Genomic DNA, 230686 nt, shown 5'->3' on the forward strand with positions numbered 1-230686 from the left:
GTAGCCCCGATCCGTGGCCATCTGCTGGTCAACATCGGTGAGCTGCTCGAGGTCGCCACCGGCGGATATCTCAAGGCCACCGTGCACCGCGTGCTGCCGCCGCCGGCCGGCAAGGACAGGGTCTCGTTGCCGTTCTTCCTCAACCCCGGCTACGACCGGGCGTTGCCGACCATCCCGCTGTCACCCGAGCTCGCGGCCGAGGCGGCCGGGGTCGGACCGGACCAGCACGGCGGCACCCTGCACGCCCGCTACGGCCTCAACGCCCTCAAGTCGCGCCTGCGCGCGCACCCCAACGTCACCGAGCGGTACCACCGCGATCTGCTCGACCTGCCCGCCCTGCGCGGCTGACTGTCTCCACACACCGAAAGGCATCTCTCAATGTTCTTGCGCCGCACCGCTGTTCTCTCCGCTGCTGCCCTGCTCACCGCGGGCCTGGCCGCCTGCTCGTCGGGTAATGACGGGGAGACCCTGGTGATCTCCGCATCCAGCACCCCGCACGTCGAGATCCTCGAGCACATCGCCGACTCCGGCGTCCTCGGTGACGTCAAGCTCGACATCAAGCCGGTCACCGGCGAGATCGACCCCAACGAGCTGCTCGTTGCCGGCGACGTGCAGGCCAACTACTTCCAGCACGCCCCGTACCTCGCGGACTGGCAGAAGCAGAAGGGCGTGAGCGACCTCGTCTCCGTCGCCGGCGTGCATCTCGAGCCGATGGGCCTGTACTCGGAGAAGATCACCGCCGTCGATCAACTCACCGACGGCTCGACCATCGCGCTGCCCAAGGACACCACCAACTTCGCGCGTGGCCTCTACCTGCTCGAGTCGGCCGGACTGATCCAGATGGACAAGCCGTTCGCCGACGCCGACCTGTCGGTCGTCACGCAGAAGAACATCAAGGTCAACCCCAAGAACCTGAAGTTCGTCGAGATCGAGCGCTCGCAGCTCGCCCGCAACCTCGGCGACCCGCAGATCACCGCCGCGGTCATCAACTCCAACTACGCGATCGAGGCCGGGCTGGTGCCGTCCGAGGACGCGCTGCTGTCGGAGAAGGTCGAGAACAACCCGTTCGCGAACCTGCTCGTGGTCCGCACCGCCGACGAGAACGATCCCGGCGTGAAGGCGCTCGCGGAGGCGCTCGAGTCCCCGGCAACCGCAACCTGGATCCAGGAGAACTACTCCGGTTCCGTCGTCCCGGTCCACCCGGCCGGCTGATGATCACCGTCGAGAATCTGGTCAAGACCTTCCCCGCCGCCGGCGGAGCGGGGGAGGTCGCGGCCCTGCGCGGCGTCGATCTGCAGATCGCCGAGGGCGAGATCTTCGGCATCGTCGGGCCGTCGGGCGCGGGCAAGTCGACGCTGCTGCGGTGCCTGAACCTGCTCGAGCAGCCCACCAGTGGACGCATCGTCCTCCGCGGCGACGACCTGTCGCAGCTGTCGGGTGCCGGACTGCGTCAGGCGCGGCGCCGCATCGGCACCGTGTTCCAGCAGTTCAACCTGCTGCACTCGCGAACCGTCCGGGCCAACGTCGAGTTCCCGCTCGAGCTTGCCGGGATGAACCGTAAGCAGCGCCGCGCCCGTGCCGACGAGCTGATCGAGCTCGTCGGACTCGGCGGCAAGGAAAAGGCGTTCCCGTCGCAGCTGTCCGGCGGGCAGCAGCAGCGTGTCGGCATCGCCCGCGCGCTGGCATCCGATCCGGACGTGCTGCTGTGTGACGAGGCGACCAGCGCCCTCGACCCCGACACCACCGGACAGGTGCTCGACCTGCTGGCCGAGCTCAACCGCTCGATCGGCGTCACCGTCATTCTCATCACCCACGAGCTGGGTGTGCTGCGCCGCATCTGCACGTCCGCGGCTCGGCTCGAGGACGGCCGCATCGCCGAGACCGGACGGATCCTCGATCTGGTCGGCACGCCCGACTCGGTGCTGGGATCGGCGATCGTCCCCGTCGGAGAAGATCCGTCCGCGGGGGACGGCGCCGACACCGCGCTCGTCACCACGATCGGCGACGAGGCGCACGGGCCGTGGCTCGCGCAGCTCGTCCGCAAGCTCGACGTCGACATCTCGGTGGTCGGCGGCAGCGTCGAACAGGTCGCCGGCGTCACCGTCGGACGGCTGCGGTTGCGGTTCGGGCCCGACGTGAACCGGGCCGACGTCGACGCCTTCGTGGCCGCCCAGCCCGGCACCACCCTCGCCTGGGGCGCGGGGCAGGAAACGACCGGCGCATTGGCGCAAGGGGTAACCGCATGAACAAGCTGTCCTGGCAGGACTCCCTTCCCGAGGTGTGGGAGGCGACGCGGGAGACCCTCTACATGGTGGGAATCTCCTTCGTGCTCACCGTGGTCGGCGGTGTGCTGCTCGGCGTGATCCTGCACGTGACCTCGCCGAGCGGGTTGTGGCCGCAGCGCGCCGTCAACGCGGTGCTCGGTGCGATCGTCAACGTGTTCCGTTCGCTGCCGTTCCTCATCCTGATGATTGCGCTGATCAGCACGACCCGGCTGATCGTCGGCACCGCGATCGGCCCGACGGCCGCGATCGTCCCGCTGACGATCGGCGCGATCCCGTTCTACGCGCGCGTCGTCGAGTCGGCGCTGCGCGAGGTGCCCGTCGGCCGCGTCGAGGCCGCCCAGGCGATGGGCGCGAGCAACGGTCAGATCGTGCGGAAAGTGCTCCTGCCGGAGTCGGTTTCGGCTCTGATCGCCGGCGCGACACTGACCGTGGTATTGCTCGTGGGCTACTCCGCGATGGCCGGTGTCATCGGTGGCGGCGGGCTGGGTGACTTCGCGATCGTCTACGGCTACCAGCGGTTCAACACGCCGGTGCTGTTGGTCGCGGTCGTCGTGCTGATCGTTCTCGTGCAGATCCTGCAGTCCATCGGCGACGGCGTCGTCCGGGCGTTGAAGCACCGCAAGTAGAACCACGGACTCCGATCCTGAAGGATTCCTCTCGCCAGGCGACAGGAATCCTTCAGGATCGGGAATGACTGCTACGCCGTCTCGGCATCGGCATCGGCATCGGCATCGGCGTAGTGCGGAGTGTCGCGACGGCCGATCCCGTTGGCGCCTCGTACCGTCGTCCGCGACGAGGGGAGGCGGGCGCATGCTGAATGCGATTCGGGCGGGGTGGTTTCTGCTGGCGTGGATGTGCGCCGGCCTGGCGGTGCTGGCTGCGACCGGCTCGATGATGCAGATCACCGAATGTGAACTGGGATATCCGGACGCGGGAATCATGCCCGGCGAGGAATGCGACGAGTCGGTCGCGCGGACCTACGGGCCGGCGATCGTCGCCGTGCTGGCGATCCCGGCGCTACTCTGCCTGCTCCCCGCGGCGTTCCCGGAGCGCCTGCTCGCGGGGCTGATCGCAGGCACGCTCGTCGTGGGTTCGTTCGGCACGTTGTTCGCGTCCGCACCGCTGAGCGTGTTCGTCTACTTCGTTCCCGCTGCGGTGCCGGCAGTGGCTCTGGCGTTGTGGCACTCCTGGCTGCCCGACAGGCTCGACGCGCTCAGTTAGACCCGAGCGAGCTGAAGGAGCCGAGGGATCCGTTGCCGGAGGCGGGTGCGCACTCGGGGTCGTCCGATTCGTTCTCACACGCGAACACCTTGGTGATGAACGTGACCGCGTCCGCCTCGTTGGCGTACAAGCTTCCGATGTGATCGGCCGGATAGATTCTGAAGTCGGGCTGGGTGCCGGCAAGATTCATGTCCGCGATGAGTATGAGCGTCAACGGAAGCGGCACGGTCATGTCCCGAGCCCCTTGCGCGATCATCAGCGGCCGGTCGTACCCGGTGATCGGCACCCACAGGTAGTCCCGTAACGCCGCCATCAGTGCCGGTACGTCGAGCGAGCGCGAAAGCATCTGGGCCACGGAGACATCCGATGCAAGCCGGGCGAACTCCGCATAGGGCAGCTCCGGGGCCGCGTCGACCAGCGTGCGTCCGATCGGCGTCAGGAAGCTGTTGACGTCGACCTCGGGATGAACGTCGCGGAGTCCGGCGATCACGAAGGTCATGAAGTTGGTCAGCCCGGCGAGACCTTGCGGTGGGAACTCCGGGCCGGCCAGTGGGGCGAATGTCTCGATGTTCGACGGTACGCCGGCGGCGACCGCACCGCGGTAATCCAGTTCGGGCGCATACTCGGTCGCGGCGCGCGCAGTGAACACCGCCGCCTGCCCGCCCTCGGAGAGCCCGACGGCCGCCCATCGCGACGAGAGTCGGTCGTCGACGCCACGGGCCGCCCGCACCGAATCGATGACACTGTGCGCGGCGGATTCGCCGTGCAGGTAGGGCGGGACACCAGGAGTGCCCAGTCCGATGTAGTCGGTCGCGGCGACGGCGTAACCGCGGGCCAGCCAGTTCGTCACATATCGGCTGCTGCCGGAGTCGACCCCGTTGCGCGACGGGGCATCCGCGTCGGAGTTGCCGATGGTCCCATGCGCCCAGGCGATGACCGGCCAGCCCCCCGGCGGGGGAGTGCCGTCCGGGACGAACACCATTCCGGTACAGGGTGTTACTCCGCGCGGGCCCGTCGTCAGGTAGGTGATCCGGTACGCGGCGCCGGTGCCCGGCAGCCAGTGCGACCGGGGCAGCGGGGTGGACTCGAGGACGACCCCGGGTTCGCCGACAGCACGAGTGACGACCGGGACGGCCGACGCTGCGGGCGTGAGGACCTGCGGCGCGCTCGCGACCAGCGCGACAGCGAGCGCGGTGACGATACGGCGGCCCGTCCGGGAACCCATCATTCGCCGAATCTAGCTCAGTGCCAACGAGCGTCGAGGCGGTTCGGAGAACCCGACGTCCCCTGGACGGGCACGACCGATTCGGCTCAGATCTCCAGACCGAGCAGCGCGTTCTCGACCACCTCGGGCAGTGCCGGGTGGATCCAGTACTGCCCGGTGGCCATGTCGTCGGCGCACAGCCCGAAGCTCATCGCCTGGATCAACGGCTGGATCACGGTGGGCGCCTGGGCGCCGATGACGTGGGCGCCGAGGAGTCGTCCGGTGCCGCGCTCGGCGATTACCTTGCAGAAGCCCTCGTCGTCCTCCATGGCCCAGCCGTATGCGACGTCGCCGTAGTTCTGGACCTTGACGGTGATGTCGAGGCCGGCCTCGCGGGCCTGCTCCTCGGTCATCCCGACATCCGCGATCTGTGGATCGGTGAACACTGCGGCGGGCACGAACCGGTGATCGGTGCGACGCAAACGTGAGTTCGAGTCGACTGCAGTGTCGTTCCAAGCATCGTGGAGCAGGTTGTGCTGGACCACGCGCATCTCGTGGTTGGCGACGTGCTTGAGCTGGTACGGCGACGAGACGTCTCCGAGCGCGAACACCCCCTCGGCGGTGGTGCGCTGGTACTCGTCGACGATCACGCGGGCGGACTCGTCGACCGCGACGCCACCGAGCGCCGCGTCGAGCCGATCGCCGTTGGGGGTGCGGCCGACCGCGACCAGCAACTCGTCGCCGGCGACGACGGTGCCGTCGGACAGTTCGATCTCGATCCCGTTGCCGGACGCGCGGACCGCGATCATCGGATTGCCCAGGTGCACGTCCCACTTGCGCTGCGCGAGTTCGGTGAACCAGTCCGACACGTCCCGGTCGAGGTGGCGCAGCAGTCGGTCGCTGCGGCCGATGATCGACACCTGCACGCCGAGCGCCGAGAACACGTGCGCGAATTCCGCTGCGATGAAACCGGATCCGAGAATGACGAGGCGCTCGGGCAGCGCCGGCAGTCGCATGATGTCGTCGTTGGTGTGAAAGCGGACGCCGCTCTCGAGGATCTCGTTCGGGACGATCGGCCGCGAACCGGCGGCGATCACGACCTGATCGGCGGTGATCACCTCGCCGGTCCCGGTGTCGATGGTGCGCGGGCCGACGAAGCGGGCGTGGCCGCGGAACACCGTCACGTTCGCGCAGTCGTGGGTGCGGTAGCGTTCGCCGCCCGCCGAGATGGGATCGATCCGGCCGAACACGCGCTTGACGATGTCGGGCCAGCGCACGTCGTCGAGCGTCGCATCGATACCAAGCTTCGACGACTCGGTGATGGTCCGCGCCACCTCGGCGGCGTACACGTACATCTTGGTGGGGATGCAGCCCACGTTGAGGCAGGTGCCGCCGAAGGTGCCCTCCTCGAGGATCGCGACCTTCTTGCCGTCGTAGCGGTTGTCGAGGATCGAGTTGCCCGATCCGGTACCGATGATCGCGATGTCGAAATGCTTCACGCGGGTGCTCCAGTCTGTCGGTCGTCTAGATGGTGCGCGTCGAGCCAGGCCAGCCACAGATCGACCTCGTGGAAAGCCTCCGCGAGCGGCTTCGCGGTGGACAGGAACACGTCATGGCGGGCGCCCTCGATCGGCACGATCGTGGTGCGGTTACCCAGGCAGCCTGCCCACCGCGCGATCTGGTCGACGTCGAGGACGGCGTCGGCGGCGTCGACGGTGGGGTTGTAGCGCGATGCGAAGACCGTCCGCTTGGATCGCAGGATCAGCGACGGCACCCCGATGTCGAGACCGTGGTGCAGATCGGCGTGCCCTCGGCGGATCGCGCGGAGCCACCCGAATCGGATCGGGAACCCGGTCAGCGGCTTCCACTCGAGGTCGTACTCCCACTCACCGTTCGATCCGACGTGCAGGCTCGAGCCGTAGGTGTCGAGCTTCTGCCCGGGAATCGTGGTCTTGCTCGACACTCGGCCCAGCGCGTCGATCGCGGCCGACGTGCCGGCGGCGCGTAGGAGCGCCGGGCCCTGCAGGTCGAACCACGGACTGTTCAGGATGAGGCCCGACACACCAGCGCCCGCGGACCCGCCCGGCTTGCGCTCGAGACGGTCGAGCCACAGCGGCAGGATGAGACCCCCGGTCGAGTGGGCGACGAGGAGCACCTCACCTCCGCCGACCTGCTCGCGGACCAAGCGCAGCGCCTCGTCCAGTTCGGCGTCGTAGAGCGTCAGGTCCGTTACGAAGTGCGGGGTCTGCCCCGGCCGCCGGGAGCGCCCGCATTTGCGCAGGTCGAGGGCGAAAAAGGAGTAGCCCTGCTCGGCGAAATGTTCAGCCAGGTGCTGCTGGAAGAAGTAGTCGGTGAACCCGTGGACGTACAACACGGCCCGGGGCTCCGGCGTCGGCGAGGGCTGATAGCGGACCAGCGTGGCCGCGACCTCCCCCTCCCCGTCGGGGTCGGTACCCAAAGGGATTGTCAGCTGCTGGTATCCGTCGCCCAGGACGTCGGGAGCCCAAGTAGTCACGATCACACTCTATTGGGCGAACGAAGTCGTTTGCGAGGGGCACAATTGGGGAAGGTGACGCACAGGTAACCTAAGCGCCACAGGCGCGCGAAAAGCGGTCTGTCCACGCGATGTCTCCGAGCGGGCGATGCGTGCGAAACAGGTCGCGTGTGAACAGACCGTGTGAACAGACAAGGAAGTCGATTCTCCAGTGTCAGAGCAGAACGTAGTGGCGAAGACCGATGTAGTGCTCGTGGGTGCGGGCATCATGAGCGCAACGCTCGGCGCGATTCTGCGTCAGCTGCAGCCCGACTGGTCGATCACCACCTTCGAGCGACTCGACGCCGCCGCGGCCGAGAGCAGTGACCCGTGGAACAACGCGGGTACCGGCCACTCCGCCCTGTGTGAGCTCAACTACACCCCGGCCAAGGGTGACGGCGTCGACATCAGCAAAGCCGTCAACGTCAACGAGCAGTTCCAGGTCTCGCGCCAGTTCTGGGCGTACGGCGTCGACAATGGGATCCTCACCGATCCCAAGGAGTTCATCAACCCGATTCCGCACGTGAGCTTCGTGCACGGTGCCGACAACGTGAAGTACCTGCGTGCTCGCTACGAGGCGCTTGCCGCTCACCCGCTGTTCGCCGGCATGGAGTACTCGGAGTCGGAGGACTTCTTCGCCGAGCGTCTGCCCCTCATGGCGAAGGGCCGCGACTACTCCGACCCGGTCGCCCTCAACTGGACCGAGTCCGGCACGGACGTCGACTTCGGAGCGCTCACCAAGCAGCTCCTGGGTTACGTCGGTGGGTCCGGCGGCCAGGTGTTCTTCGGTCACGAGGTCCGCAACCTCACCAAGCAGTCCGACGGCAGCTGGCTGGTCAAGGTCGAGAACCTGCGCACCGGCGCCAAGAAGACCGTCAACGCCAAGTTCGTGTTCGTCGGTGCCGGCGGCGGTGCCCTGCACCTGCTGCAGAAGTCGGGCATCAAGGAGGCCAAGGGCTTCGGCGGTTTCCCCGTCAGCGGCCAGTTCCTGCGCTGCACCAACCCTGAGCTCATCGCCCAGCACCGCGCCAAGGTGTACGGCAAGGCCGCCGTCGGTGCGCCTCCCATGTCGGTGCCGCACCTCGATACCCGCGTCATCAACGGCCGGCAGGGACTGCTCTTCGGCCCCTACGCCGGCTGGTCGCCCAAGTTCCTCAAGAACGGCAAGGTTACCGACCTGCCCGGCTCGGTCAAGCCCAACAACCTGACGTCGATGCTCGGCGTCGGCCTGACGGAGCTGGGCCTGACCAAGTACCTCATCGGTGAACTGATGCAGTCGCCCGCCGACCGCATCGGCACGCTGCGTGAGTTCGTGCCGCGCGCCACCGGTGGCGACTGGGAGCTGATCACCGCCGGTCAGCGCGTGCAGGTCATCCGCAAGAAGGGCAACGGCGGCGTCCTCGAGTTCGGCACCGCGGTCGTCAACGCGGAGGACGGCACCATCGCCGGCCTGCTCGGCGCCTCCCCGGGCGCGTCGACCGCCGTGCCCGCGATGCTCGACGTCCTGCAGCGCTGCTTCCCGCGCGAGTTCCAGACGTGGACGCCCAAGCTGCAGCAGATGGTCCCGTCGCTCGGCCTGAAGCTGTCCGACAACCCCGACCTGTTCCAGCAGGTCTGGGACTGGAGCACCCGCTCGCTCGAGCTCGGTGAGGTTCCTGCGTCGGTGCCCGCGCATGCGGCGCCGGTCGTCGAGTCCGCCACCGTCTGACATTCAGCACAGCGCCGCGGCCCGGAGCATCGACTCCGGGCCGCGGCGCTGTGCTGTGGGCGGCACGGTAGGGTGCTGCAGCAGAGAAACGCTGCGGGGAAGTCCTGTGAGAAGCAGGCGCGGTCCCGCCACTGTGAGGGTGCACGTCGTACACCCGGAGCCAGAATGCCGCAACGTTTCGCAAGGCCAAGCTCTCGGCGAGGAAACCGAGGAGTGAAGGGATTCGATCGTTGCGTCACAGTCACGACCACGCAGGTAGCGATACCGCCGGTTACCCGTTCAGTGCAATCGTGGGGCAGGACCGCCTGCGGCTGGCGCTGATTCTCTGCGCCGTCCACCCCGGCATCGGTGGTGTTCTGGTGCGCGGCGAGAAGGGCACCGCCAAGTCCACCGTCGTCCGTGCGCTCACTGCACTTCTACCCGAGGTGGGTGAGGGCCGCCGCGCCCGACTCGTGGAGCTGCCGGTGGGGGCCACCGAGGATCGCGTCGTCGGATCCATCGATCTCGAGAAGGTGCTCCGCGACGGAGAGCGGGCGTTCCAGCCCGGGCTCCTCGCCGACGCGCATCAGGGCGTGCTGTACGTCGACGAGGTCAACCTCCTGCACGACCATCTGGTCGACGTGCTGCTCGACGCCGCGGCAATGGGCCGCGTGCACGTCGAGCGCGACGGTGTCTCACACTCGCACCCCGCCAAGTTCGTGCTGGTCGGCACCATGAACCCGGAGGAAGGCGAGCTGCGCCCGCAGCTGCTCGACCGGTTCGGCTTGGCCGTCGACGTGGCCGCGTCCCGAGACGTGGACGTGCGCATGCAGGTCGTGCGCCGACGTCTCGATTACGAGCGCGACCCGGATACCTTCGCGGCTCGTTACGCCGAGGAGGACGCCGACCTGGCGCGTCGAATCGCCGACGCCCGCGCCGTCGTGGACGCCGTCGAGCTGTCCGACACCGAATTACGCCGCATCGCGTCGGTGTGCGCCTCGTTCGACGTCGAGGGCATGCGCGCCGACCTCGTGCTCGCCCGCACGGCGACCGCGCACGCCGCATGGCGAGGCGCCGACACCGTCACCGAGGGGGACGTGCGGGTCGCGGCGGAACTGACTCTGCCGCACCGTCGTCGGCGTGACCCGTTCGACGAGCCCGGCCTCGACCCCGAGCAGCTCGACGACGCGATGGACAAGGCCGACGCCGACGCCCGCGCGCACGAGGAGCCCGAGCCGGATCCGGACCCCGACGGCCCCGGCAGTGGAGAGAGTCCCGAGGCCGGCGAGAGCCCCGAGTCTGCGAACGAGACCTCGAAAAGCGAATCGCCCGAACCGGATTCGTCCGCGCCCGGTGCGAGTTCCGGTTCCGAGCGTTCGGCCGGATCTCCGGGACCGCAGTTCCGGGCCCGCCTGCTCGAGATTCCCGGCGTGGGCGACGGAGCGCCCGGCCGGCGTTCCCGTTCCCGCTCGACCCGTGGCCGCACCGTGCGTTCCACGACCGAACGCGGAACCGGCCTGCATCTGGTGAACACGCTGTTCGCGGCCGCCGAACACCAGACCGCCCGCGGGCGTGTCGCCGGTCCGATGCGGCTGGGGCCCAGTGACATTCGTGGTGCGATCCGGGAGGGTCGCGAGGGCAATCTGGTGCTGTTCGTCGTGGACGCGTCCGGTTCGATGGCCGCGCGGGACCGACTGTCGGCGGTGACCGGCGCCGTCGTGTCGTTGCTGCGCGACGCCTACCAGCGCCGAGACAAGGTTGCCGTGATCACCGTCCGCGGCAAGGACGCCGAACTGGTGCTGCCGCCCACGTCGTCCGTCGATGTCGCGGTGCGGCGTCTGCGGGCGATGAAGACCGGTGGACGCACCCCGCTCGCCGAGGGGTTCCTGCGGGCGCGGGACGTCGTCCTGCGTGAGCGGGTGCGTGATCCGCGGCGCCGGGCGCTGGTCGTCTCGCTCACCGACGGCCGCGCGACCGGCGGGGCGGACGCGGTGCGCCGTGCCAAGCGGGCCGCGGGCATGCTCGCGGACACCGGTGTGGCCTCGATCGTCGTCGACTGCGAGACCGGGATGGTCCGACTCGGTCTGGCCGCCGAACTGGCGCGGGCCCTGCGTGGCGGCTGTGTGCGCCTGGCCGAGCTGTCGGCGCAGCAGGTGGCCGGTGTCGTTCGCGCTGCCGCCTGACCTCTGTGAACTGAATAGGTAAGCCCGAGAAAGGGACTGAACATGCCTCAGGGCGTACCCGAGAACGTGCCCGCCGACGGGCTCACCACCCGCCAGCGCCGCAACCTGCCGGTCCTCGCCGTCCACACCGGGCCCGGCAAGGGCAAGTCGACGGCGGCGTTCGGCATGGCTCTGCGTGCCTGGAACCAGGGCTTCGACATCGGTGTCTTCCAGTTCGTGAAGAGCGCGAAGTGGAAGGTCGGCGAGGAGGCCGCGTTCCGCACGCTCGGCGACCTGCACCAGAGCAGTGGCGTCGGCGGCGCCGTGAGCTGGCACAAGATGGGCGAGGGCTGGTCGTGGACCCGTAAGCAGGGGAGTGAAGAGGACCACGCCGCCGCGGCCCTCGAGGGCTGGCGTGAGATCGCCCGCCGACTCGAGGCCGAGACGCACCGCTTCTACGTGCTCGACGAGTTCACCTACCCGCTCAAGTGGGGCTGGGTGGACACCGACGAGGTGGTCGAGGTCCTGCGCAACAGGCCGGGCAACCAGCACGTCGTCATCACCGGACGGGACGCGCCGCAGGCGCTCGTCGATGCCGCCGACCTGGTGACGGAGATGGCCAAGATCAAGCACCCGATGGACGCCGGTCGTAAGGGCCAGCGCGGCATCGAGTGGTGACGACGGTGATTCGTTGAGTACCCCCGCCGTCGTCATCGCGGCCCCGGCCTCGGGCAGTGGCAAGACGACCGTCGCGACGGGACTCGTGGGCGCGCTGCGCGCCGCGGGAGACCGGGTGGCGCCGTTCAAGGTCGGACCCGACTACATCGACCCCGGCTACCACGCACTCGCCGCCGGCCGACCCGGCCGCAATCTCGACTCCGTGCTCGTGGGCGCCGACCGGATCGGCCCGTTGTTCCGGCACGGCAGCGACGACTGCGACATCGCGGTCGTCGAGGGCGTGATGGGGCTGTTCGACGGCAAGATCGACCCGGGATCGTCGGAGCCGTCCGCCGAGGGGTCGACCGCCCAGGTGGCAGCGGCTCTCGGGGCGCCGGTCGTGCTCGTCGTCGATGCCCGCGGCCACAGTCAGAGCCTGGCCGCTGTGCTGCACGGCTTCTCGACGTACGATTCGGCGGTCCGCATCGGCGGCGTCATTCTCAATCGGGTGGGCAGCCCGCGCCACGAGCAAGTGCTGCGGCAGGCGTGCGAGCGAGTGGGTCTGCCGGTGCTCGGTTCGGTGCCACGCCTGGCCGAACTCGAGGTGCCGTCGCGGCACCTGGGGCTTGTCCCCGCTGTCGAGCACGGCCGCGCCGCCATCGACGCCGTCGCCGCGATGACGGAACTCGCTGCAGCACACCTGGATCTGCCAGCGATCCGAGCTCTCGCGCGCTCGTCCGTCGACGCCGTCCCGTGGGATCCGGCGGCGGAGGTCGGGCCGGTCACGTCCGGTCCGCGACCGGTGATCGCGCTCGCCGGTGGTGTCGCGTTCACCTTCGGGTACGCCGAGCACCGCGAACTGCTCGAGGCCGCGGGCGCCGACGTCGTCACCTTCGACCCGCTGCACGACGAGCTTCCCGCAGGGACGGCCGGACTGGTGCTGCCCGGCGGCTTCCCCGAGGAGCATGCGGTGGCGCTGGCGTCGAACACGGCTCTGCTGCAGCAGGTTCGGCAGCTGGCTGCCGACGGTGCGCCGATCCATGCCGAGTGCGCGGGACTGCTGTACCTCACCCGCACCCTCGACGGCCACCCGATGGCCGGCGTGATCGACGTCGACGCGCGCTTCGGGAAACGTCTGACCCTCGGCTACCGGGAGGCCGTCGCGGTGTCGGACTCGGTGCTCTTCGACGCCGGCACCCGCGTCACGGGTCACGAGTTCCATCGCACCGCACTCGACGTCGGCGCTGTGGACGGTGCCGATCCGGCGTGGGGCTGGCGGGCCTGGGACGCCGGGGCCACCCGGGAGGGGTTCGTCGCCGGCGCGGCGGGCGCCGTCCATGCCTCGTATCTGCACACCCATCCGGCCGGGAATCCGCAGGCCGTCCGACGATTCGTGGAGGCAGCTCGTGAGTGAATTGTGTGTAGGCATCGGCGCGGGCAGCAGGGTGGGCGCGGCCGACATCGTCGCCGCCGTCCTCGACGTCTGCGGCGACGAGCAGGTGGGCGTCGTGGCGACCCTGGATCGGAAGGCCCCCCTGCAGCCCTTCCTGGACGCGGCCGAGGTTCTCGGTGCGAGGCTGATCGGGTACGCGCCGGATCGGCTCGCAGCAGTGCCCGTTCCCAACCCGGTGGGCGACGTCGCGGACTCCGTCGGCACGCCCAGCGTCGCCGAGGCGGCCGCGATTCTGGCCGCGAACGGCGGACCGCTGATTGTGACGAAGCACGTGACGAATGGCGTGACCGTCGCGGTCAGCCGTAGTGTTTCGTGATCTGTCGAGAAGACATCCGAATGATTCTGGAGAACGGGGAGACGAGTGTCTGCTTCCGCCGGTGACGAGACCAGCTACCTGGTCGGACTCAACCTGACGGACCGTCGTGTCGTGGTAGTCGGTGGCGGCACCGTCGCGCAGCGCCGACTCGGCCTGCTGGTCGCGTCCGGTGCCCGCGTGCACCTCATCAGCCGCGAGGTGACACCCGCGGTCGAGGGCATGGCGACGTCCGGGCAGATCACGCTGGAACTGCGCGACTACCGCGACGGCGATCTGGACGGCGCCTGGTACGCGATCGCCTGCACCGACGAGCGCGCCACCAACGCCGCGATCGTCGCCGAGGCGGAGCGCAGTCGTATCTTCTGTGTCCGCGCCGACAGCGCCCGGGAGGGCACCGCGGTCACCCCGGCGACCGGGATGTTCGACGGGCTGTCCATCGGCGTGCTGGCCGGTGGCGCGCACCGCCGCTCGGCCGCCGTCCGCACCGCGTTGCTCGAGGCCCTGCAGTCCGGCGCCGTGAGCGACACCGACGAGGCTCCCGCTCCCGGTGTCGCCCTCGTCGGCGGTGGGCCGGGTGACCCCGACCTCATCACCGTCCGGGGCCGCCGTCTCCTCGCGCGCGCGGACGTCGTCGTCGCCGACCGCCTCGCCCCGCCGGAACTGCTCGCCGAACTCGGTCCGCACGTGGAGGTGATCGACGCCGCCAAGATTCCGTACGGCCGCGCGATGGCGCAGGAAGCGATCAACGCCGCGCTTATCGACAACGCGAAGGCCGGCAAGTTCGTGGTCCGTCTCAAGGGCGGCGATCCTTACGTGTTCGGGCGCGGCTTCGAGGAACTCGAGGCGTGCGCGGCGGCCGGTGTCCCGGTGACCGTCGTCCCCGGCATCACGAGCGCCATCTCCGTGCCGTCGGCCGCCGGGATCCCCGTCACTCACCGCGGCGTCACGCATGAGTTCGTCGTCGTCAGTGGTCACGTTGCCCCCGACCACCCGGACTCGCTCGTCGACTGGTCGGCGCTCGCCAAGCTGCGCGGCACGATCGTGCTACTCATGGCGGTCGAGCGGATCGAGCAATTCGCCGCCGTGCTCGCCGAGGGCGGGCGCCCCACGGACACCCCGGTGACCGTCATCCAGGAGGGCACGCTGCGGACGCAGCGAGTGCTGCGAGCCGACCTGGCGACCGTCGCGGCGCGCGTCCGGGAGGAGAACATCCGCCCGCCCGCGATCGTGGTCATCGGCACTGTGGCCGGATTTTCCGCCGACGCTCGGTAACGTGAACTCTCGTGTCTGACTCCATCGTCGTGAAGTACCCCGTGACCACGCGCGCGTTCGGTCTCGCGATCGTCGTCCTCAGCGGAATGCAGCTGATGATGGTGCTCGACGGCACCGTCGCCTCGCTCGCGCTCGCCAAGATCCAGGAAGACCTGGGTCTCAGCGATTCCGGGCGTAACTGGGTCATCACCTCGTATGCGCTCACGTTCGGTGGCCTGATGCTGCTCGGTGGGCGGCTCGGCGACTCCTTCGGGCGCAAACGGGTCTTCATCAGTGGTGTGGCACTCTTCACGATCACGTCGCTGCTGTGTGGGCTCGCGGTCAACGAGGCCACGCTCATCGCGGCCCGCGCGCTGCAGGGCGTCGGCGCCGCGATCGCGTCGCCGACCGCTCTGGCGCTCGTCGCGACGACGTTCGCGCCCGGACCCGTGCGCAACCAGGCCATCGCGATCTTCGCGGCGATGACCGGTATCGGCTCGGTGCTGGGTCTGATCGTCGGCGGCGCACTCACCGAGGTGTCGTGGCGTTGGATCTTCCTCATCAATGTCCCGATCGGCCTGGTGATCCTGGTGTTCGCGTTCCGGGCACTGGCCGAGACCGGGGCCGAGCGCCTCAAACTCGATGTGCCGGGCGCGATTCTCGCGACCCTCGGCTGTACCGGTGTCGTCTTCGGGTTCACGGAGGGCCCTGAGATGGGCTGGGGCAGCGCACCGGTACTCGTCGGCGCGATCGGTGGACTCGTCCTTCTCGGCGCCTTCCTCGCGGTGGAGCGCCGCGCCGAGAACCCGCTGCTGCCGTTCTCGCTGTTCCGCAACCGCAGCCGGGTCGCGACGTTCATCTCGCTGGCCCTCGTCGGCATGGTGATGTTCTCGCTGGCCCCATTCGTCGCGTTGTTCGTGCAGGACGTCCTCGCCTACACGCCATTGCGGGCAGGCATGGCGTTCGTGCCGTTCGCGTTCGGGCTCGGCGCCGCCGCGTTCGTGGCATCCAAGGTCGCGGTGAAGGTCCAGCCGCGCTGGCTCGTCGTGGCCGGCACGCTCATCACGTTCGTCGGGCTGATGTACGGCTCGACGCTCGACGCGTCCGCCACCTACATCGGCAACCTGTTCATGCTTGTCGTCGGGGTCGGCTTCGGTGTCGGGCTCGCCGTGGTGCCGCTGCCGCTGTGCGCCATCGCCGGAGTCGGGCCGCACGAGATCGGGCCGCTCGCCGCCATCGCCCAGGTGGCGCAGACACTGTTCGGCCCGGTCGGTCTCGCGATCGTCGGCGCGATGGCCACGTCGAAGACCCTGTCGCTCGGAGGGGTGTCCGGTGTACCGGCGGCGGAAATGACTCCCGCCCAGCTCGATGCCCTCTCCAGCGGCTACACGTTCGCGCTGCTCGGCTGCGCGATCCTCGCCGCGCTCGCGGCCCTGGCCGCGCTGTTCATCCGGTTCACCCCCGAGCAGGTGGCTCAGGCACAGGCCGCCGAGAAGGCTGCGCAGGAGGCGTAGCCGACAGGCGCCGGCGCTCGGAGTCGGCTCGTTGCTCCTGGTGCAGCCGCTGCTCGTGCTGTCACTGATGTTCGCGTTGCCGCTCACCGCCCGCCTGTCCGGTCGGGCGGTGCGTCCGGCGGACTGGTGGTGGGCGGCCGTCTTGACTCTCGCGGTGGCGGTGCTCGTCGTCGTCGGCGACCCCAGGGCCGGAGCCCCGCGGGCCGAGACGTGGCATTGGGTGCTCGTCGTGGCGGTCGGTGTGCCTGCGCTCGTCTTGTGTCTGGTCGGTGCGCGCAGCGGGTCGCCGTCACGGCGCGCGCTGCTACTCGGACTCGCCGGGGGCGCACTGTTCGGCGTGGGCGCCGTGCTCACCAAGGCGGTCGTCCACCTGATCGCTCGAGGGCCGGTCCCGCTGCTCACGTCGCTGGAGCTGTACGTCCTCGTCGGAGTTTTCGGGGCGGCCGTCGCGATCCAGCAACTGGCGTTCCGGACGGGGGAACTGCAGGCGTCGTTGCCCGCGACGACGGTGACCGAACCGGCCGTCGCTGTTCTTGCGCTCGCACGCAGCGCCGCCGATCAGGAACGAGCTCTCGCGGCCGTCGCCGTCACGTCAGGATGATCAGTTCCGAATCCGACGCCAGTTCCACCCGCAGACCCGCCTTCGACGCGACGCGCGCGACGCCCTTGATGTCGGTGGGCTCGGCCCGGGTGACGGTGAGAGCCCGCGCGAGCAGGCCCTTGTGGTGTTTGTTGAAGTGGCTGACCACCTTGCGTGAGCCGTCCGGTTGCTCGGTGAGGACGGTGGCGATCATCGCGCCGGGGACCGGACCCAACTGCTGGTAGGTGCCCGAACGCAGATCGACGACGAGGCCACCATCGGCCTCCGCGGCCAGGGCGTCCGACAGTTCCGGCTTCCACAGTGACTGCAGCGTCCCGAGGCCGGGCAGCTTCGAGCCCCCCGACAGCCGGTACGCCGGGATGGGGTCGCCGGCACGCACCGCGCCGAACAGCGCCGAACCGATCGCGATCCGTCGGAATGCCTTCTCGCGCTGCACCTTCGTGAACGACGGGGCGTCGAGGGCGTCGAACAGCACGCCCGTGTACCGCGCGAGCGCGGGGCGGGTGGGAGACACCCACAGCTTGGCGTTGCGTTCGATCTCGTCGGCCTGTTTGGGGCCGAGGCCAAGCGCGAGGTTCGACGCCTCGGTATCGGTCGCCAGCTCGACGAGCGCCGCCACGAGCATCTCGCGGGTCTCGGTCAGTCGGGGCATCGACAGCTCGCCCAGGTCGAGCGGCGCACCCTTGCCGCCGTCGGACTTGGTCTCGGAAGGGGGAAGCAGCACCAGCACGATCGATAACCGTACCGGGGTCGGAAAAGAGGCCTGGCCTCCGCTCCGGAGAGCGAAGGCCAGGCTGTGGGGTATTCGGGTTCAGATCAGGCGCGACGACGCAGAGCCGTCAGCACCAGACCGGCGGCAATGGCGCCACCGATCGCGAGCGGAGCCACCGGCAGGCCCGAGCCCGAGCCCGAGTCGGACTGGACGCTGGCGGCGTTCTCGATCGGCGGAGCGTCGACGACGAGGTTCGCGGGGGCCACCGGTGCGAACGTGATCGGCGTCGTGGTGTCCTGGCTGCGGTCAGTGGAGCCGTGGGCCATGACGGTGTAGATCGAGCATGCGTTCACGTAGCAGTTCGAGGCGGCGTTGACCGCGGTCGCGGAGATGGTGGCCGTCCACGCGCCACCCACGATCTGGGTCTTGTTGATGAATCCGGTCGTGATCCATGCGCCGGCGTTCGTGGTCGAGTACTGGTCGTCCTGGACGATGCCGTAGTAGATGCCATTTCCGGCCGCGGCACCCTCGAAGCCCGTGCCGGACAAGGTGATGGTGTCACCCACGACCAGATTCGTGGTCTTGTTCGCGGTCACCGCAGGCCCGGAGGGCACGACCACCGGCGGAGCGAAGGTGACCGGCGTCTGGGTGTCCTGGCTGCGGTCCGTCATCGTGACGTGGTCGGCGAGTGTGAAGATCGCGCAGGCGTTCTCATAGCAGTTCGCATCACCCTTGATCGCGGTGGCCTTGAGCGTGGTGGTGAAGCCGCCTTCGACGATCTGGGTTGCCTTGATCCACTTGGTGGAGTGGAAGACGGCGCTGTTGGTGTTGGAGTACATGTCGACCTGCGCGAGAGCGACGTAAATACCCTGACCCTCGCGACCGAACCCGGTGCCGGTGACGGTGATGTCCTCGTCGTTCGTCAGGCCGGTCGTCTTCGACACGGTGACGGCCGGACCGGCCGGAACAACGGGCGCCGCGAAGGTGACCGGGGTCTTGGTGTCCTGGCTGCGGTCGGCGGAGCCGTGCGCTGCGATGGTGTAGATCGAGCAGGTGTTGGCGAGGCAGTCGGAGCCGTTCTTCAGGGCCTCGACGTCGATCGCGGCGCTCCAGGAGCCGCCGACGATGTCGGTCGACCTGAGCCACTTGGTGGTCATCCACGCGCCGGCGTCGGTGGCGGAGAACTTGTCGTCCTGGACGAGCCCGACGTAGATGCCGTCACCAGCGCCGGAGAACCCGCTGCCGGCGACCGTGACCGTCTCGCCGGCGGCGGCGATGTCGGTGGACTTCGAGACCGTCACCTGCGGCGCAGGGGCCTCGGGGCCGGGGTCGCTCGAGCCGAGGCTGCCGAGCGAGCCGAACGGACTGGTCTGCGCTGCGGCGACGCCCAGCGGCAGCGTGCAGGCGACGGTGGCGACGACCGCCACGACCGCGGACTTGGTAAACGCGCGCATCTTCCTACTTTCTGATGTGGTTCGCCGAGGGGTGGCGAAACTTAGGTAAAGCTAGCCTGTGTTCGCGGGTGAGTAAATAGTCTGGTTCGTTCGCCCTGGGGTGAAATTGCTTGTGCAGCAAGGCTTTCCGGCATGGATCGAGTGGGGGCATCCGTGACGGATGCCCCCACTCGAGTGGGAGATGCTAGGCCCGGCGGCGCAGCGCGACGGTGGTCGCGACCGCGAATCCGGCCCCGATGACGGCGCCGATCAGCAGCGGGATGATCCACGCGGTGCCGTCGGAGATCGCATCGGCGAGGTTGCGGACCGCGGAGTCGGACGTGTTCGACTCGTTCGCAGCGGAGGAGGTGCCGCCGTCGGTCGGGCCGCCGTCCGCGGTCAGGGCTGCGGCCGCGGCCTTGTCGGCGTTGGGGGCGTTGGGGTCGTCGCCGAAGCTCACCGGCGTCTGAGTGTCCTGGCTGCGGTCACTCGAACCGTGCGCGGCGACCGTGTAGATCGAGCACGCGTTCTTGGTGCAGTCCGAATCGCCCTTGACTGCCTGTACCTTCACCGAGGTCGACCATGCTCCGTCCTTGATTCGGCTGGGCGTGATGAACGCGGTCGTCATCCACGCGCCGGCGTCGGTGGTGGAGAACTTGTTCTCCTGGATCAGGCCGACGTAGATGCCGGGCTGTTCGCCCGAGAAACCGGTGCCTGAGACGGTGATCTCGTCGCCCTCGATCTTCAGGCCCTTGGCCTTGGACAGCGTCACGGCTGCGGTCTTCGCGGCGCCGGGAGCGCCGGCGGCATTGAGAACCGGGGGAGCGGTGACGGTACCCGGGGCGACGCCGCCGACGAAGCTCACCGGGGTCTTGGTGTCCTGGCTGCGGTCCGCGGAGCCGTGGGCCATGACGGTGTAGATCGAACACGCATTCTTGATGCAGTCGTATGCGCCCTGCGTCGCGATCATTTCGACCGGCAGGGACCAGTTGCCGCCGGCGATCTGCTCGGGCTTGATGAACGCCGAGGTCATCCAGACGGACGCGTCGGCGGCGGAGAAGATGTTGTCCTGCACGAGGCCGACGTACAGGCCGGGGGCAGCGCCGGAGAAGCCTGAACCGGAAACCGTCACCGTCTCACCGGCCGGATTGATGTCGCTCGCCTTCGAGAGGGACACCGACAGGCCACTGTTCGCCGTGAAGGTGGTGCCGGGTGCGGCACCCGCAGCGCCGGGGCCGGTTGCGGTCCCACCGGTCCCGGTCCCGGTTCCGCCGCCGCCGGTGACCGGGGGTGCGGTGCCGACGAAGCTGATCTTGGTCTTGGTGTCCTGGCTGCGGTCCGACGAGCCGTGCGCGGCGAGCGTGTAGAGGGCGCACTCGTTGTTGATGCAGTCGCCGTTGGCGAACGCGCCGACGACGTCGATCTTCGTCGAGAATGAACCGCCCGGCATGTCGGCCGGCTTGATGTACTTCGTGCCGTAGAACATGTCGGCGTTGGAGGAGGAGTACTTGTTGGTCTGGGCGATCCCGACATAGATACCCATGCCGGCCGTCGAGAAGCCGCTGCCGCGCACCGAGATCGAGTCACCGGCGGCGTTGAGGCCGGTCGTCTTGCTTGCGTTGACTCGGGGGCCACTGCCGGTCACAGGCGGTGTGGTGGCGGGCGGCGCCGACGTGGTCGTCGTCGGCGGCTTGGTGGTCGTCGTGGTGGGCGGCTTCGTCGTCGTGGTCGGCGGCGTTGTGGTCGGCGGCGTTGTGGTCGTGGTCGGGGGTGTCGTCGTGGTGGTGGGCGGCACCGTGGTGGTGGTGGTCGGCGGCGCGGTGGTCGTCGTCGGCGTGACGGACGCGAACGTCACCGGGGTCTTGGTGTCCTGGCTGCGGTCCGGGGATCCGTGTGCTGCGACGGTGTAGATCGAGCACGTGTTCTGGGTGCAGTCGGAGGTGCCCTTGGCGGCGACCACCTGGACGTTCGTCGACCACACGCCGCTCTTGATGTCGGCCGACTTGATGAACGCCATGGTCATCCAGGCGCCGGCGTCTGTCGCGGAGTACTTGTCATCTTGGACGAGGCCGACGTAGATCCCGGGGGCTGCGCCCGAGAAGCCCGCGCCCGAGACGGTGATCGTGTCGCCGTCCTTCAGCCCGGTCTTCTTCGTGACGCTCGTGGTCGGGGTTCCGGCCGCTGCTCGAACGGTGGGACCCGCACCGGTCGTCACCGGAGCGCTGGAAACCGCCTGGACGGCAGCGGCGTTATCGCCGGGGGTATCGGGGGCAGCAATTGCGATGCCCACCGGCGTCGTCAATGCCACGGCGACCGCCATGGTCGCGAACGCAGCTCTGCGGAACGCGCGCATCTTCCTTCTTCCTGGTCACAGCCGCGGTTGCGGCGCCACGAGGCGATCGAACATCGAGTGAGGTAAGCCTATGATCGCCTAGGCGAGCCTAAGCTACCTCGAGTTTCGCCCGATGTGTTGAGTTTCGTGTTCGGAGTGCGCTTCTCGGCCCTTGTGGCAGCTGTCCGCTCCCGATGGTCGTACGCGATCGACAACCGGGCCCACTGCGGTGGCAGCGCTCGACTAGGCTGCTACAACGTGATCACCCGCATGTCGCACCTGTTCCTCCGCACCCTCCGCGACGACCCGGCCGACGCCGAGGTCGCCAGCCACAAGCTGCTGGTCCGCGCCGGCTACGTGCGGCGCATCGCGCCCGGCGTCTACTCGTGGCTGCCACTGGGCCTGCGGGTGCTGCGCGAGGTGGAGCGCGTGGTCCGCGAGGAGATGAACGCGATGGGCGCGCAGGAGATCCTGTTGCCCGCGCTGCTGCCGCGTGAGCCTTACGAGACGTCGAACCGCTGGACCGAGTACGGTGCCGGCCTGTTCCGCCTCAAGGACCGCAAGGGCAACGACTACATGCTGGGCCCCACCCACGAGGAGCTGTTCGCGCTCACCGTGAAGGGTGAATACAACTCGTACAAGGATTTCCCGGTCACCCTGTACCAGGTGCAGACCAAGTACCGCGACGAGGAGCGGCCCCGCGCCGGCATCCTGCGCGGCCGAGAGTTCGTCATGAAGGACTCCTACTCGTTCGACCTCACCGACGAGGGTCTGACGGAGTCCTACAAGGCGCACCGTGACACCTACGAGCGGATCCTCGCCCGGCTCGGCGTCAAGTACGTCATCGTCTCCGCTACGTCGGGCGCGATGGGCGGCAGCGCGTCGGAGGAGTTCCTGGCCGAGAGCGAGATCGGCGAGGACACCTACGTTCGCTGCCTCGAATCCGGTTACGCCGCCAACGTCGAGGCCGTCGAGACGCTCGCCCCCGAGCCGATCCCGTTCGACGGTCTGCCGGCCGCCGAGGTGCACGACACCCCCGGCACGGAGACCATCGATACCCTCGTCGAGTGGGCCAACGGCGCCGATCTCGGTCGCACTGTGACCGCAGCGGACACCCTGAAGAACATCATGGTGAAGACTCGCGTTCCGGGCGGCGAGTGGGAGCTGCTCGCGATCGGCATCCCCGGCGACCGTGAGGTGGACGAGAAGCGCCTCGAGGCTGCGCTCGAGCCCGCCGAATACGTTCTCATCACCGAGACCGACTTCAAGAACAACCCGTTCCTCGTCAAGGGTTACATCGGCCCGAAGGCGCTGCAGGAGAACGGCGTCCGCTACCTCGTCGACCCGCGCGTGGTGGACGGCACCAGCTGGATCACCGGCGCCGACGAGGAGGGCAAGCACTACGTCGACCTGGTCGCCGGACGCGACTTCACCCCGGACGGCACCATCGAGGCCGCCGAGGTGCGCGACGGCGATCCGTCGCCCGACGGCGCCGGAGCGCTCGTTGCCGCCCGCGGCATCGAGGTCGGTCACGTCTTCCAGTTGGGCCGCAAGTACACCGACGTGTTCAACGTCGACGTGCTCGGCGAGAACGGGAAGCCGGTGCGTCCCACCATGGGTTCGTACGGCATCGGCGTCTCGCGCCTGGTCGCGGTCATCGCCGAGCAGCATCACGACGAGAAGGGCCTGCGCTGGCCTGCCGAGGTCACGCCGTTCGGCGTGCACCTGGTGATCGCGAACAAGGACGACGCCGCCCGCGAGGGTGCCGAGGCGCTGGCCGCAGAGTTGGACAAGGCCGGCATCGAGGTTCTGTTCGACGACCGCAAGGCGTCGCCCGGCGTGAAGTTCAAGGACTCCGAGCTGATCGGTGTCCCGCTGGTCGTGGTCGTGGGCCGCGGCTACGCCGAGGGCAAGGTCGAACTGCGCGATCGCTTCACCGGCGAAGCCCGCGAAGTTGCCGCCGACGGCGCGCTCGCGGAGATCCTCGCCGCGATCCGGGGCTGACCCACGTCCTGAACCGCGCGTTTTGCGCACTTGTCGCCGGAATTCGGGTATCCGGACGGCGATAAGTGCGCAAAACGCGGGGTGGTGCGCCGCGATCCGGTGGACAGTGGAGACGGCGGTCCCGAACGGGGCTCCACATCCACACCTCGGAGGGTGATGACGTGGGCGAGTTGCTGTTGAATCCGCACGACTACGACCCCAAGGACCTCGATCCCAACACCCGACGGTTGTTGCGCGCGACCATCGACTGGTTCGAGGCCCGCGGCAAACGGCGTCTGCTCCAGGACGACTTGCATGCGGTGTGGACGGGCGATTTCCTGGACTTCGCCGGCCACGAAAAGCTGTTCGCGACCTTCCTCACTCCGGCAGCGGAATCGGACGGTGATCCCAACAAGCGCTGGGACGCGGCCCGCAACGCGGCGCTCAGCGAGATCCTCGGGTTCTACGGGCTCGCGTACTGGTACCTGTGGCAGGTGACGGTCCTCGGTCTCGGGCCGATCTGGATGAGCGCCAACGCAGCAGCCCGAAAGCATGCCGCCGAGCAGCTCGATGCCGGCGGTGTGATGGCGTTCGGGCTCTCCGAACGCGACCACGGCGCCGACGTCTACTCCACCGACATGCTGCTCACCCCAGAGGGGAGCGGCGACGTTGCCTTTCGGGCGAACGGCACCAAGTACTACATCGGCAACGGCAACGTCGCGGGGATGGTGTCGGTCTTCGGCCGCCGCACCGACATCGAGGGTGCCGACGGGTACGTGTTCTTCGTGGTCGACAGCCGACACCTGCACTACCGGTTGATCGACAACGTCGTTCACGGCCAGATGTACGTCAGCACGTTCGCGCTCCGCGACTATCCGGTGCGTGTGCAGGACGTCCTGCACACCGGGCCGGACGCCTTCTCGGCCGCCCTCAACACCGTCAACGTCGGCAAGTTCAATCTGTGCACGGCATCGATCGGCATGTGTGAGCACGCGTTCTACGAGGCGATCACCCACGCGCACAACAGGGTTCTCTACGGAAAGCGGGTGACCGACTTCCCGCACGTGCGCGCGAACTTCGTCGACGCCTACGCCCGGCTGATCGCGATGAAGCTGTTCAGCGCCCGCGCCGTCGACTACTTCCGCAGTGCCGGTCCCGAGGACCGGCGCTACCTGCTGTTCAACCCGATGACGAAGGCGAAGGTCACGTCCGAGGGGGAGACGGTGATGGCGTTGCTCCACGACGTCGTCGCCGCGAAAGGGTACGAGAAGGACACGTACTTTCGGGAGGCCGCCGAGCTGATCGGCACGCTGCCCAAACTCGAGGGCACCGTGCACGTCAACGTCGCGCTCATCCTCAAGTTCATGCCGAACTACCTGTTCAACCCCGCCGAGTATCCCGACGTCGGCACGCGGGACGACGACGCCGACGACGAGTTCTTCTGGAAACAGGGTCCGGCACGGGGATCGGGGAAGGTGCAGTTCCACGACTGGACGCGCGCCTACGCCGACCACGCCGACATTCCCAATGTTGCACGATTCCACGAGCAGGCTCTCGCGCTTCGGGAACTACTCGCGACGGCAGGTCCCGACGAGCAGCAACTCGCGGACCTCGACTTCCTGCTCACCCTCGGGCACCTGTTCGAGCTGGTGGTGTACGGACAGTTGATCCTGGAACAGGTCGATATCGCCGCCATCGATCGCGACCTCGTCGAGCAGATCTTCGACGTCCTCATCCGTGACTTCTCCGGCCACACAGTGGCGTTGCACGGCAAACCGTCGTCGACCGAGGCGCAGCAGGAGTGGGCGCTGGGCGTGATCCGCAAACCGGTGGTCGACGCGGGAAGATTCGAGCGGGTGTGGCAGCAGGTCGTCGAGTACGACGGCGCCTACGAAATGCGCGGCTAGATGTGAAATGCGGGGCTCGATGTACTGACTGGAGACGTTGGTCGAGTGCCTCACTCACCTCGACCATTCACGGGTCTCGCTGTCGCTGGGGGGATGCCGATCTCGTCGATGTCGTGGCCGCTGCAGGCAATCCTGGTTGCACTGGCGTGCTCGATACGGGACACGATGAACCACCGCATAGCGTTGCGTAGCCTGCACCACCCGATCAGGTACCAACGGCCGTCCGTGGAGGCGAACATCACCGGCTCGACGTCGCGGGTTGTCGTGTTGCCGTCACGCGAGGTGTAGCGGATCCGCACCACCCGTTGCTCGGCCATCGCTTCCTCCAGTGCCGACTTGATCGTGCGCGGAGTAGGAGGCGCGTCGACCCAGACGCGACTGGCCAGCTCATCGGCCTTCGTCCGGGTCCGTGGATCGAGTACATCCATGATCTTCCGAACGCCCGCCAAGGCGAGATCGGCGTAGGGGGCATCGGGTGCAGCAGAGACTGCCGCGAGTAGCGCCACTGCCTGCACGGGGGTGAGGCTGACCGGTGGCAGGGTGCCTCGAGCGACGAGCCCGTAGCCGCCTCCGGGGCCCGGGCGTGACCAGATCAGCGCGCCAGCGTTCTCGAGTGCGGTGAGGTCTCTCTTGACCGTCCGCACGGACACGCCGAACTCGTTTGCCAGCCTCTCAGCAGTGCATCCACGCGGTCCGCTGCGTCGCAGCATCTCGGACAGGGCGTGGAGTCGCTCCGCTCTCTTCATTTCCCACCCCGGGTCATTTCCCGCACCGGCAAAAGATCATGCCAAAATGGTGACATACCCTTGTCCCGGAGGCTTGAGAGCATCGTGGTGTGACGACAAACGCGAGCAACCCGACCATCATCTTGATCGCCGGCCATTGGCTGGGGGCGTGGGCATGGGACGAGGTGCGCGAACACCTGACCGCTGACGGCTGGCGAACCATCCCGATGACGCTTCCCGGCCTCGATGAGCGGGACCCCGAGCGGGCGTCCAGGACGCTCGACGACCAGGCGACGGCGATCGAGCAGGCAATGACCCGGGCCTCTGCTTTCGAGGCGCAGCCGATCGTCCTCGTGGCACACAGCGGAGCCAACGCTCCGGTAAGCCTTGTGCTCGATCAGCATCCCGAACTCGTCCGCCGAGTGGTGTGGGTCGATAGTGGGCCCGTCGCGTCCGGCAGCGTCTTCGCCCCGGAAGCGCCCGAGGACCTGGCCGAGTTTCCTCTGCCGCCCTTCGACGCACTCGGCGAGCAGGCCAGCCTCGAGGGCCTGAGCGCCGAGGCTCTCGAGCGCTTCAGATCCAGGGCCGTTCCAGAACCCGGTCCCGTGCTACGCCAGCAAGTGAAGCTCACCAATGATGCGCGTCTGGCGGTCCCGACCACTCTGGTGTGCTGCTCGATCCCGAGCGCGCAGATATTGGAGTTGGCCAACGCGGGTCATCCGATGTTCGCCGAGGTGTCGAACCTCGACCATGTCGACCTCATCGACCTCCCGACCGGGCATTGGCCCATGTGGAGCCGACCTGGCGACCTCGCCCACGTCCTCGCCGCGGCAGCGACGTCCCCGGCCAACTGAACCGCAGACAGGCCAACTGAACCGCAGACAGGCCAACTGAACCGCAGACAGGACTGACAAGGGCCGGCCGATGCGGCCGGCCCTTGTCCATTCCCGAAAGATCTCATGACACACCCCGATGCCGCGCCCACGCGTGGCCGAGCGGATGACGGGTGACCGATTCACCCGTATGGTGTGACCCGCGTCATCGATACAGACCGCCGACCCTGGGGAGACACAGGCGAATGCCGAAGTTGAGAACTATCGTCGTGACGGCCGCTGCCGCCGCGCTTCCGCTCGTCGCCGCAATGCCGGCGCATGCGGCCTCGCTGAATATTCCGGGGCTCATCAACCAGGGCATCGACACCCTGGAATACACCGCTGCGTCAGGGATTTCGGACACCGTGTCGTCGCTCGGTCAGTACGCCGCGGCACACGCCTACCTCACCACCGGCGACCCCGCCTCCCGCTACGTCGTGGTGCTCGGCGCCCGCCTGAACGCCGACGGACTGCTGCCCGCAGTGCTCAACTCCCGGCTGAACACGGCCGCCGCGATCGCCCGTCTGCATCCGGCCAACAAGGTGATCGTCTCCGGGGGACCGACGCAGCCGTTGCCGTACACAGAAGCCCAGGCCATGCTGGCTGGTCTCGTGCTTCGGGGCGTCAATCCGGCGAACATCATCCTCGAGAACGATTCGTTCTCGACCGTCGACAATGCGCGCAACACCACCCAGATCCTTTCCGCCGCAGGTGCGGACGGTGCCGTGCTCGTCACCTCCGCATCGCACATCGACCGCGCGCTCGGTGTGTTCCAGTCGGCATCCGGCCAGTTCCGGTTCGTACCGGTGGCCGCCCCGGGCTTCTGACGGCCGATTTCCGTACCGACCGAATCGGACTCGCCTCCCGGTGCGGCGGGGGCCGCGGTCGTAGCATCGAGGTCGTGGCCAATCCGACCGTCCGCTCCGTTGATTCCGTCGCGCTGCGCGTGCTCGTCTACAGCAGCGACGCCTCGACGAGGGACCGGGTGATCAGCGCGCTGGGTGCCCGACCCCATCCGGACCTTCCCGAGATCGTGTACCTCGAGGTCGCGACGGAGGCGGTGGTGATCCGCGAGATGGATGCGGGCGGGATCGACCTGGCGGTGCTCGACGGCGAGGCGCAGCCCGCCGGCGGTATGGGGATCGCCAAGCAACTGCGCGACGAACTCGACGTGTGCCCGCCGATCGTGGTGTTGACCGGGCGGGCCGACGACCGCTGGCTCGCCGATTGGTCGCGCGCGGATGCGGCCGTCCGGCATCCGATCGACCCGTTCGCGCTGGCTGAGGCCGTGGTGTCGCTGCTGCGCCGAGTGTGACCGGGTCGCGCCCAGTCCGAGTCGATCTCGTTGCCGGAAGACTCGCGGGTAAAACCGAGGCCAAGCCGGGGGTCGATCTGGGTAGGCTGAGGCGTAGATCACATTCGGCGGGTGGGTTTTCCTGATTGCGTGATTGTGCGTCGTCCGTGGCTACCCGCCGTCCGTGGTCGCCGTACGGGCTGGCGCACAGGCAGGAAGAGCCGACGAAGCTTCTCGGACACGCACTGCTCCTGCACCAGCTCGGTCGACCGTCCGGCATCGGACGGCCGGGGCTCGCGACCGGAGGAGCTGAGGCTGGGTGAACGCCTACGTGCCGATTCTCGTGCTCGGCGCCATCGCGGTGGCGTTCGCGGTCTTCTCCGTGTTCGTTGCGTCGGACGTCGGGCCGCGGCGGCTCAACCGCGCGAAACTCGAGGCCTACGAGTGCGGCATCGAACCGATGGAACAGCCCGGAGGCCGGGCGAACGGGCAGCGAATCCCGGTCAAGTACTACCTGACGGCGATGTTGTTCATCATCTTCGACATCGAGATCGTCTTCCTCTACCCATGGGCCGTCCACTTCGACGCCCTCGGCGTGTTCGGTCTGGCTGCGATGGCTGTGTTCGTCTTCAACGTTTCCGTCGCCTACGTCTACGAGTGGCGGCGTGGGGGCTTGAGCTGGGACTAGCGATCTGGACGTGATCACGGAGCGGAGGTGAATCAGGAATGGGGCTCGAAGAGAAGGTGCCGGGCGGCTTCCTGCTGAGCACGGTCGAGACCGTGGCCGGCTACGCCCGCAAGGGTTCGCTGTGGCCGGCGACGTTCGGCCTCGCGTGCTGCGCGATCGAGATGATGGCGACCACGTCGGGGCGCTTCGATCTCGCCCGCTTCGGGATGGAGGCGTTCCGCGCGTCGCCCCGGCAGGCCGATCTCCTGATCGTGGCAGGACGGGTGAGCCAGAAGATGGCCCCCGTACTGCGGCAGGTCTACGACCAGATGGCCGAACCCAAATGGGTTCTCGCGATGGGGGTCTGCGCGTCGTCGGGCGGAATGTTCAACAACTACGCGATCGTGCAGGGCGTCGACCACGTTGTCCCGGTAGACATCTATCTGCCGGGCTGTCCGCCGCGGCCCGAGATGCTGCTGAACGCAATCCTGGCGCTGCACGCCAAGATTCAGGACATGCCGCTCGGCGTGAACCGCGAGCGGGCCGTCCGGGCAGCGGAGGAAGCGGCCCTGACGGCGCGGCCCGTCGTCGATCTCGGTCTGCCCGGGCGCGCGGCGGGGGTGGTGCGCTGATGGCGATCGACCACGACGACGTCCATGGCGGGTCCGACCCCGAAGCGACCGCGGGCCCCGAGGGAACCGTGCCACCCGAACGCGTCGCCGGCGGCGAGATGATCGGGCTGCGGCAGGGGATGTTCGGCGTCGGGGGCACCGGCGACACCTCCGGGTACGGGCGCCTGGTCCGCCCGGTCACCCTGCCCGGCGGTACGCCTCGGCCGTACGGCGGATGGTTCGACGAGTTCATCGACACCCTCGCCGGCGCCCTGGATGCCACGGGTCTGCTCTTCGACGACGCGGTGGAGAAGGTGGTCGTCTTCCGGGGTGAACTGACCCTGCACGTGCGGCGCGAGTACCTGCCGACCGTCGCGCGGCAACTGCGCGACCACGCGGCACTCAGATTCGAGTTGTGTCTCGGGGTGAGCGGGGTGCACTACCCGCAGGACCCGGGCCGCGAACTGCACGCGGTGTATCCGTTGATGTCGGTCACTCACGGACGGCGTGTCCGTCTGGAAGTGGCTGTGCCCGATGCCGACCCGCACCTTCCGTCGCTGTACTCGGTGTATCCCACCACCGACTGGCACGAGCGTGAGACGTACGACTTCTTCGGACTGGTCTTCGACGGCCACCCGTCGCTCACCCGGATCGAGATGCCCGACGACTGGGTGGGGCACCCGCAGCGTAAGGACTACCCCCTCGGCGGAATCCCCGTCGAATACAAGGGGGCGACGATCCCGCCACCGGACGAGAGGAGGGCGTACCAGTGAGCGATTCGCGTGATCCCTTCATCGAGTCCGACGGCGGCGCTGCGGTGTTCACTGTCGACGGCCAGGACTGGGACGAGTTGGTGGACGCCGCGAACAGTGCCCGCGATGCCGGCGCCGAGCGCATCGTCGTCAACATGGGCCCGCAGCACCCGTCCACGCACGGGGTGCTGCGGCTGATCCTCGAGATCGAGGGGGAGACGGTCACCGAGGCCCGCTGCGGGATCGGCTACCTGCACACCGGGATCGAGAAGAATCTCGAGTACCGAAACTGGACGCAGGGCGTCACCTTCGTCACGCGCATGGATTACCTGGCGCCGTTCTTCAACGAGGTGGCGTACTGCCTGGGCGTCGAGAAGTTGCTCGACATCACCGACCAGATCCCCGAACGGGCCACCGTCGTGCGGGTGCTGCTCATGGAACTCAACCGGATCTCGTCGCACCTGGTGGCACTCGCGACAGGGGGGATGGAACTGGGCGCGATCACACCGATGCTGTTCGGGTTCCGGGAGCGCGAGCTGGTCCTCGACATCTTCGAGATGATCACCGGCCTGCGCATGAACCACGCGTACGTCCGTCCCGGGGGGCTGTCGCAGGACCTGCCCGACGGCGCGGTCGCGAAGGTGCGCGAGTTGCTCGACCTGATGCCGCGACGGCTGCGTGACCTCGAGGATCTGCTGAACGAGAACCCGATCTGGAAGGCTCGGACCAGGGGGATCGGGTACCTGGACCTGACCGGGTGCATGGCGCTCGGCATCACCGGCCCGGTGCTGCGGGCGACCGGTCTACCGCTCGACGTGCGGCGGTCGGATCCCTACTGCGGGTACGAGAACTACGAATTCGACGTCGTCACCGACACCGGCTCCGACTGCTACGGCCGCTACCTCGTTCGCGTCAAGGAGATGGCGCAGTCGCTCGGCATCGTCGAACAGTGCCTCGATCGGCTCCCGCCGGGGCCGGTGATGGTGTCGGACAAGAAGATCGCGTGGCCTGCCGACCTCGCTGTCGGCGCCGACGGTCTCGGAAACTCGCTCGAGCACATTCGGCGGATCATGGGTACGTCGATGGAGGAGTTGATCCACCACTTCAAGCTGGTCACCGAAGGTTTCCGGGTTCCGCCCGGCCAGGTGTACGTGCCGATCGAGTCTCCGCGCGGGGAGTTGGGCGTGCACGTGGTGAGCGACGGCGGCACCCGCCCGTACCGCGTGCACTACCGCGACCCGTCGTTCACCAATCTGCAGGCCGTGTCGGCGATGTGCGAGGGCGGGATGGTCGCCGACGTGATCGCGTCGGTGGCCAGCATCGACCCTGTCATGGGGGGAGTGGATCGATGACCGAATCGCGCACCACCGGGCCGGTGTTCCTCGAGTTGGGGCCGAGTCCGCAGGAGCGGGCGGCGTATCCGCCCGACGTCGCGGCCCGACTCGCCGCCGATGCGGAGGAGATCGTCGCCCGCTACCGGAACCAGGCCGACCCGACACAGCCTGACGGCACCGCTCGGTCCGCCCTGTTGCCTCTGCTGCACCTGGTCCAGGCAGAGGACGGCTACGTCTCGCCCGCCGGAATCGACTTCTGCGCGCAGCAACTCGGACTCACCGCCGCCGAGGTGACGGCCGTCGCGACGTTCTACACGATGTACCGCCGCGATCCGACCGGGACCTACCACGTCGGGGTGTGCACCAACAGCCTGTGCGCGGTGATGGGCGGCGACGCCATCCACGCGGCGCTGCGCGCGCACCTGGGGATCGGTGACGGCGAGACCACCGCGGACGGTGCGATCACGCTCGACCACATCGAATGCAACGCCGCGTGCGACTTCGCGCCCGTGATGATGGTCAACTGGGAGTTCTTCGACAATCAGACTCCGCGATCGGCGACCGAGGTGGTCGACGCCCTGCGCACGGGAGAGTCGGTCAGGCCGACGCGCGGCGCGACGCTGGGTTCGTTCCGGGACACCGCGCGGATCCTCGCCGGGTTCCCCGACCGCCGTCCGGGCGCCCTCGAAGCCGGCGGCGGCGCCGGGCAGGCCACCCTCGCCGGGCTGAAATGCTCGCGCGAGGATGCCGCGTCGCCGCTCACACCGGTGCTGAGCAGCCATTGGGGCGAGGACGGGTCATGGACCCTGGACGCCTACCACGGCCACGACGGCTACACCGCGCTGCGCAAGGCGCTGCGGATGAACCCGGACGAAGTGATCCAGACCGTCAAGGACGCCGGACTGCGCGGCCGCGGCGGCGCCGGATTCCCGACGGGCATGAAGTGGTCGTTCATCCCGCAGGACCCGGCGACGGACGGGACCGCGAAGCCGCACTACCTCGTCGTCAACGCCGACGAGTCGGAACCGGGCACGTGCAAGGACATTCCGTTGATGTTGGCGTCGCCGCACTCGCTGATCGAGGGTGTGGTCATCGCGGCGTATGCGATCCGTGCCGGGCAGGCCTTCATCTACCTGCGCGGCGAGGTGGTGCCGGTGCTCCGGCGACTGCAGGCCGCCGTGGCCGAGGCGTACGACGCCGGATACCTGGGCCGCGACATCCTCGGCTCGGGCTACGACCTCGACATCGTCGTCCACGCCGGCGCCGGCGCCTACATATGCGGTGAGGAGACTGCACTTCTGGATTCGCTCGAGGGGCGTCGTGGTCAGCCCCGCCTACGGCCGCCGTTCCCGGCCGTCGCGGGTCTGTACGCGTGCCCGACGGTGGTCAACAACGTCGAGTCGATCGCGAGCGTCCCGCCGATCATCCTGCGCGGGCCGGAGTGGTTCCGCAGCATGGGCAGTGAAGCGTCGCCCGGATTCACGCTGTACTCGCTGTCGGGGCACGTGACGAGCCCCGGACAGTACGAGGCCCCGCTCGGGATCACGTTGCGAGAGTTGCTCGCTCGCGCCGGTGGCGTGCGGGCCGGTCATCGTCTCAAGTTCTGGACACCGGGCGGGTCGTCCACTCCGATCCTCATCGGTGAACACCTCGACGTGCCGCTGGACTACGAGGGCGTCGCCGCAGCGGGATCGATGCTCGGGACCAAAGCGCTGCAGATCTTCGACGAGACGACGTGCATCGTGCGAGTGGTGTTGCGCTGGACGCAGTTCTACGCGCACGAGTCGTGCGGGAAGTGCACGCCGTGCCGGGAGGGGACGTACTGGCTGGTGCAGATCCTCGAACGCCTCGAGCGCGGAGAGGGGAGCGAGGAGGACCTCGGGAAGTTGCTCGACGTCTCGGACACCATCCTCGGCAAATCCTTCTGCGCGCTCGGCGACGGCGCGGCCAGCCCGATCATGTCGTCGCTGCAGTACTTCCGCGACGAGTACGTCGCGCACCTCGAAGGGCGGGGATGCCCGTTCGACCCGGACGAGTCGACACTCGTCGCTCGGGTCCGGTCCGGACCGGAAGGGGGGAGATCGTGACCGTCAACATCAACGCCGACGCGTCGGGCCAACCGGTGCCGTCGGACCGCGTCACCCTCACGATCGACGGAGTGGAGGTCACGGTTCCCAGGGGGACGCTCGTGATCCGGGCCGCCGAGGGCATCGGCATCCAGATCCCGCGGTTCTGCGACCACCCACTGCTCGACCCGGTCGGCGCGTGCCGCCAGTGCCTCGTGGATGTCGAGGGGCAGCGCAAGCCGCTCGCATCGTGCACGACCGTCGCCACCGACGGCATGGTCGTCCGCACCCAGGTCACCTCCGAGGTGGCCGACCGCGCCCAGAAGGGCGTGATGGAACTGCTGCTGATCAACCATCCGCTGGACTGCCCGGTGTGCGACAAGGGCGGCGAGTGCCCGCTGCAGAACCAGGCGATGTCCAGCGGGCGGGCGGAGTCCCGCTTCGACGGTGTGAAACGCACATTCCCCAAACCTGTTCCGCTGTCGAGTGAGGTGCTGCTCGATCGGGAGCGGTGCGTGTTGTGCGCCCGCTGCACCCGGTTCTCCCGCCAGATCGCGGGCGACCCGATGATCGAACTGCTCGAACGCGGGGCCCTGCAGCAGGTGGGCATCGCCGAGGGAGAGCCGTTCGACTCCTACTTCTCCGGCAACACGGTCCAGGTCTGCCCGGTCGGGGCCCTCACCGGTGCCGCGTACCGCTTCCGGGCGCGGCCCTTCGACCTGGTGTCCACCCCGAGCGTGTGCGAGCACTGCGCGGGTGGGTGCGCGCAACGCACCGACCACCGCCGGGGGACGGTTCTACGCCGACTCGCCGGCGACGACCCCCAAGTCAACGAGGAATGGAACTGCGACAAGGGCCGGTGGGCGTTCACGTACGCGACGCAACCGGACCGTCTGACGACGCCGCTCGTGCGAAACACCGGCGGAGGGCTGCGTCCCGCGTCGTGGCCCGAGGCACTCACCGTCGCGGCCCGCGGTCTGGCGGCGGCCGGAGGAGCCGGAGTGCTGGTGGGAGGACGCGCCACCTACGAGGACGCGTACGCGTACGCGAAGTTCGCGCGCGTCGTGCTCGGCACCGATGACATCGACTTCCGATCCCGCCCGCACTCCGAGGAGGAATCGGCGTTCCTCGCCGCGCACGTGGCGGGACGTGGGCTCAGCGCAGACCCGGAAGCCGTGACGTACGACGACCTCGAAAATGCGTCCGCGGTCGTGCTCGTCGCGTTCGAACCCGAGGAGGAATCCCCGATCGTCTTCCTGCGGCTGCGCAAGGCCGTGCGCACCAAGCGCGCCGTGATCCTCTCGATCGCACCGTTCGCGACCCGCGGCCTCGACAAGATGTCCGGCCGGCTGCTGCGCGCGGTGCCCGGTGACGAACCGGCAATCCTCGACGAACTCGCCGGGTCCGAGTTCCTGCGACGTCCCGGCGCGGTCATCGTCGTCGGGGAGCGCGCCGCCGCGATTCCCGGCACCCTTACGGCCGTCGCGGCACTGTCCGCCGAGACCGGCGCGCGGGTCGCATGGATTCCCCGGCGGGCCGGTGAGCGCGGTGCGCTCGATGCGGGGGCGCTCGCGGGCGTTCTGCCGGGCGGGCGCCCGCTCGACGAGACCGCGGCGCGCCGGCAGGTCGCCGAGGTCTGGCAGGTCACGGACCTGCCGGACAGACCCGGGCGGGACACGCAGGGAATCCTCGATGCGACCGTGTCCGGTGAGATCGGGGCGCTGCTGGTCGGTGGCGTCGACCCCGACGATCTCCCGGATCCGCGAGCGGCCCTCGCCGCGCTCGACGCCGCCGGGTTCGTCGTGAGCCTCGAACTGCGGCACAGCGCCGTCACCGATCGCGCCGACGTCGTTTTCCCGGTGGCTCCCGTCGCGGAGAAGTCCGGCAGCTTCGTGGACTGGGAGGGGCGGGTGCGGCCGTTCGAGGCCGCGTTGCGCGACACCGGCGCCGTTCCGGATCTGCGGGTGCTGAGCGCGATTGCCGCCGAGATGGGTCGTCCGCTGGCCTTGCCGGATGTCGCGGCCGCCCGCGCGGACCTCGATCGCCTCGGCTTCTGGCACGGCGACCGTCCGCCCATGGTCGGGACTTCGCCGTCGACGCCCCCCGAACCCGGGCCGGGCCAGGCCGTCCTGGCGGGCTGGCGGATGCTGCTCGACGCGGGCCGCATGCAGGACGGGGAGCCGTTTCTGGCCGGAACCGCGCGCTCGCCCGTCGTGCGACTGTCCTCCGACTGCGCCGCCGAACTCGGAGTGCGCGACGGGGATCCGGTGACCGTTGCGACCGCTCGGGGGACGGTGACGCTGCCGTTGGCGATCACCGACCTGCCGTATCGGGTGGTGTGGCTGCCGGTCGACTCACCCGGATGTGCGGTGTATCGGCAACTCGGAGCGGGACCCGGCGACGTCGTGAGTGTCGGTCCAGCCGAGGACGGCGGTGTGCCCGAACGTCCGGCGCACGGGGAGGTCGTCCGATGAGCACACTCGCCGCCGCCGACCTGTCGATGTTCGGCCACGACCCGTGGTGGCTCGTGGTCCTGAAGGCCGTCGGGGTCTTCGCCTTCCTCGTGCTGACGGTGCTGATCGCGATCTACGCCGAACGAAAGGTGCTGGCGTGGATGCAGATGCGCGTCGGGCCCGATCGGGTCGGCCCCCGCGGGATCCTGCAGTCCCTCGCCGACGGCGTCAAACTCGCGCTCAAGGAGGGCATCGTCCCCGCGGGTGTCGACAAACCCGTCTATCTCCTCGCGCCGATCATCGCGGTCGTGCCGGCGTTCATGGCTTTCGCGGTGATCCCGTTCGGACCGCAGGTGTCGATCCTCGGACACCCGACGCCGTTGCAGCTCACCGATCTTCCGGTGGCGGTGCTCTACATCCTCGCGGTCACGTCCGTCGGGGTGTACGGCATCGTGCTGGCGGGGTGGGCGTCGGGTTCGACGTATCCGCTGCTCGGCGGGCTCCGGTCCACCGCTCAGGTCATCTCGTACGAGGTGGCGATGGGTCTGACGTTCGCGGCCGTGTTCCTCGATGCCGGAACGATGTCCACGTCGGGGATCGTGGCCGCACAAGAAGGCACCTGGTACGTCTTCCTGTTACTGCCCGCGTTCCTGATCTACGTGACGTCGATGGTCGGCGAGACCAACCGCGCCCCGTTCGATCTGCCGGAGGCCGAGGGCGAACTGGTCGGCGGCTTCCATACCGAGTACTCGTCGCTCAGATTCGCGATGTTCATGCTGGCCGAGTACGTCAACATGGTGACCGTTTCGGCGCTCGCCGCCACGATGTTCCTCGGCGGCTGGCACGCGCCGTGGCCGCTGAACCTCTGGGACGGAGCCAATTCCGGCTGGTGGCCGCTGCTGTGGTTCGTCGCGAAGGTGTGGGCGTTCCTGTTCGTGTTCATGTGGTTGCGCGCGACGCTGCCCCGCCTGCGCTACGACCAGTTCATGAATCTGGGCTGGAAGGTCCTCATTCCCGCCGCCCTCGCGTGGGTCATGGTCGTCGCAGTCGTCCGGGCGCTGCGCAACGAAGGCCACGAGGTTCGGTGGATCGCCCTGGCGGTGGGCGGCGTGGTCGTGGCCGCCGCGCTGCTGGTGCTGCTCTACCGCCGAATGCGGGCCGCACGTGACGGCGCTGTCGCAGCACCCCAGGACACCGGTCCGCCGTTCGACCCGATGTCGGGCGGATTCCCGGTGCCGCCACTACCCGGGCAGGGTCCGCCGCCCGCGCGCCCGCTGGTCCCCACAGGACGGTCCGGAAGGGAGGATTTCGATGCCTGAGTTCCTCGACTCCGTCGCAGGTTTCGGTGTGACGTTCTCGACGATGTTCAAGAAACCCGTCACGGAGTTCTATCCCGAGCAGAAGACGCCCACCGCCGAGCGCTACCACGGTCGGCACCAACTCAACCGGCACCCGGACGGGTTGGAGAAGTGCATCGGCTGCGAACTGTGCGCGTGGGCGTGCCCGGCGGACGCGATCTACGTCGAGGGTGCCGACAACACCGACGACGAGCGGTATTCGCCGGGTGAACGGTACGGGCGGGTCTACCAGATCAACTACCTCCGCTGCATCGGCTGCGGGCTGTGCGTCGAGGCCTGCCCGACGCGAGCGCTGACGATGACCAACGAGTACGAGATGGCCGACGACAACCGTGTCGACCTGATCTACGGGAAGGACCGGCTTCTCGCACCGCTGCAGGACGGGATGGAGTCGCCGCCCCACCCGATGGCGCCAGGCACGACGGACGAGGACTACTACCTCGGAAACGTCACCGGAACGGTCGACGGTCCGCATGCACGCCCCGGGGAGGTGACCTAGTGGACACCGCAACCGCACACTCGGCGGCATTGCTGGCCGCGGATGTCTTCACCCGGACCTCCACCGGCGAAGCCGTCCAGTTCTGGATTCTCGGGACCGTCGCGGTCATCGGGGCCCTCGGTGTCGTATGCGCGCCCAAGGCCGTCTATTCGGCGATCTTCCTCGCCATGACGATGATCATGCTCGCGGTGCTCTACATCGCGCAGGGCGCACTGTTCCTCGGTGTCGTACAGGTCGTCGTCTACACCGGCGCGGTGATGATGCTGTTCCTGTTCGTGCTCATGCTCATCGGGGTCGACTCGTCGGACTCCCTTGTGGAAACCCTACGCGGGCAGCGCATCGCGGCGGTCGTCGCCGGACTGGGGTTCGGCCTGTTGCTGATCGGCGGGCTCGGGAACGCCACCGTCGGGGTCGTGCGGTCGGGGGAGTTCGGCTTCGTCGGACTCGACCAGGCCAACGCCGGCGGCAATGTCGAGGGCCTCGCCGAACTCATCTTCATCCGCTACGTGTGGGTGTTCGAACTGACCGGCGCACTCCTGATCACCGCGACCATCGGCGCGATGGTGCTGGCGCACCGCGAACGCTTCGAACGCCGCCTGAATCAGCGGGAGATGTCGGAGCGGCGGTTCCGCGACTGGGGCGCAGGAGAGGCCGAATCCGCGCGCGTCACCCCGTTGCCCAGCCCCGGTGTCTACGCGCGACACAACGCCGTGGACCTGCCCGCGCGACTGCCCGACGGAACCTATGCGCGGGAGTCGGTCAGTCGGATCCTCACGCCGCGCGGTATGCCACCCGGCGGCGAATCGGCGGTGGGGGAGGAGGACCGATGAACCCGGAGAACTACCTCTACCTGGCCGCTCTGCTCTTCACGATCGGCGCCGCCGGAGTGCTGTTGCGGCGCAACGCGATCGTCGTCTTCATGTGTATCGAGTTGATGCTCAACGCCGCGAACCTGGCCTTCGTGACGTTCGCGCGGATGCACGGGAACCTCGACGGCCAGGTGTTCGCGTTCTTCACGATGGTGGTCGCCGCGGCCGAGGTCGTCATCGGCCTGGCAATCATCATGACCATCTTCCGCACCCGTCGCTCGGCCTCGGTCGACGACGCCGACCTGCTGAAGTATTGACATGAACGGGGGGACGGGAATTCACGCGCTCATCTGGCTCCTGCCGACACTGCCCCTGCTGGGTGCCGCGGTCCTGCTCCTCGCCGGACGCCGCAGCGATCGCTGGGGCCATCTCCTCGGGTGTGCCACCCCGCTCGCGTCGTTCGCGCTCGCGGCCGCCATGTTCGTCGACATGGTGGGCCGCGACGCTGCCGACCGGGTGATGCAGCAGGATCTGTTCACGTGGCTCCCCGTCGCGGGACTGCAGGTCGACTTCGGGCTGCGCCTGGACCAACTGTCCATGTGCTTCGTGCTGCTCATCACCGGCGTCGGATCGCTCATCCACATCTATTCGGTGGGCTACATGAAGTCCGATCCCGGTCGCCGACGGTTCTTCGCCTACCTCAACCTGTTCCTCGCCGCGATGCTGCTGCTCGTGCTCGCCGACAACTACCTCGGCCTGTACGTCGGCTGGGAGGGCGTCGGTCTGGCGTCGTACCTGCTGATCGGGTTCTGGCAGCACAAGCCGACCGCCGCCACCGCCGCGAAGAAGGCGTTCGTCGTCAACCGCGTCGGGGACATGGGCCTGATGGTCGGACTCATGATCATGTTCGCGACGTTCGGGTCGGTGTCGTTCACCGACGTTCTCGGCGGCGTCGACACCGCGAGCGGGGGAGTGACGACCGCGCTCGGTCTGGTGCTGTTGCTCGCCGCGTGCGGAAAATCGGCCCAGGTTCCGCTGCAGTCCTGGCTCGGTGACGCGATGGAAGGCCCCACACCCGTGTCGGCGCTGATCCACGCCGCCACGATGGTCACCGCCGGCGTCTACCTGATCGTCCGGTCCGGTCCGATCTACGAGGCTGCGCCGGGCGCGCAGGTCGCCGTCGTCCTCGTCGGCGCCGTCACACTCCTGTTCGGCGCGATCATCGGATGCGCCAAGGACGACATCAAGAAGGCGCTCGCGGCGTCGACGATGAGCCAGATCGGCTACATGGTGATGGCCGCCGGACTCGGTCCCGCCGGTTATGCGTTCGCGATCATGCTGCTGCTCGCGCACGGCTTCTTCAAGGCTGGGCTGTTCCTCGGCGCCGGATCGGTGATGCACGGCATGAACGACGAGACCGACATGCGGCGCTACGGCGGTCTCCGAACCTTCATGCCGATCACGTTCGCGACCTTCGGCCTCGGCTACCTCGCGATCATCGGAATCCCGCCGTTCTCGGGATTCTTCTCCAAGGACAAGATCATCGAGGCCGCGTTCGGGTCGGGTGGTCTCGGTGGGGCGGCACTCGGCACGGTCGCATTGCTGGGCGCGGGCCTGACGGCGTTCTACATGACGCGCGTGATGCTGATGACGTTCTTCGGCGAGCGCCGGTGGGGGGCAGGAGCGGAGCCTACGGAGCGACCGGGAGGCGCGGAGGTTCACCCGCACGAGTCGCCCGGCGTGATGACGGTGCCGATGGTCGTCCTCGCCGTCGGTTCCGTCGCCGCGGGCGGTCTGCTCGCCATCGGCGGCACCCTCGAACGCTGGCTCGCGCCGGTCTGGGCAGAGTTCGGTGCTGCCGCCGAGCACGGAGAACTCGCGGTCCCGGTCTGGGTGGTCACGGTGGTCACGCTGGCGGTGGTTCTCGCCGGCGTCGGAATCGCGTGGCGGCAGTACGGAACCCGGCCGGTGCCGGTCCCGGCACCCGCTCGGGTGTCGGCGTTGACAGTGGCGGCGCGCCGCGATCTCTACGGTGACGACGTCGACGAGGCCGTGTTCATGCGGCCCGGACAGCGGGTGGTCCGGGCGCTGACGATGCTCGAGGACAAGGGGATCGACGGTGTCACCGGCGGTATGGGCGCGCTGCTCGGGCAGGTGTCGGTGAGGCTTCGCCGCCTGCAGACGGGATTCGTGCGCTCCTATGCGCTGTACATGTTCGTCGGAGCCGTCTTCGTGGTCGCGGCAGCTTTGGTGGGGAGGGCGTGATGGACGGCTTTCCCTGGTTGACGACGCTGTGGCTGCTGCCACTGGTGGGGGCGGTGGTGGTCGCAGCGTTGCCGGCGCGGCGACGGACGGTCACCCGCTGGGTCGCTCTCGCCGTGGCGGTCGGGACGCTCGCGGTCTCCGCCCTGCTCGCGGTGCAGTTCGAACCGGCAGGTGAGCAGTACCAGTTCGTCGAGTCCCATTCATGGATACCGGCGTTCGGGACCCGCTACGAACTGGGCCTGGACGGAATCGCGTTGGCGCTGGTGCTGCTGACTACCGTCCTGACACCCCTGCTGCTCCTGGCCGGCTGGCGCGACGTACCCGCCGACGATGCGAGACCGCGCGGCACCCACGCGTACGTCGCATTGATCCTGGTGGTCGAGTCGATGGTCCTGATGTCGTTCCTGTCCCTCGACATCCTGCTGTTCTACGTGTTCTTCGAGGCGATGCTGATCCCGATGTACTTCCTGATCGGCGCGTTCGGGCAGCCGGGCCCGGGCCGATCGCGGGCCGCGGTGAAATTCCTGCTGTACAACCTCTTCGGCGGTCTGATCATGCTCGCCGCGGTCATCGGACTGTACGTCGCGACGGCAGGGGCCGACAGCCCGTTCGCGTCGGGCACCTTCGACTTCCGGGCGATCGTCGACGCGGTGTCGTCCGGCGAGCTGGCGATCAGCGCCCCGGTCGCGAACGCCCTCTTCCTCGGGTTCATGTTTGCGTTCGCGGTGAAGGCGCCGCTGTGGCCGCTGCACAGTTGGCTGCCCGACGCCGCCGTCCAGTCGACCCCGGCGAGCGCGGTGCTGATGATGGCCGTCGTCGACAAGGTGGGCACGTTCGCAATGTTGCGGTACTGCCTGCAGTTGTTCCCCGACGCTGCCCAGTATTTCGCGCCGCTGGTCGTGACACTCGCGGTGATCAGCATCGTGTACGGCGCGCTGCTCGCGATCGGTCAGACCGACGTGATGCGCCTGATCGCATACACGTCGATCTCGCACTTCGGCTTCATCGTGCTGGGGGTGTTCGCGATGACAAGTCAGGGGCAGAGTGGTTCGACGCTCTACATGGTCAACCACGGCTTCTCCACCGCCGCGCTGATGTTGGTCGCGGGCTTCCTGGTCACGCGCCGCGGTACCCGGGCCATCGCCGACTACGGCGGCGTGCACAAGGTGGCACCTCTGTTGGCGGGCACGTTCCTGATCGCCGGTCTGGCAACGCTGTCGCTACCGGGCCTCGCGCCGTTCGTCAGCGAGTTCCTCGTCCTGGTCGGCACTTACACGCGCTACCCGGCAGCCGCCGTCGTCGCGACGATTGCGCTGGTCCTCGCCGCGCTGTACATCCTGTGGCTCTACCAGCGGATGATGACCGGACCCGTCACGAGCGGCAACGACGGGATCGGGGATCTGCGACGCCGCGAACTCGCGGTGGTGGCACCGCTGATTGCGATTCTCCTGGTGCTCGGGGTGTATCCCAAACCGATTCTCGACGTCGTCACTCCCGCCGTCACCAGCACACTGACCACGATCGATCGTCAGGATCCGGCGCCCGTCGTCGCAGAGCAGGACGGAGGTGAACCCCGTTGAACCCCACGGTGTTGCCGGCCCCCAGCATCGAATACAGCCTGCTCTCACCGATGCTGATCGTGCTCGGCGTCGCGGTCACGGGCGTGCTGGTCGAGGCGTTCTGGCCGCGCCGCACGCGCTATGCCGCCCATCTGGTGCTCGCGTTCGGTGGACTGGTCGCGGCGCTCGTCGCGGTGATCGCCCTCGCGGGCACCGAACAGGTGGCAGCGGTCGGATCGATTGCGATCGACGGTCCGACACTGCTCCTGCAGGGGACCATCCTGTCCGTCTCCCTCCTTGCGGTCCTGCTGATCGCGGACCGGGGGATCGCCCGCTCGGTCGCGGCAGCCTCGGCCGAGCACCGGTCGGCGGTCGGTGCCGTCGGACCGGCCGACGCCTTCACCCCCAGGGCCTCGGCGGTCCCCGGCAGTGACGCCGAGAAGGAGGCGACCAGAGCGGGAGCGGCGCAGACCGAGGTCTTTCCGCTGACGATGTTCGCGGTCGGCGGGATGCTGCTGTTCCCGGCGGCGAACGATCTGCTGGCCATGTTCGTGGCGCTCGAGGTGCTGTCGCTGCCGCTGTATCTGCTGTGCGGACTGGCCCGTCGACGCAGACTCCTGTCGCAGGAAGCGGCACTGAAGTACTTCTTGTTGGGCGCCTTCTCGTCAGCGTTCTTCCTCTTCGGTGTGGCGTTGCTGTACGGCTACGCCGGCACCGTCTCGCTGCCCGGCATCGCAACTGCCGTGGACGCGCAGTCCGGTGACGAGGCCTTCGCCCAGATCGGTCTCGCGCTGCTCTCGGTCGGCTTGCTGTTCAAGGTCGGTGCGGTGCCGTTCCACTCGTGGATCCCGGATGTCTACCAGGGGGCACCTACCCCGATCACCGCGTTCATGGCCTCGGCCACCAAGATCGCCGCATTCGGTGCGATGCTGAGGATCTTCTATGTTGCCGTCCCCGGTCTGCACTGGGACTGGCGACCGGTCCTGTGGGCTGTTGCGATCCTCACGATGGTGGTCGGTGCGGTGCTCGCCATCACTCAGACCGACGTCAAACGCATGCTCGCGTACTCGTCCGTCGCGCATGCCGGGTTCCTGCTCACCGGCGTCGTCGCGGGCGGCGAGGACGGACTGTCGTCGACGATGTTCTACCTGCTCGCCTACGGTTTCAGCACGCTCGGAGCCTTCGCCGTCGTGAGTCTGGTGCGCGATCATGCGGGCAACGAGGTCACCGATCTGGCCGGATGGGCCGGGCTCGGCCGACGCTCGCCACTGATCGCGGCGGTGTTCGCGCTGTTCCTGCTGGCGTTCGCCGGCATCCCGCTGACCAGTGGTTTCGTCAGCAAGTTTGCTGTCTTCCAAGCCGCGGCGTCCGGCGGCGCGATGCCGCTGGTGATTGTCGGCGTGATCAGCAGCGCGATCGCCGCGTTCTTCTACGTGCGGGTGATCGTGCTGATGTACTTCGCGGACCCGGCCGACGAGCCTCCGGTGGCGGTCGCGACGAGCGCGCCGTCGATTGCGGCGATCACGGTCGCCGGCGCGGTCACCGTGATTCTGGGCATCGTTCCCCAGCCCGTACTCGATCTCGCCGAGCGAGCGGCCGCCTCCCTGCTGTGATCGTGCAGGAATGCGTGAGGGGACCGGAATTCATCCGGTCCCCTCACGCATGTCGAGCTGTGGATTTCAGGAGCGGAGGATCAGGATCCGAAGTTGAAGCCGCCGCCACCCTGGCCGCCGCCGTTCGCTCCACCGGTGGAGCCCGCAGCACTGCCGTCGCCCTCCGATCCGAATCCGACATTGGCGCCGAACATCGCGGAGAGCAGGGCTGAGAAGATCGCTGAGATGGACATCGTTGCTCCTATGTGTCGCTCGATCCAGGGTCGACACCGTGCGGTGTCGGTTGTCATTGGACAGCGCGCGGGAACGTCCACGGGAGGGATGAGTGGCAGGTTAGGGGGCAATTGGGGGGATCGATAGGGGATAGCCCCGGGGTGCCCGTGTCGGGGACGAATCCCCTAGGCGCAAACCCCGCTTCACTCCGACGGCAAACAGTCGGATACACCGATGCAGCCGCGCAGGGTGAACTGCGCCGTGCCGTGGGATCCGAAGGGGCTGATCAGCCTTCGGTGACGACGGTGCCCTCGCCGAGTGGACGGGTCATCGACCACAGTGTGATCGACTGGCACTTCGACATCTTCCACTCGCCGTTCTCGATCACGTATTCGTCGACGTACTCGATCGAGCGGACGGTCTCGGTGTTGTCGATGAGGTTGACCTGACGGAAGGCGAGAGTCCACTTGCCCGAGGCGAGTTCGTCGCCGTGCAGGGTGATGTCCGGGTGGAACGCGTGGTGCATGTCGAGAATGACGTTCTTGCCGTCGACCTTCTGCAGCGCGATGGTGCGGAAGACCTCGGCGATGGGGTCGGCGTCGTCGAACTTGCCGAGCGGGCCGTAGTCGATCACGGCGCCGCGGTCGATGAAGCACGCGCGGAAGGTGTCGGCGTCCTTTGCATCGCACGCGCGCAAGTAGCGATGCTTGAGGGCTTTGATGGCCTCGATGCGCTCGAGGTCGTCGAGGCGCTGTTCGATGGTGCGTTCCGTCACGGGAAATCCTCTCGGTTGCGATCTGTGTCACAAAACCTAGGCCTTGTAACGCGAACCGCGAGATTCTTTCCCGCTCAGCGGAGAACTCAGGGCTGGCCGGGGAATGCCGTCGTCGCGGGCGCCACGCCGAGGATTGCGCGCCAGTTCCCTGCGCGGACAGCGGCTTCGGTGAGGGCGGTGACGCCCACCTCGCGGGTGTGTTCGGACTGGCTGCGTTCGATCACCGAACGCCAGGCGACGGCGGTGTCCGACTCGATCTGCGCGGCAAGTTGCGCGGCGGAGACGGGGTCCGATACCGCGAACGGGATCGTGTAGCCGGCCTCCGGTTCCGGTGCGTCGACGTCGGCGGCTGCCAGCGCGTCGAGCGTCGCGTCGCGGCGGGCCCGGTGGGCCGCGGTGTTCGAGGCGACGAGGTCCGCACGGTTGGTGTTCGAGAAGGCGGCGACGATGCCGTAGGCGAACACGGCCGCATACTCGGCTTGCAGCGCCTCGATCAGGGCCTGCTGTTCGGGGCCGGGACTACGGGAACTCACGGGAGCAACACCACCTGTTGTGCGGCGCACGACGCGCTGATCGAACCGAGGAGGCCGGCCCGGTAACCGGACTGCGTCCGCGCCAGCTTCGCGGCATCGCGCTGCGCAGTGGCCAGATCGGCCCGCATCTGGTCGACGCCCGGAGGCGCGGTGACCGGTGTCGTGGGGGCCGTGGAGGATGGCGGGGCTCCGCCCACCCGCGCGATCTCCTCGTCCAGCGCATCTGCATGGGCTGTCCGCTCCGCGGCGATCACGCCGAGAGCCGCCGCGAGATCGGGGCGCGTGGCGATCGCGGCCGTCGCATTCGCAGCGTCGCGTCGAGCGGAACGTGCCTGCTCGGTGAGTGCATCCACCTCTGCTGGGGTGTCGGCGCTACCGGCATCCGAGCAGGCGGTGAGCAGGGTCAGCGCGGTAGCTCCGAGCGCTGCGCCGCCCACGGCGCGCAACGCGGCGCGCCGCGACACCGGGGTGGAGAGGAAGGTCGTTCGCACTTGATCATCGTGCCAGGCCGTGAGCCGATCGGTGGTACCGAGCAGGTCGCGAGGGCGGGCGTCGGCTGATCGTGCCCCAGGCTGGTCACAACCACTCGCGGGGCGCGATACCCTTGAGTCTCCACAGTCCAACCGGTGGTGTGTCTTGTCGTGCTTCGTCGAAGGCGTTGCACGGTGGGATCGCCGCACGTCAGCAATGACTACAACTGAAGCGAGGAGCGTCCCAGATGCCGGTGCCGTCGAGGGAGAGAGTGATCGAGCTTCTCGCTGATCCCATCGGTCGTGAGGGCTACGACCTCGAGGATGTCACCGTCACCCTCGCAGGTCGACACAGTTCGGTGCGTGTGATGGTCGACAGTGACACTGGTCTCGAGCTGGACGAGGTGGCTCGTCTCAGTCACGTCATCTCCGAGGTGCTCGATTCCGTCTCCGATTTCGGGGAGTCTCCGTACACACTCGAGGTGACCTCGCCCGGGATCGACCGGCCCCTCACCGAGGAACGGCACTGGCGCCGTGCGCAGGGCCGCAAGGTTCTCATCGAACTCGCGGAGGAGTCGGTGACCGGCCGGGTCGGACAGCTGGCGGACGGCGGCGTCGACGTGGTGGTCAAGGCCAAGGGTGGTCCGGTCGTGCGCCGGGTGGAACTCGAAGATGTCCGGAAAGCTGTTGTGCAGGTGGAGTTCTCGCGTCCGGACGCGAAGGAGCTCGAACTCGCGGGTGGTATTCCCGAGGGTCGAGTGGCGCCTGCTGACGTGGAAGCGTCGAACGAAGTGAACGAAGAAGGGTCGGACAAGTGAATATCGACATCGCAGCACTGCGCGCAATCGAGGCCGAGAAGGGAATCTCCGCGGGCACCATCATTTCCGCGATCGAGACGGCCCTGCTGACGGCATACCGGCACACCGAGGGGCACCAGCCCCACGCCCGCATCGACGTGGACACCAAGTCCGGTGTCGTTCGGGTGATGGCTCGCGACGTCGATGCCGACGGCAATCGGGTGGGTGAGGAATGGGACGACACCCCCGAGGGGTTCGGGCGGATCGCGGCGACCACCGCCCGTCAGGTGATCCTGCAGCGCCTGCGCGATGCGGAACATGAGCGGAGCTTCGGCGAGTTCGCGACGCATGAGGGCGAGATCGTCGGCGGCGTGATCCAGCGCGACAACCGCGCCAACGCGCGCGGCATGGTCGTGGTCCGGATCGGCAGCGAGGCGAACGGCGCCGAGGGTCTCATCCCTCCGGCCGAGCAGGTGCCGGGTGAGACCTACGAGCACGGTGACCGGATCAAGTGTTACGTCGTCGGGGTGTCGCGCGGCCAGCGCGGACCGCAGATCACGCTGTCACGCACGCACCCGAACCTGGTGCGAAAGTTGTTCGCTCTCGAGGTCCCCGAGATCGCCGACGGCTCTGTCGAGATCGTTGCGGTGGCCCGCGAGTCCGGCCACCGCTCGAAGATCGCGGTCTACTCGCGTGTTCCCGGCCTGAATGCGAAGGGCGCGTGCATCGGCCCGATGGGTCAGCGCGTCCGGAACGTGATGAGCGAACTCGCCGGCGAGAAGATCGACATCATCGATTACGACGAGGATCCGGCGAGGTTCGTGGGCAACGCACTGTCGCCGTCGAAAGTGGTGTCCGTCACTGTCGTCGACCCGGAGGCGCGTGCCGCGCGGGTCGTCGTCCCCGATTTCCAGCTGTCGCTGGCGATCGGCAAGGAGGGGCAAAATGCACGTCTGGCTGCGCGATTGACCGGATGGCGCATCGATATCCGTAGCGATGCGGCATCGGACCCCGAGTCACAGGTCGGTCGCGAAACGACGGGTGCTTAGGAACAGAATGCGGAATTCGCGGGTATACAGCGGTAGAGTGGTCGATGGTTCAGCGTGAACTGTCTGTGTCGACGCGTGTCCGAGCCGGAATTCCGGAAAGGACATGTGTCGGATGTAGACAGAAAGTGCTGGCCACCGACCTGCTCAGGGTCGTGGCACGGGAGGCCGAATCCGGCGGATTCGTCCTCACTCCCGATCTGAAGCACAGGCTCCCGGGTCGAGGTGCATGGCTGCACCCGGACTCGAAATGCCTGAGTGAAGCGGGGCGGCGCCGAGCATTCGGCAGAGCACTGCGGGTGTCAGGAAGTCTCGACTCCTCGGAACTCGATCGTTTGGTCGAGGACACCGAGTTGTCGTAGCCAGTCATTCGAACCTGTGCGAGCACGACAGTGATAACGCGGGACGCAGTACCACTCGAGCCCACTCGGGTTGCATAAACACTCGAGAACATCGAGCAGTACCTCAGAGAACAGGCACAAGCACTCATGAGCACACCGTGAAGCACCAGCGATGAACGTCCTTCGGAGATAACCGAGGTCGTGCGGGCACAGTCGCTCGCTCGACCTCTCAGTAGAGGAGAGCAGTGGCAGGCAAGGCCCGCGTGCACGAGTTGGCAAAAGAACTCGGTGTCACAAGTAAGGAACTACTCGCACGGCTCAAGGAGCAGGGCGAGTTCGTGAAGTCGGCGTCGTCCACCGTCGAGGCCCCGGTCGCGCGTCGTCTGCGGGAGTCCTTCCCGTCGGCGAATGCAAAGCCGGAAGGCGGCGACGCAGCACGCCCGTCGGCGAAGCCCGGTGTCCCCGGCGCTTCCGCCCCGAAGCCGGGCGCCCCGCGCCCCGGCCCCAAGCCGGCACCGGCGGCTCCCGCCGCGCCGGAAACCCCCGCGCAGCCCGCAGCATCCAGTGCTCCGGCAGCGCAGACTCCCGGACCGCGTCCGGGTCCGGCACCGACGCCGGCACCGGCTCCCAAGCCCGTTCCGCAGGCGCCGACGGCCCCCGCTGCTCAGGCACCGGCTGCTCAGGCACCGGCTGCTCAGGCTCCGGCAGCACCCGCTGCTCCGGCGGCACCGGCTGCCCCGGGTCCCAAGCCCGGTGGTCCGCGCCCCGGTCCCAAGACGCCGCGCGTCGGAAACAACCCGTACTCGTCGGCACCCGCCGAGCGTCCGGCTCCGCGTCCCGCTCCGGGCGCTCCGCGTCCCGGTGGTCCCCGTCCGGGCCCGCAGGCCGGCGCCCCGCGTCCCGGCGCTCCCGGCGCTCCGCGTCCGGCTGCAGGTCCCGGTGGACCGCGTCCGGCTCCGGGTCAGGGCGGCCCCCGTCCTAGCCCCGGATCCATGCCTCCGCGCCCGAACCCGGGTGCAATGCCGCAGCGTGCGGCGCGTCCGGCGCCCGGTGCCGGTCGTCCCGGCGGCGGTCGTCCGGGTGCTCCCGGTGGTCGTCCCGGCGGCGGTGGCGGTGGCTACCGCGGCGGCGGCGCTCCCGGCGGCGCTCCCGGTGGTGCTCCCGGTGCAGGTGCAGGTGCAGGTGCACCCGGTGGTTTCCGCGGTCGCCCCGGTGGCGGTGGCGGTCGTCCCGGCGGTCGTGGCGGTGCAGCGGGTGCGTTCGGTCGCCCCGGTGGTGCCCCGCGTCGTGGCCGTAAGTCGAAGCGGGCGAAGCGCGCCGAGTACGAGAGCATGCAGGCGCCCGCCGTCGGCGGCGTGCGGTTGCCCCGTGGCAACGGCGAGACCATCCGTCTCGCCCGCGGCGCGTCGCTGTCGGACTTTGCAGACAAGATCGATGCGAACCCCGCCGCACTCGTGCAGGCGCTGTTCAACCTCGGTGAGATGGTCACGGCAACTCAGTCGGTCAACGACGAGACGCTGGAGCTTCTCGGCGGCGAGATGAACTACGTCGTCCAGGTCGTCAGCCCCGAGGACGAGGATCGCGAGCTCCTCCAGTCGTTCGACCTCACCTACGGCGAGGACGCAGGCGACGAGGACGATCTCGCGTCGCGTCCGCCGGTGGTCACCGTCATGGGTCACGTCGACCACGGCAAGACCCGCCTGCTCGACACGATCCGCAAGGCCAACGTCCGCGAGGGCGAGGCCGGCGGCATCACCCAGCACATCGGCGCCTACCAGGTGCTGACCGAGCTGGACGGAAACGAGCGTCTGGTGACGTTCATCGACACCCCGGGTCACGAGGCCTTCACGGCCATGCGTGCGCGTGGTGCCAAGGCCACCGACCTTGCGATTCTCGTGGTCGCAGCCGACGACGGCGTCATGCCGCAGACGGTGGAAGCGATCAACCACGCCCAGGCGGCCGACGTGCCGATCGTGGTCGCGGTGAACAAGATCGACAAGGAAGGCGCGAACCCGGACAAGATCCGTCAGCAGCTGACCGAGTACGGACTGGTCACCGAGGAGTACGGCGGCGACACCATGTTCGTCGACATCTCCGCCAAGCAGGGCACCAACATCGATGCCCTCCTGGAAGCGGTGCTGTTGACCGCGGATGCCTCCCTGGATCTGCGCGCCAACCCGGACATGGACGCCCAGGGTGTCGCGATCGAGGCGCACCTCGACCGTGGCCGTGGTCCCGTCGCGACCGTGCTCATCCAGCGCGGCACGCTTCGGGTCGGCGACTCGATCGTCGCGGGCGACGCCTATGGCCGCGTCCGTCGCATGATCGACGAGCACGGCGACGATGTCGAGGAGGCTCTGCCTTCGCGTCCCGTCCAGGTCGTCGGCTTCACGTCGGTCCCCGGCGCAGGCGACAACCTGCTCGTGGTCGACGAGGACCGGATCGCCCGGCAGATCGCAGATCGGCGTAATGCACGCAAGCGCAACGCGCTCGCTGCCCGCAGCCGCAAGCGCATCAGCCTGGAAGATCTGGATGCCGCGCTCAAGGAGCACAACGAGCTCAACCTCATCCTCAAGGGCGACAACTCCGGCACCGTCGAGGCGCTGGAAGAGGCCCTCATGGGGATCCAGATCGACGACGAGGTGCAGCTGCGTGTGATCGACCGCGGTGTCGGTGGCATCACCGAGACCAACGTCAACCTGGCGTCCGCGTCCAACGCGATCATCATCGGCTTCAACGTCCGTGCCGAAGGCAAGGCGACGGAGCTGGCGAACCGCGAGGGTGTCGACATCCGGTACTACTCGGTGATCTACCAGGCCATCGACGAGGTCGAGAAGGCCCTCAAGGGCATGCTCAAGCCGGTCTACGAAGAGGTGGAGCTCGGCAAGGCCGAGATCCGCGCGATGTTCCGTTCGTCGAAGGTCGGAAACATCGCCGGCTGCCTCGTCACCTCGGGCATCATGCGTCGCAACGCGAAGGCACGCCTGCTGCGCGACAACAAGGTGATCGCCGAGACCGTCACCATCTCCTCGCTCAAGCGGGAGAAGGAAGACGCGACCGAGGTCCGCGAAGGCTACGAGTGTGGTCTGACCGTCACGTACTCCGACATCAAGGTCGGCGACGTGATCGAGGCCTACGAGCTTCGCGAGAAGCCGCGGGACTAGTCGCACCGAACGTGTCCCTCCCCGGTGGCCTCGTGCCACCGGGGAGGGACACTCCGGCTCTGCCGGGGTCGACACGTCTCTGCACCGGAGGGAGGACTGGTGTTTCTCGGCGCGCTCGAGATGGACATCCTGTTCGGCGATGTGCGGTCATTGAAGGAGAAGCGGTCGCTCGTGCGGCCGGTCCTGACCGAATTGCGACGATATGGCGTGTCTGCTGCGGAGACAGGTGAGCACGACCGCTACCGGCGGGCGTTGCTCGGTGTCGCGGTGGCAAGTTCAGGGGTGGGACATGTCCACGAGGTGCTCGATCAGTGCGAGCGGCACGTCGCCGGACGACCCGAACTGCAACTACTTGCAGTTCGACGAAGAATTTTCGGCCCCAACGACTAGCACCGTCTAGCGCGGGCTGACGCTGGACACAGCTGGACAAACCCGGGAGAGGAGACTGATTGCCATGGCAGATCCTGCACGCGCACGCAGGCTCGCAAAGCGCATCAGCACGATCGTCGCGACGGCGATCGACCACGAGATCAAGGACCCACGTCTTGCCCTCGTGACCATCACCGACGCCAAGGTGACGGCGGACCTGCACGACGCCACGGTGTACTACACCGTGATGGGCGAGAACATCGACTCCGAGCCGGACGTCGTCAGCGCCGCTGCGGGCCTCGAGAAGGCCAAGGGCGTTCTGCGTTCCAAGGTCGGCGCGGGAACCGGTGTGCGGTTCACGCCCACCCTGACCTTCGTCGCCGATACGGTGCCGGACACCGCACGGCACATGGAGGAACTCCTCGCTCGGGCACGCGCCGCGGACGATGCGGTGGCCCGCGCTCGGGAGAATGCTAAGCCTGCCGGCGACGCCGACCCGTACAAGGAACAGCGTGACGTCTCGGACGACGCCGCCGACGAGGACAACTGACCCCGAGGCCGTCATGACTCACTGCCCGGAATCCACGACGCCGACCCTCACATCGCGACACGTGTCCTTGCAGGACGTGATCGGGCTGTTGGAGGGTGCGACGTCGGCGACCGTCCTGTGTCACGTCCAGCCCGATGCCGACACCATCGGCAGTGGGTTGGCACTCGGAATCGTGCTCGAGCGCAAGGGCATTCCGGTACAGGTGTCGTTCGCGACGCCTGACCGGCTGCCGGTATCGATGTCCGGCCTACCGGGTAGGCACCTCCTGGTGCCGGCCGAGGACGTCGCCGAGTCCGTGGATCTGTTGGTGACCGTCGACTGCGGCAGCGCGGGGCGTCTCGGCGCGCTCGCGTCGCGGCTCGGCGGTGCCCGGCGGTCGCTGGTGATCGACCATCACCGGTCCAACACTCGCTACGGGATGTTCGACCTGATCGACGATTCCGCAGAGGCCACCACGGCCGTGCTGGCTCGTCTGTTCGACCTGTGGAACGTCGAGATCGACGCCGATCTCGCACACTGCCTGTATGCGGGTCTGGTGACGGACACCGGATCGTTCCGGTGGGTGCAGCCAGGCACGCACACTCTCGCGGAGCGCCTGCTCGGCACGGGTATAGACGGTGCCGCTATTGCGCGCACACTGCTCGACACCCATCCGTTCGGCTGGCTTCCGATGCTCGGCGCGGTGCTCTCGTCGGCGGTGCTCGTTCCCGAGGCCGCCCAGGGGAGGGGTCTCGTGCACGCCGCGATCAGATGCACCGACTCCGCCGGACTCGGCTCCGAGGAGGTCGAGAGCGTTGTCGATATCGTGCGCACCACCTCCGAGGCCGAGGTGGCGGCCGTGTTCAAGGAGTCCGCTCCGGGCTCGTGGTCGGTGTCGCTGCGTTCGAAGGAGACGGTGGATGTCGCGGCTGTGGCCGAGCGTCTCGGTGGCGGAGGCCATCGATTCGCGGCCGGCTACACCGTGAGCGGCCCCGTCGAGTCCGCCATCTGCGCACTGCGCGAAACCCTCGGCTGAGTTGACCGGGACCGCGGAGGGCCCCGCTTCCGATCGCGAGGCGACGGACGTAGGGCCGCGCCGGATTCTCGGGCTCGCGGTGCCCGCCCTCGGCGTCCTCGCGGCGGAACCGCTCTATCTACTCCTCGACATCGCGGTCGTCGGGCATCTCGGGGCCCTCGCGCTCGCAGGTCTCGCGGTCGGTGGACTGATTCTCGCCCAGGTCAGTACACAGTTGACATTCCTCTCGTACGGCACAACGGCGCGGGCGTCGCGTCTGCACGGAGCGGGCCGCGAGCGCGAGGCGGTTGCGGAAGGCGTCCAGGCGACCTGGCTCGCGCTCGGTATCGGGGCGGTCGTGGTCGTACTCGTCCAATTGTTCGCGGGACCGATCACGGCTGTGATCGCCGGGTCGGGAGACATCGCCGCGGAGGCTGAACAGTGGCTGCGGATCGCGGTGTTCGGGGCGCCTCTGATTCTCGTGGCGATGGCCGGCAACGGCTGGATGCGCGGGGTGCAGAACACGATGCGTCCGCTGCGCTTCGTCCTTGCGGGGCAGGTGGTCTCGGTGATTCTCTGCGTCTTGCTCGTTCACGGTGTGGCAGGGGCGCCACGCTGGGAACTGGCGGGTTCGGCGGTCGCGAACGTGGCGGGCCAGGCTACTTCGGCGGTGCTGTTCGGCGTGGCGTTGCTGCGCGCGCGGCTGTCGCTCCGCCCCCGTCCGGCGGTGATGCGGGCCCAGATGGTTCTCGGCCGAGACCTGATCCTGCGTAGCCTCGCGTTCCAGGCGTGTTTCCTCTCCGCGGCGGCGGTCGCGTCCCGTTTCGGGGCGGCCTCGGTCGCGGCACACCAAGTGGTGCTCCAGCTGTGGAATCTTGTCGCCCTGACTCTCGACTCACTCGCGATCGCCGCGCAGACACTCGTCGGTGCCGCGCTGGGGCGCAGTGATGTGCGTGGCGCGAATCGCCTGGCGTGGCGCATCACTCGCTGGTCTGCAGTGTTCGCGACGGTCCTGGCGCTGGCGTTCGCAGTCGGAGCCAAGTTCATTCCGACCCTGTTCACCGGTGACCCCGACGTGCTCGACCAGACGTCGGTCGCGTGGTGGTTCTTCGTCGGAATCATGCCGGTGGCGGGCATCGTGTTCGCACTGGACGGCGTTCTTCTCGGCGCGGGAGACGCGGCCTTCCTCCGGACGGCCACGCTGGCGTGCGCCCTGGTCGGGTTCCTGCCGCTCATCTGGGCGTCACTGGCGTGGGACTGGGGCCTCGCAGGAATCTGGACGGGGCTTACCGTGTTCATGGTGTTGCGGATGGTGGCGGTGCTGTGGCGCGCCGCGTCGGGTCGCTGGGCCGTCGGAGGCTCCGACCGCCAACTGCAGGAGGCGAAAGGGTAGTGGTGTGGCAGGCAAACTGATGGCGGTGAGCGACACACACGTCGGGCACCGGGGTAATCGGCCGATCACCGAGGAGATCTTCCCGGATTCGCCGGACGACTGGCTCATCGTCGCCGGCGATGTCTCGGAGAAGACCGATGACATTCGCTGGGCGCTGACGCTACTGAAGAGTCGGTTCGCGAAGGTGATCTGGGTGCCAGGCAACCACGAGTTGTGGACCACGGCGAAGGATCCCGTTCAGATGCACGGCAGGGCCCGCTACGACTACCTGGTCGACATGTGCCGGGAGATCGGCGTGATCACCCCGGAGGACCCGTACCCCGTGTGGGAAGGCGACGGCGGCCCCGCCACGATCGTGCCGCTCTTTCTGCTCTACGACTACACGTTCCTGCCGGACGGGGCCGTCGACAAGGCCGACGGACTGAGGATCGCCCGCGACAAGAACGTCGTCGCCACCGACGAGTTCCTGCTGTCCTCGGAGCCGTACGCGACACGCGACGCGTGGTGTCGGGCCCGCCTCGCCGAGACCCGGGCGAGACTCGATGCGCTGGACTCGTCGATTCCGACCGTCCTGATCAACCACTTCCCGCTGGTCCGCCAGCCGACCGAGGTTCTCTACTACCCGGAGTTCGCGCTGTGGTGCGGAACAGTGGAGACGGCCGACTGGCACACCCGCTACAACGCCACCTGCTGCGTCTACGGGCACCTCCACATCCCGCGCACCACCTACTACGACGGCGTCCGCTTCGAGGAGGTGTCCGTGGGCTACCCGCGCGAGTGGCAGCGCCGCGGCCTCCCCGACAAGCTGCTGCGGCAGATCCTGCCGGTGCCCGAGTACGCGCCGGGCACTCTCAACAAGTTCGGCGGCCACTTCACGATCACCGCGGAGCAGGAAGCCGAGTACGAGCGCATGCGGGCTCAGCGATGACCGCCGGAACCGAGTCCAGGAGAACGGGATTGATCGAGCGTATTCTGCCGGCCGGTGTGAAGTCCGCGGAACTGTTCGAGGATCCACCCGGTCTGCAACCGCACCCGCAGGAGGCGTCGCTCATCGCGAAGGCGGTCGAGAAGCGTCGCCGCGAGTTCATCGGCGCCCGCCACTGCGCCAGGCTCGCGATGGCGGACCTGGGCGCGGAGCCGGCGCCGATCCTGCGCGGCGACATGGGCTCTCCCGTGTGGCCGCGCGGAATCGTCGGCAGCCTCACCCACTGCGACGGCTACCGGGCCGCGGTCCTCGGCTACGCGATGCAGGTACGCAGCATCGGTATCGACGCCGAACCGAACGGGCCTCTGCCCGACGGTGTCCTGGATGCGGTGAGCCTGCCGCAGGAGCGCGATTGGCTCGGCTCGGCGGACCCGACAGTGGTTCACTGGGACCGTCTCCTGTTCTGCGCGAAGGAGGCCACCTACAAGGCCTGGTTCCCGCTCACCGGCCGCTGGCTCGGTTTCGAGGACGCGCACATCACGTTCGCCGAGGGAGAAGGCGGCACCGGCACTTTCCGTTCCGAGCTGCTGGTGCCCGGCGGCACCGCGGACGGATCGGCGCCGCTCGTCGCGTTCGACGGTCGGTGGCTCGTCTCGGACGGGCTGATCGTCACGGCAATTTCGGTGAGCTGACCGGCGCTGGCAGAATCGGATCACGTGTCCAAGTCTCAGAAACCGTCCTCCGGCCTCGTCGGCGCCGGCCTGCTGATCGTCGACAAGGAAGCTGGGATGACCAGCCATGACGTCGTTGCGCGCTGCCGGAAGCTGCTCAATACCCGCAAGGTGGGGCATGCCGGCACCCTGGACCCGATGGCCACCGGCGTGCTGATCCTCGGCGTGGAGCGAGCCACCAAGCTGCTGGGTCTACTGGCGTTGACGACCAAGTCGTACAGCGCGACCATCCGGTTGGGGCAGGCCACGACCACCGACGACGCCGAGGGCGAGACGGTGTCGACTGCCGACGCGTCCGGTATCACCGACGAGCAGATCGCCGCCGAGGTCGCGAGACTCACCGGCGACATTCAGCAGGTGCCCGCGAGCGTCAGCGCCATCAAGGTGGACGGTCAGCGCGCCCATGCCCTCATCCGGGCGGGTGAGGAGGTCACGCTCGCGGCGCGGCCCGTGACGGTCTCGAAGTTCGAGATTCTGGCGCGCCGCGACGTTGCGGCAGCAGACGGCGGTTCTTTCGTGGACCTCGACGTCGACGTCGATTGCTCGTCGGGAACCTACATTCGTGCGCTCGCCCGCGACCTGGGGGCCGCGCTCGGGGTCGGTGGTCATCTGACGGCGTTGCGCCGCACGAGCGTCGGGCCGTTCACCCTCGAGCACGCGCGCACGCTCGACGAGTTGGCGGAGGATCCGGCCGTCAGCCTCGATATCGACCAGGCCGCGCAGACCGCGTTCCCGCACCGGCAGATCAGTGCCGAGGAAGCCGAGTCGATCAGCCAGGGACGCTGGCTCGAACCGATCGGCTGCAAGGAGATCTACGCGGCGATCGACCCGGGCGGGCACACCATCGCGCTGATTCAGGAACGTGGCAAGCGAGCCAGTTCGGTGATGGTCGTCCGGCCCGCGACGCTGCAGTAGCGAGCGCGTCAGCTACCCGGAATGAAACCCGGGTAGACGAAGTGGCCCGGTCCGCCACCGGGAAGGCTCGCGCCCATCGACCCGGGGTAGTCCATCGCGAGCTTGACCAGCTTGTGCGGGTTGCCCTCGCGGTCGGCCTGCCAGCACTCCAGCAGGACGCCGTGGAAGCCGGTGCACACGATGCGCGTGCTGGTTCCGAACGGAGACGTGAGCCGGTTCTGGCTGACGAACGGGTTCCAGTAGTTCAGGTCGGCCGGGGTGAGGAAGCCGTTGTAGTCGAACGGGTCCAACGGACTCGGGTACGGCGGCGGCGTGGGCCATTCGTCCGCGGAGGCGACCCCGGCGCCGGCGAGCGCGACGGTCGCGGCCGCACACACTGACGCGGCGATGCGGGCGGTGCGGCGGACGGCTGTGCTCATCGCGAACCTCGTCTCGATCGGCTTCCCGACTCGGCTGCGGGACGCGTGAGCCGAGCCTAGACGAGCCAGATCGCCTGTGCGGCCGGGTCGCCGAGGTCGACGGTCCCGGCCTGGTCGGTCGAACCGAGCCGGATCGAGACGGTCCCGGCGAAGTCGCGTCGCTCGACCACTGTGATTTCCGTATCGAGCGCGATCCCGACCGAGTCGAAGTAGCGGAGCATCGCGGGATCGGCGTCGGAGATGCGGGCGACCCGTCCGGAGTCGCCGTCCTGGAAGTCGCTCAGCTGACGCGCGGGGGGAGTGGGCACCGATCCGTCCGCGGCGGGAATGGGGTCGCCGTGCGGATCGCGTTCGGGGAAGCCCAGCTTGGCGTCGATCCGGTCGATCATGCGGTCGGACACGGCGTGTTCGAGCACCTCGGCCTCGTCGTGGACCTCGTCCCAGCCGTAGCCCAGTTCGTTGACCAGGAAGGTCTCGATCAGCCTGTGCCGGCGCACCATGGACACCGCGGCGGACCGGCCGGCGTCGGTGAGCGCGATTGAGCCGTAGCGGGCATGGTCGACGAGCCCCTGGTCGGACAGCTTGCGGATGGCCTCGGACACCGTGGAGGCGGAGACACCGATCCGCTCGGACAGCAGCTTGGTCGACACCCGATCTCGCGACCATTCCTGGACGGTCCAGATGACTTTGAGGTAGTCCTGTGCCACCGACGACAAGGTCTCCGGTCGGGTCACCTCACTCGGTGCGGGTGCGTCTGATTTCTGCGTGGCCACGGTTACGAGCTTAGGCAACAGTCACGTGCGGCACACATCACCTCCCGTCTCGGTTCGACGATTGCGCAACATGATCAGCGAATTCGTGGCGCAGGGTCGGTCCGGACGTGACCGGCGTGTGCGGTGGCCGTAGGCTGCCACCTGTGCAGAGATGGCGAGGTCTGGACGATGTGCCGGCGGACTGGGGGCGTTGCGTCCTGACGATCGGCGTTTTCGACGGTGTGCATCGTGGGCACGCGCAACTGGTTTCCCGCGCGGTCGAGGCGGCGCGGAGGCGCGGAATCCCCAGTGTGCTCATGACATTCGATCCACATCCGGCGGAAGTCGTGCGGCCGGGTAGCCACCCGGCGCAGTTGACGACGCTGCCGCGGCGCGCCGAGTTGGCCGAAGAGCTGGGCATCGACGTCTTCTGCGTCATGCCGTTCACGACCGAGTTCATGAAGCTCTCGCCCGAGCGCTACGTGCACGAGATTCTCGTCGAGCGTCTCCATGTCTCGGAGGTCGTCGTCGGGGACAACTTCACATTCGGGCGCAAGGCGGCCGGGAACGTGGATCTGCTGCGCGAGACCGGCGCACGCTTCGGGTTCGCGGTCGACGGCGTGAACCTGCTCGCGGAACACGCGGTGACGTTCTCCTCGACCTACATTCGTTCGTGCGTCGATGCCGGTGACGTCTCGGCGGCGGCCGAAGCGCTCGGCCGTCCGCACCGTGTGGAGGGTGTCGTCGTGCACGGGGACGGGCGTGGGCGTGGTCTCGGCTTCCCGACCGCGAACATCGCACCGCCGATGTACTCGGCGATTCCCGCCGACGGCGTGTACGCGGCATGGTTCACGGTGCTCGGGCCCGGTCCTGTCGAGGGCGCGGTGGAACCGGGCAAGCGGTACGCGGCCGCGGTGTCGGTCGGCACGAACCCGACCTTCTCCGGGCGGACCCGCACGGTCGAGGCCTTCGTCCTCGACCGCGAGGCCGACCTCTATGGCCAGCACGTGGCGGTCGACTTCGTCCAGCGTGTGCGCGGGATGGAGAAGTTCGATTCGGTCGACGCGCTCATCGAGGAGATGGGCCGCGACGCCGAGAAGGCGCGCACGATCCTTGCGGAAGCGGCCGATCGCTGAGGCCCCGAGCGGCCTGGTAAGATTTCCCGCTGGTGTGTGCTGCGGTTCGTGGCGGCCACGCCCGTCGGATGTTCGGGGGCAACCCGGGATATCCGATTTCCTTTCACGCGGACGTCAGTTACAGGAGTGCACCAAGTGGCATTGACCACCGAGCAGAAGAAGCAGATCCTCGGCGAGTACGGACTGCACGAGACCGACACCGGTTCGCCGGAGGCGCAGGTGGCCATGCTCACCAAGCGCATCGTCGATCTCACCGAGCACCTGAAGATGCACAAGCACGACCACCACTCCCGCCGCGGCCTGCTGCTGCTGGTCGGACGCCGTCGTCGTCTGCTCAAGTACGTCCAGAAGGTCGACATCGCGCGTTACCGCTCGCTGATCGAGCGTCTCGGCCTGCGCCGATAAGACGCGCTCACGGCGAGTCGCCTCGCCGACCTCACCGATAGCCAGCGAGGCACTGTTTAGACTGAGCCTCGTTGGCTATCGGTGTTTGCAACACCACCGCCGCCCGCACCTGCAGCAGTGGCGACGGCCCTCGGTAGTGGCCCTCCGGATCGAGACATCCGGCAGGCTTCGATCGACGGCCGCCTCCGCGTTGCGAGGGAAGTGCAGCCGCGACCAGGAGGGTCGTGGCGCCCATGCGGAAACGGCAAAAGACGAGAGGGAAGAGAAGAAAAGTAATGACAGACAACACCGCAGTAGAGGTCGAAGAGGGCGTGTTCGAGTCCTCTGCCGTCATCGACAACGGGAGCTACGGCACCCGCACCATTCGTTTCGAGACCGGCCGCCTTGCACAGCAGGCCGCCGGCGCCGTCGTCGCCTACCTCGACGACGACACCATGCTGCTGTCGGCCACCACGGCCAGCAAGCAGCCCAAGGAGCATTTCGACTTCTTCCCGCTGACGGTGGACGTCGAGGAGCGCATGTACGCCGCGGGCCGCATCCCCGGCTCGTTCTTCCGTCGCGAGGGTCGTCCCTCCACCGACGCCATCCTCACGTGCCGCCTCATCGACCGGCCGCTGCGTCCGTCGTTCGTCGACGGCCTGCGTAACGAGATCCAGGTCGTCGTCACCGTCCTGAGCCTCGATCCCAAGGACCTGTACGACGTCGTCGCGATCAACGCCGCGTCCGCGTCCACGCAGATCGCCGGCCTGCCGTTCTCCGGCCCCGTCGGTGGCGTGCGCGTCGCACTCATCACGTCGGACGAGAACAAGAGCGGCCAGTGGGTCGCCTTCCCGACCGTCGAGCAGCTCGAGACCGCGGTCTTCGACATGGTCGTCGCGGGTCGCGTCGTCGAGTCCGGTGACGTCGCCATCATGATGGTCGAGGCCGAGGCCACCGAGAACGTCATCGACCTGATCGAGGGCGGCGCGCAGGCGCCGACCGAGGCGATCGTGGCCGAGGGCCTCGAGGCTGCCAAGCCGTTCATCGCGAGCCTGTGTGCCGCGCAGCAGGCACTCGCCGAGAAGGCTGCCAAGCCCACCGGCGACTACCCGGTGTTCCCGGCCTACCAGCCCGACGTGTACGCCGCCGTCGAGGCAGCTGCCACCGAGAAGCTCACGGCTGCGCTGTCCATCGCCGGCAAGCAGGAGCGCGACGACAAGACCGACGAGGTCAAGGCCGCCGTGCTCGAGCAGGTGGCTCCGCAGTTCGAGGGCCGTGAGAAGGAAATCGGCGCCGCGTTCCGCTCGCTGACGAAGAAGCTTGTGCGCCAGCGCATCCTGCGCGACCAGTTCCGCATCGACGGCCGTGGCATCACCGACATCCGGTCGCTGTCCGCCGAGGTCGCCGTGATCCCGCGTGCGCACGGTTCGGCACTGTTCGAGCGTGGCGAGACCCAGATCATGGGCGTCACCACCCTCGACATGGTCAAGATGGCGCAGCAGATCGACTCGCTGGGCCCCGAGACCAGCAAGCGCTACATGCACCACTACAACTTCCCGCCGTACTCCACCGGTGAGACGGGCCGCGTCGGTTCGCCGAAGCGTCGCGAGATCGGCCACGGTGCTCTCGCCGAGCGCGCCCTCATGCCGGTGCTGCCGAGCCAGGAAGAGTTCCCGTACGCCATCCGTCAGGTCTCGGAGGCGTTGAGCTCCAACGGTTCCACCTCGATGGGTTCGGTGTGCGCCTCGACGCTGTCGCTGCTGAACGCCGGTGTGCCGCTGAAGGCTCCGGTCGCCGGTATCGCGATGGGCCTCGTCTCCGACGAGGTCGACGGCGAGACGCGTTACGTCGCGCTCACCGACATCCTCGGCGCCGAGGATGCCTTCGGTGACATGGACTTCAAGGTCGCGGGCACGAAGAACTTCGTCACCGCCCTGCAGCTCGACACCAAGCTCGACGGCATCCCCTCGAAGGTGCTGGCCGGCGCGCTGTCGCAGGCACACGATGCCCGTACCACGATCCTCGAGGTCATGGCCGAGGCCATCGACGCGCCGGACGAGATGAGCCCGTTCGCGCCGCGCATCACCACCATCAAGGTGCCCGTGGACAAGATCGGTGAGGTCATCGGCCCCAAGGGCAAGATGATCAACTCGATCACCGAGCAGACCGGTGCCAACATCTCGATCGAGGATGACGGCACGGTCTACGTCGGTGCAGCGGACGGTCCGTCCGCGCAGGCTGCGATCGACATGATCAACGCCATCGCCAACCCGCAGCTGCCCAAGGTGGGCGAGCGCTTCCTCGGCACGGTCGTCAAGACCACCGCCTTCGGCGCGTTCGTCTCGCTGCTCCCGGGCCGCGACGGACTGGTGCACATCTCGAAGCTGGGCAACGGCAAGCGGATCGCCAAGGTCGAGGATGTCGTCAGCGTGGGCTCCAAGCTCCGCGTCGAGATCGCCGACATCGACAACCGCGGCAAGATCTCGCTGATCCCCGTGGAGGATGCTGCGGACGACTCCGCCGCCCTCGCCGAGGGTGACGCCGCAGCCGAGTAGGTCGGCCACAGCAGTACCGGGTCCGGCCCCGCACGGTTCGTCCGTGCGGGGCCGGACCCTTACCCCAGGTGTATCGTGGATCGACGTTCCGCACCTTCCGAGGTTTTCGGGACATCGTCCGGACTTAAGGAAACACGAACCGCCACATGGCTCAATCCCTTCGCGCGAAGCCCCTGAAGGCACGACGCGGCTCCGCACCGACCAACCGTCCGCGCACCGGCGTGCAGCGCACCGTCCTGCCCGGAGGCCTCCGCGTGGTCACCGAGCACGTGCCCGGCGTGCGTTCCGCGTCCGTCGGTGTCTGGGTCGGCGTGGGTTCGCGTGACGAGCAGCCCACCGTCGCCGGCGCGGCGCACTTCCTCGAGCACCTGCTGTTCAAATCCACTCCGACCCGTTCGGCCCTCGACATCGCGCAGGTGATGGACGGTGTCGGCGGCGAACTCAACGCGTTCACGTCGAAGGAACACACGTGCTTCTACGCGCACGTCCTCGACGACGATCTCCCGCTCGCGGTGGATCTGGTGAGCGACGTGGTGCTGCGCGGCCGATGCCGGTCGGTCGACGTCGATGTCGAGCGTCAGGTGGTGCTCGAGGAGATCTCGATGCGGGACGACGATCCCGAGGATCTGCTCGGTGACGCCTTCCTGACCGCGCTGTTCGGCGACCACCCGGTCGGCCGGCCGGTGATCGGCAGCATCGACTCGATCGAGGCGATGACCCGCGCCCAGTTGCACTCGTTCCACGTCCGCCGCTACACCCCCGACCGGATGGTGGTGGCGGTCGCGGGCAACGTCGAGCACGAGCACACGGTGGAGTTGGTGCGTCGCGCGTTCTCCGGACACCTGGACCGCGCCGTCGATCCGGCACCGCGCCGCGAAGGCGCGATCCGGCTGCGGACGGCGCCGACCCTGAGCCTGACGAAGCGGGACAGCGAACAGGCGCACCTGGCGCTGGGGGTGCGAGCGTTCGGGCGGCACGAGGGACACCGCTGGCCGCTGTCGGTCCTCAACGCGGCCGTCGGCGGTGGTCTGAGTTCTCGGCTGTTCCAGGAGATCCGAGAGGAACGGGGCCTCGCGTACTCCGTGTACTCGGGCGTGGACACCTTCGCCGACACGGGAGCCTTCTCGGTGTACGCCGGCTGTCAGCCCGAGAACCTCGGCGAGGTCGCGACGCTGATCCGTGAGGTGCTGGCGAACGTCGCGTCCGACGGCATCACCGACGCCGAATGCGCCCGCGCCAAGGGGTCGTTGCGGGGTTCGCTGGTGCTGGGACTCGAGGACTCGGGGTCGCGGATGACGCGGATCGGGCGCAGCGAACTCAACTACGGCAACCATCACTCGGTCTCCGAGACACTGTCGCGCATCGACGAGGTCACCACCGACGAGGTGCGCGAGGTGGCCAGGGTGTTGCTGCAGCGACCGTTCGCGGCCGCCGTGGTGGGCCCGTACCGGCGCAAGCGGGATCTGCCGGCATCGGTGCGGGGGATCGTCACCTAGCGGTTCGGCGGGCGGGGTTGCGTGATCACTGCCGATACATCGCGACCCGCACGACATCCGCGGGATCGACGAGGTGGTCGTGGTCGTCCTCGCCGGCGTCGATCTGCACCCAGTCGATGCGGCCGGTGAACGCGTTGTCGCCCCGCGGGTACTCGGGGGTGACGGTGGAGAGGCTGTCGCGGCCGACGTCGGTGTATTCGTAGCCGAACCCGATGGGCTCGGTGCGCTCGATTCGTCCGCTTCCGACCGCGGCGCCGTCGACGAAGAGTGTCACGGTGCCGCCCTTGCCGAGCCCGCCTCCGTCGTAGGCGAACTCGCTGCGGACCTGATGTGTTCCCGTCGGGACCGGTTCGGTGGCACGGATGTAGCTGCGCTCGAGGCCGAACAGGTTGTAGCAGAACGTCGGTCGGCCCTCGCGGAAGTAGAACGACCAGCCGCCGGCGTGGCCGCCGAGGTTGAGGATCACCCCGTGGGCACCGCCGTCGGGCACCCCCACCTGCGCGGTCAGTGCCCAGGATCGGTTGCGCCAGTTGACGATGTGCATCTCGAGCAGTGCCTCCATGCCGGGCAGCAGGACCTGCCGGTTGCCGGGCACCAGGCTGGGTTTGCCGGAGATCCCGGGCAGCACCCGCTCGAACGTCCGATCATCGAGCGGCAGCACGTTGTGCCGCGTCGCCTCGATCAGGAACAGTCGCTGCAACTCGTGTAGCCGATCCGGATGCTCCGTCGACAGATCGCGAGCCTGCGTCCAGTCGGTGGTGCCGTCGTACAGTTCCCACACGTCGTCGTCGAATGCGATTCCCGTGCCGCCGAGGATCTGCCACGGCGTCCGGTGCTTGGTCACCGCGGACCATCCGCGGTGGTAGATGCCGCGGTTGCCGAACATCTCGAAGTACTGCGTGACGTGGCGTTCGGGTGCGACTGCGTCGTCGAAGCTGTAGGTCATGTCGATGCCCTCGATGGGGTCCTGCCGGATACCGTTCACCGTCGTCGGCGCCGGGATCCGGGCGGCCGCCAGCACGGTCGGCGCGACGTCGACGACGTGATGGAACTGTTCGCGAATCTCGCCCCGGGCGTCGAATCCGTTTGGCCAGCGCACCACCGTGCCGTTGCGCGTGCCACCCCAGTGCGAGGCGACCTGCTTGGCCCACTGGTACGGGGTGTCCATGGCGTGCGCCCAGCCCACCGCGTAATGCGGCGACGATTCGGGACCGCCCAGTTTGTCCAGCTGGCCCACGAGGAACTCGGGGGTCTCGATGTCGGCCATCCCGTTGAGGCTGATCAGTTCATTGGACGTGCCCTGCAGCGTCCCCTCGGCGGAGGCGCCGTTGTCACCGATGACGTAGAAGACCAGTGTGTCGTCGAGGGCCCCGACCTGCTCGATCGCGTCGACGACCCGGCCCACCTGATGATCGGTATGTTCGAGGAACCCGGCATAGTTCTCCATCTGCCGGCGCAGCACCGGCAGCAGCAGCTCGTCCATGTCCTCCCACGCGGGAATGACGTCGTGGCGGCGTGTGAGTTCCGCGTCCGCGGGCACGACGCCGAGTTTCTTCTGCCGCGCGAACGTCCTCTCGCGCAGCACGTCCCAGCCGTCGTCGAAGCGCCCTCGGTACCTGTCGGCCCACTCCTTCGGGACGTGGTGCGGGGCATGGGTGGCGCCGGGCGCGAAGTACAGGAAGAACGGCTTGTCGGGTGTGAGGGCCGTCTGCTGCCGCACCCAGGCGATCGCCTTGTCTGCCAGGTCCTCGGTGAGGTGGTAACCCTCCTCCGGGGTGCCCCACGGCTCCACCCGTGTGGTGCCCTCGTGCAGCGTCGGATACCACTGGTCGGTTTCGCCACCGACGAAGCCGTAGAAGTACTCGAACCCGTTTCCCGGTGACGGCCACCGGTCGAACGGCCCCACCGGACTGGTCTCCCAGATCGGGACCTCGTGGCACTTCCCGACGTGGGCGGTGGCGTAGCCGTTGAGTCTCAGGACGTCGGCGAGCGGAGCGCAGGTGTCCGGTCGGACGGACGTGTACCCGGGGGCGGCCGTCGCCATCTCGGTGATGCTCCCCATTCCGACGGTGTGATGGTTCCGTCCGGTGAGCAGTGCCGCCCTGGTGGGGGAGCACAGCGCGGTGGTGTGGAACCGGGTGTACTTCAGCCCGTCGTCGGCGAGGCGTTGCGCGGTGGGTGTCGCGATCGGCCCGCCGAACGTGCTCGACGCCCCGAATCCGACGTCATCGAGCAGCACTATCAGCACGTTCGGGGCGCCGGCGGGTGGTCGCAGCGGCCGGAGTGGCGCATATCGTGCGTCCGGATCCTTTGCGTCGTACAGGACCGTGCCGGTGTACTTCTCGTTCGGTATCGGCAGGACATGTCGGCCGATACCGCCGAGGTCACTGCTTCCGTTCGCGGTGCTCACCGGAACGACCTCCTGACGATGCGCATGGCGCCCCCGTCATCGACGGTACGTTTCGGCGAGCCTGGTTCGCAGCGAAATCTCAGCCTTCGTGGATACGGACGGGAGTAGCCTCGAACTGCGTCGGTCGGTGGGATCGGACGCCCGTCCGGTCCGTGGCCGGCACCGTAATCGGTGCCGGAAATGACTGTCCGACAACTAATTCCGGAAATCGCTCAACCGTAGAGACGGGGCTGACGGGACATGAACGAACTGGCCGAATGGGACATCGTCACCGGAGTCGGCATCACCGCGCTGGGGGTCGCGGCGGGCCGCGCGATGGAGACCCGACGGGAGGGTGCGCTGGTCTCGGATCCGTACGCGGAGGCTTTCGTCGAGGCGGCCGCGCCGCCCGTACCGATGCCGACACGGCTCGAGGATGCCGACGATCGTGAGATTCCGTGGCGTTCGATGGCTGACTACATGGGAGTGCGCTCGCGCTACTTCGACGACTTCTTCGCCGCCGCGAACCTGGCGGGGATCGGGCAGGTGGTGCTGCTCGCGGCGGGTCTCGACGCGCGCGCGTACCGACTGGAGTGGCCGGACGGAACCACCGTGTACGAGCTGGACGCGCCGAAGGTGCTCTCGTTCAAGGACGACGTGCTGACGGCTGCGAACGCGCAGCCGCGCGCCGATCGCCGTGTAGTGGCGGTGGATCTTCGCGAGGAGTGGCCGGTGCCGTTGCAGGAGAAGGGCTTCGATCGATCCACGCCGTCGGCGTGGCTGGCGGAGGGACTGCTCCCGTTCCTCCCGAACGCGGCGAAGGAGAGACTGTGCCGCTTCGTCACCGACCTGTCCGCACCCGGTAGCCGCTTCGAGGTGGAGCACATCGACGACGTGCGCGCAATGATGCAGGAGGAGTCGACGCAGCGCGCACGCGACCTCTTCGGCGTCGACATCGAGTCGCTGTGGCCGGACGACGGCGAGTTCGACCCTGCCGCATGGCTGGCGGACCACGGCTGGGACGTCGAGGCGGTGCGCTCGGCCGACGTCGCGCTGCGATTCGGACGCACCCTCGAGAGCCCGAACGGGGACCCCGCGCGATCGAGCATGTTCATCACCGCGATACGCCGGTGATCGCCGAACGTCGGATGAGTGCCGTCGATGCGTGCACCGTAGGCTTACGGCGAGCACATTCAGGGATTCAGGGATTTCGGGCGGAGCGTGTACGTGACTTCAGCAGCACCCATCAGGGTCGGTGTTCTCGGCGCCAAGGGCAAGGTGGGCCGCGCGATGAGCGAGGCCGTCGAGCAGGCTGCCGACCTCGAGTTGGTGGCCGGTGTCGATCAGGGTGAGCGCATCGAGCACTTCGTCGACCAGCGCACTCAGGTGGTCATCGACTTCACACACCCCGATGTCGTGATGGACAACCTGCAATTCCTGATCGCCAACGGCATCCACGCCGTGGTCGGCACCACAGGCTTCGACGACGCCCGCCTCGCGCAGGTGCGGTCGTGGCTCGACGAGCGCCCGGGCGTCGGCGTGCTGATCGCACCCAACTTCGCAATCGGCGCCGTGCTGTCGATGCGCTTCGCGGCGGCCGCTGCCCGCTTCTTCGACTCGGTCGAGGTCATCGAACTCCACCACCCGAACAAGGCCGACGCTCCGTCGGGCACCGCATACCGGACGGCGGCGCTCATCGCCGAGGCGCGCGAGAAGGCCGGCCGCGGACCGAGCCCCGACGCCACCACCACCGAACTCGAGGGTGCACGCGGGGCCGACGTCAACGGCGTGCGGGTCCACTCGATCCGCCTCGCGGGCCTCGTCGCGCACCAGGAGGTGCTCCTCGGCACCCAGGGCGAGACGCTGACCATCCGGCACGACTCGATCGACCGGAACTCGTTCGCTCCCGGCGTGCTGCTCGGCGTGCGTGAGATCGGGCAGCGCCCCGGCCTCACCGTCGGCATCGACCCCCTGCTGGACCTGTGAAGAACAAGTCCACGCGCGTCGTCGTCGCGATCGCGGCGATCGTCTTCGCGCTCGCGTTCTACTTCGTTTTGCTCGGGCAGCGCGGTGTCGCGCTGATCCAGGACGGTCGCGTCGTGCCCGTCGTCCTCGGCATCGCGGTGCTGGTGTTGCCGTTCCTCGGAGTGTGGATGGTCGTCGCCACCATCCGGTCGGGTCTCGCGCACCAGCATCTTGCCCGCCGCATGCACGACGAGGGACTCGAGCTCGACGTCGAGGACCTGCCGCGCCGGCCGTCGGGCCGCATCGAACGCGACGCCGCCGACGAACTGTTTGCACAGGTCAAGCAGGAGTGGGAGGCCGATCCCGACAACTGGCGCAACTCGTACCGCCTCGCCCGCGCCTACGACTACGCGGGTGACCGTGGCCGAGCGCGCGACACGATGCGCCGCGCCGTTGCACTCGAAAAGCTCGAGCGGGAGGCCTGACCGCGATGGTCGACGGTCCGCCGGAGAAGGCAGGGAAGACCCTGCTGGTCGTGCACCACACGTCCTCTCCGGCGACCCGCGAACTTCTCGAGTCGGTGCTCGCCGGTGCTCACGACCCCGACATCGCCGGTGTCACGGTGCGGTCCGTGCCCGCGCTGCATGCGACCGCCGTCGACGTGCTCGGGGCCGACGGCTACGTCTTCGGGACGTCCGCCAACTTCGGATACATGTCGGGCGCGCTCAAGCACTTCTTCGACACCGTCTACTACCCGTGCCTCGACACGGTCGCAGGCCGGCCGTTCGGGCTGTGGGTGCACGGCAACAACGACACCGCGGGTGCGGTGAAATCCGTGCAGAAGATCGTCACCGGACTGGAATTGGTGCAGGCCGCGGAGATCGTCGAGATCACCGGGCCGATCGACGCCGCAGTCCGCGAGCGGTGCTACGAACTGGGCGCGACGGTCGCTGTGACCGTCGCCGGCGATCTCTGATCCGGTATCAGTTCATCGGCACCGTGTTCGGGTCGGATCGGTCCGGCGGCCCGGGCTGGAACGGTGGAGGATTCTCGGCGTCGAAGACGTCGGGCAGCGTGGCACACGTGGCACCCGGCTCGGGAAACGTGTTGCGGTTCAAGCGAAGCGCATTGACGAACTGATCGATCCGGGCGTCCAGCGGCCCGTCCACCACCAGTTGGTGCCCCCAGGACTGCAGTGAGATCGGAACGGACAGACCGGGATACGGCGACATCATCAGGTACGGCTGTCCCTCCACCCGGTCGACGAGTCCGTCGAGCGCCGCGCCGGTGACGAGCGTGGGGTCGTACGTGATCCACACCGCGCCGTGCTCGAGGGAGTGCACGGCGTTCTCGCTGCGAATCGGCTTGTCGTACACCGTTCCCGTGCAGGACGCCCACACCGCGTCGTGCGGACCGCCGAACGGGGGAGTGCGGTCGTACGCCACCCGCTGGGTCTCGCGGACGTGGAGCCCGGCCGGATACTCGATGACCGTGATGCCCTCGATCCCGAGCGACGGGTCGGGATTGGCGGTCGACGGTGCGAACGGATCCGCGACCGCGGAACCCTCGACAGTGCTGCCGCACCCGGCGGCGACGAGCATGAGTGCGCCTGCCAGCGGCGCGGCCCGCAGGAACGTTCGCACGTGTGCCGGCCTACTTGCCGTCGACGAACTTGGTGAGACCCGCGCTGGCGGTCTCGAGGGCCATCTTCTGGGCCTTCTTCAACAGGAAACCGGGCAGCGGGATCTTGGGATCGACGGTGAGCGCGAACTTCACGAGCGTGCCGTCGCCCTTGGGTGTGAGGGTGTAGGAGCCGTCCTGGCTGTTCTGCTGGGTGCTCTCGACGAGGGTCCAGGACATGCTGGTGTCGCCGTCCCACGAGTAGTCGACGACCTGCTCGTCGTTGATACCCATGATCGACACCGTCATCCGCACGCGATTGACGCGGCCGTCCGGGTGGGTGCTCTCGACGATGACCTTCTTGTGAGCGGACGACCATTCGGGCAGGCGGTCGACAGCGGCGATAGCCGCCATCACATCGGCCGGCGCGGCCCTGACCTCGAATTCCTTTGCCCCGGAAACAGCCATGCTCTCCACTCCTCAACCCCGTGAAAACACCGAACGACGAGACGCAATTAGACCATTACCGGGGGTGGGATTCCGGCAGGTGACGATCGGCAGCGCCGAACGTCGTCGGCGCGTTCACCGATCGTCGTCGGGGCGGCTCCGGCGCATCTGGTCGCGCAAGGCGCCCTGGACGGCCTGGGAGACCCAGGAGTTGAGCGACATCCCGTCCTGCACTGCGGCCTCCTCGGCGCGGGACTTGATCTGATCGACCAGGCGCAGGGTGACCCTGCTGATGTCGCCGGTCATGTCTTCGAGGGTGCGAAAGGCATCCGAGGGGTCACTCGGCCGCTCGGCGTTCGCGGAATCGCGGTCGGGCCGGCGCCTCGCCGACTCGACCTTGACGTCGGTGCCGTCGAACCGCACATGGAGGGTCCGGTCGCCCATTTCCTCCGACGCCTCGCGGGCGAGGTCGGACAATGCCGACACCAGCATCAGCTGTGCCGAGCGTTCCATCGCCGCCGCGAGGGCCTGAGCGATCCGCTGGGTCTGTTCGTCCCCGAGCGCGGCGGCGGCGGTGAGGTCGTCGCGCAGGCGGGCCGTGTACTCGGTGAGATCCATGACGCCATCATGGCGTCGCGCGTGATGTCATGTCAACGGCGTTTGATGTCGGCATGGCGTCATTCGAGCATCGTCGCCTTGATCGCCGCGACGTCCTGGTCGGTCAGTCCCAGGCCCCAGCGCACGTACCCGTCGAAGCTGCCGTACCGCTCGTCGGCGGCGCGGAAGGACGTATCGAGCAGCGACAGGGACACGCCGTCGATCGGATCGGTCTCGCTGGTGTTCCGGTAGTAGTTGCTCAGGAGATAGTCGGCATTCACCGTCGCGCGGTCCACACCGAGGAGCGTCAACAGCACCGCCGTCGTCCAGCCTGTGCGGTCCTTGCCCGCGCTGCAGTGGTAGAGCACGGAGCCGCCCGAGTGGGTGATGTCGCGGACGTCCTTGAACACCGCCGCGAACCCGGTGTTCGCGCTCGGTCCGAACACGAAGTCGCGGTACGCCGCCGGCAGGTCGACCAGCGTCGTCAAGGGAGAACCGCCCAGGACGTCGTCGACGTTGTAGGTCGCGCCGGCCGGGACCCGATCGGGCAGGGCGGTGCGCTCGAGAACGGTCCGCAGGTCGTCGACCTCGCGCACACGCAGGCGCTCGAGCGTGGCCAGATCTGCGGGCGTCACACGGTCGAGTGCGTCCGAGCGGAACACGAGACCAGTTCGGACGGTTCGGCCGTCCGAGGTGGTGTAGCCGCCGACATCGCGGGCGTTCGGCGCGCCTTCCAGATGCAGGGACCGATCGGCGATCGTCAGATCGGTGACCGGTGCGGCGGCGGTCACCGCCGGACCGCCCAACGTGAGTGCGATGGTCGCGGCGAGCGCGGCGATGGTCCGGCGCAGGAGGGATTGTGAGGGTGCCACGGTCGGGTCTCCGATCGGTGCGGCGAAGGGGTCCTTTCGAGTCGTACACCGACCGGGTGCCCCGGCGGTGACGTTCCGATGAATCCCGCGGCCGTGCGCGTGATCGGCCCCGGTCACGGCGAGGGTTAAGGTGCGGTCGACAAGGTGCGCGACGATCCCGGAGGAAGTGCAGTGCCCAACGCGGTGTCCCTGAAGGTCCAACTCGTCGCGAAGACCGAGTTCTTTCCGCCCGCCGACGTCCCGTGGGAGACCGATGCCGATGGCGGCGAGGCGCTCGCCGAGTTCGCCGGCCGCGCCTGCTATCAGAGCTGGTCCAAGCCGAACCCGCGTACCGCCACCAATGCGGGATACCTGCGGCACCTGCTCGAGGTGGGGCACTTGTCGGTACTCGAACACGGCAGCGTCAGCTTCTACATCAGCGGTATCTCGCGCTCGTGCACGCACGAGCTGATTCGGCACCGGCACTTCTCGTACTCGCAGCTCTCGCAGCGGTTCGTCCGCGAGAACGATGCCAACGTCGTCGTCCCTCCGGCCGTCGCCGGGGACGCCCACCTCGAGGAGCTGTTCGCGAAGGCCACCGCGGCGAGCCGCGACGCGTACGCGGAACTGCTCGGTGCGCTCGAGGAAAAGCTCGCCGACGAGCCCAACGGGCCCGTGCGCAACAAGCAGGCGCGTCAGGCGGCGCGCTCGGTGCTGCCGAACGCCACGGAGACCCGCGTCGTGGTCACCGGCAACTATCGCGCCTGGCGCCATTTCGTCGAAATGCGGGCAACCGAGCACGCCGACGTGGAGATCCGTCAGGTCGCTATCGAGTGCCTGCGGCAGCTGCAGGCGGCAGCTCCGAATGTGTTCGGCGACTTCGAAATCGTGACGTTGCCCGACGGTTCCGAGGTGGCGACGAGCGAGTTCGCCGCGGTGCTCTGAGCTGCTGGGCGTTCGGCGGTGCCGTCGCGTTCAAGTCTGCAACCGAGACCGGGTAGCCTTCTGACCATGACCTACGGTGATTCAGCTGCATCCGTCGAGCATCCGTTCGGCACCGTCCTCACGGCAATGGTGACCCCATTCACCAAGGACGGAAAGCTGGACGTAGACGCCGGCGTTCGCGTGGCCACCCACCTCGTCGACAACGGTTGCGACGGACTTGTGCTCGCGGGTACCACCGGCGAATCGCCCACCACCACGGAGGACGAGAAGCTGGAACTGCTGCGCGCGGTCATCGCCGCCGTGGGCGACCGGGCCAAGATCGTCGCCGGTGCAGGCAGCAACGACACCGCGCACAGCGTCGAACTCGCACGTGACGCTGCCCGTGCGGGCGCGCACGGTCTGCTCGTCGTCACGCCGTACTACTCGCGTCCGCCGCAGGCCGGTCTCTACGCGCACTTCACGGCCGTTGCCGATGCGACCGATCTGCCGGTCATGCTCTACGACATTCCGCCCCGCTCCGTCGTCCCGATCGAGACCGAGACAATTCGTCGCCTCGCCGACCATCCGCGCATCCTCGCGGTCAAGGACGCCAAGGGCGATCTGAACGCAGGCGCCGAACTCATCGGCACCACCGATCTCGACTTCTTCTCGGGCGACGACCCACTGAATCTGCCCTGGCTATCCGTCGGTGCTGTGGGCTTCGTCAGTGTGATCGGCCACCTGGTCCCGCAGCGACTTCGCGCACTGCACACCGCGTTCATGGAGGGCGACCTCGAGAGGGCTCGCGAGATCAACCTGAGCCTCGTGCCCGTGAACCGCTCCGTGGCGCGCCTCGGCGGCGTCAGCGCATCGAAGGCCGGACTTCGACTCATGGGTCTCGACGTCGGCGAGCCTCGCCTGCCGCAAGTCGCCCCCACTACCGAGCAAATCGACATTCTGGCCGCAGAACTGGCCGCAGCGGGGGTTCTGGCATGACTCGTCCCACACGTCGTCGTAGTGCTTCCCGCCAGGCCGGTCCGCCGGCTCCGGCGGCTGAGCGTCCCGCCTCCACGCCCGTGGCCTCGAAGCCGGTGAGCGAGCAGTCGGCCCCGGCGAAGCCGGTGAGCGAGCAGGCTGCCGCCGAGCGTCCCGCTGCTGAGCGTCCCGCCGCCAAGAAGTCAGGGGCACGCAAGTCTCCGGCCAAGCGGTCGCAGCGGTCCAAGGCCCCGGCTCCCGTGCCCGCCGACCCCACCGACCGGCTCGGCCTGCCGCCGAAGGCGCCGAAGAACGGCCTGCGCGTCGTGGCGCTCGGCGGCATCGGCGAGATCGGCCGCAACATGACCGTTTTCGAGCATCAGGGCAAGCTCCTGATCGTCGACTGTGGCGTGTTGTTCCCCGAGGACCAGCAGCCCGGCGTCGACCTGATCCTCCCGGACTTCCGGTACATCGAGGATCGCATGGACGACGTCGAGGCGATCATCCTGACGCACGGCCACGAAGACCACATCGGTGCGGTGCCGTTCCTGCTGCGCCTGCGGCCCGACGTCCCGATCATCGGCGCCAAGTTCACGCTCGCGCTCGTCGCGGCGAAGTGTCGCGAGCACCGCCAGCGGCCCAACCTCGTCGAGGTCGTCGAGGGCGACAAGACCACGCACGGACCGTTCGAGTGCGAGTACTACGCGGTGAACCACTCGATCCCCGACGCGATCGCGGTCGCTATCCGCACGAGTGCGGGCGTCGTGCTGCACACCGGCGACATCAAGCTCGACCAGTTGCCGCTCGACGGTCGTCTCACCGACCTCGCCGGCTTCTCCCGGCTCGGTGACGAGGGCGTCGACCTGTTCCTCGTCGACTCCACCAACGCCGAGGTACCGGGCTTCGTCACGCCCGAGCGTGAGATCGGTGGCGTGCTCGACAACGTCATCGGCAAGGCCACGCAGCGCGTGATCGTCGCGTCGTTCGCGAGCCACGTGCACCGCATCCAGCAGGTCGTCGACGTCGCCAAGCGCTACAACCGCCGGGTCGCCTTCGTGGGCCGCTCGATGGTCCGCAACATGCAGATCGCACAGGACCTCGGGTACCTGTCGGTGCCGGACGGCCTCGTCGTCGACATCGACACCGCCGCGAACCTGCCCGACGACAAGCTCGTGCTCATCTCGACCGGCTCGCAGGGTGAGCCGCTGTCGGCGCTGTCCCGGATGGCGCGCGGCGAGCACCGCCAGATCAACGTCCGCGCGAACGACCTCGTCGTGCTCGCGTCGTCGCTGATCCCCGGCAACGAGAACTCGGTGTTCGCCGTCGTCAACGGTCTCGCCAAGCGTGGCGCCACCGTCGTCACACAGCAGAGCGCCAAGGTCCACGTCTCCGGGCACGCATCCGCCGGTGAGCTGCTGTACCTGTACAACGCGGTGCGCCCCACCAATGCAATGCCGGTGCACGGTGAGTGGCGGCACCTGCGCGCCAACGCCGCGCTGGCCGAGGCCACCGGTGTGCCGAAGGAGCGCATCGTGCTCGCCGAGGACGGCGTCGTCGTCGACATGGTCGACGGACTCGCCGAGATCGTCGGGCGAGTCCCCGTCGGGCACGTGTACGTCGACGGCAACTCGGTCGGCGACGTAGGGCATTCGACGCTGTCGGATCGACTCATCCTGGGGGAGGGCGGCTTCATCTCGATCTCCGTCGCCATCGACACGGAGACCGGTCGCGCCGTCAGTGAACCCGAGGTCAGCGGTCGAGGCTTCTCGGACGACCCGCAGGCGCTGTCGGAGGCGGCACGCCTCGTCGACAAGGTCCTCGGCGACCTCGCCGCGGAGGGCATCAACGACACCCACCGCATCGCGCAGGCCGTGCGCCGCGTGGTGGGACGCTGGGTGGCGGACAAGTACCGCCGCCGGCCGATGATCGTGCCGACCGTCATCGGGGTGTCCTAGCCCGAGACGGGGCGGTCGGACGCGGCGGGTGAGGAGGATGTCCCGTCATGACCGAACGCAAGCCGCTGCGCGCCACGTTCGAGTCGTGGGTCGAGGCCCAGATTCGTGGCGCCTACGAGCGGGGTGAGTTCGAGAACCTCGAGGGCGCAGGCAAACCGATCCCGGGCGGGGCCGGTGGTGACTGGTGGGTGCGCGGATACCTCGAGCGCGAGGGGATGTCCGCGGATGCCCTGCTGCCGGAGCCGCTCCGGCTGCGCAAGGACATCGAACGACTACCGGAGGCGGTGCGCTCGGCCCGGACCGAGCCCGAGGTGCGCGACGCGGTCGCGCGCCTCAACCGCCGGATCGCTGCCTGGCTGCGCAACCCCTCCGGGCCACAGGTCCCGATCGGCCGCGTCGACGCCGACGAGGTTGTCGCGCGGTGGCGTCGGGATCGCGCGTCGCTTCTTGTCGTCGAGGTCGGCGTGATCGGCGAGGAACAGCGCAGGGCCCGTCGAGCCTCCGCGAGCGCTGCGCTCGCGGAGGCGGGGTACACCGAAATCCGTCGGGGCGCCGTGCGGTTCGATCGCCGCCGCCGTTTCGTGTGGCCGTTCGGGCGACGTCCGAAGTCCGTGTGAGCGTGGCGGATTCAGCCCTCGAGCTTGCCGTAGTCCACGGTGAACCACTGTTCGGGGCGCATTCGGATCACGACGGCACGGTCATTGAAGGAATCCGCGATGAACTTCTCCGCCTCCTTCTCCGGGAGGTACCGGCGGACAAGGGGGCGGATGTCGTCGGGCGTGACCGACTCCTGGAACGTCGCCGGTCCCTCCACACTCACGTAGCGGTACGGGGGTTCTTCCTGCTGCGCGCACAGACTGAAACGGCCGCTTGCGCGGATCAGCCGTTCCTTGACGGTGCCGTTCTCGGTCCACACCATCACCTCGCCGCCGGGGGAGTAGTGGTACCAGATCGGCACCGCGAGCGGCGCGCGCCCGTCCCGTTCGGCGGCGATCACACCGACATGGAGGTCGGCGAGGAACCGTTCGCGTTCCTCCACGGACATGGTGGTGCTCGACATATGTCGCTCCTTTCGTTTCGGACCGGACGCCTCCCACGCTAGGACCCGCGGGCGGAGAGTCCGCGCCCTTCCGCGAATCTGCGGTTACCGTGTGGTGTGCCCTATGCCCGTGACGAACGACACGCCCTCGTCGAGACCATGCGCACTGTCGGCCCCGAGGCGCCGACGCTGTGCGGGGACTGGACCGCCCGCGACCTCGCTGCGCATCTGGTGCTGCGGGAGCGCCGCCTCGACGCGACCCCCGGAATCATGGTTTCGGCGCTCGCCGGGCATACCGAACGCGTCCAGCAAGGGATCGCGGCGCGGGACTGGAACGAACTGCTCGACGACGTGCGCTCGGGTCCGCCGGTCTGGTCCCCGTTCCGTTGGGTGGACGAGCAGGCCAATCTCTCCGAGATGTTCATTCACCACGAGGACGTTCGCCGTGCGCGCGACGAGTGGACCGTGCGGACGCTCCCCGACGGCATGCAGGAGAAGCTGTGGACGATCGCGAGCGGCATCGGTCGTCGCAGCTACCGAAGGTCTCCGGTGAGCGTCGTGCTCGAGCGTCCCGACGGTAAGCGGTCCGGCGTTCGATCGGCAGGCTCGGCAACGGTCACGCTGCGCGGTGAGCCCGCCGAACTGCTGCTGCACGCGTTCGGTCGCGATCAGGCGCGGGTGGAGTTCGACGGGGAGGCCGCGGACGTGGCGGCCGTCACCGCACTCGACCGCAGCATGTGAGACGCGGGGCTTCCGGCGTGCATATCAGAGCAGCTCGGCGGGTGTGGCGGGTGTTGCGGATGGTCCGGATGGTGCCCGAGCGACTAACCTGACCTCTATGGCAGGGAAGACGAGCGCCCGCGGATCGAGTTCGGCAGCATCGACCTCGAGGACACGTGCGCGCTCATCGGCCTCCACTGCAGGCGGGTCGAAAGCGTCGGGCCGCGGTGGCGGGTCGTCGGCGTCACGCAAGCCCGCCGCCACCCGCAAGGCCCCGGCGCAACGTAAGCCCGCCGCATCACGTGGTGGTTCGGTCGGACGCCGGCCGGCGCCCAAGAAGTCATCCCGCGGGTCCGGTGCGCTGGCATCGATCGGCAGGGGCATCGGCTCGGGCTGGTCGATGGTCGCCAAGGGCGTCGGTGCCACGACCCGCACCGTCAGCAAGGCCACCGAGATCGAGAACGGCCATCGCCGGGACGGCATCGCGCTCGGTCTGATCGCCGTCAGCGTGGTGATCGCCGGCGGCATGTGGTTCTCCGCGGGTGGGCCGGTCGGGGAGTGGATCGAGACCGCCGTCCGTGCCGTTGTCGGCGCCGTCGCTGCCGTTCTTCCCCTCCTCGGAATCGGCATCGCGATTGCTCTCATGCGAACCGAGCCGAAGCCGGACATTCGTTCCCGGCTGGTCCTCGGGTCGCTACTCGTGGGCCTTCCCGCAGTCGGCCTCTGGCACATCGCGGCCGGATCACCCACCACGTCGGACGGTTGGCCGTCAGCGGCGGGGATCGTCGGCTACGTCGTCGCGGGCCCGCTCACCAGCGGTGTCACTGCCTGGCTTTCTGCTCCGCTGCTGCTGATGGCGATGTTCTTCGGGGTACTGCTCCTCACCGGGACCACCGTGCGCGAGGTGCCCGAGCGCTTCCGCTCGTACTTCGGCACGTCGTACCACGACGACGAGTACGACTACGCCGACGATCCCGACTTCGACGACGAAACCGCCGACTACGGGTCTGCTGACTACGGGTCCGACGACTACGACCCCGCGGGCTTCGATGCCGACGGCTACCCGGTCGACACCGGTCGGCCGGCCCGGCGCACGCCGCGCCGTCGCCGCAGCACACCCGAACTGAACTACCCCACCGATGAGGTCCACCCCGACGCGGCCACCGAGGTGCTCGGGTTGTGGGATCCGGGCGACCCCGCGCCCCCCGCGCCCGCCCCGCCCGCACCCGTGCCCGAGCCGGCACCGCCCGTGCGGCCCAAGCCGCGCGCGAAGGTGACGCCCACTCCCAAGCCGGAGCCGGAGCCGGCGGCGGAAATGGAGACGCTGGTCCCGGACCGTGTCGTCGAGGGCGACTACGCGCTGCCTCCGCTGTCGCTGTTGGTCGAGGGCGACCCGCCCAAGCTGGGCAGCCAGGCCAACGATGCGATGATCGAGGCCATCACCGAGGTTCTCCAGCAGTTCAAGATCGATGCTGCGGTCACCGGGTACACGCGTGGCCCGACGGTCACTCGCTACGAGGTGGAACTGGGTCCGGGCGTCAAGGTCGAGAAGATCACCGCGCTCGCCCGCAACATCGCGTACGCGGTGGCGACGGACAACGTCCGGCTGCTCGCGCCCATCCCGGGCAAATCCGCGGTCGGCATCGAGGTGCCCAACTCGGATCGCGAGATGGTGCGCCTGTCCGACGTCCTCGGGGCGTCGTCGACCCGCAAGGACCATCATCCGCTGGTGATCGGTCTCGGCAAGGACATCGAAGGCGACTTCGTGAGCGCGAACCTCGCGAAGATGCCGCATCTGCTCGTGGCCGGCTCCACCGGTTCCGGTAAGTCCAGCTTCGTGAACTCGATGCTGGTCTCACTGTTGACCCGTGCCACGCCGGACGAGGTCCGGATGATCCTCATCGACCCCAAGATGGTCGAGCTCACGCCGTACGAAGGCATCCCGCACCTCATCACACCCATCATCACGCAGCCCAAGAAGGCGGCCGCGGCACTCGCCTGGCTCGTCGAGGAGATGGAGCAGCGCTACCAGGACATGCAGGCCAGCCGGGTCCGCCACATCGACGACTTCAACGCAAAGGTCAAGTCCGGGGAGATCACGACGCCGCTCGGCAGCGAGCGTGTGTACCGTCCGTACCCGTACATTCTCGCGATCGTCGACGAGCTCGCGGACCTGATGATGACCGCCCCGCGCGATGTGGAGGAGGCGATCGTCCGCATCACGCAGAAGGCGCGTGCGGCCGGTATCCACCTCGTGCTCGCGACGCAGAGGCCGTCCGTCGACGTCGTCACCGGTCTCATCAAGACCAACGTCCCGTCGCGGCTCGCGTTCGCGACCTCGTCCCTCACCGACTCGCGCGTCATCCTCGACCAGCCGGGCGCCGAGAAGCTCATCGGTATGGGCGACGGGCTGTTCCTGCCGATGGGAGCCGGTAAACCGGTCCGCATGCAGGGCGCGTTCATCACCGACGAGGAAATCGCGGCGATCGTCGACTTCGCCAAGAATCAGGCCGAGCCCGAGTACACCGAGGGCGTCACCGCGCAGAAGGCGGGGGAGAAGAAGGACGTCGACCCCGACATCGGCGATGACATGGATGTGCTGCTGCAGGCGGTCGAATTGGTGGTCTCGAGCCAGTTCGGGTCCACGTCGATGCTGCAGCGAAAGCTTCGCGTGGGCTTCGCGAAGGCCGGCCGACTCATGGATCTCATGGAGACCCGCGGCGTCGTGGGTCCGAGCGAGGGGTCGAAGGCGCGGGAGGTCCTGATCAAGTCGGACGAGCTGGAGGGTCTCCTGTGGTCGATCCGTGGTGGCGACCCGGAGGCGGCACCGGACTCCGACTGACCGATTTGTCCGTATTAGGCCTCGGCGCGGTGCCTGTGGTTGAATAGGAAGCACTTTTGGAGGGGAGTATCCCCGTTCCTGCGGCAGACTCGTCAACACGATCGGCACCGTTGCCGGTCCGGTTCTGTCGGCCGATCACACCTGGCATCGCCGGTCGATCTGCGGGAGAGACCTCCGGTGGTGAAACGTACCTACCGGAGGTCTATCGCTGATGAATGTCTCCCCCCTCGTCTGGATCATCACGTGTTTGGTGATTCTCGGACTCTTCGTCTTCGACTTCTTCGCGCACGTGCGCACCCCGCACGCTCCGTCGTTCCGCGAGTCGGCCTTCTGGTCCGCGGTCTACATCGGTATCGCGATCGTTTTCGGCCTGATAGTCATGTCGATCTGGGGCACTACCTTCGGCGGTGAGTATTTCGCCGGCTACGTCACCGAGAAGGCGTTGTCCGTCGACAACCTGTTCGTCTTCGTGATCATCATGTCCACCTTCGCGGTGCCGCGTGAGTACCAGCAGAAGGTGCTGCTGATCGGCATCGTCATGGCGCTGGTCATGCGTGGCATCTTCATCGCGGTCGGTGCCGCGGCGATCAACACCTACAGCTGGGTTTTCTACCTGTTCGGCGCGTTCCTGATCTTCACGGCCGTGAAGCTGGTCAAGGACTCGGGTCACGAGGCCGAGGTGGAGGAGAAGCGCGAGAGCAAGATCGTCACGCTTATCAAGCGCCTCCTCCCGACGACCGAGGAATACGACGGCGACAAGCTGATCACCAAGATCGACGGCAAGCGTGTCGTGACGCCGCTGCTGCTGGCGCTCGTCGTCATCGGCTTCACCGACGTGCTGTTCGCGCTGGATTCGATCCCCGCAATCTACGGCCTCACCCAGGAGCCGTACCTGGTGTTCACCGCCAACGCGTTCGCGCTGATGGGCCTGCGCCAGCTGTACTTCCTCATCGGCGGACTGCTCGAGCGTCTCGTGTACCTGTCCTACGGACTGTCGCTCATCCTGGCGTTCATCGGCGTCAAGCTGGTCCTGCACGCCCTGCACGAGAACAGCCTGCCGTTCATCAACGGTGGTGAGCACGTCTCGGTCCCCGAGATCTCGACCGTGATGTCGCTGAGCGTGATCTTGGGTGTCCTCGTCGTGACGACGGTTGCGAGCCTGCTCAAGACTCGCAACAAGTCGGACGACACGCCGGTTCACAACTAGACGTGCACAACTGACCGGGAACGCCGGTCGGACCAGTGGTCCGACCGGCGTTCGCCGCTCACTTCACGAAGACGCCGAACACCGGAATCCACTCGCGGACGACACGTGCTTGCACGAGGTCCCGTTTCGCGAACGGATCCTGATCGAAGAGCGAGTTCACGTCCTCGGCGTCCGCGGCCTCGACCATCATGAGGGCGCCACCGCCATCGGCGAACGGCCCGGACGAGTGGACGATGCCACGGCGGACGAGATCCGCGAGCCACGCGCGGTGGTCCGTGCGATGGTCGTCGCGTTGCGCGGACTTCTCGTGCGCGTATGTGTATTGGACTGCGAACAGCGGCATGGTTCCTCGTTCCCGGAGTGTGGACGTGCTCAGAGCGTCAGCAGCATGCGGGTATTACCCAGCGTATTCGGCTTGACGTAACTCAGGTCCAGGAACTCGGCGACACCGGTGTCGTAGGAGCGGCACATCTCGGCGTACACCTCGGCGGTGACGGGGGTGCCCTCGATCTCCGCGAACCCGTGCTTGGCGAAGAAGTTCACCTCGAAGGTGAGGACGAACAATCGTTCGAGTTCCAGTTCGCGAGCCATCTCGATGAGCTTCGCGACCACCAGGTGGCCGGCGCCGCGACCCTTGACCGACGGATCGACCGCGACCGTGCGGACCTCGCCGAGGTCGGACCACAGCACGTGCAGCGCGCCGCAGCCCACGACCGCTCCGGCCTCCTCCACGACCCAGATCTCCTGCACGGCCTCGTACAGCGTCACGAGATTCTTCTCGAGCAGGATTTTCCCGGCGTATATGTCGATGAGTCGTTTGATTTCCGGTACGTCCGAGGTGCGCGCGCGGCGCACCTTCATCCCTTCAGCCTCGTTCGATCCAGCCGTCGGAGTCCCAGATGTCATGTGGTGCACAGTAGTCATCCCCCGAACCGATATTGTGAGCAGTGTGCCGCCCCGATCCGTCGCCCCGAATCACGTCCCGTACGTCTCGGGCATGCCTGGGCGAACCGTCGGATCGGATCGCTCATGAGCACCCCTCGGCGTGAGACGGCCGCAGCACCCGACGCCCAGCCGGCTGCCGGCGTCGCACCGCACACCCCGGTGCCGCTGCTGAACATCGCGAACATCCTGACGATCCTCCGGATCGTGCTCGTTCCGGTATTCCTGGTGGCGCTGTTCGTGGATGGCGGGCACTCCACGGGATGGCGGATCATCGCTGCATCGATCTTCGCGATCGCGGCCGTCACTGATCGGATCGACGGACAGCTGGCCCGCAAGCATGGGTTGGTGACCGATTTCGGGAAGATGGCGGATCCGATCGCCGACAAGGCACTCATCGGCGCGGCGCTCGTCGGGCTGTCGATGCTCGGCGACCTGTCGTGGTGGGTCACCGGCATCATCGCGGCACGCGAGCTGGGTATCACGCTGATGCGCTTCGCGGTGCTGCGCCACGGGGTGATCCCGGCAGGGCGCGGCGGCAAGCTCAAGACCCTCGTGCAGTCCGTCGCGATCGGCCTGTACCTGGTCCCGCTGCCGGACGCCTTCATGCCGCTCAGCGCCACCCTGATGGGCATCGCAGTGCTGCTGACGGTCGCCACCGGCCTCGACTACGTGGTTCAGGCCGTGCGGCTGCGCTCCGGTGTGCGACACGGCGGCACATGACGGATCCGCTCACCGCGTCGGTGCCCGCTCGGGACCTGGTCGAGGCACTGGCCCGGCGGAGTCAGACCGTGGCCACAGCGGAGTCGCTCACCGCAGGTCTCCTCGCCGCGACGGTGGCGGGAGTGCCCGGCGCGAGCACTGTGCTGCGAGGTGGGCTGATCGTCTACGCGACCGACCTCAAAGGCAGCCTCGCCGGGGTCGAGGCCGCTGTCCTCACCACCGACGGTCCGGTCGCGTCGACCACGGCCGCTCAACTTGCGGCAGGGGCGCGCGAACGCTGCGGGGCAGACTGGGGGATCGGCCTGACCGGAGTGGCCGGTCCCGACCCCCAGGACGGTCACCCGCCCGGAACGGTGTTCCTCGGCGTCAGCGGGCCCGACGGTACCGAGGTCACGGCCCTGGAATTGACCGGCGAGCGGTGGGAAATCCGCCTCGGCAGTGTGCGAGCGGCGGTGTCGGGTTTGCTCGAACGTCTGGCGCGATAGGGTTTCGGGAACCAATCGACCGCGTTCGTGCGTTTGTATTCACGAGTGGGGTGTCGGAAGAAGGAGGAGCGAGATGGCGCTGCTATTGCGTGAGGCAATCGGTGACAGTCTTCGGCGCACACGCGTGTCGCAGAGCCGGACGCTGCGTGAGGTCTCGAACAGCGCGCGCGTCAGTCTCGGGTACCTCTCCGAGATCGAGCGGGGTCGCAAGGAGGCGTCGAGCGAACTCCTCGCCGCCATTTGCGTCGCGCTCGAAGTTCCACTGTCCGAGGTGCTGGTCGACGTCAGCGAGTCGCTGGCAGTCAAGGCGCCGGACACCACTGGTGCGGCCCCGGGTGCCCAGCAGGTGAGTGGCCGCATCGCGAAGGACACGCGCGTCGTGATCCCCGCGCCTGCGACGCGCGCTCTCGCGGCTGCCTGAGTCGTGTACCCGACACGCACGAACCGATAGATTCACAGCAGGGCGATCGGCAGTCACGAACCACACGGTCCGTAGGCTTCGGTCGAGCAAGTAGGGGCAGAACTCGAGTTCGATGCGCGACCGTCGCGCATCGGGTCGCGCGTGGCGCGGCGCACCAGATGGAGGCAGGATCAACCCATGGCTAATCCTTTCGTCAAGGGCTGGAAGTACCTGATGGCGCTCTTCAATTCCAAAATTGATGAGAAGGCCGACCCCAAGGTTCAGATTCAGCAGGCGATCGAGGACGCGCAGCGTCAGCATCAGGCCCTGTCCCAGCAGGCGGCGTCGGTCATCGGCAATCAGCGTCAGCTGGAGATGAAGCTCAGCCGCCAGCTCGACGAGGTCGAGAAGCTGAACGCCAATGCGCGCCAGGCCGTCACGCTCGCCGACCAGGCGGCCACCGCCGGTGACAACGAGAAGGCCATCCAGTACACCAACGCCGCCGAGGCTTTCGCGGCCCAGTTGGTGACGGCCGAGCAGTCCGTCGAGGACCTCAAGGTGCTGCACGACCAGGCGCTGCAGGCGGCCGCGCAGGCGAAGAAGGCTGTCGAGCAGAACGCCATGACGCTGCAGGCGAAGGTTGCCGAGCGCACGAAGCTGCTCAGCCAGCTGGAGCAGGCCAAGATGCAGGAGCGCGTCTCCGACTCCTTGCGGTCCATGGACCAGACCCTCTCGGTTCCGGGTAACACCCCGAGCCTCGATGCTGTCCGCGAAAAGATCGAGCAGCGTTACGCCAACGCTCTCGGCGCCGCAGAGCTGGCACAGAACTCGGTGCAGGGTCGCATGATGGAGGTCCAGCAGGCGAGCGTCCAGATGGCCGGACACAGCCGCCTCGAGCAGATTCGCGCCTCCATGAAGGGCGACGCACTTCCGTCCGGTGGCACCGCGGCGACCCCCGCCGCGCCGGAGCCGCCGGCGGCGTCCGCCAACGGCGAGACCACCGCGCAGTAGGAACGCTTCGCGGCGAACACGAAGACGGGTTCGATGAGAAACGCACGAGACGGCCGGTCCGGGAAACGATCCCGGCCGGCCGGCTCTGTATTCGGAGATGCCTCGACGCTTGCGGGCAGCGCGGCCTCCGCGGTGAGCAGTGCCCAGAACGTGCTGCGTGAGGTGAGCGGCACCGTCGCCGACAGCGTCCGACGGTGGTCGGATCCGCGCGAGCGAATGCTGCGCAAACGGCGTCGGGCGCGCAATCGGGCCACCCGATTCGGGATCGCGTCGGGCGCCGGTGTCGTGGGCACGGCATCACTCGCGGTCGCGTCGGCCCCGGACTGGTCGGTGGTCGCGACGGGCGGAGCCGCGGCCTTGTTCGCGGTACCCGCGGTGATCGCGGTCGGTACCTATCGCAGGCTGACGGCGACACCGCTGCCACCGGCGGGCACGAATCGTCAACCGTTGCCGCCCGCAGGTTCGGCCGCGCGTGCCCCGATGGAACGCCTCGCTCGCGCCGAGACCAGCCTGAACCAGATCCTCGGCGTCCTGGGTAGGTCCGCGGTCGTGGACGTCGACGAGCTCGATCACACGGGCGAAACTGCGCGGGAGGCGTCGTCGACGTTGCGTGCCGTCGCGGCGGATGTCGTCGCGATGGAGAATGCGGGGCGGGGAACCGCTGCGGCAGCCCCCCATCTCCAGCACGCGGTCCGTGGCGCTGGGCAGCAGCTCGACGTCGGCGTCGCCGAGTACGAGGGACTCGTCACCGCCGCCGCGCGGATGACCGGGCCTGCACAGTCGTCGTCGTACTCGCTGCTCGATCAGCAGCGTCAGGAGTTGCTGTCCGCGTCGGATCGGCTCGAAGGCTGGGCCGACGCGCTCGGCGAGGTCGACGAGATCGACCGCCGGTTCCGGCGCTGAGCTTGCGAGCTCTCAGTCGTCGACACCGCGCGCGGCGAGGGCGTCGCCCATCGCCTCGGCGGTCATCAGCGCCGACACGACGGCCGGCACTGCCAGCGCGCGCAGCGAGAACCCCAGTCCGCGAGCCTTGCGCGCCTCGGATACCTGCTGCACGATCCCGGTGAGCAGTGGGATGCACCGCAGCGTCATCGCGAGCACCAGCCCCGCCCGCTCCGGATTCACACCGAGCCGACGCAGCGGGCCCAGGGCTCGGCTGACGGTGTCGAGCATGTCGCTCACCCGTGTCGTGAGCGTGACGAGCGCGGCCAGCGCCACCGCGAGCACGATCGTGCCGCACACGACCGTGGCGCGAGCCCAACCGGTGAAGATCACCTGGAACGCGCCGATGAAGATCAGCGCCCACAGCAGCGGGCGCAACTGGGCGAGAGCGACCCGCGCTGGAATCCGGGCGATCGCGTAGAGGACCGCGACGACGGCGATTGCGGGCACCAGTTGCCACGGCTGGCGCACGAGAATCGTCACGGCGGTGATCGCCAGCACCATCGCGATCAGCTTGGGGCCGGGCGTGAGGCGGTGCAGTAGCGAGGATCCGGGGGAGTACAGGCCGAGCGTGGTCATCCGATGAGCTCGCGGTAGTGCGTGATCGCCTCTCCGGGTGCGCCGTCGGCGGCGACGCGTCCCTGGTCGATCACGATCACGCGGTCGAAGTCGTCGAGAAGGTCCAGATGGTGGGTCACCACGATCACCTGCTGCGGCAGTGCGGCGAGCGTCGAACGCATCAGCCGCGCATTGCGTAGGTCCAGCAACGTGGTCGGCTCGTCCGCGACGAGGACGTCGGGATCGGTCACCATCACCGCCGCCAGGGCCAGCAACTGCTTCTGGCCACCCGAGAGCAGGTGTGTGGGATGGTCGGCGTGATCGTCCAGACCGAAGTCGGTGAGGACCTGGGTGACCCGCTCGGCTCGCTCGGGTTTGCTGAGGGAACTGCGGCGCAGCGAGAAGGCGATGTCTTCGGACACCGTCGGCATGACGATCTGGTGGTCCGGGTCGGTGAACACGAACCCGACCTTCTTGCGCACCTGACGGCCCTTGCGGGCGGTGTCGAGTCCGTCCACGGACACCGCTCCCGATGTCGGCGCCACCAAACCGTTGATCATGCGGGCCAGCGTCGACTTGCCGCTGCCGTTCGCGCCGATGATGCCGATCCGGCGCTCGGTGAGGGCGAGGTCGATTCCTGCGAGCACCGTGCGCTCACCGTAGGAGTGCTGGACGGCGTCGAATCGGATCTCGCTCATCGTGTACGAAGCGATCTACGCGGCGTCGACCCGGACCGGAGCCGTGGGCAGGCTCCGGGCGGCCAGTGCCGGGTAGGCGCGGTGGACCTGTGCGGCCACGGTAGCGGCCACCACCGCCTTGATCACGTCGCCGGGCAGGTAGGTGAGGTTGGCGGCGAACGCGGCCGACACCGTCAGATCCGTCTTGAGAAGCATCCCGGGGATGCCGAACGCGTAGAGCACCACGATGCCGCCGAGCAGATTGATCGCGACGCCGCCGAAGACGTTGTACTTGGGCAGCATGCGGTAGCTCAGCCAGCCGATCACGGCGGCGGCGGGCAGCCAGCCGATCAGGAAGCCCGCGGTGGGGCTCGACAGCGACACGAGCGACGTGCGGCCACCGGCGAGGACCGGCAGCGCCAGGCCGAGGACGATCACGGTGAGTACCGCGAGGGTGCCCTTGCGGGGGCCGAGCAGCGCGCCGGCGAGCATGACGCCCAGGGTCTGCAGCGTGATCGGCACGGCCGAGCCGCCGACGTTGATCGTTCCGGGCAGGCCCAGCGCGATGATCAGTGCAGCGAAGACTGCGATCTGTGCGAGATCGCGAGCGGTGTTCCGGGGAGTGCCCGTGGTGGAAGTCGACGACACGGCTACCTACTGCTCCTCGTGGTGTTCGCGAACGGGACGGATCGGGTCCAACCCGGCGAGCTTATGTCAAGCGGTGTGTCGAGACGCATTCCCTCCCGCCCGGTGGCCTCAGGGTCTTCACCCATCTTTCCCCGATCTTGGCGTTGAGCTGCTGCTTTCCATTTCATGCCGTGGGAGCATCGAACTGCGGCGGTCGTAGGATCGTCGGTGAGGATCGAAGCGGGAGGCACATCGTGTTCTGGAAGATCGTCGGCGCCGTGGCACTTGTCTGGATCGCGTTCGCGTTGATCGGGGCGCTGGTCAAGGGGCTGTTTGGGATTCTTGTGGTGAGCGCGATCGTCTTCGGGCTCTACATGCTGTTCAAGGCAATGTCGGGATCGACCGACCGCTCCGACAACTCCCGGCTCTAGCCATCGGCGAGGTGCTGTTCGATCAGGTCGGTGAACGCCCGGCCCGGCGGAGTGACGAGAGTTGCCTTGCTGATCATGTGCACCGTGCGGATCGGGGCGTCGGCGATGCGCAGCACGCGCAGCTCCGCCCGGGTGACGGCATCGGACTCGGGCAGGAATCCGACCCCGACGCCCGCCTCGGTGAGTGCGGCGACGAGCGTCGCCGTTCCGGCTTGCGCGACGACGTTGCGGGGTAGGCCGGCCATCGCGAAGGCGTCGTCGCTCTGGCGCCGAGCGCCGGTGCCCGCAGGGAAGTCGACGGTCGGTTTTCCGGCGAGATCGAGCAGCGTGACGGTGGTGCGGGTCGCCCACGGGTGATCGTGTCCGACGACGGCGACCAGTTGTTCGGTTCCGAGCACGCGCGCGGTGAGGCCGGCGCGGGGCCGGGTATGCCACAGCCCGATGAAGCCGAGGTCGAGTTCGCCGGCGTCGACCTGTTCGACGATCGTCTCGCTCATCGAGGACACCACGTGCACGTCGACGCCGGGGTGGGAGTCGAGGAACGTCCGGATGTGCGCGGGGAGGTCGATCTGAGTGAGGGTCGTGATGGTGCCGATCCGCAGGGTGCCCCTCACCTCGCTTCCGGTGGTTGCGACCTCGCCGCGTAGGCGTTCGCCGGCCGCGAGCACCTCCCGCGCTCGCAGCACGAATCTCTCACCGGCCTCGGTGAGTTCCACCCTTCGACTGGTCCGGACGAACAGGGTGGTGCCGAGTTCGCGTTCGAGTTGCCGGACCTGATGGCTGAGCGCCGACTGCGCCACGTGCATGCGTGCCGCGGCGCGAGTGAAGTGTCGCTCCTCCGCCACCGCGAGCGCGTACCGCAACTGTCGTAATTCCACGCCGCCTCCCGGAGCATCGTGATCGACGATGGATTCGATCTGATTCAGATGTTAGACAGATGATTAGGTGGGGTAAAGAATTGCTCGGTGAGTGTCACCGAAACCCGAACCCCCACCCGCCCCGCGCTGTCAGCGGGCCTGCTGCTGGTCATGGCCGTCGCGTGCGGACTGTGCGTGGGCGGCAACTACTTCAATCAACCGTTGCTCGACTCGATCGCGACTGCGCTCGGCGTGGACCAGTCGACCGCGGCCGTCACGGTCACGCTCTCCCAGGTGTTCTACGGTCTCGGCCTGCTGTTCCTCGTCCCGCTCGGGGATCTCGTCGACCGCAGAGTCCTCAGTGTCGGGTTGATGGTTCTGGCCGCCGCCGGACAGGCGGTGTGCGGTTTCGCGCCGACGATCGGGTGGTTGCTGGTCGGCACCGCGATGGCGGGTCTGTTCTCGGTCGCGGCCCAGGTGCTCGTTCCGTTCGCTGCGGCGCTCGCGGAGCCCGGACGCGCAGCCACCGCCGTCGGCACCGTCATGAGCGGCCTCATGGTCGGCATCCTGTTGGCGCGCAGCGTCGCAGGCCTGCTGACGCCGTTCGGGGGATGGCAGACGGTGTACCGGGTGAGTGCGGTCGCGATGGTGCTGATCGCCGCGGTGCTGTGGCGCACGTTGCCGGCGTCACGGGACCGGCACGGACTGGGTTACGGCGCGATCCTGGCGTCCATGGGCGCACTGCTGCGCGATCAGCCGCGACTGCGCACCGCGACCGCGATGAGTGCCCTCAGCTTCGCTGCGGCCAGTACGGTGTTCGCGGCGATGGCCTTCGTCCTCGCCGCGGAACCGTTCGGACTCGACGACGTCGCGATCGGCCTGGTGGGACTCGCGGGTGTCGCCGGCGCCGTCATGGCCAATGTTGCGGGGCGTCTCGCGGATCGCGGTTTCGCGCGGGCCACCGCAGGAGCCGGGGCCGCGGTGCTGATGGCGTCGTGGGCGCTGTTCGGGCTGGGCGCGAGCAGTCTGATCGCATTCGTGCTCGCCTTGCTGATCTCGGACGTGGCGCTCAAGTGCGTGCACGTGAGTAACCAGGGCGTGATCTATGCGCTTGCGCCGCAGGCGCGTTCGCGGGTCACGGCGGTGTACATGACCGGCTACTTCGTCGGTGGCGCGGCGGGGTCGGCGCTCGGTTCACTGCTGTGGGCCACCCACGGCTGGGCCGGCGTCTGCTGGGCGGGTGCAGCGCTGTCGTTGGCGGTTCTCGCTGTGTGGTGGCTCGATCTGCGGATTTCGGCGCGCACGGGCGCCCCGGTCGGGGCATGCTGACCACATGGAGCCGATTCCCGAGGACTGGCAGCGCGGGTTGGTGATCGTCGCCCACCCGGACGACATCGAGTACGGCGCCGCCGCGGCGGTGGCGCGATGGACCGACCAGGGCAAAGACATCCGGTACGTCCTGGTCACGAGTGGCGAGGCCGGCATCGAGGGGCTGCACCCTGCCCGGTGCGGTCCACTGCGCGAGGACGAGGAGCGGGCATCGGCCGCCGTGGTCGGGGTGTCGACGGTGGAATTCCTCGGCTACCCCGACGGCCGGATCGAGTACGGTCCGCAGCTGCGGATGGACCTCGCTCGGGTGATCCGGCAGCACAAGCCCGAGATGGTCGTGACTATGAACCACCGCGAGACGTGGGGGCCGGGTTTCCTCAACAGCGCCGATCACCGCGCCGTCGGGCTCGCGGTGCTCGACGCCGTCTCCGACGCCGCGAACGAGTGGATCTTTCCCGAACTCACCGAGCTGCCGTGGACGGGTGTGCGATGGGCGGCGGTGAACGCGATGCTCGGCGTCACACACGCCGTGGACGTCACGACCACTGTCGAGCGGGCGGTCGAATCGCTGTGCGAGCACCGTGCGTATCTCGAGGCGCTCGCCGACGAGCCGGTCCTGGATCAGGCGGCCCGGCAGATCGAGATGGCCACCGGACCCGAACCGGGCTTCGACGCCGAGCGTGCTGTCGGCTTCGAGTTGTACGTCTTCAGCGGCTGACGGTCAGGTGACGGGCGCGCCGACGATGACGTGTCCGGCACCCGGCACGGCCTCGATGTCGATGGGCAGCTGTCCGACGAACTCGCCGTCCGCATAGGACGTCACGGGCACCCCCGTCTCGAGCCTCAGTGTGCGCGTGCGGAAGGTCTCCACCTCGTCGAGTTCGACGTGTGTGCCCTTGTAGACGGTGGGGAACAGGCGCACCAGTTTGAAGCGGCCACCCGACTTCACGACCGTGACGTCGAGGAGTCCGTCGTCGAGCTTCGCGTGTGGGGTGATGAGCATGCCGCCGCCGTACGACGTGCCGTTACCCACCGACACCATCGTCGCGTCGAGTTCGATCGTGCGGTCGTCGAGCACGATCCGGTAGGGAATCGGCTTCAGCTGCGCCAGTTCGACGACCATTGCGAGGTTGTAGCGCATCGGGCCCTTGGGCCAGCGCATCTGGTTGGCGCGGTCGGTGACCAGTGCGTCGAAGCCGCTCGACAGGACCGTGCCGAACCAGCGGTCGCCGGCCCGCGCCAGGTCGACGGTGGCGACCTCGCCGGCCGCGATGATGTCGGCGGCCGCGACGGGGTCGTCGACCGGAATGTGGAACAGTCTGGCGTGGTCGTTGCCGGTGCCGCCGGGGACGATGCCGAGCGGCGTTCCCGTCTGGGCCAGCGCCTGCCACGCGATGTTGACCAGACCGTCGCCGCCGGCCGCGACGAGGGAGTCGGTGCCCTCGGCAACGGCCTTGCGCGCCAACGTGAGCGCCTCGTCCGCGGAGCTTCCCTCGATCTCGGTGACCGCGACTCCACGCTCGCGCAGTCGTGCGACGGCGGCGCCCGACGCCCACGGGGCGTGGCCGCTGCCGGCGGCGGGATTGGTCAGGACGGTGACCGAGCGCGTCATGGGATCAGCTTGCCAGGGTTGAGGATTCCGGCGGGGTCGATTGCGTCCTTGACCGCGCGCAGGATCCGGCCGCCGAGCGGGCCGACCTCGCTCTCCATCCACGGCCGGTGGTCGACTCCGACGGCATGGTGGTGCGTGATGGTGCCGCCGGCGGCGACGATCGCGTCTCCTGCGGCCCGCTTCGCGGTGGCCCACTGGGCGAGCGGATCGGCGGCCTGCGCGCACACCACGGTGAAGTACAGCGATGCGCCCGTCGGGTAGGTGTGCGAGATATGGCACATCACGATGGCCGGGGTGCCCTGTGCGGTAAGTGATTCGGTGAGCGCGGTGGTGACGGCGGTCCGCAGGTTCGACAGATTGGACCAACGCGTGGCGGTCTCGAGTGTCTCGGCGATCGCGCCGGCGTTGAGCAGGGCGTCACGCAGATACGGCGCGTCGAATCGGCCGTGCTCCCATGATTTCGCCGGACCCTCACCGAGTGCAGTGCCGCCGACCGCCGCGAGCAGCGTGGTGGCCTCGGCGTAGCGTGCGTCGACGTGGGCGTCGGTGCCCTCGAACGTCGTGATCGCCAGGCATCCGGCGGTGGGACTGTCGCCGCCGATGTCGCCGGAGAGGGCCAGGTTGATGCCGGTCTCGGCCTCGTCGGACAGCCGCATCACCGTCGGCGCCGAGCCTGACTGGACGACGGAACGCAGTGCGGCCGCGCCGGTCTCGAAGTCGGGGAACGACCAGGCCTGGTACGCGGTGCGTTCCGGAACGGGGTGCACGCGCAGGCCCACCTCGGTGATGATGCCGAGGGTGCCCTCGGAGCCGACGAACAACTCGCGTAGATCCGGGCCGGCGGCGGAGGCGGGACCCCGACCGAGGTCGAGACTGCCCGCCGGGGTCGCAACCCGGATCCACTCCACCATGTCGTCGAATCGCCCGTAGCCCGCGGACGCCTGTCCGGACGACCGGGTCGCGGCGAATCCGCCGATGGTCGCGAATTGGAAGCTCTGCGGGAAGTGTCCGAGTGAGAATCCGTGCGCCCCGAGCACCTGTTCGGCCTGCGGCCCGGTGACGCCGGCCTGCAGCGTCGCGACACCCGACACCGGGTCCAGGTCCACGAGCGCGTCGAGTCGGCGCAGGTCGAGCGTCACCACTGCGGCGTAACGGCCGCGCACGGGATCGACGCCTCCGACGACGCTGGTACCACCGCCGAACGGGACGACCGCGACACCCTCGGCGGCGCAGAACCGCAGCAGCGCCATCACCTCGTTGTGGGTGCCGGGCAGCAGGACCGCGTCGGGCGCATCCTGCGGTTCGGTCGCCTTGCGACGCAATAGATCCGGTGTGCTCTTGCCGCCCGAGTGCCGGAGCCGCGATGCGGTGTCGGTGCGGACGTTGTCGGCGCCGAGGAGTTCTCGTAACTCGGCAACCAAGTTCGGGGCGAGCGCGCTCTCGCGCAGCGTCGCGTCGGCCTCGGCGGGCGGCGGGGACTGCTCGGCGGAGACCCCGAGTGCCTGCTGCAGCAAATCGGTGACCTGCGCTGAGAGGTGTCGTCGGGACTCGGCAACACCCCAGGCGTCCCACTCCATGGCGGGCGCGGGGGTGGTGGGGAACTCTGGGACGAAGGCGTCGGACATGCGTTACAGTGTTACACACGATGTCTATCTGTAACGAGGTTTCGGATTCTGTCAGCGTCGACGACCAGATTCTCGACGCGGCACGATCCTGCGTGCTCGACTTCGGTCTCCGCCGGACCACGCTCGCCGAAGTGGCCCGGCGGGCAGGCGTCAGTCGCCCCACGGTCTATCGGCGCTGGCCGGACACGCGCGCCGTGGTCGCCGATCTACTGACCCGCGAGATCAGCGTGGTCATCCCCGACATGGACGGTGACGAGCCGGCGCGTGTCCAGCTGGTGCGGGCGGTGGTCGACGTCGCGACCGGGATGGGGACGCACCCACTGTTCGTGAAGATCCTGCGATCGGACCCGGACCTGCTGATGCCCTACATCGTCGACCGCATCGGTACCAGTCAGCGGGCGATCATCGAGCGGATCTCGCAGGCCGTCGTGGCCGGTCAGGCCGACGGATCCATCCGCCCGGGCGAGCCTGCTCACCTCGCTGCGATGGTGCTCCTCATCGGGCAGTCCGCCGTCCAGTCCGCCGGCATGGTGGCCGAAGTGCTGCCGCCCGAAGAACTCGCCCGCGAACTGCAGTTCGCCGTCGACAACTACCTCGCGCCGCGCTGACGCGACGACACCCACTCCAGGAGGATCCCGTGCAGGACCATCCGCAGTCCGCGCTCTCCGCGGATCGTCGTCGACGTGAGCTGGTCGATCTCGGTGACAGCGCCGACGTCGATGTCCTCGTGATCGGGGGCGGCATCACCGGCGTCGGCACCGCGCTCGACGCGGCATCCCGCGGCCTGCGCACCGTCCTGGTCGACAAGCACGACCTCGCATTCGGCACCAGCCGATGGAGTTCCAAGCTCGCGCACGGCGGACTGCGTTACCTGGCGTCCGGCAACGTCGGGATCGCGCGGGAGAGCGCCGTGGAGCGCGGGATTCTCATGACCCGCACCGCCCCGCACCTCGTCCGTGCCCTGCCGCAGTTGGTGCCGCTGCTTCCATCCGTGGGCCGGTTCGCGAACGCACTGGTCCGAACGGGTTTCCTGGCGGGTGACGCGCTGCGCGTCACGGCGCGGACGCCGGCGTCGGTGCTGCCGCGGTCGCGGCGGGTGGACGCGGAGAAGGCCGCTCGGCTCGCACCTGCGGTCCGCCGGGAGGGGCTGCGGGGGGGCCTGCTCGCATACGACGGACAGCTGATCGATGACGCCCGTCTCGTCGTCGCGCTCGCGCGGACCGCCGCCGCACACAGCGCGACGATCCTCACCCGGGTCGGCGCGTACGACGTGACCGGCGACTCGGCCCGGCTCCGTGACGAGCTCACCGGAGAGGAGCTGACGATCCGGGCCCGCGCCGTCGTCAATGCCGCCGGTGTGTGGGCCGGGCAGGTCGATCCGGACATCCGACTCAAGCCCAGTCGTGGCACGCACCTGGTGCTGCCCGCAGAGTTGCTCGGCAATCCCACTGCGGCGCTGACGGTTCCGATTCCGGGGGAGACCAACCGATTCGTGTTCGCGCTGCCTGCGCAACTCGGCAGGGTCTACCTGGGGCTCACCGACGAGGCCGTCGACGGCGCAATTCCCGACGTTCCCGTCGCGTCGGACGGCGAAGTCGACTTCCTGCTCGACACCGTCAACACAGCCCTCGCGACGCCCCTCTCCCGATCCGACGTGCTCGGTACGTTCGCGGGACTGCGACCGCTCCTCGATTCCGGCGAGGGCAAGACATCCGATCTGTCCCGCAACCACGCGGTGCTGCGGTCGTCGAACGGGGTCGTCAGCGTGGTCGGCGGCAAGCTCACCACCTACCGGAAGATGGCACAGGACGCCGTCGACGCGGCCATCGCTGCTGGGGAACTGACCGCGCGCGCGTGCGTGACGACGAATCTTCCCGCGGTGGGGGCGGACCGGACGGCGCCGAGGAGTCTGCCGCCGTCACTGGTCGCGCGGTACGGCAGTGAAGCCGGCATCGTCGCGGACGCCGGTGACCTCACGCCGATCGCCGACGGTATCGACGTCACCCACGCGGAACTGGCCTTCGCGGTCAGTCACGAGGGCGCACTCGACGTCGACGATCTTCTCGACCGCCGCACCCGGATCGGGCTCGTGCCCGGTGACCGGGAGCGGGCACTCCCGGCCGCGGAGCGGGCGCTGAACGGATCCTGATCGGCGGCGCGATTCACCAGCGGTTGTGTACGTCCTCGGCCCAGCCGACGACGTCCGCGACCCGCACCCACGCGCCCGTGTCGTCCTGCACCTTCCCGGACCAGATGCCGAAGCACTGGTGGGTTCGGGAGGAGAACACTTTCAGGTCGGTGACCGATTTCTTCAGGTGAAACGGCGTGAAGGTGAGATCGACTGTGTCACCGGTGATCCGCCATGGCGTGATCCAGTCGCCCCGGTCGTAGGTCCACACCAGTTCCTCGCTGATCTTCGACAGGTGCCCGTCGACGAGGAGTGAGTTCTCCACCGACCCGGTGCCGTCGGTCCACTTCCCGCCGACCTGGATGCCGATCACCTTCCCGTCGGTGCGACCCGACCCCGCGCCCCAGTTCCAGTGCACCGAGTACGGCCAGCGACCGCGACCGTGGTCGAGGGTGGCCCACGATTCGCCGGCCGGGACATCGGTCGCGACGCCGTCGACGCGGATGGTTCCCGTTGCGGGCCGGGCGACGTCCTTGACGGTGTACTGGAACAGTGTGTCCGACCAGGGAACGACGACGCCGAGGCATTCGTGGTGGTCGGGCCGGTGGGCGATGACGTCGATCTCCACCCGCTCCCCGCGTGCACGCAGGCGCGTTCCGCCCGCGATCTCGTCGATGTCGATGTGCACCTTCCTCGTGCGTGCGCGGGCCGGCCCGCCGCCGAGGGTGCCGGGCAGTGTCGCGCTGCTACCGAGCATGCCGATGGCGTCGTACGCGACGGTCTCTCCGCTGGTCCGGTCGAGCAGCCAGATGCCGTGCACCGCCGCATAGTCGATGTCGGAGAGCACCAGCGCGACAATGTGCGTCGGGGTGGTCACCGCCCAGTATTCCCAGCGTTTGTTGCGGCCCTTCCCCACTCTGCCTCGGCCGATGCGGTCGGTGGAGATCAGGGGCGTCCGTGTCCAGCCGACCGCGTCCGGGTTCAGTCGCCCGTCGGGCAGCGTGAGGGACACCGGCGCGGTGATCTCGCGCTCGCGCACGGCAAGTGGGAGCGCGCGTGCACCGGCGGCGTGGTCGTGCCGCTGCCGCAGACGCTGATTCGAGGCACGAACCGCCTCGGCATCCACCTTGAGCACCCGGCGGTCGTAGGTCATCAGGCCGTTGGTCTCGTCCTCGACGTCGGCGAGCTGGGTGTAGACGAACGCCGTCAGCCCCTGCTCGACGGCCGGACCGACCTGCGCGTGCTGCAGCCGCAGGAACGCGCGCTCGAAGGTCCCGCGGTCGGCGTACTTGCGGTAGCCGAACTCCTTGTCGTTCCAGACATGACCGGGCACCCGGTGTGAGTAGCCGCCGTACTCGGACAGGACCGCGGCGCGCGGGTCTTCGCCGTCGGCGCGCGAGAGCCGGTACGGCCGGAAGTAGACGTGCCGACTGGCCATGTCGCCGCCGCCCTGGTCGTGCCAGCCGCTGACATGGTCGACAGGCCGCGTCGGGTCCAACTGCCTGACCCGCTCGGTGGTCGAGACCGCGTCGAACTGCCCCCAGCCCTCGTTGAACGGCACCCACGCCGCGATGCTCGGAACCGAACGCAGCAGCGTGACCGTCGCGTCGAGTTCATCGAGGAACTCGGCCCGTCCGTCGGCGTCCTGTCGTCCGAACACGGCGTACCGGGAATCGTCCAATTTCACGGGGAGCAGCACGGGGGCGGTGACGACGGCCGGCCGGTAGCTGCGGCCGCCGTTGACCATGTCCTGCCAGACGAGCATCCCGAGCCGGTCGCAGTGGTGGTACCAGCGCATCGGCTCGATCTTGATGTGCTTGCGCAGCATCGTGAATCCGAGCTCCTTCGCCGTCCGGATGTCGTGGATCAGCGCCTCGTCGGACGGCGCGGTGTACAGGCCGTCGGGCCAGTAGCCCTGATCGAGCAGACCGGCGTGCAGGTACGGCTCGCCGTTGAGCAGAAGTCGGGTGCGACCGGACGCATCGGGGCCGAGTCCGAACGACCGCATCCCGAAGTAGCCGATCACACGGTCGGTGCCGAGTACCACCGCGACGTCGTACAGGAACGGGTCCTCGGGCGACCACGCGCGCACGTCGTCACCGAGTGGCAGTCGGGTCGGCACACCGACGTCGGCGGTCCCGCGGACCACGTCGCGGCCACCGGCGCTCACGACGACCTCGGCGACGGATTCACCTGCACCGCCGGCCACCACGCACACCTCGATCTCGCCGGTCTCCAGATGCGGGACGAGATCGATCCGGTCGATCCACCTTTCCGGGACCGACTCGAGCCAGACGGTCTGCCAGATCCCCGACTGCGGTGTGTACCAGATGCCGCCGCGGTCGAGCTTCTGCTTTCCCCGGCTGCGCCACGACGTGTCGGTGACGTCGCGGACCCTGACGACGAGATCGTGCGTCCCACCGGCGTCGAGGGCGCCGGTGATGTCGAGCGTGAACGGCAGGTAGCCGCCGCGGTGGCCGCCGACGGGCGTGCCGTCGACCCAGACCTCGCAGTCCTGGTCGACTGCGCCGAAGTGCAGCAACACTCGATCGCGGACAAAGCCGTCGGGCGGTGTGAAAGTGCGTCGGTACCAGAGTGCTTCGTCGGGCTGGACGATGCGGTTCACCCCCGAGAGCGGCGCCTCCGGGCTGAACGGCACCACGATCTCGCCGTCCCACCGAGTGGGTCGCGCGGCGATCGCGGCCGAGGTGACGGCGTGCTCCCACCGGCCGTTGAGATTGAGGTACGAGTCGCGCACGAGCTGGGGGCGTGGGTACTCGGGCAGGACGCGGTCGGGATCGAGGGCCTCGCCCCAAGTGGTGATCACGTGGTGGTCTCCAGAGACTTCGGCTCGGGTGTCGGCGGGGCGTCGACCTTCCGCAGCAGGACGACAGGAACGACGATGAACGCCACGACGACTGCGGCGGCCGGGAAGATCCACGGTGTCGGCACCTGCTTCACGACCCCCAGATCGACGAAGGTCTCATCGGCACCCGCAATCACCGCGGCGCCGACGAACGGCCCGATCACCATCGGGATGAGAACGGCGAAGATCATGCGGAGCCCCTGCACCTGCCCGGCCCGGTCGGGTGGTGTGAGGTTGCGGACAGTCGCGGAAATGGCGGCGACGCCGAGCATGAAGCCCGACATCAATACGACCCCCGCGCCGATGACGCCGAGCATGCTGCGCGCCGGGAACATCAGGAGTAGCCCGACGGCATAGACCGCCGCGACGGGCAGGATCGCGCGTGAGGGGCCGACCCGGTCCAGCACGCGACCGCCCACGATGCTGATCACGGCTGCGCCGAGCAGGACTGCGGCGAGTACCACGGCGTAGCCGTCGATGTCGAGGTACCGCTGGACGTAGATGATCAGGTAGGGCAGGAACACCTGCGTGCTCGTGCCGAGGATCGCCCACGCTGCCAGCGCCACATACAGGCGTGGCTGGTTGCGCACCGTGCTCGGCCGCAGACCGTGCAGAACCGATGACAGGTAGGTGCCGCTCGGCCGCGGCCGTCGCGGCTCGCGCAGCCCGAACCATGCGACGACGCCGACCAGTGCGGTGACGCCACCGATGATCGAGAAGAACAGAGCCCAGTGACCGCCCTTGGTCATCGGATCCAAGGCGCCGAAGACCAGCAGCATCGCGAGCAGCGGCATCGTGGCGAGTACGCCGTCGACCTTGCCGCGGTTGCCGGGATGAGTGGAGTCGGTGACCCACGCGTTGAAGGCGGCGTCGTTCGCTGTCGAGCCGAGGACACTCATGACGCAGTCGAGGACGACGATGGCGATGACCGCGACCACCACCGCGTCGAGCATCGGCAGCGCCGACGCGGCGGTATCGACGCTGACGAGACCGAACCCCGCGGTGCATGCTCCCCACAGCACGTATCCGGCGGCGATGAACTCGCGTCGTCGACCGGTGCGGTCCGACGCGGCTCCCGCGAGCAGGGTGGCGATCGTCGCGGCGACGGCACTCGCCGCGACGAGAGTCGCCAGCGCAGTGGGCGAGTCGGTGATCGTGTCGTAGACGAACACGTTGAGATACATGTTCTCGACCGTCCAGGCCAGTTGGCCCGTGAAGCCGAGGAGGACCACCCAGGTCCAGAGGCGTCGATCCGCCGGCCGCTCACGCATGACGAGACGATAACGGCAATGCGGACAGGAGAAGCCGAGATTGGACCAGTAGGTCGACAACATTCCCGCGCGCCGATTCGCCGCTGCGGCGTAGCGTCGACGGGCATGAGTATTCGCCTGGGCTACCAGATTCCGAATTTCAGCTACTCGACCCCCGTGCGCGACCTGTTTCCCACTGTCATCACCCAAGCTCGCGAGGCGGAAGCCGCCGGATTCGACGCCGTTTTCGTGATGGACCACTTCTATCAGCTGCCCGGCATCGGCGAGCCGGACGAGCCGATGCTCGAGGCGTACACGTCGCTGGCCGGGATTGCGACGGCCACCGAGTCGATCCAGCTGTCCGCGCTCGTCACCGGCAACACCTACCGCAATCCGGCGATGCTGGCCAAGACCGTGTCGACGCTCGACGTCGTCAGCGGCGGACGGGCGGTCCTGGGAATCGGCGCGGGATGGTTCGAACTCGAACACCATCAGATGGGTTTCGAGTTCGGGACGTTCACCGATCGGTTCGAGCGGCTCGACGAGGCGCTCCAGATCATCGCGCCGATGCTCCACGGAGAACGGCCGACATTCGAGGGCAAGTGGTACCGCGTCGAGAACGCGATCAACGAGCCGCGGATCCGGGACGACCTGCCGATCATGCTCGGCGGCGGTGGTGAGAAGAAGACTTTCGGGCTCGCTGCCCGGTACGCCGACCACCTCAACATCATCGCCAACGCGAGCGAGTTGCCCCGGAAACTGGAGGCGCTCGCGCAGCGCTGCGAGGAGATCGGACGCGACCGCTCGACGCTCGAGACCAGCTACCTCGCGTTCGTGATCCTCGACGAGGACGGCGATCGGGCCCGCGAACTGCAGCGTCGGTTCCTGCTGTCACGGGGCGTGGACCTGTCCGCGTTGTCGGTCGCCGAGCGCACTGTCGCGACGGATCGTCAGTTCGTCGGCAGTCCCGACGAGGTGGCCGAGCAGATCAAGGCTGCGGTCCTCGACGTCGGAGTCGACGGCGTGATCCTCAACCTCGTCGCCAACGGGCACCAGCCGGGCATCGTCGAACTCGCCGGCCGCACCCTGGGTCCGCTGGTGCGCGGCTGACCACGAGCGTGCCGCGCCGGTTTTCGTCGTGCCGCGTCGCCGATCGCCGGAGCGGCGCGCCCGAAACCCGAGCGGCGCAGAATCGCTGACGGCGTTGCCGCCGCGCCGGGGTGTGGCACGCTGTGCGGATGCGCGTAGCCGTCGTCGCCGGGCCCGAGGCCGGACATGCCGTCCCTGCCCTTGCGTTGTGCCGGAAACTTGTTGCCGCGGGCGACGATCCGGTGTTCTTCTCGGACGGGCGCTGGCTCGACGTCGCGCGCGACAACGGGATCGAGGCGCGCAAGCTCGGCGGTCTCGCGCCTCGCGAGTTCGACGACGACTCGGACTCCGGGTCGAAGATCCACGGTCGTGCCGCGCACGTGTCCACGGCCCTGCTGCCCGACATGCGGGACGTCGCCCCTGATCTGGTGGTCTCCGACGTCATCACCGTCGGCGGTGGCCTGGCCGCCGAACGGCTGGGCGTGCCGTGGGTGGAACTGTCGCCGCACCCGCTGTACCTGCCGTCGAAGGGGTTGCCGCCCATCGGGTCCGGGCTCGCCGTCGGCACGGGTGTGCGCGGACGGGTACGCGATGCGGTGTTTCGGGCCATGACCGCCCCGGCCATCCGCAAGGGAACGGCGCAGCGAGCCGAGGCCCGCACAAGTGTCGGCCTGCCCGCGGACGATCCCGGCCCGGCGGCGCGGCTGATCGCGACCCTGCCCGCACTCGAGGTGCCCCGGCCGGACTGGCCGTCGAATGCGCACGTCGTCGGCCCACTCGTGTGGGAACCGTCGGACAACCTGCTCGAGGCTCCGCCCGGTGACGGGCCGCTCGTCGTGCTCGCGCCGTCCACCGCGTCCATGGGCGCCGGCGGCATGCTGGACACCGCGATCCGGGCGTTCGACGGCCTGGGCGTGCGGATGCTGGTGACCTTGTTCGAGAAGCCCGATATCGACCTGCCCGACTGGGTGCGCGCCGGCTACGGGCGACAGGACGAGATGCTGCGGCACGCGTCCGCGCTCGTGTGCGGCGCCGGACACGGCGTCCTCGCCAAGGGGCTGCTCGCCGGGGTCCCGCTCGTGACCGTGCCGGGTGGCGGCGACCAGTGGGAGGTCGCCAACCGTGTCGCGCGGCAGGGCAGCGGTGTCGTGATCCGGCCGCTGACCGTCGACGCCCTCCGGGACGGTGTCCGACGCGTCCTGGGCGAGCCCTCGTTCGCGGACGCCGCGCGCCGGGCCGCCGCCGGGATCGCCGACGTGGCGGACCCCGTGGCGGTGTGCCGTTCGGTCGTCGGGTGAGCGGGGGAGGGGACCTCCCGATTCGACTACGGTGGCACGTGTGCGATTGACCCAATTCCATGATCTCGTCCGCGACGAGTTCGGACAGGTCCGTGGCGACTCACTGATGGTCGACCACGTGATCCTCAGCCTGGGCGGGAAGACCGCCGCCGAGGCCATCGAGTCCGGCCTCGACCCCAAAGCGGTGTGGCGCGCGCTGTGCGACGAGTTCGACGTCCCGCCGCGGCGGCGATAGCCCGGCACCGCTGTGTCGATGATTGACTCGAACACATGTTCGCTTATGCTGGTTGTATCCGATGCGTCCACGGGTTGCGGCTGATTGTGGCGGTTCGGAACGTTCGCGCCGACGAAGTTGTCGGTACCGGGCTCTAACCTGAACCTCAGATCGCTGGACGAGACTTCGAAAAAGGGGACCACGATGGCACCACAGGTACACGACCGCGACAAGGCGCTCGAGCTGGCGCTGGCTCAGATCGACAAGAGCTTCGGCAAGGGTTCGGTGATGCGTCTGGGCGAGGAGGCTCGTCAGCCCATCGCGGTGATCCCCACGGGCTCGATCGCGCTGGACGTCGCGCTGGGCATCGGCGGTCTGCCGCGTGGCCGCGTCGTCGAGATCTACGGCCCGGAGTCGTCGGGTAAGACGACGGTCGCGCTGCACGCCGTGGCGAACGCTCAGGCAGCCGGCGGCGTTGCGGCCTTCATCGACGCCGAGCATGCACTCGATCCCGACTACGCCCGCAAGCTGGGCGTCGATACCGACGCGCTGCTGGTCTCGCAGCCCGACACCGGTGAGCAGGCCCTCGAGATCGCGGACATGCTGGTCCGTTCCGGCGCGCTCGACATCATCGTGATCGACTCGGTTGCCGCGCTCGTGCCGCGTGCCGAGATCGAGGGCGAGATGGGCGACAGCCACGTCGGTCTGCAGGCCCGCCTCATGAGCCAGGCGCTGCGCAAGATGACCGGTGCTATCAACAACTCGGGTACCACCGCGATCTTCATCAACCAGCTGCGCGAGAAGATCGGCGTGATGTTCGGCTCGCCCGAGACCACGACCGGCGGTAAGGCGCTCAAGTTCTACGCCTCGGTCCGCCTCGACGTCCGTCGCATCGAGACCCTCAAGGACGGCACCGACGCGGTCGGTAACCGCACCCGCGTCAAGGTCGTCAAGAACAAGGTGTCGCCGCCGTTCAAGCAGGCCGAGTTCGACATTCTCTACGGTCAGGGCATCAGCAAGGAGGGCTCGCTGATCGACATGGGTGTCGAGCACGGTTTCATCCGCAAGTCGGGCTCCTGGTACACGTACGAGGGCGACCAGCTTGGCCAGGGCAAGGAGAATGCCCGCAAGTTCCTGCTCGAGAACACCGACATCCGCGATGAGATCGAGAAGAAGATCAAGGAGAAGCTCGGCATCGGCGCGGTCCTCACTGTCGACGAGTCCGCCGAGTCGGCCGACTTCTAGGCCCTGGGCAATGTCTCGGCCCCGGCCCGACCCCTCGGTCGGGGCGGAGACGGACCATCAGTCATGAGCGACGACAGCAGCCACAACGACACCAGCCACAACGACACCAGTCACTACGACAGGTACGGCAGTGACGACGTCACCACCGGCCGGCGCCGGGCCTCGAACCGCGGGCGCGGACGGCCTGTCGGGGAGAACGGTGAGCCGTTCGAGTTGAAGGGCAGCCCGGAGACGCTGGCGGCCCGGGCAAAGGACGTATGCCTGCGCCTGCTCACCGACCGCGCGCGCAGTCGCGCCGAGCTCGAGCAGAAGCTGGCCCAGAAGGGGTATCCGCAGGCTGTCACCCAACGAGTCCTCGATCGCCTCGCCGAGGTCGGCCTGGTCGACGACGCGGCCTTCGCCGAGCAATGGGTCCATTCCCGGCACACCTACTCCGGCAAGGGCCGCCGCGCACTGTCGATGGAATTGCAGCGCAAGGGAATCGACCAACAGATATCCGCGGATGCGCTGTCGCAGATCAGTTCCGACGACGAATACGAGCGGGCCGCCGAACTGGTGCGCAGGAAGCTGATTCGAACGACGTCGGCAGACATCGCCGACCGCGACGACCGGGAAAAGTTGATGCGGCGATTGGTCGGCATGCTTGCGCGGCGGGGCTACCCGTCGTCCATGTCGTTCGCCGTCGTCAAGGCTGAGCTGACAGGCCTGGGGGCGGGCGCCGGCGAGCTCCCGGAGGGCTGATATCTGGATGGGTCAGTGCCGGTCAGTGCCGGTCAGCGCCGACGAGGTGTCTTCCCGCGGTACCGGCTGGTAAGCCAGGCGCCTCTGAGTGTCATCAGTACACCGAGGCCGATGCCCCATCCCAGTACGGAGAACGCCACCCCTACTCCTTCCTGGCTGGTGACCGTCCGGCTGGCATCGACGGCGAATGCGGTCGTGAATCCCGCCGTCGTCCCCGTGGCGGCGGCGAGGCCACCTGCCTTCGTCCAACGCGACAGGTGAGCGGCGACGAAACACACCAGCACCACGGTGACGCCGCACGCCACCACCTGCCAGGTCGGGAACTTGGTTGGTGCGGGCAGCGCCGGTCCGCGGAATTCGCCGAGGGAGTCGGCCGACCAACTGAGCCAGCCCGCGCAGGACAGGAATCCCAGTGCGAACGCGACCAGGCCGCTCGCCCACAGCCCCAGCCGGCCGCTGCCCGTACGCCAGCGATCGAGTTCGGCTTGCTCCGACCTCCAGGCAGATCGGACGACGTACGCACCGAACAGGCTCGGCACACCCACGAAGATGAAGACGATCCACACGAACTGAGACCAGGAGAAGTCGAATCCGGCGAACATGCCTCGAGTATGCGTCAGTTCGGGGCCGAAAACCGAAGGGCTCGCGCAGGATCGGAATCCTCTGCGAGCCCTTCGAAGGTGTCTGTCGATCAGCGCGGTGGCCGAGACTGCACAGTGTCGCTGAAATCGTCGATGCCCGGGGCGCCGTCGAGTTCGTTGGTGTCGATCGGTACGACGGCCGGGCGGCCGCCCTTCTTGCCGCCGGTGCGCAGGCGCTTCTCGAGCCACGTCGCGAACGAGGTCAGCGCGAAGTTGATGATCACCATGATCACGCCGACCACGATCAGCGCGGCGAAGAAGTTGCGGTAGTACGACGCCGACTGCTGGCCGCTGCGGATCAGTTCGATGTAACCGATCTGGTAGCCGAGCGCCGAGTCCTTCAGTGCCACCACCATCTGCGAAACCAGCGCCGGCAGCATCGTGGTGATCGCCTGCGGCAGCAGGATCAGGCGCATCATCTGGCTCTTGCGCATGCCCAGCGCCGACGCGGCCTCCGTCTGTCCCTTCGGGAGTGAGAGGATGCCGGCGCGCAGGATCTCGGCGATGACCGAGCCGTTGTACAGCGTCAGGCCCACGACCACGGCGGCCAGCGCCAGCTGGCTCGACGGGAAGACGCCGTACTGCGCGAACGCCTGGTAGGCGAAGATCATCAGGATCAGCACCGGGATGGCGCGGAAGAACTCCACGAATGCGCCGCTGAGCCAGCGGATCCAGCGATGGTCGGACAACCGGCCGATGCCGAGGACCGCACCTAGGATCAGCGCGAAGACGATCGACAAGGACGCGGCGATCAGGGTGCCCTTGAGGCCCGGTAGCAGGTACGTCGTCCAGGTGAAGTGGTCCAGGAACGGCGACCACTTGTCAGCCTCGAGCTGGCCGTTGTCGGCGAGCACGTTCAGTATGTACAGCACGACCGCGACGAGGACGATGCCGAAGCCGATCGCGATCAGCCGATTGCGAACCCGGGCGCGCGGCCCGGGGATGTCGAAGAGAACGCTCGACTGCTGAGTCATCGCTTCACCGCCAGACGCTTGCCGAGGTAACCGAACAGGAACCCGACCGGCAGCGTCAGGATCATGAAGCCGATGGCAAAGATGCCGAAGACCAGGAACAACTTGTCCGCCTCGTTCTCGATCATCGTCTTCATCAGGAGTGACGCCTCGGCGACACCGATCGCCGAGGCGATCGTCGTGTTCTTCGTGAGGGCGATCAGCACACTGCCGAGCGGTGCGATGACCGCGCGGAACGCCTGCGGCAGCACAATCATCCGAATGCCCTGGGTGAAGGTCAGACCGAGCGAACGCGCGGCTTCGGCCTGACCGATCGGGACGGTGTTGATGCCCGACCGCAGAGACTCGCACACGAACGCGGCGGTGTAGACGATGAAGCCGAGGACTGCGAGCCGGAAGTTGTTCTGATCGATGAACTTCGACGAATCCTCGGGAGCGAAATGCACGCCGAGGTTCTGGTAGAGCCCCACCGAGCAGAACACGATGATGAGGGTCAGCGGCGTGTTGCGGAAGATGTTCACGTACCAGGTCGCGAAGATCCGCAGGATGGGTACGGGGGAGACCCGCATGGCGGCGAGGATCGTGCCCCAGATCAGGGCGCCGAGCGCCGACCAGAAGGTGAGCTGCACCGTCGTCCAGAATGCACTGACGAGCTGGTCACCATAAGTATCGATCAGTCCCATGTCACCTCCTCCGCATCAGTAACGGTCGACGGCCGGCGGCGCGGGCAGCGCGTAGCCGGAGTCGCCCATGGTCGCTTCGAGTGCTCGCTGCCATGCGCCGGTGGCGATCATGTCCTCGATGGCATCGTTGATCTTCATGCGTGCTTCCGTGTCGCCCTTCGGCAGCCCGACGCCGTACAGCTCGGTGGTGAACGGTTTGCCGGCGAGCTTGAACTCGCCCGGGTACTGCGCCGAATAGCCCGCAAGGATGATGTCGTCCGTGGTGAGCGCGTCGACCTTGCCGCGGTGCAGTGCCTCGACGCACGACGAGTAGCTGTCGAACTGCTGCAGCTGGACGCCCGGGTACGACTTCTTGATCTTCTGCGCAGGAGTCGAGCCCGACACCGAGCACAGCTTCTTGCCGCCCTCGAGGGACTCCGCACCGGTGATCGAGTCGTCGTCGGCTCGCACCAGCAGCGACTGGCCCGCGACGTAGTACGGCCCGGCGAAGTCGATGACCTTCTTGCGGTTGTCCGTGATCGAGTAGGTGCCGACGACGAAGTCGACCTCACCGTTCTTGATCAGGTTCTCGCGCTGCGCCGACGGCGCCTCGCGCCAGGTGATGCCGCTCTCGGGCACGCCGAGATAGTTCGCGATGTACTTCGCGACCTCGACGTCGAAGCCGGTCATGTCCTTGTCGGGCTCGCGCAGGGCGAGTCCCGGCTGGTCGTACTTGGTGCCGATCGTCAGATGGCCCTCGGCGGCGTCGGCCAGCACGTCCCGCGGTTCGCTGCTGCCGCACGCGGAGGCGGTCAGGACGACCGCGGTGAGTGCGGCGACGACCGCCAGCGCGCGAGGCGCTCGATTGAATATGCGTCTCATGATGTGTGTTCCGTCCCCGTCAGTGCCCGAGGATCTTGCCGAGGAAGTCCTTGGCGCGGTCCGACTCGGGCGCGGTGAAGAACGTCTCCGGGTCGGTGTCTTCGACGATGGAGCCGTCGGCCATGAAGATGATCCGGTCGGCGGCCTTGCGGGCGAACCCCATCTCGTGGGTCACGACGATCATCGTCATGCCCTCCTTCGCGAGGGCCACCATGACGTCGAGGACCTCGTTGACCATCTCGGGGTCGAGCGCGGACGTCGGCTCGTCGAACAGCATGACCTTGGGGTCCATCGCGAGTGACCGTGCGATGGCCACGCGCTGCTGCTGTCCGCCGGACAACTGCGCGGGGTACTTGTCGGCCTGCGATTCGATGCCGACCCGCGCGAGGAGCGCGTGGGCGCGCTTCTTCGCTTCGGCCTTGTCGAGCTTGCGGACCTTGAGCGGTGCCAGCATCACGTTCTCTAGGACCGTCTTGTGGGCGAACAGGTTGAAGCTCTGGAAGACCATGCCCACGTCCGACCGGAGCCGGGCGAGGGCGCGGCCCTCGGCCGGGACCGGCACGCCGTCGATCGTGATGGCACCCTTGTCGATGGGTTCGAGGCGGTTGATGGTCCGGCACAATGTCGACTTGCCCGACCCCGACGGGCCGAGCATCACGACCACTTGGCCGGTGGGGATCTCCAGGTCGATGTTCTTCAGAACATGCAGGTCGCCGTAGTGCTTGTTGACCCCCTGCATGGAGATCATCGAGGGGGTTCCGGGAGCCGCTCCGGTGGTCTCAGGCTGCGTCATAACGCGTAACCCTATATGCACCTATTGCGTACCCGCTGGTCTAGCGCCGATCGATCTTGAACGATCAAGTAACGGTCGGTCGGCGCCGACGAACATTGTGGCCGCGACAGGCGCTTTTGTCAGGGGCCGTACCCTTGGGTGCGTGGAGACGATCGACCAGAACGCCGGGCGCAGCTACGAGGTCCGCACCTACGGCTGTCAGATGAACGTGCACGACTCGGAGCGGCTGTCGGGTCTGCTCGAGGACGCCGGGTACACCAAGGCGGCGGCGGGGGAGCAGGCCGATCTGGTCGTCTTCAACACGTGCGCGGTGCGGGAGAACGCGGACAACAAGTTGTACGGCAATCTCAGTCACCTCGCCCCGGTGAAGGAGGAGCGCCCGGGGATGCAGATCGCGGTCGGCGGCTGCCTCGCGCAGAAGGACCGCGACACGGTCGTGAAGAAGGCGCCGTGGGTCGACGTCGTGTTCGGTACCCACAACATCGGCTCGCTTCCCGCGCTGCTCGAGCGGGCGCGGCACAACGAGAAGGCCCAGGTCGAGATCCTCGAATCGCTCGAGGCGTTCCCGTCGACTCTGCCGGCCAAGCGTGAGTCCGCCTACGCGGGCTGGGTGTCGATCTCCGTCGGTTGCAACAACACCTGCACGTTCTGCATCGTGCCCGCGCTGCGCGGCAAGGAGGTCGATCGTCGTCCCGGAGACATCCTCGCCGAGGTGCAGGCGCTCGTGAACGAGGGTGTCCTCGAGGTGACGCTGCTGGGGCAGAACGTCAACTCGTACGGTGTGTCGTTCGCCGACCCCGACATCCCGCGTGACCGTGGCGCCTTCGCGAAGCTGCTGAGCGCGTGCGGGCAGATCGAGGGTCTCGAGCGCGTCCGGTTCACGTCCCCGCATCCGGCAGAGTTCACCGACGACGTCATCGAGGCGATGGCGACGACGCCGAACGTGTGCCCGCAGTTGCACATGCCGTTGCAGTCCGGGTCGGACACGGTCCTCAAGACGATGCGCCGGTCCTACCGCAGCGCCAAGTTCCTCGGGATCATCGAGAAGGTCCGTGCGGCGATGCCGCACGCTGCCATCACGACCGACATCATCGTCGGCTTCCCCGGTGAGACGGAAGAGGACTTCCAGGCCACTCTCGATGTGGTCCGCCAGGCGCGCTTCACCAGCGCCTTCACGTTCCAATACTCCAAGCGTCCGGGCACGCCGGCCGCGGAGATGGACGGTCAGCTTCCCAAAGCCGTTGTGCAGGAACGCTACGAACGCCTGATTGCGCTCCAGGAGGAGATCACTCTCGACGAGAACCGCAAGCTCGTCGGCACCGAGGTCGAGTTGCTCGTGACCGCGGGCGACGGCCGCAAGAACGCGGAGACCGCGCGGATGAGCGGCCGGGCCCGCGACGGCCGACTCGTTCACTTCAAGCCCGAGGGCAACCTCGACGGCGCCCTGCGTCCCGGCGACGTGATCACCGTCGTCGTCACCTCGGCGGCACCGCACCACCTCGTCGCCGACGACACCGTCCTCACTCACCGCCGCACCCGCGCCGGTGACTCGTTCGAACGAGGAGTCACGCCGAAGACTCCGCCGATCGGCGTCGGACTGGGACTGCCCCAGGTGGGCGTTCCCGCACCGCTGCCAGCACAGATGGGATGCAACGCATGAGCGCCAGCGGCGACGCGGCCGACAACGAGAAGCGTCCGGGCGGAGACGTACCGGATCCGATCGAGGAGTATCAGAAGGACTTCGAGGCGGCCGAGAAGAAGATCGCCGGTGAGATCGACCCCGGCATGCGAGCCGTGGTCGTCGCGGTGTGCGTGCTCGTGCTGCTGCTGTCGTTCACGTTGCCGCACACCGGATCTGCGAACGGCTGGGACGTGCTGATCTACGCACCGTCCGCCGTCGACGAACACGTCAAGCTGCCGTCGCGGATCTTCGTGTGGCTCGCGCTCGTGTTCGGCGGCGTGTTCTCGATCCTCGCGCTCCTCACACGCCGCTGGGTCGTCGCCTGGATTGCGCTCGCCGGCACTGCGGTCTCCACAGTCTTCGGGATGCTCGCCATCTGGTCGCGTCAGACGCTGCCGGCGGCGGAGGCCTCCAGTTCTGGTCCCGGGTTCGGTCTGGTGCTGGGGTGGCTCACCGTCATCGTGCTCACGTTCCACTGGCTCAAGGTCGTGTGGACCCGCACTGCCGTGCACCTTGCCGCTGAGGAGGAACGCCGCAACGCGGCGGAACAGGATCCGCGTAACGACTGGACCGTCTGAGAGTCGTCCTTCCGGCTCCGAAAACGAGCGAGGGGTGTGACGCCGTCCGGCGTCACACCCCTCGCTCGTTCGTCACTCTCAGAGTTCGTTGACCGCGCCCTCGGCTGCGTCGGCCCACTCACGCCACTGCTTGGCCTGCGCGAGAGCCTTCTCCGCGTCCTTGGTCTTGCCGGCCGCGGTCGCCTTTGCGGCCTGGTCCTCGAACTGCGCGACGCGCTCGCGGAACTGTGCAGCACGTGCGAGCGCTTCCGGGTCGGTGCGCCGCCACTCGGAATCGGCGGCGTCGCGGACCCGCTTCTCGATCACGCGGAGCTTTCCCTCGAGGTCGTGCATACGTTCGCGCGGAACCTTGCCGATCGCGTCCCACTTCTCCTGCAGGTCGCGCAGGGCGGCGCGGGCGCCCTCGATATCCTTGTCGGGGTCGATGCTGCCGGCAGTCGCGAGCAGTTCCTCCTTCGCGACAGCGTTCTCGGCGAACTCGGCGTCCCGCTCGGAGGCTGCCGAGTTCCGGGCCGCGAAGAAGACGTCCTGCGCCTCCTTGAAGCGGCGCCACAGAGCGTCGTCTGCCTCGCGGGGTGCGCGTCCGGCGGCCTTCCACTCCGCGAGCAGGTCCCGGAACTCGCCGGCGGTCGGACCCCATTCGGTGGACGTGGCCAGCGCCTCGGCCCGCACCACCAACTCCTCCTTGCGCGTCTTCGCGGTCGCGCGGTCGCGGTCGAGTTCGGCGAAGTGGGTGCCGCGCCGGCGGTTGAAGGCCTCGCGGGCCTTCGAGAACCGCTTCCACAGTGCGTCGTCGGTCTTCCGGTCGACACCGCGGAGCGTCTTCCACTCGTCGAGGATCTCGCGCAGGCGGTCGCCGGCAGTCTTCCACTGGGTCGACTCGTTCCCGAGCTGTTCGGCCTCGGCGGCAAGGGTCTCCTTGCGAGAAGTCTGCTCCTGGCGGGACCGCTCCTTCTCCTGCTTCGCCTGGGTCGCGGCCTGCTCGGAGCCCTCGATGATCGCGGACAGTCGCGTACCGAGCGCGTCGATGTCGCCGATCACCGCGGCGGTCGGCAGCGTCTCGAGGAGCGCCTCGGCAGCGGTGCGGGTCTTCTTGGGATCGCCGGCGCCGGACGCGAGGCGTGCCTCGAGCAGACCGACTTCGGTTGCGAGGTCGTCGTAACGGCGGCCGAAGTGGGCGAGACCCTCGGCGGCGTCGCCCGCCTGCCAGGATCCGATCTGTCGTTCTCCGTCCGCGGTCTTCACCCACGCCGTGCCGTCGTCGTCGACGCGGCCGAACAGGCTCGGATCGCTGGTCGTTGTGGCGTGAGAAGCGTGTGCCGAGGCCGGACCGGGCTTGGGGGCGCCGGTCTTCGCGGCACCGGGCTTGGCCGCGCCGGGCTTGGGGGAACCCGGCTTGGGGGAACCCGGCTTGGGTGCGTTGCTCTCGGTCATTGTTCCTCGTCTCTGCCGCGCGTCACGGCTGCCTCATCACACTGTCGCCTCCGCACCGCGTCCCCTTCGGGTCGGGGCCGGTGAGATCGTGCAGCGACTGTCCACGACTATTGAAACAGGTATGACCCTCGGAGGGCGTCACCTCGGGGTCGACTACCGTGGCGCAGTGTGTTGACAGCCGCGGCCTTCGTGCCTTCTCCGCCAGTGTTGGTTCCCCAATTGGCTGGTGCCGCAGCATCGGAAACCGACCGGTTGCGCACAGCCGCAGTGGATGCGGTGGGCAGGCTCGCGGACACGTGCACCGAGTGGACGGCGATCGGCGTCGCCGAGGCGGGTGGCGCGGCGGTCGAGGTGGCGGCCGAATCGTGCGGCACCTTCCGAGGATTCGGAGTCGACATCCGGGTGGGGCTGTCCGAGGACGCCTCCGGTGACCCGGACCCCGGCATGCCGCTCGCGGCACTCGTCGCCGGTTGGCTGCGGGGCCGGGCCGCGCCGGCGACGTCGGTGCGGGTGCGGGTGCTGGCGGCAGACACGCCGGCCGACGAGTGCGCGAGGCTCGGCGCGCGGCTGCGGGCCCAGTTCGACGCGTCCCCCACGCCGCAGGGCCTGCTCGTGGTCGCGGACGGTGCGAACACGTTGACCGACAAGGCTCCGGGGGCGTTCGACGAACGCTCCGTCGATCTGCAGGCGGCACTCGACCGTGCGCTGGCCGACGGCGATGCCGCCGCGCTGGCCGCGCTCGATCCGGAACTGTGCGCCGCGGTGGGGCTGTCCGGACGTGCTGCGTGGCAGGTGCTTTCAGCGGTCTTCGGCGGCGAAGCAGGATCCGGACAGCCGCGGAAGACCGAATCGCTGTACACGGGCGCTCCGTACGGCGTCGGCTACCACGTGGGAATGTGGTTGCCGTGACCGACGTCTCGACCCCCATTGCGATCGTCGGCCCCACCGCCACCGGTAAATCCGATCTGGGACTCGACCTCGCGGAGCGGCTCGGCGGCGAGATCGTCAACGTCGACGCGATGCAGTTGTACCGCGGGATGGACGTGGGTACCGCGAAGCTGACGGTCGACGAGCGCCGCGGCATCCCGCACCACCAACTCGACGTCCTGGACGTCACCGAGACCGCGACCGTGGCCCGCTACCAGGAGTCCGCGGTGCGCGACGTCGAGGAGATCCGCGCGCGTGGAGCGGTGCCGATCATCGTGGGCGGCTCGATGATGTACGTGCAGTCGCTGCTCGACGAGTGGGCCTTCCCCGCGACGGACCCGCAGATCCGGGCACATTGGGAGTCGGTGCTCGCCGAGGGTGGGGTGGCGGCGGTGCGCGCCGAGCTCGAGCGGGCCGACCCGGAGGCGGCGGCCGCGATCCTGCCGACGGACGGACGTCGGATGGTGCGCGCGCTCGAGGTCGTGCAGCTCACTGGCAAGCCGTTCGCGGCTTCCGCCCCCACGATCGGCGAACCCCGTTGGGGCACAGTCATCGTGGGAGTCGATCGGGACACCGAGGCGCTCGACGCCCGGATCCGTCTGCGCACCGAGCTGATGTTCGAGCGGGGTCTGGTCGACGAGGTGGAGCAGCTGGTCGGGCGCGGCCTGCGTGAGGGTGTCACGGCGCAGCGGGCGATCGGCTACGCGCAGGTGATCGCGATGTTCGACGGCGAATACGACCGCGCGGAGGCGTTGGAGCGCACGTTCATCGGCACCCGCCGATACGTGCGTCGGCAGCGGTCCTGGTTCCGGCGGGACCCGCGCGTGCACTGGGTCGACGGCGCCGAACCTGCCCTGCTGGACGGCGTGCTGCGCCGGGTCGAGGGCGACTGACACCCCGCTAGAGTTGACGTCATGGAATTCAGCAAGGGCCACGGTACCGAGAACGATTTCGTGATCCTCCCGGATCCGGATGCCGACCTTGCGTTGCCGGCGCACCGGATCGCGGCGTTGTGCGACCGTCAGCGTGGGCTGGGCGCGGACGGCGTCCTGCGCGTCGCGCGGGCCGGTTCGCTTGCTGCGGTCGGTGTGCTACCGGAGCTTCCCGACGGCGTCGGCCCCGACGACTGGTTCATGGACTACCGCAACGGCGACGGATCGATCGCCGAGATGTGCGGCAACGGTGTCCGGGTGTTCGCGCACTATCTGCGGGCGACGGGGCTGGAACTCCACGACGAGTTCGTCGTGGGCAGCCGGGCGGGCGCCCGCCCGGTCCGCGTGCACGCCGCCGACCACGTGCACGGCGATGTGACCGTTGACATGGGCCGGGTGCGGGAACTCGGGACGTCCACGGCAACGGTCGGGGGGCGGATCCTCGAGGGCATCGGCATCGACGTCGGCAACCCGCACCTCGCATGCGTCGATTCCGAGCTGACACCGGCCGCGCTCGCCGACCTCGACCTGACGGCGGCGCCCGGCTTCGATCCGGGCTTCTTCCCAGAGGGCGTCAACATCGAGATCCTGACCGCACTCGCCGATGGGGCGGTGCAGATGCGTGTCCACGAGCGCGGGGTGGGGGAGACCCGGTCGTGCGGTACCGGCACGGTGGCCGCTGCGGTGGCGGCGCTGCGTGCGCACGGCGACACCGACGGCAAGGTCGAGGTGCGCGTCCCCGGTGGTCGTGTCGAGGTGTCCGTCGAGGGCGGCCGCGCCGCGTTGCGTGGTCCGTCGGTACTGGTCGCCGCCGGTGAGATCGACGATCGCTGGTGGACCGAGCTGGGCTGATGCCGAGCCCGCTCGGGTACCGGCACCGGACGGAAATCGACGTGCACGCCGCGCGCGCTTCGTGGGACCATGAAGGTGTATGACGAAATCACATCGCACCCATTCCCCGTCGGCGGACGGATCCGCCGAGCATGCAGCCTCCGACGAGGCTGACTACTTCGACGATTCGTCGGCGCCGTCCGTCGGCGACATGCAGCTCGACGAACGCGCCGCGTTGCGCCGAGTGCAGGGTCTGTCCACCGAGCTCACCGATGTCACCGAGGTCGAGTACCGGCAGCTGCGCCTCGAGCGCGTCGTCCTGGTCGGTGTCTGGACATCGGGCACCGCCGCACAGGCCGATGCGAGCATGGCCGAGCTCGCGGCCCTCGCCGAGACCGCCGGCTCCGAGGTTCTCGAGGGCCTGGTCCAGCGCCGCGACAAGCCTGATGCCGCCACCTACATCGGCTCCGGCAAGGCCGAAGAGCTTCGGCAGGTCGTCCTCGCGACCGGCGCCGACACCGTGATCTGCGACGGCGAGCTCACCCCCGCGCAGCTCACGGCGCTGGAGAAGGTCGTCAAGGTCAAGGTGATCGACCGGACGGCGCTGATCCTCGACATTTTCGCCCAGCACGCCACCTCTCGCGAGGGCAAAGCGCAGGTCGCGCTCGCGCAGATGGAGTACATGCTCCCGCGTCTGCGCGGCTGGGGTGAGTCGATGTCCCGGCAGGCCGGTGGTCGTGCGGGCAGCAACGGCGGCGTCGGCCTGCGTGGTCCCGGTGAGACGAAGATCGAGACCGACCGTCGACGTATCCGCGAGCGGATGGCCAAGCTGCGCCGCGAGATCAAGGGCATGAAGGCGGCACGCGACACCAAACGCAGCTACCGGTTGCGCAGCGAGATTCCCGCGGTCGCGATCGTCGGCTATACCAATGCCGGCAAGTCGAGCCTGCTCAACGCGCTCACGGGATCGGGCGTGCTGGTGCAGAACGCACTGTTCGCGACGCTGGATCCGACCACCCGGCAGGCGTCCTTCGAGGACGGCCGCGAGTACGTGCTCACCGACACCGTCGGTTTCGTGCGGCACCTCCCGACCCAGCTCGTAGAGGCGTTCCGGTCGACGCTCGAGGAAGTCACCGACGCCGACCTGCTGCTGCACGTGGTCGACGGGTCCGACCCCCTGCCCACCGACCAGATCAAGGCGGTCCGCGAGGTCATCACCGAAGTCATTCGCGAGAACGATACGACCGCTCCGCCCGAGTTGATCGTGGTAAACAAGATCGACGCTGCGGACCCGGTGGTATTGACCCAGCTGCGCGGGCTCCTGCCCGGCGCGGTGTTCGTGTCCGCCCGAACCGGGGAGGGCATCGATGAGCTCAGCACGCTACTCGGTGAGATCGTTCGACGACCGGAGGTCGAGGTCGACGTGCTCGTGCCCTACTCGCGCGGGGACCTCGTCGCTCGCATCCATTCGGACGGACAGATCCTCGACACCTCCCACGAGGAGGACGGCACACGGATGCGAGTGCGGGTCCCCGAGTCGCTTGCCTCGGCGCTGGTGGAGTACGCCGGGCGTGGATAGCCGTTGCGGCGCCGGCCGGATCTCACTCGCCGGTGCCGCGATCGCGTTGATCCCGTCGATGCTGCTGGTTCCGTCCGCGGCGGCGCAGAGTTCCGGCTCCGGTGTGCTCGTGACGGACGCGCGATTCGAGCCGGTCTGTACCCCGACCGATCCGGCCGTGGCGGAGCTGTCGGGACTGGCGGTGGCCGACGGCCGGACCTACGGCATCGGTGACAGCGGCACCGACGACGCCGTCGTCGTGTTGGACGGGGAGTGCGCGGTGACGGGAACGGTTCCCGTCCCGGTGGACCCGTACGACATCGAGGACATGGGTGTCGGCCCGGACGGCAGGCTGTGGCTCTCCGACACCGGCGACAACCAGCGTGTTCGTTCGACGGTGGCGTTGATCAGCCTCGATCCCGGGTCCGGGGACGGGCAGTTGCACCGGCTCACGTATCCGGACGGTGCGCACGACGCCGAGACACTGCTGATCCAGCGTGACGGAGTCCCGTTGATCGTCACGAAGGAAGTCCTCGTCGCGAACGGGATCTATCGCCCGGCCGGTGGAACGGCGCTCGACGGCCTCGCGGCGCCCGGCCCCAGCCCGCTGGAGCGGGTGGGTGAGGTGCGACTCGGCCCCACGACCACGCCGGGCGGTCCGGTGCCGGTCGGCGGATCGACTCTGGTGACCGGTGGTGCCGTCAGCGCGGACGGAACCGTGGCCGCGCTCCGGACCTACACTGACGTTTACCTGTTCTCGGCTCCGGACGGCGACCTCGTCCGCGCGTTGACGACCACGACGCCGGTGCGGGTAGCCCTCCCGAACCAGCCTCAGGGCGAGGCGATCGCCTTCACACCGGACGGGGACCTGCTGGCCGGATCGGAATCCGCGGGTGGAGCGCTGCCGCCGCTGCAGATCCTTCGCGGCGCCGCCGACCTGGCGCGCGACGACTCCTGGTCCGGTGGATCGGTGTCGCTGTCGGCGTCGGTCGACGAATCGGCCGCCGACGAGGCGTCCGGTGGGACCGCCGCGGGCGACGGCGCTCCGCGGTGGTCCACCCCGGCGCTCGTCGGCGGTGCCCTGGTCGCCGGTCTGGCCACGTTCGGCCTGGTCCGTCGGCGGTCACGGTCGCAGCGGCACTGAGCGGATTGTCGTCAGGCGTTCCGGATCAGGTCGGCGCATCGTTCACCGATCAGCATCGTCGTGATGTTCGGGTTGACCGCGACGATCTTGGGCATCACCGATGCGTCGGCCACCCGTAGCCCCCGCACGCCCTTCACCCGCAACTGGGGGTCGAGGGGAGAACCCTCGTCGGGACCCATGCGCACCGTGCCGACCGGGTGGTAGACGGTGTTGTGGGTCCGGGTGACGTAGTCGGCGATCTCGTCGTCGGTCTGGACCTCGGTGCCCGGGAACAGTTCCCGGCCCGCCCACTCGGCCATCGCGGGCTGGGCGACGATCTCTCGGGCGCGGCGGATGCCCTTGATCATGATGTCCATGTCGTACGGGTCGGTGAAGTAGCGCGGATCGACTCGTGGCTTGTCGCGGAAGTCGATGCTGCGCAACCTGACCGTGCCTCGTGAGCGGGCATGGGTGACGTTGGGCGTCAGACAGAACGCGTTCTCCGACGTCGGATAGCCCTGTCGCACGGTGTGCATGTCGAACGGGACGCTGCCGTAGTGGAACATCAGGTCGGGGCGGTCGAGATTCTCCTCGGTGGGGGAGAAGATGCCGATCTCCCACCACTGCGTCGACCGGGTCACCATGGGCTGCTCGGCCTCCCACTGGATCACGCCCTCGGGATGATCCTGCAGGTTGCTGCCGACCCCCGGCGAATCGACGAGCACCTCGATGCCCATCTCGCGTAGGTGCTCGGCCGGCCCGATGCCCGAGAGCATCAGCAGCTTCGGGGAATCGATCGCCCCCGCGGACAGGATCACCTCACGGCGTGCCGTGATTCGCCGCGAATGGATGCCGTCCTTCAACAGGACGTCGACACCGACGCACCGGCCGTTCTCGATCGGCAGCTTCTTCGCCCAGTGATCGGTAAGGATGGTGAGGTTGTCCCGATCGAGGATCGGGTGCAGGTACGACACCGACGACGACGAGCGCACACCGTCCTCGCGACCGTTGATCTGGAAGAAGTTGGCGCCGTTGACGATCGTCTCGCCCTCGTTGAACGTCGCGCGCGGGATACCGGCCTGCTCGCACGCGTCGAGTATCGCGACGCCGCACGGGTCGTTCGGTGGGACGTCGCGCAGTACGACCGGTCCGTCGTGGCCGTGATGCGCACCCGGGCGGGCGTTGTTCTCGAGTCGCTTGATGAGCGGGAAGATCGTCTCCGCCTCCCAGCCGGCGCATCCGAGGGCACCCGCCCACTCGTCGAGGTCCTCCCGCGGAGGCCAGAACGCGATGCACGAGTTGTGCGACGAACAGCCTCCGAGTACGCGGGCGCGGGCGTGCCGCATGAAGGAGTTGCCCTTCTCCTGCGGTTCGATGAGATAGTCCCAGTCGTAGCCGGATTCGAGCAGCGCCATCCAGTCCTCGAGAACCAGGATCTCGTCGAGCCCGACGTCGCTGGGCCCGGCCTCGATCAGCGCGACGGTCACCGACGGGTCCTCGCTGAGCCGGGCCGCGACCGCCGCGCCCGCCGATCCGCCGCCGACGACGACGTAGTCGTACTCGTGCTCCTGCTGCTGGGAGGTCATGTTCACTCCTTCTCCGATCCCGAGGTTCGGTCCACGAACCATCCGCTCACCCCGGGATCGATGTTCTGGTAGACGTGCTTGGCCTCGCGGTACTCGTCGAGGCCGGTCGGTCCGAGCTCGCGTCCGAAGCCGGACTCGCCGAAGCCGCCCCACTCCGCCTGCGGCAGGTACGGGTGGAAGTCGTTGATCCAGACCGTGCCCGCGCGCATGCGGTTCGCGACGCGTTGTGCACGACCCGCATCCTGCGTCCAGACCGCGCCGGCAAGGCCGTAGCGCGTGTCGTTGGCGATCCGCACCGCGTCGTCCTCGTCGGTGAACGTCTCGACGGTCACGACGGGACCGAAGCCTTCGTCGACGACGACCGACATGCCCTGACGGACGCCGTCGAGCACGGTCGGCAGGTAGTAGAAGCCGCTCTCCAGGTCGCCGGAGCCCCACTCTCCGCCGCAGCGCAGGACGGCGCCTTCTTCGATGCCCTTGCGGACGTACTCGCCGACCTTGTCGCGGTGGGCGGCCGAGATGAGCGGGCCGGTCTCGGCGTCGTCGTCGAACGGTCCGCCGAGGCGGATCTGCCGGGCGCGGGCGACCAGTGCGTCGACGAATTCGTCGTGGATCGACTCCTCGACGATCAGGCGCGCGCCGGCCGAGCAGACCTGACCGGAGTGCACGAACGCGGCGTTGAGCGCGTTGTCGACGGCGGCGTCGAACAGCGCGTCGGCGAACACGACGTTCGCGTTCTTGCCGCCCAGTTCGAGCGCCACCTTCTTCACCGTGGCCGCCGCGGTCGCGGCGATCCGTCGTCCGGTGATCAATCCGCCGGTGAACGAAACCATGTCCACATCCGGATGCTCCGAGAGGGGGGCACCTGCCACAGCGCCCGCGCCGAGCACCAGATTTGCGGCGCCGGCGGGCACACCGCACTCGGTGAGCAGATCCATCAGCAGGATCGCGGTCGACGGGGTCAGCTCACTCGGCTTGAGTACGAAGGTGTTTCCGGCCGCCAGGCAGGGGGCGACCTTCCACGCCGCCTGCAGCAGCGGATAGTTCCACGGCGAGATCAGCCCGCACACGCCGACGGGCTCGTACTGGATGCGGCTGAGCACGTTGGCGTCACCCGCGTCGACGAGGCGTCCGGCATCGGTCGCGGCGATCGAGCCGAAGTACTCGAAGCATGCCGCGATGTCGTCCATATCGATGCGGCCCTCGACGATGCGCTTGCCGGTGTCGAAGGACTCGGCGCGGGCGAACTCCTCCTTACGCTCGCGCAATCGGTCGGCCACCTTGCGAAGGATGCGACCGCGCTCGCCGGCGACGGTTCGCGGCCACGGACCGTTGTCGAACGCATCGCGGGCCGCGGCGATCGCCCGCTCGACGTCGGAGGTTCCGGCCTCGGAGACCGTCGCGACGTGGCTGCCGTCTGCAGGGCAGCGGATCTCGCGGGTGTCGCCGGATTCGGCTGCGACCCAGGTGCCGCCGATGAACAGGCTGGTCGGGTTCGTTGCGGTTTCGGTCATGTCTGCATCACTCCATCGTCGGGGTGTGTCGGAGTCGGAGGAATTCGATGTGGCGTTCGTACTGATCGAGGACGTCGCCGATGAGCTGGTCGCGGGTGTATCCCATGACGTCGTACTGCTGGCTGCCCTCGGTGAGGTACACCTCGAGCCGGTAGTAGACGGCGTCGCCGCTGGCGGAGTTCATCGCGAACGACGGCATGTCCGTCTTCTCCGGCCACAGCTGATAACGGAAAGGCGGATCCGCGCCCATCGCGACCGTCAGGTCCAGGTGCGGCACGCCCGTCTTGTCCTCCCGGTTCTCGACCAGTTCGGCGTCGATGTCCCGCGAGGCAAGCTCGTCGACCACGGCCTGCAGTGCGGGTCGTGCGGTGCGTTCGACGTAGTGGCGCAGGTCCTGTCGGTTCGGGTACGAGAGGGTGCGCGTCAGCCGTTGCCGCCATGTGCGCTGCACTCCCCGCTCGGCGCCCACCCGTTCCGAGAGCGACGAGTGCAGGACCGCACGCACGCTGTCCTCGCGGTAGCCCTCGGTTCGCAGGGCACGGTGCAGGCCCGCCATGATCAACAGCATCACGAAGGAGAACGGCAGACCCATGATGATCGTCGCGTTCTGCAGCGTCGTGACGCCGCCGACGATCAGCATCGCGAGCGTGAGCAGTCCCGTCGCGACGGCCCAGAAGATCCGCCCCCACTTGGGGCCGTCCTCCTCCGGATCGTTCAGGTGCGAGGTGAGGTTCGTGAGCACCAGAGCGCCCGAGTCGGCAGAGGTGACGTAGAAGAGTAGTCCGGTGAACGTCGCGATACCCGCGCTGAACAGTGCACCGGGGTACTGGTCGAGCAGCGAATAGAACGCGCTTTCGGGCGCGGACATCGCCGTCTCACCGAACTCGCTGTTCCCGTCGATCACCACGGACAGCGCGGCGTTGCCGAAGATGGCGATCCACAGGGCGATGAATGCGAACGGGATGGTCAGCACCGCACCGATGAACTGACGGATCGTGCGGCCCCGGGAGATGCGCGCCAGGAACAGACCGACGAACGGCGCCCACGCGATCCACCACGCCCAGAAGAACAGGGTCCACGAGTTGAGCCACTCCTGTGGCGCGTCGAATGCGAAGGTGTCGAGTGTCATTCCTGGGAAGCGGCTGACGTAGTCGCCGACATTCATCACGATCGCGTCCAGCAGGAAGCGGGTCTTGCCGGCGAACAGGACGAACAGCATGAGGGCGAGCGCGAGCAACGCGTTCAACTCCGACAGTCGCCGGATGCCACGGTCGACGCCCGAGACGACGGACACCGTCGCCATCAGGACGGCAACCGCGATCAGAGCCACCTGCATGGCGGTGTTCTGGGGCAGGTCGAACATGAAGTGCAGCCCGTAGTTGAGCTGGACCACGCCGATACCGAGCGACGTCGCGATGCCGAAGATCGTGCCCAGCACGGCGGCGATCTCGACGCCGTCGCCGAGCGCACCCTTCACGCGCTTGCCGATCACGGGGTACAGGGCCGAGCGGATCGACAGCGGCAGACCGCGCCGGTACGCGAAGTACGCGAGTGCCGCGCCCATCAAGGCGTACATGGCCCAGCCGGTGATCCCGTAGTGGAACAGAGTCCACACCACCGCCTGACGCGCGGCCTCGGTGTTCTGGCCCTCGCCGACCGGCGGCGCCAGATACTGCGTGACCGGTTCGGAGACCGAGAAGAACATCAGATCGATGCCGATGCCCGCCGCGAACAGCATTGCTCCCCACGTGAAGACGTTGTATCGCGGCAGCGAATGGTTGGGGCCCAGCTTGATCTTCCCGTAGCGCGAGACCGCCAGGAACAGCACGAACACGACGATCAACGTGGCGACCAGGAAGTACCACCAGCCGAACGCGCCCGCGATCCAGTCCACGACACTGCCGATCACGGAGTCCGCGTTGTCCGGGGCGATCATCGCCCACGCGGTGATCGCCACGATGATCGCCGACGAGATGTAGAAGACAGGTTTGTTGATCCCCGACTTCGGTGTCTCGGGGTCGGTCGTCCGGGGGCCTTCGGTGAGCGCCGCCTCCGGTGGTTCTCGATCCGTTGTGCTCATGTGTCTCCTCGGTCCGGTTCTGCGTCCGGATCGCGACGGGCCCGGCAGCGTGATTCGAACTCTCGGGCGCCAGGTGAACGCCCGTCCGACTGCTGGTCTGAAGCTACCGCCGAGATGTGCGCCCCGCTGGGGTGTGGACATCACGATCCTTCCGTCCGACTGCGTGGAAGGGGTCGGACGGGCGCGTCGGCTCCTCGGGAAACGTTGCATCCGAGGCATTCCGGTCGGGTCTGCGTCGTCGGTGGAGTCGTCCCGGTGCGGCTTCCGGCGTGTGACGTAAGACGCGTTCCGGGCGCCCGCGCAATGGTTCCGGATCCCCCGAATGGGGCGATCTCGACGCCGTCGGACGTCTCGATCGGAAGGGGTCTATCGGGCTGTGGCGCGGGACAGGCGGCGACCCGTATTCGCGCGAAACGGATGATCACCTGAAATCGGGCACTGTTCCGCTAGTGTCTTCTCTTGCTGGATTCGATTGTCCAACACTGAAAATGACATAGGGGAGGCACTGTGCGTCGGGGCTGTCTAGCGGTCGTCACGGCTTTATTTCTTTTGGCGTTCTCTGCACCTGCGGGCGCAGCACCGTTGTCGGATCTTCTCGGGTCGAGTGGTTCGCTGGGGTCCAGTGGGTTGCTGGGTTCGATCGGCGAGGAGGAGTCGTACGGTGCGATCGACCCGACCTCGGGCACGCTGATCGCAACCAGTGGGTTCGACGTCAAGCGTGACGGGTTCTCGTTCGAGAACTGGGGCGGGCCGTCTCCGGAGCATCGTCGTGGTTTGACGCCGACGATGATGCAGACGCTGTACGGCGACCGGATCTGTGCGCGGATCGTCGACGGAGGGTGCGTCCTCACCGCCACCGGAGAGGCGCTCCAGGTCGATCTGAACGAGAGTGCGGGCGGCGGGCATTGCTTCGGCTTCGCCGCGCTCGCCGGACTGTTTGCCACGGAGCAACTCGACAAGGACGTGCACCTACCGTCCGGGCAGAACGTCTACGACGAGCCGGCATCGGATCGGCTCGACGGCTTGATCACGCGGTACGCCAGCACCCAGTACTCCCTTCCGACCAGCGAAGCGTCGAAGCGGTCCTCGGTCAGCGAGACACTCGCCAACCTCGAGGCGGCCTGGGCCCGGGGTGACAGCTACCTGCTTGGCTTCTTCGGGCCGCCGGGGGGCCACGCCGTGACTCCGATCGCGCTGCGCGACCTCGGAAACGGAAAGACCGGGATCGTCCTGTACGACAACAACTTCCCCGGCGTCGAGAAGATGATGGTGGCGGACGCCGCCGCCGATAGTTGGTACTACACCACTGCGCTGAATCCGGAGGACAGGAGCTACCTGTTCGTCGGGTCGCCGGAAAACCAGTTGCTGCTCTTCGATCTGCCGCAGACGGCCGAGGTCCACGAATGCCTGACCTGCCACGGCGCGGGCGACGATTCGGTTCTCGTCCTGGTCAAGGACAACGCCGAGAATCGCGACGGCACGAACATCGATTGGGATCTGGGTGTCACGGCGCCAGGCGGTGGCGAGGTCCAGGGGATCGAGAAGCTGGCGATGATCAACAACCGACAGTCCGAGCTGTTCCGTGTTCCCGCCGGTGTTGCATTCGAGCTGAAGATGGGCAACGTCCCGGCCGGGCGGGCCGCAGACATCGACATCTCGCTCTACGGCGACGGCTGGATCAACGAGGTCGACGGCATCAAGCTGCTACCCGGTGCCACCACCTCGGTGACGGTGGACCGGAACCAGCGCAAACTCAGCCTCAGTAGCAACCTGTCGATCACGCCGACCTTGAGGCTCGCCACCGAGCAAGCCAGTTGGTCGGTGGCGGCGGTGGGCAGCGGTTTGCGAGTGTTGCCCGGCAGCACCCTCTCGGTGGAACGCGAACTCGACGGTGACTATGTGTACGCGCTGGACGGCATCGGGCTCCCCGGATCGATGACCCTCGACGTCCGGCATCGGGACGCCGTTCGCGATAAGAACGTCACCTCCGGCGGCCCGGTGAGCATCCCGGTCAATTCGTCCGCGTCGGTTGCCGCGGATGCGTGGGACGGAGCGACGCCGCTCACCGTCCGAGTCTCGGGGAACGGGGTCGATCGGACCTATCCGATGACACCGATCTCGTAGCCGATCCGCGTCGAATCACTGCGGCCATCCACCGTCCGGTGGGTGGCCGCAGCGCTTCTGCTCGGCGACTTCACTCGAACCGGGCACTCGGTACGGAGTAATTCGGGTGGCGTGTACCGGTGCGGTGGTGCATCGCCGCAGGCGGAGGCCCTAGTATTGGCCAACTGTGACGAGTACAGAGGACCGCGCGGGAAGCGCGCCCGAACGGGAAGCCGGCACCGGGATGTTCGGATGGGCGCTGCACGGCGACGGCCGACGGATCAGTGACGGCGCGGTGGTGGCGCCGCACGAGCGGCTGTCGTGGCCGCGCACCATCGGTATCGGAATGCAGCACGTGATCGCGATGTTCGGCGCGACGCTGCTCGTGCCGACGATCACCGGATTCCCGGTGACGACCACGCTGCTGTTCTCGGGTATCGGCACCGTGCTGTTCCTCCTCATCACGCGCGGACGGATTCCGAGCTATCTCGGATCGTCGTTCGCCTTCATCGCGCCGCTCACCGCGGCCGCCGGAGACGGGCCTGCCGCCCAGCTGGGCGGCGTCGTTGCGGCCGGTGTCGCGCTGATGCTCGTCGGCCTCGCGGTGAAGCTGATCGGCGCCCGAGTGATCGATGCGGTCATGCCGCCCGTCGTCACCGGCGCCGTGGTGGCACTGATCGGACTCAACCTCGCACCCACCGCAGCGGGGTCGTTCCAGGCGCAGCCGTTGATCGCGGCCGTGACGCTCCTCGGCATCCTCCTCGCCACCGTGATCGGGCCCGGCATCATCGGACGTCTCGGCATCCTCATCGGTGTCGTGGTCGGCTGGGTGTTCGCGGCGATCACCGGCGGGCTCGCCGACGATCGCGTCGACGCGCTTCGTGAGGCCGCGTGGTTCGGTGTTCCGCACCTGCGCGGCCCGTCGTTCGATCTGTCCGTGATCCTGCTCGCGCTGCCGGTCGTGATCGTTCTGATCGCCGAGAACGTCGGCCACGTCAAGGCGGTCTCCGCGATGACCGGCAAGTCGCTCGACGATCTCGCCGGCAACGCACTGTTCGCCGACGGCCTCGCGACCACCCTCGCGGGCGCCGGTGGTGGCTCGGGAACCACGACGTACGCCGAGAACATCGGCGTCATGGCGGCGACCCGCGTGTACTCGACGGCCGCGTACTGGGTGGCCGCCGTCACGGCCATCGTCCTCTCCTTTTCTCCGAAGTTCGGGGCGCTGGTCTTCACCGTTCCCGACGGCGTCATCGGCGGCGCGACGATGGTGCTGTACGGCCTGATCGGCGTGCTCGGCGTGCGCATCTGGATGGACGCCAAGGTCGACTTCACCGACCCGGTCAACCTCACCGTGGTGGCGACGGCCCTCGTCGCCGGCATCGGCAACCTGACCCTGTCCATCGGCTCGGTCGAACTGGGCGGCATCGCGTGGGGTTCGGTCGGCATCCTCGTCGCCTACCCGGTGATGCGCCGCCTGAACTCGTTGCGCCGCGCCTGATCCGCACACTCTGCATCAGCACCCCGCGAGCACGATTCGTGACCTGAACCACACGGTCACGAATCGTGCTCGTCTCGGTCATGGATCGTCGCTGATCCTCGCTTTACGGTCATGTCGAGGAAGTACGTCCGCCGCTGCGTGCCCGCACGCCGGCTGTTTCGACATGAGGAGACGTAGTGGAACGCACCCTGTTCGAACCCGAGCACGAACTCTTCCGGGAGTCCTACCGAAAGTTCCTCGACCAGCACGTCGCGCCATTCCACGACCAGTGGGAAGAGCAGAACATCGTCGACCGGTCGGTGTGGGTCGAGGCCGGCAAGCAGGGATTTCTCGGCATGGCCGTCCCCGAGGAGTACGGCGGCGGGGGAGTCGAGGACTTCCGCTACAACGCGGTCCTCACCGAGGAGACCACCCGGGGTGGCTACAGCGGCGTCGGCTTCATGCTGCACAACGACGTCGTCGCCCCGTATCTGATCAAGCTGACGAATGAGCAGCAGAAGCAGCGGTGGCTGCCCGGCTTCTGCTCGGGTGAACTGATCACCGCGATCGCGATGACCGAACCCGGCACCGGCAGCGATTTGCAGAACATCAAGACCCGCGCGGTCAAGGACGGCGACGACTGGATTCTCAACGGCTCCAAGACATTCATCACGAACGGCATCAACGCCGATCTCGTCATCGTCGTGGCCTGTACCGACCCCGACAAGGGTGCTCAGGGCTTCTCGCTCCTCGTCGTCGAACGTGGCATGGAGGGTTTCGAGCGGGGCCGCAACCTCGACAAGATCGGACTCAAGGCACAGGACACCGCGGAGCTGAGCTTCACCGACGTCCGGGTGCCCGCCGAGAATCTCCTCGGTGAGGAGGGCTTGGGCTTCATCTACCTGATGCAGAACCTGCCGCAGGAGCGCCTGTCCATTGCCGTCGTTGCGGCCGCCGCGATGGAGTCCTGCCTGGAAATGACCATCCAGTACTGCCGTGACCGCAAGGCGTTCGGCAAGTCGATCGGCAGTTTCCAGAACACCCGCTTCGTTCTCGCCGAGTTGGCGACGGAGACCACTGCCGTACGGGTTCTCGTCGACAAGTTCATCGAGCAGCTCAACGACGGGAAGCTCACCGTGCAGGAGGCCGCGATGGCCAAGTGGTGGACCACCGAGGCCCAGGTCAAGCTCATCGATCGGTGCCTGCAGTTGCACGGCGGGTACGGCTACATGCGGGAGTACTCGATCGCGAAGGCCTACATGGATTCGCGGGTGCAGACGATCTACGGCGGCACCACCGAGATCATGAAGGAAATCATCGGGCGCGGCCTGAATCTGGGTTGAGCCGAACCAGTCGGACACGACGAAGGGGCCGCGGCGCGCCGCGGTCCCTTCGTCGTGTCTGCTGTCGTCAGAGCTTGCGCATCACGGTCACGACCTTGCCGAGGATCGCGGCGTCGTTACCCGGAATCGGTTCGAAGAGTGGATTGTGCGGCATCAGCCACACGTCCTTGCCGGTGCGCTTGAACGTCTTGACCGTGGCCTCGCCGTCGATCATGGCCGCTACGATGTCGCCGTTCTCGGCGACATTCTGCTGGCGGACGACGACCCAGTCGCCGTCGCAGATCGCGGCGTCGATCATCGACTCGCCTACGACCTTGAGTAGGAAGAGCGAGCCCTGTCCGACGAGTTCGCGGGGCAGGGGGAACACGTCTTCGACGGCTTCCTCGGCCAGAATCGGACCGCCCGCGGCGATCCGCCCCAGGACCGGCACGAAAGTGGGGGTGGGGCGCTCGCTCGAGGAGTCGCGGTCGTTCGACTGGCCGACATCGAGGCCGTCCAATCCGCGGACGTCGACAGCGCGGGGGCGGTTGGCGTCGCGGCGCACGAAGCCCTTGCGTTCGAGGGTGCGCAACTGGTGTGCCACAGACGATGTGGACGTCAGCCCCACTGCGTCACCGATCTCGCGGATGCTCGGGGGATACCCGCGGTCGGCGACCGACTCCCGGATCACCTCCAGGACCTTGCGCTGGCGGGGCGTGAGCTGAGTGGCGTCGAGCACGGCTGCCCCCTCCTCGGGCGACGGGTTCCCGGACCGGCCCGAGGTGCTCGTGCTGTCGTCCTTCATGGTGGGTGCCCCTCCTTCACGGATACGTCGCATGCGTATCGGTTGCTGGGTCGAATCTAGCCCGATCGGGCGACTACTTCAAACATCTGTTCGAGCCGTGTCGCCGATTTCGGTGACTTTGTCGTAGACGCGTGGTAGAAATCGAATATCTGTTCTATCGAACGCATGATCGAACAGATTCTCGACACACGGTTCGCGTGATCCTTCGCAGCACGGTGAGCCGCAACGATTCGACGATTCGCAGGGAGGGTTCGGATGGGTACTGCACTTTCGGAGCAGCGGGCGGCACGGTCCTTCGTGGGAGCGACCAGTGGTCGCGCGGTGTACGTGAAGGCGGACCGAGCGGGTATCGAGTACGGGTGCCGTTCCGTGCAGCGCACGGTCGGTGTCGTCGGTGTCGTCGGTGCTGTCGGTGCTTTCGATGCTGTCGGTGCGCGCGAGCGTGGTCGGCGGCGCAGCGTGTCCGGTCCCACGTCAGGCGAGGTGCGTTACGGCACTGCGCCGCGGCACGCTTCCGCCGGCGTGCAGGTGTCCCGGGCACACGCTCCGTCCCACGGTCGGGGACGCGCGCGATCCGGATTGTCGGCCGTGGTCGCGACGTTCGTCATCACTGCAGGCATCGTGGCCGGCCTCGATGCGATCGCCAACCTCAGGTTGGCGCAGACGGATTCCGGCCCGGTCGCCACTGAATCGGTCGAGGTGCGCACGGACGAATCGCAGGGTCGCGTCACCGCGCCGGTGGATCCCGCGGCTCCGGCCGCTCACGTTCTCGATCGGATCGTCGAGTTGAATGCCTTGTCGCGCGCCGACGTCAGCGCGGCGCAGAAGTGACCACTCCCGCGTCGCACGGGCAATGAGATGGCCGGAACAGTGGAGGTTACCCGCGAGTCGGTAACGGGGGCGGTCGGGCGGGTATCCTCGAATCCTGTCAGTCACACCACATCGCGTGGTCGCGTCGATGTCGCGTCTCCCCTGCACGGGCCGGTCCTGCTCGAACCGGTAGCGGTCGAGAGGCGATCCAGCGGCCACGATGGCTACGAAGGATTCACCATGCACTGCCCGTTCTGCCGGCATCCCGATTCGCGCGTGGTCGACTCCCGTGAGGCCGACGAGGGGGCTGCGATCCGCCGTCGCCGTTCCTGTCCCGAGTGCGGTCGTCGTTTCACTACTGTGGAGACCGCAGTTCTGGCGGTGGTCAAGCGCAGCGGTGTCACCGAGCCGTTCAGCAGGGAAAAGGTGGTGCAGGGCGTTCGACGCGCGTGTCAGGGGCGTCAGGTCGACAACGACGCGCTGAACCTGCTGGCCCAGCAGGTCGAGGACGCGGTCCGCGCCGCAGGCTCGCCCGAGATTCCCAGTAATGAGGTCGGATTGGCCATTCTCGGGCCGCTGCGCGACCTCGACGAGGTCGCCTACCTCCGATTCGCCTCCGTCTACCGGTCCTTCAGTTCGGCGGAAGACTTCGAGCGTGAGATCAAGGATCTGCGCGAGCGTCGCGACAGCCGCGACGCAGATCTCGCCGGTGCCGACGCCGCCGAGTAGGTCACCACGCGAGGCGGCCGTCGACGACGCCCGCCCCGCGGATCAGCGTCGAATCGCCTCGATTGCCTTGAGGACGCGCTTCTCGGACACCGGGATCGACGTCCCCAGTGACTGGGCGAAAAGACTCACCCGGAGTTCTTCGATCTTCCACAGGATCTCGTTGACGTCGGCGTCGCCGCGGCGTTCCTCGGTCAACGCAGACAGCATGCGGTCGTACGCGGCGTACACGCGATCGAGCGAGTCCATTCCGACGCGGTCCCGCTGCGCGCTGCCCGGCAGCGATTCCAGACGCAGCGATGCGGCGGCCAGATAGCGCGGAAGTTCACGTAGGCGCTTGGAGCCCAGCTCGGTGACGAAACCGGGGAACAGCAGCGATTCACGTTGCTCACGAACATCGTCGGCTGCCTCGCCGGACGCTCGATCGAGGAGCGCCGACAGACGATGAGCCTCGGTGAGCGTCGGCAACAGCATGCGCAGCAGGCGTGCGACCCGCGTCGCCAACTGCGCGCGTACCTTGCCGGTGAGTTCGTCGAACGCGGCCGGATCCAGGACCGGGCCGCCATTCTCGGCGATCAGTTCGTCGACCGCGCAGGCCCGGCAGTCCTCTATCAGCGCGTCGAAGCTGCCGTCCGGGTTCTGTCCCAGCGCGAGCCGATCGGTGTTGCTCATCCCGTTGGTGGCCGCTTTGGCCTGCGTCGGAATCGCCTTCAGTAGCAGCTCGCGGGTGCCGGCCCGCATCGCGGCGCGCTGTGCGGCCGGGGTCGTGAGGACGCGCACTGCCACCCCCGAGCCCTCCGGGACGAGCGCGGGATAGCCGGTGACCTTCTGGCCGCCGAGTTCGCGCGTCACCGACGAGGGCAGCGTGCCGAGTGTCTGCGCCGTCCATACCGGAGCGGGCGCCCGCTCGCTGGTCGCGGTCGCCTTCGACACCTCGACCTCGACGCGCGGGGCCAGGGCCCGGCGCAGGGCGGCCAGGCTCTTGTCGCGTCCGAGAACCTTGCCCTTGTCGTCGACCGCGGCGAACGTCATCCGCAGATGTGGGGGCAGGGACGCGACGTCGAAGTCGGTGGGGTCGATACGGCACGCGCCGAGACGGGACAGCTCCCGCGCCAGGGCGTGGATGAGCGACTCCGAGCGGGGCTTCACCGAGGCGAGGGCGGCCGCCGCGAAATCCGGGGCGGGAACCACTTGCCGTCGAAGCTGTTTCGGCAGTGTCTTGATCAACGCGGTGACCAGTTCGGTGCGCAACCCGGGGACGAGCCAGTCGAAGCCCACCGGCCGCAGACCCGCGAGCAGCGCGACCGGGATCCGGGCGGTCACGCCGTCCTCTTCCTTTCCGGGCTCGAACTGGTAGGTCAGCGGGAACTGGATGTCGCCCTGACGCCACGCATCGGGATAGTCGCCCTCGAGAACCGCCGCGGAATCGGCGTTGACGACCGTCGACGTGGTGAAGTTCAACAGGTTCGGGTTCTCCCGCCGCGCCTGCTTCCACCACGTGTCGAAGTGTTTGGCGGACACGGCCTCCGGGCCGACCCGCTCGTCGTAGAACTCGAAGAGGGTCTCGTCGTCGACGAGGATGTCTCGTCGACGCGCCCGGTGTTCGAGTTCTTCGACGTCGTCGAGCAGTGCCCGGTTGGCGTGGAAGAACTTGTGCTGCGTCTGCCATTCGCCCTGGACAAGCGCGTGACGGATGAACAGTTCCCGCGACACCTCGGGGTCGATGGTGCTGTAGGTCACGGGACGTTCGGTGACGAGGGGAACGCCGTACAGGGTGACCCGCTCGTAGGCCATCGCGCACGCCCGCTTGGTGGACCAGTGCGGCTCGGAGTACGTCCGCTTGACCAGGTGCGGCGCCAGTTTCTCGGCCCATTCGGGCTCGATCCGCGCGGACATCCGCGCCCACAGTCGTGTGGTTTCGACCAGTTCGGCCGCCATGACCCAGCGTGGTGGCTTCTTGAACAGTCCCGATCCTGGGAAGACTGCGAAGCGGCTGCCGCGGGCGCCGAGGAAGTCTCGCTTGTCGCCCTCACGCAGACCGATGTGCGAGAGCAGGCCGGCGAGCAGCGACTGATGGATCAGGGTCTCACCCGCTTCGGAGGCCCCGGAACCGGCTGCCTCCCAGCCGAGTCCGCGGGTGATCTGGCGCAGCTGCCCGTGCAGGTCCTGCCATTCGCGGATCCGCAGCCAGTGCAGGAACTCGTTGCGGCACATCTTCCGGAACTGGCTCGAACTCAGTTCCTTCCGTTGTTCGCCCAGGTACTCCCACAGCTTCAGATAGGCCAGGAAGTCGGAGTTCTCCACGTTGAACCGCGCGTGCTTCTCGTCGGCGGCCTGCTGGAAGTCGGCTGGACGTTCCCGGACATCCTGGATGGACAGCGCCGAGACGATCACCAGCATCTCGCGCAGGCAGCCGTTGCGGTGGGCCTCCACGAGCATGCGCGCCATGCGCGGATCGACCGGGAGTTGGGCGAGCTCGCGCCCGGTCGCGGTGAGCTGCGGTCCCGCGTGCGCCTGGCCGTCGCCCGCCTGCCCGTCGCCCGCCTGCCCGCTGCCCACGGTGGGCTGCTTGCCGGATGCGATCGCGCCGAGTTCCTCGAGGAGGGCGATGCCGTCCCGAATCGCCCGGGGGTCCGGCTTCTCGACGAACGGAAACGCCTCGATGTCGCCGAGACCGAGCGCTGTCATCTGCAGGACGACGGAGGCCAGGTTGGTGCGCAGGATCTCCGGTTCGGTGAACTGCGGACGCGACTCGAAGTCGTCCTCCGCGTAGAGGCGGATGCAGATGCCGTCCGCGACACGGCCACAACGGCCGGCGCGCTGCCGGGCCGACGCCTGTGAGATCGCTTCGATCGGAAGCCGTTGCACCTTGGTGCGCACCGAGTAGCGCGAGATGCGCGCTGTTCCCGGATCGATGACATATCGGATCCCGGGGACTGTCAGCGACGTCTCGGCGACGTTGGTGGACAGCACCACCCGGCGTCCGCTGTGCGGCGAGAACACCTTGTGCTGTTCGGCGGCGGACAGGCGTGCGTACAGCGGGAGGATGTCGGTGTTCCGGAGCTTGCGATCGCGCAGGGCGTCGGCGGTGTCGCGGATCTCGCGCTCGCCGGACAGGAAGACGAGGATGTCGCCGTCTCCCTCCGCCGAGAGCTCCTGCACGGCCTCGCACACGGCGTCCACGGGATCACGGTCGAAGGTCTGGTCGCCCACCTCGACGGTGAGCGGGCGGTACCGCATCTCGACCGGGAACGTCCGACCCGACACCTCGACGATCGGGGCCGGCACACCGTCGACCGAGAAGTGCTCGGCGAAGCGCTGCGGGTCGATGGTTGCCGAGGTGATGATGACCTTGAGGTCGGGCCGGCGGGGGAGCAGCTGCTTGAGGTAGCCGAGGATGAAGTCGATGTTGAGGCTGCGCTCGTGGGCCTCGTCGATGATGAGCGTGTCGTAGCGCCTCAGCATCCGGTCGCGCTGGATCTCGGCGAGCAGGATGCCGTCGGTCATCAGTTTGACCAGCGTGGAATCCGACACGTGATCGGTGAACCGGACGGTGTAGCCGATGGTGTCGCCCAGATCGCGCCCCACCTCCTCCGCGATTCGCTCGGCGACGGTGCGGGCGGCGAGCCGACGGGGCTGGGTGTGGCCGATCATGCCGCGGATGCCGCGGCCGAGTTCGAGGCAGATCTTGGGGATCTGCGTGGTCTTGCCCGAGCCGGTCTCACCGGCGACGATCACCACCTGGTGGGACGCGATGGCGTCGGCGATGTCGTCGCGGCGCTGCGTGACCGGCAGCGTCTCGGGGTACGTGATCGCGGGTACCTGGGCGCGGCGGCCTGCGATCCTCGACTCGGCTGCCGTGATCTCCTCGTCGAGGGCGGTCAGCGCGGACGGGGACTTGGCGCGATCGAGGCGTCGGCGCAGCCGGTGCTCGTCGCGCAGCGTGAGCGCACCGAGACGCTTCTTCGCCTCGCGGCGATCGGCCTGGATCTCGGCTGCAGATGGTGATGTCGACATGCTCCGGACAGCCTATCGAAGCGCGCAACGGCAATTCCCGCTGCGACCGCGCGGCGCGGTGGGAGCGTCTGGCCAGGCGTCGCAGCGACCGGGCGGTCCGGTCCGAAACCGTGGCATAGTCGCTGGGAGGAGCCGGGAAGTACGTCTCGGATGAGTGGAGCAACTTCGTGAGTGGAGCAATGTGGTGAGTGGAGCGCTGTGGCACGGGTTCGCCGACATGGGGGCGGTGCAGCGCGACGGCGCGTTCGTCGTCTCCCGCGGTGAGGGCGCCTACATCTGGGACGACGCCGGCACGCGCTACCTCGACGCCACCGCTGGGCTGTGGTTCACCAACGTCGGGCACGGGCGCACCGAGATCGCCGACGCCGTTGCCGCGCAGCTGTCCAAGGTGGCGCACTTCTCGAACTTCGGCGACTTCACCTCCGACGTCGCCGTAGCGCTCGCCGACCGGCTCGGGGCGATCGCGCCGGTCCCCGGATCGAAGGTGTTCTTCACCTCCGGCGGCTCGGACTCCGTCGACTCCGCCGCCAAGCTCGCCAGGCGGTACTGGAACGAGATGGGCCGGCCGGGCAAGAAGCTGATCGTCGGACGGCAGAAGGCGTATCACGGCATGCACGTCGCCGGCACCGCCCTCGCCGGAATCGCGGTCAACCGGGAGGGCTACGGCGAGCTCATGCCCGACGCGCGAACCGTCGCCTGGGACGACGCCAAGAGCGTGCTCGAGCTCATCGAGCGCGAGGGCGCCGACACGATCGCGGCGTTCTTCTGCGAGCCGATCATCGGCGCGGGCGGCATCTATCTCCCGCCGGACGGCTACCTGTCCGAGGTCCGGGAGATCTGCCGCGAGCACGAGATCCTGTTCGTCGTCGACGAGGTCGTCACCGGGTTCGGCCGGATCGGCGGATCATGGTTCGCGTCCACCCGCTTCGGCCTCGAACCAGACATGATCACCACCGCGAAGGGCCTCACCTCCGGTTACGTTCCGATGGGTGCGGTCTTCGTCGCGCCGACCGTGGCGGAGCCGTTCTTCGGCGGGGGCGTGTGGTGGCGGCACGGCTACACGTACGGCGGCCACGCCGGCGCAGCTGCGGCGGCCATGGCGAACCTCGACATCGTCGAGCGGGAGAACCTGCTGGCCGAGTCCAAGCGGCTCGAGTCGGCCCTGCAGACACACCTCGGCCCCCTCGCCGACCACCCGCGGGTCGCGGAGGTGCGCAGCGGACTCGGTGCGGTCGCGGCCGTGCAGTTGGCCGATCCGGCAGAGGCGTTGCCGTTCGTGAAGACGCTGCGCGAGCACGGCATCTCGGGCCGTGCGGCGGGTCAGGGTGCGATGCAGTTCTCGCCGTCGTTCGTCATGACCGACGAGCAGGTCGCCGAGATGGCCGCGGGCGTGCGCGCCGCGCTCGGCTGACCGTAGGTCAGGACAGGGTGGACCCCCGCGCGACGAGCGCGGGGGTGATGGCGATGCGTTGCGGCGGGGGGCTGTCCGAGCGTGCGGCCGCGGTGTCGAGCAGTCGCACCGCCTGCGCGGCGATCTCGTCCTGGGGTTGCCGCACCGTCGTCAGCGACGGCCGCGACAGCGCCGCGTAGGGAGTGTCGTCGAATCCGGTGACCTGGATGTCGTCGGGTACCTGCACCCCGGCGGCGGCCAGCCCGTCGAGCACGCCGAGGGCGATCATGTCGTTTCCGCAGATCACGGCGTCGGGGCGCGGCGCGCGGGCGACGATGCGGCGCGCCGCCTCCCGCCCCCAGTCGGTGCTGAAATCGCCCAGTAGGACATCGGGTTCGGTCAGTCCGTGGCGGCCGATGGCCTGCCGGTAGCCGTCGAGCCGCTCCTGCGCCGACGAGTCGACGGGTTCGGCGCCGACGAAGACCGGGCAAGTTGCCCCGCGGTCGACGACGTGGTCGACGGCCAGTCGGAGACCGAACTCGTTGTCCACCGTCACCGAACTGCCGGCGTGCGCATCGACGCGAAGGTCGACCTGCACGGTCGGGACTCGGGCGGCGGCGTCGGCCGTGGCCTCGCAGCTCAGTGTGCGATCACACGGCACCAGGATGAGCGAGTCGACTCGGCGGTCGAGCAGGGCCTGGATCTGGCGTCGCTCGGTCTGCGCGTCGTAGCGGGAATTGGCGAGCAGCAGGCTGCGGTCGTCGTCGCGCAGTTGGTGCTCGACGGCCTCGACGAGGGTCGCGAAGTACGGGTTGGCGATGCTGGGCACCACCATGCCGACGGTGTATGTGGTGCGTCCGCGGAGGGCGGCGGCGAGGATGTTGGGCTGGTAGGCGAGTGCGGCCGCGGCGGCCATCACGCGCTCCCGGTTCTCGGGCCGGACCCCGCGTTCGCCGGACAGCGCGCGCGACGCCGTGGCGACCGAGACACCGGCCCGCGTTGCGACATCACGGATGGTGGCACTCATGGAACCCCTCGGGATCGTGGAACCCAGAACCTGGAAACATCACGGTAATCGATTTCCGTTCGGACCGGCAATGCAGACCGAAATGTACGCATTGGCCGCCTTGACGCAGGCGTGACGCTCCGTCATCGTTGGAAGCCATCACGGAAATCGTTTTCCATTCGTGATGGTTATGGACTTTCCGACCGAGAGGCCGTCCTGATGCCCCAGACGCGACCGTCCCAGCGCCCGCACGATTCGGATCGCGCGTCACCGGCGGCATCGCCGGAGATCGTCGTCGTGGGCTCCGTCAACGTCGACACCGTGATCCGGGTGCCGCGCCTGCCGGCGCCCGGCGAGACCGTCCTCGGGACCGGTGTCTCCGAGTACGTCGGTGGGAAGGGCGCGAACCAGGCGGTGGCCGCTGCTCGACTCGGCCGGCGCGTCGGACTCGTCGGCGCCGTCGGTGACGATGCCGACGGTCGAGCTGTGCGGGAAGCCCTGGGAGCCGAAGGCATCGACCTCGTCGGGCTCGGTGAGCGACCCGGTGCCCGCACCGGCGCCGCCGTCGTGCAGGTCGACGACTCCGGCGAGAACTGCATCACAGTGCTCGCGGGCGCCAACGGCGACCTCGATGCCGCCGCCGTCCGGACCGCCGCCGACGACTTGCGGCGCGCACTGGTGACCGTCGTACAACTCGAGATCCCCGACGACGCCGTGACCGCCGCGATCGTGCTCGCGGGCGGAACCGTCGTTCTCAATCCCTCACCGGCGCGGCCGGTCTCGGATGACGTGCTCAGCCAGGTCGACGTCTTGATCGTCAACCGGTCGGAGTTGGCCGTCCTCGCTGTGGAGTCCGAACCGGAGACGGCCGGGCAGGCGGCCGCGATGGCGGGCCGGCTGTCCGGACCGGCCGCGGTGGTGGTCACCCTCGGCGCGGACGGCGCGGTGCTGGTGCGCGACGGCGGCGCGATCGAGGTCCCCGCCGTGCCCGTCGAGCAGGTGACGGATCCGACCGGCGCCGGCGACACGTTCGCGGGCGCGCTTGCGGACGCGCTGGTGCGCGGCGAATCGCTCGACGACGCGGTGCGCTGGGCGGTGCGGGCCGCTGCGATCACGGTCACCGGGCCCGGCGCCCAGTCCGCGATGCCTACCCGCGACCAGGTACTGGCTGCACACGACGGGTGTGCGTCGTGAGCGGCCCGTTGCCGGGGCGGCTGGAACTGGTCGGCGTCTCCAAGCTGTATCCCGGTGTGCGAGCACTCGACTCGGTCGACTTCGATCTGCGCGGCGGCGAGGTGCACGTGCTGCTCGGGGAGAACGGAGCCGGCAAGTCCACGCTGATCAAGATGATGGCCGGCGTGCACCAACCCGATACCGGGGAGATCAGGGTGGACGGCACCCCCGTGAAACTGCGGAGCCCTGGTCATGCCGAGGAACTGGGGATCTCCACGATTCACCAGGAGATGGCGCTGGTGCCGCAGTTGACGGTCGCCGAGAACATCTTCCTGGGCCGGCCGCCGCGCCGGTTCGGTCTGATCGACACGCGCGCGATGCGCGGCCAGGCCCGCGAACTCCTCGATCGCACCGGCCTCGACCTCGACGTCGACGCGACCGTCGGCGACCTGGGTGTCGCCCGGCGCCAGATGGTCGAGATCGCGAAGGCACTCAGCATCGACACCCGCTTCCTCGTGATGGACGAACCCACCGCGGTACTCAGCCGAGGCGAGGTCACGGCCCTGTTCGACATCGTGCGCAGCCTCACCGAACGCGGCGTGGGCGTCGTGTTCATCTCGCACCTGCTCGGCGAGGTAGCCGAGATCGGCAACCGTGTGACCGTGCTGCGCGACGGCACCAAGGTGGGGGAGGCCCCCGCCGACACCGACGTCGACGAACTGGTCCGCCTGATGGTGGGGCGGTCGATCGAGCAGCAGTACCCGCCGCGCAGCAACGAGATCGGCGACATCGTGCTCGACGTGCGCGGCCTCGGTCGTGACGGCGCGTTCGACGGCGTCGATCTCACGGTGCGGGCCGGTGAGGTCGTCGGCATCGGTGGACTGGTGGGCGCGGGCCGTACCGAGGTGGTGCGCGCGATCTTCGGCGCCGACCGCTACGACCGCGGTGACGTGCTCGTCGACGGTCGCCCGGTCCGGCGCGGGGATGTCGTGGCCGCGCACGAGGCCGGACTGGCGCTGGTGCCCGAGGATCGGGCAGGTCAGGGGCTGGTCCTGGGCGCGTCGGTGGAGGAGAACCTGGGCCTGGCGACGCTCGGCGACCGCACCCGCCTCGGCCTGGTGGATCTGTCTGATCAGGCGGAGAAGGCCCGGATCGCCGTGCAACGCATGGGGATCCGCGTGTACGGGCCGGAACAGCCGGCCGTGACCCTTTCCGGCGGCAACCAGCAGAAGATCGTCATCGGCAAGTGGCTGATGGCGAAGCCGCGGGTCCTGATCCTCGACGAGCCCACCCGCGGGATCGACGTCGGCGCCCGCGCCGAGATCTACGAACTGATCGCCGAGTTGACCGCCGCCGGCACCGCCGTCGTGGTCGTCTCGAGTGACCTGCCCGAACTTCTCGGGCTCAGCGACCGCGTGCTCGTGATGGCGGACGGCAGGATCCGCGGCGAGTTGGACGGCACCCAGGCAACACAGGAGAGCGTGATGGCGCTCGCAGTGACGGAAGGATGAGGGCGGTGCCCGAGAACAAGACGGCGACGGCGGAGGACACGACCGCGTCGCACGGCGGGTTACGGCGGTGGGTCACGTCGATACGCGGCAGTGGTGGACCGTTGGCGGCGCTGGTCGCACTGGTGGTCCTGCTCGCACTGCTGTCGGGAGACTTCCTGACCGCGAACAACCTGCTCAACGTCGGCGTGCAGGCGTCGGTGACGGCCGTCCTCGCGTTCGGCATGACGTTCGTGATCGTCAGCGGTGGCATCGACCTGTCGGTGGGATCGATCGCGGGCCTGTCCGGCATCGTGACGGGCTGGACCGCGACGACCGCCGGCGTCCCGATGTGGCTGGCCGTGCTCGCCGGTATGGCGTCGGGCGTGCTGGCCGGTGTCGTGTCGGGCATCCTCATCACCGCCGGTCGGATGCCACCGTTCATCGCGACGCTGGCGATGCTGTCGGTGGCCCGCGGACTCGCGCTCGTGCTCGCCGACGGACGCCCGATCCCTGTCGACGGCTGGCTGGCCACACTCGGCAGCGGTGAGCTGTTCGGTTTCCTTCCGTACCCGGTGCTGGTGCTGATCGCGGCCGCAGTCGCCACGGGGCTGATCCTGCGACGCACCTATGCGGGCCGGGCGATGTACGCGATCGGTGGCAACGCCGAGGCCGCGCGGCTGTCCGGTATCCGGGTCAATCGTCAGCAGGTTCTCGTCTACGCACTGTCGGGACTGTTCGCGGCCGTGGCCGGCATCCTGCTCGCGGCCCGGTTGGCGTCCGCGCAGCCCGAGGCGGGCACCGGCTACGAACTCGATGCGATCGCGGCCGTCGTCATCGGCGGCGCGAGCCTGTCCGGCGGCGTCGGCACCGCGGTCGGCACCCTGATCGGTGCGCTGATCCTCGCGGTCCTGCGTAACGGCCTCAATCTGCTCGACGTCTCCGCGTTCTGGCAGCAGGTCGTCATCGGCGCCGTGATCGCGGCGGCCGTCCTGTTCGACACCCTGCGGCGGCGGCGTCGGGGCGGTGGCAAGGGCGGCGGTCCGCTACGAAACCCGGCCGTACGCAAGGCGGGTGCAGCGGTGCTGGTGCTCGTGATGATCGCGGCCGGGTGGGCGATCGTCGACCGCCAGCGCAGCGGAGGCGCGTCCGGCACACGGATCGCGCTGTCCCTGTCGACGTTGAACAACCCGTTCTTCGTCGACGTCCGAGAGGGTGCGCAGACGGAAGCGGAACGCCTCGGCGTGCGCCTGACGGTCACGGACGCCGGATCCGACGCGTCGCGGCAGGCCAACGACATCCAGAACGCGATCGCGCAGGGCGTCGATGCCATCGTCGTCAATCCCGTCGACTCCGACGCCATCGTGCCGTCGGTGCGGGCCGCGAACGCGGCGAACATCCCGGTGGTCGCGCTCGACCGGGCACCGAGCGGTGGGATCGTCGTCACCACGGTGGCCTCGGACAACGTCGAGGGCGGTCGACTGGCGGCGAAACAGCTTGCCGAACTGGTCGGCTCGGGCCCCGTCGCGGTGCTGGAGGGCAAGCCCGGCACGTCCGCCGCGCGGGACCGTCAGGCCGGATTCGACGAGGAGATCGTCAAGTATCCGGGGATCAAGGTCGTCGCTTCGCAACCTGCCGACTTCGACCGCACCAAGGCGCTCAACGTGATGTCGAACGTGCTGCAGTCGAACCTGGACGTCCGCGGCGTGTTCGCGGCGAACGACGAAATGGCACTCGGCGCGGTCAAGGCGCTCGGTTCGCGCGCCGGTACTCAGGTCAAGGTCGTCGGATTCGACGGCACGCCGGACGGTCTGGCAGCGGTCGAGGCGGGCACCGTGAACGCCGACATCGCGCAGCAACCGACGGTTCTCGGCGTCGACGCAGTGCGGTTGGCGGTCGAGGCGGCCGGCGATTCGGCGCTCGCCGGCGACACCGAGAGTGGCGCGACCCACAGCGTGCCCGTGCGGGTGGTCACGGCGACCGACAACTGACGGTCAGTGCCTCCTGAGGAGGCGTGAGAGACGTTGCCGGACGGTGGGTCTGACAGAGATCAGATCCACCGTCGGGCGACTTTCTGCGTCCGCAGCGGCGCGCGCGAACCGGGTGTGCAGTTGGTCGCGCACCTCGTCGGGGGTGTACGCGCGTCGCTGCCGCTCGGCGCGTACGGCGAGAGCGCCGGTGGCCGCGACGCCGACGGCCCCCGCCAGCCCGAGTGCCTTCCAGAGGTGTCTACCGTCGATGCGCATCGCTCTAGGCTAGGTGGATGATTCGGCGGATGCATCCATCTGAGGTCGGCCTCGACGAGGCCGTGGCGGCGACCCGCACGGGCGACATCTGGATCTTCCGGGGACAGTCCGGCGCGGACCGGGCGATCCAGACCCTCACCAACAGCCCCGTCAATCATGTCGGTATGGCGGTCGTGCTCGACGATCTCCCTCCGCTGATGTGGCACGCCGAACTCGGGCGGTCGTTGCAGGACATGTGGACCGGCAAGTTCCAGCGCGGCGTCCAGTTGCACGACCTGCGTGCGGCGGTGCAGGTGTGGGGTGCGCGCTACGGCCAGCGGGGCTGGCTTCGGCAGCTCGCGGATCCGGTCACGCGCGAGCAGGAAGACGCGTTGCTGCGGACGATCGCCCGGCTCGACGGCACCCCGTTCCCGTCCACCGCGCGGCTCGCGTCGCGCTGGTTCGGTGGCCGACTGCCGTCCCTGCGGCGTGGGCGCGGCGACGCGGAGTCGCGGGCGGGACTCGAGAGCGCGTACTGCGCTGAGGTGGTCGCGTCGACCTACGAGGCGATGGGACTGCTCACCGCCGAGCGGCGGACGAACTGGTACGACCCGGGGCGATTCTGGAGTGGTGACCGTCTGCCGCTGGCGCCGGGCGTCGACCTCGGTGACGAGATCGCGGTTCTCCTCAGCCCCGAGGATCTCGCCGAAGGCGGCGCGGAGCGGGGCTGAACGTGTGACCCGGACCACCGCATTCCGGTGAGGGTTATCACATAACGACTGGATAACGACCGGTCTGCCGACTTGCGGACACGCCGAATGCAGCTGCGGAAACCGGTCGGTCACGACCGTGAAGTCGCACGGGCGTACCGAAATCGAGGGCCGTGACCTTTCCGTGACCGTCCCCTAACGTCGTTATCGGCCCGAGACGAACGGGCCACGCCGGACCGCCGCTGCACGTACCTGCCCTCGCGGTCCGGACACCCAATCCTTCGAGGGGGCAGGGGTGAGTCGGAGAGAAGCTCCGCCGGATGCGTCCGGTGCGTGGGCGCCGTCTCACCCGCAGGAGCGGAGAGGATCTACCCGAATGACCAGCTTCACCATCAAGCGCGCCCTCGGCGCAGTCGTTGCCACCGGCGCCGTCGTCGCGATTCCGCTGGCCCTCGGTGCCGGCACCGCTTCTGCGGCAGGCAGCCACGATTGGTCCGGCGTCGCCGAATGCGAGTCGTCCGGCAACTGGGCGGCCAACACCGGAAACGGCTACTACGGCGGCCTGCAGTTCTCGCAGAGCACCTGGGAGGCGTACGGCGGATCCGGCAGCGCACACAATGCGAGCCAGGCCGAGCAGGTCCGCGTTGCCGAGAACGTCCTCGACGGCCAGGGCGTCGGCGCATGGCCGGTGTGTGGCCAGTACCTCTCCGGTGGCAGCACCCCGGGCGGCTCGGTCGAGTCGATCGCCCAGCAGGCCCCGGCCACGGTCGTCGAGCAGGCCCCCGTCCAGCAGCAGGTGAACGACTGGGCGCAGACGTTGCCCGCCGGTATCGGCGACTATGTCGTCCAGTTCGGCGACACGCTGTCGCAGATCGCCACGAACCACGGCGTCTCACTCGCGAACCTCGCGGCCCAGGTCCAGAACCCCGACCTGATCTTCCCGGGGCAGACGCTCTCCGTCTGATCTGCCACGCGCCACGCGCCACGCGCCACGCGCCACGCGCCACGCGCCACGCGCCACGCAGCTCGCAGCTCGCAGCCCCGCCGGTCTCCCCCTCCCGGCGGGGCTGTGCCATGTCGATGATGCTTCCGTCGTTCCGGGCGTAACGCTCGGTCTCGTCGGTGCGACGGAAAGGTCGAGACCATCATCGAACGGGGGAGTGGCCATGACGAGTTCGGTTCGACGCGCTGCAGCGGTGTTCGGCATTCTGGCGGTTCCGCTGGTTCTCGGCTCCACGGCCGGCGCGGGTGTGGCGACGGCGCAGCCCTGGCAGTTCGGCCCCGTCTATCGCGCAGAGTCCTCGGGTGAGGGCGCCGAGTATCTGTGCAACAAGGCGCTGTCGCTCGAGAAGGCCTACCGGGCGATCGTCATCGAACCCTGTACGTACGACCCGGCGGAAAACGTCTGGTACCGCGTCGTGTTCTCGCCTGCGATTCTAGGCTTCGGCAGCAGTAGTTGACGCTCGGTCGTCGCCGTGGGCCGGAGCCTTTCAAAAGTAAAGGCGATAGGTGGATCTACACTGATAGGCATGGCTGATGGGACGTACCAACCGACACTGTCGCAGCTGCGCGCCTTCGTCGCCGTGGCCGAATACCGCCACTTCGGGACGGCCGCGGCGCGACTGAAGGTGAGTCAGCCGACGCTCTCGCAGGCACTCGCTTCGCTCGAGAGCGGCCTCGGGGTCCAGCTGATCGAACGCAGCACCCGCCGAGTGCTGGTGACGGCGGCGGGAGAGCAACTCCTCGCCCAGGCCAAGCTGATCCTCGACGCCGCAGACGGCTTCGTCGCCGCGGCGGCCGGGGTCGGGGACAGCTTGGTCGGTCCGCTCCGTATCGGCCTGATACCCACCGTCGCCCCATATGTGTTACCGGCGGTGCTGCCCGCGCTGCGCCGAGAGATGCCCGCGCTGGTACCCCAGGTCATCGAGGACCAGACTGCGCGTCTGCTCGAATCCCTGCGCGCGGGAGCGATCGACGTCGCCGTCATCGCGTTGCCCTCGGAGGTACCCGGACTCGTGGAGATCCCGCTCTACCGCGAGGATTTCGTGGTCGTTCTCCCCAAGGACCACGTTTTCACCGGACGCAGCGATCTATCCCTCGCAGTGCTCGACGAACTGCCGTTACTGCTCCTCGACGAGGGGCACTGCCTGCGTGATCAGACGTTGGATCTCTGCCGCTCGGTGGACGCGCATCCCCTGTCCGGGGACACCCGCGCCACCTCGCTCGCGACAGTCGTGCAGTGCGTGGCCGGAGGACTGGGGGTGACCCTGGTTCCGGACTCCGCGGTGCCGGTCGAGACGCGCCGCGGCGATCTGGCCACCGCACGGTTCGCAGCCCCGGCACCGGGCCGCACCGTGGGTCTGGTGTTCCGGGCCTCGAGCGGGCGCGCCGAGGGCTACCGGCAGTTGGCGGAGTTGCTGCGCGAGGCCGCACCCACCGGGGTCGTCACCGTTTCCTCCTGACGCCCCAACGGGTCTCAGCGGCGCTTGCGTCCGCCCGGATTCGCTTTGCTGCCGGGCTTGCCGCGTCGCTTCTCCTGGGCGCGGGCCTTGCCCGCCTTGGGTGCTTGCTGTTTCGCGGTGCGCGGCTGAGTCGTCCGGGGCGCCCGGTCCTTGGTCTTCGGAGTCTCGTGCGGATTGCGTCCCCGGGAACTGTTGGTCGTGCGCCCGCGCACGATGCCGATGAACTCCTCGACCAGATCGGTCGTGTGTTCCTCGACCCACGACAGCGCCACCTGAGACTCGGGGGCGTCGGAGACTGGTCGGTAGGTCAGATCCTTGCGGTGGTGCAGGCGGGCCAGCGACATCGGCACCACCACGACGCCGACACCCGCGGCCACCAGTTCGATCGCGTCACCGACGGATGCGGGGCGGTCCTGGGCGGCGCGGCCCGGGAAGGCGTCCCACACCAAGGGCGTGTCGAGCGGGTCGAGAACGACCTCGTCGGCGAGATCCGCCAGGGCGACTTCCTCGGCTGCGGTGAACACGTGGTCCTTGGGGACCACGACGACCGGTACCTCCTCGTACAGCGCGATGACGCTCAGTCCGTCGCGGTCGACGGGAAGCCGCAGCAGCGCGGCGTCGGCACGGGCCTCACGCAGTGCCGCCGGTGCATCGGCGGCCTCGACCGCCACCAGCTCGAGCGGGGTGTCGGCGACGCGCTCGCCCCAGATGCGGACCCATTTCGCAGGGACGACACCGGGGACGTATGCGAGCCGGAAGGGTCGGGGTGCAGTCGCCTCGGTCACCGGGCAAGGCTACCCGGCGGCTCTCGGGAGCCGCCCGTGCAGGCGCGTCACACGTCCTCGATACCCTTGACGTATGACGTCGCAGAAGACCCCCCAGACGATGAAGCCCGCAACCGCGGCCAAGAAGCTGGGTGTGTACCTCCAGGCCACCCCCGCCGAGTTCCAGGACGGCGTGGTGACCCGCGACGAGCTCAACGAGTGGCAGACCACTCCGCCGGAGTGGCTCGCCGCCCTCCGCGCGGACGGCCCGCACCCGAAAGACGTCGTCGCCGCCAAGCTCGGTGTGTCGATCGCCGGCCTCGCCCGCGGCGGCGTCGAAGAGGCGCTCACCACCGCTCAGATCGAGGCGCTGCTCGCCGACCAGCCCGACTGGCTCGTTGCCGAGCGCGCCAGCCTCCTCGACGTTCGCAAGGACGAGAAGCGAATCCGTGAGCAGCAGGCCGCCAAGCGGGAGCAGTCCAACCGAAAGCCGCGCAGCTCCGGGCCGTTCAAGCCTCAGGCGTAGCCCACACCGATCGATCGGCGTTCGGCGCGGTCAGCGTGTGTTGTAGGTGAGACAGCGCGCTGCATGTTCCCCGGAACCCGCGCCGACGCGGATCTCGGTCGCGGTGCACTCGAGATCGCGGTTGTGGACGCAGTCTGCGCGTTGACAGGCCCCCACCATGCTCGTGACGGTCTCGAGGCCGCCCTTGGTCGACAGCGGGATGAACGTCCCGCAGTCGGCGCTGCCGTTGCTGCCGGCGACGTTGATCGCGTAGGCGTGGCAGCCGTCGTGGTTGTAGGAGCAATCGGTGACGGTGCAATCGGTGACGTGGGGCATTTCCATCGTGGTCATGTGGCCCTCCGGACATCTCGACGGTTGTCCTCGTGTCCCTCACCGTATCCACGGCGTGGTGGCCTGACCAGCAAGGATGGGCTGCCCTAAGCGGGCTGTCGGCTCGGCGTCGCGGCCGGGTTCCACTGGTCGCGGAGCGATCGCTCGCGCCCTGTGGCCCGCAGCTGTGTCACCGCACCGGCGACGACGAGCACCAGGTAGGCCGCATACCACCACCAGTCGTCGTCGACGGTTTCGCTGATCGAAGCGTGGTCGAAGTCGGCGGTGTCGAGGACTCCGGTGAGGAGCATCGCGCCGCCGACGATCGCGACGGCGCCGCCGAGGACGCTCACGATGACGAGCAGTGCGGCCGGCAGATCGACCGCGAGCGTGAGGACTGCCAGTGCCACACCGAGAACCACGCCGACGGTGATGATCACCCAGTTCCAGGTGACACCGACAGCAACCGTCGCGGCCGTGCCCAGGGCGAAACCGACCGAGGCCATCGCCAGCGTCACCGCGACGGCGTAGTACAGGTAGGCGAGCACGGAGAACAGGATCGCCACCAGGACGCCGACGATCCACCCCAGCGCAGTCGCGAAGACGCCGTCACCCGTGATCGCGGACACCAGGCCCGCGCCCAGATTCAGGCCCGCGAACGCGCCCCAGAGGGCGATCACGAACCGCATCGCAGGTACGCCCCGGAAACAGAACACCGCACCGACGGCGATGGCCAGCAACCCGATCACGATGTCAGACATGTCGGAACCGTACCCGCTGCAGTCGGTTCGGTTCCCGGAATCGGCCCCGAACCAGCCCCGGATCAGCCCGAATCAGCCCTCCGCGACCTCGAACTCGTCGAAGACCACTTCGCCGGCCGCGTCGGATTCGGCGAGGTTGACCTCGCCGAGCAGAGCCCAGCCGTGATCTCCCTGGGGATCGTCGAGAACCTGGCGTACGCGCCAGAGCGTCGGCTCGGCGGTGACCTGGAACAGCAGGGGACCGCGGGCGGCCGGGCCGGTCCCGATCTCGTCGTACTCGTCGAAGTACAGGTCCATGAGGTCCGCCCAGTCGTCGGCGTCCAGACCGTCTCCGAGCTCGGCGAGTTCGGCCCAGCGGTGCCGCGACGCCAGTTCGACGCGTCGGAACATCGCGTTGCGGACCATCACCTTGAAAGCGCGGGTGTTCGCGGTGATCGGGCGCGGAATGTCGGCGCCGAACGCGACCTGCTGGTCGTCGGACTCCGCGCCCGGGTTGGTGAGCTGCTCCCACTCGTCGAGCAGGCTCGAATCCACCTGGCGGATCAGCTCACCCAGCCATTCGGTGAGGTCCTCGAGTTCCTCGGTGCGGGCCTCGGTCGGAACCGTCTGCCGAAGAGCGCGATAGGCGTCGGCGAGGTAGCGCAGTACCAGGCCCTCCGAGCGGGCGAGACCGTAGTGGCTGACCAGTTCCGCGAAGGTCATGGCGCGTTCGACCATGTCGCGGACGACGGACTTGGGTGAGAGAGCGAACTCGCTCATCCACGGATGGCCGGCGCGGTAGGTCTCGAACGCGGGGAACAGCAGGTCTGCCAACGGCTTCGGCCAGGTGACCTCCTCGAGGAGTTCCATACGCTCTTCGTATTCGATGCCGTCGGCCTTCATCTGGGCGACTGCCTCGCCGCGCGCCGCGTGTTGCTGCGCCATGAGGATCTGCCGCGGATCGTCGAGCGTCGACTCGATGATCGACACGACGTCGAGTGCGTAGCTGGGGGATTCGACGTCGAGTAGTTCGAGCGATGCGAGGGCGAACGGCGACAGCGGCTGGTTGAGTGCGAAGTCGCGTTGCAGGTCCACCGTGAGCCGGGCCATACGGCCGTACTCGTCGGGCTCGTCGAGTTGCTGGACGATTCCGGCCTGCAGCAGCCCGCGGTACAGCCGGATCGCCTTGAGGATGTGGCGGCGCTGCGCGGGACGGGTCTCGTGGTTGTCCTCGAGTAGGTGCCGCATCGCCTGGAAGCAGTTGCCCGGGCGGGCGATCACGTTGAGCAGCATCGAGTTGCTCACCGAGAACCGCGATACGAGTGGTTCCGGGGAGGCCACGATCAACTTGTCGAACGTGCCCTCGCCCCACGAGACGAAGCCCTCGGGCGCCTTCTTGCGCTGCACCTTCCGGCGCTTCTTCGGATCGTCTCCCGCCTTGGCGAGGGCCCGCACGTTCTCGATCTCGTGCTCGGGTGCCTGCACGACGACGGTACCCATCGTGTCGTAGCCGGCGCGGCCCGCACGCCCCGCGATCTGGTGGAACTCGCGTGCCCGCAACTGACGGGTGCGGATGCCGTCGTACTTCGTCAGGCCGGTGAGCAGCACCGTGCGGATCGGCACGTTGATGCCGACGCCGAGCGTGTCGGTGCCGCAGATGACCTTGAGCAGGCCTTCCTGGGCCAAACGTTCGATGAGTCGCCGGTACTTGGGCAGCATGCCGGCGTGGTGGACGCCGATGCCGTGCCGGACCAGGCGCGACAGCGTCTTGCCGAAACCGGTGGTGAATCGGAACGCGCCGATGGCCTCGGCGATCGCGTCCTTCTCGGCACGGCTGCACAGGTTCACACTCGTCAGCGCCTGCGCGCGCTCGAGCGCCGCCGCCTGTGTGAAGTGCACGACGTAGACGGGCGCCTGGTGGGTGGTGACGAGTTCCTCGATCTCCTCGCCGATCGGGGTCTGCGAATACGAGAAATGCAGTGGCACCGGACGTTCGGAGCCCGACACCTCCGTCGTCGGTCGTCCGGTCCTGCGGGTGATGTCCTCGCGCAGATTCGTGACGTCGCCGAGCGTCGCCGACATCAGCAGGAACTGGGCCTGCGGCAGCTCGATGAGCGGCACCTGCCACGCCCAGCCGCGGTCCGGCTCGGAGTAGAAGTGGAACTCGTCCATGACGACCTGGCCGATGTCGGAACCCGCGCCCTCGCGCAGCGCGAGGTTCGCGACGATCTCGGCGGTCGCGCAGATGATGGGCGCCGACGAGTTCACCGACGCGTCGCCGGTCATCATGCCGACGTTGTCGGCCCCGAACACGTCGCACAATGCGAAGAACTTCTCGCTCACCAGCGCCTTGATGGGGGCGGTGTAGAAGGTGCGCCGGCCTTCGGCCAGGGCGAAGAAGTGGGCGCCGAGGGCGACCATCGACTTGCCGGATCCCGTGGGCGTCGCGAGGATCACGTTCGCCCCGGACACCAACTCCATGAGCGCCTCTTCCTGCGCTGGATACAGCTGCAGGCCACGATCGCTCGTCCAGGACGTGAACGCGTCGAACAGGGCATCGGCATCGATGCCGGTGGGATCGACGGTCTCGGGGAGCAGATCGGGAAGCAGCACCGTTACAGGCTAGAGCCTCGCCGAGACATCTCGGCATTCCGGACCGGCAGTGGTGTCGGACTCAAGTGGCGCTGCGCTCGTCCGATCCCATCGCGTCGAGGACTGCCATCCGAGTCTCGGGCGCGCCGGAGATCGTGGACTCGCCGACGCCGTCCGTCAGCAGGGCGCGCCAGCGGTCCTCGTCGAACTCGAGCGGCGGCGTCGATTCGAGGAAGTGTTCGAGGACACCGAGGAAACGCAGTGGGTCGTCCCGGAAGGGGAAGTGGCCCGCATCCTCGAAGATGTCGAGGTGTGATCCGGGCATCGCCGAATGCGCGAGGTGTGCGTGGCTGATCGGAATTACCGAGTCGCGGGCACCCCAGATGAGCTGAACCGGCAGGTTCTCGGTCAGATAACACCGGTCCAGCATCGTGACGACCTGTCCGCGCCAGTCGACGACCGACCGGAGGGTGCGGAGGTACGCCTCGTACGCGGTCGGGTCCGGAAGCGCGCTGATCACGCGGACCAGATCAGGGGTGTCGTGGAGGAGCGTGCCCGGGCGCAGCGGCGAGCCGTGCACGCGGGAGACGACGTCTCCGATCGCCCGCACCGCCGTCATCGCCCCGGGGATGCGCAGCAGTTTGAGGGCCTCGTTGACGACCGGCATCGAGATCAATCGCAGCAGCGGATGGACATCCTTGGTGACGCCGCCCGCGGACACCAGGACCAGCCGGTCGACCATGTGCGGAAACTGGTAGGCGAACTGCATCGCGACCCCGCCGCCCAACGAATGCCCGACCAGGGTCACCTTGTCGATGCCGAGGACCGACAGCAGGTCACGCATCCCGTTCGCATAGGCGGCCACCGAATAGTCGGCCCGCGGTTTGTCCGAACGCCCGTGGCCGAGCAGGTCGGGCGCGATGACGGTGTGGTTCTGCGCGAGGTGCGGAATGATCTCGCTCCACGTCGACGAGTTGTCGCCGATGCCGTGCAGCAGAAGCACGGCAGGACCCTCACCGGCCATACGAAAAGCGCGCCTGTAGCCGTGGATGGTGCGGAACAGCAGCCGTGGCTCGGTGTCCGGCACCGGGCGGAGCACGCGCGTGCGAGAGTCGCTCATATCGCCTCCTGAAGCCGCCGGCCCGCACAGCGGGTGCCGCTCAGATATCGATCGTCCGAGTATATCCGTGCACCGAGAGGGTATGCGGGCCAAGAGTCGTGAGTGTGACATCGGATAACGGAAAGGTTTCGGAAACGACCTTACCTGGACCTGCGACCAACTGGGCGCCGGTCGTGGGTCAGGTCGGGTCGATTCCGGTCGATTCCGGTCAGTCTCGGTCGTCGATGTCCCGTGCGTCGTCGTCGGTGCCGTCTTCCTGTCGCGCGTGCTCGGCGAGGAACCGCTCGAACTCGGCGCCCAGTTCGTCGCCGCTCGGGAGGTCGTCGTCGCCCGCCAGCAGCGTCGACTGCTGCTCCTGCGCGGCAACGTACGAGTCGTACTGGTTCTCGAGTGCACGCACGACGGACTGGACCTCTTCGTTCGAGGTGATGTGCTCGTCGATCTGCTCCCGCACCCGCGCGGCGGCCTCGCCGAGGGCGACCAGCGGCAGTTCCAGGGTGGCGATCTCCATGACGTTCTCGAGCAGGGTCTCCGCGGCGGCCGGGTATTCGGTCTGCGCCAGGTAGTGCGGCACGTGCACCGAGAAGCCCACCGACTCGTGTCCGTGCTGGCTCATCCGCAGTTCGAGCAGCGACGACGCGCTGCCCGGCACCTGGAGCTCGCCGGACCAGCGATGGTGGTCCTTGATCAGTTCTTTGTTCGTCGAGTGTGCCGTCACGCTCAGCGGACGGGTGTGCGGGATGGCCATCGGGATCGCGTTGATGCCGATCGTCTGCCGGACGCCCAGCTGTTCCGCGAGCAGTCGGACCGCGGTGGTGAACCGCTCCCAGCGCAGATCGGGTTCCATGCCTGCGAGGAGCAGGAACGGCGTGCCGGCTGTGTCCCGCAGCGCGTACAGGTTGAGCTGGGGCGCGTCGAAGTCCGAGAAGTGGTCGGCCTTGAACGTCATGGTGGGACGCCGCGACCGGTAATCGATCAGCTCGTCCACCGCGAACGACGCGACCAGTTCGGTCTCGAGACTCTCACGCAGGTGCTTGGTGGCCAGCTTCACCGCGTGACCGGCGTCGGAGAAACCCTCCAAACCGTGAATCAGCACCGGACCCTGGCCGTCGGCGGAGGACAGATGTGGTGCCGGGAACTCCAGCTCGTACATCTTCGACTGCTCGTCCATGACGGCTCCTTTTCCATCGAACTTCTTCTTCCAGTGTCCCTCACGGACTCCCGTCGACAGAAACGGGAGCCGCAGTGGCACGCGGAGGGGCATCGAACCCACCGTCAGTGGACCAACATCGGCGGGCCACGAATCATTCCGCCCGGTCCTGCCTTGTGACAGGGTGTGGCGGACGGGCTGGACCGCGACGGAATCCTGCAGGAGGGCGCCACATGACCGAGCGCAGGTGCCGACTGCTCGTGCCCGTATCGATGGTGCTCGTCTCCGGGCTTCTCGTCTCCGGGGTGCTCGCGGCGGGGTGTTCGACGGCAGTGTCCGGCACCGCTACGCCCGCGCGGGACCCGGCCGCGTCCCGACCGCTCGGAGAACTGCTGCTGGGGCCGGCAGCCTTCCCTTCGTCGTACCCCGCGGTTGTGCTTCCCGCGCAAGCTGTTTCGCAGGCGGCACCCGATCTGACCGGCATCGCATCCGGCGCGCGCGTCGCCCCCGCGGGATGCAAACCGCCGCAACAGGACTACAGCGCCGACGGAACGGTGATGGTGGTCGGCACCGATTCCGTGACGCGGTCGACCATCACGATAGAACTGGTCCGGGTGCCGACACCGCTCGCGGAACTCGAGGCACAGCTGACCGAGTGTCCCGACGTCACGGCCACGACGAACGGAGTCGACGCGCAGGTTCGGACGACGATCACCCCGCCTCCGCCGATCGACGCGGAGAACACCCTCGCGCTGCGGCGGACCGTCCGCTCCGGGCGCACGGGTGGCACCGTGACCCAGTCGATGCGCACGCTGATCGCTCAAATCGCCGACGTCCGGGTTCAGGCGACCTACATGTCCTTCGGTGCCGATCCGGGAAGTGCCGACACCGCTGTACTCGACGATCTCTTCATCGCCGCGGTGCAGAAGGTCCGCACGGGCTGACGGGCGCCCGCTACCACGCCACCCCGACACGGAGCACGCGCACTGCCCGGTGATCGGTGGGTTCTGCACAGGGCGGACCGCCATCCACAGAGCAGGCATACTCCCAGGTCGACTCGAAGCCATCGGCCGGGCCGCACCGCATGGTCTGTTCATGACGACATCGACCTCAGCACACGGTTCACCCTGTCCCCGCGACGCGGCCGACCATCCGCGAACCGCCTGTGCCGTTCGTGTTTCCGAACCGGGCGACCTCATCAGTGCGGTGCCCGCACTCCTCGGGTTTCATCCGCACCGCTCGCTCGTCGCGATCTGCCTGACCGGCACGTCCGTCGGCGCGGTGATGCGGCACGATCTGCGACTCGGCGAGGCGGCCCTGATGCGCGTCGTCCTCGAACAGTTCACGGCGGTCGCCGTGCGCGAAGGGGCTGACCGCATTCTGATCGTCATGGTCGACGATCGGCTTCCGGATAGGCCCGAGGCACGCCACCTCGAACGCCACGCGGAGATCGTGACAGCGTTCGGCGATCTGCTGGAACAGTCCGGAATCGGGATCGCGGCGACCCACCTCGCCGCCCGCATCGAGGCAGGCGCTCCGTGGACGGATCTCTCCGGCGCCGTCGGGGGGCGGCTCCCCGACCCGACCGCGTCGAGGGTGGCGCTCGCGCAGGTCCTCGGCGGCCGCGCGATCCGGGCGTCCCGAGAGGAACTCGAGGCGGTCCTGGCGCCGGTGCCTGCTGCCGAGCAGGAGCGCATCGCCGTCCTGATCGACGACGCGCGGGAACGGGAGTCGTGTGGGGAGATGATGGCTCGAAACGCCGCCGATCCGACGTCCGTCGACCGGCAGGGTCTCGAACGAGTGCTCGCGCGGATCGCACAAACCGCTTCGGGGGAGAATGCTGCGCCGGAGGAATACGCCGAACTGGTACTCGCGTTGGAGAGCCCGCGGGTGCGGGACGCGCTGCTCGCGCTGTCGATCGGTGAGCACGCGGACGCCGCCGAACAACTGTGGATCGCACTGTCGCGTGCACTACCCGACCCCGAGCGGGCCGAGCCACTCGCACTGCTCGGCTTCAGCGCCTACGTCCGAGGTGACGGCCCCATGGCCGGCGTCGCCCTGTACGAGGCACTTGCGGCCGACCCCTGTCACCGTCTGGCCAACCTCCTGGACGACGCCCTACAGAGCGGGATCCGGCCCGACGTCCTGCGTGAGCTCGCGGACGTCGGGCACGAGACCGCGACAGAGTTGGGTGTGCGACTGCCGCCGACCGGCGACCTATCGCCGGGCGGCGTGTGACCGGTCGCCGAGAGCCTGCAGATACGTCCACGCGTCGGCAACGATCTCGTCGAGATCGGTGTGTGCCGGCCGCCAGCCGAGTTCGTCGACGGCGCGGTCGCTGGAGGCGATCAACACTGCGGGGTCACCCGCTCGGCGGGGCGCGTCCTCCGCGGTGATCGCCAACCCGGTCACACGTTCGCAGGCCGAAATGACCTCGCGAACAGTGAATCCGGCGCCGCTGCCCAGGTTGTAGATGCGGTGCCGTCCGGGCGTGGACGCCTCGAGCGCCAGCAGGTGTGCTTCGGCGAGATCGAGAACGTGGATGTAGTCGCGGACGGCGGTGCCGTCCTTGGTCGGCCAGTCGGTGCCGAACACCGAGATCTTCTCCCGCTGACCAAGCGCGACCTGGAGCACGAGGGGGATGAGATGCGTTTCCACGACACGATTCTCGCCCGCGCCCTTGTAGGCGCCCGCGACGTTGAAGTAGCGCAGGCTCGTCGCGGCCAGCGAGTGCGCGTGCGCGTACGACGTGATCGCGTGGTCGATCGCAAGTTTCGTGGCGCCGTAGGGATTGGTGGGCCGCGTCGGGGCGTCCTCGGTGATCGGCGTGGTTTCCGGCTCGCCGTATGTCGCTGCGGTGGACGAGAACACCAGTCGAGGTGTGCCCGACAGCCGCATGGCTTCGAGCAGTGCGAGCGTCGTCACGACGTTGCCCTGCCAGTACTGCTCCGGTCGCTCGACCGACTCCCCGACAAGCGACTGTGCGGCGAAATGCAGCACACCGTCGAAACGCGGTGCGCTGTTGCCGGATCCGAGTACGGACCCGGCAACAGCGGCGATGTCACCCTCGATGAACTCGGCGCCGGCAGGCACCGCGTCGCCGTTCCCGGTCGAGAGGTCGTCGACGACGACCACCTCGTGGCCACGTTCGAGCAGCACAGTGCTGCACACGCTGCCGACATAGCCAGCGCCGCCGGTAACCAGAAGTCTCACAGTTCATCTCCTCGCGTGCCACGGCTGAACACGCGAAGCGAGGCGTCAGACCTGCTTCACCTGGACGGCGTGGGCCATTTCCTCGGGAAGGTCGAATTCGTCATGACCGGACGCGGTGATCGTCACCGAGCCGGGTCGGGTCTCGACTGTAACCCGGGCATCGGGTACCACGCCCGCTTCACGGAGCTGACCGATCAGTTCGGGATCGGACTGCACGTGCTCGGCGAGCCGCCGAACCACCACGGCGGTCGGCTTGCCCGGAGGCACGTCCGTGAGCCGGATGAGTGTCTCCGCGCTGCCGGACGGACGGTCCAGCCCCAAGTCGGCGAGGCCCGGAATCGGGTTGCCGTACGGCGACGTCGTCGGGTTCTGGAGGACCTCGACGAGCCGTCGTTCGACGTCCTCGCTCATCACGTGCTCCCAGCGGCACGCCTCGGCATGTACCTGATCCCATTCGAGGCCGATGATGTCGACCAGTAGGCGCTCCGCGAGACGATGCTTGCGCATCACCGCGACAGCGAGATTGCGGCCCTTCTCGGTGAGCTCGAGATGTCGGTCACCCGCCACCTGGAGCAGCCCGTCACGTTCCATTCGAGCAACCGTCTGGCTCACGGTCGGACCACTCTGCTCGAGTCGTTCGGCGATCCGCGCGCGGAGCGGGACGACGCCCTCTTCTTCCAAGTCGTAGATCGTCCGGAGATACATCTCCGTGGTGTCGACCAGATCCTTCACTCTCACACCCCTTCGTCTGGGGCGATTCTACCGGGCATTTCGGTTTGTCGGTCCCGCTCCGGCTCGAAGGCGGAACGCGTCGCGTGAGGGCCGGTGCGGAGGGTCACACGGACGGCCCCTTCGGCGCGTCTCGTGGCGCCTCGCGCATGCGCTGCCGCGCCAAGTAACTTGAGTGAATGGCCGCGTCGTCAGGTCCCGGTAGGGGCACAGCAACCACCGGATCGGATCGCGTCGTGGTCTGGAGCCCGGACTACCTCAGCTACCGCTGGAGTCCCCAGCACCCCATGAACCCGACACGCCTCGATCTCACGATGGCCCTCGCCGACGGGCTCGGGCTGATCGAGGGTGCCGAGGTGGTGCGCCCCGACGCAGCGTCCGACGCCGATCTCCTCCGGATTCACACCCCGGCCTACATCGATGCCGTCAAGCTCGCGGGCGCATCGACTGACGGGGCGCTGCCCCCGGAGCTGGAGATCCGGCACGGACTCGGCACCGACGACAACCCGATCTTTCCCCGGATGCACGAGGCCAGCGCCGTCCTCGCGGGGGGGTCCTTGGCGGCCGCGAAGGAGATCGCGTCCGGGCGCGCGCGGCGCGCGGTGAGCATCGGCGGCGGTATGCACCATGCGATGGCGGACTGGGCGTCGGGGTTCTGCGTCTACAACGACGCCGCGATCGCCATTTCCTGGTTGCTGGACAACGGCTTCGACCGCATCGCCTACATCGACATCGACGCACATCACGGTGACGGAGTGCAGCACGCGTTCCTCGGCGACCCGCGGGTCATGACGATCTCCATCCACCAGCATCCCGCGACCCTGTGGCCGAACACCGGGTGGTCGAGCGAGGTGGGGGCCGGTGCAGCGGAGGGTACGGCGATCAACCTTCCTGTGCTCCCCGGGACCAGTGATGCACTGTGGTTGAGGGGGTTCCACGCGGTGGTGCCGGCCGCGATAGCCGGGTTCCGGCCGCAGATCGTCATCAGCCAGTGCGGGGCCGACAATCATCGTGAAGACCCGCTGGCGGATCTGGCACTGACCGTCGACGGCCAGCGGGCCGCCTATCTCGCGATGCGTGACCTCGCCGATCGTTACTCGGAGGGGCGTTGGCTCGCCGTCGGTGGCGGTGGCTACGGACTGGTGCGTGTCGTGCCGAGATCGTGGACCCATCTGATCGCGGCCGCACTCGATCGCGAAGTCGACCTCGACACGACGATCCCCGACACGTGGCGCGAGAAGGCACGCGTGATCGCCCCCAGTGTCGATCTGCCGACGACGATGGGTGAGGGCGGCGACACGAAGTACCTGCCGTGGGACGGACCCGGGGGGACACCGGAGACCGGTGTCGCCTCGATGGATCGCGCCCTCACCCGAATCGACGCGGCCATCATCGCGACCCGCCGCGCCACGTTCCCATTGCTCGGCCTCGATCCGGAGGATCCCCGTGACTGACGGCACCGCCAAAGACGCTCAGGAAGTCGCTCTCGAACGCGCACGCAACTTTCCGCGACACTGGCTCGCGGACGTCCTCGCATCGGACGGCGGCGTAGTCCACCTGCGGCCGATCGTTCCCGAGGATGCGGACAAGCTCGTCGAGTTCCACGGCAAACTCTCCGAGCGCACCCGCTACCTGCGCTACTTCGGCCCGTATCCGACGATGTCCAAGCGCGACATCGTCAATTTCACGACGGTCGACCATCACAACCGCGTCGCCTTCGTCGCGATCCTCGGCGACGAGATCATCGCGGTCGGTCGCTACGAACGTCTGCTCGACGTCGGTGACGGGCGTTCCGCCGAGGTCGCGTTCGTGGTCGCGGATTCGCACCAGGGCCGTGGACTCGGGCCGATCCTGCTCGAACACCTCGCGGGCGCGGCCGCCGAGAACGGCCTGAACATGTTCGTCGCCGAGGTCCTCGCCGAGAACCGCAACATGGTCTCGGTGTTCCGCGAGGCCGGCTACCAGGTCAGTCGCAGTTTCGATGGCGGCGTGCTCCGCCTCGAGTTCGCGATCGACCCCACCGAAGCACTTCTGTCGGTGCGGAACTCGCGCGAGCGCGCCGCCGAGGCGCGCAGCGTCCGGAACGTGCTCAGCCCGCGATCGGTGGCCGTGATCGGCGCGTCCACCGACAGTTCCAAGGTCGGCAACGCGGTTCTGGCGAATCTACTGCAGGGCAACTTCTCGGGGCCCGTCTACCCGGTGAACGCCGAGCACCGGTCGGTGCGCGGCGTTCGCGCGTACCCGACGGTGCGGGATATTCCCGACGACGTGGATCTCGCGGTCGTGGCGGTTCCGGCCGAGTCGATCGACTCGGTGCTCGACGACTGCCTCACCAAGGGCGTCAAGGCGCTCGTGGTGGTGTCGGCGGGCTTCGGCGAGACCGGGCCCGACGGGCGGGATTCCGAGCGGCGCCTCGTGCACGCGGCGCGTGCGCACGGCATGCGCCTGATCGGCCCGAACGCGCTCGGAGTCGCGAACAACGACGTGACGGTGTCGCTGAACGCGACCCTCGCGCCGGTGCTGCCCAAACCCGGGCGGGTCGGGTTCTTCTGCCAGTCCGGCGCACTCGGCATCGCGATCCTCGATCAGGCCGCGAAGCGTCAACTCGGCCTGTCGACTTTCGTCTCCGCCGGCAACCGCGCGGACGTCTCCGGCAATGACCTGCTGCAGTACTGGGACACCGACCCGGACACCGAGGTCGTGCTGCTGTACCTGGAGAGCTTCGGAAATCCGCGCAAGTTCTCGCGAATCGCGCGTCGGGTGGCCCGTCACAAGCCCATCGTCGCAGTCAAGAGCGGACGCCACGCCGTGCCGCCCGCGCTCGCCGCGACCGGCGTCGAGATGGACGACTCGATCGTGCGGTCCCTCTTCGAGCAGGCCGGCGTCGTGCAGGTCGGCTCGATCTCGCAGCTGTTCGACTGCGCGATGCTGTTCGGCTATCAGCCACTGCCCGCGGGTCCGCGGGTCGCCGTGGTGGGCAACTCGACTGCACTCGGTGTGCTCGCCGCGGATGCCGCGCGCCGTGAGGGCCTGCAAGTGGGGGAGCCGGTGGACTTGGGCGCGCAGGCGACGCCGGACGTGTTCGCGAGCGCGGTCTCGCGTGCACTCGCGTCGTTCGACGTCGACGCCGTCATCGCGGTGTTCGCGCCGCCCGTCGCGGTCGCGGTCGAGCCGTATGCGCAGGCGCTGCGCGAGGCTGTCGTCGACACCGACAAACCGATTCTCACCAGTTTCCTCGCGGCCGAGGGCATTCCGGACGTGCTGGTGGTGCGTGGACCCGACGGCCATCCGACACGGGGATCGGTGCCGTCGTTCCCCGGACCGGAGAGGGCCGCCCTCGCCCTCGCCCGGGCGTGGCGCTACGCCGCATGGCGGGGCAGGCCCGTATCGAAGGTGGTCCGCCCCAACGGTATCGATCCCGACCGCGCCCGCGGTCTCGTCAAGGGCTGGCTGGGTGAATCGAACGGGCGATGGCTGTCGGATTTCGAGGCCGCGCAACTGCTCGAGTGCTACGGAGTTCACGTCGTCGAGTTCCGGGCCGCGACCACCGAGCACGAAGCGGTCGCCGCGGCGGACGAATTGGGTTACCCGGTCGCGGTCAAGGCGACCGGTGAATTGTGGCGGCATCGCCCCGATCTCGGGGGTGTGCGGCTGGACCTGGTGGGACCCGACTCGGTCCGGCTCGCGTACCGGGACCTCGCGGCGGCGTCCGGGGAACCGCTTCTGCACGTGCAGAAGATGGCCACCAAGGGCATCGGCTGTGTCGTCGGGGTGCAGGACGACCCGTCGTTCGGTTCACTCATCTCGTTCGGTCTAGCCGGTGTGATCTCCGATCTCCTCGGTGACCGTGCCTTCCGTGTCCTTCCGCTGACGGAGGACGAGGCGGCGGAACTGATCGACGCGCCCAAGGCTGCACCCCTGCTCTCCGGCTACCGCAGCGCGGTACCGGTGAACAAGCAGGCACTCGTCGACCTGGTCCAGCGTGTGTCGGCGCTCGCCGACGACCTGCCCGAGGTTCGCTCGCTTGCGTGCGAACCGGTTCTCGCGTCCGCGGAGGGCGCCCAGGTCACCGACTCCCGGGTACGGATCGGCCCCGAGCCGAGCATGGCCGACCTCGGTCCGCGCCGACTCCGGGAGTGGTGACCACCCCGTCCCGATACGAGAAAACCCGGCCGATCTCCGAGCCCGAGGGGGAGGGGCGGAGATCGGCCGGGAGACTCGCGAGAAGGAGTCGGGGCGGAAAGGTCAGCTGGCGTATGCGCGCAGACGATCGGCGCGCTCACCCTGGCGGAGCTTGCCCATCACCTCGCGCTCGATCTGACGCACGCGCTCGCGGGAGAGTCCGAACAGCTTGCCGATCTGGTCGAGCGTGCGCGGCTGGCCGTCGTCGAGGCCGTAGCGCAAGCGGATCACTTGCTGCTCGCGCTCGTCGAGCGTGCCCAGGACGCTGCGGACGTCACTGTGGAGCAGTCCCGCGATGACGGCATTCTCGGCGGAGGTGGCCTCGGAATCCTCGATGAAGTCGCCGAGCGGGGCCTCCTCGTCGTTGCCGACGGGCATGTCGAGGCTCACCGGATCGCGGCTGTGATCGAGCAGGTCCGCGATCTTGTGCTCGGGGATGCCGGACTCCTGCGACAGCTCCTCGTCGGTGGCCTCACGGCCCAGCTGCTGGTGGAGTTCGCGCTTGATCCGGGCAAGCTTGTTGACCTGCTCCACGAGGTGGACGGGGAGCCGAATCGTGCGGCTCTGATCCGCCATGCCGCGGGTGATGGCCTGACGGATCCACCACGTGGCGTACGTCGAGAACTTGAAGCCCTTCGCATAGTCGAACTTCTCCATCGCGCGGATCAGCCCGAGGTTGCCCTCCTGGATGAGGTCGAGCAGCGGCATACCGCGTCCGGTGTAGCGCTTCGCGAGAGAGACCACCAGGCGCAGGTTCGCCTCGAGGAGGTGGCGCCGCGCGGCCTCCCCGTCGCGCACGATGGTGGCGAGGTCGCGCTTCTTGACCGCCGTGAGCCGCTTCTTGGTCTCGAGGACATGCGCGGCATACAGCCCCGCCTCGATCCGCCGCGCCAGATCGACCTCGTCCGCAGCGGTGAGCAGTGCCGTGCGGCCGATCCCGTTCAGGTAGACGCGAACGAGATCTGCCGCCGGGCTCTGGCTGTCCAGATCGGAACCGGTGGCGCGGGGTCGAGTGGTGCTGGGGCTTGTCATGACGTGCCTCCTCATCGGGGTGTCTCATATGGCTCAACGCTCCGACCGCCCGGGAAAGTTCCCGATACGATTCGTCGTAGCCGCCCCTGACCTGCAGGTATCGCGGTGGTCCCCTGAGAAGTTCCTGAGAAGGTACGCGCCCGGGAACGCGCGTCAGGCGGGTTCGATCAACCCGTGACGCACCAGAGAATGCACCAGCGGTATCGCGGTGGCGGTCAGCGACTCCTCGTCCTCGTCGTGCGCGAAGGCAAGCAGCGTGACGAGTTCTTCCAACGCCAGACCGTCGCCCCGCATTCCCGCGAGCAGCGCTGCTGCCAGGTCGTCGACCTCGTGCTGCCACTGCGGTCCGTTCCCGCGGTGCACGCGCGCGACCACCTGGCGCCAGCCGTCGTCGCCGGGCAGATACACCCGTTCGAGGGCGGTATCGGGGCGGACCGCGAACCGCGCCTCCATCACATCGTGCTCGCGCAGCCACGCGAGACGCTCGAAATAGGCGAGCGCTTCGTCGCCCAGTGGATCGCTGAAGCCGTGCCGCAGGTCCTCGCACAGGATGTCCGACCGCGAATCCGTCCGCCGCAGGTACACGAACCCGAAACCGACACCCTCCACCTCGGCCTCCTCGAGATGGTCGAGCCACGCCTCCGCGCGCGCCTGCACGGCGGGATCGCGCGGATCGCCGCCGCCGTCGCGCAGCCACGTCCCGACGTACAGGGCGGGGTCGGCGACGTCCCGCTGCACGATCCACGCGTCGATGCCGTGCGCCGGCAGCCAGGACGCCACCCGGTGGCGCCAGTCCTCGCCGTCGACGTGCAGCCACGACGCGAGCATCGCTGCCGTGCCGCCGGGCGCGAGGTGATCGGTGGCGCGCGAGATCATCAGTTCGCTCGCGCCGTCGAGATCCAGACCAGAGTCGCGGTAGCTGTTGACCACTCGCGCCTCGCTCACGACGAACGGGGGGTTCGCGACGATCTGGTCGAACATCCGGCCCTCCACCGGGTCGAACCACGAACCCTCGACGATCTCGAACTCGAGGCCGTTGAGCGCCGCGGTCGCCGCCGTCAGGTCGAGTGCCCGCACGTTGATGTCGGTTGCGGTCACGGTGCCCGCGTAGTCGGCGGCACGCAGCGCCTGGATGCCGCACCCGGCGCCCACGTCGAGGACGGTGCCGACCGGTCGCGTCGGTGTGCCCTGCAGCAGGGACAGGGAGGCGTGCCCGACCCCGATGACATGGTCGTCGGCGGTCTTCCTCGGACGCATCGAGCCGTCCAGGTCCGCCAGCACCCAGCGGTTGCCCGTTCCCAGATCCAGGGGGCGCAGATCGAGTTCCGCGCGCACGACGTCCCCGTCTCGCGACAGCAGTCCGGCGGCGACGGCGTCGTCGAGGGCGAGCGGACTCAGGGCGGCGGAAACGGAGGCCGAGTCGCAGTCGTCACCGAGCAGGAAGAGCCGCACCAACTGCCCGAGGTCGCCGCCGCCCTCCGTCGCACGGCGGACCGGCACCGGTTCGTGGCGATCGAGGGCCGCGTGGGCCTCCGGGCCGAGGAGATCGAGGATCGCGTCGGTGTCGAACGCGGCGCGCGTGAGCGCTTCGCGCAGTGGCGCACAGACGGACAGCAAAAGATCACGGGTCACGCGAGTATTGTCGCAGCCCACCGAGACAGGCCGGACGTCGCGCAGATCACCCCTCGGTCGCGCAGATCACCCCTCGATGGTGCGATGCGTCCGAGACTCGAGCGCGCGTGCCTCGTCGCGGTGGTCGTACCGGCTCGGCTCGTCCTTGCTCCGCGGGGGCCTGTCGTTCGCGATGAGGACCGCGATCCAGGGGAGCGGAACGGACAGGGCGATGATGCCCACCGAAATCCAGGGGTTCCCGAACATGCCGTAGGCGATGGCCGCGAGGATCAGCGCCGGAATCCGGAACGACATGATCGTCAGGTACTTCCGGACGCGCGCCCGGTGTTGATCCTCGATGGACTGCGCAGCCTCGGTGATCAGTGCCGGGTGGCGGGGCGTACCACTCTCGGCGGACTCGCCGGACCCCGATGTACTTGCCATGGCTTCCACTGTTCCACTCTCGCGCGGCGATTGCACATGCGGTTGCGGCATTATTGACACGTGAGCACATTGACGAAGGAACGTCCCGACACCACCACCGAAGAGACGACCGACGACGACACCCCGAAGTTCTTCCACTATGTGAAGAAGAACAAGATCGCCGAGAGTGCGGTCATGGGTACGCACGTGGTCGCGCTGTGTGGCGAGGTGTTTCCGGTCACCAAGTCCGCCAAGCCGGGCTCCCCGGTGTGCCCGGAATGCAAGAAGGTCTACGAGGGGTTGCGCAAGGGCGACTGATTCGCCTCACCCTCGGTGGATGCGTCGCGCGGCGGCGCATCCACATCCTCGCTGTCCCCGTCGCCGTCGGACTCCTCCCGATCGGACGTGAAGCGGATCGGTCCGGTCGCGATCCGACGCGTGATCGCGGTCACCGGCCCGGAGTCCTCCGATTCGTCGATCGCCGCCTGTGTGGCGATCCAGTCCCGGACCTGTTCCATGCGGGTGGCGCGCGCGGGCCAGAACTCCTGGATGGTCGCGTTGAACTCGGCGCCCAGGACGATCGCGAAGCCGAGGAAGAACGTGAACAGCAGGAACGCGATCGGGGTTGCCAGCGCACCGTACGTGTAGCCGGTTCCGGTGACCCATGTCAGGTACCAGCGCAACACGGCGCTGGCCGCCATGAAGAACACCCCGGCCAGCAGCGCCCCACCGAGCAGTCGGTGCCACGGCAGTGACCTGGGCAGCGCCACCTTGTAGAGCGTCGTGAGCCCGACGATCAGCAACAGCCCGACCGCGGGGTAGTAGAACGCGTCCACCATCTCGGACCCGAACGTGTGCCACGACTCCGGAAGCACCCGGCCGATCATCGTCGGTCCGAGCGCGACGAGGGGGAGGGTGAAGACCGCGAGCACCAGGAACCCCACGTACAGCAGCAGCGCGAACACTCGCTGCCACACGGGATGACGGGCGTCCTTCTGGCCGTGCGCCTCGACGATGGAGTCGACGAACGTCGAGATCGCGGATGATCCTGCCCACAGCGACAGCAGGAAACCCGCCGAGATGATCTCCGGCCGACCGCGTCCGAGGACGTCGGTGACGGTGGGTTCGATGATCTGGTCCACCACGTTCTCGCTGAACGCGCTGTGACTGAAGGTGATGATCTTCGACTGGATGATCTGGACGGTGTTGGGGCCGAACCAGCCGCCGACATAACCGAGGCTGCCGAGCAGGCCCAGGAGCAGCGGCGGCAGGGAGAGGGTCTGCCAGAACGCCGCCGTCGCCGACTTGCCGAAGATCGAGTCGTTCCATGCTTTGGCTGCCGTCCGGCCGATCACCTGCGCACACCGATGCAGTGGTCGGTGCTTCTTCGCTGCCGGCGTCTCGCTCATGATGCTTCCAGGATTCCTGACGACGCGCCGAGATGCCCGGTGGGGTGCGGCCGTGTCGCGAACGATTCTGCCACCGGGGTGTTCGGGCACCGCTTCGGACGCCGCCACGGCTGATGCTGAAACGGTCGGTGGCTGCCGCTAGGCTCCTCGGGGGTCGTTGCCGGAGATCGGGGCTCCGAGACCGTGCCGTGGCAGCAGCCGTGACCCCTGTCAGCGAAGCGAGGAGTGGGAACAACTGTGCGAAGCCCATGGCGAGGTGCGATGTGAGCGCTGAACCAGGAACTGTCGAAACTGCACCCACTCCCACCGGCTCTCTTCGAGCGTGGCAGCGGCGCGCCCTCACCAAGTACCTGGCCACCAGGCCGCGGGACTTCCTCGCGGTCGCGACGCCGGGTGCCGGAAAGACCACGTTCGCGCTGCGAGTGGCATCCGAACTGCTGCGGGACAGGACCGTCGACCAGATCACGGTCGTGGCGCCCACCGAGCACCTCAAGCACCAGTGGGCGGAGGCTGCGGCTCGCATCGGCATCGCGCTCGACTCGAACTTCACGAACTCGACCGGACAGACGTCGTCGGACTACCACGGTGTCGTCGTGACGTACGCGCAGGTCGCGTCGCATCCGTTCAAGCATCACGCCCGGACCGCGGCACACCGGACCCTGGTGGTCCTCGACGAGATCCACCACGGCGGCGACGCCAAGAGTTGGGGTGAGGCGATCCGGGACGCGTACGGCGATGCGACACGCCGCCTCGCCCTCACGGGAACGCCGTTCCGCAGTGACGACAGCGCGATCCCGTTCGTGACATACGAGCCCGACAACGAGGGCCACCAGCGTTCGAAGGCCGACCACACGTACGGCTACTCCGATGCGCTCGCGGACGGTGTCGTCCGGCCCGTCGTGTTCCTCGCCTACTCGGGTGAAGCCCGCTGGCGGAACAGCGCGGGCGAGGAGTTCGCGGCCCGTCTCGGCGAGCCGCTCAATGCCGAGCAGACTGCGCGCGCGTGGCGCACCGCCCTCGACCCTGCCGGGGACTGGATCCCGTCGGTGCTGACCGCCGCGAACACGCGGCTCGGTCAGTTGCGGGCAGGCGGCATGCCCGACGCCGGCGGTCTGGTCATCGCGACCGACCAGACGGTGGCGCGTGCCTACGCCAAGCAGCTGGAGGTGATCACCGGCGAGGCGCCGGCCGTGATCCTGTCCGACGATCCCACCGCCTCCAAGCGGATTGCGGAGTTCGGTAAGAGCACCCAGCCGTGGATGGTCGCGGTGCGCATGGTGTCCGAGGGCGTGGACGTGCCCCGGCTCGCCGTCGGCGTCTACGCCACCAGCGCGTCGACCCCGTTGTTCTTCGCACAGGCCATCGGCCGATTCGTGCGCTCGCGTGTGAAGGGCGAGACGGCAAGCGTGTTCCTGCCGTCCGTCCCCGTCCTGCTCGACCTCGCGAGCCAGCTCGAGGCGCAGCGCGACCACGTCCTCGGCAAGCCGCACCGGGAGAAGGACGGCCTCGACGACGAACTGCTCGCGGACGCGAACAAGCAGAAGGACGAGCTCGGCGAGGAGGAGAAGGCGTTCACCTCGCTCGGCGCCGACGCCGAGCTCGACCAGGTGATCTACGACGGATCCTCGTTCGGGACGGCCACGTTCTCCGGATCCGACGAGGAAGCCGACTACCTCGGTCTGCCGGGTCTGCTCGACGCCGACCAGATGCGCGCACTACTGCGGCAGCGTCAACAGACTCAGATCGACAAGCCCGCAGCGGTCGTCGAGGCCGCGGTCCCGCCACCGGTCCCGCAGGTCGCGGAGCGGGTGGCCTCGGCGGGTCAGTTGGCCAATCTGCGCCGCGAACTGAACTCGCTCGTCGCCATGCACCACCACCGGACCGGCAAGCCGCACGGCATCATCCACGGCGAACTGCGTCGCGCTTGTGGTGGCCCGCCGACGGCCATCGCGACGGTGGATCAGCTCACCGATCGGATCGCGACGCTGCGGCAGTGGTAATCGAGCAGGTGGCGGATTAGGTGACCGAAACGCCGAAGCGGGCGACCACCATCGGTGGTCGCCCGCTTCGGGAACTGGGGACGGACGGGGCCCGCCCGGAGGGCTGACGCGTCAGATCGTGGCCGCGGCGGTTTCAGAATCGCTCACGATAGTGGCGTTCATCTCGCGAAGACGATCCGCGTGCTCGTTGGCGTGATGCTGGCAGAAGAGAAGCTCTGCTCCGCTCACGAGCACGGCGCGCACGCGTGCTCCAGCGCTGCACCGGTCGCACCGGTCGGCAGCGGTCAACGGGGGGCTGGTCAGTGTTCCGGGCATGACTCCTCCGAACTGGCTGTGGGCTCGCGCCCGCCGCCTGGGGTCTTCCGCCGCGCCGGGGGTGACGCGGTAGGTCCACTCTGTCAGACGTTCGACCTGACCGGGTTGTTCCCGAATCGGCCTCGGTGTGTCCTCCCTAACAGCACCCGCTCTGAACTCGCACGATGCGCCCAGGCAGGATGAGGGTGTTCGCTCACAGCAGACATTTGTCCTGGATGTCCGGGGCCTGTGCCGAAGGGAACCGTACATGTCGAACACCGAAACCGGGCGGGTACCAGGTCTTGTCCACCTGTGTTCGCGGGCCGAATGGGAGGAGCTGCGGCGCATCGGCAGCCGGACCCCACCGGGTTTCGACGCCGACGGTTTCGTCCATCTCTCGACGCCCGCCCAGGTCCACCTCCCCGCGAATCGCCTTTTCGCGGGGCGCCTGGATCTCGTGTTGCTCCATCTCGATCCGACGCGACTCGGTGCCGAGGTCCGCTGGGAACCGGGCGTGCCTTCTGATCCGACGTCGATGCGGTTCCCGCATCTGTACGGCCCGTTGCCGTCGGCGGCCGTGGTCGAGGTCGTCGATTACCGGCCCGGCGCCGACGGGATGTTTCCACCCGCGCACTGACAGCGGTGAGGCTCGACGGCGGCTCGCCGAGCGGGGGCGTGGCTCACCGACCGGACAGAGCGCTACCGTTTAGCCATGAACGTCGAAGTGACGCCGCTCCCCGGCATCGGTGTCCGCAAGGACTTTGCACTCGCGACGGGTCGGCGCATCGGAGTGGTCACCCATCGTGACGGGCGCACCGATCTGATCGTCTCGAAGGTCGACGACCCGGATGCGTGCATGGCCTCGATCCCGCTGGAGTCCGAGGAGGCCTCGGTTCTGGCGAATCTCCTCGGGGCACCACAGCTGGTCGCGCAACTGCGTGAGGAACACCGGGACCTACCCGGGATCAGTACCCGTCAGTTGCCGATCGTCGAGAACTCCCCGTGGGACGGCCGCACGCTTGGCGAGACCGCGATGCGCACGCGGACCGGTGTGTCGGTCGTGGCCGTCATGCGTGCCGGCCAGGTCGCACCGTCGCCCAATCCGGACTTCACCTTCACGGAGGGGGATCTCCTCGTCGCGGTCGGCACGCAGGAGGGCCTCGACCACGCCGCCAAAATCCTTGCGCACGGCTGATTCCGGCACGATCGACGCACGATGACCGGCACAGCACTGGCACTCGTCGAACTCGGCGCCGTCTTCTTTGCACTCGGCGTCCTCGGGCGCCTCGCCGGTCGTATCGGCATGTCCCCGATCCCGCTCTACCTGCTCGGTGGTCTGTGCTTCGGGCAGGGCGGTTTCATCCGGCTGGGCGACATCGGCGACTTCAGTCATCTGGCGAGCGAGATCGGCGTCGTGCTGCTCCTGCTCCTGCTCGGCCTGGAGTACACGGCGTCCGAACTCGTGACCGGACTGCGGCGATCGTGGTTCGCGGGCATCGTCGACATGCTGCTCAACGCAGGTCCCGGCGCGGTGATGGCGTTGATGCTGGGATGGGGTCCCGTCGGGGCGCTCGTGCTCGGCGGCGTCACCTACATCTCGTCGTCGGGCATCATCGCCAAGGTGCTCGGCGACCTCGGTCGCCTCGGTAACCGCGAAACCCCGGTGATCCTGTCGATCCTGGTGTTCGAGGACCTCGCGATGGCGGTCTATCTGCCCATCCTCACGGCGGTGCTGGCCGGGGTGAGCTTCCTCGGCGGTCTGCAAGCGGTCGGCATCTCCTTCGCGGTCATCACGGTGGTGCTCGTCGTCGCGCTCCGCTACGGCCACGTCGTCTCGGCCGTGGTCGACAGCTCGGATCGTGAAGTGTTCCTGCTGAAGTTGCTCGGGGCGGCATTGCTGGTGGCGGGTCTGGCATCGTCGCTGCAGGTGTCTGCCGCCGTCGGGGCCTTCCTGCTGGGCATCGCGATCTCGGGTTCCACCGCGCGCAACGCGGCCCGACTGCTCGAGCCGTTGCGAGATCTGTTCGCCGCCATGTTCTTCGTCGTGTTCGGCCTCAACACCGATCCCACGGCGATTCCCCCGGTCCTGTTGCCCGCGCTGGCGCTCGCCCTCGTGACGACCGCGACCAAGGTCCTCACCGGGTGGTGGGCGGCCGGACGTCAGGGAATCGGTGTCATGGGCCGGGCCCGCGCCGGCGCGGCGCTGATCGCCCGCGGAGAATTCTCGATCGTCATTGCCGGCCTCGCCGTCTCCGCCGGTGCCGTCGAGGGCGACCTCGCGGCACTCGCGACGGCCTACGTCCTGTTGATGGCCGTCTTCGGTCCGGTGGGCGCGCGTATCGCCGAACCCGTCGTGCGGATGCTGCAGCGCTCCCGACCAAATGAGGAAGGGGCCCCGAAGGACCCCTTCCTCACAAGCTGACGTACCGGGCGATACCTAGTCCAGGTAGTCGCGCAGCACCTGCGACCGCGACGGGTGGCGCAGCTTCGACATCGTCTTCGACTCGATCTGACGGATACGCTCGCGCGTGACGCCGTAGACCTGACCGATCTCGTCTAAAGTCCGCGGCTGGCCGTCGGTGAGACCGAACCGCAGGCGCACGACGCCGGCCTCACGCTCGGAAAGCGTCTCGAGCACCGACTGCAGCTGGTCCTGCAGCAGCGTGAAGCTGACCGCGTCGACCGCGACGACCGCCTCGGAGTCCTCGATGAAGTCGCCCAGCTGGCTGTCGCCCTCGTCGCCGATGGTCTGGTCGAGCGAGATGGGCTCACGCGCGTACTGCTGGATCTCCAGCACCTTCTCGGGCGTGATGTCCATTTCCTTCGCGAGTTCCTCCGGAGTGGGCTCACGGCCCAGATCCTGGAGCAGCTCACGCTGGATGCGGCCCAGCTTGTTGATGACCTCGACCATGTGCACCGGGATACGGATGGTGCGGGCCTGGTCGGCCATCGCGCGGGTGATCGCCTGACGGATCCACCACGTCGCGTACGTCGAGAACTTGTAGCCCTTGGTGTAGTCGAACTTCTCGACCGCGCGGATCAGACCGAGGTTGCCTTCCTGGATGAGATCCAGGAACGCCATGCCACGGCCCGTGTAGCGCTTGGCGAGCGAGACGACCAGTCGAAGGTTGGCCTCGAGCAGGTGGTTCTTCGCGCGGTTACCGTCGCGCGTGATCCAGTTGAGGTTGCGTCGATCGGTGGGGGAGGGCTTCTCGCCCTTCTCCACCATCTCGTTCATCTTGTGCGTCGCGAACAGGCCGGCCTCGATGCGCTTGGCGAGTTCGACCTCCTCCTCGGCGTTGAGGAGCGCAACCTTGCCGATCTGCTTGAGGTAGGCGCGCACCGAGTCCGCGGAGGCGGTGAGCTCGGCGTCCTTGCGGGCCTGACGGAGCGCCTCGGACTCTTCCTCGTCCCAGACGAAGTCGCCGGACGCCTTGTCCTTCTCGGTGGGCTCGGCGGTCTCTTCCTCGTCCTCTTCGACGACGACCTCCTCGACCTCTTCCTCGACGAGTTCGCCGTCGGCAACCTCGAGATCGGCGATATCGACATCTTCCTCATCGCCGATGTCGTCGCCCTTGGCGGCCTTCGTGGTCGCCTTCTTGGTGGTCTTCTTGGCGGCCGTCTTCTTGGCGGCGGCCTTCTTCGCGGGCGCCTTCTTGGCGGCGGCCTTCTTTGCCGGCGCCTTCTTGGCGGCGGCCTTCTTCGCGGGAGCCTTGTTGGCGGCGGGCGCGCTACCGGTAGTGGCCTCGGCAGTGGAAGCAGTGGTCGCAGATTCGGGTGTTGAATCTGCGGTCTGACGCGTATCGGTGGCTGCCACGTACGCCCTTTCGTGACGGTGTCGTGCGGCGTCACGCCAGAGTGGATTCCGGCGGAGAGGTCTGTCGGGTTTCGCCGACTCACAGTCGGCCGCCATCCATTGTAACGACAGCTCGGGAATTGTTACGGAGCGATGCCGGTTTCCCGCTCGTTCGGCGAGGCGTTCCCGGTGGCCAGAGCGGCGCCGACGATCCCGGCAGTGTTGAGAAGAGCAGCGGGAACGACCGGAGTTCTGTTCTCCAGGCGGGGAATCCACTTGTCGTGCTTGCGGCTGATGCCGCCGCCGGCGATGAACAAGTCCGGCCACAACAGGTCCTCGAAGCGGCGCAGGACGCGTGTCACCTCGGCAGCCCACTCCTTGTACGACAGGCCCTTGTCCTCCTTGATCGACGACGCGGCCCGGTGCTCGGCCTCCTTGCCGTCGACCTCCAGGTGGCCGAGCTCCGTGTTGGGAAGCAGCACGCCGTGGTGCAGGATTGCCGACCCGATGCCCGTGCCGAACGTCAGGAGCACGACGACTCCGTCGACGTCCTTGCCGGCCCCGAACCGGTCCTCCGCGAGTCCTGCCGCGTCGGCATCGTTGAGGACCACGACGCCTCGGCCGCCCAGCGCGGCAGCGAACAGGGCGCGTGCGTCGGTGCCGATCCACGACGGGTCGATGTTGGCGGCGGTGCGTGCGATGCCGGCGGTCACGACGCTCGGCAGGGTGATCCCCACCGGCCCGTCCCATCCGGCGCGCGCGACGATCTCCGTGACCGTGGCCGCGACAGCCTCGGGCGTCGCCGGATGTGGTGTGTCGATCTTGATGCGCTCCTCGACCAATTCACCGGTCGTCAGGTCGACAAGGGCTCCCTTGATGCCGCTGCCCCCGACATCGACGCCGAACCCGCGTGCGCCCACCATCGTCTCCCTCCGTCGAGATGACCCTGTGCGTCGAAACAGTAGTTGCTTCGGGGGCATTCGGCCGGGGGATACCGGTGGTGAGGTGGAGCGGGGGTGTGGTGCGATACACACATGCGTCGCACCGACAGTCCCACCAGTTCGTCCGATCCGACTCCGGCCTCCGTCGCGCCCGCGGACCTGCGCCGCGTCGCGGTCACGATCGCCGAGGCCGCCGCGGAGCATGTTCGGTCGCGCCGACCGGAGGTGTTCGGCGTGATGGGCGCCGAACTGCGCGCCGACGACGGGCAGTCGGTCCGGGCCAAGAGCACACCGACGGACCCGGTCACCGTCGTCGATACCGAGGCTGAACAGTTGATCCGTGCACGCTTGTCCGAGCTACGCCCGCACGACGCCATCCTCGGGGAGGAGGGCGGTGGCGCGCACGGCGTGGCGGGCATCCGCTGGGTGGTCGATCCGATCGACGGGACGGTGAACTTCCTCTACGGGATCCCCGCCTACTCGGTTTCCGTCGCTGCCCAGATCGACGGGGTCTCGGTCGCGGGTGCCGTCGTGGACGTCGCTGCGCGTGTCACCTACTCGGCGGCGGCGGGCGACGGAGCCCGCTTCGTCGACTCGAGTTCCCCGGACGGGGTCGTCGAGGGCGCGTTGTCGTGCAACCCCATCACCGACGCGTCGTCCACGCTGCTGGCTACCGGGTTCGGCTATGACGCGGAGCGACGCCGTGCCCAGGGACGCCTGATCGGCGAACTGCTCCCGCACGTGCGGGACATCCGACGGGTCGGGTCGGCGGCACTCGACCTCTGCATGGTGGCCTCCGGGCGGGTCGACGCCCACTTCGAGCACGGCCTGAACCCGTGGGACTGGGCGGCAGGCGCCCTCATCGCGATCGAGGCGGGTGCGCGAGTCCACGTGCCGGGACCGGACGTTCGCGGGGCCTCCGGCGAGGTGGTGGTCGCGATGGCGCCCGGCATCGCCGACGATCTGGACGCCGTCATGCGGTCGGTCGGGGTCTACACGCCGATCCCGTGACCGCGGCTGTCGTGGTCGGTCAGCAGCGGGCCGTCCGCGCCGCGTCGAGCAGTCCGCTGTCCAACGGGGCGGGTTCGGCTCCGGCGACCGGATCCTTGAGCGACTTGAGGACCTCGTCCGCGTCGGCGCTCGGTGCGATGTCCTTCGAGTACGTGCCCAGCGCGAAGTCGACGGTCTCGTCGGACCGGCCGTCCTGGATCAGTTCGGCGCAAGGCGCGACCAGCCACAGCGCACTTGCGGCGGCCACACCCTGCTCACCGAAGCGGATCTGGCCGTAGCACTGGAGCGTCTGGTCCACGTAGACCGGATCGTTGCCCGCCTGGACGTCGGGGGCGCTGGCGAAGCCGTACTCGCCGAGCTGGGCGGCGACGTGAGCGGCCTGGCCGCGTTCGCCGCTCGCGTTGAACACCCGCACCTGGGTCGAGGAGAGGGCGGCAGGGGGGACGTCGAGCAGGGTGCTGCGTGCCACCTTCTCGCCGAGTGGCTGGGGTGCGGGTGCGTCCGCGGATTTCGGCATCACCGGTGGGTTGCAGTCCACGGTGGTCGCGTACACCTCGGGTTCGGTGAGGATGCGGACCCACATCCCGCCGCCGATCAGGGCGAGCACCGAGATGAGGGCGATCGCGGGCAGCAGGCGCCGCCGCCGGAATCGTCGACCCTGATCGTCGGTCGAACTGCCTTCGGTGATCAGGGAAACCACGGTGTCTGTCGACCTCTCCGTAGACGAACGCGGATTCGGTGGTCCGCAAATGGAATCGATGTGGTCCCGGCCACGATCTGCGGACCGTCGTGGAACCCCAGATCACTGTAGATCCCTGCCTCGTCACCGTCCTGTACATGGCCCGTGCAGGAATGTCTCGGCTCGAGCAGTTGTTGGTGACGATTGACGGACAGTTTTCGACAGCGTCCGGTTCGGTTGCCACTTTTCCCGGCGCGTCGGCTATTGTCTGGCGGCCCCAGTCGTGAGATCACACGATTTCGAAAGGGTCCGGAGGAAGGCGGAAGTGAGGCGTAAGTCATGTTTTCCGGAGGGTGTTTCGGGCACTTCCGGAGCTTCCTAGGCGTTGTTTCAGCCGCAGGAATGTATGTGCCTCATTGTCGGTTTTCCACGATCGTCAACCCGTTGAGGGTGGGCGGCCCGGACACCGGGGATACACGCACGAGGACGAGGGGAAGAGGAAATGGCAACCGACTACGACGCACCCAGGCGCTCGGAGACAGACGAGGTCTCCGAGGATTCGCTCGAAGAACTGAAGGCACGACGTAACGAGGCGCAGTCCGCGGTCGTCGATGTGGACGAGTCAGATACCGCGGAGTCGTTCGAACTCCCGGGCGCAGATCTGTCCGGTGAAGAGCTCTCTGTGAGGGTGGTGCCCAAGCAGGCCGACGAGTTCACTTGCTCGAGCTGCTTCCTGGTTCATCACCGCAGCCGTCTCGCAACCGAAGAGAACGGCGTCATGATCTGCATGGACTGCGCAGCCTGACGCCGGTCACTCCGGACACGCACGAGGAAGCGGGACTAGGCCTTCGGCTCGGTCCCACGGCCGATGGCGGCCAGCAGTTCGGCTGGCCGCCTCGTGCTGACAAGCCAGTACGGCGTCGGATCCTCCGGATCGTCGAGGACGATCAGAGCGGTCTGCTTGACCCAGGATCGATTGGTCACGAACGCCGCGGGGTCGAGCTGGCGGCCCAGCGCAGCACTCTTCGCCGACGGCGGGATGACCGCGGTGCGGGAGATCACCGACAGCGGCAGGTGCGCGCGACCCACCCGGAGCTCACCGTCCGGCCCGTCGAACACCTCGACCCGCATGCGCGACACCCAGAGCAGCGCCCACACGGGGAATGGGAACAGTAGAACGTAGGGCAACCAGGCTCGGATGCCGGGAGATCCCATGTGGATCTCGGCGGCGAGCAGTCCTGCGATGAGCAATCCGGCAGGCCACCACCACAACGGCACCCACAAGCGTTCCGAGTAGATCGGTGCGCGGGTATCGGGCGTGGTTGCTGCGGGCTGAGACGATTCGGGCACGTCTTCAGAGTAGTCTCGGTGCACGTGAGCGATCTTCCTGCCGTCGCGTTGATGCGACTTGACTCCGGTGTCCCGCTTCCTCGGCGTGCGCACGAAGGTGACGCCGGCATCGACCTCTGCACCACGACCGACGTCACGATCGAACCGGGCCGCCGAGTCCTGATAGGGACGGGCGTCGCGGTCGCACTCCCCATCGGCACAGTCGGTCTGATCCATCCGCGCTCGGGGCTTGCCGCGAAGACCGGTCTGTCGATCGTGAACACCCCGGGCACCATCGACGCCGGCTATCGGGGCGAGATCAAGGTCTGCCTCATCAACCACGACCTCGAGACTCCGATCGAACTCCGCCGCGGTGACCGCATCGCGCAACTCGTCGTCCAGAAGGTCGAACTCGTCGACTTCGTGGAGGTCGACACGCTCGATGAAACGGTCCGCGGCACAGGTGGCTACGGATCGAGCGGTGGGCATGCGATCCTCGACGCGCACAATGCCGATCGAGCTGTCGACGGCACGGAAGGTCGCCCGCACGAGTTGACGCGGCAGCCGAGGGAAGGGGCCTGATCATGTTCGGACGTCGCAAGAAGAAGGAAGACGAGCAGGTCGACAGCGTCGCAGCCGAGGCCGTCTCTGCCGATCACGGCACGGAAGACCTGGAACCGGACGAGTTCGATCTCGATGCTCCCGTCGGGGCTCTCGACGGTGGTCCCTTCGACATCACCGAACTCGACGAGGGCGAGGAGGCCGCTGCGACGCGGCTCGATCTCGGGTCGGTCTATCTGCCGATGCCCGACGGTGCCCAGTTGCAGGTCGAGATGTCGCCCGAGGGGGCACCGCAGGCTGTGCATTTGGTCACCGAGCACGGTCGTATCACCGTGTCCGCCTACGCGGCGCCCAAGTCGCCCGGTCAGTGGCGCGAGGTTGCGTCGGAACTCGCGGAATCGCTGCGTGCCGACAACGCCTCCGTCAGTATCGAGTCCGGTCCGTGGGGCCGGGAGGTGGCGGCCTCGACGCCCAACGCAGATCTGCGATTCATCGGTGTCGACGGTCCGCGCTGGATGATCCGCTGTGTCGCGGCGGGGCCCGCCGGCGCGATCGCCGTCGATTCGCCACTGGTCGCGATCGCGCGCGGGGTCCTGCTGAACACGGTTGTCGATCGGGGCACGGATCCGCATCCGGTGCGCACGCCGCTGCCCGTGGTGCTGCCCCAGGTCCTCGTCGAGCAGTTGCAGGCGGCGCACGCCCAGCAGCAAGCCGCGCAGCAGCAGGCGGCTCAGCAGGCCGCGGAGGCGGCCGCGCAGCAGCCCCAGGCCCAGCAGCCGTCCGGGAACGGTTCCGAGCCGCCGCGTCGCGGTGAGTCCGGTTCCGCGATGCAGCAGCTCGGTCTCTGACGCCGGTCTACATCGGATAGGACGTCGGGGTTCGACGAAGCAGCGCCGCCAGGCACGCCCGGCCGAGCACGCCGGGATCGTCTCCGATCTCCTGGAGTTCCAGTTCGACCAGTTCGGCGGTCGGCAGCGACGCGGCCCACTGCTCGGCAACTGTGAAGGGGTGCACGGCGTCGTCGACGGCGGCGGCGATCCCGACCGGCACGCGGAGTCGCTGCAGGGCGGCGAGATCGGGGGCGTGGTACGCCGCGGCTTCTTCCAACGCCGAGGGGAGATCGGGCCACTGTGACCGCCAGGAGCGGCTCAGCTCGTCGGCCAGCCACGGCGGGCTCGACGCGGTCATCTCGGCGCTGACGGCATCGAGACCGTCCGCCCGCAGCCTGGCCGCGGTGAAGGTGGCGCTCGCGGCCGCCGGCGCCTCGACGGGTGAGCCGGTCCACGCGGGGAGCGCCGCCAGGACGGAGTGAGCCCGGCCGGGGTTGTCGCCGGCCCATTCGAGCGCGACCGCGGCGCCGATGGACACGCCCGCGACGACGATGGTCCCGTGTTCGTCGGACGCGCGATCCATGGCATCGCGATACGAGGCGACCACTCGCCGCGGGTCGGGTTCCACCGCGATCGTGGTGACTCCTACCTGCGACAACGCCCCTCGGAACGCGCGATCGACGAAGCTTGCATCCGATCCGGTTCCGGGTAGGGCGACGGCCACCGTGGGCCAGGGTTTCAGCTGCATGGTTCGATCTTGCACTGTCCGATTGGGGAGAGATCCGAACGGCTGTGGTTGTCGGATCACTTTAGGGTTACAGTGACCCTCAGAGGCCGGCACAGCACCCGCACAGGTCTCCGCCGAAGTACCCGAGTACCACCCAGATTCAACCCTTCGTGCGACGCTCGATGCGTCGCCATTTGCTCCAGGAGCGCGCTATGGCCCCCGCCGCGGCAGGCTACTTTCGCAGGCTGACTCGCCGACTCACCGAAGATCTCGAGCAGCTCGACGCCGAGGAGATGGCCCAGACCGCGCAGGCATCCGGCGCCACCCGCGCGTGTGACTGCGCGCGAGGTGAGGAAGTCACGATGTTCGGGCGGCTCCGCAGCGTCGAGGCGTGTCCGAAGTCGGCGAACGCGAGTGTCCAGGCCGAATTCTTCGACGGCACCGATCCGGTCACGCTCGTGTGGATCGGCCGGCGCCGGATTCCGGGCATCGAACCGGGCAAGACCCTCATGGTCCGTGGACGGATCGGTGATCGTTCCGGGCAGAAGGTGATCTTCAATCCGTACTACGAGCTTCGTGGCGATTCCTGACGGAAATCCGCCCCAGCAGGCGCGTATCCGCAGTGCCGACGGCGCGCGGTCGTTCGAATGTGGCACTCTCGTCGCGTGAGCGAAACCCAGCAGAAGACGGTTCTCGAACAGCTCGGTGGTCTCAGCGGGCTGATCTACTCGTCGCTGCCGATCGTCTCCTTCGTCCCTGTCAACAGCCTCTTCGGCCTCGCACCCGCGGTCTGGAGTGCGCTCGGAGTCGCGGCGGCGATCCTGGTGTGGAGGCTGATCCGGCGCGGACCGATCCAGCCGGCGATCTCGGGCTTCCTCGGGGTGGGGATCTGTGCGTTCATCGCCTACCGCACCGGGGACGCCAAGGGCTACTTCCTCTTCGGCATCTACACGAGCCTGCTGTACGCCGCCGTGTTCGTCGTCTCGATCCTCGTGCGATGGCCGCTCGTGGGTGTGGCGTGGGGCTATCTGAACGGCCACCGGAACGCCTGGAAGTCCCACAAGGGCGCTGTTCGTGCCTACGACATCGCGACGGCTGCGTGGGCGCTGGTGTTCGCCGCTCGGTATCTGGTCCAGTCCGAGCTGTACGACTCGGATCACACGGGATGGCTCGCGGCCGCGCGCATCGGTATGGGCTGGCCGCTCACCGGTTTGGTGCTGCTCGTGACGGTGTGGGCGGTCCGCCGGGCCGACCGGCTCGTCGAGCCGGCGCCCGAGCATGCCGAGATCGTGGACGAGCCGGCCGGTAACGGCGAGAGGCCCGCGTCGAACGGTGACGCGGGCCCGTCTACCGGATCAGATGTCGATCGCGGCGCGTAGCTCGTCCTCGACCTCGACCGCTGCGACGAACAGCAGTTCGTCGCCGCCTTCGACCGAGTCGTCCGGCTGAGGGACGATCACTCGGCCGCCCCGCAGGATCGTCACGAGTGCAACGTCCCGCGGCAACCGAATCTTGCGCACCGGTTTGCCCGCCAGCGGCGTGTCGTCCGGCAGCGTGATCTCGACGAGGTTCGCCTGACCCTGACGGAACGTCATGAGGCGCACCAGATCGCCCACCGTGACCGCCTCCTCGACGAGCGAGGCCAGCATCCGCGGGGTGGATACCGCGACGTCGACGCCCCAGGACTCGTCGAACAGCCACTCGTTGCGGGGATCGTTGACGCGGGCGACGACCCGCGGGACACCGAACTCCGTCTTCGCGAGCAGGCTCAACACGATGTTGGCCTTGTCGTCTCCCGTTGCGGCGATCACGACGTCGTAGGTCTCGAGCTGGGAGGTCTCGAGCAGGCTGAGTTCGCATGCGTCGCCGTGCACCCATTGCGCCTGCGGGATCGCATCGGGTTCGACGTGTTCGAGTTTGCGTTCCAACAGCATCACGTGGTGATCGCTGCGGACGAGTTCGCGGGCGATGGAGCGGCCGACAGCGCCTGCTCCTGCGATGGCCACTCTCATCGGAGGCATCCAATCGGGTCGATCGAGCAAGGGGTCATGGCCGGGTTCAGTCGTCCGCGGGCGGCGGGTTGCCGGCCAGAGCGACCGCCTCGGCGACGGTCCCGGACACGGCGGCGACATACACCTGGTCTTGAGCCTGGATGACGGTCTTGCGGTCGGGGAGGATGCCGGTTCCGAAGCGGATGACGAACGAGACGCGCGAGGTGGTCGCGGCCTCGAGTTCGGTGATGCTGCGGCCGACCCACTCTTCGTGCAGCGGCAGTTCGGTGACGACGACCGTGCCCGACGGATCCCGCCACTTCGAGATCTGGTCGTCCTGTGCCAGCGCGAGCATGAAGCGATCGGTCGTCCACGGCACCGTCGCGATGGTGGGAATACCGAGTCGCTCGTACACCGCGGCGCGCTTGGCGTCGTAGATCCGGGCGACCACGCGCGCGACGCCGAACGTCTCGCGCGCGACCCGGGCAGAAATGATGTTCGAGTTGTCGCCCGAGGACACCGCGGCGAACGCTTCTGCACGCTCGATCCCGGCGCGGACCAGCACGTCGCGGTCGAATCCCATGCCGACTACCGTGTGGCCCGCGAAATCGGGGCCGAGGCGGAGGAAAGCGCTCGGGTCGCGGTCGATGACCGCCACCTCGTGGCCGATCCGGCTCAGTGCTGTAGCGAGGGACGAGCCGACCCGGCCACATCCCATGACGACTACGTACACCCGTGCACCCCGTTCATCTCACGTCAGACCCGACGGGTTGCCGCCGGCGTCGAATCGAACCGTACAGCGCGCCGATCGAAGAGTAGGCAACAGCCGCCGTCGTGTGGGGGAGGGCGCGTGTCGCCCCAGTTCGGACGCAGAGTAATGTCGATGAAACGCCCACAGCAGCGCCCCCGTGTCACGGACCTGTTCGGACGGCTTACGCTTTGGCGGTGTCGAAGGTTTCCACAGCCGCAAAGCGGCTGATCCTGGGGCGGCCGTTCCGAAGCGACAAGCTCGGACACACGCTTCTGCCCAAGCGCATCGCGCTACCGGTTTTCGCTTCGGATGCGATGTCGTCGGTTGCGTACGCGCCCGAGGAGATCTTCCTCGTCCTGTCCGTGGCGGGCATCTCCGCATACGCGTACACCCCGTGGATCGGGCTGGCTGTCGCAGTGGTGATGGCGGTCGTGGTCGCCAGTTACCGGCAGAACGTGCATGCGTACCCGTCCGGTGGCGGCGACTACGAGGTCGCGACCACCAATCTGGGACCGAATGCCGGCCTGACGGTCGGTAGCGCGCTCATGGTCGACTATGTGCTCACCGTCGCCGTATCGATCTCGTCGGCGGCGTCGAACATCGGGTCGGCGGTGCCGTTCGTCGCGCAGCACAAGGTTCTCTTCGCGATTGCGGCGATCGCGCTGCTGACCGCCGTCAACCTGCGCGGTATCCGCGAGTCGGGCTCGGCGTTCGCGCTACCGACCTACGCCTTCATCGTCGGCATGCTGATCATGCTCGGCTGGGGATTCGCCCGGATCTACATCTTCGGTGACGATGTACAGGCCGAGTCCGCGGCCTTCGACCTGCAGGCGGAGGACTCCCACCTGTACGGCATCGCCTTCGCCTTCCTCGTCGCGCGCGCCTTCTCGTCGGGCTGCGCGGCGCTGACCGGTGTCGAGGCCATCAGCAACGGCGTGCCCGCTTTCCAGAAGCCGAAGTCGCGCAACGCCGCAACCACACTCCTTCTGCTCGGCACGATCGCGATCGTGCTGCTGATGGGCATCATCATCCTGGCCCAGAAGATCGGGATCGTGTACGCGCACGATCCGGCGACCCAGTTGGTGGGTGCGCCGGAGGGGTACCACCAGAAGACACTGATCGCGCAGCTCGCGGAGGCCGTCTTCTCCGGGTTCCCGGTCGGCTTCTTCTTCATGGCGATCGTGACGGCCCTGATCCTCGTGCTCGCCGCGAACACGGCCTTCAACGGGTTCCCGGTTCTCGGTTCGGTGCTGGCACAGGACCGCTACCTGCCGCGGCAGCTGCACACGCGCGGTGATCGTCTCGCCTTCAGCAACGGCATCCTGTTCCTCTCGGGCGCCGCAATTGCGTTCGTCGTCGCCTTCGGCGCCGAGGTCACCAAGCTGATCCAGCTCTACATCGTCGGTGTGTTCGTCTCGTTCGTGCTGAGCCAGACCGGCATGATCCGGCACTGGACCCGACACCTGCGCGCCGAGACGGATCCGGCACAGCGACGCCGGATGAAGCGTTCGCGGGTCGTCAACTCGATCGGTCTCGCGATGACCGGTGCGGTCCTGGTGATCGTGCTCCTCACCAAGTTCGCCGCCGGCGCCTGGATCGCCATCGTCGCGATGATCGTGATCTTCATCGTGATGAAGTCGATCCGGCGTCACTACGACGGCGTCGCCGCGGAACTCGAGGAACAGGAGTGGGACGGCGTGCTGCCGAGCCGCACTCATTCGATCGTGCTGGTGTCGAAGATGCACATGCCGACGATGCGTGCGCTCGCGTACGCCCGCGCGACCCGCCCCGACACGCTCGAAGCGGTCACCGTGAACGTCGACGAGCCCGACACCCGGGCACTTGTACGTGAGTGGGAGAAGAGCGATATCACGGTGCCGCTCAAGGTGATCGAATCGCCCTATCGTGAAATCACCAAGCCGGTACTCGACTATGTTCGCCGCGTGCGCCGAGACTCGCCTCGCGATGTCGTGACCGTGTTCATCCCCGAGTACGTCGTGGGCCACTGGTGGGAGCAGATCTTGCACAACCAGAGCGCACTGCGTCTCAAGAGCCGGTTGCTGTTCCAGCCCGGCGTGATGGTGACGAGCGTGCCGTGGCAGCTGAGTTCGTCGGAGAAGGTCAAGCGCGAGCGGGTGGACAAAGCTCCCGGCGCGATTCGGCGCGGATTCGAGGCAGAAGACAAGTGATGGGCGGTTCGTGGTGAGTGAGGACTGGACGGGGCATCGGCTCGAGGTGGAGCTGGGTAACCCGGGCCACGGCGGGTTCTGCGTCGCGCGGCACGAGGGCCGCGTGATCTTCGTACGGCACGGATTGCCCGGCGAGAAGGTCGTCGCGCTCGTGACCGAGGATCGCGGCGGGTCGTTCTGCCGTGCCGACGCTGTGGAGATCGTCACACCGTCGGCCGACCGGATCGAGCCGCTGTGTCCCATCTCGGGCCCGGGCGGCGCCGGGTGCTGCGACTACGCGCACGCGAGCCTGGACGCCGGCCGGGCGATGAAGGCCTCGGTCGTGGCGGAGCAGTTGCGCCGGATCGCCGGGGTGGAGTTGGACGTCGTCGTCGAGGAGTTGCCGGGTACGGGCCGCGGGGTCGGGTGGCGCTCCCGCGTGCGTCTGGCTGTCGACCCTGCTGGACGGCCGGGCTTCCACCGCTACCGCAGCGTCGACATCGAGACGTTCCTGGCGTGCCCGCAGATCGATCCGTCCGCCTACGCGGGGCTCTCCGAACGCTCGTGGCAACCCGGCGCCGAGGTACAGGTCGTGCTCGACGCCGACGGCGTGCGCCATGTCGTGGAGATCGCGCCGGCCAAGGTGTCACGTACCGGGCGCCGCAGCCCCGGACGTCGTGGTGCGACGGCCCGGCGGGCGGCATCGTCGGGCACCCGGGCGGAGCGGATCGTGATCGGTTCGGGGCGTCCTGTCGAACGGGTCGGGGACCGGGAATGGCACCTCGCCGCCACCGGCTTCTGGCAGGCACATCGCGGCGCCGCGGAGGCGTATTCGCAGCTCGTGGGGGAGTGGGCCCAGGCCTGCGCCGGTGACAATGTATGGGACCTCTACGGGGGTGTGGGTGTGTTCGCTGCCGCGCTGGCCGACCAGGTCGGTGTGACGGGGCGCGTCGACTCGGTCGAGTTCTCGAAGCGGGCCGTCGAGGACGGCACCACGGCGCTGGCCGACGTCCCGCAGGTGCATCTGCACGCCGCCCGGGTCGAGCGGGCCCTGCACGATCTGCCGACACCCGAGGTCGTCGTTCTCGATCCGCCTCGGACCGGTGCGGGGCGCGAGGTGGTCGACACGGTCGTCGCGGCAGGGCCGCAACGGATCGTGCACATCGGCTGTGACCCGGCCTCGTTCGCCCGGGACATCGCCCTCTTCCGCGCGGGCGGCTATCGGCTCGAGCAGGTTCGGGCGTTCGACGCTTTCCCCCTGACGCACCACGTCGAAAGCCTCGCCCTGCTCACGCGTTGAGTGGCGCCTGACACGAACCTCTCGGTACTCGCCTGCAAACCTGCTGGTCAGAACCATGAAATGAGGTATGTCGCATTTGAGAAGTAATTGCTTGACACACACAACTATGCATATAGTTGCGCTCTGCAAGTAATTACCGAGGGATGCGGGGTTCACCGATGGCTGTGCAAGCAGACACAGCACAGGCCCTGGTCGATGCGATCTTCCTGTTCGGCCGTTCGCTGAAGAACGCGCTCGCGAGCGCGGCGGACGATCCGATTGCACCCGCGCTGGTCGCGGTGCTCGTCGCCCTGTCGGCCCGGGGTCCGTGCCGGCAGAACGAACTCGCGTCGGTGCTGTACCTCAGCCAGTCGGCGATCAGTCGGCAGATGACCGAATTGGTCGATGCCGGACTCGTCGAGCGTCAGCCGGACCCGGACGACAGGCGGGCTTTCCGCGTCCAGGTCTCGGCGAAGGGCGATGAGGTGTTGCACACCACCAAGGAGCTCAGGTCCGCGCGATTGCGCGACCTGCTCGGTGGGTGGAGTCAGGATGAAGCGGCGGCGGCGTTGTCCGCCATCGAACGACTCACCGATTCGCTCACCGGGCGCCCCGAGCCCTCGCAGATAGCAGCCGATCAATGTGGGAGAGCACTTAAATGACGACACCAGTGGGGGAGAGCCGGGCAGGCACCGGGGAGGAGGCGATGACACATCGCCAGATTCTGGAGGTCCTGGCGGGCCTCATCGCGGCGCTGTTCACGGCGTTGCTCAGTTCGACCATCGTCTCGACGGCGTTGCCGACGATCATCGGTGACCTGAAGGGCAACCAGACCCAGTACGCGTGGGTCATCACGACGGCACTTCTCGCGAACGCGGCATCCACACCGATCTGGGGCAAGCTCGCCGACCTCTTCAACAAGAAGACTCTCGTCCAGGCGTCGATCGTCATCTTCGTGATCGGGTCCGTGATCGCAGGCTTCGCGCACAACGTGCCGGTGCTGCTGGGGGCCCGCGTCGTGCAGGGCATCGGCATGGGCGGACTGACGGCGCTGGTCGTCGCGATCATCGGCAGCATCATTCCGCCGCGCGACCGCGGCCGCTACTCGGGCTACATGGGTGCCGCCATGGCGGTGTCGATGTCGGGCGGACCGATCCTCGGTGGCGTCATCGTCGACAGCCCGTTGGGCTGGCGTTGGTGCTTCTTCGTCTGCGTGCCGATCGCGGTCGTCGCCCTGTTCCTGCTGCAGCGCACACTGCACATCGCGACCGAGCGCAAGCAAGACGTCTCCATCGACTGGCTGGGCGCGACCCTGCTCACCGCGGGCGTCAGCATCCTGCTGATCTGGGTGTCGTTCGCGGGTAAGGCCGACTACTACGACTGGATCTCGGCTGAGTCGGCCATCTACGTCGGCGTCGGTATCCTGCTGCTGATCGCGACCGTGATCGTGGAGTCGAAGGTCAAGTCGCCGATCATCCCGCTGAAGATCATCACCGAGAAGACCACGGGTCTGGCGATCATCGCTTCCATCGCGGTCGGCGTCGGCATGTTCGGTGCGACGACCTTCCTCGGCCAGTACTTCCAGACTGCGCGTGGGCACACCCCGACGATCGCGGGAGTTCTGACCATCCCGATGGTGATGGGCATGCTCGTGTCGTCGGTCGTCTCCGGTCAGTTGATCACGCGCTTCGGTAAGTGGAAGCCGTTCATCGTCGGTGGTGCGGCCCTGCTGGTCGTCGGATTCGGCCTCCTGTCGACGATCGACCACGAGACCAGCCTCTGGCTCATCGGCGTGTACATCGCGATCGTGGGTGTCGGTGTCGGCAGCCTGATGCAGAACCTGGTGCTCGCGGTCCAGAACACGGTCAGCGTCCAGAACATCGGTACGGCGAGTAGTTCGGTCGCATTCTTCCGGACCTTCGGCGGTGCGATCGGTGTGTCGGTGCTCGGCTCGGTACTCGCTACCCGGGTGTCGACGCTCTCGGCCGAGGGGTTCGAGAAGCTCGGCATCGACACGCATTCGCCGGGAAGCGGCGGCAACCTCGACCTCGCTGCGCTGCCGGCGCCGATCGCGGACATCGTCCGCGGCGCCTACGGCGACGCCACCGGACTGCTGTTCGGGATCGCGGCCGTCGTCGCGCTGATCACCCTCGCCTGTGTGATCTTCATTCCGAACACCCCGCTGCGGAAGACGATCGACATCCAGACGCCGGCCGACGCCGACGAGACGGAGTCCGAGGACGTCAAGGCCTGACGCCCTCCGGCAGCTACGCGAACGGCCCGCAACCCGACGAGGGTTGCGGGCCGTTCGCGTGTGCGGCGAGGATTCCTACGTCTTGCGGTTGTACAGGCGCATCGTCAACGGCCCGAAGACCACGATGAAACCGGCGCACCAGATCAGCACGATCGACATCTGGCCGAAGTCGAACGAGCCCTCGGACAGTGCGCGCAACGTCGTGACGAGGTGACTGATCGGGTTGACCTCGACGAAAGCCTGGAGCCAGCCGGGCATCGTCGACGGGTCGACGAAGATGTTGCTCGCGAAGGTGAGCGGGAACAGGATGAACATCGATACGCCCATCACGGCCTGCTCGGTGCGCATCAGCATCGCGAACATCGTCCACACCCACGACAGGCTGAACGAGAACAACAGCAGCAGCAGCACTGACGCGACGACGCCGACCACTCCGCCCGCCGGCCGGAAGCCGAGGATCAGGCCGAGGACGAGCACGATCACCGAGGCGATCGTGTACCGGACGATATCGCCGAACAGTGCGCCGACGAGCGGTGACGGGCGCCAGATCGGCAGCGAGCGGAAGCGATCGAAGACGCCCTTCTCGATGTCCTTGTTCAGGGTCAGGCCCGTGTACATCGTGATCATGACGACCGTCTGCACGAGGATGCCCGGAATGAGGAACTGGACGTAGGCGCTGGTCGAGCCCGCGAGCGCGCCGCCGAACAGGAACGTGAACATCAGCGTGAACATGATCGGGAACATGGTGACGTCGAACAGCTGCTCCGGAACGTGCTTGATCTTGAGTAGCGCGCGCCACCCGAACGACATCGACGTCGACAGGGCGTTAGGTCGTGGCGGTCGCGGTCCCGGCATCTGCAGGACGTTGCCGACCGCCTGCGCCGAGGTGGTGATGGTGTCGGTCATGACGCGGTCTCCTCGAAGGTGTCGGTGGCGGCGGGGGTTTCGGCGCCGTGCCCGGTGAGGGCGAGGAACACCTCGTCGAGGCTCGGCTGGCCGAGCGCGAATGTCGTGACGGCGAGGTTGTCGTCGTCGAGGGCGGCGAGGGCGCGGGCGACGCGCTGTGGATCGTCGATGCGGGCGGTCAGCGCGGCCGGGTCGGATTCGAACGTCACCGGCACACCGAGCGTGCGTTCGAGGGTGACGGCGGCGTCGGCGCGACGGGACGGTTCGGCGAGACGGACGTGCAGTGCTCCCGAGCCCACCGACGCCTTCAGTTCGCCGGTGGTGCCCTCGGCGATGACCTTGCCGTGGTCGATCACGGCGATCCGGTCCGTGAGCTGGTCCGCCTCGTCGAGGTATTGAGTGGTGAGCAGCACCGTGGTGCCCGCAGCGACCAGCGCGCGGACGATCTCCCACACCTGGTTGCGGCTGCGGGGATCGAGCCCGGTGGTCGGTTCGTCGAGGAAGATCAGCTCGGGTGTCACGATGATGCTTGCGGCGATGTCGATGCGCCGGCGCATGCCACCGGAATAGGTCTTGACCTGCCGGCCACCGGCCTCCTGCAGACCGAACGCGTCCAGCAGTTGATCGCAGCGCGACCGCGCGGCGGCGCGGGAATAGCCGTACAACCGGCCGAGGAGGAGGAGGTTCTCGGCGCCGGTCAGGTCCTCGTCGAGGGACGCGAACTGGCCTGTGAGCGAGACCTTGCTGCGGACGGTCTCCGCCTCCTTGACGACGTCGTGCCCGAGCACCCGCGCGGCGCCGCCGTCGATCGGCAGGAGCGTCGCGAGCATCCGGATCGTCGTCGTCTTTCCGGCACCGTTCGGTCCGAGAACGCCGTACACGCCCCCCGACGGGACGGCGAGGTCGACACCGTCGACTGCGGTATTGGAGCCGAAGCGTTTCACCAATCCGGTGGTTTCGATGGCCAGTGTGGTTCCAGATCTCATTTGGTCCCCGTGGTCTCGTGTGAGCGATATCGCAAGTCGGTCGTTGTCCCAGCCTGTCCGATCCGGGCACGCCGCGCAATCGGTTTTGCGCCGTCGCCTCAGAGGCGACCACGACCCTCGATTGTCCGGAGCAGCATCTCCACCTGGCCGTACGCGACCGCCGCGAGCCGTTCTATCAGGGCAGACCTGATCTCGGGCGCCTCCGTGGTCAGCCGTGCGAGTCGCTCGGGGGTCAGCACAGCGACAGTGACGGCGGTGTCGGCGCGCACGTCGTTCAGGATCTTCGTGCCGAGCAGCGTGGCCATCTCTCCGAAACTCATGCCGGCCGACAGCGTGCTGATGCGCTGGACCGTTCCGGTTTTCGTGGTGACCGAGGTGCTCACCCGCCCGCTGAGGATCAGGAAGATGCCGGGTTCGCGGTCTCCGCGCCGGACGATGGTCTCGCCGCGGGCAAAGGTCCGGTACTCGAGGTCGTCCGTCAGGCGCGAGAACTGCACGGTGGTCAGGTCCGCGAGGAGGGGATGCTGTTCGAGTTCGATCGAGTCCGGCTGCCGCCCCGCCCCGCAGTGCCGTGAGAGCAGCACGTCCTCGCACCAGCGGGTCGCGGAGTCCGGATCCGCGAATACTCGCCCGTGGGGATCGTCGGGCGACAGACTCGACGAGGCGTGCCCGAACAGTCCGTCGGGGTCGACGAGGGCCGTGCGGCACCCGTTCGCGGCGAGATCCGCCCGCAGCAACTCGATCATGCGGCGGGCCACGCCGCTGACGTCGTCGACCCTGCGTACGTCCACCACGACAACCTCGAGGTCGGCGCGTTCGGCGTCGATCTCCCGTACCGCCGTCTCGGCGCCGGTGAACAGCAGGTCGCCGTGCAACTCGTAGACGCGTCCGCGGTTGCCGAATGCCTCGAGGGACTGCTGCTCGGCCTCGGTCCGTCGTGTGCGCGACGGGGCCTCGGCGACGCTGTAGCGCGCCCGGATCGATGAACGTGCCGCGCGGGTGACGTGCAGGAAGTGCAGTTCCAGGTCCCGGGACAGCTCGCGGCACGCCTGCACGCCGCGCACGCTGTTGCCGTGCCGGTCCAGCCGGGGCGAGTAGACCGCGATCCCGAGTTGGCCCGGCAACACGGCCAGCACGCCGCCGCCGACACCGCTCTTGGCGGGCATACCCACCTCGGTCACCCATTCCCCGGCAGCGTCGTACATCCCGCACGTGGTCATGACGCTGAGTACCCGCTCCACCAGCGCCGGGTTGAGGACTCGGTCGCGGGTGAGCGGATTGACGCCGTTGTTCGCGAGGGTCGCCGCCATCAGCGCCAGGTCGCGGCACGTGACCTCGATCGAGCACTGCCGGAAGTACACGTCGACGACGTCGTCAGGGTCGTCCGTGATGACGCCGAAGGAACGGAGCATGTAGCCGATCGCGCGGTTGCGGTGGCCGGTGCGGGCCTCGGAGTCGTACACGGCGTCGTCGAGGACGAGCGGACGACCCGCGCACCGCGAATACAGATCGCGGATCCGTTCGAACTGCTCCGCGGGACCCGCGCCCGCGACCAGCGAAGCCGCGGTGATCGCGCCCGCATTGATCATCGGGTTGCGTGGACGCTCGGTGTCGGGATCAAGGCTGATCTCGTTGAAGGGCTCGCCGGAGGGTTCGACGTCGACCTTCTCGGCGACGCCGTCGACGCCGCGGTCCGTGAGCGCGAGGGCATACGTGAAGGGCTTGGAGATTGACTGGATCGTGAACGGAACGGACGTGTCCCCGACCTCGTAGACGTGCCCGTCCCCGGTGGCCACGGCGATGCCGAAGCCGTCCGGGGTGACGGCGGCCAGCTCGGGGATGTAGTCGGCCACCCCGCCGTCCCGATTGCTCCGGACGACGTCGTACACGCGGGTGATGAAGTCGTCGACCACGTTGCCCATGGAGCAACAGTAGGATGAGCGGACAGTCTTGGTTGTGTCTTCCGGCACGGATCGGCCGCGGCGGTGTCGTGGGAATCGATGCCGACCGGCACCGCCTTCGGGGGCTCCGTAGACTTGTCGGGCTGTCGCGTGACAGCCCGTGAACCTGCTGGAGGGAGCGATCTCGTTGGGTGTCCTTGCCCGCATCCAGACGCCTGACGATCTGCGTCGGCTCGACCCGGAGGAGCTCAGAGAGCTCGCCTCGGAGATCCGCGAGTTCCTGGTGCAGAAGGTGTCCGCGACCGGCGGCCATCTCGGTCCCAACCTCGGTGTCGTCGAGCTGACGCTCGCGCTGCACCGGGTGTTCGAATCCCCCTCCGACCCGATCATCTTCGACACAGGCCATCAGGCCTATGTCCACAAGATCCTCACCGGTCGCAAGGACGAGTTCGATTCGCTGCGTAAACAGGGTGGCCTGTCGGGCTACCCGTGCCGCGCCGAGAGCGAGCACGACTGGGTCGAGTCGTCACACGCGTCCGCCGCCCTGTCCTACGCGGACGGGCTGGCGAAGGCGTTCGAGTTGTCGGGTCAACGCGACCGTCACGTGGTCGCGGTCGTCGGCGACGGCGCGCTCACCGGCGGCATGTGCTGGGAGGCACTCAACAACATCGCCGCGGGCCGTGACCGCTCGGTCGTCATCGTCGTCAACGACAACGGCCGCTCGTATGCTCCCACGATCGGCGGTCTCGCCGACCACCTCGCGTCGCTGCGCCTGCAGCCCGGCTACGAGCGCATCCTCGACAACGGCCGCCGCATGGTCAAGAAGATGCCGTGGGTCGGGCGGGCCGCCTACCAGCTGCTGCACGGGATGAAGGCCGGCCTCAAGGACGCCGTCAGTCCGCAGGTCATGTTCACCGATCTGGGAGTCAAATATCTCGGACCGGTCGACGGGCACGACGAGGCCGCGATGGAATCGGCGCTGCGCCGGGCGAAGGCGTTCGGCGGTCCGGTGATCGTCCACGCCGTCACCCGCAAGGGCATGGGCTACGCGCCCGCCGAGAATCATCTCGCCGATCAGATGCACGCCACCGGCGTCATCGATCCGCTCACGGGCCGGGCCCGCGGCACGTCGGCGCCCGACTGGACGTCGGTGTTCTCCGCCGAACTGATCGAGCAGGCCGAGAAGCGGGACGAGGTCGTCGCGATCACCGCGGCCATGCCCGGACCGACGGGCCTGGCGGCCTTCGGGGAGCGCTTCCCCGAGCGCATGTTCGACGTCGGCATCGCCGAGCAGCACGCCGTGACCTCGGCGGCCGGACTCGCGCTCGGCGGCATGCATCCCGTCGTCGCGATCTACTCGACGTTCCTCAACCGAGCGTTCGACCAACTGCTCATGGACGTCGCGCTGCTGAGGCAGCCCGTGACGATCGTGCTCGATCGTTCCGGAGTGACGGGCGCCGACGGTGCCAGCCACAACGGCATGTGGGATCTCTCGCTACTCGGCATCGTCCCCGGCATTCGCGTGGCGGCACCGCGCGACGCGGCGACGCTCCGCGAGGAACTCGACGAGGCGTTGTCGGTCACGGACGGTCCCACTGTCATCCGGTTCCCGAAGGGCGCCGTCGGTGACGACATCCCGGCTGTCGGTCGACTCGATGGCGTGGTCGACGTGCTGCAGATGCCCGAGGGCGGCCGCGGTGACGTGTTGTTCGTCGCGGTGGGCTCGTTCGCCGGCGTCGCGCTGGAGGCCGCCGAACGCCTCGCACAGCACGGCATCACCGCCGCCGTGGTCGATCCGCGCTGGATCCTGCCGGTGCCCGAGTCCATCGTCAAGCTCGCCGAGAACTTCCGGATGGTCGTCACGATCGAGGACAGCGGACTGCACGGCGGCATCGGTTCCACGGTGTCGGCGGCGCTCCGGTCGGTCGGTGTCGACGTTCCCTGCCGGGATCTCGGTGTGCCACAACAGTTCCTCGACCACGCGTCGCGCGACCAGATCCACCGGGAACTCGGCCTCACCGCGCAGGACATCACCCGGCAGGTCACCGGATGGGTCGTCGGGCTCGACCGGGCGAACACCGGGGGCGGGCTCGACGAGGGACTCGACAAGTCGAACCCGGCCCTCGGCTGACGAGAACTACCGGAACGCCGCCTCGAGCGCCTTGACTCCGACCTTGGGGTCGAGGAGGCCGTGGTAGATGGGCGGGATCGGCTTGTCGACGTCCAGCAGGGCGTACACGGCATGCATCGCGCCGTGCACCGAGTATTCGACGGTGAAGACGACGTCCTCGGGCAGAGAAGTGAACTGCCCGAGGAACGCGAAGTTCTGGGCGCCGTCGGGAATCACCTTCGGGCGATCGTCGGGCACGCGCCGGCTGAACAGGGCCGACGCGTACGGCATCATCACCGTCGTCACGTCGGTGGTGGCGAGGACCTCGTCGAGGATGTCCTCGAAGCCGTACTGGTAGATCAGCTCGGTGAGGATTTCCTTGCCGGTTGCCTGGGACATCTTCTTCTTGACGTAGTCGCCCTCGTTGTCGATGTCGAAGCCGTACCCCCACAACGTGGTGATGTCCTTGGGTTGTTGCGGGAAGTGTGGCTGGTAGGCGATCACCGTCGACAGGTGCCACCCCGATTCGAACCACGTCGTCAGCGCGCCCGTCCCGGGTTCGTTGCCGGTGTATTCGGTGATGCGGCGCAGGAGGGTGTCGCCGCGCATCGTGAGCGTGAAGGACTCCCATTTGTTCTCGTCGATGTTGCCGTAGAACGTGTTGGGCCGCCCGAAGTCCGGCGCCTTCTTCGCCACCTCCTCCCACAGTGACCAGCTCTCGTCGACCCGGTCACGAATCAGCGCGGGGACGTCGTCGTTTCCTCCGTACGTGGTGTCGGCTGTGATGGAGCCGAGGGTCGCGAACATGAGGTCTGTCTCGCCCAGTTCGATCGTCGATCTTCCGTCCGCGTCCTCTATGTGCAGGCGGGTCGCTCGGCGGGGTTGGCCGGCCTGGGCGAAGTCGATGTCGACCACCCTGGTCGCGAAGCGCACGTCGACGCCCCGGGACCACATCCAGCGTTGGAGCGGTACCACCATCGAGTCGTACTGGTTGTAGACCGTGCGGCGAACGCCGGAAAGGGTGTGGATCCGCGGGAACTCCTGGACGAAGCGCAGAAAGTAGCGCCGCAACTCGGACGCCGAGTGCCACTTCTGGAAGGCGAACGTGGTGCGCCACATCTGCCAGAAGTTGGTGGTGAAGAAGTGGTCGCCGAACATCTCGTCGATCCGCCGCGCCCCCAGCGCCCTCTCGGGCAGCCCGAGCAGCCGCATCATCTCGAGTCGGTCGCGATTGTCGAGCCCGAGTTCCGACGCGTCGATGATCTCGTGCCGCGAATCGATCAGGCGCGCCTTGTCGTTCGTCTTCACCTTCGCGTTGAAGTCGAGTATCTCCTGCCGGACGCTGATGCCGGGATTCTCGAGGGACGGGATCGACTCGAACAGGTTCCAGGTGCACTGGTACGCCTCCTCCTCGAGCATCCGTCCGCCACGGGTGACCCAGCCGTCTGTGACGGCGGGGGAGCGGGCCCCGTCGAGCGAGCCGCCCTCGATGTCGAGCTGTTCGAGGATGTGCACGTTCTCGCCGGGCACTCCGGCGTCCCGGATCGCGAACGCCGCGGCGGCCATCCCGGCGATACCGCCGCCGACGATCCAGAGGTGGGCCTGCTTCGGGTCGATGCTCATGGTGGTCCCCTCCCGCCGCGGCGGTGGACCGGTTCGCGAGTGGCCCCGGCGTACGGCGCAGCACTGTTCGAGCGGCACTCGACACCATGCGCCCGCGCGACGCCGGGTGCCGCGGATGCGGCGTCATGGGCTCCACGACCAGTGTCGGCCGGTCTGTTCGGGGCCGTCAACCGGCGGTCTGCCCGGAGGGGTGGATCGGAGGGCGGATCGGTGCGGTCGAGTGTCGCTGCCCGGCAAATGATTTGCGTCCATGGTCCGGATCGTGGGGGAATGGTGATTTCCGACCTGTCAGGAGATTCCGGTGCCAAAGCCGTCAGTGTCGTCGGAGCTGGTCTCCGACTGTTCGAGGTGCTTCGGACTGTGCTGTGTGGCGCTGCCGTTCGCGGCATCGAGCGACTTTGCGGTCGACAAGCGCGGTGGGACGCCGTGCGGCAATCTGCTCGAGGACTTCGGGTGCGGTATCCACCCCAGACTCCGCGTGAGCGGGTTCACCGGGTGCACGGTCTACGACTGTTTCGGGGCCGGGCAGAAGGTGTCGCAGGAGACGTTGGGCGGCACCACGTGGCGGGACTCCCCGGATGTGGCGCGCGAGATGTTCGCGGCGTTTCCGGTGATGAGGCAGCTGCACGAGTTGCTCTGGTATCTGGAGGAGTCGCTCGGTGTGCGGGTCGCGGAGCAGCTTCGCCCGGACCTGGCCGCGCTGCGGGATGCGACGCTCCGACTCACCGAACAGTCGGCCGACGTGCTCGCGGGCCTCGATGTCGGCGAGCACCGAGACAGGGTCAACGGGCTGCTCCTACAGGTGAGCGAGCGGTTTCGCGGGCAGGCGCCCGGTCGCGGTCGCAACCACCACGGCGCGGATCTGGTGGGCGCAAAACTTGCGGGCAGGGATCTGCGTGGGGCCAATCTGCGCGGCGCCTGGCTGATCGGTGCCGACCTGCGTAAGGCGGATCTGCGGTGGGCCGACCTCATCGGTGTGGATCTGCGCGGCGCGGACGTGCGGGGGGCAAATTTGTCGGGCTCGCTGTTCCTCACGCAGTTCCAGGTCAACGCGGCGCGCGGCGATGCGGGGACGATGCTTCCGGCGACGCTGACGCGGCCGTCTCACTGGGCGTAGCTCAGCCGGCCTGCTCGAGCGTGCGCCCGCGGGTCTCGGTCACGAACTTGCTCACGACGACGATGGACACGACCGCCATCACCGCATAGCCACCGTAGGTGAGCGACAGATTCCAGTCGGCGAGCGACGGGAACGTCGCGGACACCAGGAAGTTGGCGACCCAGTTGGATGCGGTGGCGATCCCGACCGCGGCAGCGCGGACGCGGTTGGGGAACAGTTCGCTGATGAGCACCCAGACCACCGGACCCCAGGACAGGGCGAAGAAGAAGACGAACGCGTTGGCGGCGATCAGCGCGACGGTGCCGGACGCGCCCTCCAATGTGGCGACGGACTCGCCGATCTCGTTGGTCACCACTGTTGCCGAATGGAAACACACCGCTGCGGTGGCGAGCGACACCGCCATGCCCACCGATCCGATCAGCAGCAGGGGCTTGCGGCCGATGCGATCGATCACGGCGATGGCGACGAACGTGCCGACGATGTTGACGAGCGCGCTCACCACACTGATCAGCAGCGAGCGGTCCTCGCCGAAGCCGACGGCCTGCCACAGCGTGCTCGAGTAGTAGAAAATCACGTTGATGCCGACGAACTGCTGGAGGGCCGCGAGGGCGATACCGACCCAGACGAGCGCCGACACCCCGGTGGACTTGGAGAACAGTGCGCGCACGCTCACGCGGGCGCGTTCGGCACCGAGGGAGGAACGGATCTCGTCGATGCGGCGGCCGACGGTCTCCGCGTCGCCGCCCTCGAGTTCGGCGATGATCTTGCGGGCCGCATCCTCCCTGCCACAGCGCACGAGGTGCCGGGGGGACTCGGGGATCGTGAACGTCATCACGAGATAGAGCAAGGCGGGGATCGCCTCGATCGCGAGCATCCACTGCCATGCCTCGATACCGAGCAGTTCGCCCCGGCCGCCGCCGGCGGCCTGGGAGATCGCATAGTTCACGAGTTGCGAGACGGCGATGCCGAGCACGATCGCCAACTGGTACATCGAACCCAACCGCCCCCGGATCGCGGCAGGCGCGATCTCCGCGATGTAGGCGGGGGCGATCACCGACGCGAAACCGACTGCGATGCCGCCGAGTACGCGCCACAGCGTCAGGTCGACGATTCCGAACGGGAACGCCGAGCCGAGTGCGCCGATGACGAACAGCACCGCCGCGATCTGCATGACGCGGATACGACCGAGGCGGTCGGCGATGCTACCGGCGACCCACGCGCCGAGCGCGGCGCCCAGCAACGTCAGCGACACCGACAACCCGGTCGCGCCGGCGCCGATGTCGTAGCGGTCGCGAATCGCGTTCACGGCCCCGTTGATGACGGCCGTGTCGTAGCCGAACAGGAAGCCGCCCAGGGCGGCCGCCGCGGAGAACAACACGGCCAGCCCGACGGCCGCGTGAGCGGCCGGGGACTGGCCGGTGGTGTCCAGGTTCGACATCGCGCGCCTCCCGCCGAAGAGAATCGTTCAGACGGGACGCTACGCCGAATTCGCTTGTCGCGGGGATTGTCCGGACGGCGTCAGACGGGAAGTCGTCAGCCGACCTTCTCGGCGGCCTCCGACAGCTGCGGGATGATCCGGTCGATCACCCACGGCGTCGCGAGCACGCCGGTGCGGCTCAGTCCGGCGACCACCTGGGTATCGGACAGCGGCACGGCGCTACCGCGCTGAACGGCATTCAGTGAGCTGTAGCCGGGGATCTTGGCGGTCTCGGACTGCTCTGAGACGAACGCGATCACGACGTCGGCGTCGACCTCGTTGATGCGCTCGGCGGAGATGGTCTCGAAGAAGCTGTCGGGATCGCTTGCCGCGGCGATCTTCTCGACGCCGGGGGAGTTCACGAAACCCAGTTCGGTGAGGACCTGCACGCGCGGGTCGGTCGGCTTGTAGACGTTGACCTGACCGTTGGTGGTGTCGAGGTTGATCACCGAGAGGGTCTTGCCGGCGAACTCGGGGTGCGCCGCCGCGGTGTCGGCGAGCATCGTGTTCATGCCGTCGATCAGTGCGGTGGCCTCGTCCGACTTGCCCATCGCCTGTCCGACGATCGTGGTCTGGTCCTGCCAGGTGGTCTGCCATGCCTTGCCCGGATACGCGACCGTGGGTGCGAGTGCGGACAGCTGGCCGTAGGTGGCCTGGTCGAAGCCCTCGTAGGGCGCGAGGACGGCGTCGGGGCCCAGCGCGGCGATCGCCTCGACGGGTGTCGAGGCTGTTGCGTCGAGCAGAGTGGTCCTGCTCGCATCGAACTTATCGGACAGCCATGGCATGACGCCGTTCGCGTCGGCGCCGTACGAGTTCTTCGGCATGCCGACGGGGGTACCGCCGAGCGCGTAGACGATGTCCTCGGCGTTCCAGCCGAGGGTGACGATGCGCTCGGGCGCCGACTCGATCGTGGTGGAGCCGAAGGTGTTCGCGATCGTGACGGGGAACGCGCCGTTCGAGGGCGCCTGTTCGGCCGTGTCCGAATCGGACGACGAGCACGACGCCAGCAGAACCGTCGCGCTGAGGGCCGCGACGGCCGTCGCCACCTTGCGGCGGGTGATGAGAGCGAACACCGGGGGCTCCTTCGAGATGGGTGAGAAGGTGAGCCTAACCTACTCGATTCGCGTCGGAGGGGGTGGTCCGGGTGGACGTTTCGTGGGATTCATGACAATCCGAACCGGTCGGTGAGTACTCTCGCCGGAGATCGAGCGTATGTCGGGGGTCCTGTCACGATGAGCCCTGGGGAGCGACATGGAAGCTGGATGGGGAAGAGGCCGGTTTGCGCGCGGCTCCATGGCGGGCGTGGTGGGGGCGTTGGCCGTGTCTGCGGCGCTCGCGGCACCCGGAGTGGTGTTCGCCGAACCTGTCGACTCACCTGTCGACTCGCCGGCAAGCTCAGTGGGTTCGCAGACGCCGAACGGTCCGTCGCCTGTTCGGACGCCGCGACTCGGGGAGGTGTTGAACGGATTCGTCGTCGGTGCGCTCGACGAGGGATCGCCGGCGTCGCGTCTCGACTCGTTCCGGGCGCTGACCGCACGCGACCCGTTCTACGGGGAACCGCCGCTGACCGGGGCGGAGAGACCGGGCACCGTCCTGAAGGTCAAGCCGGTCGACGTGATGTTCCTCGGCTACGAACCGGGCAGGATCGACGCCTACAAGCTGATGTACGTGACCACCGGACTCGACGGGGTCACGCCCGAGATCAGCACCGGCATCGTGATGATCCCGGTCGACGGCACACCCGCGTCGGCCAAGAAGGTGGTCAGCTACCAGCAGGCCAACGACAGCGTCGGCGCCTACTGCCACCCGAGCACGCAGTGGACGGGCGGGAACCCACTCGACGGCTCCGCGTGGTCAGCGCTCGGACCGCTGGCGCTGATGTTCGGCAAGGGCTACGCGGTGGTCATCTCCGACGTCGGCAACGACGGGGACCCTGATCCGCACGCCGTCTTCGCCGGAAAGTACGCCGGACATGCGCAACTCGACGCCGTCCGGGCGGCACTGTCGACCCCGAGCACGGGACTGAGCGCGCACGCGCCCATCTCGTTGTTCGGAATCGCGGGAGGCGGTGTCGGTGCCGGTTTCGCGGCCGAATCGCAGGCGCGTTACGCCCCCGAGTTGAACGTCCGCTCGACCGTCCTCGAAGGCATGGTGGTCAACCAGCGGAACTTCATGCGCACGGCCGACGGTTCGATAGGTTCCGGCTTCGCCTTCGCCACGCTGCTCGGTCTCGAGCCGAAGTACCCGGAGATGCGGATCGACGAGAAGTTGAATCCGGTCGGCAGGGCGATCGCGGACGCGTATCGCACACAGTGTCAGACGCCCGCGTACTTCACGATGCCGTTCGTTCCACTCGAGACGCTCTTCGCCGGAGGGCGCAGTCCCGCCGACATTCCCGAGTTCCAACCCGTTTACGACGACAACCTTCTCGGGGCCGAGTCCCCGAAGTCGAAGGTTCTCATCACCTCGTGCGCCAAGGATGACTCTCCGATGTCTCTTGTGCCGGCGAAGGATTCACTGGACCTTGCCGAGAGGTACAGGGCCGGGGGTGCCGACGTGACCTACGCGCCGAGTGACTGCAGCATGGTGCGGATGCTCACCGACCTCTACGGGTGGGGCACCGACCTGTTCGGGATGCAGACCATCGACTGGATCGAACAGAGCTTCACCGAATGAGCCGCGTGCGACCCAGAACAGGGAGGAGGTGACCGACATGGTCGATGCCATGCTCACCGGGAGCAACTACATGTTGTCTCTGGGGCCCGTTGCATTTCTCGAAGCCTTCGGACGGATCTTCGGCTCCTGACATCCGGCGAAGACGAGAAGAGCGCACCCCGCCGGGGCGCGCTCTTCTCGTGACCGGTCGGGCTAGACGCTCGCGACGCCCTCGGCCAGGAACGTCTTGCCGTTCACGGCCTCCGACGTGCCGGTGCGGTCCAGGTACGGCGTGATGCCGCCGTTCCAGAATCCGAATCCGCCGCCCAGGATCAGGCACAGATCGATGTCCTCGGGAGCGGCGACGACGCCCTCCTCGAGCATGATCCGGATCTCCTCGGCGAAGGCGCGACGGGTGCGCTCGAGCACCTCCTCGGACGTCGACGGATTGTCGCCCTGCTGCCACAGCGCCGCGACCTCAGGGTCGACGACCTGGCCCTTGTCGGTCCAGGACCAGACCCCGGGCTTGCGGGCCTCGACGATCGCCTCGAGGCCCGGGGACGGCTTGAACCGCTCCGGGTAGGCGGCGTTGAGGGTCTCGCCGGTGTGCAGCGCGATGGCCGGTCCGACGAGCGCGAGCAGTGTGAACGGCGTCATCGGCATGCCGAGTTCGGCGATCGCGTTGTCGGCGACGTCGAACGGGGTGCCCTCGTCGACCGCGTTCATGACCTCGCCCAGCGCGCGGATGAGTAGACGGTTGAACACGAAGCCCGGCAGATCGGCGGAGCCGACGGCCGACTTCCGGAGAGCCTTCGCGGTGGCGAATGCCGTTGCGAGCGTGGCGTCGTCGGTCTGCCCGCCCTTGATGACCTCGAGCAGTGGCAGCACCGCGACCGGGTTGAAGAAGTGGAAGCCCACCACCCGCTCGGGATGCTTCAGGTCCGCCGCCATCTCGGTGATCGACAAAGACGACGTGTTGGTTGCCAGAACCGTCTCGGGTGAGATGTGCTCCTCGAGTTCGGCGAACACCTTCTTCTTGACGTCCATGTTCTCGAAGACGGCCTCGATGACGAAGTCGGTCTTCGCGAACGCGGCCTTGTCGAGCGAACCGGTGACCAGTGCCTTGAGACGGTTCGCGCCGTCCTGCGACAGCCGGCCCTTGGCGAGCAGCTTGTCGATCTCGCCGTGGACGTAGCCGACGCCCTTGTCGATGCGCTCCTGGTCGATGTCGGTGAGGATCACCGGCACCTTGAGCTGCTTGACGAACAGCATCGCGAGCTGGCTGGCCATCAGGCCGGCGCCGACGATGCCGACACCGGTGATCTTGCGCGCCAACGACTTGTCCGGTGCGCCGGCCGGGCGCTTGGCCCGCCTGTTCACCAGGTCGAACGCGTACAGCCCCGCCCGCAGCTCGTCGGTCATCAGCAGGTCGGCGAGCGCGTCGTCCTCGGCCGCGAAACCGGCGTCGAGGGACTTCGCGTCGGTGAGGTCCGTGGTGCGGGCCAGCTCGAGCAGTTCGACCGTGCGGACCGCGCCGGGCGCGTTGTTCTTGGTCTTGCCGTCGACGATCGCCTTGGCGCGAGCGATGGCCTCGTCCCAGCCCTGGCCCCGGTCGATCTCGGGACGCGCCGGAGTGACATCACCCGCGAGGACCTGCGCGGCCCACGCGAGGGACTGCTCGATGAAGTCGGCGGAGCCGAGCACGACATCGGCGATGCCGAGCTCGAGCGCCTTCTTCGAGCCGATGACCTTGCCGTTGTTGAGCGGGTTCTCGATCGCGACGGTGACGGCGTTCGACGGCCCGATCAGGTTGGGCAGCAACTGGGTTCCGCCCCAGCCGGGAACCAGGCCCAGCATCGCCTCGGGCAGACCGAGGGCGCCGACGTTGTCGGCGAAGGTGCGGTAGTGGCAGTGAAGGCCCACTTCGAGGCCGCCACCGAGAGCGACGCCGTTCACGAACGCGAACGTCGGTACCTCGGACTCGCGCAGACGGCGGAACACCTTGTGTCCCAGTCGGCCGAGCTCGAGACCCTGTTCCCTGGTCGAGATGGACGGAACGCCCTTGAGGTCCGCGCCGGCCGCGAAGATGAACGGCTTGCCGGTGACAGCGATCGCGGCCGGGTTGGCGGCGAAGGCCTCGTCGAGCGCCTGGTCGAACGACAGCAGTCCGCGCGGGCCGAACGAGTTCGGCTTGGTGTGGTCGAAGCCGTTGTCGAGCGTGATCAGCGCGACCGGACCCTCGATGCCGGGAACCGAGATCAGCTTGGTGTAGGCGTTCGTCACGACCTCGTCGGCGAACGCGGTTGAGATATCGGTCATTTACTCGGCTCCCGCTTCGTAAGCTGCGTAGTCCTTGTGATTCGGGTTCTCCCAGATGACGCTTCCGCCCATGCCGAGCCCGATGCACATCGTCGTCAGGCCGTAGCGGACGCCGGGGTTCTGTGCGAACTGCCGCGACAGCTGCGTCATCAGGCGCACGCCGGAAGACGCGAGCGGGTGGCCGCACGCGATGGCGCCGCCCCACTGGTTGACCCGCGGGTCGTCGTCGGCGATGCCGAAGTGCTCGAGGAACGCGAGCACCTGCACCGCGAATGCCTCGTTGATCTCGAACAGGCCGATGTCCTCGATCTTCAGGCCGGTGCGGGCCAGCAGCTTCTCGGTCGCGGGGACCGGGCCGATGCCCATGACGGCCGGATCGACGCCCTGGAACGCGAAGCCGACCATGCGCATGCCGATCGGCAGGCCCAGTTCGGTGGCGGTGTCCTCGCCGGCGAGGAGCGCGGCGGTGGCGCCGTCGTTGAGGCCCGCCGCGTTACCGGCGGTGATGCGGCCGGCCGGACGGAACGGGGTCTTGAGCTTGGCGAGATCCTCGAGCGTGGTGCCCGGGCGCGGCGGCTCGTCCTCGGTGGCCAGGCCCCAGCCCGACTCCGAGCGGGTCGCCACCGGTACGAGGGTGTCGGCGATGTAGCCGGCCTTCTTCGCGGCCTCGTACTTGTTCTGCGAGGTGACGGCGTAGGCGTCGGTGCGCGCCTTGGTGATCGACGGGAACCGGTCGTGCAGGTTCTCGGCGGTGTTGCCCATCACCAGCGCGCTCGGGTCGACCAGGCGGTCGGCGAGGAAGCGCGGGTTCGGGTCTGCGCCCTCACCCATCGGGTGGTGGCCCATGTGCTCGACACCGCCGGCGACGACGATGTCGTACTGGCCGAAGCCGATGCCCGACGCGGTGGTGGTCACGGCGGTCATCGCGCCGGCGCACATGCGGTCGATCGCGAAGCCGGGGACCGTCTCGGGCAGGCCCGCGAGGATCGCGGACGTGCGGCCGATGGTCAGGCCCTGGTCGCCGGTCTGTGTGGTCGCGGCGATCGCGACCTCGTCGATCCGCGCGGGATCGAGCTGAGGGTTGCGGCGCAGCAACTCGCGGATGGCCTTGACGACCAGGTCGTCGGCGCGGGTTTCGGCGTACATGCCCTTCGGCCCGGCCTTGCCGAACGGCGTACGGATGCCGTCGACGAAGACGACGTTTCTGGGATTAGCGGAAGCAGCCACGCTGGATTCCTCCTGGCGGGAACGATGCGGTCACTGCGGGTGCGATGACCCGGCAAGCACCACTGTAGCGCTAATTACCCGCCAGTAACATACGGGGCGTCGAACGGGGCGTAGCCGCAGATCAGGGCTCTGCGCGAACGGCATCCACCAGCACCGGCACCGTCAGTTCGCGCTGCCACGGGCGCGCGCCCGCCGCCGCCAGCATGCCGTCGATCGCGGCCGCCACGTCCGCGTCCGGCAGCACCGGGGGAACCGGCGGCTCCCAGCACACGCGGCGTACGAGATCCGGGCTCAGCAGGTTCTCGACGGGCACGCTGACCCGCTCGCTCAGCTCGGTGATGCCGGCCTTCGCGGCCGCGAGTCGCGCAGCTGCGTCGGGATCCCGCTTGGCCCAGCGACTCGGCGGCGGCGGGCCCGTGAACGGCTGGTTGACCGGTGGGAGCTCGTTCTGGGGAAGAGTTCGTGCCCGTTCGAGAGCTGCAAGCCAGATGCGCGACGAGCGGCGCTGGCGCGGGCCGCCGAACACTGGGAGCGCACGCAGGGTGTCGATGCTCTTGGGGTCCGCGCTCGCAGCCGTGACGATCGCAGAGTCGGGCAGGATCCGGCTGGGAGAGATGTCGCGCTTGCGGGCGATCTCGTCGCGGGCGATCCACAGTTCACGAACCGCGGCGAGCTGACGCGGGCTCTTGAGGCTGTGGATCTGCGACGTCCGGCGCCATCGGTCGGGCTTGGGCTGCGGCGGCCCGGCCAGCCGGACGTGCTCGAACTCCTGTGCGGCCCATTCCGTCTTGTCCTGATCCGCTAGTTCTTTCGCCATGGCGTCGCGGAGTTCGAGGAGAACCTCCACGTCCAGTGCGGCGTAGTTGAGCCACGCATCCGGAAGAGGTCTGGTGGACCAGTCGGCGGCACCGTGGCCCTTGCGTAGTTCCAGACCCAGGGTGCGCTCGACGATGGCCGCCAGGCCGACCCGCTCGAACCCGGCGAGGCGTCCTGCCAGTTCGGTGTCGAACAGCGCCGCGGGTTCGAGACCGAGTTCGGCCAGGCACGGCAGGTCCTGGTCGGCGGAGTGCAGGATCCACTCGAGACCGTTGATCGCGTCGCGGAGCGGTTCGAGGTCGTCGGCGGTGGGGATCGGGTCGAGGAGGAACGACCCGGCTCCCGCGCGGCGCAGCTGGATGAGGTAGGCGCGCGACGAATAGCGGAACCCGGAGGCCCGCTCGGCGTCGACCGCGAGCGGCCCCGTTCCTGCAGCGAGTCGTTCGGCGGCGTCGCGGACGCCGGCGGCGGTCTCGATCACCGGCGGCACACCGTCGGCCGGAACCAGGAGTGGCACGGGGGTGGGCTCGGTGCTGTCTGGCATAGGGGAAAACTCTACGTGGCCAGGGATGGATTCCACGTCGCCGGACGCGTGTCCGGCCGGAATTCGCTGAAAAGTTGGACATGTGACCAAGAACACGGTCGAGGCATGATTGTGCCGGTAGCCGCACACGTCGGGTCGTCGGGTGCTTCGGAGGGAATGCCGGAATGCCACGCGGCGCCGGGAATCATGAGGTAGAACGAGTTCTAGTTTTGCCGGTCTCGTTCGTGGGTGGTGCCCACCGGGCGGGAATACGAATCGAGAGGCAGTTCGATGGTCAACCTTGCGGCCGCAGTTGCTCCCGTCGGCGAGGTACCGATCGGTGCGATGATCGACCTACCGGGTCGGGGAAGCACCTACGTGATCGACACCGGTGCAACCTTGCGCAACTCGGACAAGCCGACGCTCGTGCTGCTGCACGCGCTCGCGTGTACCGGGACGCTGACGTGGTACCCGGCGATCGCCAAGCTCGCCGAGAAGTCTCGTGTCGTGGTGCTCGACCAGCGGTGGCACGGTCGAGGCATCCGATCGGACCGGTTCACCCTCGAGGACTGCGCCGACGACGTCGCGGCTCTGGCCGAGGTGCTCGGCCTGGACCGGATCGTTCCGGTCGGCTATTCGATGGGCTCGCTCGTGTCGCAGCTGGCGTGGAAGCGACACCGAGATCTGGTTGCCGGCCTGGTGCTCTGCGCGGGGGCCGCGCACTTCAAACGCAATTCCCGCGAGCGCATGGCCCTCGAGTCGCTCAGCCTCGGGCTGGGGGCGCTCAAACCGCGTCCCGGGCCGGTGCCGGCGGGCGGGCCGCGGATCGGGGGCGACCGTGTCTGGGCGTACTCCCAGTTCCGGGAGACGAGTTACGGTGCGATCGGTCGGGCGACCGCCGAGATCGGCAAGTTCGACTCCACCGCCTGGGTGGGGGACATCGACGTCCCGACCGCGGTCGTGGTGCCCACCAAGGATCTGATCATCCCGCCGCGGCGCCAACGCTGGCTTGCTCGCCAGATCGCCGGCGCCGCAACGTACGAGGTGGACTGCGGTCATTCGTCGTGCGTCATGAACGCGGGCCCGTTCACCGAGGGGCTACTGGCTGCTTCTTCTTCGGTGCTTGCGCGCGTGCGCTCGTGACGAGTTCGGCGAGGGCCTCGGGGAAGGCGTCGGCCAGGTCCCACAGGTGAGGAGCGAGCTCCTTGCACGAGACCAGGCCCACGTCGAGCCGGCCCTCGAGCGACATCACCGTGACGTTGAGTCCGGCGCCGTGGAAGACCGGGCCCAGCGGATACATCTGCTTGATGTGTGCGCCCAGGAAGTACAGCGGCATCGGCGGGCCCGGCACGTTCGAGACGACGAGGTTGTGTACCACGGGGTGGCGCTCGGCGAGCTTGAGCTTGGCGTAGACGCGCATCGCGCTGCCGAACGTGGCCGGCGCCGCGAACTGGGCCCAATCCTGCAGCAGGGTCGCGCCCAGGGCCTCGTTGTGGTGGTCCTTGTTGATCGCGTTGTGCTCGGCGATGAAGTGCAGGCGCTCGATCGGATCCGCGATGTCCGTCCCGAGCTGGGTGAACATGACCGAGATCTGGTTGGTGCCGGGCCGATCCGACTTGTCGTGCACCGAGACGGGCACGGTCGCGACCAATGAGCTGTCGGGCAGTTCGTTGCGGTCCTCGAGATACTTGCGGAGCGCTCCGGCGCACAGCGTCAGCACGACGTCGTTGACCTTGACCCCGAAGGTGTTCTTCACGAGCTTGACGTCGTCGAGGCTCAGTTCGCTGTAGGCAATCGTCCGGCGGCCGGTGATCGCCCCGTTGAAGGACGTGCGCGGCGCGGAGAACGGGGTCGGCATCGCCTCGCCCTTGCGGGCCCGGCCGATCCAGTTGGGGAGCAGTGAGATGCTGTCCGGGAGCAGCTTGGCCATCTTGAGCGGGCGGGACGCGAACGACAGCAGGCCACCCACCGCGATATCGAGGGTGCTCGCGCGACCCGCACCCTCGGGGAGCTTGTCGAAATCCGGCCGGGGGGCGTCGGGTTCGAGACCGCACAGCTGCGACATGAGGTTGGAGCCGGTCACGCCGTCGACGTTGGCGTGATGCATCTTCGACATGACGGCGACGGAGCCGTCTTCGAGGCCTTCGATGACGAACATCTCCCACAGCGGGCGGGAGCGATCCATGGGCTGACTCGCGATCGAGCTGCACAGCTCGGAGAGCTCGTCCCGGCCGCCGGGGGCGGGCACGGCGATCCGGTGGAAGTGCCGATCGATGTCGAAGTCGGTGTCGTCGACCCACACGGGATGGTCGAGGTTGAAGCGGCTGTCCGCGAGGCGCCGCTTGAAGCTGGGCATCGCTTTCACGCGAATCGCGAGTTCGTCGCGCAGTTTCGCGAAAGAATAACCACCCGGGATCGTGGACCCGTCCAGGATGATCAGGCCGCATACGTGGAGCATCTGCGTCGGGGTTTCGAGGTAGAGGAAGCTGGCATCCATTCCACTGAGTCTCTCCATGCAGCTAACGGTAGAACCTGTTCCAGTTTGCCGTGTGCGTTGTGATAAACGTCATGGTTGAATAGGTTCATGAGGATCAGTAACAGGTTCCTGTTACGGCAGGTGGCTACCGCTGGACTGGCGGCGAATGCGCTTCGTCCGGTTCCGGGAATGCCACTGTCGGTGCCCACCTTCGTGGCCGGTTGGCTCACTGCCGAACTTGCTCCGCACTTGCTCGCGGCGACCGCGATCGATTCCGCGGTCCATGTCGCGCGTCGCGGGGTCCGTACCAAGGGGGACGTCGCCGGCCTCGCGGTCGCGGGGTTGTCTGCCGCGGGTCTCGCGGCCGTCATCGCGACCGGGCGGGGCGCGCGCGTGGAGGTCGAATCGGCGCTGACGTCGGCGCTCGGATCCGACTACCGCTCCGTCGCGGGTGGGGCGGGATCCGTCGCCGGCGTGTCGTGGCGGCAGTTGGCGCTCCCGTTCCGGATGCGACGCGACGATGTCGTGCGGGTGCGGAACCTCGCGTACGCGCCGGGCGGCCGCCGCTTCCGGGTCGACATCTATCACCGCCGGGACACTCCGGTGGATGCGCCGGTGCTGCTGCAGGTCCACGGCGGCGGATGGGTCATCGGGAGCAAGGATCACCAGGGGATTCCGCTCATGCTCGAGATGGCCTCGCGTGGGTGGGTGTGCGCCGCGATCAACTATCCGTTGTCGCCGAGGGCGGTGTGGCCGGCGCATCTCGTCGCCGTCAAGCAAGCGGTCGCGTGGTTGCGGGACAACGTCTCCCGCTACGGGGGTGACCCAGGATTCGTTGCGGTCACGGGAGGCTCCGCCGGGGGACACCTCGCGGCGATGCTGGCACTGACCGCGAACGATCCGGGCCTACAGCCGGGCTTCGAGGATGCCGACACGTCGATTCAAGCGTGCGCCCCGCACTACGGCGTCTACGACTTCACCGGGGAGACCGGCATCAAGGCCACACGGCAGCGCGTCGAATCGGGCCTCATGCCGATGGTGCTCGGCAAGCAGGCGCGGTTCCCGGAGGACTACGAGGCGGCATCACCGTTGATGCACCTGCGGGCCGACGCGCCGCCCTTCTTCGTCGTGCACGGCATGAGTGATTCGTTCATCCCGGTCGCGGAGGCGCGAGAGTTCGTCCGCCGGTTGCGGGAGGTCTCGGACGAACCCGTCGCTTATGCGGAACTGCGGGGCGCGCAGCACGCCTTCGACATCTTTCCGTCGATCCGGAGTGCCGCCGTCGTCCGCGGCGTCGCCGACTTCCTCGACTGGGCTCATGCACGTCGCCGAAACGGGCGGGTCGACGCCGACGCGGTCGGGTAGATGTCGGCGTTCCGCTAGTGGCCGCGTGTGCCCAGCGTGGTGACGCCCGCCGGGGGAAGCCCGGCGGCGTGCGCGAGGACGTCGCAGAACGCCTCGACATGGGATGCGAGTGCCGTCGACGTCGCGGTCCACGAGGCCCGCAACTCGAGCTGGTGCGCCCGCGGGGGGCCGGCGATGTCGCCGTAGCGGACCGAGCTGGTCGCGGTCACGGTCCCGCCCAGCGCGATGATCTCGTCGGCCTTCTCCTCGAGGGCGTCGACCAGCCAACTCCAGGCGACCTCGGGCAGGAGGGGATCGGCGGCGAGAACGGGTTCGACGTCGGCCTGAATGTAGGCGACCAGGCGCATCGTGCCGTTCCAGGCCTCGTCGCCGTCCGGGTCGTGCAGCAGGATCAGGCGCCCGAACGCGTCTCCCTCGGAGAACACGGCGTGCTCGTCGACTGCACCGGTCTCGGCGTGCCGTAGCTCGGCGCCGATCGCGTAGCTGTAGGGGGCGAGCCTCTGCGGCGGCCGAATCGGACCGACCTCGATTTCCGGGCGAACCTCAGCCGAGTTCATCGCGTCGACGGCGGCGCGGAACGGGGCGGGTTCGTTGGGTAATCCCGGGGTCGTCACACCAGCGGACGTTAGACGGCTCGCCTGGTGGCGCGGTGGAGGCGCGCCGATTCTGCCCCGGCGCCACGTCATGGCAGCATGGACTGCGATGAGCGGCTTGGAAGATACGAATGCAGGGATGACCGGGCGCGCCGAGTACCCCGCCAGGCGGGTTCTCGACGACGCACCGTTGTTGGCGGCGGCCGCGGGCCGTCCGGTGAAGCATCGACCCGTGTGGTTCATGCGTCAGGCCGGACGCTCGCTGCCCGAGTACCGGGAGATCCGGGCCGGAATCGGGATGCTCGAATCCTGCTTCGACCCGGAGCTGGTCTGCGAGATCACGATGCAGCCCGTGCGGCGGCACAAGGTCGACGCGGCGATCCTGTTCTCCGACATCGTCGTTCCACTCAAGGCGGCAGGGATCGACCTCGACATCGTCGCGGGTGTCGGTCCGGTCGTGAAGAACCCGGTGCGGACCCCCGCCGACGTCGAGGCTCTGCCCCGGCTGGTTCCGGACGAGGTCGGCGCGGTCGCGCAGGCGGTGCGGCTGCTGACGGCCGAGCTCGGCGAGACGGCCCTGATCGGCTTCGCCGGTGCCCCGTTCACGCTCGCGTCGTACCTCGTCGAGGGTGGCCCCAGTCGCAATCACGAGCGCACCAAGGCGCTCATGCACGGCGACCCCAAGACGTGGCACGCGCTACTCGGCCGCATCACCGATGTGACCATCGCGTTCCTGCAGGCCCAGTTGCACGCCGGCGTCGACGCCATCCAGCTGTTCGATTCGTGGGCAGGCGCACTCTCGCTCGCCGACTACCGCGAATTCGTGATGCCGCACTCCGAGCGCGTGTTCGCCGAGGTGGCGTCGGCCCACGTACCGCGGATCCACTTCGGTGTCGGCACGGGTGAACTGCTCGGCGCGATGGGCGAGGCCGGTGCCGACGTTGTCGGTGTCGACTGGCGTATCCCGCTCGACGTCGCCGCCCGCCGCGTCGGCCCGGGCAAGGCGCTGCAGGGCAACCTGGACCCGGCCGTGCTGTTCGCCGGCTGGGACGCGACCGAGAAGGAAGTTCGTCGTATCTGCCGCGAGGCGGACGCCGCGCTCGCCGCCGGTGCCACCGGACACATCTTCAACCTCGGACACGGGGTGCTCCCCGACACCGATCCGGCCATCCTGACCGACGTCGTGGAGTTGGTGCATTCGCTGTGACCGGTAGGCGAGTCTCGGTAGCGGTCGTCGGTGGCGGCGTCACCGGACTCGTCGCCGCGTACCGGCTGCGTCAGCAACTCGGCGCCGACGCCGAGATCACCGTCGTCGAGGCGGGATCACGGCTCGGCGGCAAGCTGCGCACCGTCCCTCTCGCCGACGGCCCGGTCGACGTCGGCGCCGAGGCGTTCATCGCCCGGCGGCCCGAGGTCTCCGAGCTGATCGCCGAACTCGGGCTCGAGGATCAGCTGGTGCATCCCGCCGGCCGCCGGCCCCTCATCTGGTCCGAAGGCGCGCTGCATCCGCTGCCTACTCGCACCCTGATGGGCATTCCGTCGGATCCGCAGTCCGTTGCCGGCCTCGTCGACTCCGAGACCCTCGCGCGGATTGTGGCCGAGCCGTCGACGCCGTTCGACTGGGACCCGGCCGCGGACGTCGACGTCGCGTCGCTGGTCGGCAGCCGCTTCGGCGAGCAGGTGGTCCGCCGCTCCGTCGACCCACTGCTCGGCGGCGTCTACTCGGGCCTGTCCGACTCGATCGGTGTCCGTGCCGCGCTCCCGGCCCTCGCGGCCGCACTCGACGGGGGAGCGACGAGCCTCACCGCGGCCGTGACCGCCGCCCTTCCGGCGCCGTCACCCGGCCCGGTGTTCGGAACCCTGCGCGACGGCTACGGCACGCTGCTCGACGCGCTCCGCGCCGCGGGCCGGCCGCACACAATCCTGGACGCGCCCGCGGCCGGTCTGCGCCGCGACGGCGCCGGCTGGTGGCTCGATCCGGTCGGTCATGTCGATGGCGTCGTCCTCGCGCTGCCCGCGCCGGACATGGTCCGCCTCGTCGCCGGCGCTGCACCCGCGCTCGCGGATGCGGCCCGGAACATCGAACTCGCGTCCTCCGCGGTCGTGGCGCTCGCACTCCCGACCGACGCGGGCGTTCCCGAAAACTCGGGAATCCTGGTGGCGACCGGGGAGTCGTTGGGCGCCAAGGCGTTCACGCTGTCGAGCCGCAAGTGGCCGCACCTGGCCGAGCGGACCGTCACGCTGGTGCGGGCGTCGTACGGCCGGTTCGGCGACGCTGCCGTCGTCGACCGCAGCGACGAACAGTTGATCGCGATGGCCCGCGCCGACCTCGAGACGGTGACCGGGGTATCGACCGAACCGGTGGATGCGGTCGTCGCGCGCTGGCACAGCGGGCTGCCGCAGCTCGCGCCCGGGCACCTGGATCGGGTGGCCGCGATCGCGTCCGCCGTGGCCGACGTCGACGGAGTCGAGGTCGCGGGCGCCTACCTGCACGGGGTCGGGGTTCCAGCGTGTGTCGCGTCGGCGACGACGGCCGCGACACGGCTCGCGGCACGAGTGGCAGGATGATGCCATGGCACGCCTCGATTTCGACACGCTCAATTCCACCCTCCGCTACGCGATGTTCTCCGTCTTCCAGGTGCAGCCCGGCGTCCTCGGTGACGACCGCGCCGCAGCGCTGAAGGAGGCGCAGGCGTTCTTCGATTCGTTCGAGGACACCGACGTCGTCGTGCGCGGCATCTACGACGTGGCCGGCGTGCGCGCCGACGCCGACTTCATGATCTGGACGCACGCGGAGCGTCTCGAGGATCTGCAGAAGCTGTACCAGGACTTCCGCCGCACCACCGACCTCGGCCAGGCGAGCGACCCGGTGTGGTCCAATGTCGCGTTGCACCGCCCCGCCGAGTTCAACAAGAGCCACGTCCCGGCGTTCATCGCCGGCGAGGAGCCGGGCGACTACATCTGCGTGTACCCGTTCGTCCGCTCGTACGAGTGGTATCTGCTGCCCGACGCCGATCGGCGCAAGATGCTCGCCGATCACGGCATGGCCGGCCGCACGTACCCCGACGTCCGCGCCAACACGGTCCCGGCGTTCGCCCTCGGCGACTACGAATGGATCCTCGCCTTCGAGGCCCCGAAGCTGGACCGCATCGTCGACCTGATGCGCGACCTGCGCGCCACCGAGGCCCGCATGCACGTGCGCGAGGAGACACCGTTCTTCACCGGCCCGCGCGTGAGCGTCGAGCAGCTGGTCAACTCGCTGCCCTGAGCTGAAACGACAGCACCCCGCACCAGTCAGGTGCGGGGTGCTGTCGTGTACCGCGGCGATCGTCGGGGTCCGCACCCGTCGTTGGTGCGACTTCCTTTCATTTGGGTCCGTCATGGGTATAAGCAAAGTATGTTTTTACCAATGGATGGTGATCGACACCGTCCGCAACTAAAAGGACTCCGAGTGAAGCCCTCCATCCGACGTGCACTCGTCACCTCGACCACCGCCATCGCCGCAGCCGGCATCGCACTTGCCGCTCCTGCTTCCGCATTCGCGATGCCGGAGATCATCCAGGACGAGGGGGGTGTCATCGTGACATTCGATGATGTGGATGAGCGGACCGAGGACGCGATCGAATACGTCGTCGAGGCCGTCGACAACATCGCACGGCAGAACTCGGGGGTGGTTTATACGAACCTCCGTGGCCCGCGCTCGGCCGCGACGTGGACGTATGATTCTCGGCTTTTCAACAACGGTCGGCCACTGCACATGGAGTGCACCCAGGAGGAGGATCAGACCCCGAACAAGGGGTACGACTGCTGGTCGGTATTGGACGACTGAGCCACGGCTTTCTGAATGTCCGCCCGCCCGTGTGATTGTCGGCCTACTCTCCCCAGAGGCGGATCGGCTCTCTTGGTCTGAGCACACGGGCGGGCCCACGAGAGGGGCGTTGCGATGCGGAGTGCACGTCAGTTCCTCGGTGCAGTAGTTCTGACGCTCGGCGTCGGCGCAGGCCTCGCAGCGGGCCCAGTTCCGCAGGCGTCTGCCGCCCCCACCGTGAGCACCTTCCAGGTTCCGCTCGTCGTGAACACTGGCATCTGGGCGTGCAGTGGGATCCACACCTTCTGCTCCTACACCCCGGTCGCGATCACCGGAGAGACACCCGGGACCGTGATCTTTCGCGCTGTGCCGTTCGGCGAGAAGATTCCTCCCAACTTGTCGAGCTGGTGGAATATCCGGATTCACTGGAGGAATGTCGGGACTGGCGCCTCGGGAGTGCTGGACATCTCCTCCGACGGTTCGGCGAGCGTCTTCACCGGGGCCGGGCTCGTGACCGCGTCCACGACGGCCCGCGACCAGGTCATCGCCGGAACAGGGGTCTTCTTCGTGCCCTGAGTACCACTGGCAGACTGAGGGCCGTGAGTTCGTCGACGCGGTACCAGCACATGGCGCACTGGGGCATGTTCGACGTCGAATCAGCTGACGGTGACGTGAGCGCGGTCCACCCGTATGCGGGCGATACGGATCCGTCACCGATCCTGGGCAACCTGCCAGGGTCGGTACGGCACCGCTCCCGCATCACCGGTCCGGCCGTTCGGCGCGGCTGGCTCGAGCACGGCCCCGGCCCGTCGGATGTCCGCGGCGCCGATGAGTTCGTGCAGGTGTCGTGGGACGAACTTCTGGATCTGCTGGCGCGTGAACTGCGCCGCGTGGTCGACCGGCACGGGAACCGAGCCATCTTCGGCGGCTCCTACGGCTGGGCCAGTGCGGGGCGATTCCACCACGCGCAGAGCCAGATCCACCGCTTCCTCAACATGCTCGGCGGCTACACCCGGTCGGTGCACAGCTACTCGCTCGGCGCCACCGGCGTGATCATGCCGCGCGTCGTCGGCACGCACTGGAAGCTGTTCGCCCGCTCCACCAACTGGGACGTCATTGCCGACCACACCGATCTGATGGTGTGCTTCGGCGGTGTGCCGCTCAAGAACACCGCCGTCAACAGCGGCGGCACCAGCGCACATCCCACCCGCGGCGCCCTCGACCGGCTGCGCGAGCGCGGCGGCGAGGTGGTCTCGATCAGCCCGCTCCGCGACGACCTCCACGGGCGGTGCGAGTGGATCGCGCCGATCCCGGGCTCCGACGTCGCGATCATGCTGGGCCTCGCGCACGTGCTGGCATCGGAAGGACTGCACGACAAGGACTTCCTGGAACGCTACTGCGTCGGCTACGACCGGTTCGAGAGCTACCTGCTCGGGATCGACGACGGGGTCCCCAAGTCGCCCCAATGGGCGTCGGCGCTGTCGGGGATGCCCGCCGATCAGATTGTCGCGCTTGCCCGCCGGATGGCCGCGGGTCGGACGATGCTCACGGTGACGTGGTCGCTGCAGCGGGTGCGGTACGGCGAGCAGGCGCCGTGGATGGGGGTTACGCTCGCCGCGATGCTCGGCCAGATCGGCCTTCCCGGAGGCGGATTCGGCCACGGCTACGGGTCGATGAACGAACCCGGCCTCGCACCGGTCCCGTATCCGCTGCCGACGCTGTTCCAGGGTAGCAACCCGGTCCCGGACTTCATCCCGGTCGCCGCGATCGCGGACCTGCTGTTGCGCCCGGGCGAGGAATTCGACTACGACGGCCGACGCCTGACCTACCCGGACACCCGCCTCGTCTACTGGGCCGGCGGCAACCCGTTCCATCACCACCAGGACCTCGCCAGGCTGCGGCGGGCGCTGGCCCGGCCCGACACGATCGTCGTGCACGAGCCGTACTGGACACCGATGGCTCGGCACGCCGACATCGTGATCCCGTCGACCACGTCCCTCGAGCGCAACGACCTGGCGTGCACCCGCAACGATCCGCTGCTGGTCGCGATGCACGCGGCGGTGCCCCGGTACGCCGACGCCCGCGACGACTACGACACGTTCTCCGCGCTCGCGCACCGGTTGGGTTTCGGGGAGCGGTTCACCGAGGGCCGCACGGCGCAGGAGTGGATCGAGCATCTCTACGAGCAGTGGCGCGGGTTCGTGCTGGCCGACCCGGCGCATCTGGAGGCGCCCGCCTTCGACGAGTTCTGGGTGCGGGGTCATGTGCGGATGCGCACCGAGGACGGGCTGTCGCTGTTCTCCGATTTCCGGGACGATCCCCGCAGGAGCCCCCTGACCACGCCGAGCGGTCGGATCGAGATCTTCTCCGCCGACATCGACGGCTTCGGCTACGACGACTGCGCCGGCCACCCGCGCTGGTACGAGCCGGACGAGTGGCTGGGCGGCGAACGCGCGCAGCGCTTCCCGCTCCACCTGATCGCGAACCAACCGAAGACGCGTCTGCACGGGCAGCTCGATCACGGCGCGGCGAGTCAGGCGTCGAAGATCCGTGGGCGCGAACCGATCCGGCTCCACCCGGCTGACGCCGCCGAGCGTGGACTCGTTGCCGGCGACGTGGTCCGGGTGTTCAACGACCGCGGTGCGTGCCTCGCCGGTGTCGTGCTCGACGACGACGTCCGCCCCGGGGTGGTGCAGTTGTCGACCGGCGCCTGGTACGACCCGCTCGACCCCGCCGACCCCGCCTCGATGTGTGTGCACGGAAACGCGAACGTGCTCACCGCCGACATCGGCAGTTCGCGACTGTCGCACGGCTGCACCGGCCAGCACGCGCTGGTGCAGATCGAGCGCTTCGACGGTGACCTGCCCCCGATCAACGCGTTCGATCCGCCGATCTGACTTGTTCTATTTGAACTAGAACAATATGGTGAGTATGTGCTCATCCGTATCGATCAGTCGTCCGCCGTCCCGCTGTACGAGCAGTTCGCCGCGAGCGTGCGCGGCGCGATCGCCGACGGCTCCGTTGCGGCGGGGGAGCGGCTGCCTTCCGCGCGCGACCTCGCGACCTCCCTGGACGTCAACATCCACACCGTGCTTCGCGGGTATCAGCAGCTGCGGGACGAGGGCCTGATCGAACTGCGCCGCGGGCGCGGTGCGGTGGTTGCCGCGGATGCGTCGGCCCGCGCATCGGTGGTGGATGCCGTCCGCGGCCTCGTCTCCGAGGCGCGGCGTTACGGCATGAGCGCAGCCGATCTGCTCGACCTCGTGAAGAAGGAGCTGGCATGACCGACTCGACTGCGGTGCAGAAGGTTTCATTGGTCCGCGGCCTCGCGGGCGCATTGCTCGCGCCCGTTGTGGCGACGACGGCGGCCGTCGCCGTGCTGGCCGGCTGGCCCGACGACCTACCCGATCCAGTTGCGGTCCACTTCGGACCCGGCGGTGTCGCCGACGGCTTCGCGGGGCATGGGTCGGTGCTCTGGTGGCCGCTGATGGGTCCCGCGTTCGCGCTGGTGCTCGCCGGTGTGGTGGCGGCGTTCACGCGCCGGGACGTGCGGGCCGGTCGGATCGCTGCTGCGGTGGCGTCGGGCACCGGGACCGCGCTCGCGGTACTGCCGGCGGTTCTGCTCGCCCCTCAGCGCGGCCTCGCGGATGCAGCCAATGCCACGATCGCTCTGTGGTGGCTCGTCCCGGTCGCACTACTCGGGATCGCTGCCGGATGCGCTGCCCTGCCGATGGTGGGCCGGGCCGTCGCGGTGCCGGTCACGGCGGTGCCGCCGGCCGACGCTCCGCGACTGGAACTTGCCGACACCGAATCCGTGGTGTGGACCGGGTCGGCGGCATTGCCGCGGTGGGCCGCCGCCGCGCTCGCGTTGCTGCCTATCGTGCTCGCATTGGTGGTGTCCCGGACTGTGGGCCCGGAACTGCTGGTCACCGGGTTCGTCGGCGCGTTGCTGCTCGGTGTGACGCTGGCGCCGGTCCACGTCGTCGTCGACGGGCGCGGGCTCGAGACGCGCTACGTCCTCACCGGCGGTCGACGCCGGATCCCGCTCGACGAGATCGCCCGCGCCGACGCCGTGAAGATCGGACTGATCAACCGCTACGGCGGCATCGGCTACCGCGTCGGACCGGACGGTGTCGGCCTCCTGGTGCGACCGGGTGAAGCGCTGCGGGTCACCCGCGGTGACGGCTCCAAGTTCACCGTCACCGTCGACGGCGCGGATCAGGCTGCGGCCGTGCTCAACTCGCTTGCGGCGCGCGGACGCGTCGCCAGGTAGCGGGCAGCTGCAGTCGTCGCGGCCAGGACGCCGCAGACAACGACGATCACTGCGACGAACGTGCGAGGTTCGGTGGTGAACCCGAGAGCGCGTGCGACCCCGACCCCCGCTGCTGTGGCCACGGCAGCGCCGGCGGGCAGGGTGGCGGCGAGCCACCGCGCGGTGCTGGCGGAGCGTGGGTCGTCGGCCCAGTGCAGCATCACGAACGTGCAGGTGACTGCCAGTAGATATGCGAGCAGGCCGGTCGCCGCGTACAGGCCGACGACCACATAGGTGGGCTCGATTCGCAGTTCGTTCGTCGTGAATCCCATGTAGAGGATCGTCCCGAGGAACGCGAAGCCGATGGCTGTGCCGACGAGGGTGACCGGCACGATCAACGGAAGCCGCAGGGCTCGCCCGGACAGCCCACGTTCGTCGGACCAGGACCGCAGTGTCGCAGCGGGTTCCTCGCCGACCACCGCACTGGCGGGCAGCCCGTCCGAGTCGGCCGCGGTCAGTTCGTCCGACAACTCGGCCAGCAGGACGCGGCGGTCCGTGGGTCGGACCGCCGCTCGGCGCCAGATGCGCTTGGCGTCACGCAGAATCGACTTATCCGCTCCGGGTGGTGCGGGTTCCGTGTGTTCGTCCACCTCGATCATGAATCTTCCTCCCCTGATGTGGTCGCCGAGATCGGCGCCAGCAGTGCGGTGACGCTCGTGGCCACCGTGGACCATTCGGTTGTTCCCTCGGCGAGCGCCTTCCGGCCGTCGTCGGTCGACGAGTAGTACTTCCGCGGCGGCCCGGCGTCCGATCGGCGGCTTTCGGATTCGACCAGCCCGGCCTTCTCGAGGCGGGCGAGCAGCGGGTAGGACGAGCCTCCCGCGACCAGCAGATCCCGCTCGGCCAGCCTCTCGGTGAGTTCGTAGCCGTAGACGGGTTTTTCCTGCAGCAGGGCGAGCAGGCAGAGATCGAGCACTCCCCGCAGGATCAGGCTACGGCGTTCGACCGAAGGACTCATGCAGAGCAAGGTAGCAGTATCTTGGTAAGCAAGGCAGCGTTTCGGGACGATTCCCCGCCAACCGGCGTCGTCGTCGCGGCGCCGCGCCCAAAATGACCTCCCGCCCGCGCAATCGCGCGGGCGGGAGGTCAATTCGGGAGCGGGACGGGGGTGCCCGTCGGTCCGTCAGTTTCCGTCGGCAGGGTGCAGCGTCAGTGAGATGCTGTTGATGCAGTACCGCTGGTCGGTGGGGGTGGGGTAACCCTCGCCCTCGAAGACGTGACCCAGGTGGCTGTGGCAGTTGCTGCACAACACCTCCACTCGCCGCATGCCGAGAGAGTCGTCGGCACGCAGGAGCACCGCATCCGAGTCGGCCGGATCGAAGAACGACGGCCAGCCGCAGTGCGACTCGAACTTCTCGGTGCTGCGGAACAGTTCGGCGCCGCACGCCCGGCAGCTGTACACGCCCTCGGTCTTGGTGTTCGTGTACTCGCCGACGTTCGGCGGCTCGGTGCCCGCCTGTCGCAGGACGTGGTACTCCTCGGGCGTGAGGTGTGCCCGCCACTCGCCGTCGTTGCGGCGGAACTTCGGTTCGGGAAGGCCGGAATCCTGTGTGGAACTCATGGCACCACGCTAATACTTTCCGGCCGTCGGGTCAGACCTTCGCAGGCACCACGGCGGCGGCTTTGCCGTCCGCGTCGACCAGGAAGTCGGGATCGATCCCACGGTCGAGGCGACCCTCCCGCTTCGCGGTCAGGTAGCGGTTCACCAGAACTGCGAAGATCACGATGATGAGCAGGCTCCAGCCGTACGTCGGCTTCAGGTATTCGACGGCGCGGCCCTCCTCGACGAATCGGCTCGAGAACCATGCGTCGGCGCTCAGGAAACCGTATGCCGCGAGCCATGCCGGCCAGTTCCGCATGACGCTGTTGCGGAGAACCACCGTCATCAGGAGCGGGAACAGCAGCATCGAGTAGTACATCTGGCCCAGCGACAGCAGCAGGAACGATCCCGCCATGAGCAGGCCCGCCGTCGTGGTGACGTAGAACAACTCGTCGTGACGGTAGTAGCGGTACAGCAGCCACAGCGACACGGCCCCCATCGCCGCGAACGCGATGCGCAGCGCCCAGATCAGGGGAACAGGCAGGCCGAAATACGTGCCGTTGCCGACGATTGCGCTGTTGAAGTAGTCGCGGGACTCCATCAGGTACGGGAAGGTGTGGTCGATGAACGCCATCGGGTCCGCCGCGAGCGGCCACGCCACCGCCATGAGGACGAGGGGAATGCCGATCGCCGTGACGAACACCTTCCACTGACCACGGACGAGAGGCAGCAGCAGCAGCGGCGCGAGGATCGGTTTGATGGCGAATGTCAGACCGATTGCGGCCCCGGCCCACAGATCTTTCTTGCGCAGCAGCAGGAACAGGAACGCCACCTCGGCGAGCAGGATGAGGCCGTTGATGTTCGAGAAGGTCAGGGTGTTCGACACCGTCTCGGTCGAGAACGCGGCGAAGATCAGAATCGGTGCGGCGATCGAATTCCACGCCAGGTCGAACATCTTCAGCAGCAGGAAGAGCGCGATGATCACGGCGATTGCGTTGGCCAGGATGAACAGCCAGCGGGACTTCTCGGGATCGAGGAGCGCGATCGGCGCCAACAGCATGGTGCCGCTCGGCGGGTACAGATAGTGCGGGTCCACCGAGTTGAAGTTGGCGACGTAGACGTCGTGACGATTGAGGAAGGCCAACGCTGCCTGATACACGGGCGCGTAGTCGTCGGTCACGGATCCGTTGACCGCCTTGACGACTATCCGGTGGATCACTGTCATCACGGCCAGAGGCCACATGATGAAGTTGATGACCTCGGCGGTGGTGCGGCCCGTACGCGGCTCGAATCGTCGAAGGAACACTACGGCACGGTACACCGCCGCCGTGATTGTCGGGGTCGGCCACCCCGCCTGCTCACGCGGGGCACGCGCTGGCGTTCGGTGGCAGAACGCCGGATTCGAGGTAACGCGAGAGGATCTGGCGGGCGCACTCCGAATGTGTCGTGACCGGGTGGCCGTATCCCTCCCACGACAGGCCGGACCAGGTCGCGCCCGCGCTCGTGAGGCTGCCCGTCACCGTCGGCAGGCCACCGTTGCCGACGATCGGGTCCGCCTCGCCGGACAGTACGACGACCGGGACCGGAATGCTGCTCGGCAGAGGTGCAGGCGGCATGGTGGGCCACGCGGAGCATCGCAGAAGAGAGAGAGCCGCATCGGACCCGAAAGTGGGGTAGCGGCCGGCCCATTCGGCCTGCAGTTCGCGGGTGCGTCCGGGACCCGGCCACTGCTGGCCGTCGCTGCACCGGGCGACGAACTGGCCGTCGGTGCCGACCGACGCCTCGGTCGCGGCCATCAGTCCCGACAGCGGCGCCAGGTCGCCGCGTCCCGCGGCGGCGAGGACATCGGACAGTTCGCGCACCCGGTCCGGTTGGTCGCTGCGCGGCGAGCCCAGGAACGAGCTGACAGTGGTGAGTAGCGCGCTCGACGACACCCCCGCGAGTTCGCCGACGGCCGCCCGGTCGCGCAGCGTGGCGACGGCCCCTGTCGGGTCGGGCCCCAGCGAACAGTTCAGCGCGGCGCAGCGACGACCGAACGCGGCGAGCGCAGCCTCCTGTCCTCGCACGCGTTGCTCGGCCGCGGTCGTCGCGTCCGCCGTCGTGGCCGGCGGCGAGTCCAGCACGAGCCGCCCGACCCTGTCCGGGTACTTCGCGGCGTATGCCAGCGCGACCGAAGCGCCGTTACCGGTTCCGATCAGGCCCAGCCGGTCGACCTGCCAGGTGCGGCGCAACTGCTCGAGGTCGCCTGCTGCGTGGACGGTGTCGAAGGCGAGTTCGGCGGGCTGCAGGGTGTCGGTGCATGCCGTCGTCGACTGCCGACTCGCCGCCGCGACGCGGTCGGCGTCGTCGGCGGTGCCGCCGCCGGGGGTCTGGCCGAGATCGGCGAGGGCACGGCGATCGAAGGGTCGGCCGCAGTCGATCGGCGTCGACGCCCCGGTGCCGCGTCGGTCCACCGCCACGATCGGATGCCGCTCGAGTAGAGCTGACGCCGGGCCAGCCGAAAGTGCGGCCAGCGTCGTCGACGACGCGATGTCGGAGCCGGAGGTCAGCACGAGCGGTGCGGCGTCCACGGGCGTGCCGGGCAGGCGGGCCCGCAGCGCGCCCACCTCGATCGTGCCCATGGCCGTGCCGTCCGGGTCGACCGGCGCGGTGTAACCGGCGCACTCCAGCGTCAATCCGGCAGGTCCCGCGCCGAGCCCGAGACGTCCGAGCGTCGAATCCTTGCAGTCGGTCCAGGCCAGGTCGCGGGTCGGCGCCTGCAACGTGGGCGCATCCGGCGTCGAATCCGACGTCGGGGCGGATCCACTGCCGTGCTCGACGACCGCGACGTCCGGGCGGATCGACGGTCCGGCGCCGCACGCGGTACACACGGCCAGCACGATCGCGACGATCCCGATTCTCCGCATGCCGGACAGCCTGCCAGGTCGGTGGGGCGTCACGCCCGTACCCACCGGGTCAGCAGGGTGCCGTCGGCGTCGGCGAGCACGTGACGCGGAACCATCGAGGTCGGCACCGCCGTGGGGGAGAGAGAGATCCGGCCGGCGGTGCCGCCGATCAGACGCGGCGACGTCGTCACGCAGAGTTCGTCGACCACACCGTCCTCGAGGAGGGTGCCGAACAGGCCGGGTCCACCCTCACACAGGACACGGCGCAGCCCCCGCTGATCGAGCGCCGATACGAGATCCGTTCCGCGGACCTCGCGTTCGGCCACGATCTGGACGTCCGCGCCGGCGTCCCGCAAGTGCTGCAGTCGCGTGGCGTCGGCGGCCGCGGAGGTCAGTACCAGCGGCGGGATCGTGGTGTCGGTGAACAGCCGCGACGTGGGATCCAGTCGCGCAGACGCGGTGACGACCGCGATCGGCGGAACCGCGGAGAGTCCGGATCCGGTCCGTCGCTGTGCCAGTTCGGTGTCGGTGTGGGCTCCGCCGTAGTTCTCGCTACGTGCCGTCCCGGCGCCGACGACGATCACGTCGGCCAGTTCGCGCAGCACCGTGAACACCCGCTTGTCCGCGGGTGTCCCGAGACCGCCGCTGACACCGTCGACGGACACGGCGCCGTCGATGCTCGAGACGAAATTGACGCGAAACCACGGACTGTCGAGTTCGTCCGGATATCCGTACAGTGAACGGAGGTCCTCGTCGCCCAACTCCGGCGGCCGCATGCTGCCGCCTTCGTCGCGTGTGAGGTAGGTCGCAAAATCCAGACGGTGCACGTGTTCGATCACAGCACGTCGATACGCTCAGTGCATGCATGCACGTCTTGTCGATCGCAATCCGGTGGTGCCGGCCGATCAATTGATTGCTCAGATGGTGCCCCCGGCGATGTTCGACGAGGTCAGTTTCGCGTCCTACATTCCCGATCCCAATGAGCCGAGTCAGGCTGCCGCGGTCCGCAAGGCCGAGGAGTTCGCGGGCAAGGTCGCCAAGATCCGCAGCGGGGGACGCCGCGGACTGTTCGGCAAGAAGACGCCGTCCACCGGCGCCGGGCTGTACCTCGACGGCGGCTTCGGTGTCGGCAAGACCCACCTGCTCGCCTCCATCTTCCACAGCTCGCCGTCACCCAAGGCGTTCGGAACGTTCGTCGAGCTGACCCACGTGGTCGGCGCTCTCGGCTTCAACAAGGCCGTCGAGGAGCTGTCGTCGCACAGCGTGCTGTGCATCGACGAGTTCGAGCTCGACGATCCGGGCGACACCATGCTGGTCTCGCGCCTCCTGACCGAGCTCTCCGCGCGCGGAGTGTCCATCGTGGCCACCTCCAACACGCTGCCCGGCCAGCTCGGTGAGGGCCGCTTCGCCGCGCAGGACTTCCTGCGTGAGATCAAGAAGCTCGGCTCCATCTTCGAGACCATCCGCGTCGACGGCCCCGACTACCGTCACCGCGATCTGCCGCCGGCTCCCGAGCCCACCGATGACGCCGATCTGCTCGAGCGGGCCGACGCCGTCGACGGTGCGACGCTCGACGACTTCGACGAGCTGTGCGCGCACCTGAGCACCTTGCACCCGTCGCGGTACGGAAAGCTCATCGAGGGCGTCCCGGCGGTGTTCATCAAGGGCGTGCATCCGGCCGCCGACCAGTCGGTCGCGCTGCGCCTGGTGGTCTTCGCCGACCGCCTGTACGACGCAAGCATCCCGGTGACGGTGTCGGGTGCGAAGCTCGACGAGATCTTCACCCCCGAGATGGTGGCCGGCGGATACCGCAAGAAGTATCTGCGTGCCACGTCGCGACTGCTCGCGCTGTCCCGTTTCGAGGTCCCTGCCTGATCCCGGGCCGCTCGACTCGACTCGCGTGATGCGGCGCAGCCGTCAGAGGCTGCGCTGCATCACGAAGTCGTGGTGGGTTTGGGCGCCCACCCGGAAGGTCTTCGTTCCGACCTTCTCGAAGCCGTTCTTGACGTAGAACCGCTGCGCCCGCTCGTTCTCCTGGTTGACCCCGAGCCAGACGCCGGCGCAGTTCGCATTCCGGGCATGGTCGACGGCTGCGTCCATGAGTGCCGCCGACACTCCCGAGCCGTGCCGGTCCGGTAGCACGTACAGCTTGCTGATTTCGGTGGTGGGGCGTAGCGACAGCGCGGACCGTATGTCGTCGTCCTCGGGTGGTCCGTCGACGAGCATCACATAGCCGACGATCTCACCATTGCTCGTCGCCTTGAGGACCGTACGTGTCGGATCCGTGAGGTACTCACTGAACTTCTCCGCCGACAACACCTCGTCGATGAATGCCGCGATGTCTTCCCTGGTGGCGTGGGGCGGGCACGCGAGCGGGAAGGTTACGGACGCGACGTCGGCCAGTGCCTCGGCGTCCCAGAGTCCGGCGCGGTCCACGGAAATCGTCACAGCTTCACCTCGGGTACGTCGGGTCCGTCCCGGTAAGTACACCACCTCCCGGGACGGGCGCGCTCACGCTCCGGTGGTCGCCGACTCGTCGGCCGCCGCCGCCGACCGTCCTCGTTGCGGCGCGAAGGCGGGCGCGAGCAGGAACAAGGCAACCGCGAACACGAGCGGCGCGACGAAGCCGTACCGCAGATCGGAGACCGCCGCGATCCCGCCGATCACGGCGCCGGCGATCACGGTGCCCGCGTAGTTGAAGAGGTTGATGCGGGCGATCACCGCGTCCGTCTGGTCCGGGGGTGCGAGCCTGCCGGCGGCGCTGAAGCTCAGCGGCGCGATGACGGGAGCGCCGAGGCCGACGATGAAGAAGCCGGCGATGGCCACCGCCGGGCTCGGCGCCACGACCGCCGTCAACAGGCCGACCACGCTGATCGCCGCCCCCACCCGCACCACCGCGATCTCACCGAACCGGCGCACCCAGTAGTCGCCGGTCAACCGCGAGATCAGCGCTGTCACCTGGTAGGCGCCCATCGCCAGGGCGGCGGTTCCGGCGTCGGAGAGCAGGACCTCCTTGAGATAAAGCGGGGAGTACGTTCCGATGCCGAAGTCGATCGCGTAGAAGAGCATCATTGCGATCCCGAGCGCCAGGAACGGGCGAAGCGGCACCGTGAGCGGCGCGGTCACCGACGTCGCGGCACCCTCGTGCCCCGTGCGCAGCAGACGTGATCCGATCCACGCGCAGATCCCGGCGACCAGCGCGGCCGCGACGAGTACCGACAGCGTCACCGACAGGTCGAGTGCCGAGAATGTCGCCACGTAGCCGGCGCCGATGATCGCGCCGACACTCCAGGAGGCGTGGAACGAGGAGAGGATGACGCGGCCGTAGGCATGCTGGATCGACACCGCCTGCATGTTGGCCGCTGCATCGACGATGCCCAGCCCGATGCCGTACAGCGCGAACGCCGCGAGGAAGGCCGGCGTCGCCGTCGCCAGAGCGATGACCACGGCGCCGACGGCGATCACGAACAGGCCTGTTCGTAGCGTCGTCCGGCTCGACGTGGCCTTGGCGAGTTGCTCGGCGATGACGCTGCCGACGCCGGCGACGATGGAGACGCCGACGACGGTGGCGGCGACGAGGCTGTCACTGAAGCCGAGATCATCTTTGAACTGCGGCAGCTGCGTGAGCAACACCGCCAGCATGAACCCCTGCAGGCCGAAGGCGACAGAAGTCGAGACTCGTGCGCCGCTAAGGGTTTTCGTGTTTCGAATCACTGGACGAGTGTCCAACATTCAGCTCCGTTTCGTGGCATTCTCTGCTTCACTGCTCATCATGGCGGCACAGTATTCGATTCCAGAGTTTCCCGACGATTTCGTTTTCGGTGTCGCGGCAGCGGCGTACCAGATCGAGGGCGCGGTGAGCGCGGACGGCAGGGGCCGCTCGATCTGGGACGAGTTCTGTTCGGCCCCTGGCAAAGTGGTGCGCGGCGAAACCGGTGACGTTGCGATCGACCATTACCACCGCTACCGTGCCGACGTCGCGCTCATGCGCGAACTCGGCATCGACTCCTACCGGCTGTCCGTGGCGTGGCCCAGGATCCAGCCCGACGGAAAGGGCGCCGTCAACGCGGCCGGCCTCGATTTCTACGACCGGCTGGTCGACGAGTTGTGTACGGCCGGCATCACACCGGCCGTCACGCTGTTCCACTGGGATCTGCCGCAGGCATTGCAGGACGACGGCGGCTGGCTGAACCGGGAGACGTCGTATCGGCTGGCCGAGTACGCGACGATCGTGGGGGAGCGGCTGCGCGACCGGGTCGGTATGTGGATGCCGCTCAACGAGCCCGTCGTCCATACCCTCTACGGCCATGCGCTCGGCGTCCACGCCCCCGGACTCGAACTCGGCTTCGGTGCGTTGCAGGCGGCACACCATCAGCTGCTCGGACACGGACTGTCGGTGCAGGCGTTACGTGCGGCGGGATGCGGCAACATCGGGATCGCGTCGAATCATGCGCCCGTGCACGCGGCGACCGACGCCGATGCCGACGTCGAGGCTGCGGACATCTATGACCACATCGTCAACTGGACGTTCGCGGACCCGCTCCTGCTCGGCAAGTACCCTGCGGACGAATTGGCGGCACTGCTCACCGGTCCGGTCGACGACGACCTGCGGACTATCGCGCAGCCGCTGGACTGGTTCGGCATCAACTACTACGAGCCGACGCTCATCGCTGCGCCGCGGGAGGGCGAAGGCTCCGAGGGGGTGCTCGAGGTGGACCTTCCGCCGGGAATGCCGTTCGCGCCGGTTGCGCTCGAGGGGTATCCGCGGACCGATTTCGGATGGCCGATCGTTCCCGACGGCCTCACGGAGATCCTGACGATCTTCCGGGACCGGTTCGGTGCGGCGCTGCCCCCGGTGTACATCACCGAGAGCGGGTGCTCGTTCCACGATCCGGACCCGGACGGGTCCGGCCGTGTTCGTGACGAGCGCCGCATCGCCTATCACGCCGACCACTTGGCCGCGGTGCGCTCGGCCATGGACGCCGGCGTGGACGTTCGTGGCTACTTCGTGTGGTCGATCCTCGACAACTTCGAATGGGCGGCCGGGTATCGGGAACGCTTCGGGCTCGTCCATGTCGACTACGGCACACTCGCGCGCACGCCCAAGGATTCGTATCGGTGGTTCCAGGAGCAGCTTGCCGCGAGACGTCGGGCCTGACACCCCGGAAATGAACGAGCCCCAGCCGTGGATGGGGGGTCATGGCTGGGGCTCCGCACCATCGGGGGGATGGCGTCTCCGACAATACCTGAGGATTCCCTCACGTTCGAGTCGAGCGTAAGTGACGATTCCGGCCTCGAACGCAAAAAGAGGCACTCCGTGTGGAGTGCCTCTTTTCGGTGGTGCGCGATACTGGGATTGAACCAGTGACCTCTTCCGTGTCAGGGAAGCGCTCTCCCGCTGAGCTAATCGCGCGGGTCTTCAGTCGGATTCCCGAGTGATCGGGTGCTCCTGACCGGCCACAGGGCCGATCTTGGAGCGGATGACGGGATTCGAACCCGCGACCCTCACCTTGGCAAGGTGATGCGCTACCAGCTGCGCTACATCCGCATGTCTAACAAACAAGTCTCTCAGCAGCGAACTGCGTCGAAACTTGGTGCGCGATACTGGGATTGAACCAGTGACCTCTTCCGTGTCAGGGAAGCGCTCTCCCGCTGAGCTAATCGCGCGAGGTGGAGACGGGAATCGAACCCGTGTGCACGGCTTTGCAGGCCGTTGCCTCACCACTCGGCCACTCCACCATAAAAGGTCGAGTCCAACCTCTCGAGCGGATGACGGGATTCGAACCCGCGACCCTCACCTTGGCAAGGTGATGCGCTACCAGCTGCGCTACATCCGCAAATCGCTCCGGCGGGGCGTTTCGGCCTCTCCGGTGCTGCTCCGGTTGGGCGTTTCCGCTTTCCCGGTGCGGTGAGAACATTAGCGGACCATTTGAGAAAGGCACAAATCGCGAGGTCAGGGCGGAAAACCAAGATCTCCAGGGCTGTCGTTCAGCGGTGTTTCCGGGGAATTGTTCGCGATAACCGACCTGTCGGGTCCAAACCCGTCGTCTCCAGGCCCTGTGCGGATGGGTGGGCGCGCACCGTGCGAGCGCGCCCGAGCCGTGCGCACCTGAGCGGTGTGATGTCGTGCCCTCTCCACAGGTGCCCCCCCTATGGGGAGTGGGTGCGGAACCGTTCGGCGACCCACCCGCGGGGAACGGAACGCGCCGATCAGGTCCGGCGCGGGCGGCCGTTCGGGCCGCCGATCCGAATGACAACCTGGGGATTCGTGTTCGCTGCGGGTGCATGTTAATGTTTCGTCTCGTTCGACCGCGAGCGTTCAGCGTGGTTCGGTCCCGTGGCTCAGTGGAAGAGCGTCCCGTTCACACCGGGAAGGTCGCTGGTTCGATCCCAGCCGGGACCACAAGTAGAAAGGCCCCGTCCGCATTGCGGACGGGGCCTTTCTCGTTCCCGCGGCTCGTCGCGCGTTCGAGCGCGCGCGGCGTCAGTCGATGTCGTAGGTGACTGCGACGTTCACGGTCAGCTCCTGCGATCCGGCCTCGATCGGCACGGCGTCAGCACGCATCATGTCGCCAGGATTGCGCATCATGTACGGATTCTGTGAACCCTGTGCCTGCGGGGGGACCTCGACGATCGAGCGCACCTTTCCGAGTTTCACGCCGGCAGCATCCGCCATCTCTCGGGCCTGCGCCTGGGCCTGCTGAACTGCGCGACTGCGCGCCTCGGCACGAAGGTCGCTGTCGTCGGCGATGGAGAAGCTCGTCTGCTGTACCCGGATCGCGTCGCCGGTCGCCGACGCAGCCGCATCGATGAGAGTCCCGGCCTGGGAGACGTCGTGCAGGGTCGCGGTCACCTGGTTGGTGACTTGATAGCCGTTGATCCTGCCGCCGGTCGGTTCCCACGTCGGATTCACCGACAGTTCACTGGTTCGGATGTCTTCGGCGGCGACACCCTTGCTCTTCAGCGTATCGATGAGGGCCGTGGCCTTCTGCGAATTGTCCTGCAGGGCGGCCTGCGCCTCGGGCGCCTGGGTCTGCACGCCGAGGACCACCGTCAACGTGTCGGGAGTGCCGGTGACCTTGCCGGTGCCCTGCGAGCTGATCCCCGCCGCCTGGATGCTCGGCGAGCCGGACGATCCTGCGGAGCATCCGGCCAGGGTCAGCATGCAGGCCGCGGCTGCGATTGTCGTGAGTGCGCGTTTCGTCTGAGTTCTCGGCATCGGATCACTATTGCGGAGCGGAACCGGTGTCGAGCCCGCTTCGCCCGAATGGAACTCCCGGTGGCCCCCGACGCGTCGGTACTCTCGGAGTACGCCGGTACGCGAACCGGCGCGGACGGCGACGCGACAGTGGGTTCGGATCATGGACGGTCAGGCGGTGAGCAAGCCTGCGCACGAGGGCGGGCTGGAGGCGTCGTCCGATCACGACGGATTCCATCCGATAGAAGAAGTCGAGAACCGGTGGCTGCGCTGGCGCCGGAAGATCGCCGGGAACACCTCTCTGAACCTGGCCTATCGGATCGGTGTCGGCCTCGTCGGAGCCCTTGTTCTCGCCGTCGGCATCGTGACCATCCCGTATCCCGGTCCGGGATGGCTGATCGTCTTCGCCGGTCTGGGCATCCTGGCCTCCGAATTCGCGTGGGCGCACCGGTTGCTGCGCTTTGCGCGTGCCCGCTACGACCGATTCATGATCTGGTTCTCCCACCAGTCCGTCGTCGTCAAGGCGCTCGGGGTGCTCTTCACCACCGTCGTCGTGCTCGCGACCCTGTGGGTCCTCGGAACGTTCGGGCTGATCGGAGGCTGGGTGGGCCTCGAACAGGCCTGGCTGGAGAGCCCGCTGTAGTTCGCGGTCGGTTCCGCCGCGGGACGGTTCCACGAGTTGATCGGCCATGCCGATAACATGGGATCGCCCCCCATCCGGGGGCGCACCCTCTTACCTAGGAGCGCATCCTCGTGACCACGCCCGCATCCGTTACCCCAGCCGCACGCGTCCAGGTGCCCGCCGGGACCACAGCGGGCACGGCGGTGCGCGAGGCCGGCCTGCCGGGCAAGGGCGCCGACGCCATCGTCGTAGTCCGTGACGCCGAGGGTCAGCTGAAGGACCTGTCTTGGATCCCCGACGTCGACGTGGAGGTCGAGGCCGTCGCCGCCGACACGGAGGACGGACGCAGCGTGATCCGGCACTCGGCCGCGCACGTCCTCGCTCAGGCCGTCCAGCAGGAGTTCCCGGACGCCAAGCTCGGTATCGGCCCGCCGATCAAGGACGGCTTCTACTACGACTTCCGCGTCGAGCGTCCCTTCACTCCCGAGGACCTCGCGAAGCTCGAGAAGCGGATGAAGAAGATCGTCAAGGACGCGCAGCGCTTCTCGCGTCGTGTCGTCGACGATCTCGATGACGCTCGCAAGGAACTGGCGAACGAGCCTTTCAAGCTGGAACTCATCGACGACAAGTCGGGTATCGACGACCCCGAGGTGATGGAGGTCGGCGCCGGCGAACTGACGATCTACGACAACCTGAACCCGCGCACAGGCGAGCTGATCTGGAAGGACCTGTGCCGCGGCCCGCACATCCCCACCACCAAGTACATCCCGGCGTTCAAGCTCACCCGCAGCTCGGCCGCGTACTGGCGCGGTGACCAGAGCCGCGAGGACCTTCAGCGCGTCTACGGCACCGCGTGGGAGTCGACCGAGGCGCTCGAGAACCACCTGGAGTTGCTGGCCGAGGCCGAACGCCGCGACCACCGCAAGCTCGGTTCCGAACTGGATCTGTTCTCGTTCCCGGACGAGCTCGGCTCGGGCCTGCCGGTGTTCCATCCCAAGGGCGGCATCATCCGTCAGGAGATGGAGAACTACTCGCGCCAGCGCCACGTGGAAGAGGGATACGACTTCGTCTACTCGCCCCACATCACCAAGGGGCATCTGTACGAGGTCTCCGGCCACCTCGATTGGTACAAGGACGGCATGTTCCCGGCGATGCACATCGACGAGGAACTCAACGAGGACGGCACGGTCCGCAAGCCCGGCCAGGACTACTACCTCAAGCCGATGAATTGCCCGATGCACAACCTCGTGTTCGGTTCTCGTGGTCGCTCGTACCGTGAGCTGCCGCTGCGCCTGTTCGAGTTCGGCTCGGTGTACCGCTACGAGAAGTCCGGCGTCGTGCACGGCCTGACTCGTGTCCGCGGCATGACGCAGGACGACGCGCACATCTACTGCACCAAGGAGCAGATGCGCGACGAGCTCACCACCACGCTCGAGTTCGTGCTGGGGCTGCTCAAGGACTACGGCCTCGACGACTTCTACCTCGAGCTGTCGACCAAGAATCCCGAGAAGTTCGTCGGTGACGACGCGCTGTGGGAGGAAGCCACCGAGACCCTCCGCGAGGTCGGCGAGGCCTCCGGGCTGAACCTGGTGCCGGATCCGGGTGGAGCCGCGTTCTACGGTCCCAAGATCTCGGTGCAGGTGCAGGACGCACTGGGCCGCAGCTGGCAGATGTCGACCATTCAGCTCGACTTCAACCTGCCCGAGCGCTTCGACCTCGAGTTCACAGGCTCCGACGGCACGAAGCAGCGTCCGGTCATGATCCACCGCGCGCTGTTCGGCTCCATCGAGCGCTTCTTCGGCGTTCTCACCGAGCATTACGCGGGTGCCTTCCCGGCGTGGCTGGCCCCGGTCCAGGTCGTTGCCATCCCGGTCGCCGAGGCGTTCGAGGATCACCTGTTCGACGTCGTCAAGCAGCTCAAGGCCATCGGTGTGCGTGCCGAGGTCGACGCCAGCGACGACCGGATGCAGAAGAAGATCCGTAACCACACCACGCAGAAGGTCCCGTTCATGCTGCTCGCCGGCGAACGTGACGTCGAAGCCGGTGCGGTGAGCTTCCGCTTCCGCGACGGCACCCAGATCAACGGTGTGCCGGTGGCGGACGCGGTCCGCACCATCGGCGACTGGATCGCGAAGCGCGACAACTCTTCGCCCACAGCCGAACTCGTCGGTGGTGCCCAGTGACCGATCAGGCGAACGGCAACACCGACAACGGCACGCTCGTCGACACCGGTCCGGGCGATCCGGACCGGCTGCAGCGCCTGTGGTCGCCCCACCGGATGTCGTACATCGCGGAGGCGCCCAAGGCATCGAAGTCGAGCGAGGGGCCGTTCAGCGAGATTCCGAAGATGGGCGACGAGGAAGGTCTGATCGTCGCGCGCGGTGAATCCGTGTATGCGGTCCTGAACCTGTACCCGTACAACCCCGGCCACCTCATGGTGGTGCCGTACCGCCGGGTCGCGGCGCTCGAAGATCTGACGCCTCAGGAGAGCGCCGAGCTGATGGCGTTCACGCAGCGCGCGATTCGGGTGATCAAGCGGGTGTCGAATCCGGATGGGTTCAACGTCGGTCTCAACCTCGGCGCCGCGGCCGGAGGTTCGCTCGCCGAACACCTGCACCAGCACATCGTTCCGCGGTGGGGTGGCGACGCGAACTTCATCACCGTCCTCGGGGGCGCGAAGGTGATGCCGCAGCTGCTCCGCGAGACCCGGTCACTGCTTGCGGAGGCCTGGAGCGAGTGATCTCCAGGGACCACCGGGGAAATCACGTGGCAGGATCAGGTGCCGGGCCCGTTGTGGCCCGGCACCACTGCGGGCGGGGAGAGGGGGGAGTGGAATGCTGAGCTTCTTCGGCCGTGCATCGGTGTCCAAGGTGACGGCGCCGATGGGCCAGGCGTTGGTGAAGACGGGCCTCACACCCGACGCCGTCACCGTGATCGGCACGGTCGCGAGCATCGCGGGCGCGCTGACCCTGTTCCCCTCCGGTCATTTGTTCTGGGGCACCATCCTCATCTGGTTCTTCGTCATGTTCGACATGCTCGACGGCGCGATGGCCCGGGCCCGCGGGGGCGGAACTCGTTACGGGGCAGTGCTCGACGCGACGTGCGACCGGATCGCGGACGGCGCGATCTTCGCGGGACTCGCGTGGTGGGCCGCCTACCACGAGAACAGCAAGAGCCTGCTGATCGCGACACTGATCTGCCTCGTCAGCTCGCAGGTCATCTCCTATGCCAAGGCACGCG

The 230686-nt window shown here is 68.1% G+C and carries 212 protein-coding genes, 6 tRNA genes, 2 pseudogenes and 1 riboswitch (2 of these 221 running past the window's edge); of the genes and pseudogenes, 133 read left to right on the forward strand and 87 right to left on the reverse strand.

Annotated elements, in window-relative coordinates:
- The 5 genes from C8K36_RS14985 to C8K36_RS15005 all read left to right on the forward strand — a co-directional run.
- Positions 1–348 carry the final stretch of an isopenicillin N synthase family dioxygenase gene (locus C8K36_RS14985; RefSeq protein ID WP_107985309.1) on the forward strand. 666 nt of this gene lie to the left of the window's left edge, so only the last 348 of its 1014 coding nucleotides appear in the window; its start codon lies off the left edge, out of view; its stop codon occupies positions 346–348.
- Between the two features lie 30 nt (positions 349–378).
- Entirely contained in the window at positions 379–1212 is an 834-nt protein-coding gene (locus tag C8K36_RS14990; RefSeq protein ID WP_107985310.1) for a MetQ/NlpA family ABC transporter substrate-binding protein, read from the forward strand.
- Complete coding sequence (locus C8K36_RS14995) at positions 1212–2246, forward strand: methionine ABC transporter ATP-binding protein (protein ID WP_107985311.1); 1035 nt, start codon at positions 1212–1214, stop codon at positions 2244–2246. Before C8K36_RS14990 ends, C8K36_RS14995 begins: the two co-directional genes overlap by 1 nt.
- Positions 2243–2911: a methionine ABC transporter permease gene (locus C8K36_RS15000; protein ID WP_107985312.1), complete on the forward strand. Its 669-nt coding sequence runs from the start codon at positions 2243–2245 to the stop codon at positions 2909–2911. Before C8K36_RS14995 ends, C8K36_RS15000 begins: the two co-directional genes overlap by 4 nt.
- A 184-nt stretch (positions 2912–3095) precedes the next feature.
- On the forward strand, positions 3096–3506 hold the full coding sequence (locus tag C8K36_RS15005) for a hypothetical protein (RefSeq protein WP_107985313.1): 411 nt from the start codon (positions 3096–3098) through the stop codon (positions 3504–3506).
- Here the strand turns inward: C8K36_RS15005 and C8K36_RS15010 are convergent.
- From C8K36_RS15010 to C8K36_RS15020, 3 genes are all read right to left on the reverse strand, one after another.
- Entirely contained in the window at positions 3499–4731 is a 1233-nt protein-coding gene (locus C8K36_RS15010) for a lipase family protein (protein WP_107985516.1), read from the reverse strand. The genes C8K36_RS15005 and C8K36_RS15010 overlap by 8 nt on opposite strands.
- 86 nt (positions 4732–4817) lie before the next feature.
- Positions 4818–6209 carry a mycothione reductase gene (mtr, locus tag C8K36_RS15015; protein ID WP_107985314.1) on the reverse strand — a complete coding sequence of 464 codons (1392 nt, stop codon included), beginning with the start codon at positions 6207–6209 and terminating at the stop codon, positions 4818–4820.
- Positions 6206–7225: an alpha/beta hydrolase gene (locus C8K36_RS15020; RefSeq protein ID WP_181319569.1), complete on the reverse strand. Its 1020-nt coding sequence runs from the start codon at positions 7223–7225 to the stop codon at positions 6206–6208. The genes mtr and C8K36_RS15020 overlap by 4 nt, the downstream gene beginning before the upstream one ends.
- Before the next feature lie 190 nt (positions 7226–7415).
- On the opposite strand from C8K36_RS15020, the gene mqo reads away from it, so the two are divergent.
- The 8 genes from mqo (at position 7416) to C8K36_RS15060 (ending at position 16884) form a co-directional block, all read left to right on the forward strand.
- A complete protein-coding gene (gene mqo, locus C8K36_RS15025; protein WP_181319570.1) occupies positions 7416–8951 on the forward strand; it encodes a malate dehydrogenase (quinone) in 1536 nt (511 codons plus the stop codon).
- Between the two features lie 96 nt (positions 8952–9047).
- Positions 9048–9159: riboswitch (cobalamin riboswitch) on the forward strand.
- Positions 9160–9181: 22 nt separating this feature from the next.
- Entirely contained in the window at positions 9182–11113 is a 1932-nt protein-coding gene (locus C8K36_RS15030; protein ID WP_107985317.1) for a magnesium chelatase subunit D family protein, read from the forward strand.
- A gap of 42 nt (positions 11114–11155) precedes the next feature.
- Positions 11156–11770, forward strand: coding sequence for a cob(I)yrinic acid a,c-diamide adenosyltransferase (gene cobO, locus C8K36_RS15035; protein WP_107985318.1), 615 nt, complete (start codon positions 11156–11158; stop codon positions 11768–11770).
- Positions 11771–11783: 13 nt separating this feature from the next.
- A complete protein-coding gene (locus C8K36_RS15040; protein ID WP_107985319.1) occupies positions 11784–13163 on the forward strand; it encodes a cobyrinate a,c-diamide synthase in 1380 nt (459 codons plus the stop codon).
- Positions 13156–13518, forward strand: coding sequence for a cobalamin biosynthesis protein (locus tag C8K36_RS15045; RefSeq protein ID WP_107985320.1), 363 nt, complete (start codon positions 13156–13158; stop codon positions 13516–13518). The genes C8K36_RS15040 and C8K36_RS15045 overlap by 8 nt, the downstream gene beginning before the upstream one ends.
- Positions 13519–13563: 45 nt before the next feature.
- Positions 13564–14790, forward strand: a complete 1227-nt coding sequence (gene cobA / locus C8K36_RS15050) for a uroporphyrinogen-III C-methyltransferase (protein WP_107985321.1) — start codon at positions 13564–13566, stop codon at positions 14788–14790.
- Between the two features lie 86 nt (positions 14791–14876).
- Complete coding sequence (locus C8K36_RS15055) at positions 14877–16283, forward strand: MFS transporter (protein ID WP_258195443.1); 1407 nt, start codon at positions 14877–14879, stop codon at positions 16281–16283.
- Entirely contained in the window at positions 16267–16884 is a 618-nt protein-coding gene (locus tag C8K36_RS15060) for a DMT family transporter (RefSeq protein ID WP_181319587.1), read from the forward strand. Before C8K36_RS15055 ends, C8K36_RS15060 begins: the two co-directional genes overlap by 17 nt.
- On the opposite strand, the gene yaaA is transcribed toward C8K36_RS15060, so the two are convergent.
- The 3 genes from yaaA to C8K36_RS15075 all read right to left on the reverse strand — a co-directional run bounded on the left by yaaA (position 16871) and on the right by C8K36_RS15075 (position 21382).
- Positions 16871–17614, reverse strand: coding sequence for a peroxide stress protein YaaA (gene yaaA / locus C8K36_RS15065; protein WP_107985322.1), 744 nt, complete (start codon positions 17612–17614; stop codon positions 16871–16873). The two genes, C8K36_RS15060 and yaaA, sit on opposite strands and share 14 nt — an antisense overlap.
- A gap of 86 nt (positions 17615–17700) precedes the next feature.
- Entirely contained in the window at positions 17701–19050 is a 1350-nt protein-coding gene (locus C8K36_RS15070; protein ID WP_107985323.1) for a hypothetical protein, read from the reverse strand.
- A gap of 184 nt (positions 19051–19234) precedes the next feature.
- The gene (locus C8K36_RS15075) at positions 19235–21382 is read right to left on the reverse strand and encodes a hypothetical protein (RefSeq protein ID WP_181319572.1); all 2148 of its coding nucleotides are present in this window, start codon (positions 21380–21382) and stop codon (positions 19235–19237) included.
- 237 nt (positions 21383–21619) lie between these two features.
- Here C8K36_RS15075 and C8K36_RS15090 point away from each other — a divergent pair, with 237 nt between their 5' ends.
- Together C8K36_RS15090 and C8K36_RS15095 are read left to right on the forward strand one after the other, a co-directional pair.
- Positions 21620–23365 (forward strand): proline--tRNA ligase, encoded by a 1746-nt coding sequence (locus C8K36_RS15090; protein ID WP_107985518.1) that lies wholly within the window; start codon positions 21620–21622, stop codon positions 23363–23365.
- Between the two features lie 161 nt (positions 23366–23526).
- Positions 23527–25251 carry an acyl-CoA dehydrogenase family protein gene (locus C8K36_RS15095; RefSeq protein WP_107985326.1) on the forward strand — a complete coding sequence of 575 codons (1725 nt, stop codon included), beginning with the start codon at positions 23527–23529 and terminating at the stop codon, positions 25249–25251.
- A 50-nt stretch (positions 25252–25301) separates the two neighbouring features.
- Here the strand turns inward: C8K36_RS15095 and C8K36_RS15100 are convergent, their stop codons facing one another.
- On the reverse strand, positions 25302–25997 hold the full coding sequence (locus C8K36_RS15100; RefSeq protein WP_107985327.1) for a helix-turn-helix transcriptional regulator: 696 nt from the start codon (positions 25995–25997) through the stop codon (positions 25302–25304).
- An 89-nt stretch (positions 25998–26086) separates the two neighbouring features.
- Between C8K36_RS15100 and C8K36_RS15105 the strand changes: the two genes are divergently transcribed.
- The 16 genes from C8K36_RS15105 to nuoN all read left to right on the forward strand — a co-directional run bounded on the left by C8K36_RS15105 (position 26087) and on the right by nuoN (position 44128).
- Positions 26087–26830, forward strand: coding sequence for an alpha/beta fold hydrolase (locus C8K36_RS15105; RefSeq protein WP_107985328.1), 744 nt, complete (start codon positions 26087–26089; stop codon positions 26828–26830).
- Positions 26831–27054: 224 nt separating this feature from the next.
- Positions 27055–27675, forward strand: coding sequence for a YdcF family protein (locus tag C8K36_RS15110; RefSeq protein ID WP_107985329.1), 621 nt, complete (start codon positions 27055–27057; stop codon positions 27673–27675).
- A 74-nt stretch (positions 27676–27749) separates the two neighbouring features.
- Positions 27750–28163 carry a response regulator transcription factor gene (locus tag C8K36_RS15115; protein ID WP_107985330.1) on the forward strand — a complete coding sequence of 138 codons (414 nt, stop codon included), beginning with the start codon at positions 27750–27752 and terminating at the stop codon, positions 28161–28163.
- A 298-nt stretch (positions 28164–28461) separates the two neighbouring features.
- Entirely contained in the window at positions 28462–28830 is a 369-nt protein-coding gene (locus C8K36_RS15120) for an NADH-quinone oxidoreductase subunit A (protein ID WP_107985331.1), read from the forward strand.
- Between the two features lie 38 nt (positions 28831–28868).
- On the forward strand, positions 28869–29441 hold the full coding sequence (locus tag C8K36_RS15125) for a NuoB/complex I 20 kDa subunit family protein (RefSeq protein WP_107985332.1): 573 nt from the start codon (positions 28869–28871) through the stop codon (positions 29439–29441).
- Entirely contained in the window at positions 29441–30193 is a 753-nt protein-coding gene (locus tag C8K36_RS15130) for an NADH-quinone oxidoreductase subunit C (RefSeq protein ID WP_107985333.1), read from the forward strand. Before C8K36_RS15125 ends, C8K36_RS15130 begins: the two co-directional genes overlap by 1 nt.
- Positions 30194–30213: 20 nt before the next feature.
- Entirely contained in the window at positions 30214–31524 is a 1311-nt protein-coding gene (gene nuoD, locus C8K36_RS15135) for an NADH dehydrogenase (quinone) subunit D (RefSeq protein WP_107985519.1), read from the forward strand.
- A complete protein-coding gene (nuoF, locus tag C8K36_RS15140; protein WP_107985334.1) occupies positions 31521–33593 on the forward strand; it encodes an NADH-quinone oxidoreductase subunit NuoF in 2073 nt (690 codons plus the stop codon). Before nuoD ends, nuoF begins: the two co-directional genes overlap by 4 nt.
- Entirely contained in the window at positions 33590–36046 is a 2457-nt protein-coding gene (locus C8K36_RS15145; protein ID WP_107985335.1) for an NADH-quinone oxidoreductase subunit G, read from the forward strand. Before nuoF ends, C8K36_RS15145 begins: the two co-directional genes overlap by 4 nt.
- The gene (nuoH, locus tag C8K36_RS15150; RefSeq protein WP_107985336.1) at positions 36043–37344 is read left to right on the forward strand and encodes an NADH-quinone oxidoreductase subunit NuoH; all 1302 of its coding nucleotides are present in this window, start codon (positions 36043–36045) and stop codon (positions 37342–37344) included. The genes C8K36_RS15145 and nuoH overlap by 4 nt, the downstream gene beginning before the upstream one ends.
- A complete protein-coding gene (gene nuoI, locus C8K36_RS15155) occupies positions 37337–37882 on the forward strand; it encodes an NADH-quinone oxidoreductase subunit NuoI (RefSeq protein WP_107985337.1) in 546 nt (181 codons plus the stop codon). Before nuoH ends, nuoI begins: the two co-directional genes overlap by 8 nt.
- A complete protein-coding gene (locus C8K36_RS15160; RefSeq protein ID WP_107985338.1) occupies positions 37882–38712 on the forward strand; it encodes an NADH-quinone oxidoreductase subunit J in 831 nt (276 codons plus the stop codon). Before nuoI ends, C8K36_RS15160 begins: the two co-directional genes overlap by 1 nt.
- Positions 38709–39008, forward strand: coding sequence for an NADH-quinone oxidoreductase subunit NuoK (gene nuoK / locus C8K36_RS15165; protein ID WP_107985339.1), 300 nt, complete (start codon positions 38709–38711; stop codon positions 39006–39008). Before C8K36_RS15160 ends, nuoK begins: the two co-directional genes overlap by 4 nt.
- Position 39009: 1 nt before the next feature.
- Positions 39010–40956, forward strand: coding sequence for an NADH-quinone oxidoreductase subunit L (gene nuoL, locus C8K36_RS15170; protein WP_107985340.1), 1947 nt, complete (start codon positions 39010–39012; stop codon positions 40954–40956).
- Positions 40956–42536, forward strand: coding sequence for an NADH-quinone oxidoreductase subunit M (locus C8K36_RS15175; RefSeq protein WP_107985341.1), 1581 nt, complete (start codon positions 40956–40958; stop codon positions 42534–42536). Before nuoL ends, C8K36_RS15175 begins: the two co-directional genes overlap by 1 nt.
- Positions 42533–44128, forward strand: a complete 1596-nt coding sequence (gene nuoN, locus C8K36_RS15180) for an NADH-quinone oxidoreductase subunit NuoN (protein ID WP_107985342.1) — start codon at positions 42533–42535, stop codon at positions 44126–44128. Before C8K36_RS15175 ends, nuoN begins: the two co-directional genes overlap by 4 nt.
- An 80-nt stretch (positions 44129–44208) precedes the next feature.
- Here the strand turns inward: nuoN and C8K36_RS24845 are convergent, their stop codons facing one another.
- The 4 genes from C8K36_RS24845 to C8K36_RS15195 all read right to left on the reverse strand — a co-directional run bounded on the left by C8K36_RS24845 (position 44209) and on the right by C8K36_RS15195 (position 46140).
- Positions 44209–44361: a hypothetical protein gene (locus C8K36_RS24845; RefSeq protein WP_181319574.1), complete on the reverse strand. Its 153-nt coding sequence runs from the start codon at positions 44359–44361 to the stop codon at positions 44209–44211.
- Between the two features lie 266 nt (positions 44362–44627).
- A complete protein-coding gene (locus C8K36_RS15185) occupies positions 44628–45116 on the reverse strand; it encodes a nuclear transport factor 2 family protein (protein WP_107985343.1) in 489 nt (162 codons plus the stop codon).
- 86 nt (positions 45117–45202) lie between these two features.
- Positions 45203–45649 (reverse strand): ferritin-like domain-containing protein, encoded by a 447-nt coding sequence (locus C8K36_RS15190; RefSeq protein WP_107985344.1) that lies wholly within the window; start codon positions 45647–45649, stop codon positions 45203–45205.
- Positions 45646–46140, reverse strand: a complete 495-nt coding sequence (locus C8K36_RS15195; RefSeq protein ID WP_258195430.1) for a hypothetical protein — start codon at positions 46138–46140, stop codon at positions 45646–45648. Before C8K36_RS15195 ends, C8K36_RS15190 begins: the two co-directional genes overlap by 4 nt.
- A gap of 227 nt (positions 46141–46367) precedes the next feature.
- On the opposite strand from C8K36_RS15195, the gene rimP reads away from it, so the two are divergent.
- From rimP to truB, 11 genes are all read left to right on the forward strand, one after another.
- Positions 46368–46937, forward strand: coding sequence for a ribosome maturation factor RimP (gene rimP, locus C8K36_RS15200; protein WP_107985345.1), 570 nt, complete (start codon positions 46368–46370; stop codon positions 46935–46937).
- Positions 46934–47965: a transcription termination factor NusA gene (gene nusA, locus C8K36_RS15205; RefSeq protein ID WP_107985346.1), complete on the forward strand. Its 1032-nt coding sequence runs from the start codon at positions 46934–46936 to the stop codon at positions 47963–47965. The genes rimP and nusA overlap by 4 nt, the downstream gene beginning before the upstream one ends.
- Positions 47966–48009: 44 nt before the next feature.
- Positions 48010–48324: a YlxR family protein gene (locus C8K36_RS15210; protein WP_107985347.1), complete on the forward strand. Its 315-nt coding sequence runs from the start codon at positions 48010–48012 to the stop codon at positions 48322–48324.
- A 224-nt stretch (positions 48325–48548) separates the two neighbouring features.
- On the forward strand, positions 48549–51467 hold the full coding sequence (gene infB / locus C8K36_RS15215) for a translation initiation factor IF-2 (RefSeq protein ID WP_107985348.1): 2919 nt from the start codon (positions 48549–48551) through the stop codon (positions 51465–51467).
- A 99-nt stretch (positions 51468–51566) separates the two neighbouring features.
- The gene (locus tag C8K36_RS15220) at positions 51567–51857 is read left to right on the forward strand and encodes a DUF503 domain-containing protein (RefSeq protein WP_107985349.1); all 291 of its coding nucleotides are present in this window, start codon (positions 51567–51569) and stop codon (positions 51855–51857) included.
- 64 nt (positions 51858–51921) lie between these two features.
- Positions 51922–52386: a 30S ribosome-binding factor RbfA gene (gene rbfA / locus C8K36_RS15225; protein WP_107985350.1), complete on the forward strand. Its 465-nt coding sequence runs from the start codon at positions 51922–51924 to the stop codon at positions 52384–52386.
- Positions 52387–52399: 13 nt separating this feature from the next.
- Positions 52400–53401 carry a DHH family phosphoesterase gene (locus C8K36_RS15230; RefSeq protein WP_107985351.1) on the forward strand — a complete coding sequence of 334 codons (1002 nt, stop codon included), beginning with the start codon at positions 52400–52402 and terminating at the stop codon, positions 53399–53401.
- Positions 53402–53465: 64 nt separating this feature from the next.
- The gene (locus C8K36_RS15235) at positions 53466–54773 is read left to right on the forward strand and encodes an MATE family efflux transporter (RefSeq protein WP_301331713.1); all 1308 of its coding nucleotides are present in this window, start codon (positions 53466–53468) and stop codon (positions 54771–54773) included.
- Between the two features lie 4 nt (positions 54774–54777).
- Entirely contained in the window at positions 54778–55701 is a 924-nt protein-coding gene (locus C8K36_RS15240; protein WP_107985353.1) for a metallophosphoesterase family protein, read from the forward strand.
- 29 nt (positions 55702–55730) lie between these two features.
- Positions 55731–56390 (forward strand): 4'-phosphopantetheinyl transferase Npt, encoded by a 660-nt coding sequence (npt, locus tag C8K36_RS15245; RefSeq protein ID WP_107985354.1) that lies wholly within the window; start codon positions 55731–55733, stop codon positions 56388–56390.
- A 24-nt stretch (positions 56391–56414) separates the two neighbouring features.
- A complete protein-coding gene (gene truB, locus C8K36_RS15250; protein WP_107985355.1) occupies positions 56415–57344 on the forward strand; it encodes a tRNA pseudouridine(55) synthase TruB in 930 nt (309 codons plus the stop codon).
- 8 nt (positions 57345–57352) lie between these two features.
- Here truB and C8K36_RS15255 read toward each other — a convergent pair whose 3' ends face one another.
- Together C8K36_RS15255 and C8K36_RS15260 are read right to left on the reverse strand one after the other, a co-directional pair.
- The gene (locus C8K36_RS15255; RefSeq protein ID WP_107985356.1) at positions 57353–57763 is read right to left on the reverse strand and encodes a hypothetical protein; all 411 of its coding nucleotides are present in this window, start codon (positions 57761–57763) and stop codon (positions 57353–57355) included.
- A 56-nt stretch (positions 57764–57819) separates the two neighbouring features.
- A complete protein-coding gene (locus C8K36_RS15260; protein WP_107985357.1) occupies positions 57820–58497 on the reverse strand; it encodes a metal-dependent transcriptional regulator in 678 nt (225 codons plus the stop codon).
- Positions 58498–58679: 182 nt separating this feature from the next.
- On the opposite strand from C8K36_RS15260, the gene C8K36_RS15265 reads away from it, so the two are divergent.
- The 4 genes from C8K36_RS15265 (at position 58680) to C8K36_RS15280 (ending at position 64086) form a co-directional block, all read left to right on the forward strand.
- Positions 58680–59651, forward strand: coding sequence for a bifunctional riboflavin kinase/FAD synthetase (locus C8K36_RS15265; protein WP_107985358.1), 972 nt, complete (start codon positions 58680–58682; stop codon positions 59649–59651).
- Between the two features lie 135 nt (positions 59652–59786).
- On the forward strand, positions 59787–60056 hold the full coding sequence (gene rpsO / locus C8K36_RS15270; protein WP_031939812.1) for a 30S ribosomal protein S15: 270 nt from the start codon (positions 59787–59789) through the stop codon (positions 60054–60056).
- Between the two features lie 275 nt (positions 60057–60331).
- A complete protein-coding gene (locus C8K36_RS15275) occupies positions 60332–62590 on the forward strand; it encodes a polyribonucleotide nucleotidyltransferase (protein ID WP_107985359.1) in 2259 nt (752 codons plus the stop codon).
- Between the two features lie 146 nt (positions 62591–62736).
- Positions 62737–64086: a M16 family metallopeptidase gene (locus C8K36_RS15280; RefSeq protein WP_107985360.1), complete on the forward strand. Its 1350-nt coding sequence runs from the start codon at positions 62737–62739 to the stop codon at positions 64084–64086.
- Between the two features lie 25 nt (positions 64087–64111).
- Here C8K36_RS15280 and C8K36_RS15285 read toward each other — a convergent pair whose 3' ends face one another.
- Positions 64112–66496, reverse strand: coding sequence for an arylsulfatase (locus C8K36_RS15285; protein WP_107985361.1), 2385 nt, complete (start codon positions 66494–66496; stop codon positions 64112–64114).
- Between the two features lie 240 nt (positions 66497–66736).
- Here C8K36_RS15285 and C8K36_RS15290 point away from each other — a divergent pair, with 240 nt between their 5' ends.
- From C8K36_RS15290 to C8K36_RS15305, 4 genes are all read left to right on the forward strand, one after another.
- The gene (locus C8K36_RS15290) at positions 66737–67609 is read left to right on the forward strand and encodes an SAM-dependent methyltransferase (RefSeq protein WP_107985362.1); all 873 of its coding nucleotides are present in this window, start codon (positions 66737–66739) and stop codon (positions 67607–67609) included.
- Between the two features lie 93 nt (positions 67610–67702).
- Complete coding sequence (dapB, locus tag C8K36_RS15295) at positions 67703–68461, forward strand: 4-hydroxy-tetrahydrodipicolinate reductase (RefSeq protein WP_107985521.1); 759 nt, start codon at positions 67703–67705, stop codon at positions 68459–68461.
- On the forward strand, positions 68458–68925 hold the full coding sequence (locus C8K36_RS15300; protein WP_107985363.1) for a hypothetical protein: 468 nt from the start codon (positions 68458–68460) through the stop codon (positions 68923–68925). The genes dapB and C8K36_RS15300 overlap by 4 nt, the downstream gene beginning before the upstream one ends.
- A gap of 5 nt (positions 68926–68930) precedes the next feature.
- Positions 68931–69416: a flavodoxin family protein gene (locus C8K36_RS15305; RefSeq protein WP_107985364.1), complete on the forward strand. Its 486-nt coding sequence runs from the start codon at positions 68931–68933 to the stop codon at positions 69414–69416.
- Positions 69417–69423: 7 nt separating this feature from the next.
- On the opposite strand, the gene C8K36_RS15310 is transcribed toward C8K36_RS15305, so the two are convergent.
- The 4 genes from C8K36_RS15310 to C8K36_RS15325 form a co-directional block, all read right to left on the reverse strand.
- On the reverse strand, positions 69424–70083 hold the full coding sequence (locus tag C8K36_RS15310; RefSeq protein ID WP_107985365.1) for a DUF3105 domain-containing protein: 660 nt from the start codon (positions 70081–70083) through the stop codon (positions 69424–69426).
- 10 nt (positions 70084–70093) lie between these two features.
- Positions 70094–70528 carry an SRPBCC family protein gene (locus tag C8K36_RS15315; protein WP_107985366.1) on the reverse strand — a complete coding sequence of 145 codons (435 nt, stop codon included), beginning with the start codon at positions 70526–70528 and terminating at the stop codon, positions 70094–70096.
- 114 nt (positions 70529–70642) lie between these two features.
- Positions 70643–71125 carry a hypothetical protein gene (locus C8K36_RS15320; RefSeq protein ID WP_107985367.1) on the reverse strand — a complete coding sequence of 161 codons (483 nt, stop codon included), beginning with the start codon at positions 71123–71125 and terminating at the stop codon, positions 70643–70645.
- 59 nt (positions 71126–71184) lie between these two features.
- The gene (locus C8K36_RS15325) at positions 71185–71976 is read right to left on the reverse strand and encodes a tyrosine-protein phosphatase (RefSeq protein ID WP_258195431.1); all 792 of its coding nucleotides are present in this window, start codon (positions 71974–71976) and stop codon (positions 71185–71187) included.
- 171 nt (positions 71977–72147) lie between these two features.
- Between C8K36_RS15325 and thyX the strand changes: the two genes are divergently transcribed.
- From thyX to C8K36_RS15345, 4 genes are all read left to right on the forward strand, one after another.
- Positions 72148–72900 carry an FAD-dependent thymidylate synthase gene (gene thyX, locus C8K36_RS15330; protein ID WP_107985369.1) on the forward strand — a complete coding sequence of 251 codons (753 nt, stop codon included), beginning with the start codon at positions 72148–72150 and terminating at the stop codon, positions 72898–72900.
- A gap of 66 nt (positions 72901–72966) precedes the next feature.
- Positions 72967–73875 (forward strand): 4-hydroxy-tetrahydrodipicolinate synthase, encoded by a 909-nt coding sequence (gene dapA / locus C8K36_RS15335; RefSeq protein ID WP_107985370.1) that lies wholly within the window; start codon positions 72967–72969, stop codon positions 73873–73875.
- Positions 73872–75809 (forward strand): ribonuclease J, encoded by a 1938-nt coding sequence (locus tag C8K36_RS15340; RefSeq protein WP_107985371.1) that lies wholly within the window; start codon positions 73872–73874, stop codon positions 75807–75809. The genes dapA and C8K36_RS15340 overlap by 4 nt, the downstream gene beginning before the upstream one ends.
- A gap of 47 nt (positions 75810–75856) precedes the next feature.
- Entirely contained in the window at positions 75857–76426 is a 570-nt protein-coding gene (locus C8K36_RS15345; RefSeq protein ID WP_107985372.1) for a DUF1992 domain-containing protein, read from the forward strand.
- 11 nt (positions 76427–76437) lie between these two features.
- On the opposite strand, the gene C8K36_RS15350 is transcribed toward C8K36_RS15345, so the two are convergent.
- Positions 76438–76869 carry a pyridoxamine 5'-phosphate oxidase family protein gene (locus C8K36_RS15350; protein ID WP_107985373.1) on the reverse strand — a complete coding sequence of 144 codons (432 nt, stop codon included), beginning with the start codon at positions 76867–76869 and terminating at the stop codon, positions 76438–76440.
- A gap of 96 nt (positions 76870–76965) precedes the next feature.
- On the opposite strand from C8K36_RS15350, the gene C8K36_RS15355 reads away from it, so the two are divergent.
- The 3 genes from C8K36_RS15355 to C8K36_RS15370 all read left to right on the forward strand — a co-directional run bounded on the left by C8K36_RS15355 (position 76966) and on the right by C8K36_RS15370 (position 81617).
- On the forward strand, positions 76966–77589 hold the full coding sequence (locus C8K36_RS15355) for a TIGR03085 family metal-binding protein (RefSeq protein ID WP_107985374.1): 624 nt from the start codon (positions 76966–76968) through the stop codon (positions 77587–77589).
- Positions 77590–77686: 97 nt separating this feature from the next.
- Positions 77687–80410 carry a DNA translocase FtsK gene (locus tag C8K36_RS15365; protein ID WP_181319576.1) on the forward strand — a complete coding sequence of 908 codons (2724 nt, stop codon included), beginning with the start codon at positions 77687–77689 and terminating at the stop codon, positions 80408–80410.
- Between the two features lie 211 nt (positions 80411–80621).
- Complete coding sequence (locus tag C8K36_RS15370) at positions 80622–81617, forward strand: TerC family protein (protein WP_107985376.1); 996 nt, start codon at positions 80622–80624, stop codon at positions 81615–81617.
- A 58-nt stretch (positions 81618–81675) separates the two neighbouring features.
- On the opposite strand, the gene C8K36_RS15375 is transcribed toward C8K36_RS15370, so the two are convergent.
- On the reverse strand, positions 81676–81960 hold the full coding sequence (locus C8K36_RS15375) for a YciI family protein (protein WP_107985377.1): 285 nt from the start codon (positions 81958–81960) through the stop codon (positions 81676–81678).
- Between the two features lie 29 nt (positions 81961–81989).
- Positions 81990–82478 carry an amino-acid N-acetyltransferase gene (locus C8K36_RS15380; RefSeq protein WP_107985378.1) on the reverse strand — a complete coding sequence of 163 codons (489 nt, stop codon included), beginning with the start codon at positions 82476–82478 and terminating at the stop codon, positions 81990–81992.
- A gap of 168 nt (positions 82479–82646) precedes the next feature.
- Between C8K36_RS15380 and pgsA (C8K36_RS15385) the strand changes: the two genes are divergently transcribed.
- From pgsA (C8K36_RS15385) to pspM, 5 genes are all read left to right on the forward strand, one after another.
- Positions 82647–83282 carry a CDP-diacylglycerol--glycerol-3-phosphate 3-phosphatidyltransferase gene (gene pgsA / locus C8K36_RS15385; RefSeq protein WP_107985379.1) on the forward strand — a complete coding sequence of 212 codons (636 nt, stop codon included), beginning with the start codon at positions 82647–82649 and terminating at the stop codon, positions 83280–83282.
- Entirely contained in the window at positions 83279–83767 is a 489-nt protein-coding gene (locus C8K36_RS15390) for a CinA family protein (RefSeq protein WP_107985380.1), read from the forward strand. The genes pgsA (C8K36_RS15385) and C8K36_RS15390 overlap by 4 nt, the downstream gene beginning before the upstream one ends.
- Positions 83768–83840: 73 nt before the next feature.
- Positions 83841–84188, forward strand: a complete 348-nt coding sequence (locus tag C8K36_RS15395) for a helix-turn-helix domain-containing protein (protein WP_107985381.1) — start codon at positions 83841–83843, stop codon at positions 84186–84188.
- 177 nt (positions 84189–84365) lie between these two features.
- Positions 84366–85178: a PspA/IM30 family protein gene (locus tag C8K36_RS15400; protein WP_107985523.1), complete on the forward strand. Its 813-nt coding sequence runs from the start codon at positions 84366–84368 to the stop codon at positions 85176–85178.
- A 132-nt stretch (positions 85179–85310) separates the two neighbouring features.
- Positions 85311–86081, forward strand: coding sequence for a phage shock envelope stress response protein PspM (pspM, locus tag C8K36_RS15405; protein WP_107985382.1), 771 nt, complete (start codon positions 85311–85313; stop codon positions 86079–86081).
- A 12-nt stretch (positions 86082–86093) separates the two neighbouring features.
- Here the strand turns inward: pspM and C8K36_RS15410 are convergent, their stop codons facing one another.
- The 3 genes from C8K36_RS15410 to C8K36_RS15420 are packed head-to-tail and all read right to left on the reverse strand — an operon-like array spanning position 86094 to position 88003.
- Positions 86094–86699, reverse strand: a complete 606-nt coding sequence (locus C8K36_RS15410) for an energy-coupling factor transporter transmembrane component T family protein (protein WP_107985383.1) — start codon at positions 86697–86699, stop codon at positions 86094–86096.
- The gene (locus C8K36_RS15415; protein WP_107985384.1) at positions 86696–87376 is read right to left on the reverse strand and encodes an energy-coupling factor ABC transporter ATP-binding protein; all 681 of its coding nucleotides are present in this window, start codon (positions 87374–87376) and stop codon (positions 86696–86698) included. The genes C8K36_RS15410 and C8K36_RS15415 overlap by 4 nt, the downstream gene beginning before the upstream one ends.
- A gap of 15 nt (positions 87377–87391) precedes the next feature.
- Entirely contained in the window at positions 87392–88003 is a 612-nt protein-coding gene (locus C8K36_RS15420) for a biotin transporter BioY (RefSeq protein WP_107985385.1), read from the reverse strand.
- A gap of 233 nt (positions 88004–88236) precedes the next feature.
- On the opposite strand from C8K36_RS15420, the gene C8K36_RS24850 reads away from it, so the two are divergent.
- Positions 88237–88413, forward strand: a complete 177-nt coding sequence (locus tag C8K36_RS24850; RefSeq protein ID WP_181319577.1) for a hypothetical protein — start codon at positions 88237–88239, stop codon at positions 88411–88413.
- On the opposite strand, the gene C8K36_RS15425 is transcribed toward C8K36_RS24850, so the two are convergent.
- The gene (locus C8K36_RS15425; protein ID WP_107985386.1) at positions 88410–89291 is read right to left on the reverse strand and encodes a LysR family transcriptional regulator; all 882 of its coding nucleotides are present in this window, start codon (positions 89289–89291) and stop codon (positions 88410–88412) included. The genes C8K36_RS24850 and C8K36_RS15425 overlap by 4 nt on opposite strands.
- A gap of 87 nt (positions 89292–89378) precedes the next feature.
- On the opposite strand from C8K36_RS15425, the gene C8K36_RS15430 reads away from it, so the two are divergent.
- On the forward strand, positions 89379–90599 hold the full coding sequence (locus tag C8K36_RS15430) for an MFS transporter (protein ID WP_107985387.1): 1221 nt from the start codon (positions 89379–89381) through the stop codon (positions 90597–90599).
- A gap of 4 nt (positions 90600–90603) precedes the next feature.
- Complete coding sequence (locus C8K36_RS15435; RefSeq protein WP_107985388.1) at positions 90604–91317, forward strand: PIG-L deacetylase family protein; 714 nt, start codon at positions 90604–90606, stop codon at positions 91315–91317.
- Positions 91318–91320: 3 nt separating this feature from the next.
- On the opposite strand, the gene C8K36_RS15440 is transcribed toward C8K36_RS15435, so the two are convergent.
- Positions 91321–92211, reverse strand: a complete 891-nt coding sequence (locus C8K36_RS15440) for a diacylglycerol kinase (RefSeq protein WP_107985389.1) — start codon at positions 92209–92211, stop codon at positions 91321–91323.
- Positions 92208–93836: an FAD-binding oxidoreductase gene (locus C8K36_RS15445; protein WP_107985390.1), complete on the reverse strand. Its 1629-nt coding sequence runs from the start codon at positions 93834–93836 to the stop codon at positions 92208–92210. Before C8K36_RS15445 ends, C8K36_RS15440 begins: the two co-directional genes overlap by 4 nt.
- 20 nt (positions 93837–93856) lie before the next feature.
- Between C8K36_RS15445 and C8K36_RS15450 the strand changes: the two genes are divergently transcribed.
- Positions 93857–94444 carry a TetR/AcrR family transcriptional regulator gene (locus C8K36_RS15450; RefSeq protein WP_107985391.1) on the forward strand — a complete coding sequence of 196 codons (588 nt, stop codon included), beginning with the start codon at positions 93857–93859 and terminating at the stop codon, positions 94442–94444.
- Between the two features lie 29 nt (positions 94445–94473).
- Positions 94474–95985 carry a glycerol-3-phosphate dehydrogenase/oxidase gene (locus C8K36_RS15455; RefSeq protein ID WP_107985392.1) on the forward strand — a complete coding sequence of 504 codons (1512 nt, stop codon included), beginning with the start codon at positions 94474–94476 and terminating at the stop codon, positions 95983–95985.
- A 13-nt stretch (positions 95986–95998) separates the two neighbouring features.
- On the opposite strand, the gene C8K36_RS15460 is transcribed toward C8K36_RS15455, so the two are convergent.
- The gene (locus tag C8K36_RS15460) at positions 95999–98791 is read right to left on the reverse strand and encodes a DUF2804 family protein (protein ID WP_107985393.1); all 2793 of its coding nucleotides are present in this window, start codon (positions 98789–98791) and stop codon (positions 95999–96001) included.
- Complete coding sequence (locus C8K36_RS15465) at positions 98788–100101, reverse strand: MFS transporter (protein ID WP_107985524.1); 1314 nt, start codon at positions 100099–100101, stop codon at positions 98788–98790. Before C8K36_RS15465 ends, C8K36_RS15460 begins: the two co-directional genes overlap by 4 nt.
- 105 nt (positions 100102–100206) lie before the next feature.
- On the opposite strand from C8K36_RS15465, the gene C8K36_RS15470 reads away from it, so the two are divergent.
- From C8K36_RS15470 to recX, 5 genes are all read left to right on the forward strand, one after another.
- The gene (locus C8K36_RS15470; RefSeq protein WP_107985394.1) at positions 100207–101190 is read left to right on the forward strand and encodes an LLM class F420-dependent oxidoreductase; all 984 of its coding nucleotides are present in this window, start codon (positions 100207–100209) and stop codon (positions 101188–101190) included.
- A 128-nt stretch (positions 101191–101318) separates the two neighbouring features.
- Positions 101319–102467 (forward strand): glycosyltransferase, encoded by a 1149-nt coding sequence (locus C8K36_RS15475; protein ID WP_107985525.1) that lies wholly within the window; start codon positions 101319–101321, stop codon positions 102465–102467.
- A gap of 40 nt (positions 102468–102507) precedes the next feature.
- Entirely contained in the window at positions 102508–102702 is a 195-nt protein-coding gene (locus tag C8K36_RS15480) for a DUF3046 domain-containing protein (RefSeq protein ID WP_107985395.1), read from the forward strand.
- A 183-nt stretch (positions 102703–102885) separates the two neighbouring features.
- Positions 102886–103926 (forward strand): recombinase RecA, encoded by a 1041-nt coding sequence (gene recA / locus C8K36_RS15485; RefSeq protein WP_107985396.1) that lies wholly within the window; start codon positions 102886–102888, stop codon positions 103924–103926.
- Between the two features lie 63 nt (positions 103927–103989).
- Positions 103990–104667 (forward strand): recombination regulator RecX, encoded by a 678-nt coding sequence (gene recX, locus C8K36_RS15490; protein WP_107985397.1) that lies wholly within the window; start codon positions 103990–103992, stop codon positions 104665–104667.
- 32 nt (positions 104668–104699) lie between these two features.
- On the opposite strand, the gene C8K36_RS15495 is transcribed toward recX, so the two are convergent.
- The 5 genes from C8K36_RS15495 to C8K36_RS15515 form a co-directional block, all read right to left on the reverse strand.
- Positions 104700–105269: a hypothetical protein gene (locus tag C8K36_RS15495; RefSeq protein WP_107985398.1), complete on the reverse strand. Its 570-nt coding sequence runs from the start codon at positions 105267–105269 to the stop codon at positions 104700–104702.
- 89 nt (positions 105270–105358) lie between these two features.
- Positions 105359–106282 carry an amino acid ABC transporter permease gene (locus C8K36_RS15500; protein ID WP_107985399.1) on the reverse strand — a complete coding sequence of 308 codons (924 nt, stop codon included), beginning with the start codon at positions 106280–106282 and terminating at the stop codon, positions 105359–105361.
- Positions 106279–106962: an amino acid ABC transporter permease gene (locus C8K36_RS15505; RefSeq protein WP_107985400.1), complete on the reverse strand. Its 684-nt coding sequence runs from the start codon at positions 106960–106962 to the stop codon at positions 106279–106281. The genes C8K36_RS15500 and C8K36_RS15505 overlap by 4 nt, the downstream gene beginning before the upstream one ends.
- 15 nt (positions 106963–106977) lie before the next feature.
- A complete protein-coding gene (locus tag C8K36_RS15510) occupies positions 106978–107823 on the reverse strand; it encodes a glutamate ABC transporter substrate-binding protein (RefSeq protein WP_107985401.1) in 846 nt (281 codons plus the stop codon).
- 19 nt (positions 107824–107842) lie between these two features.
- Positions 107843–108571, reverse strand: a complete 729-nt coding sequence (locus C8K36_RS15515; protein ID WP_181319591.1) for an amino acid ABC transporter ATP-binding protein — start codon at positions 108569–108571, stop codon at positions 107843–107845.
- A 187-nt stretch (positions 108572–108758) separates the two neighbouring features.
- Here C8K36_RS15515 and miaB point away from each other — a divergent pair, with 187 nt between their 5' ends.
- A complete protein-coding gene (miaB, locus tag C8K36_RS15520; protein ID WP_107985403.1) occupies positions 108759–110276 on the forward strand; it encodes a tRNA (N6-isopentenyl adenosine(37)-C2)-methylthiotransferase MiaB in 1518 nt (505 codons plus the stop codon).
- The gene (locus C8K36_RS15525) at positions 110264–110875 is read left to right on the forward strand and encodes a hypothetical protein (RefSeq protein WP_420910897.1); all 612 of its coding nucleotides are present in this window, start codon (positions 110264–110266) and stop codon (positions 110873–110875) included. The genes miaB and C8K36_RS15525 overlap by 13 nt, the downstream gene beginning before the upstream one ends.
- Positions 110876–110953: 78 nt before the next feature.
- On the opposite strand, the gene C8K36_RS15530 is transcribed toward C8K36_RS15525, so the two are convergent.
- Entirely contained in the window at positions 110954–112309 is a 1356-nt protein-coding gene (locus C8K36_RS15530) for a DUF349 domain-containing protein (protein WP_107985405.1), read from the reverse strand.
- A 168-nt stretch (positions 112310–112477) separates the two neighbouring features.
- On the opposite strand from C8K36_RS15530, the gene C8K36_RS15535 reads away from it, so the two are divergent.
- The 5 genes from C8K36_RS15535 to C8K36_RS15555 all read left to right on the forward strand — a co-directional run bounded on the left by C8K36_RS15535 (position 112478) and on the right by C8K36_RS15555 (position 117701).
- Positions 112478–113218 carry a hypothetical protein gene (locus C8K36_RS15535; protein WP_107985406.1) on the forward strand — a complete coding sequence of 247 codons (741 nt, stop codon included), beginning with the start codon at positions 112478–112480 and terminating at the stop codon, positions 113216–113218.
- Positions 113206–114129, forward strand: coding sequence for a tRNA (adenosine(37)-N6)-dimethylallyltransferase MiaA (miaA, locus tag C8K36_RS15540; RefSeq protein WP_107985407.1), 924 nt, complete (start codon positions 113206–113208; stop codon positions 114127–114129). Before C8K36_RS15535 ends, miaA begins: the two co-directional genes overlap by 13 nt.
- Positions 114130–114150: 21 nt before the next feature.
- On the forward strand, positions 114151–115020 hold the full coding sequence (gene dapF, locus C8K36_RS15545) for a diaminopimelate epimerase (RefSeq protein WP_107985408.1): 870 nt from the start codon (positions 114151–114153) through the stop codon (positions 115018–115020).
- A gap of 79 nt (positions 115021–115099) precedes the next feature.
- Entirely contained in the window at positions 115100–116578 is a 1479-nt protein-coding gene (gene hflX / locus C8K36_RS15550) for a GTPase HflX (RefSeq protein ID WP_107985409.1), read from the forward strand.
- Between the two features lie 58 nt (positions 116579–116636).
- Complete coding sequence (locus tag C8K36_RS15555; RefSeq protein WP_107985526.1) at positions 116637–117701, forward strand: hypothetical protein; 1065 nt, start codon at positions 116637–116639, stop codon at positions 117699–117701.
- A gap of 11 nt (positions 117702–117712) precedes the next feature.
- On the opposite strand, the gene C8K36_RS15560 is transcribed toward C8K36_RS15555, so the two are convergent.
- From C8K36_RS15560 to betT, 3 genes are read right to left on the reverse strand one after another with little or no spacing between them, the layout of a single operon-like run.
- Positions 117713–119266 carry a GMC family oxidoreductase gene (locus C8K36_RS15560; RefSeq protein ID WP_107985410.1) on the reverse strand — a complete coding sequence of 518 codons (1554 nt, stop codon included), beginning with the start codon at positions 119264–119266 and terminating at the stop codon, positions 117713–117715.
- A gap of 2 nt (positions 119267–119268) precedes the next feature.
- The gene (locus tag C8K36_RS15565; RefSeq protein WP_107985411.1) at positions 119269–120780 is read right to left on the reverse strand and encodes an aldehyde dehydrogenase family protein; all 1512 of its coding nucleotides are present in this window, start codon (positions 120778–120780) and stop codon (positions 119269–119271) included.
- 7 nt (positions 120781–120787) lie between these two features.
- The gene (gene betT, locus C8K36_RS15570) at positions 120788–122860 is read right to left on the reverse strand and encodes a choline BCCT transporter BetT (protein WP_107985412.1); all 2073 of its coding nucleotides are present in this window, start codon (positions 122858–122860) and stop codon (positions 120788–120790) included.
- Between the two features lie 582 nt (positions 122861–123442).
- On the opposite strand from betT, the gene C8K36_RS15575 reads away from it, so the two are divergent.
- From C8K36_RS15575 to C8K36_RS15585, 3 genes are all read left to right on the forward strand, one after another.
- Positions 123443–124984, forward strand: a complete 1542-nt coding sequence (locus C8K36_RS15575) for a hypothetical protein (protein ID WP_258195434.1) — start codon at positions 123443–123445, stop codon at positions 124982–124984.
- Between the two features lie 223 nt (positions 124985–125207).
- The gene (locus C8K36_RS15580) at positions 125208–126464 is read left to right on the forward strand and encodes a uracil-xanthine permease family protein (protein ID WP_107985413.1); all 1257 of its coding nucleotides are present in this window, start codon (positions 125208–125210) and stop codon (positions 126462–126464) included.
- 176 nt (positions 126465–126640) lie between these two features.
- Positions 126641–127786 (forward strand): acyl-CoA dehydrogenase family protein, encoded by a 1146-nt coding sequence (locus tag C8K36_RS15585; RefSeq protein ID WP_107985414.1) that lies wholly within the window; start codon positions 126641–126643, stop codon positions 127784–127786.
- Between the two features lie 67 nt (positions 127787–127853).
- Here the strand turns inward: C8K36_RS15585 and lexA are convergent, their stop codons facing one another.
- Complete coding sequence (gene lexA, locus C8K36_RS15590; protein WP_107985415.1) at positions 127854–128570, reverse strand: transcriptional repressor LexA; 717 nt, start codon at positions 128568–128570, stop codon at positions 127854–127856.
- A 255-nt stretch (positions 128571–128825) separates the two neighbouring features.
- Here lexA and C8K36_RS15595 point away from each other — a divergent pair, with 255 nt between their 5' ends.
- Together C8K36_RS15595 and nrdR are read left to right on the forward strand one after the other, a co-directional pair.
- Entirely contained in the window at positions 128826–129401 is a 576-nt protein-coding gene (locus C8K36_RS15595; protein WP_107985416.1) for a peptidoglycan-binding protein, read from the forward strand.
- Positions 129402–129620: 219 nt separating this feature from the next.
- Positions 129621–130109, forward strand: a complete 489-nt coding sequence (nrdR, locus tag C8K36_RS15600; RefSeq protein ID WP_107985417.1) for a transcriptional regulator NrdR — start codon at positions 129621–129623, stop codon at positions 130107–130109.
- A gap of 42 nt (positions 130110–130151) precedes the next feature.
- On the opposite strand, the gene hrpA is transcribed toward nrdR, so the two are convergent.
- Positions 130152–134123 carry an ATP-dependent RNA helicase HrpA gene (gene hrpA / locus C8K36_RS15605; protein WP_107985418.1) on the reverse strand — a complete coding sequence of 1324 codons (3972 nt, stop codon included), beginning with the start codon at positions 134121–134123 and terminating at the stop codon, positions 130152–130154.
- Between the two features lie 217 nt (positions 134124–134340).
- Here hrpA and C8K36_RS15610 point away from each other — a divergent pair, with 217 nt between their 5' ends.
- Entirely contained in the window at positions 134341–135534 is a 1194-nt protein-coding gene (locus C8K36_RS15610) for an aminotransferase class III-fold pyridoxal phosphate-dependent enzyme (protein WP_181319592.1), read from the forward strand.
- A gap of 7 nt (positions 135535–135541) precedes the next feature.
- Here C8K36_RS15610 and C8K36_RS15615 read toward each other — a convergent pair whose 3' ends face one another.
- Positions 135542–136540 carry a LacI family DNA-binding transcriptional regulator gene (locus tag C8K36_RS15615; RefSeq protein WP_107985420.1) on the reverse strand — a complete coding sequence of 333 codons (999 nt, stop codon included), beginning with the start codon at positions 136538–136540 and terminating at the stop codon, positions 135542–135544.
- 198 nt (positions 136541–136738) lie between these two features.
- Between C8K36_RS15615 and C8K36_RS15620 the strand changes: the two genes are divergently transcribed.
- The 4 genes and pseudogenes from C8K36_RS15620 to C8K36_RS25470 all read left to right on the forward strand — a co-directional run.
- Positions 136739–137713, forward strand: a complete 975-nt coding sequence (locus tag C8K36_RS15620; protein ID WP_107985421.1) for a ribokinase — start codon at positions 136739–136741, stop codon at positions 137711–137713.
- Positions 137710–139203: a sugar ABC transporter ATP-binding protein gene (locus C8K36_RS15625; RefSeq protein ID WP_107985528.1), complete on the forward strand. Its 1494-nt coding sequence runs from the start codon at positions 137710–137712 to the stop codon at positions 139201–139203. Before C8K36_RS15620 ends, C8K36_RS15625 begins: the two co-directional genes overlap by 4 nt.
- Positions 139200–140195, forward strand: a pseudogene (locus tag C8K36_RS25465) (ABC transporter permease); the annotation flags it as partial. The gene C8K36_RS15625 and the pseudogene C8K36_RS25465, both read left to right, overlap by 4 nt.
- Positions 140196–140351: 156 nt before the next feature.
- A pseudogene (locus C8K36_RS25470) lies at positions 140352–141170 on the forward strand (substrate-binding domain-containing protein); the annotation flags it as partial.
- A 3-nt stretch (positions 141171–141173) separates the two neighbouring features.
- Here the strand turns inward: C8K36_RS25470 and C8K36_RS15635 are convergent.
- Complete coding sequence (locus C8K36_RS15635; RefSeq protein ID WP_107985423.1) at positions 141174–141425, reverse strand: hypothetical protein; 252 nt, start codon at positions 141423–141425, stop codon at positions 141174–141176.
- A 17-nt stretch (positions 141426–141442) separates the two neighbouring features.
- On the opposite strand from C8K36_RS15635, the gene C8K36_RS15640 reads away from it, so the two are divergent.
- From C8K36_RS15640 to C8K36_RS15655, 4 genes are all read left to right on the forward strand, one after another.
- Positions 141443–142135 (forward strand): hypothetical protein, encoded by a 693-nt coding sequence (locus C8K36_RS15640; RefSeq protein WP_107985424.1) that lies wholly within the window; start codon positions 141443–141445, stop codon positions 142133–142135.
- Positions 142136–142490: 355 nt separating this feature from the next.
- A complete protein-coding gene (locus C8K36_RS15645; RefSeq protein ID WP_107985425.1) occupies positions 142491–143078 on the forward strand; it encodes a transglycosylase family protein in 588 nt (195 codons plus the stop codon).
- A gap of 202 nt (positions 143079–143280) precedes the next feature.
- Positions 143281–143574 (forward strand): hypothetical protein, encoded by a 294-nt coding sequence (locus C8K36_RS15650; RefSeq protein ID WP_107985426.1) that lies wholly within the window; start codon positions 143281–143283, stop codon positions 143572–143574.
- A gap of 69 nt (positions 143575–143643) precedes the next feature.
- Complete coding sequence (locus tag C8K36_RS15655; RefSeq protein WP_107985427.1) at positions 143644–144576, forward strand: hydrogen peroxide-inducible genes activator; 933 nt, start codon at positions 143644–143646, stop codon at positions 144574–144576.
- Between the two features lie 14 nt (positions 144577–144590).
- On the opposite strand, the gene C8K36_RS15660 is transcribed toward C8K36_RS15655, so the two are convergent.
- Positions 144591–145361, reverse strand: a complete 771-nt coding sequence (locus C8K36_RS15660) for a LysR substrate-binding domain-containing protein (RefSeq protein ID WP_107985428.1) — start codon at positions 145359–145361, stop codon at positions 144591–144593.
- Positions 145362–145434: 73 nt separating this feature from the next.
- On the opposite strand from C8K36_RS15660, the gene C8K36_RS15665 reads away from it, so the two are divergent.
- Positions 145435–145866 (forward strand): DUF5997 family protein, encoded by a 432-nt coding sequence (locus tag C8K36_RS15665; protein WP_107985429.1) that lies wholly within the window; start codon positions 145435–145437, stop codon positions 145864–145866.
- A gap of 30 nt (positions 145867–145896) precedes the next feature.
- Here C8K36_RS15665 and C8K36_RS15670 read toward each other — a convergent pair whose 3' ends face one another.
- From C8K36_RS15670 to C8K36_RS15690, 5 genes are all read right to left on the reverse strand, one after another.
- The gene (locus C8K36_RS15670) at positions 145897–146196 is read right to left on the reverse strand and encodes a DUF1540 domain-containing protein (RefSeq protein WP_107985430.1); all 300 of its coding nucleotides are present in this window, start codon (positions 146194–146196) and stop codon (positions 145897–145899) included.
- Between the two features lie 86 nt (positions 146197–146282).
- On the reverse strand, positions 146283–146936 hold the full coding sequence (locus C8K36_RS15675; RefSeq protein ID WP_107985431.1) for a DUF4203 domain-containing protein: 654 nt from the start codon (positions 146934–146936) through the stop codon (positions 146283–146285).
- Positions 146937–147008: 72 nt separating this feature from the next.
- Complete coding sequence (locus C8K36_RS15680) at positions 147009–149528, reverse strand: DEAD/DEAH box helicase (protein WP_107985432.1); 2520 nt, start codon at positions 149526–149528, stop codon at positions 147009–147011.
- Positions 149529–149589: 61 nt separating this feature from the next.
- Positions 149590–150627 carry an alpha/beta fold hydrolase gene (locus C8K36_RS15685; RefSeq protein ID WP_107985433.1) on the reverse strand — a complete coding sequence of 346 codons (1038 nt, stop codon included), beginning with the start codon at positions 150625–150627 and terminating at the stop codon, positions 149590–149592.
- A gap of 208 nt (positions 150628–150835) precedes the next feature.
- Positions 150836–151798, reverse strand: coding sequence for a proteasome assembly chaperone family protein (locus C8K36_RS15690; RefSeq protein WP_107985434.1), 963 nt, complete (start codon positions 151796–151798; stop codon positions 150836–150838).
- Positions 151799–152010: 212 nt separating this feature from the next.
- Here C8K36_RS15690 and C8K36_RS15695 point away from each other — a divergent pair, with 212 nt between their 5' ends.
- Together C8K36_RS15695 and C8K36_RS15700 are read left to right on the forward strand one after the other, a co-directional pair.
- The gene (locus tag C8K36_RS15695) at positions 152011–152721 is read left to right on the forward strand and encodes a DUF5642 family protein (protein ID WP_107985435.1); all 711 of its coding nucleotides are present in this window, start codon (positions 152011–152013) and stop codon (positions 152719–152721) included.
- A 151-nt stretch (positions 152722–152872) separates the two neighbouring features.
- Entirely contained in the window at positions 152873–154015 is a 1143-nt protein-coding gene (locus C8K36_RS15700) for a DUF4192 domain-containing protein (RefSeq protein ID WP_107985436.1), read from the forward strand.
- Here the strand turns inward: C8K36_RS15700 and galE are convergent.
- A complete protein-coding gene (galE, locus tag C8K36_RS15705; protein ID WP_107985437.1) occupies positions 153995–154990 on the reverse strand; it encodes a UDP-glucose 4-epimerase GalE in 996 nt (331 codons plus the stop codon). The two genes, C8K36_RS15700 and galE, sit on opposite strands and share 21 nt — an antisense overlap.
- Positions 154991–155035: 45 nt before the next feature.
- Complete coding sequence (locus tag C8K36_RS15710; protein ID WP_107985438.1) at positions 155036–155722, reverse strand: metal-dependent transcriptional regulator; 687 nt, start codon at positions 155720–155722, stop codon at positions 155036–155038.
- A 176-nt stretch (positions 155723–155898) separates the two neighbouring features.
- On the opposite strand from C8K36_RS15710, the gene C8K36_RS15715 reads away from it, so the two are divergent.
- Positions 155899–157173: an acetoin utilization protein AcuC gene (locus tag C8K36_RS15715; RefSeq protein WP_107985439.1), complete on the forward strand. Its 1275-nt coding sequence runs from the start codon at positions 155899–155901 to the stop codon at positions 157171–157173.
- On the forward strand, positions 157166–159862 hold the full coding sequence (locus C8K36_RS15720; RefSeq protein WP_107985440.1) for a bifunctional GNAT family N-acetyltransferase/acetate--CoA ligase family protein: 2697 nt from the start codon (positions 157166–157168) through the stop codon (positions 159860–159862). The genes C8K36_RS15715 and C8K36_RS15720 overlap by 8 nt, the downstream gene beginning before the upstream one ends.
- A gap of 102 nt (positions 159863–159964) precedes the next feature.
- Here C8K36_RS15720 and C8K36_RS15725 read toward each other — a convergent pair whose 3' ends face one another.
- The 3 genes from C8K36_RS15725 to C8K36_RS15735 all read right to left on the reverse strand — a co-directional run bounded on the left by C8K36_RS15725 (position 159965) and on the right by C8K36_RS15735 (position 162988).
- Entirely contained in the window at positions 159965–160933 is a 969-nt protein-coding gene (locus tag C8K36_RS15725; protein ID WP_107985441.1) for a sigma-70 family RNA polymerase sigma factor, read from the reverse strand.
- Between the two features lie 153 nt (positions 160934–161086).
- Complete coding sequence (locus C8K36_RS15730; protein WP_107985442.1) at positions 161087–162565, reverse strand: DUF7059 domain-containing protein; 1479 nt, start codon at positions 162563–162565, stop codon at positions 161087–161089.
- A gap of 66 nt (positions 162566–162631) precedes the next feature.
- On the reverse strand, positions 162632–162988 hold the full coding sequence (locus C8K36_RS15735; protein WP_107985443.1) for a DUF3099 domain-containing protein: 357 nt from the start codon (positions 162986–162988) through the stop codon (positions 162632–162634).
- Positions 162989–163048: 60 nt separating this feature from the next.
- On the opposite strand from C8K36_RS15735, the gene C8K36_RS15740 reads away from it, so the two are divergent.
- Positions 163049–163285 (forward strand): DUF3039 domain-containing protein, encoded by a 237-nt coding sequence (locus C8K36_RS15740; protein ID WP_107985444.1) that lies wholly within the window; start codon positions 163049–163051, stop codon positions 163283–163285.
- On the opposite strand, the gene C8K36_RS15745 is transcribed toward C8K36_RS15740, so the two are convergent.
- Positions 163258–164376: a YihY/virulence factor BrkB family protein gene (locus C8K36_RS15745; protein WP_107985445.1), complete on the reverse strand. Its 1119-nt coding sequence runs from the start codon at positions 164374–164376 to the stop codon at positions 163258–163260. The genes C8K36_RS15740 and C8K36_RS15745 overlap by 28 nt on opposite strands.
- 248 nt (positions 164377–164624) lie before the next feature.
- Between C8K36_RS15745 and C8K36_RS15750 the strand changes: the two genes are divergently transcribed.
- Positions 164625–166376 carry a DEAD/DEAH box helicase gene (locus C8K36_RS15750; RefSeq protein WP_258195435.1) on the forward strand — a complete coding sequence of 584 codons (1752 nt, stop codon included), beginning with the start codon at positions 164625–164627 and terminating at the stop codon, positions 166374–166376.
- 111 nt (positions 166377–166487) lie between these two features.
- On the opposite strand, the gene C8K36_RS15755 is transcribed toward C8K36_RS15750, so the two are convergent.
- On the reverse strand, positions 166488–166691 hold the full coding sequence (locus C8K36_RS15755) for a DUF7455 domain-containing protein (RefSeq protein WP_107985447.1): 204 nt from the start codon (positions 166689–166691) through the stop codon (positions 166488–166490).
- A gap of 247 nt (positions 166692–166938) precedes the next feature.
- Here C8K36_RS15755 and C8K36_RS15760 point away from each other — a divergent pair, with 247 nt between their 5' ends.
- The 3 genes from C8K36_RS15760 to C8K36_RS15770 all read left to right on the forward strand — a co-directional run bounded on the left by C8K36_RS15760 (position 166939) and on the right by C8K36_RS15770 (position 169092).
- Entirely contained in the window at positions 166939–167307 is a 369-nt protein-coding gene (locus C8K36_RS15760; RefSeq protein ID WP_107985448.1) for a DUF952 domain-containing protein, read from the forward strand.
- Positions 167308–167382: 75 nt separating this feature from the next.
- Positions 167383–167865 (forward strand): cation:proton antiporter regulatory subunit, encoded by a 483-nt coding sequence (locus C8K36_RS15765; RefSeq protein ID WP_107985449.1) that lies wholly within the window; start codon positions 167383–167385, stop codon positions 167863–167865.
- A 21-nt stretch (positions 167866–167886) separates the two neighbouring features.
- The gene (locus tag C8K36_RS15770; RefSeq protein ID WP_107985450.1) at positions 167887–169092 is read left to right on the forward strand and encodes a cation:proton antiporter; all 1206 of its coding nucleotides are present in this window, start codon (positions 167887–167889) and stop codon (positions 169090–169092) included.
- Between the two features lie 15 nt (positions 169093–169107).
- Here the strand turns inward: C8K36_RS15770 and C8K36_RS15775 are convergent, their stop codons facing one another.
- Positions 169108–170487 (reverse strand): RNA polymerase sigma factor, encoded by a 1380-nt coding sequence (locus C8K36_RS15775; protein ID WP_420910898.1) that lies wholly within the window; start codon positions 170485–170487, stop codon positions 169108–169110.
- A 122-nt stretch (positions 170488–170609) separates the two neighbouring features.
- Positions 170610–171386, reverse strand: a complete 777-nt coding sequence (ppgK, locus tag C8K36_RS15780) for a polyphosphate--glucose phosphotransferase (protein WP_219910013.1) — start codon at positions 171384–171386, stop codon at positions 170610–170612.
- A 114-nt stretch (positions 171387–171500) separates the two neighbouring features.
- On the opposite strand from ppgK, the gene C8K36_RS15785 reads away from it, so the two are divergent.
- Positions 171501–172418 (forward strand): inositol monophosphatase family protein, encoded by a 918-nt coding sequence (locus C8K36_RS15785; protein WP_107985453.1) that lies wholly within the window; start codon positions 171501–171503, stop codon positions 172416–172418.
- A gap of 19 nt (positions 172419–172437) precedes the next feature.
- Here the strand turns inward: C8K36_RS15785 and cei are convergent, their stop codons facing one another.
- Positions 172438–173118 carry an envelope integrity protein Cei gene (gene cei / locus C8K36_RS15790; protein ID WP_107985454.1) on the reverse strand — a complete coding sequence of 227 codons (681 nt, stop codon included), beginning with the start codon at positions 173116–173118 and terminating at the stop codon, positions 172438–172440.
- 481 nt (positions 173119–173599) lie between these two features.
- Between cei and C8K36_RS15795 the strand changes: the two genes are divergently transcribed.
- Positions 173600–173902 carry a DUF4193 domain-containing protein gene (locus tag C8K36_RS15795; RefSeq protein ID WP_107985455.1) on the forward strand — a complete coding sequence of 101 codons (303 nt, stop codon included), beginning with the start codon at positions 173600–173602 and terminating at the stop codon, positions 173900–173902.
- A 35-nt stretch (positions 173903–173937) separates the two neighbouring features.
- On the opposite strand, the gene C8K36_RS15800 is transcribed toward C8K36_RS15795, so the two are convergent.
- On the reverse strand, positions 173938–174447 hold the full coding sequence (locus tag C8K36_RS15800) for a DUF3093 domain-containing protein (protein ID WP_107985456.1): 510 nt from the start codon (positions 174445–174447) through the stop codon (positions 173938–173940).
- A gap of 18 nt (positions 174448–174465) precedes the next feature.
- Here C8K36_RS15800 and dut point away from each other — a divergent pair, with 18 nt between their 5' ends.
- A complete protein-coding gene (gene dut, locus C8K36_RS15805) occupies positions 174466–175008 on the forward strand; it encodes a dUTP diphosphatase (protein WP_107985457.1) in 543 nt (180 codons plus the stop codon).
- 2 nt (positions 175009–175010) lie between these two features.
- On the forward strand, positions 175011–175835 hold the full coding sequence (locus C8K36_RS15810) for a DUF3710 domain-containing protein (protein ID WP_107985458.1): 825 nt from the start codon (positions 175011–175013) through the stop codon (positions 175833–175835).
- A 7-nt stretch (positions 175836–175842) separates the two neighbouring features.
- Here C8K36_RS15810 and C8K36_RS15815 read toward each other — a convergent pair whose 3' ends face one another.
- Positions 175843–176565, reverse strand: coding sequence for an alpha/beta fold hydrolase (locus tag C8K36_RS15815; RefSeq protein ID WP_107985459.1), 723 nt, complete (start codon positions 176563–176565; stop codon positions 175843–175845).
- A 191-nt stretch (positions 176566–176756) separates the two neighbouring features.
- Between C8K36_RS15815 and C8K36_RS15820 the strand changes: the two genes are divergently transcribed.
- Together C8K36_RS15820 and C8K36_RS15825 are read left to right on the forward strand one after the other, a co-directional pair.
- Positions 176757–177134 carry an OB-fold nucleic acid binding domain-containing protein gene (locus C8K36_RS15820; RefSeq protein WP_107985460.1) on the forward strand — a complete coding sequence of 126 codons (378 nt, stop codon included), beginning with the start codon at positions 176757–176759 and terminating at the stop codon, positions 177132–177134.
- 75 nt (positions 177135–177209) lie between these two features.
- The gene (locus C8K36_RS15825; RefSeq protein ID WP_181319580.1) at positions 177210–177923 is read left to right on the forward strand and encodes a DUF3159 domain-containing protein; all 714 of its coding nucleotides are present in this window, start codon (positions 177210–177212) and stop codon (positions 177921–177923) included.
- On the opposite strand, the gene C8K36_RS15830 is transcribed toward C8K36_RS15825, so the two are convergent.
- Complete coding sequence (locus C8K36_RS15830; RefSeq protein ID WP_107985462.1) at positions 177900–178556, reverse strand: potassium channel family protein; 657 nt, start codon at positions 178554–178556, stop codon at positions 177900–177902. The two genes, C8K36_RS15825 and C8K36_RS15830, sit on opposite strands and share 24 nt — an antisense overlap.
- A 46-nt stretch (positions 178557–178602) precedes the next feature.
- Positions 178603–179268 carry a potassium channel family protein gene (locus C8K36_RS15835; protein WP_107985463.1) on the reverse strand — a complete coding sequence of 222 codons (666 nt, stop codon included), beginning with the start codon at positions 179266–179268 and terminating at the stop codon, positions 178603–178605.
- Positions 179269–179480: 212 nt separating this feature from the next.
- Here C8K36_RS15835 and C8K36_RS15840 point away from each other — a divergent pair, with 212 nt between their 5' ends.
- From C8K36_RS15840 to C8K36_RS15855, 4 genes are all read left to right on the forward strand, one after another.
- On the forward strand, positions 179481–181475 hold the full coding sequence (locus tag C8K36_RS15840; protein ID WP_107985464.1) for an APC family permease: 1995 nt from the start codon (positions 179481–179483) through the stop codon (positions 181473–181475).
- A gap of 13 nt (positions 181476–181488) precedes the next feature.
- Positions 181489–182754 carry a class I SAM-dependent RNA methyltransferase gene (locus C8K36_RS15845; protein ID WP_181319581.1) on the forward strand — a complete coding sequence of 422 codons (1266 nt, stop codon included), beginning with the start codon at positions 181489–181491 and terminating at the stop codon, positions 182752–182754.
- Positions 182755–182912: 158 nt separating this feature from the next.
- Positions 182913–183395, forward strand: coding sequence for a MarR family winged helix-turn-helix transcriptional regulator (locus C8K36_RS15850; RefSeq protein ID WP_107985466.1), 483 nt, complete (start codon positions 182913–182915; stop codon positions 183393–183395).
- 44 nt (positions 183396–183439) lie between these two features.
- On the forward strand, positions 183440–184987 hold the full coding sequence (locus C8K36_RS15855) for an MDR family MFS transporter (protein ID WP_107985529.1): 1548 nt from the start codon (positions 183440–183442) through the stop codon (positions 184985–184987).
- Positions 184988–185062: 75 nt separating this feature from the next.
- On the opposite strand, the gene C8K36_RS15860 is transcribed toward C8K36_RS15855, so the two are convergent.
- The 3 genes from C8K36_RS15860 to glsA form a co-directional block, all read right to left on the reverse strand.
- Positions 185063–185893 carry an ABC transporter permease gene (locus tag C8K36_RS15860; protein WP_107985467.1) on the reverse strand — a complete coding sequence of 277 codons (831 nt, stop codon included), beginning with the start codon at positions 185891–185893 and terminating at the stop codon, positions 185063–185065.
- Positions 185890–186879, reverse strand: coding sequence for an ATP-binding cassette domain-containing protein (locus C8K36_RS15865; RefSeq protein ID WP_107985468.1), 990 nt, complete (start codon positions 186877–186879; stop codon positions 185890–185892). The genes C8K36_RS15860 and C8K36_RS15865 overlap by 4 nt, the downstream gene beginning before the upstream one ends.
- 98 nt (positions 186880–186977) lie before the next feature.
- Positions 186978–188801, reverse strand: a complete 1824-nt coding sequence (gene glsA, locus C8K36_RS15870) for a glutaminase A (protein WP_107985469.1) — start codon at positions 188799–188801, stop codon at positions 186978–186980.
- Positions 188802–188967: 166 nt separating this feature from the next.
- Between glsA and dxs the strand changes: the two genes are divergently transcribed.
- Positions 188968–190911, forward strand: coding sequence for a 1-deoxy-D-xylulose-5-phosphate synthase (gene dxs / locus C8K36_RS15875; RefSeq protein WP_107985530.1), 1944 nt, complete (start codon positions 188968–188970; stop codon positions 190909–190911).
- 6 nt (positions 190912–190917) lie between these two features.
- Here dxs and C8K36_RS15880 read toward each other — a convergent pair whose 3' ends face one another.
- The gene (locus C8K36_RS15880) at positions 190918–192513 is read right to left on the reverse strand and encodes an oleate hydratase (protein ID WP_107985470.1); all 1596 of its coding nucleotides are present in this window, start codon (positions 192511–192513) and stop codon (positions 190918–190920) included.
- A gap of 301 nt (positions 192514–192814) precedes the next feature.
- Here C8K36_RS15880 and C8K36_RS15885 point away from each other — a divergent pair, with 301 nt between their 5' ends.
- Positions 192815–193630 carry a pentapeptide repeat-containing protein gene (locus tag C8K36_RS15885; protein WP_107985471.1) on the forward strand — a complete coding sequence of 272 codons (816 nt, stop codon included), beginning with the start codon at positions 192815–192817 and terminating at the stop codon, positions 193628–193630.
- Position 193631: 1 nt separating this feature from the next.
- Here the strand turns inward: C8K36_RS15885 and C8K36_RS15890 are convergent, their stop codons facing one another.
- Entirely contained in the window at positions 193632–195068 is a 1437-nt protein-coding gene (locus C8K36_RS15890; RefSeq protein ID WP_107985472.1) for a sugar porter family MFS transporter, read from the reverse strand.
- Positions 195069–195163: 95 nt separating this feature from the next.
- Positions 195164–196180 (reverse strand): iron-siderophore ABC transporter substrate-binding protein, encoded by a 1017-nt coding sequence (locus C8K36_RS15895; protein ID WP_107985473.1) that lies wholly within the window; start codon positions 196178–196180, stop codon positions 195164–195166.
- 178 nt (positions 196181–196358) lie between these two features.
- Here C8K36_RS15895 and C8K36_RS15900 point away from each other — a divergent pair, with 178 nt between their 5' ends.
- Complete coding sequence (locus C8K36_RS15900; protein WP_258195436.1) at positions 196359–197783, forward strand: lipase family protein; 1425 nt, start codon at positions 196359–196361, stop codon at positions 197781–197783.
- Between the two features lie 192 nt (positions 197784–197975).
- Here the strand turns inward: C8K36_RS15900 and C8K36_RS15905 are convergent, their stop codons facing one another.
- The 3 genes from C8K36_RS15905 to C8K36_RS15915 all read right to left on the reverse strand — a co-directional run bounded on the left by C8K36_RS15905 (position 197976) and on the right by C8K36_RS15915 (position 202668).
- Positions 197976–200081, reverse strand: a complete 2106-nt coding sequence (locus C8K36_RS15905) for a 3-hydroxyacyl-CoA dehydrogenase NAD-binding domain-containing protein (protein WP_107985475.1) — start codon at positions 200079–200081, stop codon at positions 197976–197978.
- Positions 200082–201308, reverse strand: coding sequence for a thiolase family protein (locus C8K36_RS15910; protein WP_107985476.1), 1227 nt, complete (start codon positions 201306–201308; stop codon positions 200082–200084).
- 121 nt (positions 201309–201429) lie between these two features.
- The gene (locus C8K36_RS15915) at positions 201430–202668 is read right to left on the reverse strand and encodes a ribonuclease D (RefSeq protein WP_107985477.1); all 1239 of its coding nucleotides are present in this window, start codon (positions 202666–202668) and stop codon (positions 201430–201432) included.
- Positions 202669–202938: 270 nt separating this feature from the next.
- On the opposite strand from C8K36_RS15915, the gene C8K36_RS15920 reads away from it, so the two are divergent.
- On the forward strand, positions 202939–203790 hold the full coding sequence (locus C8K36_RS15920) for an alpha/beta fold hydrolase (protein ID WP_107985478.1): 852 nt from the start codon (positions 202939–202941) through the stop codon (positions 203788–203790).
- Here the strand turns inward: C8K36_RS15920 and C8K36_RS15925 are convergent.
- Positions 203735–205162 carry a WS/DGAT/MGAT family O-acyltransferase gene (locus tag C8K36_RS15925; RefSeq protein ID WP_181319582.1) on the reverse strand — a complete coding sequence of 476 codons (1428 nt, stop codon included), beginning with the start codon at positions 205160–205162 and terminating at the stop codon, positions 203735–203737. The genes C8K36_RS15920 and C8K36_RS15925 overlap by 56 nt on opposite strands.
- Before the next feature lie 102 nt (positions 205163–205264).
- Here C8K36_RS15925 and C8K36_RS15930 point away from each other — a divergent pair, with 102 nt between their 5' ends.
- The gene (locus C8K36_RS15930; RefSeq protein WP_258195437.1) at positions 205265–206488 is read left to right on the forward strand and encodes an alpha/beta hydrolase; all 1224 of its coding nucleotides are present in this window, start codon (positions 205265–205267) and stop codon (positions 206486–206488) included.
- A 14-nt stretch (positions 206489–206502) separates the two neighbouring features.
- Here C8K36_RS15930 and C8K36_RS15935 read toward each other — a convergent pair whose 3' ends face one another.
- A complete protein-coding gene (locus C8K36_RS15935) occupies positions 206503–207102 on the reverse strand; it encodes a DUF3000 domain-containing protein (RefSeq protein ID WP_107985481.1) in 600 nt (199 codons plus the stop codon).
- 118 nt (positions 207103–207220) lie between these two features.
- Between C8K36_RS15935 and hemE the strand changes: the two genes are divergently transcribed.
- From hemE to C8K36_RS15975, 8 genes are all read left to right on the forward strand, one after another.
- On the forward strand, positions 207221–208288 hold the full coding sequence (gene hemE, locus C8K36_RS15940; protein ID WP_181319595.1) for a uroporphyrinogen decarboxylase: 1068 nt from the start codon (positions 207221–207223) through the stop codon (positions 208286–208288).
- Positions 208285–209649, forward strand: coding sequence for a protoporphyrinogen oxidase (locus C8K36_RS15945; protein WP_107985482.1), 1365 nt, complete (start codon positions 208285–208287; stop codon positions 209647–209649). The genes hemE and C8K36_RS15945 overlap by 4 nt, the downstream gene beginning before the upstream one ends.
- Positions 209650–209653: 4 nt before the next feature.
- A complete protein-coding gene (gene hemQ / locus C8K36_RS15950) occupies positions 209654–210349 on the forward strand; it encodes a hydrogen peroxide-dependent heme synthase (RefSeq protein WP_107985483.1) in 696 nt (231 codons plus the stop codon).
- 183 nt (positions 210350–210532) lie between these two features.
- A complete protein-coding gene (locus tag C8K36_RS15955) occupies positions 210533–210910 on the forward strand; it encodes a hypothetical protein (protein ID WP_107985484.1) in 378 nt (125 codons plus the stop codon).
- Between the two features lie 114 nt (positions 210911–211024).
- Complete coding sequence (locus C8K36_RS15960; RefSeq protein WP_107985485.1) at positions 211025–211465, forward strand: hypothetical protein; 441 nt, start codon at positions 211025–211027, stop codon at positions 211463–211465.
- A gap of 50 nt (positions 211466–211515) precedes the next feature.
- Positions 211516–213786, forward strand: coding sequence for a molybdopterin guanine dinucleotide-containing S/N-oxide reductase (locus C8K36_RS15965; protein ID WP_107985486.1), 2271 nt, complete (start codon positions 211516–211518; stop codon positions 213784–213786).
- 36 nt (positions 213787–213822) lie between these two features.
- Positions 213823–214173, forward strand: coding sequence for a GntR family transcriptional regulator (locus C8K36_RS15970; protein WP_107985487.1), 351 nt, complete (start codon positions 213823–213825; stop codon positions 214171–214173).
- On the forward strand, positions 214170–215162 hold the full coding sequence (locus tag C8K36_RS15975) for a DUF1648 domain-containing protein (RefSeq protein ID WP_107985488.1): 993 nt from the start codon (positions 214170–214172) through the stop codon (positions 215160–215162). The genes C8K36_RS15970 and C8K36_RS15975 overlap by 4 nt, the downstream gene beginning before the upstream one ends.
- Here the strand turns inward: C8K36_RS15975 and C8K36_RS15980 are convergent.
- The 6 genes from C8K36_RS15980 to C8K36_RS16005 all read right to left on the reverse strand — a co-directional run bounded on the left by C8K36_RS15980 (position 215108) and on the right by C8K36_RS16005 (position 220465).
- Positions 215108–215800 carry a hypothetical protein gene (locus tag C8K36_RS15980; RefSeq protein ID WP_107985489.1) on the reverse strand — a complete coding sequence of 231 codons (693 nt, stop codon included), beginning with the start codon at positions 215798–215800 and terminating at the stop codon, positions 215108–215110. The genes C8K36_RS15975 and C8K36_RS15980 overlap by 55 nt on opposite strands.
- Positions 215797–216159, reverse strand: coding sequence for a PadR family transcriptional regulator (locus tag C8K36_RS15985; protein WP_107985532.1), 363 nt, complete (start codon positions 216157–216159; stop codon positions 215797–215799). Before C8K36_RS15985 ends, C8K36_RS15980 begins: the two co-directional genes overlap by 4 nt.
- Before the next feature lie 165 nt (positions 216160–216324).
- On the reverse strand, positions 216325–216762 hold the full coding sequence (gene msrB, locus C8K36_RS15990) for a peptide-methionine (R)-S-oxide reductase MsrB (RefSeq protein ID WP_107985490.1): 438 nt from the start codon (positions 216760–216762) through the stop codon (positions 216325–216327).
- 31 nt (positions 216763–216793) lie between these two features.
- Positions 216794–218047 carry a glycosyltransferase family 87 protein gene (locus C8K36_RS15995; protein WP_258195438.1) on the reverse strand — a complete coding sequence of 418 codons (1254 nt, stop codon included), beginning with the start codon at positions 218045–218047 and terminating at the stop codon, positions 216794–216796.
- A 52-nt stretch (positions 218048–218099) separates the two neighbouring features.
- On the reverse strand, positions 218100–219647 hold the full coding sequence (locus C8K36_RS16000; protein WP_107985492.1) for an alpha/beta hydrolase: 1548 nt from the start codon (positions 219645–219647) through the stop codon (positions 218100–218102).
- A 29-nt stretch (positions 219648–219676) separates the two neighbouring features.
- Complete coding sequence (locus C8K36_RS16005; protein WP_107985493.1) at positions 219677–220465, reverse strand: pyrimidine reductase family protein; 789 nt, start codon at positions 220463–220465, stop codon at positions 219677–219679.
- Between the two features lie 22 nt (positions 220466–220487).
- Between C8K36_RS16005 and zapE the strand changes: the two genes are divergently transcribed.
- Positions 220488–221501, forward strand: a complete 1014-nt coding sequence (gene zapE / locus C8K36_RS16010; RefSeq protein WP_107985494.1) for a cell division protein ZapE — start codon at positions 220488–220490, stop codon at positions 221499–221501.
- A 42-nt stretch (positions 221502–221543) separates the two neighbouring features.
- Here zapE and C8K36_RS16015 read toward each other — a convergent pair whose 3' ends face one another.
- Both C8K36_RS16015 and C8K36_RS16020 read right to left on the reverse strand, forming a co-directional pair.
- Positions 221544–222074 (reverse strand): GNAT family N-acetyltransferase, encoded by a 531-nt coding sequence (locus C8K36_RS16015; RefSeq protein WP_107985495.1) that lies wholly within the window; start codon positions 222072–222074, stop codon positions 221544–221546.
- A gap of 63 nt (positions 222075–222137) precedes the next feature.
- Positions 222138–223358 (reverse strand): MFS transporter, encoded by a 1221-nt coding sequence (locus C8K36_RS16020; protein WP_420910899.1) that lies wholly within the window; start codon positions 223356–223358, stop codon positions 222138–222140.
- A 40-nt stretch (positions 223359–223398) separates the two neighbouring features.
- On the opposite strand from C8K36_RS16020, the gene C8K36_RS16025 reads away from it, so the two are divergent.
- Entirely contained in the window at positions 223399–224784 is a 1386-nt protein-coding gene (locus C8K36_RS16025; protein WP_107985533.1) for a GH1 family beta-glucosidase, read from the forward strand.
- 180 nt (positions 224785–224964) lie between these two features.
- Here C8K36_RS16025 and C8K36_RS16030 read toward each other — a convergent pair.
- The 5 genes from C8K36_RS16030 to C8K36_RS16050 all read right to left on the reverse strand — a co-directional run bounded on the left by C8K36_RS16030 (position 224965) and on the right by C8K36_RS16050 (position 225463).
- Positions 224965–225039 (reverse strand) — tRNA-Val (locus C8K36_RS16030).
- Between the two features lie 59 nt (positions 225040–225098).
- Positions 225099–225174 (reverse strand) — tRNA-Gly (locus tag C8K36_RS16035).
- 44 nt (positions 225175–225218) lie between these two features.
- A tRNA-Val gene (locus C8K36_RS16040) sits at positions 225219–225293 on the reverse strand.
- Between the two features lies 1 nt (position 225294).
- Positions 225295–225365, reverse strand: a tRNA-Cys gene (locus tag C8K36_RS16045).
- Between the two features lie 25 nt (positions 225366–225390).
- Positions 225391–225463 (reverse strand) — tRNA-Gly (locus C8K36_RS16050).
- Between the two features lie 494 nt (positions 225464–225957).
- On the opposite strand from C8K36_RS16050, the gene C8K36_RS16055 reads away from it, so the two are divergent.
- Positions 225958–226029: transfer RNA gene (locus tag C8K36_RS16055), tRNA-Val, on the forward strand.
- An 81-nt stretch (positions 226030–226110) separates the two neighbouring features.
- On the opposite strand, the gene C8K36_RS16060 is transcribed toward C8K36_RS16055, so the two are convergent.
- Positions 226111–226845 carry an SIMPL domain-containing protein gene (locus C8K36_RS16060; RefSeq protein WP_107985534.1) on the reverse strand — a complete coding sequence of 245 codons (735 nt, stop codon included), beginning with the start codon at positions 226843–226845 and terminating at the stop codon, positions 226111–226113.
- A gap of 142 nt (positions 226846–226987) precedes the next feature.
- Here C8K36_RS16060 and C8K36_RS16065 point away from each other — a divergent pair, with 142 nt between their 5' ends.
- The 4 genes from C8K36_RS16065 to pgsA (C8K36_RS16080) form a co-directional block, all read left to right on the forward strand.
- A complete protein-coding gene (locus C8K36_RS16065) occupies positions 226988–227467 on the forward strand; it encodes a TIGR02611 family protein (RefSeq protein ID WP_107985497.1) in 480 nt (159 codons plus the stop codon).
- Positions 227468–227577: 110 nt separating this feature from the next.
- Positions 227578–229629: a threonine--tRNA ligase gene (gene thrS, locus C8K36_RS16070; protein ID WP_107985498.1), complete on the forward strand. Its 2052-nt coding sequence runs from the start codon at positions 227578–227580 to the stop codon at positions 229627–229629.
- Positions 229626–230186 (forward strand): HIT family protein, encoded by a 561-nt coding sequence (locus C8K36_RS16075; RefSeq protein ID WP_107985499.1) that lies wholly within the window; start codon positions 229626–229628, stop codon positions 230184–230186. The genes thrS and C8K36_RS16075 overlap by 4 nt, the downstream gene beginning before the upstream one ends.
- A 94-nt stretch (positions 230187–230280) precedes the next feature.
- Positions 230281–230686: the 5' portion of a phosphatidylinositol phosphate synthase gene (gene pgsA, locus C8K36_RS16080; RefSeq protein WP_258195440.1), read on the forward strand. 317 nt of this gene lie beyond the right edge of the window; only the first 406 of its 723 coding nucleotides appear in the window; the start codon lies at positions 230281–230283; the stop codon falls past the right edge of the window.

Origin of the sequence: Rhodococcus sp. OK519 (assembly GCF_003051005.1) — a bacterium.
GTDB lineage: Bacteria > Actinomycetota > Actinomycetes > Mycobacteriales > Mycobacteriaceae > Prescottella.

What these genes read in the sequence shown, in the direction of transcription:
- C8K36_RS14990 (WP_107985310.1), top strand. Translation starts at nt 379, where the DNA reads ATGTTCTTGCGCCGCACCGCTGTTCTCTCCGCTGCTGCCCTGCTCACC.
- C8K36_RS14995 (WP_107985311.1), top strand. Translation starts at nt 1,212, where the DNA reads ATGATCACCGTCGAGAATCTGGTCAAGACCTTCCCCGCCGCCGGCGGA.
- C8K36_RS15000 (WP_107985312.1), top strand. Translation starts at nt 2,243, where the DNA reads ATGAACAAGCTGTCCTGGCAGGACTCCCTTCCCGAGGTGTGGGAGGCG.
- C8K36_RS15005 (WP_107985313.1), top strand. Translation starts at nt 3,096, where the DNA reads ATGCTGAATGCGATTCGGGCGGGGTGGTTTCTGCTGGCGTGGATGTGC.
- C8K36_RS15010 (WP_107985516.1), bottom strand. Translation starts at nt 4,731, where the DNA reads ATGGGTTCCCGGACGGGCCGCCGTATCGTCACCGCGCTCGCTGTCGCG.
- cobO (WP_107985318.1), top strand. Translation starts at nt 11,156, where the DNA reads ATGCCTCAGGGCGTACCCGAGAACGTGCCCGCCGACGGGCTCACCACC.
- C8K36_RS15055 (WP_258195443.1), top strand. Translation starts at nt 14,877, where the DNA reads ATGCAGCTGATGATGGTGCTCGACGGCACCGTCGCCTCGCTCGCGCTC.
- C8K36_RS15070 (WP_107985323.1), bottom strand. Translation starts at nt 19,050, where the DNA reads ATGCGCGCGTTTACCAAGTCCGCGGTCGTGGCGGTCGTCGCCACCGTC.
- C8K36_RS15075 (WP_181319572.1), bottom strand. Translation starts at nt 21,382, where the DNA reads ATGCGCGCGTTCCGCAGAGCTGCGTTCGCGACCATGGCGGTCGCCGTG.
- C8K36_RS15100 (WP_107985327.1), bottom strand. Translation starts at nt 25,997, where the DNA reads ATGAAGAGAGCGGAGCGACTCCACGCCCTGTCCGAGATGCTGCGACGC.
- C8K36_RS15110 (WP_107985329.1), top strand. Translation starts at nt 27,055, where the DNA reads ATGCCGAAGTTGAGAACTATCGTCGTGACGGCCGCTGCCGCCGCGCTT.
- C8K36_RS15125 (WP_107985332.1), top strand. Translation starts at nt 28,869, where the DNA reads ATGGGGCTCGAAGAGAAGGTGCCGGGCGGCTTCCTGCTGAGCACGGTC.
- C8K36_RS15130 (WP_107985333.1), top strand. Translation starts at nt 29,441, where the DNA reads ATGGCGATCGACCACGACGACGTCCATGGCGGGTCCGACCCCGAAGCG.
- nuoF (WP_107985334.1), top strand. Translation starts at nt 31,521, where the DNA reads ATGACCGAATCGCGCACCACCGGGCCGGTGTTCCTCGAGTTGGGGCCG.
- nuoH (WP_107985336.1), top strand. Translation starts at nt 36,043, where the DNA reads ATGAGCACACTCGCCGCCGCCGACCTGTCGATGTTCGGCCACGACCCG.
- nuoI (WP_107985337.1), top strand. Translation starts at nt 37,337, where the DNA reads ATGCCTGAGTTCCTCGACTCCGTCGCAGGTTTCGGTGTGACGTTCTCG.
- nuoK (WP_107985339.1), top strand. Translation starts at nt 38,709, where the DNA reads ATGAACCCGGAGAACTACCTCTACCTGGCCGCTCTGCTCTTCACGATC.
- nuoL (WP_107985340.1), top strand. Translation starts at nt 39,010, where the DNA reads ATGAACGGGGGGACGGGAATTCACGCGCTCATCTGGCTCCTGCCGACA.
- C8K36_RS15175 (WP_107985341.1), top strand. Translation starts at nt 40,956, where the DNA reads ATGGACGGCTTTCCCTGGTTGACGACGCTGTGGCTGCTGCCACTGGTG.
- C8K36_RS24845 (WP_181319574.1), bottom strand. Translation starts at nt 44,361, where the DNA reads ATGTCCATCTCAGCGATCTTCTCAGCCCTGCTCTCCGCGATGTTCGGC.
- rimP (WP_107985345.1), top strand. Translation starts at nt 46,368, where the DNA reads ATGCCGGTGCCGTCGAGGGAGAGAGTGATCGAGCTTCTCGCTGATCCC.
- C8K36_RS15210 (WP_107985347.1), top strand. Translation starts at nt 48,010, where the DNA reads ATGGTTCAGCGTGAACTGTCTGTGTCGACGCGTGTCCGAGCCGGAATT.
- rbfA (WP_107985350.1), top strand. Translation starts at nt 51,922, where the DNA reads ATGGCAGATCCTGCACGCGCACGCAGGCTCGCAAAGCGCATCAGCACG.
- C8K36_RS15230 (WP_107985351.1), top strand. Translation starts at nt 52,400, where the DNA reads ATGACTCACTGCCCGGAATCCACGACGCCGACCCTCACATCGCGACAC.
- C8K36_RS15255 (WP_107985356.1), bottom strand. Translation starts at nt 57,763, where the DNA reads ATGAGCACAGCCGTCCGCCGCACCGCCCGCATCGCCGCGTCAGTGTGT.
- C8K36_RS15275 (WP_107985359.1), top strand. Translation starts at nt 60,332, where the DNA reads ATGACAGACAACACCGCAGTAGAGGTCGAAGAGGGCGTGTTCGAGTCC.
- C8K36_RS15280 (WP_107985360.1), top strand. Translation starts at nt 62,737, where the DNA reads ATGGCTCAATCCCTTCGCGCGAAGCCCCTGAAGGCACGACGCGGCTCC.
- C8K36_RS15290 (WP_107985362.1), top strand. Translation starts at nt 66,737, where the DNA reads ATGAACGAACTGGCCGAATGGGACATCGTCACCGGAGTCGGCATCACC.
- C8K36_RS15305 (WP_107985364.1), top strand. Translation starts at nt 68,931, where the DNA reads ATGGTCGACGGTCCGCCGGAGAAGGCAGGGAAGACCCTGCTGGTCGTG.
- C8K36_RS15315 (WP_107985366.1), bottom strand. Translation starts at nt 70,528, where the DNA reads ATGGCTGTTTCCGGGGCAAAGGAATTCGAGGTCAGGGCCGCGCCGGCC.
- C8K36_RS15320 (WP_107985367.1), bottom strand. Translation starts at nt 71,125, where the DNA reads ATGGATCTCACCGAGTACACGGCCCGCCTGCGCGACGACCTCACCGCC.
- dapA (WP_107985370.1), top strand. Translation starts at nt 72,967, where the DNA reads ATGACCTACGGTGATTCAGCTGCATCCGTCGAGCATCCGTTCGGCACC.
- C8K36_RS15340 (WP_107985371.1), top strand. Translation starts at nt 73,872, where the DNA reads ATGACTCGTCCCACACGTCGTCGTAGTGCTTCCCGCCAGGCCGGTCCG.
- C8K36_RS15345 (WP_107985372.1), top strand. Translation starts at nt 75,857, where the DNA reads ATGACCGAACGCAAGCCGCTGCGCGCCACGTTCGAGTCGTGGGTCGAG.
- C8K36_RS15350 (WP_107985373.1), bottom strand. Translation starts at nt 76,869, where the DNA reads ATGTCGAGCACCACCATGTCCGTGGAGGAACGCGAACGGTTCCTCGCC.
- C8K36_RS15365 (WP_181319576.1), top strand. Translation starts at nt 77,687, where the DNA reads ATGGCAGGGAAGACGAGCGCCCGCGGATCGAGTTCGGCAGCATCGACC.
- C8K36_RS15370 (WP_107985376.1), top strand. Translation starts at nt 80,622, where the DNA reads ATGAATGTCTCCCCCCTCGTCTGGATCATCACGTGTTTGGTGATTCTC.
- C8K36_RS15375 (WP_107985377.1), bottom strand. Translation starts at nt 81,960, where the DNA reads ATGCCGCTGTTCGCAGTCCAATACACATACGCGCACGAGAAGTCCGCG.
- C8K36_RS15380 (WP_107985378.1), bottom strand. Translation starts at nt 82,478, where the DNA reads ATGAAGGTGCGCCGCGCGCGCACCTCGGACGTACCGGAAATCAAACGA.
- pgsA (WP_107985379.1), top strand. Translation starts at nt 82,647, where the DNA reads ATGAGCACCCCTCGGCGTGAGACGGCCGCAGCACCCGACGCCCAGCCG.
- C8K36_RS15390 (WP_107985380.1), top strand. Translation starts at nt 83,279, where the DNA reads ATGACGGATCCGCTCACCGCGTCGGTGCCCGCTCGGGACCTGGTCGAG.
- C8K36_RS15395 (WP_107985381.1), top strand. Translation starts at nt 83,841, where the DNA reads ATGGCGCTGCTATTGCGTGAGGCAATCGGTGACAGTCTTCGGCGCACA.
- C8K36_RS15400 (WP_107985523.1), top strand. Translation starts at nt 84,366, where the DNA reads ATGGCTAATCCTTTCGTCAAGGGCTGGAAGTACCTGATGGCGCTCTTC.
- C8K36_RS15410 (WP_107985383.1), bottom strand. Translation starts at nt 86,699, where the DNA reads ATGACCACGCTCGGCCTGTACTCCCCCGGATCCTCGCTACTGCACCGC.
- C8K36_RS15415 (WP_107985384.1), bottom strand. Translation starts at nt 87,376, where the DNA reads ATGAGCGAGATCCGATTCGACGCCGTCCAGCACTCCTACGGTGAGCGC.
- C8K36_RS15435 (WP_107985388.1), top strand. Translation starts at nt 90,604, where the DNA reads ATGGAGCCGATTCCCGAGGACTGGCAGCGCGGGTTGGTGATCGTCGCC.
- C8K36_RS15440 (WP_107985389.1), bottom strand. Translation starts at nt 92,211, where the DNA reads ATGACGCGCTCGGTCACCGTCCTGACCAATCCCGCCGCCGGCAGCGGC.
- C8K36_RS15445 (WP_107985390.1), bottom strand. Translation starts at nt 93,836, where the DNA reads ATGTCCGACGCCTTCGTCCCAGAGTTCCCCACCACCCCCGCGCCCGCC.
- C8K36_RS15450 (WP_107985391.1), top strand. Translation starts at nt 93,857, where the DNA reads ATGTCTATCTGTAACGAGGTTTCGGATTCTGTCAGCGTCGACGACCAG.
- C8K36_RS15465 (WP_107985524.1), bottom strand. Translation starts at nt 100,101, where the DNA reads ATGCGTGAGCGGCCGGCGGATCGACGCCTCTGGACCTGGGTGGTCCTC.
- C8K36_RS15470 (WP_107985394.1), top strand. Translation starts at nt 100,207, where the DNA reads ATGAGTATTCGCCTGGGCTACCAGATTCCGAATTTCAGCTACTCGACC.
- C8K36_RS15475 (WP_107985525.1), top strand. Translation starts at nt 101,319, where the DNA reads ATGCGCGTAGCCGTCGTCGCCGGGCCCGAGGCCGGACATGCCGTCCCT.
- recA (WP_107985396.1), top strand. Translation starts at nt 102,886, where the DNA reads ATGGCACCACAGGTACACGACCGCGACAAGGCGCTCGAGCTGGCGCTG.
- recX (WP_107985397.1), top strand. Translation starts at nt 103,990, where the DNA reads ATGAGCGACGACAGCAGCCACAACGACACCAGCCACAACGACACCAGT.
- C8K36_RS15495 (WP_107985398.1), bottom strand. Translation starts at nt 105,269, where the DNA reads ATGTTCGCCGGATTCGACTTCTCCTGGTCTCAGTTCGTGTGGATCGTC.
- C8K36_RS15500 (WP_107985399.1), bottom strand. Translation starts at nt 106,282, where the DNA reads ATGACTCAGCAGTCGAGCGTTCTCTTCGACATCCCCGGGCCGCGCGCC.
- C8K36_RS15505 (WP_107985400.1), bottom strand. Translation starts at nt 106,962, where the DNA reads ATGGGACTGATCGATACTTATGGTGACCAGCTCGTCAGTGCATTCTGG.
- C8K36_RS15510 (WP_107985401.1), bottom strand. Translation starts at nt 107,823, where the DNA reads ATGAGACGCATATTCAATCGAGCGCCTCGCGCGCTGGCGGTCGTCGCC.
- C8K36_RS15515 (WP_181319591.1), bottom strand. Translation starts at nt 108,571, where the DNA reads ATGATCTCCATGCAGGGGGTCAACAAGCACTACGGCGACCTGCATGTT.
- C8K36_RS15525 (WP_420910897.1), top strand. Translation starts at nt 110,264, where the DNA reads ATGCAACGCATGAGCGCCAGCGGCGACGCGGCCGACAACGAGAAGCGT.
- C8K36_RS15530 (WP_107985405.1), bottom strand. Translation starts at nt 112,309, where the DNA reads ATGACCGAGAGCAACGCACCCAAGCCGGGTTCCCCCAAGCCGGGTTCC.
- dapF (WP_107985408.1), top strand. Translation starts at nt 114,151, where the DNA reads ATGGAATTCAGCAAGGGCCACGGTACCGAGAACGATTTCGTGATCCTC.
- hflX (WP_107985409.1), top strand. Translation starts at nt 115,100, where the DNA reads ATGACGAAATCACATCGCACCCATTCCCCGTCGGCGGACGGATCCGCC.
- C8K36_RS15555 (WP_107985526.1), top strand. Translation starts at nt 116,637, where the DNA reads ATGCTGCTGGTTCCGTCCGCGGCGGCGCAGAGTTCCGGCTCCGGTGTG.
- C8K36_RS15560 (WP_107985410.1), bottom strand. Translation starts at nt 119,266, where the DNA reads ATGACCTCCCAGCAGCAGGAGCACGAGTACGACTACGTCGTCGTCGGC.
- C8K36_RS15565 (WP_107985411.1), bottom strand. Translation starts at nt 120,780, where the DNA reads ATGACCGAAACCGCAACGAACCCGACCAGCCTGTTCATCGGCGGCACC.
- betT (WP_107985412.1), bottom strand. Translation starts at nt 122,860, where the DNA reads ATGAGCACAACGGATCGAGAACCACCGGAGGCGGCGCTCACCGAAGGC.
- C8K36_RS15580 (WP_107985413.1), top strand. Translation starts at nt 125,208, where the DNA reads ATGTTCGGATGGGCGCTGCACGGCGACGGCCGACGGATCAGTGACGGC.
- lexA (WP_107985415.1), bottom strand. Translation starts at nt 128,570, where the DNA reads ATGAAGGACGACAGCACGAGCACCTCGGGCCGGTCCGGGAACCCGTCG.
- C8K36_RS15595 (WP_107985416.1), top strand. Translation starts at nt 128,826, where the DNA reads ATGGGTACTGCACTTTCGGAGCAGCGGGCGGCACGGTCCTTCGTGGGA.
- nrdR (WP_107985417.1), top strand. Translation starts at nt 129,621, where the DNA reads ATGCACTGCCCGTTCTGCCGGCATCCCGATTCGCGCGTGGTCGACTCC.
- hrpA (WP_107985418.1), bottom strand. Translation starts at nt 134,123, where the DNA reads ATGTCGACATCACCATCTGCAGCCGAGATCCAGGCCGATCGCCGCGAG.
- C8K36_RS15610 (WP_181319592.1), top strand. Translation starts at nt 134,341, where the DNA reads ATGGGGGCGGTGCAGCGCGACGGCGCGTTCGTCGTCTCCCGCGGTGAG.
- C8K36_RS15615 (WP_107985420.1), bottom strand. Translation starts at nt 136,540, where the DNA reads ATGAGTGCCACCATCCGTGATGTCGCAACGCGGGCCGGTGTCTCGGTC.
- C8K36_RS15620 (WP_107985421.1), top strand. Translation starts at nt 136,739, where the DNA reads ATGCCCCAGACGCGACCGTCCCAGCGCCCGCACGATTCGGATCGCGCG.
- C8K36_RS15635 (WP_107985423.1), bottom strand. Translation starts at nt 141,425, where the DNA reads ATGCGCATCGACGGTAGACACCTCTGGAAGGCACTCGGGCTGGCGGGG.
- C8K36_RS15640 (WP_107985424.1), top strand. Translation starts at nt 141,443, where the DNA reads ATGATTCGGCGGATGCATCCATCTGAGGTCGGCCTCGACGAGGCCGTG.
- C8K36_RS15645 (WP_107985425.1), top strand. Translation starts at nt 142,491, where the DNA reads ATGACCAGCTTCACCATCAAGCGCGCCCTCGGCGCAGTCGTTGCCACC.
- C8K36_RS15650 (WP_107985426.1), top strand. Translation starts at nt 143,281, where the DNA reads ATGACGAGTTCGGTTCGACGCGCTGCAGCGGTGTTCGGCATTCTGGCG.
- C8K36_RS15655 (WP_107985427.1), top strand. Translation starts at nt 143,644, where the DNA reads ATGGCTGATGGGACGTACCAACCGACACTGTCGCAGCTGCGCGCCTTC.
- C8K36_RS15665 (WP_107985429.1), top strand. Translation starts at nt 145,435, where the DNA reads ATGACGTCGCAGAAGACCCCCCAGACGATGAAGCCCGCAACCGCGGCC.
- C8K36_RS15670 (WP_107985430.1), bottom strand. Translation starts at nt 146,196, where the DNA reads ATGACCACGATGGAAATGCCCCACGTCACCGATTGCACCGTCACCGAT.
- C8K36_RS15675 (WP_107985431.1), bottom strand. Translation starts at nt 146,936, where the DNA reads ATGTCTGACATCGTGATCGGGTTGCTGGCCATCGCCGTCGGTGCGGTG.
- C8K36_RS15685 (WP_107985433.1), bottom strand. Translation starts at nt 150,627, where the DNA reads ATGAGCGACTCTCGCACGCGCGTGCTCCGCCCGGTGCCGGACACCGAG.
- C8K36_RS15690 (WP_107985434.1), bottom strand. Translation starts at nt 151,798, where the DNA reads ATGGACGAGCAGTCGAAGATGTACGAGCTGGAGTTCCCGGCACCACAT.
- C8K36_RS15695 (WP_107985435.1), top strand. Translation starts at nt 152,011, where the DNA reads ATGACCGAGCGCAGGTGCCGACTGCTCGTGCCCGTATCGATGGTGCTC.
- C8K36_RS15700 (WP_107985436.1), top strand. Translation starts at nt 152,873, where the DNA reads ATGACGACATCGACCTCAGCACACGGTTCACCCTGTCCCCGCGACGCG.
- C8K36_RS15715 (WP_107985439.1), top strand. Translation starts at nt 155,899, where the DNA reads ATGGCCGCGTCGTCAGGTCCCGGTAGGGGCACAGCAACCACCGGATCG.
- C8K36_RS15725 (WP_107985441.1), bottom strand. Translation starts at nt 160,933, where the DNA reads ATGACAAGCCCCAGCACCACTCGACCCCGCGCCACCGGTTCCGATCTG.
- C8K36_RS15735 (WP_107985443.1), bottom strand. Translation starts at nt 162,988, where the DNA reads ATGGCAAGTACATCGGGGTCCGGCGAGTCCGCCGAGAGTGGTACGCCC.
- C8K36_RS15745 (WP_107985445.1), bottom strand. Translation starts at nt 164,376, where the DNA reads ATGAGCGAGACGCCGGCAGCGAAGAAGCACCGACCACTGCATCGGTGT.
- C8K36_RS15750 (WP_258195435.1), top strand. Translation starts at nt 164,625, where the DNA reads ATGGCGAGGTGCGATGTGAGCGCTGAACCAGGAACTGTCGAAACTGCA.
- C8K36_RS15755 (WP_107985447.1), bottom strand. Translation starts at nt 166,691, where the DNA reads ATGCCCGGAACACTGACCAGCCCCCCGTTGACCGCTGCCGACCGGTGC.
- C8K36_RS15760 (WP_107985448.1), top strand. Translation starts at nt 166,939, where the DNA reads ATGTCGAACACCGAAACCGGGCGGGTACCAGGTCTTGTCCACCTGTGT.
- C8K36_RS15765 (WP_107985449.1), top strand. Translation starts at nt 167,383, where the DNA reads ATGAACGTCGAAGTGACGCCGCTCCCCGGCATCGGTGTCCGCAAGGAC.
- C8K36_RS15770 (WP_107985450.1), top strand. Translation starts at nt 167,887, where the DNA reads ATGACCGGCACAGCACTGGCACTCGTCGAACTCGGCGCCGTCTTCTTT.
- C8K36_RS15785 (WP_107985453.1), top strand. Translation starts at nt 171,501, where the DNA reads ATGCGTCGCACCGACAGTCCCACCAGTTCGTCCGATCCGACTCCGGCC.
- C8K36_RS15795 (WP_107985455.1), top strand. Translation starts at nt 173,600, where the DNA reads ATGGCAACCGACTACGACGCACCCAGGCGCTCGGAGACAGACGAGGTC.
- C8K36_RS15810 (WP_107985458.1), top strand. Translation starts at nt 175,011, where the DNA reads ATGTTCGGACGTCGCAAGAAGAAGGAAGACGAGCAGGTCGACAGCGTC.
- C8K36_RS15815 (WP_107985459.1), bottom strand. Translation starts at nt 176,565, where the DNA reads ATGCAGCTGAAACCCTGGCCCACGGTGGCCGTCGCCCTACCCGGAACC.
- C8K36_RS15820 (WP_107985460.1), top strand. Translation starts at nt 176,757, where the DNA reads ATGGCCCCCGCCGCGGCAGGCTACTTTCGCAGGCTGACTCGCCGACTC.
- C8K36_RS15830 (WP_107985462.1), bottom strand. Translation starts at nt 178,556, where the DNA reads ATGAGAGTGGCCATCGCAGGAGCAGGCGCTGTCGGCCGCTCCATCGCC.
- C8K36_RS15850 (WP_107985466.1), top strand. Translation starts at nt 182,913, where the DNA reads ATGGCTGTGCAAGCAGACACAGCACAGGCCCTGGTCGATGCGATCTTC.
- C8K36_RS15855 (WP_107985529.1), top strand. Translation starts at nt 183,440, where the DNA reads ATGACACATCGCCAGATTCTGGAGGTCCTGGCGGGCCTCATCGCGGCG.
- C8K36_RS15860 (WP_107985467.1), bottom strand. Translation starts at nt 185,893, where the DNA reads ATGACCGACACCATCACCACCTCGGCGCAGGCGGTCGGCAACGTCCTG.
- C8K36_RS15865 (WP_107985468.1), bottom strand. Translation starts at nt 186,879, where the DNA reads ATGAGATCTGGAACCACACTGGCCATCGAAACCACCGGATTGGTGAAA.
- glsA (WP_107985469.1), bottom strand. Translation starts at nt 188,801, where the DNA reads ATGGGCAACGTGGTCGACGACTTCATCACCCGCGTGTACGACGTCGTC.
- C8K36_RS15880 (WP_107985470.1), bottom strand. Translation starts at nt 192,513, where the DNA reads ATGAGCATCGACCCGAAGCAGGCCCACCTCTGGATCGTCGGCGGCGGT.
- C8K36_RS15890 (WP_107985472.1), bottom strand. Translation starts at nt 195,068, where the DNA reads ATGTCGAACCTGGACACCACCGGCCAGTCCCCGGCCGCTCACGCGGCC.
- C8K36_RS15900 (WP_258195436.1), top strand. Translation starts at nt 196,359, where the DNA reads ATGGAAGCTGGATGGGGAAGAGGCCGGTTTGCGCGCGGCTCCATGGCG.
- C8K36_RS15905 (WP_107985475.1), bottom strand. Translation starts at nt 200,081, where the DNA reads ATGACCGATATCTCAACCGCGTTCGCCGACGAGGTCGTGACGAACGCC.
- C8K36_RS15915 (WP_107985477.1), bottom strand. Translation starts at nt 202,668, where the DNA reads ATGCCAGACAGCACCGAGCCCACCCCCGTGCCACTCCTGGTTCCGGCC.
- C8K36_RS15920 (WP_107985478.1), top strand. Translation starts at nt 202,939, where the DNA reads ATGGTCAACCTTGCGGCCGCAGTTGCTCCCGTCGGCGAGGTACCGATC.
- C8K36_RS15925 (WP_181319582.1), bottom strand. Translation starts at nt 205,162, where the DNA reads ATGGAGAGACTCAGTGGAATGGATGCCAGCTTCCTCTACCTCGAAACC.
- hemE (WP_181319595.1), top strand. Translation starts at nt 207,221, where the DNA reads ATGACCGGGCGCGCCGAGTACCCCGCCAGGCGGGTTCTCGACGACGCA.
- hemQ (WP_107985483.1), top strand. Translation starts at nt 209,654, where the DNA reads ATGGCACGCCTCGATTTCGACACGCTCAATTCCACCCTCCGCTACGCG.
- C8K36_RS15960 (WP_107985485.1), top strand. Translation starts at nt 211,025, where the DNA reads ATGCGGAGTGCACGTCAGTTCCTCGGTGCAGTAGTTCTGACGCTCGGC.
- C8K36_RS15965 (WP_107985486.1), top strand. Translation starts at nt 211,516, where the DNA reads ATGGCGCACTGGGGCATGTTCGACGTCGAATCAGCTGACGGTGACGTG.
- C8K36_RS15975 (WP_107985488.1), top strand. Translation starts at nt 214,170, where the DNA reads ATGACCGACTCGACTGCGGTGCAGAAGGTTTCATTGGTCCGCGGCCTC.
- C8K36_RS15980 (WP_107985489.1), bottom strand. Translation starts at nt 215,800, where the DNA reads ATGATCGAGGTGGACGAACACACGGAACCCGCACCACCCGGAGCGGAT.
- C8K36_RS15985 (WP_107985532.1), bottom strand. Translation starts at nt 216,159, where the DNA reads ATGAGTCCTTCGGTCGAACGCCGTAGCCTGATCCTGCGGGGAGTGCTC.
- msrB (WP_107985490.1), bottom strand. Translation starts at nt 216,762, where the DNA reads ATGAGTTCCACACAGGATTCCGGCCTTCCCGAACCGAAGTTCCGCCGC.
- C8K36_RS16000 (WP_107985492.1), bottom strand. Translation starts at nt 219,647, where the DNA reads ATGCGGAGAATCGGGATCGTCGCGATCGTGCTGGCCGTGTGTACCGCG.
- zapE (WP_107985494.1), top strand. Translation starts at nt 220,488, where the DNA reads ATGCATGCACGTCTTGTCGATCGCAATCCGGTGGTGCCGGCCGATCAA.
- C8K36_RS16020 (WP_420910899.1), bottom strand. Translation starts at nt 223,358, where the DNA reads ATGTTGGACACTCGTCCAGTGATTCGAAACACGAAAACCCTTAGCGGC.
- C8K36_RS16025 (WP_107985533.1), top strand. Translation starts at nt 223,399, where the DNA reads ATGGCGGCACAGTATTCGATTCCAGAGTTTCCCGACGATTTCGTTTTC.
- C8K36_RS16060 (WP_107985534.1), bottom strand. Translation starts at nt 226,845, where the DNA reads ATGCCGAGAACTCAGACGAAACGCGCACTCACGACAATCGCAGCCGCG.
- C8K36_RS16065 (WP_107985497.1), top strand. Translation starts at nt 226,988, where the DNA reads ATGGACGGTCAGGCGGTGAGCAAGCCTGCGCACGAGGGCGGGCTGGAG.